This window comes from Paenibacillus sp. GYB004 (assembly GCF_036577605.1).
In the GTDB taxonomy this organism is placed as follows: Bacteria; Bacillota; Bacilli; order Paenibacillales; family NBRC-103111; genus Paenibacillus_AB; species Paenibacillus_AB oceani.
The window spans coordinates 1-230,686 of record NZ_JARBDB010000008.1 but is presented as its reverse complement, the minus strand read 5'-3'; the positions used below and the strand labels follow the sequence as shown (position 1 = coordinate 230,686).

Genomic DNA, 230,686 nt, shown 5'->3' with positions numbered 1-230,686 from the left:
ATCTTCCTCAGCTTCGATCGAGCTTGTCACGGCGATTGCTCTGGCGGCTCTGGCCGGGATCAATTTGCCGATGATTGATCTGGTGAAGCTGTCCCAGAGGGCGGAGAACCGGTTTGTCGGGGTCAACTGCGGAATTATGGACCAGTTCGCGGTCGGTATGGGCAAGGAAGCTCACGCCGTTATGCTGAAATGCGATACTTTGGAATACCAGTATGTTCCGTTTCGTATCGAAGGCTGCAAGCTGATCATTACGAATACGAACAAGCGGAGAGGGCTGGCCGATTCCAAATACAATGAGCGTAGACAGCAATGTGAAGATGGGTTAAAGTGGATACAGGAAAAGCTGCCCGGCCTCTCTAGTCTTGGCGAGCTGTCGCTGGCCGAGTGGGAGCGGGTCCAAGACGCGATTCCCGATCCGCTCATTCGCAGCCGGGCGGAGCATGTGGTCACGGAAGACGATCGGGTCTTGAAGGCTTGCTCCAGTTTGGAGCAAGGCGACCTCGCCGCATTCGGCGAGCTGATGAAAGCTTCTCATGTATCGCTGCGCGATCTGTACGAGGTGACCGGCTTCGAGCTGGACACTTTGTTCGAGGAAGCCTGCGCGATCGAAGGCTGTATCGGGACGCGGATGACGGGAGCCGGCTTCGGCGGCTGTACGGTCAGCATCGTCCGCGACGAGGCTGTTGAGGCGTTCCAGCGGATCGTCGCCGAGCGTTACACGGCCAAGACGGGACTTACCCCGTCGTTTTACGTCTGCGACATCGGAGACGGTGCGAGGCAGCTATAAAGTCAGGTAGGAGGAGCTCAAGCATGACCATTCTTGTCACCGGCGGTGCCGGATATATCGGCAGTCATACCGTTGCCGAGCTGATCTCCCGCGGGGAGAACGTAGTCGTTGTCGATAATCTGGTAACCGGACACCGATCGGCCGTGTCGGCCGCAGCCCGATTCTACGAGGGGGATATCCGCGACGCAAGCTTTCTGAACCGGGTATTCGCCGAAAATGAAATCGAAGCGGTCATTCATTTTGCCGCCAGCTCCCTGGTTGGAGAAAGTGTCAGCAATCCGCTCAAGTATTACGACAATAATCTGCTTGGCACGTTTTCCCTGGTTAGTGCGATGGCCGGGCACGGAGTGAACAAAATCGTTTTTTCTTCCACGGCCGCCACGTATGGGGAGCCGGAGCGCGTTCCGATCGAGGAGACCGCCCCGACCCGTCCGGAAAGCCCGTACGGGGAAACGAAGCTCGCCATGGAAAATTTGTTCCGCTGGTGCGATCAGGCTTATGGGATCAAATTCGTATCGCTTCGCTATTTCAACGCATGCGGAGCTCATCCGGACGGGACGATCGGCGAAGATCATACGCCGGAGAGCCATCTGATCCCGATCATCCTGCAAGTGCCGCTCGGCCAGCGGGAGCAGATTGGCATCTTCGGCGACGATTATGCGACCGAAGACGGCACATGCATCCGTGACTATATTCACGTAATGGACCTTGCGGACGCTCATCTGCGGGCGCTTGCTTATTTGCGCGCCGGCAACTCGAGCGATATTTTCAACCTCGGTTCCGGTACGGGCTTCTCCGTCAAACAGGTCATCGAGCTGGCCAGAGAAGTGACCGGCCATCCGATACCGGCTGCGGTATCGCCGCGCAGAGCCGGAGATCCGGCCGTGCTGATCGCCTCTTCCGGGAAAGCGCAGCAAGTACTGGAGTGGAAGCCGCGCTACAACGATCTGAAAACGATCATCGAGACGGCATGGAATTGGCATAAGGAACATCCTCAGGGTTACGGAGACTGAATACTTGCGGCGCTTTCGCGGTAAGAGCGACTGCGCCGCTTTTCTCGAACAAAAAACCGTCTTCTTCATCTGCAACGCTGCAGGAAGAAAACGGTTTTTGTTGATCGATCGGAGTAACACGATTTGAACGTGCGACCTCACCCACCCCAAGGGTGCGCGCTACCAGGCTGCGCTATACCCCGATGACAGAAACTCGGTTCAATATGTAACATTATAATGGGGTGTTAACGGTTTGTAAAGCACTCTCTGCCATAATTTAACGATATGACGCATGTAAAAACAACTTGATTTCGTCCCGCGCCGATTCCACAGTACATGACGAAGGCAGGCAAGTGGTTCCTCCAGGCGGTCAGGCATGAAATGGAAACCGTGTGGCCGAATAGAGATCTTCCTAAGCTTCCATTCTATGGAGTATAAGTTACGGAACTCGCGAAACGGGGACAACGGATCATGAAATCAAAGTGGCTGCGGTGGTTAAGGGGCGAAGCGTCGCTGCAATCGAGCCGGCAGGCTGCGCAAATCATCAGGAACGAGATTGCCCGGCATCTGAATACCAACTTGTCGGATCTGTACGCTTTGTTCAGTCTCACCCCGGAACTGGTCGTCCGGATGCTGGTGATCAAATCAAGCGGTAAGCAGGCCGCACTGGTGTATCTGGAAGGCATGACGGACAAGATTTCGATCGACCAGCATATCATCCGTCCGCTCATCGAGGAAGAGAAACAAAGCGGGGAGCTTGGCATATCGGCCGGACCGGCATACAAGACGCGGCAGTGGTCCGCCGTCGAGACCAGCATCCTTGACGGCTGCAGCGTGCTGTTCGTCGAAGGTTCCGGCGAGGCGTACCTCATCCGTACCCAAGGCTGGCCGCAGCGGGCGATCGAAGACCCGCAGCTCGAAGCGTCTCTGAAAGGAGCGCACCAAGGGTTCGTAGAGACGGCGATCCAAAACGTCGCGCTTATTCGCCGGTATATCCAGAGCCGCGAGTTAAAAAATAAAGAGATGATCGTGGGCTCGCGCGCCAAAGCGAAGCTGTCGATCCTATACATCGCCGATCTTGTCAAGCCGGAGCTGCTGAAGGAAATGACGGACCGGCTCGGCAAAATTAAAGTGGACAGCATTTTGAATTCCGGAGAGCTTGCCGAATATATCGAGGATAATCCCTTTTCGCCGTTCCCCCAGTTCATTGCCACGGAGCGGCCCGACACGGCGGCCTCGCACTTGCTGCAAGGCCGGATCGTCGTCATCGTCGACCGTTCGCCGAGCGTGTTGATCGGCCCCGCCACCTTCTGCTCTTATTTCCAGAGCGTAGACGACTACAGCACCCGCTGGCCGATCGCTTCCTTTATGCGGCTGCTCCGGTATTTGGGTTTTATCCTTTCTACGTTTCTGCCGGCGATCTATATATCGGTCATCTCGTTTAATTACGAGATCATTCCGCTCGATCTGCTCATCTCGATAGGCGAGTCCCGGGAACGTGTGCCGTTTCCGCCCATTATCGAAGCTCTGGTTATGGAAATCACGCTGGAGATGCTGCGGGAGGCGGGAATCCGGCTGCCTTCGCCGATCGGGCAAACGGTCGGCATCGTCGGCGGGATCGTGATCGGGCAGGCTGCGGTACAGGCGGGCATCGTCAGCAACATCATGGTGATTATCGTAGCTTCGACTGCGATTGCGTCTTTTATTTTGCCCAGTTACGACATGGCTTCGGCCATTCGGTTGCTTCGGTTTCCGGTGATGATCGTCGCTTCGATGTTCGGACTGATCGGCATTGCGATCGCACTGATGATCCTGGTCGCTCACCTGATCTCGCTCGAATCGCTGGGCACCCCGTACGGGACGCCGTTTGCTCCAGTCCGCTTTTCCGATTGGAAGGATACGCTGATCCGGCTTCCCTTGTGGAGCATGATGGACCGCCCGAAGGAGACGAGGACGAAGCAGAGCCGCAGGCTGGGAGAGCCGGAACCGGGCGGTGAAGGGGAATGAAACGATACGGATTCAATGAAATTACGCTGATGCAATATATCACGATCATTCATGGGGGCCAGGTCGGGGTAGGGTTGCTGACGCTGCCGCGAGAAATGGCAAAAACTGCGGGCACCGACGGCTGGATGGCGATTGTGCTCGGCTGGGCAATTGCCGTAATTACCAGTCTGTGCATCGTCGCGGTCATGCGCCGGTATCCGGACGACACGATTCTCGATTTGATTCGGCGTTTGTTCGGCAAATGGGCGGGCCGGGCCGCCGCTGTCATCTGGCTCGCGTACTTTGCGGCTGCCTTTGCGGCTGTACTCGCAACATCCGTTTCGATTACGAAGGTGTGGGTTCTCTCGCAAACTCCGGCGTATATGATCGTGCTGCTGTTTCTGCTGCCGACCGTGATGGTGGCCCGCAGCGGTATTCGCATACTCGGCCGTTATGCCGAGCTTGTATTTTACTGTTCGCTAGCGGCTCCGTTTTTTCTGATCGCGCCGCTCAAGGACAGCCATCTGGTCCATATCCTCCCGTTGATTAAAGGGGATTGGGCAGGCGTGCTGCAAGCGGTAAAACTGACGGCCCCTTCCTTCCTCGGGTTCGAAGTTGGGTTTTTCCTGTACCCGTTCCTCCTTCGGAAAGAGCAGGCGTATACGGGGGTGGTCATTGCCAACACGTTGTCCATGATCGTGTTTATGCTCGTTATTTTTTCCAGCAATTTATTTTACAGCCCGGACCAGATTGCGGAATTTACTTGGCCGACCTTAAGCTTGCTGAAGATAATTGAATTTCACTTTCTGGAGCGGTTCGACATCGTGTTTCTGGCGTTTTATTTATTCCTGCTGTCGACTACCTGGACCCCGCTGCTGATGCTGGCCGGACATTGTGCAAGCAGGCTGACCGGACAGGCGGATCATGCGCCGCACGTGTACGCGATAGCGGGGACGATATTTGCCGTATCGGTGTTTTATTTTCCTACGGTCAAGGGGCTGCGCCTGATGGAACAGCTTTGGTCCAGAAGCGGTCTTGTACTGGCTTATGTGACACCATTTGCCCTACTCCTCGTGCTGGCAATAACGGACCTGATCCGAAAAAAACGGAGGACGGAGGGGCGTGAATGCGGATAATGCGCTCAGGCATCGTCTTCGCCCTGCTTGCAATGCTTCTGGGCGGCTGCTACGACCAGACGAATCTGGAGGACATTACACTCGCCCTGACTTTGGGTATCGACGTTAATGAGGACAACGAGCTGCTCATCTATACATCCAGTCCGGTATTCAGCAAAGAGGCGAAGCAAAAGACGGAAGATTACGGCGTTAAGGCGACAACCATTCGTCAGGCTCGAGGGAGGCTGGATTCGATGGTGACCGCGATGACCAAAAGCGGCAAAATCCAATCGATCCTGATTGGGAAGCAAGTATTGGAACAGCCCGGCTGGTTTAAGCTGCTGGACACCTTAATGCGCGACGCAAAGATGACCGTTAACAGCAGGATTATTGCCGTCGACGGGAGCGTGGCGGATTTTATGGAGTTTACTCCGGAGGATAAGCCGCGATTGTCCCAGCATATCGCCAAGCTGATCGATACGGCCAGCCGCCGGAACATCTCGTTTAAGACGACTGTGCAGGAATTTCATCGTCAAATGTTCGATAAGGGAATGACCCCTTTCGTTGCCGAGCTAAAGAAAAAGCGGCAGCTGGAAATAACGGGGGCGGCTTTGCTTGATGAGCGGGGGAAATATGCCACTTCACTCGGACTTCAAGAAACGACGCTGCTCCAATTGCTGCAAAACGAGAAAAAGGCGGATACGTCGCTGACGATCCCGCTTCCGGCCGCCTCGACGGACGGACAGCTGCTGAACAACCGGGCCAGCTTTTATGTCAAACGGGCGAAGACGAAAATCCGGCCAACCTTCGAAAAGGGCAAATTCGTGTTTCAGGTGAAGCTGAGTCTCGATGCGGCCATATCGGAGAATCTGAATTCCGATGTGCAGGAGGAGCAGATCGGACCGATCATCCAGGCGGAGCTGGATAAAGAGGTTACGAGCCTGATCCGCAAGCTTCAGAAGCACCGGGTCGATCCGGTTGGCTTCGGCATGTACGCCCGGGCTTACACGTACCGGGAATGGGAGAAGGTGAAAGACCGGTGGGCGGAATCGTTTGCGGAGGCGGATATCCGGCTTGTTACGAGCGTCCGGGTCGTCGGCACCGGAATCATGCAATAGCCGAAGCGGCAGCGAATTGACAACAGGGCCGTTTTGCCGCATCATAGGAGCAAACGGACGCTTCCGCAATCGATGCGGATCAGGGGAGGAACATTCCGAATGGCCCAGGACAAAGAAAACGGGACGATTCAAGGCGACTACTTCGTCATCAAGGCGAAAGAAAACGGGGTTCATGTGATCGGGCTTACACGGGGACACGATACACGGTTCCATCATACGGAGAAGCTGGATAAAGGCGAAGTGATGATCGCCCAGTTCACGGAGCATACGTCCGCCGTCAAAATCCGCGGAAAAGCGGTCGTCATGACCCGATACGGCACGGTCGAAACGGACGAGTAGCGCGACCTCGAATAAGGCTTCAAAAGGCAGGCATAGCCTGCCTTTTTCTTTTGTACAATGAGATAGGGGTGTAAATGCACCGAATGTACAGGGTAGAGCCCCTGCGGGAGGGATGTGCCTTGAAGTCGGTTTACCGGATTCTCGTCGTCGCGTTCGTATCGATTGGTATCGCCGCTTTGCTGTCCATCGTGCCGAAGCTTGACGGATCGCTTGCAGGAGGGGCGGCGGACACGCCCGTATTTCGCCCGGAGTCGGCCGTTATGCTGAGCGACCGCAACCTGGTCGATCTGCTCGTCAAGCTGCCGCTTCAACTGGATATCGCCCATGTCGAATGGAGCGACTCGATTTTGTCGGTGGATCTGAGATCCGGTCCGGATGGAATGAAATCCGAGATCGTATATGACGATTTGTATGTTTTGTCGCAGGCGGGATTTGCCGGAACGAAAAATGTAAAGCGGATGCTCGTCCGCCTGATGGAGCACCCGTCCCAAGCCAAGGGCGTCCCCCAACTGCTGATGGCTATGGACGCCAAACGGTCGGATGCGGACGGAGCTGCCGCCGGCGGCCGTCTGAAAGGGACGAAAGAGCAATATATCGTCTCGAGCTTTAACCTGACGTACACCCACAGATGGATGGACCGGCTTCAGCATTAGCGGAGGCCGGCTGCGGCTGCGGACCTTGCCGTAATTTGCATCATATAGAATGTGCGTGGTGCGCCGGGTTATGATATAATGGTTTAGATTTCTAGGATGAACGCACATTGACGCTTGTCGGCGGTACGGAGGCTTGTATGAACATTTACTCGATTGCGGATGCGACGAAACCTTACACCGATTACGATATGATCCGGGATCATACGGAGCTGCCCGAATTCCCTAATTTTCGCACCCAGCTTTTGTATACGTTTCTCCGTAAACAATCGTCTTACGCGGATCAAAGCGAGCTGTACTCGATCGTCGTATCGCTGGCTCAGCTCGGACTCGATACGCACGATCTGGTCAGCGAAACGAACGAACGCAAAGAGAAAAAAGAAGCTCGTTCCAGACAGATGAAGGTGCTTGCCGGCGATTACTTCAGCAGCCGGTTTTATCATCTGTTGTCGCAGGCCGGCCAGGTGGAGATGACAAGGGGGATCGCGGCTGCGATCTGCGAGGTGAACCGGCTGAAGATGAATTTGTACAGCCGGATGCGCCAGTGGAAGATGACGACGGACGAGTATATGCGTTTTTCCGTCGACATCCGCATGCAGCTGTATTTGACGTTTTCCAAGGCGCTTGAAGGTCTGAAGCCTAATAGCTGGCACGATATGCTCCACGGTTACACCCAATGTGAAGTGCTGCTTAACGAACTGGGCCGCATCGAGCGGGAACGGGATTTCCGCTGCGGATGGGCGTTTTGGCATTTGCTTCAGATCGGGACGAAGGAAGAGCGGAAGCAGCTGCAGAACGGCGATACCGATCCGGGCAAGCTGCGCTCGCTTCTGCATAAATACAACGTCAAGGCAACGCTGTTCCAGATGCTGGAGACGCAGTTCAAGCTGTTGTCGGACAAGATCCGGCAATTTGATTCGGAGAAGCTGGTCGGCGAGCTGTATCAGATCGGGGAGCCGTTTGCCAGAGCATTGACAGCACCGAGGGTATTGGAGGAAGTGTGAGGTGGAGATGAAGACTAGCAAAGAGCAGTTCGTCCATTCCGTATTTGAAAGCATCGCTCCCAAGTACGATCTGATGAACGATCTGATTAGTTTCAGGCGGCACAAGGCTTGGCGCAAGTATACGATGAAGCAGATGGACGTCAGACCCGGGCAGACCGCGCTCGACGTATGCTGCGGAACGTGCGACTGGACGGTAGACCTGGCGGAGGCCAGCGGGTCGGGTCGGATCGTGGGGCTGGACTTCAGCAAGAATATGCTCGATTTCGGCGAACGCAAAATCGCAAGCCTGAAGCGGGACGATCAGATTGAGCTCGTCCACGGCAATGCGATGGAGCTGCCCTTCGATGACAATACGTTCGATTATGCCACGATCGGCTTCGCGCTGCGGAACGTGCCGGATTTGGAACAAGTGCTGCGGGAGATGCGCCGTGTCGTGAAACCGGGCGGACTGGTCGTCTCGCTTGAGCTGTCCAAGCCGACCTGGCAGCCGTTTAAGTCGATTTATTATTTTTACTTCCAGAAAGTGATGCCGCTGATCGGCAAGCTGATTGCCAAAAAGTACGAGCAGTACAAATGGCTGCCGGAATCGCTCGTGCATTTTCCGGATTACTACCAGCTTGCCGGCATATTCCGAAAGATCGGGCTGGACGATATTCGCGTCAAACCGTTTTTCCTCGGAGTCGCGGCTTTGCATATCGGCGTCAAGCGGGAGGGAACGTCCGATGTGGAATAAGACGAAAGTCTTTCTGGAAATGATCAAGTTCGAGCATACGATATTCGCCCTCCCGTTTGCTTTTATGGGCGCCGTACTCGGCTCGGTTGTGGAATACGGCCATTTGCCGTCGTGGGCTCAGATCGGCTGGATTATCGTCGCGATGGTCGGTGCGCGCAGCGCCGCCATGGGGCTGAACCGGCTGATCGACAAGGCGATCGACCTGAAAAATCCGCGCACGTCGAACCGGGCGATTCCGGCCGGGCTGCTGTCGGTCGGAGAAGTATTGCTCTTTATCATCATTTCGTTCGTCCTGCTGTTTTGGGCGACGGCCAACTTGAGCGCTCTGGCGATGAAGCTGCTGCCGCTCGCCGTCTTCATGACCGTTATTTATTCGTACACGAAACGGTTTACCTGGCTTTGCCACGTCATCCTCGGTCTTACGATCGCCCTTGCGCCGCTAGGCGGTTGGGTTGCGGTAACCGGAACGATCGATTTGTCCGCAATGGTGCTGTATATCAGCGTCGCATTCTGGACGGCCGGCTTCGATGTGATTTATGCTTGCCAGGATGCCGACTACGACCGCAACGAAGGGCTGCACTCCATCCCGAGCCGGTTCGGGATCGGACGAGCGTTAATGATCGCAAGAGCGTTTCATCTGATCACCGCTGCCGGACTGATGAGCCTTTTTCTGATAACGGATTTAAGCTGGTGGTATTTCGCCGGACTGATCATCTCTTACGCTATTATGTTTTATGAACATTTCATCGTATCGCCTAACGACTTGTCCAAGTTGAATACGGCGTTCTTTACGATGAACGGAGTTTTGAGCGTGGTTGTGTTTTGTTTCACATTCCTTGACGTGGTGGTGCGCTACTTATGGTAGAAAGCGTAAGCCGCGAAGGATGGGTGGTCGGCATTACCGGGGCGAGCGGCGCCGTCTACGGAGTCAGGCTGTGCGAAGCGCTTCTGGAGCGCGGGCTGCCGGTTCATCTCGTCATTACCGAGGCGGGCTGGAGGGTGCTGCGGGAGGAGCTGGGCTGGGACACATCTCACCGGCAGGCGACGCTAGAAGAGAAGTTCGGCCGTTTCGCGTTCAAACCGCGTTATTATCCGATCGCTGATATCGGCGCCTCGATCGCCAGCGGATCGTTCCGTACCGCCGGCATGGCGATCGTCCCGTGCAGCATGGGAACGTTGTCGGGCTTGTCGCAAGGCGCCTCGGGTAATTTGCTGGAACGGGCCGCCGACGTTATGCTGAAGGAGGGGCGGAGGCTCGTGATCGTCCCGAGGGAGACGCCGCTTCACGCGATTCATCTGGAAAATATGCTGAAGCTGGCGCGTATGGGAGTACGGATCGTTCCGGCCATGCCGGCCTTTTACCATAAGCCGTTGTCGATGGACGAGCTGGTCGATTTTATGGTCGGCAAAGTGATGGATAGTATGGGAATCGACAACGAGATGTTCCGACGATGGGGAGATGCTTGACTATGCACCATGAATCACGGATACGCATCGGGAAGATCAACTATACGAACGTGTGGCCCATTTATCATTATTTCCCGCACGAGCGGTTCGGCTCCAGACTGGAATGGATCGAGCAGGTGCCGACCGGGCTGAACCGGGCGATGCTGGCCGGAGAAGTCGATATGGGGGCGATTTCTTCGTTTGCCTATGCCGAATCGCATGAGCGCTACGAGCTGTACCCGGAGCTGTCGGTAAGCGCGCTCGGCAACGTTAATTCGCTGCTGCTGTTTCATAAGAAGCCGCTCGAAGAGCTGGACGGCTGCATGGTCATGCTGCCCACAACGTCCGCTACGACCGTTAATTTGCTTAAAATTGTGCTGCACCGCTTTGTGGGAGTCACGCCCCATTACGTGTATGCCGCTCCGTCTTTGGATACAATGATGAAACATGCGGATGCGGCGCTTCTGATCGGCGACGACGCGATCCGGGCGAGCTGGTCCGATCATCCGTACGAAGTGTCCGATCTGGGCGGACTGTGGAAACGGTATACCGGGGAATGGATGACGTTCGCCGTATGGGCCGTCCGCAAGCAGACGATCGAAGCTTATCCGGAGCTGGTGGCCGACGTGCACGAGTCCTTCCTGAGAAGCAAAGCGGCAGGACTCCAAGATCCCGAACCGATTGTAAGGAAGGCGCAGGCCGAGATCGGCGGGACGCTCGAGTACTGGCGCGGCTATTTCCGCAATCTAAGCCACGATTTCGGCCCGGATCAGCGGCGGGGGCTGAGCTTGTATTTCCGGTATGCCGCAGAACAGGGGCTGCTATCCGAGGACGCGCCGCTCCGTATCTGGACTGATAATTCTGTAACTAGGTGACTTGATGAAACTATTGGATATTTACGCCAGAATGAAAAAAGATATCGCTTACGTCGAGCGTGAGCTGGAAAGCAGCGTTTATTCGGACCACGCGATGCTTAAGGAAACGTCGCTGCATCTGCTGAAAGCGGGAGGGAAACGGATTCGTCCGGTTTTCGTCCTGCTTGCCGGCCAGTTCGGCAAGTACGATCTGCAGAGACTGAAGCATATCGCGGTGCCGCTGGAGCTGATCCATATGGCCTCGCTTGTGCATGACGATGTGATCGACGATGCGAATACGAGGCGCGGCCAGTTGACTGTAAAGTCCAAGTGGGACAACCGGGTTGCGATGTATACCGGCGATTACATTTTCGCCAAGGCGCTTACGGTCGCAACGCAGCTGTCCGATCCCCGCATCCACCGGATCTTGTCGAAGGCGCTTGTGGAGCTGAGCATCGGGGAGATGGAGCAGATCCGCTACTTTTTCCGGACCGACCAGACGCTGCGCAATTATTTGCTCCGCATCAAGCGCAAGACGGCGCTCCTGATCGCGATCAGCTGCCAGCTCGGGGCGGTCGCTTCGGAAGCTTCGGACGATGTTTGCGACAGCATGTATGCGTTCGGTTACAATGCCGGGATGGCCTTTCAGATCCGCGACGACATCCTCGACCTGACAGGGACGGAGAAGGAGCTCGGCAAGCCTCCGGGAAGCGATATCCGGCAAGGCAACATCACGCTTCCGGTATTATGCGCGCTGCGCGACCCGGCGATCCGAAGCGAGTTGCTGGCCGAGATCGAACGGATCCGTCTTGTCGACGGCCAGACGGACGTTACGGCCTTTTTGCGCATCATCCGCAGCGGTACATACATCGGGGAAGCCGACAGGCTATCTTCGAATTATATTGACAGGGCGATAGCGGCTTTGTCCGGCTTGCCGGATATTCGCGCCAAGCGCGACCTGGTTCAGATCGCCCATTTTATCGGCAACCGTTCTTATTGAGGAACCGCTGCCGGTTAGGGAGCAAGGCATATCAACGTATGGATTGCGGAAAATCAACCGACAATGGTTGATACAATGGAGCCGAGTGGAGGGAATGGATATGGAAAGAACGTTTCTGATGATTAAACCGGACGGCGTACAGCGCGGGCTGATCGGCGAGATTGTGGGCCGCTTCGAGCGCAGAGGGTTTACGCTCATCGCCAGCAAGCTGATGATGGTGTCCAAGGAAAAAGCGGCTGCGCATTACGCGGAGCATCACGGCCGCCCTTACTATGACGATTTGATGAACTTCATCACGTCCGGCCCCGTGTTCGCCATGGTATGGCAGGGCGATCAAGTGATCGCGCTGTCCCGGATCATGATGGGCAAGACGAATACGCTTGAGGCGGGAACCGGAACGATCCGGGGAGATTTCGCCGTACATACGAACCGCAACATCATTCACGGCTCCGACTCGCCGGAGAACGCCGTCCGCGAGATCAACATCTTCTTCGAGCCGCAGGAGCTGCTCGATTATACGAAGACGATACAAACATGGATTTGATATTTTTCGACGTCATTCGGCAGGAAAATCCCGTATGCTATGGAACTATAGTAGCATACGGGATTTTTGCGTTTCATCGCGGAAACGGCTTCGTTTAGAAGCTTTTCGTACATAGGGATAGGTGGGGAGACACAGGTGGAAGACAAAGACTTCGCGTTGTTTATTAAAAAAGTGAAAGATTACTCGGCGATCGACTTGTCCCAGTACAAGGAAGCACAGATGAAACGCCGGCTAACCACGTTGTATACGAAGAAGGGGTTTGCGTCGTTTGCCTCCTTTTTCGATGCGATGGCGAAAGATAAGGAGCTGTATTACGAATTTCTCGACCGGATGACGATCAACGTATCCGAATTTTGGCGCAATCCGAACCGCTGGGAAATCCTAGAAAGCCGGTTTCTGCCCGAGCTTGCCCGCGGGTCCCGCCGGCTGAAATGCTGGAGCGCCGCCTGCTCCACGGGGGAGGAGCCGTATACGCTGGCGATGATCATGTCGGAGCTGGGCCTGCTCGAATCGTCGCAGCTCGTGGCGACGGATATTGATGAAGGGGCGCTGGAGAAGGCAAGGCGGGGCGTCTATCCGGACCGGTCGCTTCGCGATGTGCCTCCGGCGTATGTGAAGAAATATTTTACACAGAAAGATATGACGTTCTCGGTCTCGGATTCGTTAAAGAAGCATATCCGGTATTCGAAGCAAAATTTGCTGCACGATCCGTTCGACACGCAGTTCGATCTGATCGTCTGCCGTAATGTGATGATTTATTTTACCGAGGAAGCGAAACATATGCTGTACCATAAGTTCAGCCGGGCGCTCAAGCCGGGCGGACTCTTGTTCGTCGGCAGCACCGAGCAGATTTTCTCGCCGGGCCAATACGAGTTCGAGCCGGCCGATACGTTTATATACCGGAAAAAAGCGGCCCATGTATAACCGCTTCCATATATTCCTATACTAAACCTGTACTTTCGATCAGGAGGTTTGCCCCTAATGGATAAACGGAAGGTCATTACGGCATATCGGCGCGGCTTTATAACGATCCAGGAGTGCGCGCAAATACTCGGCATCGACTCGGTGCAGGTTCTGGGTATTATGAACGATCCGCTGCCGGCAGACAAGTCCCGGATCTATCCGCAGCCCGTCAACGGCTGACGGAAGTTCCTTTTCGAATCGTACGGATCAAGTGCGCCCCGCGCGGGGCGCGCTTTTTGTCGTTAAACCATTTAACTTTGCTAAGTGGTAAGCCTTGCCCTGCTTATAGGCGGGAAGGAAACGATTAAGAGCGTCGGGCACTTAGCGGACGGTTTTTCTTCCGTCGCTTCCGTCGCTTCTGTCCGCATTCCCGGCCGGGTCATCTTACCACGCTCATTTCCTTGTCAAACCGGGGGTGCTATACTATAATTAGCAAAGGAAATTCGGTACATAAAAGCGCTAAAGCACGGCTATAGCGTTCGGATGTATGGGATCAGGATGAAAGGGGATTACCGTTCATGAGATATTTGACAGCTGGGGAAACACACGGCCCGCAACTGACCGCGATCGTGGAAGGGCTGCCAAGCAATTTGCCGCTGACCGGGGAGCCGATCAACGAGCAGCTCGCACGCCGCCAGAAAGGTCACGGCCGGGGCAAACGGATGCAAATCGAGAAAGATACGGCACAGATCGTAGGAGGCGTCCGTCACGGCAAAACGACCGGAGCGCCGGTTGCGCTTGTCGTCGAGAACCGCGATTGGAAAGCATGGACGACCGTCATGAGCATCGAGGACGTCGAAGAGGGCAGCGAAGGCAAACGCCGCGTCAACCGCCCGCGTCCCGGACATGCCGACTTGAACGGCGGCCTGAAATATAATCAGAAAGATCTTCGCAACATTCTGGAGCGCTCCAGCGCTCGGGAAACGACGGTTCGCGTCGCTGTCGGCGCGATCGCCCGCCAGTTTTTGGCGCAGTTCGGCATTAAGGTAGCCGGACAAGTGATTCGGATCGGAGAAATCGAAGTCAACCGCCAGGAGCTGCCGATCGACGAGTTGATCCGGATCACCGAAGAGTCTCCGGTTCGCGTCGTCGACAAGGAAGCGGAAGAGCGGATGATCGCTGCGATCGACCAGGCGAAGGCCGAAGGCGATACGCTTGGCGGTATCGTGGAAGTTATCGTCGAAGGCGTTCCGGTCGGTCTGGGCAGCCACGTCCAATGGGACCGCAAGCTGGACGGACGGATCGCGCAAGCCGTCGTTTCGATTCAAGCGTTCAAAGGCGTCGAGTTCGGTATCGGCTTCGAAGCGTCCGAGCGTCGCGGATCGAAGGTGCACGACGAGATTTTGTATAATGAAGAGACGGGCTTCCGCCGAGGCTCCAACCGTGCAGGCGGCTTCGAGGGCGGCATGACGACCGGCGAGCCGATCGTCGTCCGCGGCGTAATGAAGCCGATTTCTACGCTGTACAAGCCTTTGGGCAGCGTGGATATCGATACGAAGCAGCCGTTCTCCGCTCAGGTGGAACGTTCCGATACGTGCGCGGTTCCGGCTGCAGGCGTTATAATGGAAAGCGTAGTCGCCTGGGAAGTAGCCAGAGCGTTTATGGAGAAGTTCGGCGGCGATTCGATGGAAGAGATCCGCGCCAACTACGACAATTTCCTCGCGCAAGTGAGGCAGTACTAATATGAAGCAGCTGACGGTTGATCTGGGAGAACGGTCGTACCCGATCTACATCGGCGAAGGAATTATTAGCGGTCTTGCCGCTACTCTCGCCAACCACCAAATCGGGACCAAGTCGCCGATCCTCGTCGTTACGGACGAGAACGTGGCGAAGTTTTATTTGGCACAGGTCAAAGACTCGCTCGAAGCCGGCGGATACCGCGTCGCAACCGCTGTAGTAGCGCCCGGCGAGAAGTCCAAGTCGCTGGCTGTGCTTGAAGATATGATTACGGTAGCGCTGGAAGCCGGACTGGACCGCAGCTCTGCGGTGATCGCGATCGGCGGGGGCGTCGTCGGCGATCTGGCCGGCTTCGTCGCAGCAAGCTATATGCGAGGCATCCGCTTCGTGCAAATTCCGACGACGATCCTTGCGCACGACAGCAGTGTCGGAGGCAAGGTGGCGGTTAACCATAGGTTGGCCAAAAACGTCATCGGCGCCTTCCATCAGCCGGAATTCGTCCTGTACGATACGGCAACGCTGAAGACGCTGCCGGAGCGGGAGATTCGCGCCGGGCTGTCGGAGCTCGTCAAGGAAGGGTTTATATGGGACCGGGAGTTCGTCGAATGGTTCGACGCCAATACCGACAAGCTGCTTGCCCTCGATTCGGAGGCGCTCGCGCATGCCTTGTACATCGGCTGCGGCGTCAAAGCAACGGTTGTGTCGCAGGACGAGCGGGAGGGAGGCCTTCGCGCCATCTTGAACCTGGGCCATACGATCGGCCATGCGCTCGAAGCGGTATCCGGGTACGACGAGCTGCTGCACGGGGAAGCGATCGCGATCGGCATGGTCGGCGCGGCGATGCTGTCCGAGAAGCTCGGCAATCCGGGATCGATCGCGGTGGAGACGGAGCGCATTTTGCGCAAGCTCGGGCTGCCTGTCCGCATCCCGTCCCATCTGGACACCGACGCGATCATGAGCGCACTGATGCACGACAAGAAGTTCAAGGAAGGCACCATGGTGTTTATTATTCCGACCGCAATCGGCGAGGTCGAGATCAATTCAAACGTATCGTCCGTATGGGTCAGAGAAATTGTACAGCGGTTGAAAGGGGAGGCTTGAGCGGACATGTTCGTTAGGGGAATACGCGGGGCCATCACGGTGGAACACAACGAGGAAGCGGAAATCCTGAAAGCGACGATCGAGCTGCTCGGTCAAATCGTCGCCGACAACCACATTCAGCCGGACGATATCGCACACGTCTTCGTAACGGTTACGCAAGATTTGGATGCGGCCTTTCCGGCCAAGGCGATCCGTCAGATGCCGGGCTGGGAGCTCGTGCCGCTGATGTGCGCGCTGGAGATTTCCGTACCGGGCGGTCTGCCGAAGTGCATCCGTCTGATGGTATCGGTGAATACCGACAAATCGCAGCGGGAAATCCAGCACGTTTATTTAAATGAAGCCAAAAAGCTCCGTCCGGACTTGTCCGAGACGACCAAGTCCTAATTGTTTATATTTCGAAAACGGTTGACGGTCTTCTTAGATCTGTTGTATAGTAAGTGGAAAGCATGAACAAGGCAAGTCGAGAACAGTAGAGTTTAGGAATTAGTCGAGATGAGTGGAGTACAGCCGAGTGAAGCGAAGGCGGGAGCCGCCGGTAGCTTCAGTTGTTTCGAGAATGTTCGTGGGCTGGGCAATGTTTGACCGGGAGCGGTCGAAGTTACCCGCGGAACCTGCGGACCGACAAGCGAATAGCCGGTTGTTTCATGGCCAGGAGAAGATGTCCCGGTGTGAAACATTGCTGTATTGGTTTTCGTTTGGCGTTTTTTTCGAAATAAACGCTTGTTCCCCAACCGATCGATATTCAAACCTCTACTTCGGTAGAGGTTTTTTTGCATTCATATAGCTACAGGCCAACTGCGGCGAAGGAGAGATGACGAATATGTACACGCCAGAACTCAATGAGGTAATCCGGCTAGCCCAAACCCACAACTTAATCCCGGTCGTACGCAATTTGATGGCGGATACGGAGACGCCGATCCGGGTGTTTCAGCATTTTTACGAGGAACCGCGGGCGTTCCTGCTGGAAAGCGTGGAGGGCGGCGTCAAGTGGGCGAGATATTCGTTTATCGGAACCGACCCGTTTCTGATGGTGAAAGGCAAGCACGGCCGGATGGAGATCGAACTGAACGGCGTTCGCCAGGTCGTGGACGACAAGCCGCTCGAGACGTTGAAAGGGCTGCTGCGCGGGTATTCGAGCCCGGCGCTGCCGGATTTCCCTCCGTTTACAGGCGGCGCGATCGGATTTTTCGGATACGATCTGCTCCAGCATTACGAGAAGCTTCCGGCCCATCGGCATGACGATTTGAATATGAGCGACATCGAGTTTATGTTCTGCGATCAGGTGATCGTGTTCGACCATTTCAAGCAGCAGGTGAAAGTGATCGGCAACGTTCATATCGGGAAACACGCGACGGACGCGCAAATCGCCGAAGCGTACCGGCTTACCTGTTCCAAGATCGACGCCACGATCGAACGTCTGCAGCAGCCGATCGCCCAGCGCTCCATCCAAAATGCGATTCCGGCCGATGTGGATCTGGGAGAGGTGCACTCCAATCTGACCAAGGAACAATACATGGCGAACGTCGATAAGGCCAAGGAATACATCCGGGCGGGCGATATATTCCAGGTCGTCCTCTCGCAGCGATTCCATATCGAGACGGAGATTTCCCCGCTGTATGTGTACCGCGTGCTGCGTGCGACGAACCCTTCGCCGTATATGTATTATTTGAAAATGGACGACGAAGTCATCGTCGGAACGTCCCCGGAAGCGCTCGTGAAGGTCGACGGACAGCGGGTGGAGACGAGACCGATCGCGGGAACGCGGCCAAGAGGCAAAACGCCGGAGGAAGACGCGGCGCTTGAAGCGGAGCTGCTGGCCGACGAGAAGGAACGGGCGGAGCATCTCATGTTGGTCGACCTGGGGCGCAACGATATCGGCCGGGTCGCCGAATTCGGCTCCGTCAAGTGCGACATGTACATGGAGATCGAACGGTATTCTCACGTTATGCATATCGTGTCCAACGTGTCCGGCAAGCTTCGTGAAGATAAAGATTTCTTCGACGCCTTTATATCCTGCATGCCGGCGGGAACGGTATCGGGCGCTCCGAAGCTGCGTGCGATGGAGATTATCGCAGAGATCGAGCGGGAGGCGCGCGGCGCATATGCCGGGGCGATCGGCTATCTCGGCTTCTCGGGCAATCTGAATACGTGCATCACGATCCGGACGCTTATCTTCAAGCATGGCAAGGCGTACATCCAAGCGGGAGCCGGCATCGTCTGGGATTCCGTACCGGAGATGGAGTACAAGGAAACAGTGAACAAAGCGATGGGGATGCTCAAGGCGATCCGGCTGGCGGAAGCGATATTCGGTGAAAAGAAACCGGCGGCCGCCGTACTGACGAATCAGGACTATTACTGATCTGCGATTATTTCGAGGGGGAAACGGACATGGACCAAATCAAAACGATCCAGCAGACGATTGCCAAAGTGGTGAGCGGCGCGCATCTGACGCGGGAAGAAGCCAAACTGGCGATGAACTTCGTCATGGAGGGCGACGCGACGCCTTCGCAGATCAGCAGTCTGGTAACGGCGCTGCGCATGAAGGGAGAGACCGCGGACGAAATCGGCGGCTTCGCCGAGACGATGCGCGGCAAGGCCAATCTGGTAAAAGCCGAACGGATCAATTTGCTGGATACGTGCGGAACGGGCGGAGACGGAGCCGATACGTTCAACATCTCTACCGCATCGGCCATCGTAGCGGCCGCCGGAGGCATTCGCGTAGCGAAGCACGGCAACCGGGCGATGTCGAGCAAAAGCGGCAGCGCGGACGTGCTGGAGGCGCTGGGCGTCAACATCGGGCTGTCCGCGGAAGAGGCCGCATCCTGTCTGGAGCGCATCGGCATCTGCTTCATGTTCGCCCAGGCGCACCATCCTTCGATGAAGCACGCGGCTGCGCCTCGTAAGGAGATCGGAATCCGGACCGTATTCAACCTGCTCGGACCGCTGACCAACCCGGCCGGGGCCGACCGGCAGCTGCTCGGCATCTTCGACCGCAACCGGACGGAGCTTATCGCCGAGGTGCTCGGCTCGCTTGGAATCAAGCGGGGGCTCGTCGTAGCGAGCTATGACGGGCTGGACGAGATCAGCATATCGGCCGCGACCAAGGTGACGGAGCTGAAGGACGGCTCGATCCGGACGTTCGATATCAGCCCGGACGATCTCGGGTTGAAGGCGTATCCGATGAGCGACGTCGTCGGAGGCGACGCGGCGGCCAATGCGGACATTATCCGCTCCGTGTTCCGCGGCTCCGGCGGCGCCTGCAGGGATATTATTCTTGCCAACGCGGGAGCCTGCTTCTACGTGACCGGACGTTGCTCAACGCTGCAGGAAGGTGTAAAATTAGCGGGTGCAGTCATCGACTCCGGGAAGGCGGCGGAGAAGCTGGAGCAGCTAGCACAAGTAACGGGAGAACTGAGCCATGTTTCTTGATAAAATCGTAGCAACCAAAAAAGTCGAAGTCCAGCGGCTGCAAGAAACGTTTTCTTTAGCCGAAGCGGAGAACAAAATAGCGGCAATGCCTGCCTGTCTCGGCTTCGAGCGGGCCCTCTCGAGCGGACGGAAGCGGAGCATGGGACTGATCGCCGAGGTGAAGAAGGCGTCCCCGTCGAAAGGGCTGATCCGGCCCGATTTCGATCCGGTGAGCATTGCCAGATCGTATGAAGCGGCGGGAACGGACTGTATATCGGTGTTAACCGACGTCGACTATTTTCAAGGCTCGAACGAGTATTTGAACGCGGTGCGGCAAGCGGTCAGCGTGCCGATTCTGCGCAAAGACTTTACGATCGACGCCCGGCAAATCTATGAAGCGCGGCTGATTGGCGCCGATGCAATTTTGCTTATAGCGGCAATCTTGACCACATCCGAGATGAGACAATTTTTGGCGACAGCCCGCGAGCTGGGACTCGACACGCTGGTCGAGGTGCATGACCGTGAGGAACTGGAACGGGTGCTCGAGCTGGATGCGACGTTAATCGGGATTAATAACCGCAATCTGCGGACGTTTGTGACCGACCTCCATACGACGGAGGAGCTAATCCGGCACATACCGGGCGACAAGACGGCCGTCAGCGAAAGCGGCATCGCTTCCCCGGAAGAGATCGCCTACTTAAGCTCGATCGGCGCTCACGCCGTTTTGGTAGGGGAAACGTTTATGCGCAAGCCCGTTATCGAAGACGCGGTAACCGAATTGATGGGGCGCTTGCCTGTTCAAGGCGGTCGATAGGATGACTACGGTAAAAATATGCGGCCTGAAGGACAAGGCGACGGTTGAAGCTATCCTTCATCTGCCGATCGACCATATCGGTTTCTTATTTGCAAAAAGCAAACGTCAAGTCACCCCCGGTGAAGCCGGGGAGATGATCCGGGTGATTCACGAGCGGCGCACCGCGGGACAGCCTGTTCCGCTTACGGTAGGGGTGTTCGTCGATCCGTCCCGGGAGTTCCTGGCCGAAGTGATGCGTGAGGCACCGCTGGACGTCGTCCAGCTGCACGGATCGGAAAGCCCGGACTTCTGCAGGTGGGTGAAGATGACGTTCGGCGTTCTCGTATACCGGGTATTCTCCGTGATGGACACCGGCCCGGACCAGGAGGGCGAGCTGGGGGACGTTTTGGACCCGTATGCGGGACAGATCGACGGTCTGCTGCTCGACACCGCGGGGGGCGGAACCGGCAAGACGTTCGAATGGAACCGGATTCCGGCTTACCATGCCTGGGCTGTCAGGAACCGCATTCCGCTGCTTGTAGCGGGAGGCCTGCATCCGGACAATGTGGCCGGCTTGATCGGGTCCTATCCGCTGGACGGCGTAGACGTATCGAGCGGCGTAGAGACGGACGGCACGAAAGATATTGCGAAAATAACAGCATTTGTCGAAAGGGTGAAACGTCATGAGTCGCATGCAAGTGCCTGACGAGCACGGACGGTTCGGAACCTTCGGGGGCCGGTACGTTCCGGAAACGCTGATGAACGCGCTGATCGAGCTCGAGGAAGCGTATCGCTACTATTCGCAAGACCCGGATTTTATTAAGGAAGTGCAAACTCTGCTGAACGAATATGCAGGCAGGCCGTCGCGGCTGTATTACGCCGAACGTCTGACGGAGCATTTGGGCGGAGCGAAAATTTACTTGAAGCGGGAAGACCTGAACCATACCGGCGCCCACAAAATCAATAACACGATCGGACAGGCTGTGCTCGCCAAACGGATGGGCAAGAAGAAAGTAATCGCCGAGACCGGCGCCGGGCAGCACGGGGTCGCCAGCGCGACGATCGCCGCCTTGCTCGGACTCGAATGCAAAGTTTTTATGGGCGAAGAGGATACGAAGCGGCAGCAGTTGAACGTATTCCGGATGAACTTGCTCGGAGCGGAGGTCGTTCCCGTTACGTCCGGTACCCGGACACTGAAGGACGCCTGCAACGAGACGCTGCGCTATTGGGTCAGCAACGTGCACGACACATTTTATATTTTGGGCTCGGTCACCGGTCCTCATCCATATCCGATGATGGTCCGCGATTTTCAGCGGATTATCGGGGACGAGGCGCGCGCTCAAATGCTTGAGAAGGAAGGGCGTCTGCCCGATGCGGTTATCGCCTGCGTCGGCGGGGGCAGCAATGCGATGGGGATCTTCTATCCGTTCGTCGGCGACGAATCGGTCCGCCTGATCGGCGTAGAAGCCGCAGGGCGCGGCGTAGAGACGGAAGAGCATGCCGCCACGATGACGAAGGGCAGTCCGGGCGTGTTCCAAGGCTCGCTCAGCTACGTGCTGCAGGACCAGTTCGGTCAAGTGCTGCCGGCTCATTCGATCTCGGCGGGGCTCGATTATCCGGGCATCGGTCCGGAGCATTCGTACCTGAAAGATTCCGGTCGGGCGGAATACGTGCCGGTTACCGATAAAGAGGCGTTGGACGCGCTTCAACTGCTCAGCCGCACCGAGGGCATTATTGCCGCGCTCGAAAGCTCGCACGCCGTAGCGCATACGCTCAAGGTCGCCCCTACGATGAGCAAAGACCAGATTATCGTCGTTAATTTGTCCGGCCGCGGCGACAAAGACGTCGAATCGATTATGGGATATTTGGGAGGTGGCGCGGATGAATCGCATTGACGCCAAATTTGCCGAGCTGAAGGCAAGCGGTAGAACCGCGCTGATCCCTTACATTACGATGGGCGATCCGAATCCGGACGTATCGGTGTCGCTGCTGCGGGAGCTGGAGACGGCCGGCGCCGACATCGTCGAGCTCGGGGTGCCGTACTCCGATCCGCTGGCCGACGGCCCCGTCATCCAGCGCGCCTCCGAGCGGGCTCTGAAGCACAACATTACGATACTGGACTGCATCCGCATCGCCAAGGAGGCGCGCGAGCATAACGTCAGCCTGCCGTTTATTTTGTTCACTTATTATAATCCGGTGCTGCAGGTCGGGCTGGAGCGGTTTTTCGAATTGCTGGCCGAGCACGATATTAGCGGCGTCATCATCCCGGACTTGCCGTTCGAAGAGAACGGACCGGTCAAGGCATTGTCCGACCGCTTCAACATTCATCTGATTCCGCTTGTGGCGCCGACCTCGGAAGATCGGATCGTCAAAATCGTCTCGAGCGCATCCGGCTTTATTTATTGCGTATCCTCGCTTGGCGTTACCGGCGTCAGGAGCGACTTTTTCTCCGGTATCGACGAGTTTCTCGCGACGGTTCGCCGTTCGACCGACTTGCCGATCGCGATTGGATTCGGCATCTCGAGCAGCGAACAGTTCGTCCATTTCTCCAAGTCGTGCGACGGCGTAGTCGTCGGCAGCGCGATCGTGCGCAAGATCGAAGAAGCGACGCAGCTGCTGTTGTCCGAATCTTCCCGGTCCGACGGACTGGTCCAGGTGCGGGAATTCGTCAGACAGCTTCGCGGTTAACCGGAATTATCCATTCAAGAAGGTTTCCTCTTAGTAGGAAGCCTTCTTTTTTTGTCTGAACCAACGTCTGCCGCCCTATCCTGTCCTATATAGGGAATTCATGGGTCCGATTGTGAAGGTCGTGTAAAAGAACCACAACAATTCATAAAAAATCACATGTAAGCGCGTTCAGATGTCCGGTATCATTAAAGTCGACAACAAGGAGGGGGAAGCAGATGGCGACCGAAATGAAAGCGGGTGCGAACCCGCCGCTTATAGGCAACCGGCCGAAGAAGACCAGCTATATCATCAAACATTGGCCCATTTATTCGATGATCATCCCGGGCTTGCTCTTTTTCATCGTATTCAAGTATATTCCGCTGGGCGGAAGTATTATCGCCTTCCAGGATTACAATGTGTTCGACGGAATTGCCGGGAGCAAATTTGTAGGAGCCAAGCATTTTCTGAATTTGTTTACGTACCCGGAGTTTTACCGGATCTTCAAAAACACGCTGCTGATCAGCATCTACCAGCTGGTTTTCGGTTTCCCGGCTCCGATTATTCTCGCTTTGCTGCTGAACGAAGTTCGCAAAGCGGTGTTTAAACGGACCATCCAAACCGTACTCTACCTGCCCCACTTTTTATCCTGGGTAATCGTAGGCGGTCTGGTCATCAGTCTTCTGTCGCCTAGCACAGGGCTGGTTAACGGGATCGTGAAGATGTTCGGCGGCGACCCGGTCTTCTTTATGCAGGAGCCTTCCTATTTCCGCACGATTGTGGTAACGTCGGGGATTTGGAAAGAGGTCGGCTGGGGGACGATTATTTACTTGGCGGCGATGGCCGGCGTTAATCCCGACCTGTACGAAGCGGCCGAAGTGGACGGCGCCGGAAAGCTGCGCCAAATGTGGAACATTACGCTTCCCTGTCTGCTGCCGACGATTATGGTCATGCTTCTGCTTCGAATCGGCAGCATACTCGACCTCGGCTTCGAGCAAATCTACAGCATGCTGAATCCGCTCGTTACAGAGACGGGCGAAGTATTCGATACGTACATTTACCGGATCGGCCTTCTGGGCGGCCAATTCAGCTATACGACCGCGATCGGCCTGTTTAAATCCGTCATCGGTTTCATCCTGCTCGTAGGCGCCAATATCATCAGCAAGAGAACGACAGGAAGTTCTATTTACTAGAGAGGAGACGGCTTACGTATGATTCGGACAACATGGCCGCAGAAGCTGTTTACCGTTGTGAACTATATGTTTCTATCCTTGCTGAGTTTGACGATGCTGATCCCGCTGCTTCATATTCTGGCAGGTTCTTTAAGCGGCAATAGCGCATTGATGGCAGGGGAAGTGACCGTGTTCCCCGTCGACTTCACCTGGTCGAACTACCAGGTTGTGTTCACCGATCCTGCGATCTGGAGGGCGTTCGCCATCACGGTGCTCGTCACCGTGTCCGGAACGGCGATCAGTCTGTTTCTGACATGCCTGATGGCTTACGGGTTGTCCCGGAATGTGAAGGGCAGCTCCATCATCCTGCTGCTGGTCGTATTCACGATCATCTTCCAGGCTCCCATGATTCCGACCTATATACTGGTCAAATCGCTCGGCATGCTGAACTCGTTATGGGCGCTTATTATTCCGGGAGCTATCAGCGCCTTTAATATGATCATTATGGTATCGTTTTTCCGCAACATTCCGGATGGGCTGATCGAATCGGCGCGCATCGACGGTGCAGGCGAATACCGGACGTTGTTCCAGATCGTCATTCCGCTGTCGCTGCCGTCCTTGCTTACGATTGGTCTGTTTTACGCCGTAGGGTATTGGAACAGTTATATGCAAGCGTTGCAATATATCCGCAAGCCGTCGCTGCATCCGCTTCAAGTCAAGCTGAGGCAGATGATTGTCGAAAGCGACGTCGATTCGCTCCTGCAAAGTACGATGGCCTCGATGCAATCGGCCGAAGGGATCAAGATGGCGTCCATTATATTCGCCACGATTCCGATCCTGCTTATTTATCCATGGATCCAGAAGCACTTTGTGAAAGGTGCAATGCTAGGATCTGTTAAAGGATAAACTATACATCAAGAGGAAAAAGGAGAGGGTTCTTGTGAAGATGAAAAAAACGTTTTCGGTCCTGCTGTCGGTAACTTTGGCGGGGGCGGCTCTGGCCGCTTGCTCGACCAATAAAGAAAACGAAAATGCAGCCGGCCCGTCGGAGACAGGTCAGCCAGCCAAAATCAGTGTTGCGTTAGGAACGGGCAACTTGCCGTATGTGACCGGTTCGCGTGACATTAACTCGGACAAATTTGTGAAAAAGCTTGAAGAACTGGCCAAAGTGGATCTGGATCTCGAGCTGATCCCGCACGAAAACTATTCGCAAAGTCTTACTCTTATGTTTGCCAGCGGCGAAATGCCGAATTTGCTTCAAACGAAAGGGATCAATACGCCTGAAGTAGCGCCGGCGGTTGATTCCGGCAATCTGATGCCGCTGAACGACCTGATCGACCAGTACGGTCCGAACTTGAAAAAGTACGTGCCGAAAGAATCCTGGGATTCGACGCGAGTGAGCAAAGACGGCAAAATTTATGGGATTCCGCAGGAAAACCCGATCCGCAACGGTACGGTCACCTATATCCGCCAGGACTGGCTGGACAAGCTGGGGCTGAAAACGCCGAAAACGATCGACGAGTATATCGAAGTGCTTCGCGCTTTCCGGGATCAGGACCCGAACGGCAACGGCAAAAAAGACGAAATTCCGTTTACGTCCCGCGCCAAGTTTTCCTTCGGACAAGCGTTTTTCGGAGCTTACGACGTAGCGCCGGCTTTGTGGAAACAGGTCGACGGCCAGCTCGTGCCCAACTTCATCCGTCCCGAGATGAAGGACGCTTTGAAACTGTACAAACAGCTGTATGAGGAAAAGCTGATCGACAACGAATTTTTCGTCATGCAGGGCAAAGACTGGGATGCGAAAATCAAAGGCACCGGTGTTGCGGGCATGTGGGCGCACTCCGCTTCGTATCCGGACAAGTGGGAGAACGATGTCAAGACGGCCGTGCCTACGGCTAAAGTATCGGCGATTCCTTCCCCGGTAGGACCAAGCGGCAAGCCGGGCGGTTCGGACGAGATCGGCTCGACGGTATCCGACTATGTGTGGGTCATTCCCAAAGATACGAAAAATGCGGCCGATGTCATCAAGTTTTTGGACTGGTACTATAATCCGGACAACAAGGATAAAGACAACTTCCTGCTGTACGGGCTGGAAGGCGAAACCTACACGGTCGACAACGGACAAATCAAATACAAGGCTCCGACTACGCCGGAAGAAACGCAAGCGGAATTTATGCACCAGGGCTGGCTCGCCTTTACCGGTCAAAAGAAGTATTTGACCGACGAAACGTTTATTAAGAGCAAGCCGGGCGGCGACAAAATTTTGGCGACTATGAAAATCGCCGCGGCCGAAGGTCTTGTCAACGACGGAAGCGAGATGCCGGTAATGCCCGCCATGCAGGCACGTCCGGAGCTGAAGTACGACGGACTGTGGCTCGAGTTTGCCTCCAAAGTGGTAACGGGCAAGGAGCCTGTCGAGAAATTCGACGAGTTCGTAGCCGACTGGAAAAAACGCGGCGGCGAACAGCTGGTGAAAGAAGCGACGGAATGGTATAAAGCGAAACAAAAGTAACGCCAGGCTAGAGCAAACGAAACCTGCAGTTCGAAGCGAAGCGTATCGGTTCGCGGACATCTGTCCGGATTCGCAGGCGGTTCCATCATTAGCTTAAACAGCGAACCCTCGATACGACATCGGGGGTTTCTGCTTAGAAAGGAAGATCGCACATGAACGAGCTTCATCTTATCTGCAATGCCCATCTCGATCCGGCCTGGCTGTGGGAAATCGAGGAAGGCGCCGGCGAGGCGCTGTCCACGTTCCGGATCGCCGCAGACTTTTGCGAGAAGTACGACGGATTCGTTTTTAACCACAATGAGGTCATCTTGTACCGGTGGATCGAAGAATACGACCCGGAGCTGTTCGAGCGCATCCGCATGCTGGTGCGTTGCGGGAAATGGCACATTATGGGCGGGTGGTACTTGCAGCCGGATTGCAACATGCCGAGCGGGGAGTCGTTTGTCCGGCAAATCGTGACGGGCCGCCGTTACTTTATGGAGAAGTTCGGCGTGCGGCCGACGACGGCGATTAATTTCGATCCGTTCGGACATACGCGGGGGCTCGTCCAGATAATGGCCAAATCCGGTTACGACTCTTACATCGTATGCCGTCCAGGGGATAACGACTGCAAGCTGCCCGGGGACGAGGTCGTATGGGTCGGCCACGACGGGTCCGAGATTATTGTGCACCGCGCGTACAAGGCGTATTTGTCAGGCAAAGGAAAAGCGCATATCAAAGTGATGGATTGGATGAGCGATCATATCGGCCGGGAAACGGGGATGGTGCTTTGGGGCATCGGCAATCACGGCGGCGGGCCGTCGCGGATCGATCTCGAGCAGCTGCAAGAGCTGAAAAACCGTACGAAATCGTACCGGATCGTGCACTCCACCCCGGAAGCGTATTTCAAACGGCTGAGAGAAACGGGGACAGAGCTGCCCAAGCACGAGAGCGACCTGAACCCGTGGGCGGTCGGTTGTTATACGTCGCAAATCCGGATCAAGCAGAAGCACCGGCAGCTTGAGAACGAGCTCTATCTCACGGAAAAGATGGCGGCACATACGGCGCTGGCCGGTCTCGCTGCGTATCCGTACGAGCCTATTACCGAAGCGCTGGAAGATTTGATGCTCGCGCAGTTTCACGATATTTTGCCGGGTTCGTCGATTCAGCCGGTGGAAGAGTACGGACTTCGGCTGATGGATCATGGCCGGGAAATTTTGGCCAGGCTGCGGGCCCGGTCGTTTTTCGCCTTGACATCCGGCCAGAAGAAGGCGAAGGAAGGCGAAGTGCCGATCTTTATCTACAACCCGCACCCGTTCAAGGTGAAGGGTGTATTCGAATGCGAATTTCAGCTTCAGCAGTCGACGAAAAACCAGTTCGCCTATCCGGTGCTGACGGCAAACGGACGGGAAATCCCGTGTCAGGTCGAGAAGGAACTAAGCAACTTGTATATCGACTGGCGGAAACGGGCGGTATTTTACGCCGAGCTGGAGCCGGGCACGATGAACCGGTTCGATTGCACCGTAGAGCTGCTTGCCGAGAAACCGGCGCCGTCGCTGAAGGAGCGGGACGGAGCGATCGTGTTCGAATCGGAGCGGCTGAGGGCCGTTATCAATACGGCTACCGGACTGATGGACGAATTGTCCGTTGACGGGGTATCCTGCCTGCAGCCGGGTGCGTTCAGGCCGATCGTTATTGCAGACAATGACGATGCCTGGGGCAGCGCGGTACAAAGCTTCCCGAACCGGATCGGCGAGTTCAAGCTGATGTCGAAGTCCAAAGGGACGAAAGTATCCGGCGTCAAAGGATATCCGATCGCATCCGTGCGCGTCATCGAAGACGGAGCGGTTCGGACGGTGATCGAAGCGTTGTTCCAGTACGGGGACTCGACGCTGGTGACGACTTACAAGCTGCCGAAGCATGGAGCGGAGTTCCAGGTCGATGTCGTCGTATACTGGCACGAGCAGAGGAAGCTGCTGAAGCTGGCGATTCCTACCGCATGGAGCGACGCCAAGTATGTCGGACAGGTGGCTTACGGTGTGGACGAGCTGCCGAATAACGGACGCGAGGTAGTGGCGCAGAAGTGGACGGCGGCTGTCTCCGAATCGGCGAATTACGCATTCACCTGCATTAATGACGGCATATACGGTTCCGACATGTCGGACGGCGAGATTCGTCTGACGCTGCTTCGCTCGCCGGGTTACGCGGCGCTGCCGGGCGGCAAGAAGAAGCATACGATGCCGAACGACCGGTTCTCGCCCCGGATCGATCAGGGCGAACGCCGCTTTTCGTTCTGGTTCCAAGCCGGACAGGCGGAAGAGAGAAAAAACGCGGTCGATCGGGATGCGCTGGTTCATAACGAAAAGCCGTATACGTTAACTTATTTTCCGTCCGGTAAAGGAGAGCGGCCGCTGCCGGCCGCCGAGCTTAGCGACGGCGTCGTGCAGTTGACGGCTTTCAAGCGTGCGGAGCAGTCGGAAGATTTTATCATACGTTTATTCGAACCGACCGGTCAGCCAAGGGAAACGGAGTTGCATATTCCGGTCCTTGGGTTGAGCCGCCGCGTCTCCCTTGGAGCTTTCGAGATCAAAACGATACGGCTCCATATGGCGGACCGCAAGTTGACCGAGGACACGTTAACCGAGTCGATCTGAGCCGACGAACGGCTCCGTGAATCATCATCCATCATAGAAAGAAGGTACCCGACATGGAACGATTAGCGATTAATGGGGGAAGCCCGGTACGTACAACGCCGTTTCCGGTTTGGCCGGTATTCGGGGAAGAAGAGGAACTGTACATCCTTGAAGTAGTCCGTTCCGGAAAATGGGGCGGTACGAACCGCAACAAGCTGCCGGTCTTTGAAGAAAAATTTGCAGCCATGCACGGGGCGAAGCACGCCGTTTCCGTCACGAACGGAACGATCGGCCTGACGGTCGCGCTGCAGGCTGCGGGCGTGAAGCCCGGCGATGAAGTGATCATGCCGCCATATACGTTTATCGCGACCGCTTCGGCCGCGCTTCTCTTCGGCGCGATTCCCGTATTCGTCGACGTTGAACCGGATACGCTGCTTCTCGACCTGGATAAAGTGGAAGCAGCGATTACGCCGAGAACCAAAGCGATCATCGCGGTTCATATCGCCGGCGCGCCGGTTAATATGACGCGCTTGAACGAAATCGCGGCAAAGCACGGCCTGCGGATCATCGAGGATGCGGCCCAGGGAGTGGGCGCGGCCTGGGACGGCCGGCCGGTCGGCGCGCTTGGCGACTTCGGCTCGTTCAGCTTTCAATCGGGCAAAAATGTAACGGCCGGCGAGGGCGGCATCATTTTGACCAATGACGAGGAGCTGGCGGACATCGCCTGGTCGCTCGCCAACGTAGGCCGTATCCGGCAAGGCGCCTGGTATCAGCACGAGCGGATCGGCTGGAATTTGCGGATGACGGAATTTCAGGCGGCGATTTTGCTTGCCCAGCTTACACGGTACGACGAGCAGTTGCAGCGCAGGGACCGCAATGCCAAGCTGTTAACCGGGCTGATCTCCGAGATCGGAGGATTCCGCACGTTGAAGCTGGACAGCAGAACGACGCAGCATGCGCATCATTTGTACATGTTCGGTCTGACGAGCGAGGCGGCGGACACGATCGGGAAAGCGGATTTCATCCGGAAGGTTCATGCGGAAGGCATCCCGCTGCTGCCGGGTTACGTCTCGCTGAACTGCAATCGGGCCGTTGTCGCCGAGATCGAGAAATGGACGGGAGAGAAGCGGGAGACGAGCTGCCCGGTCAGCGAACGATTCGACGAACGCGAAGGATTGTGGCTGCACCAAAACGTGCTGCTCGGCACGGAACAGGATATGCACGATATTGCGCAAGCGCTGGGTAAAGTGATGAATTCGTACGGTTAAACGGCATAAAGACGGTTCATAACGAAAGCTGGGGGAGTGAGAAAGATGAAGATGGCTCGGGTAGGCGTGCTGCTGGACCGGCATATGTTGGAGCGGCTGCAGCAATTTCGGCTGAATTCGTTTGAGCAATTCGTAACCGAGATACTCGCTCATCGGGGTATCCCGTTTGAAGTGGTTCATAGCCTGGATGAGATCACAAACGACAAGTATGATCTGCTGATCGCCGCAGTGGTCGCGGACACCCGGCAGTCGGCGGAACGGTTGTGGCGGTTTGCGGAGCAAGGAGGGACGCTGATCGGCTACGGCGGTCTGAACGCGATGGCGGACCGGCTCGGCTTCATCCGCGGCGAGTCGTCAGGCACCGGATACGCCGAATTGCCGGAACCGTACCCGTCGGATCGGCCGCTGCGGTTTTTGGCTGCACAGCCGTGGCTGCGAATGGCAGACAGCGGTAATATAGCGGCGACGGAAGCAGGCGCGCTCGCTTTGGGCCGGCCGGACGGGGAACGGGTCGGACCGGCGCTGCTGCGGATTACCTCCGGCCAAGGCCGGATCGAACGATGGACGGTCGATATCCCTACGACGATCGTCGGACTGCAGCAAGGGCTGAAGCCCGTGCTGGAAGACGGAGTGCCCGCTCCGGACGGTACGGCTGCGGTCGACGACGGGGTGCTGAAGGCCGACGATGTCATGGAGCTGGATTGGACGGCCGACCGGCTGTTGACGGAGACGGGCATGCCGTATTTTGCGTTTCCTTACGCCGATTTATGGCGGGACGTTCTGGTCGGGCACCTGATCGGCGCGGCAGCGGAACGCGGGCTGTCGCTGCCGTTTGTCGGCTACTGGCCGGACGGTATCGACCATGTGGCGCTGGTCTCCCACGATAGCGACGGCAATCGGGACGAGCACGCGGTATCGACGCTGGAGACGCTAGCCGCATGCGGAATCCGTTCGACATGGTGCATGCTTGAATCGGGATATTCGGCTCCGATGTATGACCGGATTCGCGCAGAGGGCCATGAGGTCGCCTTCCACTATAACGCCGTTGAAGCGGACGAGGGAATTTGGGATGAGGCGGAGTTTTCGCGCCAGCTGGATTGGTTGAAGCGGGCTGCCGGCACGCCGTCGGTCGCCTCGAACAAAAACCATCTGACGCGGATCGAAGGCTGGGGCGAATTGTTCCGCTGGTGCGAGAAGTACGGGATCGAAGTCGATCAGACTCGCGGTCCGAGCAAGAAAGGGAACGTCGGGTTTATATTCGGGACGTGTCATCCGTATTTTCCGATCGCTTGGGCCGATGAGCACAACCGGTTTTACAACGTGCTGGAGATTGGTTTTTTGACCCAGGACCTCGATATCGGCAAATGGTCGGATAGCAGCGTCATCGCTCCTTTTCTCGAGCAGGTCCGGGAGGTCGAAGGTGTCGCGCACTTTTTGTTCCATCAAATTCATATTCATAACCGCGAAGAGGTGCGCCGCGCGATGCGGACGTTAGCCGATCAGGCCCGGGAGCTCGGCTATCCGTTCTGGACGAGCCAAGAAATTAACGATTGGGAACGATCGAGGCGGACCCTTACCATCGAAAAGGTCGAAGCGAACGGCTCCTGCTCCGTAAATGCGCCGACGAGCCTGGAGAAATCGGCTGTAGTCTGGGCTCCGTTGCCGGAACACGTTCAGGGGGACCGTGCCGCAGCTCCTGTAAGCGATGAAGGGGCCTACTCGATGCGATACGGTATTCGGTGCCGTAAAACCGTCGTTTTGCCGGGAGGGACCAACCGATGACCATGGCCAAGCTGGGCGTGCTTCTGGATGAGAGTGCGCTGAGGCAGCGACACTCGCTGGGAATCAATACGTTCGAACGGTTTATTGTGGAAATATTGGGCCATGCGGGAATCCCGTTCGATACGTACGCCAGTGTGCAGGAAGCGGCGGAGGCGGCTCCGGATCTGCTGATCGCTGCCATCTGCGGCAGCGGCCAACCGAGCGCCGATACGCTCTGGACCTATGCCGAACAAGGCGGCACGCTAATCGCTTACGGGGGGCAAAACGCGTTAGCCCGCAAGCTCGGGTACGCCCGCTCCGGTGAAGCCGGCAAAGGGTACGCGAGGCTGCCGGCGGAGGAAGGCGGGCCGGAGGGCGGGCGGATATTACGCTTTTTGTCAGCAGAGCCTTGGATTCCGCTGGTCTCCGGCGATGGGACTGTGACCGCAGCCGCCGAAGAAGGAAGGCTGCTGAGAGGACGGCCGGACGGCGAGGAAGCCGGTCCGCTCGTACAGCGATTTGCGGTCGGTGCCGGCATGCTCGAACGGTGGTCGGTGCCGATCCCGCATACGATCGTAGGGCTGCAGCAAGGCTTGTCGCCTGTGCTCGCCGACGGCGTACCCGCGCCTGACGGTACCGCCGCGGTGAACGACGGCGTTTTTAAGGCCGACGATGTAGCCGAGACCGATTGGATATGGGACCGCAGCACGACGGAAGCGGGCGACCGTTATTTCCCGCACGCTTATGCGGATGATTGGCGGGAAACGCTGATCGGGGCGCTGCTCCGAGCCGCTCTTGCGAAGGGGCTTACGCTGCCGTTCGTCGGTTATTGGCCGGATGGGGTCCGCCAAGTGGCGCTGCTTTCACTGGACAGCGACCATACGCAGGATATGGAAGCCGATACGACGCTTCGGCTGCTTCGGGAATGCGGCATACCGGCAACCTGGTGCATGATGGCGCCATGGTACAGCCGGCACATGTACGAGCGGATCGAGGCCGAAGGACATGAGCTCGCTTTTCACTATAACGCTGTGCCTTCTGACGGCGGGGCGTGGTCTGAGGAAGCGTTCGCCGCCCAGCTGGAGGCGCTGAAGTTGTCCGCTTCCAAAGAACGGATCGTCTCAAACAAAAACCATCTGACCCGGATCGAAGGCTGGGGAGAGCTGTACCGCTGGTGCGAGCGCCACGGCATCGAATCGGAACAATCTCGCGGGAACAGCAAGAAGGGGAGCGTCGGATTTTTGTACGGCACGGCGCATCCGTACTTCCCTCTATCTTGGGCCGACGAGGAAAACCGGTTTTACGACGTGCTGCAGATCGGATTTCATTACGGCGATTTTCTCCAATGCGATCCGAGCCTGATCGGGCCGCTCCTGGACGAAGCCGCACGGGTCGAAGGGGTGGCGCACTTCGTCTTCCACCAGATTCATCTCGACCGGAAGGCGTTCATCCGCGACTGGCTGAGGGAGTATGTCCGGGTTGCCGCCGCGAAAGGCTTCACGTTTTGGACCGGCAGCCGGATCAACGAATGGGAGAGGGCACGCCGCCGTATCCGGATCACCGGGATCGGTCCGGACGGGAACGCCGTCATCGCGAGCGGCACCGGGCATACCGGTGCCGTCGTCTGGATTCCGGTCGGGAGCGGCGAGCAAGCAACGGCGGCAGCATCGCGCCTGCCGGCGGACGGAGGCGCGGCGGGAGAGTGCGACACCGAAAGCGTACGCTTCGGCGTTCGCTGCCGCAAACAACTATTGAGTGAAGGGGACTGACAGTTATGGAATATACGCCTGCTGAAGCGGTTTGGAACGTGCGTCCCGTCCGGTGGGAGCTGGCGGCCGAGAATGAGATGTCCCGCCGGTTTTACGGGGTATTGCTGCGCTGGATTCCTTTCGCCGTCAAGCAATACGGCGTCTGGGATGGACGTCCGGAGTGCGGCCACTTTTTCGGCGGCACGTTCTGGTATCAGGCCGATTCGGCACATGTGTCGGCGATTTTCGCGGCGATGTCGAAGCTCGGCGAATACGACGAATCGGTCGCCGGCGTCCCCCGCAGCGAGCTGAAGCGGATGGCTGTCTCGGCGATCCGTTACATGGGTTTCACGCACGATACCGGGCCTGCCGATTGCGTGCGGGCACAAGGCGTACTGCCTTATACGAGCGGCAAAAAGTGGGGCGGCCGCGGCGACGGCTTTTTCATGGCGAGCCAGAACGGCCGGTCGGTTGCCGCAATGGCGTGCGCGGCATGGCTGCTCTGGGACGAGCTGGACGGAGAGACGAAGCGGCTCGTCCAGAACGTAACGTCGAGCTACGCGGACCGGTGGGCGGCGGAAGAACCCCGCAACGGCGTCTATTACGATACGCAGTGCGAAGAAAACGCCTGGACGGCGGCCGGCATCTCCGCGGCGATGGGGATGTTTCCGGACCATCCGCATCAGCAGGAGTGGCAGGCCGGGTTTACCAATTGGGCGATGAACGCCGTTACGACTTACCGCGACCGGCTGGCTTATCCGTCCGGGCTCATCGACAAGACGAACGGCTTGAAGGTGACAACCGTTACGTTCCACCCCGATTATACGTCGGAAAACCACGCCTTCGTGCATCCGAGCTATTATTGCGCGGGGACCAATCTGCGCGCCATCCATGCCGTGTTCGCGCTGATGAGCGGACAGCCGGTCATGGAAAGCGCGCTGTACAACAACGTGCCCTTGTATGAACGGACCGTGAAAATATGGTCGCAATTCGACGGACTGAACATCCCCGTGCAAGGACAAGACTGGTGGTACAACCGCCAGCACGAGCGGCAGCTGACCCATACGATCCTGAACGTGCTTGGCGGCGATCCGGATGCGGCCCGCCTCGCACGCTCCTCCCTCGACAGCATTGAGCGCATCCAGGCAAGCAATAACATCGGGGCGCTGCTCGAAGAAAACGGCGAGGAATGCGTCATTAACCGGGACCACGGACAATTCGCCAAAGATTTGGAGCACGGCTCCGCTTACGATCTCGCCGTATCGTATCTGCTGCACGTCTTCGGCGGCGCCGGAGCGTCCCCGAGCGAGCCGGCGGAGCTGGCCGGACGTCTGTCGGGTGTCCATCTGTATCCGTTCGGCGGCTCGGTCATCCATCGGACGCCGGAGACGTTTACGAGTTTTACGTGGCGGAATAACGTGATGGGACTCAGCATGCCGGCGAAGGGCGTCTGGAACGTTACGCCGCTTTATGCGAGCTATACAGGAACGATGAAGCTCGAATCGTCCGGGACGTTACCGGGAAGCTTGACCAACGAATCGATCATCCGGGGAGTCGAGAAGGAACAGATCAGCCCCTATACAGACGGATTTGGAGCGGTGGTCGAGATTTCCCGAGGTCATGGCGATCTGAAGCAGGATGTTGCCTTTGTCGCGCTTCCGGACGGCCGCAGCGTGTACGTTGAGCGGTTCCGGGTGCAGAAGGCGTGTGCCGTCCGGGAATGGCAGACGGGGACGATCGGCATCCGCAACGAGAGTTATACGGCTATGCCGGAGCTGGCTCCCGGAAGCCGCACTTTGTACATGGCGGACGGGGAACGCACATTTCGCGGATTTTACGGCAGGGAAGCGGATGAGGTGCGATCGTTCGGCCCGATTCCTTATGTTAACGTGGACCACACGATCGGGTATTTGCTTTATGGCACAAGAGGAGTCCGGTATGTGAACCGTCACGTATATCCGAAATGGAAGGGCGTCGAGGATATTCTGGTGCTCAACGATTTCGGCGACCGGACGTTCGACCAGCCGCAAACGCTGGAGCCGTCAGTAATCGTCGCCCTGCCGAACCGGACCGCCGAGGAGACGGCGGCAAGTTACGGCCGGACGCATCGCTACGATACGGGCCGGTCGGACCTGACGGTGCTGGAGACGGAAGGGACGCTAGTGTATGCGTCGTTCGCCGAATCCGATCAAACGGTATCGGTACGCAAAGCGGCGGACGCCCTTGGAACAATCGATCTGTACGACGGCATCCAAACCTTGGATGCGGATTCGTTCGTTTGGTCCGGTACGATCCCGGGTTTCCGGGCGGGTTATTTCGTAAGCCGGTATAGCGTGACCGAAGCGAAGGGACCGGAGCTCCGGCTAGAATTCTCGGTGAACGCCGGGCAACTGTTCGTGCTGAATCATTCGACCGAGCAAGCGGTCGTCACGATCCGTGAACGTGCAACCGGCGTCACGTATGCCGCAGAGCTGGCAGCAGGAGCGTTCCGCAAGTTTCCAGCCTAGTCCAATAGGCAGAAATAAAGGCCCGGCATCATTTGATGCCGAGCCTTTTGCGGTATTCGGAAGGCGACAGGCCGATTTGTTTTTTGAACATTTTGGCAAAGTGCGGGTAATCTTCGTAACCGATCGTCTGGGCGATTTCATACGTTTTGTAGCGGGGATCCTCCAGCAGCGCCTTTGCTTGATCGAGCCTAAGTCCGGTTAAGTAATGAATAAAGCTGACGCCGATTTCCTGCTTGAACACGCGGCTGAAGTACGACGGGGACATCTCGCACAAGTCCGCCACCTCCTGCAGATCGAGTGTCGGCTTGGCGTAATGTTCCCGGATATGCTCGACCGCCCTGTGCAAATAATGCTGCGTGCCCCACTTCCTTGTCGCGCGCAGCTCCTCCATTACCGCATCGGCATAAGCGACGGCCGCTTCCGCAATCCGCTCCGCCGCATCGGGCCACGTCAAGGGCTCGATGGCGGCCGAGGCGATCGTTCCGCCGCTGCGGTTCTCCAGCTCCGCCGTTACAAGTGTCAGCAGATCGGAGTAACGTTCCTTCAGCTCGGCCGGTTCGGGCTCGTCCTCCATAAGGTCCGCATGCAGGCCGGACAGGCCGGCCTGCACCTCCTCCCGGTTCAGCAGCCATATGCGCTCGGCGAGCGGACCGGCTTTGTTGCGGGAATATTGCAGCCATTCGCTGCGCTTCGTCGCAGCGTGCCTGTTCTTGCCCAGCTTGTCCGACAAGCGCTGAAGCAAAGCGACGAGCAGCTGGGGCTTCACCGGTTTGAGCAAATAGTCAAAGACGCCGGCCCGAAGCGCCCGCTGGGCGTAACCGAAATCGTCGTAACCGGACAGGACGACGATCTCGGCCGTCCCTTTGCGATGCTTGAGCGCTTCGATCAGCTCCAATCCGTCCATTACCGGCATCCGGATATCGGTAATAATCAGGTCGGGGGAGAGGCGGTCGGCCAGCTCCAGCGCCTCTTGGCCGTCCTCCGCTTCTCCGGCGACACGAAACGGCTCACCGCTCGTTTCAATCAGCTTGGACAAGCTGCGCTTGACCATATATTCGTCGTCGGCCACGATTACCGTATACATGCTCCAACTCCTCCTAGGTCCGTTATCCGTCTTGGCCGCTGTTTTCGCGGGCTCCGCTGGTTCCGTCTCCCGAACGGGCGGGCTTGGCAAGAAACGGGAGCAAAATATCGATTCGGGTGCCTATCTCGCCAGACTGCCGGATCGTTATCCCGTACGGCTCCCCGAATACTAGCCGGATACGCTGATGGACGTTGCTCAGGCCGATCCGCCCGCGTCCCGCAGCCGGCTGGGCGGCGGAAGACGCTGCGTCGCTGCCTTGGGGGCTGCTCCCCCGCTCATATTCCGCTCCGCCGCCCGCGTCTGGGTTGCCGGCAAAGAGCCGGTCGTACCCCGCTTTGCGCTCGGGTGGCATTCCTTTGCCTTTATCCACCACACTCAGAACGTATCCGTTCTCCCGGATCTCCCCATGCAGTCCGATGTAGCTCGGCTTCAGCTTGTGCTTCTCGTAGCCGTGGGTGAAGGCGTTCTCCACGATCGGCTGCACGATCAGCCGTACGGCGCGTACGTAGGGAAGAAGATGTTCGTCCGTCCGGATGTCCACCTCCAGGGAACGGTACCGTTCTTTCTGGATTTCGAAATAGCTGGACAGATGGCGCAGCTCTTCCTCCAGCGTGACCGCTTCCTTCGGATCGCCTACGCTGTACCGGAACAGATCGGCAAGCGCGGTAGTCATATTGCTGATCGGAAGCACGCCTTCCACGACCGCGTACGAATTGATCGCTTCCAGCGTGTTATACAAGAAGTGGGGGTTGATTTGAGACTGCATGGCGAGCAGCATCGCTTCCTTCTGCCTCAGCTCCAGTTCTTTTTCTTTCAGCTCGGAGGCGTGTACGACCTCGATCAGCCGGCGGATTTCCCCAACCATTTTGTTGAAGCTGCGATTCAGCCTGCCGATTTCGTCATAGCGCTTCTCCGGTGCGAGCACGTTCAGCTCGCCGTTTTCGGCCCGGTACATCAGACGCTGCAGCAGTTGGAGCGACCGGGTCAGATGCAGCGAGAAAGCGCCGAGCACGAGCAGGACGAACACGATCAGACAAGAGCCGACCCACAGCGAAATGTTGCGCATCGCGATCAGCTTGCCGGCAAGCTCCCGAAGCGGCACCTCGGATACGATAATCCAGCCGTTCAACGCGGAACGGTGAAACATCACAAGCATCGTGTCCTGATCCGTTTTTTTCTCGTAGTACCCTTCGGTTTGGCTGCGGAGCGTAGCCAGCTCCTCCTCCGGTATCGCCTTGCCCCAGAGGGCGGGATCGGTGTGCTCCACGATTTTGCCCTCGCTGTCGATGATCGACAGATGGCCGGTTTGTCCGAGCTTGATGTTGGAGACGATTCTGGAGAAAGGGGTCATGTTCAAGTCGATAATAATGAACCCGGCGGTCTGATACGCCTGCGTATCCCAGAACTTACGAATGACCGTAACGACCGGAGTCGAGCCGTCGAGTCTTAAGCCCATCACTTTATACGTTTCGTCGTCCTTCAGCTCGTCCAGCAGATCGGCGGCGAATATTCGTCCGGCGTTGCCGTAGTTGGTCGAGATTCCGTTGCGGGATACGATCGAGAAGCCGTATATATCTGTCCGGCCGAAGAAAAAATTCGGCAGCAGCTCTTGCTCGATGGCGCTTTTGATCTTCACCAGCTCAAACGTGTCGGTCGGGGACAAGCTCATAAATTGCTGGATCAGCGGATGGGAGACCAGCGGAAACGTAGAACGCTCCAGGTCGCGAAAGTACGAATCCAGATGGCCTCCCGTTTGCCGGATCAGCTCCTGATTATATTGCCTTGCGTTTGTTTCGATCGTTTCGGTCGATTTCTGAAACCAGAGCAGGCCGAATATAAAAAATGGCAAACCCAACAGCCCGATAATCAGGACGTTCATTTTCGTTTGGATGGACAAGCCGCTCAGCCGTTTGTACAAGGTCTGTATCCTCATGCGCTGCGTCATCTCCCGGGCGTCACTCGGCGATCGTCTGTGAATGGAACAGATCCGCTTCCCTTCCGCCTTGAAAGGAAACGGATCTTCAGGTTTGCTGTCGTGCATGTATCCTTCGATCGATAATGTGGTTATGCCAAGCTGTTAAGCGCCTGATCGAGATCTTCGATCAGCGAGTCCGCCCGCTCCAGTCCGATGGAGATACGGACGAGTCCGTGCGGGATGCCGGTAGCTTGGGAAGCTTCTTCCGAGATTCCGAGACCCGGGGTGTTGATCAGGCTTTCGAAGCCGCCCCAGCTCGGACCCAACTCGAAGTAGCGAAGCCGCCGGATCATCTCGGAGATCGCTTGTTCGCTTCCTTTCGGAACGAAGCTGAGCAGGCCGGTATAACCGGACAAATAGTTGCGGCCCAGCTCGTACTGCGGATGGCTGGCAAGTCCCGGGTAATAGACGGTCTCCACCTTCGGATGATTTTCGAGGAACTCCGCTACCTGCATACCCGATTCCTGATGCTGCTTCATTCGAATGGGGAGAGTGCGGAGTCCGCGCAGCAGCAGCCAAGCCTGGTGGGGGTCCATATTCGAGCCGAACAAGGCACGCTCGCCATGCGTCATCTGCTCCATCTTCTCCCGGCTGCCGATGAGGACGCCGCCAATAATATCGCTGTGGCCGCCCAAATATTTCGAAGCGGAATGAACGACCATATCGATTCCGTAGCGCAGCGGATTCTGGTACAGGGGAGTCGCCCAGGTGCTGTCGATGACCGTTCCGATTCCGTGCGATTTAGCCAGCTTCGCGACCGCCTCCAGATCCTGCATGTAGAACAGATGAGAGGACGGGCTTTCCAGGAAAATCAGTTTCGTGTTCGGCCGGATCGCTTCTTCGAATTCGGCGATGCTGTCTCCGGTCACGAAGGTAGTCTCCACACCGAACCGTTTCAGATAAGTGCCGAGAAATTCGCGTGTCGGCCCGTAGGCGCTGCGGACGCAGACGACATGCGCTCCCTGACTCATCCAGTACATGATGGCCGAGGAGATCGCACCCATCCCCGACGAGAAACATTTGGCCGCTTCGCCTTCTTCCAGTGCGGCGATTTTGCGTTCCGCAATATCGGTGGTCGGGTTTCCGATCCGGGTGTACACATAACCGTGGTCTTTCGTTTTGCGGGTAAACAACGAATTCTGGAAAATGGGCGGCACGATCGCCCCCATGAAAGAGTCGTAATCATCGCCGAGATGGGCGCAAATATCTTCCTTTGTCCAAGTCAAGTGCTCGGGCCTGGATTGGTTCGAGTCGTTCATGATGATCTTCTCCTCAATTGCAATTTTTATGAAAGGATCAGGATGAGACACGGTTGGTTTGCCGTTGTCCATTATAAAAGTGTAGCATGAATACCCCGGGATTCCAAAAGAAAAGAAAGGCGCCGCAACGCGAAAACCGATAGTTTTTTGAAGGCGGTTGCAAGGGAGGGGGCCGTTCCCGTACAGCTGGATTATGAAGCGGAGCAAGCCGCCAAATTCGACGCATTCGATCGGAGAAACTTTCATCGCGGAAAAAACGAATCAGTATCAAATTAGAAAATGATGCCATTTCTTCAAATGGCGCGCGCAAACTAAAAGGAAATACGAAGAAAGTATCGTTGACGACGCTTACAAGAGGGGGATATAATGAATAAACAAACCAGAGTTAAACCTTTTGGGTGGGTCTTATAATATTTAGGATGAACTTTGGTTATTAAACAAATCACGAACGAGTCAATTTGATGATGAACCGAAGACAACGGATGTGATTTGCTTCATTCCCATCCCATTATGAAAAGGAGCTGTTAGCGATGAATCAGGAGCAACACAAGGGAACGACGGATGCGGCGGCAGCCGGTCAGGACAAGGCGATCAGCAGAAGACATGTACTTCGCACGCTTGGCATCGGAGGCGCCATGCTGGCCGGCAGTGCTTTCGCCTCCAAGCTGGCGATGGCGGACGCTCCCCCATCCAATGCCGAGAAGGCAGGGCGCGTCTTGCAGGTTGCGAGCGTAGCCGAGCTGACCTCCATGCCGCCGGGATTGCTGAAAGATGGCCAGCATGTTGTTGTAAACGGTTACAATAATAGCGGCGACGGCGGCGGCAAGCTCGTTCGGTGGAACGCCGCCAGCACGAAGGCGGATAACGGCGGCACGGTGCATAGTGTGAACGGCATGAGCGGCCGCTTCGAGGTCGTACATAACGGAGTGGCGGATTTCCGCTGGTTCGGCGTATTCGGCAGCACCCAAAATGCGGATGCGGCGCTGGACGCGATGGCGGGCGATCTGACGATCCACCGGATCGAAGCCCATTCGGACCTCAACTTTACGAAGCGGCACGTGTACCACCGGAGCAATCTGGAGGTAGACTTCCACAACCATACGGTGACGACCGAAGGGATGGAGCTGAACACGCTGGACAATCCGTTCGGCGCGGTGATGTTTTTCCAAGGGACGGCAACGGGGGCGACCCAGACCGTTACTTTGACTGAGGACATACTGGAATACTCCGACATGTTCCAGGTGGCGGACGCTTCGGCGTTCCGGATCGGCAGCTGGTGGCATGCAGGCATCTTGGCGAACGCGGGCGGCAAAGCGCAAAAAGAGCTCGACTATATGATTATGGTAACCGAAGTGTTCCCGGCGACCAATCATGTCCGGTTCAATTACAAGTCCGGCTGGCAGCTCGCGGCAGGACGTCAGATTACGTATAAGGAAATCCGGCCGGCAGTGCGCTGCCATGTGCGCAACATGAACTTCATCGGCATTCCGGTGCCGGTTAACGGAACGAGCGTCAGACCTACGCCGGAGTGGGATCAGATCGGCTCGAACCCGGTCGCTTACGAGTATGCGGTAGAGTGCGACGCAACTGGGATTAACGCGACGAAAGTGTTCTGGCCTGTCGTCATGCGGCGGTACAACACGCACTTCCTGACCGAGCGCTGTACGCTGATCAACCCGGAGGAACGCGACTGGGGCGGCACCGGTTATTTGACGCAGCAGATCAACGTGCTGTACGGGCATGTGAAAGACTGCAACACGAGCAATGCGCGCCATCTGAACGACTTTACGTGCGCGGCCTACTGCATGGTCGAGAACTGCCACGGGGACGGCGACGAGTACGGACCGTTCGTCACGCACGGCCAATACGAGCACGACTTGACGTATATCGGCAACTCGGGGCTGCTGTCGTTTGCGAACAGCGGCACGTTCTGGGGCGACAGCGCGAAGCGCGTCACGGTGAAGAAGCATATCGCCTCGCGGATTGTGGCGAACAAGCGGCTGACCGATCTGACCTTGGAGGATTGCCATGCGGTGGTTACGTACACGAAGCCGGGGACGAAAATGTCCAACTCCGGATCGATCTGGGTGAACATGGACGGCTTGCAGATGAGAGGCTGTACGGCGCAGGAAATGATTACGATCAGCAAGGGCTCGTCGCGCGGCAAACGGAAAAACATTATTGACAGCTGCTCGTTCGGAATGATGAACGGGTACGAGCTGGCCCGTCCGATCCGTGCCGGTACGACGCAAGTCGGCTTTACGCCGAGCAACGGCGAGCTGACGATCCTCAATACCGAGTTTACGAACGTGGAAGAAATCAATCTCGGCAGCATCAACAAGCTGACGCTGATTAATACATGGTTCAAGGGCTTGCCGGTAAGCGGCAAAGTGAAGGTCGGGACGCGGGAAATCATCATGCAGGGCGGCGGGCTGATCAACTGCGGCTTCCTGTTCACCGGAGCATGGGACAAGGCCGGCGATGTGAACAATGCGAAAAATACGCCGGACCAGTCGATTACGATCGACGGAGGCGCAGTGTTCAGCGGCACAAACGGCGAGAAGGCGTTTCTGAAAAGCGTGGACCCGGGCAACGTCATTACGTGGAGCTTCGGCGATTGCACGAGTACGGCGGCCGACGCTCATACGGCGCATTTTCATATCGAGGGCGGCAGTCATAAGCTGAAGGCGATGCGTTCCCGGTTTCAAGGCGGGAAGTATGTCGTATCGAACGCGGGCTTCGGCGGAAGCAATTATATGTTCATTACGTCGGTTATCGAAGAAGGGGTTAACCGCTCGTCGCTGCCGGCGGAGACTGCGGAGATCAAACACAGCGCAGGGAACCTGACGATTTAAGGCCATCTGTAGGAAAGGAGCCGATGACGAATGGACGATAAGGATCAAGGGAAACAGAATGCGGCGAACGGAATGGGGCCGGATAAGCAGCCGGCTGCAAAACCGTTCAGCCGAAGAGGTTTGTTAAGAACGCTTGGCATCGGAGGCGCCGTTCTGGCCGGCTCCGCGGCGCTGGGCGGGCGGTTCGCTTATGCGGATAACGAACGGCCGGGCGGCACAGATGCCGGCCGCGCCGTTTTGCAGGTAGCGAACGTGAAGGAACTGCTCGCCCTGTCGCCTGATTCGCTGAGAAACGGACAGCGTGTCGTTGTAGGCGGTTACGAGCGGAACGGCGACGGCGGCGGTAAAGTGGTACGTTGGGATGCGAACAGCACGAAGGCCGATAACGGCGGAACCGTTCACGCCCTTGTCGGGGGCAAATGGGTGAAAAGCGATAACAGCCGTGAAATGCGTTATGTCGACAGCGGACATAATGGCCGCTTCGAGGCCGTACATAGCGGAGTGGCGGATTTCCGCTGGTTCGGCATATTCGGCAATACCCAAAATGCGGATGCGGCGCTGGACGCGATGGCGAACGATTTGACGATCCACCGGATCGAAGCCCATTCGGACCTCAACTTCGTGAAGCGGCACGTGTACCACCGGAGCAATCTGGAGGTAGACTTCCACAACCATACGGTGACGACCGAAGGGATGGAGCTGAACACGCTGGACAATCCGTTCGGCGCGGTGATGTTTTTCCAAGGTACGGCGACGGGAGTGACCCAGACCGTCACTTTAACCGAGGATGTACTGGAATATTCCGACATGTTCCAGGTGGCGGACGCCTCACCGTTTCGGATCGGCAGCTGGTGGCATGCGGGCATCTCGGCCAATGCGGGCGGCAAAGCGCAAAAAGAGCTCGACTATATGATCATGGTAACCGAGGTGTTCTCGGCGACGAACCATGTCCGGTTTAATTACAAGTCGGGCTGGCAGCTGGCGGCCGGACGCCAGATTACGTATAAGGAAATCCAGCCGGCGGTGCGCTGCCATGTGCGCAACATGAACTTCATCGGCATTCCGGTTCCGGTTAACGGAACGAGCGTCAGACCTACGCCGGAGTGGGATCAGATCGGCTCGAACCCGGTAGCTTACGAGTATGCGGTAGAATGCGACGTAACAGGCATTAATGCGACGAAGGTGTTCTGGCCGGTCGTCATGCGGCGGTACAACACGCACTTCCTGACCGAGCGCTGCACGCTGATCAACCCGGAGGAACGCGACTGGGGCGGCACCGGTTATTTGACGCAGCAGATCAACGTGCTGTACGGGCATGTGAAAGACTGCAACACGAGCAACGCGCGCCATCTGAACGACTTTACGTGCGCCGCCTATTGCATGGTCGAGAACTGTCACGGCGACGGGGATGAGTACGGGCCGTTCGTCACTCACGGCCAATACGAGCACGACCTGACGTATATCGGCAACTCGGGGCTGCTATCGTTTGCGAACAGCGGCACATTCTGGGGCGACAGCGCGAAGCGTATCACGGTGAAGAAGCATATCGCCTCACGGATCGTGGCGAACAAACGGCTGACCGATCTGACCTTGGAGGATTGTCACGCGGTGGTTACGTATACGAAGCCGGGGACGAAGATGGCCAACTCCGGATCGATCTGGGTGAATATGGACGGCTTGCAGATGAGAGGCTGTACGGCGCAGGAAATGATTACGATCAGCAAAGGCTCGTCGCGCGGCAAACGGAAAAACATCATCGACAGCTGCTCGTTCGGAATGATGAACGGGTACGAGCTGGCCCGTCCGATCCGTGCCGGTACGACGCAAGTCGGCTTTACGCCGAGCAACGGCGAGCTGACGATCATCAATACCGAGTTTACGAACGTGGAAGAGATCAATCTCGGCAGCATCAATAAGCTGACGCTGATCAATACGTGGTTCAAGGGCTTGCCTGTAAGCGGCAAAGTGAAGGTCGGGACGCGGGAAATCATCATGCAGGGCGGCGGATTGATCAACTGCGGCTTCCTGTTCACCGGAGCGTGGGACAAGGTGGGCGACGTCAACAATGCGAAAAATACGCCGGACCAGTCGATTACGATCGACGGAGGCGCGGTGTTCAGCGGCACGAACGGCGAGAAGGCGTTTCTGAAAAGTGTGGACCCGGGCAACGTCATTACGTGGAGCTTCGGCGATTGCACGAGCACGGCGGCCGATGCGAATACGGCGCATTTTCTTATCGAGGGCGGCACTCACAAGCTGAAAGCGTTCGGATCGCGGTTCGTGGGCGGGAAATATGCCGTATCGGGCGGGGGGTTCGGAGGCGGCAGCTACTTATTTGTCAATTCCGTCATCGAAGAAAATGTCGACCGGTCGTCCTTGCCGGCCGAGGCGGCCGGAATCCGGCACAGTGCGGGGAATCTGACGTTAGCGTAAAGAACGGGGGGGCTAAACGCGTGTTTCAACGATTAAAGCGGCTATCGGCCGCACTGCTTGTTGCAAGTATGCTTTCGTCAAGCTGGTCATCGGTTTATGCGGCAGACGCGCCGGTCGACAGTCAAGGGCACTGGGCTCAAGCCCGGTTGTCCGCCTGGCTGGATCAAGGGTACATTCAAGGCTATGAAGACGGCAGTTTGCGTCCGGATGATTCGATCAAACGCGGAGAACTGTTCGCGCTGATTAACCGGATATATGGCTGGAAAGAACCGGCGGCGATCTCATTTGCCGATTTGGCCAACGATCATTGGGCTTTCGCGGAAGCGGCCAAAGCGGTGAAAGCCGGCTATATCGAAGGGTATGAAGACAACAGCATCCGCGTCGAAGCCAGCGTAAGCCGGCAGGAGCTGGCGGTGATCGTCGCCCGGTTGCTCCGGATGAATGGAGAAGAGAACGGCAGCGCTGCGAAATTCGCCGACGCCGCCTCGATCCCGGGCTGGAGCCGCGCTCCGATCGGGATTCTCGCCGAACATGCGATCGTCGACGGTTATGAAGACGGCGCCTTTCGCCCGGCAGGACTCGTAACCCGTGCGGAGGCGGTCGTTATGCTGGATCGTGCCTCAAGCTCTCCGATCTACCATAAACCTGGAGTATACGGACCCGCAAGCGGAACGGAAACGATAAAAGGAAATATCCAAGTAACGGCAAGCGGAGTGACGCTCCAGAACATGAAGATTGATGGCGATCTGATTCTGGCCGCAGGAATCGGCAAAGGCGACGTTACGCTGAAAAACGTAACCGTGACCGGCACAACCCGTATTTTGGGCGGCGGAGTCAACAGTGTCCATCTTGTGGATACCGTCCTTGGAATCGTATCTGTCAACAATACAATCAGCACGGTTCGCATCGTCTTGAAAGGAACGGCCTCCATACAGGAGATAAGCTTGCATACGGCGGCCATTATCGTAGCCGATGAAGCCACAACAGAACACGCCGTCGGCAAGGTGACGTTAACCGGCCAATTGCCGGCGGACGCGCAAATTACGCTGGTCGGCAGCTTCGAAGCCGTTCACGTATTGGCGCAGCGCATCTTGCTCGAAATTCCGAAAGGCTCGGTCTCGAAGCTGACGATAGACCGCTTGTCCGGGCAAACCAAGCTTGTCATCGGGAAAGAAGCCAATCTCTTATCGCTGATCATCCATGCGGCCGTGTCGGTATTCGGCGAAGGAAACGTCCAGCTCGCGGTAGTCAATGCGCCGGGCGCACAGTTTGAGAAGCAGCCGCAGCGGATCGAGATCGGCAGTGACGCCACGGCTCAGACGCCGGTTAAGATCGGGGACAAAGAATTAACGCTCGGAGATGTGGTGAAGCCGCTGCTCCCGGTTCCCGGCCCGTCTGCGGGCAGCGGCTCCGACGACGACGACGAAATCGTTCCGCCTCCCGGTACAGTTTCCCCTCGAAGCCTGATTCCGCTGGAAGGCTCGGTAACCGAAAGCGTGTATGTCAATCAGCTGCGCACTGCTACGGTAGGCGACACGGTCTATGGGATCTCCGATCAGCGAGGCTATTTGTACCTGGTGCCTGGAGGGACGGACCGATATATTTCGATGCTTGACTATATGGTCGCTGCCAAGCAGGGGCAGCGCGCGTTCGGGGAAGCCAATCAGAAAGTTTCCTTTCATACGGCGGGGCTCCCTGCAGGGGACTACGTTATCGTAGCGCTTAACAGTTATTATTTAATGAGCGATTACAGCCCGGATCAGGAAATTCGCTTTCTCGCTTCGCCGGAAACACCGCTTGCCCAAAACTCGGTTCAAGTGTACAGCAACAGCCGGTTCGTCGATATCGGATTCAATAAACCGATTCGAAATGCGCTAGGCACGATGGAGGATTTGAGCAAAAGCGTAACGTATTCCACCTACAAGCCAACAGGCACGGTGACCAGTAATACGTACGAGGCGGGCGACATGATCGAGATCATGGACTCCGTAATCCGTTTCACTTTTGCGGCGGGTCAGCCGGACCCGATCACGCTAACCCTGCCGGCTGGAACGTTGACGGATGATAGAGGAGTTCCGCTGGCAAGCGATGTTGCGGTCAGCTTTGAGTTCGGGCCTTCTTTGACGGTCGTGAATCCGGGTGCGGTTCAGGCGGGCTCGCCTATAGCCGTCATTACGGATAAAGCGGCGGACGTGTATCTGGTCAAGCGGGGAGTCAGCGCAACGAAGGGCGACCTGGAACGTGCGATCGGATCGGGAACCGCGAAAAAAGTAGAAACGATTGCAGGGCAAGAGGCGTTCCTGGCGACCGATAAACTTGCTCCCGGCGAGTATGTCGTTATCGCCTGGGGCGGAAGCTCGGCTTCGATCGTCATTCGATAATCCGGCAATAGTTCAAGGTCCCGACGGCTACGGCCGGACGGACCCTTTTTTTCGAGAGACGGCGGGAAAATGGAAAAGGGTTACAACTTCGTTGACACTGTTTGCGGACGCGCTTATAATCAAAAACAAACCAGATTCAAATCACAAATCCATCATCGGATTGATCCGGATGAAGCGGGAGCAGGGGGTTGCGGCAGAGCAATGAATACAGATAGGCGGCAAACCGTTTGTGCAGGCGAAGTTTACCCGGTGATCCATATTCCGAACGTCTCGGACCTGTTCGAGCTCACACCTGACCAGCGGGTGCACGGGGCGGTCGTTTGTTTGGCCGGCTATTATACAGAAGGCGACGGCGGGGGCAAATGGGCTCGCTATAACGAAACAAGCGCGAGCGCGGATAACGGAGGCACCGTACATAATCCGCATTCCGATCCGGAGAAGCGAGGCCGCTGGGAGACGATGCATTACGGGACCGGCGATTATCGCTGGTTCGGCATTTTCGACGAGCATATGCCTGCAGACGACGCGCTGGACGCGATGGTTAACGACCCGGCCATTCAACGCATCGAAGCGCACTCAAACTTGAATTTCAGAAAAAGGCACGTGTTTCACCGCAGCCGGATCGAGCTCGATTTTGGGGGGTACACCGTTACGACCGAAGGAATCGAGCTGAACTGGAAGGATAATCCGCTGGGAACCGTTTTCTGCTTCCGCGGGCTTGAGTCGGGGGAGAACCAGCAGGTGACGCTGAGCGCCGATTTGGCCGAAATGACCGATGTCGTGGAAGTGGCCGACAGCGCCGCCTTTGCAATCGGCGACTGGTGGGTGGCGCGGGTAAGCAGCAGACCGGGCGGAGGCGCGCAGCGCGAGCTGGACTATATGGTGAAGGTGACGGAGCGGATCGATGCGACCCATATCCGGATGAATTACAAGCTCGGATGGACTCTCGAAGCGGGAAGAACGATCAGCTACAAAAGGATGGACCCTGTAATCGGCAGCCGCGTGCGGAACATGAAGTTTACCGGCGTCCCCGTACCGCCCAGCGTCTCGACGACCGTAAGACCGTTCGATACGTGGGACCAGATTGGCTCGAGCCCGCTGGCCTTCGAGTTCGCAGTCGAATGCGACGTCTCGGACATTCGCGCGGAAGGCGTGTTTTGGCCGGTTATTATGAGGAGATACAACACGTTTTTCGTAACCGAGCGGTGCGAGTTGATGAATCCGGTAGAACGGGACTGGGGAGGAACCGGCTATCTTACGCAGCAGATCAACGTCCTGTATGGCCATGTGCGCGACTGCAACACGAGCAATTCCCGTCATCTGAACGATTTTACATGCGCCGCTTATTGTATGGTGGAGAACTGCCACGGCGACGGCGACGACTATGGTCCCTTCGTCACGCACGGCCAGTTTGAGCACGACCTCGTCTATACCGGCAATTCGGGTTTGTTGTCGTTCGCCAACAGCGGATCGACATGGGGGGACAGCGCCAAACGGATTACAGTCCGAAAACATATCGCTTCGCGAATTATCGCTCATAAGAAAATAACCGATCTGACATTGGAAGATTGCCGCGCTTATGTTAAGGAAGGGTTGCCCGATTCCGGTTCCATATGGGCCAATGCCGACGGGCTTCAGATGAGAGGCTGCACAGCCGAAGGATCGGTTACGTTATCCAGAAGCTCCTCCCGCTCGGAACGGCCGAATGTAATCGACGGCTGCGGATTTACGATGACCCCGCACGCCGAGCTTGCGCGCAAGCCTGCCGAAGGGGCCGCTGTCGGAATGCGGCCCGTCGACGCCGATCTGCTGATCGTCCATAGTGAAATTCGCAATATCGAACAGATCACGATAGGCAGCATTCATAAGCTGACGCTGCAGAACAGCTGGCTGATCGGGGCATCGACGGAGTCGGGGAAGGTGGAAGCCGCCTGCCGCGAGCTGGTCATCCAAGGCGGCGGTATGGTCAACTGCGGGCTGGAGCTGACCGGGGCTTGGGACTGGGAGAATGAGGAAGCGGCCGCTTCCGGAGCGGGCAAGACTCAATTCGTCTCGATCGACGGAGGGGCCGCATTCAGCGGAGTAAACGGCGCCAGAGCATTTCTGCTGCATACGGACCCGGCGCAAACCGTGACATGGAACTTGGGCCATCTGACGAGTATAGCAGGGGTGCCGGATATGGCGCATTTCGTCATCCGGAGCGGCTGCCATCAATACAAAGCGGTCGGCTCCAAGTTCACTGGCGGGCGCTTCGAGACAGACCCGGCTGCATTCGGCGGCGGCTCTTATATGCTCCATGCCGCATGTGTCGAGCAAGGCGTCGACCGGTCCGGATTGCCGGAGCCATCCGCAGTCGTGCGCCATACGGAGGGCAATCTGATCCTTCCTTAAGACGTTCTCCGGCAGGCTGGAGCGTCCTGATCCAGAAGTTGACAGGCGTTGCAGGACGCTTGCTATAATAGCCTTAATCGTAACGATGACAAATGAGGGTAGCCCATGGAAAACAAGGAAGTCCGGAAAAGCCCGCGCGAGCGGTTAAGCGATATGGTTAGCCGTTTGCGTGACGATATCGTCACCGGCAAGAAGCCGTCCGGCGATTATTTGCCTTCCGAGAAAGCATTGGCCGAGCTGTTCGGGCTGAGCAACCAGTCTGTACGCAAAGGGCTGGAGCAGCTTGTCGGCGAAGGGCTTCTCGAGAAAATACCGAGAGTCGGCAACAAAGTGATAGCCCCTCCCGACGAATCCGTAACGACGGTCAAATTCGGCTTTCATTCGTCGGTGATCGGCGAAGCGAGCTTGCTGAAACTGATCAACCTGTTTCAGGCAGGCAACCCGTTTGTCCGGGTGCAAGCCGTTCCGCTTACCAGCACAAGTTCCCATTATATAGGTAACTATTTTGAAGGCGGCATTTTGGATGCCGCTATGATGAACTATACCGATTTCCGGGACTGCATCGAAAACGGGGGAAGGGAGCTGCTTGAGCCGCTGCCCCGCAACCCGGATATGTACCCGTTCTTGTCCGACGCTTTTACGTCGGAAGGGCAATTGCTCGTCCAGCCGTTTATTTTTTCTCCTCTGCTGCTTGCCTATAACCGGTCGCATTTTACCGAGAAGGGATTGTCCGAGCCGGACAGCAGCTGGACGTGGCAAGATCTGATTCGCGCGGCGGAGCAGCTGGCCGTTCCGAACGAGAGAGTCGGCTTCCATTATGATTTCTATTCGGTCAACCGCTGGCCGCTGCTGCTCCTTCAATCGGACGTCAAGTTCGAAAGAAATCCCGACGGCTCCATACGTTTATCCGGCACCCGGATGATGGAGGTTCTCCGGACATGCCGGGACATCAAGCGGGATATGGCGCATCTGACCGACGGCATAGCGACGGGCGAATCGGAGCTGCTGCTCGCCAAAGGAAAAGCGTCGATGATCGTCACCAGCTTTTTTTATTTGAACTATTTGCAGAACAAGCGGGTCCCGTTCGATGTCGCCCCGGTGCCTCATTTCGGAACGCCCCGGTCGCTGCTGCTGGCCATAGGGCTGGGAGTCAACAGGAGCTCCAAAGCGAAAGATGCGGCTGCCGCGCTGCTCCACTATTTGACCTCGCAGCAGGCTCAGACGTTCATCCGCAAGCAAACGTACAGTTTGCCCGCCTTAAGGCCTGCCGCCGAATGGGTCGGGGAAGAAACGATGTACAGGCCGTCCCGGTTCTCGCTGTTCAGGGAGACGATCCCGGGCTTTCGCTTTTTTACCGAGCTGGGCATCGGGGCGGGAGAGCTGACGCGGATGAACAGAGAGCTGAAAATGTACTGGGGCGGTCTGCACACCGATCAGTCGCTCTGCGAAGAAATCGAGAGCTGGAGCCGGGACAGCCGCGCTCCTCTCCTCTAACCGCCTTCTCCCCCGCGCAGGGAGAAGGTCTTTTCATTTCCTTTGATGCCCGCGCGGCGACCGGCGGATCGACTCTGACGTTTCTACTAGCAAGCCGCTTTCAAATACGTTACAATACTAGTTATATCGAAAATAGCAGCACCCAATCTTTCATAGAGGTGAAATCCGTGCAGCCGAAATCCACTATCGTCCATCTGCCGGTTTACCAGCCAGGGAAACCGATCGAAGAAGTCAAACGCGAACTGGGCTTAACCGAAGTTATTAAACTGGCCTCCAACGAAAATCCGTTCGGAAGTTCACCGAAAGCAAAAGAAGCAATCCAGGCCGAAATCGATTCGGTCAGCCTGTATCCCGACGGCGGAGCCGTGGAGCTGACTGCCGCATTGGCCGCTCATCTGGGCGTGCAGCCGAATCAGATTTTGTTCGGCGCCGGTTCCGATGAAGTCATCCTGATGATCGCCCGCGCTTATCTGGTGAAGGGCGACGAGACGGTCATGGCGACGCACACGTTCCCGCAGTACAAGCACAATTGCGAGATCGAAGGGGCCGTATCGATCGAGGTTCCCCTAAAAGACGGCAAGCACGATTTGCCGGGCATGCTGGCCAAAATCAACGAACGTACCAAGATCGTCTGGGTATGCAATCCGAACAACCCGACCGGTACGATGGTTACCCGCGCGGAGCTGAACGACTTCCTGCAGAAGGTGCCGCAGCACGTGCTGGTCGTCCTGGACGAGGCTTATATCGAATATACGGATTCCGAGGAATTCCCGGACGGAATCGAGCTTCTTCCGCATTATAAAAACGTGATTACGCTTCGCACCTTTTCCAAAATATACGGCCTGGCATCGCTGCGGATCGGCTACGGTGTCGGACATCCGGACGTCATTCATTCGATCAACCAAGTGCGCGAGCCGTTTAATACGAGCCGATTCGCCCAGGCGGCCGCCAAAGCAGCCGTCAAGGACCAGGAGTTTATCGCTTACTGCCGCGAGATGAATGCGGCCGGGATCGAATATATGACCGGAGAATTCCGCAAGCTAGGCTTGTCGTATTACCCCGCTTACGGAAATTTCATTATGGTAGACGTTCAGCGTCCCGCCAAAGAAGTGTTCGACGCTTTGCTCCGCAAAGGGTTTATTATCCGGGGCGGCCATGCGCTCGACTTTCCGACCAAAATCCGCGTAACGGTCGGCAGCCAGGAGCAAAACGCCAAGTTTATCGCGGCTTTGACCCAGGTGCTGGACGAGGTAGCGGTTCAGGCTTAAATTTGACAATGAAGAGTGATTCGAAATGATAAAGGTAGCTATATTTGGCGTCGGTTTAATGGGAGGGTCGCTGGCGTTATGCTTGAAGGACAAACCGGGCATCCGGGTGACCGGGCATTCCAATCGGCCGTCCCAGGTTGAGAAATATGTGAGTCTCGGAGTTGTCGATGAGGCCAGCACCTCGATGCAGGAAGTAGCCGAGGACGCGGATTTTATTTTCCTTTGCGTTCCCGTCAGCCTGCTGGAACCCTACCTGGACGAGCTGCTGCAAATGCGCCTGAAGCCGGGATGCATCATAACCGATGTCGGCAGCACGAAGGCGACGATCGTTAAGCATGCAAGGGAGAGAGCCGTGCCCGGCATTCACTTCATCGGGGGCCACCCGATGACCGGCTCGGAAAGATCCGGGGTGGAAGTGGCGGACTACAACTTGTACGAGAACGCCTTCTACGTATTAACCCCCGACGAGTCGACTCCTGAGGAAGCTTACAACAAGCTGACAGATCTGCTGCAATACACGAGGGCCCAGATCGTTCGCGTAGACGCGGAGCAGCACGACGAGATCGTCGGAGCGATCAGCCATCTGCCGCATATGATCGCGGTGGCGCTGGTTAACCAGATCGCCGGCTATAACGAGAAGGACGGGCTGTATCAGAGCCTGGCGGCCGGAGGCTTCCGCGACATTACGCGGATCGCTTCCAGTCATCCCGATATGTGGCGGGACATCCTGCTGAACAACCGCAGTGTGATGCTCAAGCTGATGCGCGATTGGAACGCGGAGATCGCCAAGCTGACCGCTCTCGTGGAGAACGGCGACGGAGACGGGATCGTGCGCGAGTTCGAACGGGCTGGCGCTTTCCGCAACCAGCTGCCCGAGAGGAAAAAGGGCGTACTGACATCTGTATACGATGTCTACGTCGATATTCCGGACCACCCGGGCATCATCGGACAAATCGCTACGCTGCTCGGCAACCACCGGATTAATCTGAGCAACCTCCATATTAGCGAAAGCAGGGCGGACGTCCCGGGCGTCCTTCGGCTGTCGTTCCGCAATGAGGCGGATATGGACGCGGCGATCAAACTGTTGAAACAACATTCGTTTGCGGTACAACTGTAGGCGAATAAATTTTTTATAAAAAAACGACGAAACGATGAAACCGTTTCGTCGTTTTTTTCGTCTAATGGTAAGAATTGCTTCGTCCGTCATTGAAAACCGAATATGAGAGAAACCGTTTTCAAAAAAACCGTTGACAAAATGAAAACGTATACATATAATAAAAGTACAGTATGGTTTCTCTCCACTCCTATCCGAAAATATCGCACTATGTGCAACCACCGAATTTCGGTGGTCTTTTTTTTGTGTAAATGGATAAAATCTTGTCGAATCAAGAAGGAATTTTCCTGGTATTAGAAGAAATGTTATTATCCAACGATTTCTGGGTGGTCGAAACAGCGATTCGGGAGCAGCAGGTGTGTGACCTATGGTATAATCTTCTTAAGTTTTTATTTTTCATTTCCGATAATGGAATAAATTTTTATGAACCGATGCGCAACTTTTCGCTTCCGTCATAGTAAAACTAAGTAGACTATCGAATGGAAGCGTCGCTCGGAAAGCAAGGAGGGGCGCTTGTAATGACCGATTCCCAGCTGATTCGGGAAATCAAGGACGGGAACGTACAGTACTATGAGGAATTGATGCGGCGTTACGAGCGCAAAATTTTGTCGTTCATCTTCCATCTGCTGAAAAGCGCCAGAATGGAAGCGATCGCCGAAGACTTGTGTTCCGAGACGTTTTATAAAGCGTACCGCAGCCTGCATTCGTTCCGCGAGGTGGAAGCCTCGTTCAAAACATGGCTTTATACGATCGCGCGCAATACCGTCCTAAGCGAGATGCGTAAAAATAAAGGCATCAGCGTTTCTCTGGAAGGGAACTCCGCCATGACGTTTACGTCGACGGAGCATACGCCGGAGCAAACCGTTTTGCGCAACGAGAAAGTGTCGATGGTCAGGGAAGCGATCAACAATTTGCCCGAGAAGCAGCGGTCCGCGCTAATTCTCCGGGAATACGACCAGATGGATTATCAGGAAATCGCCAATATATTAGGCCAAACCGTCAGCTCGGTGAAGTCGCTTCTGTTCCGGGCGAGAGCGAGCGTCAAGATACAGCTCGAGCCTTATATGGAGCCGATCTTTAAAGAGTACGAAGGGATGAATCAGCGATGAAATGCCAGGATGTACAACAATGGCTGGGCGGCTACTGGGATATGCCGGAGGGTGACGAACGGCGCCGGGCCATCGACGAACATATCGCCGGTTGCGAGTCTTGCCGGGAGGAGTTTGCGATATGGGCGGAAAGCGCCGAACTGATCCGCGATACGGCGGAAAGTCCGGAGAAGCCGCTCATGTACGAGCCGATTTCGAACCAGGTCATGAAACGAATCTATTCCGACGAGTCTTGGAGAATTCCGGTTCCCCAGCGGATGTACTCGTTTTCTTATAAGATGAGACGCAATTTATCGTTTGTCGTAGCGTTCTGCATGACCCTGTTCGTGTTCGGATTTCTGTTTGCCCTGACGACCGAAGAAGACACGACTCCCAAGTACGGCCTCAAGCCGGTAGCGAGCGCGACGACTGACGTACATACGGTTGGCGGTAAAGTGAAATCGCCGATGCCGGTATCCACGATGACGGCCAGTCTGAAAGATCCGTATATGATCTCGGTCGGCCCGATCCGCTCGGTACCGGACTACATGATCGTCATCTCGTTTCTAGGACTTACCGGGACGATTCTCATCATGAATTGGCTCTCCCGGACAAAAGCATAAACAGCCAAATCCGGACCTCTTCGCAGAGGTCTTTCGATTTGCTTGCGAACATCGGAGGTTACCGCATTGACTACGTTCGGATTCATCAGACACGGCACGACGGACTGGAACATGGAAGGCCGGCTACAAGGACAGAATAACATTCCGCTTAACGAAGCGGGACGGTTTCAAGCGCTCCTTCTGGGAGAGAGGCTTCGCGACGAACGATGGGATCTGATCGTCAGCAGCGATCTTCTGCGCGCTTCGGAGACGGCCGGCATTATAGCGGCCATGACGGGAGCGGGGCCGGTACGGTTGGAAGCCCGTCTCCGCGAACGGACTCACGGCCGGCTGGACGGCACTACCCTGGAAGAGCGGATCGCCTGCTGGGGGGAGGGCTGGAAGCAGCTGGATCACGGGGTGGAATCGAACGAGGCTTTATTCGCCAGAGGCAGCGCCTGCCTGGCGGAGCTGGAGTCCGAATATGCGGGCAAACGGATTCTGATCGTCTCTCACGGCGCATTTATTGCCGTGCTCATAGAAGGGCTGCTGAAGCATATGCCGGAAGGCTCGTTGCGGAATACATCGATCAGTGTCCTTGAGAAAGCCGAATCCAGCTGGACGTGCCCTTTGTTTAACAGCACCACGCATTTGCCGCAATGAACCCTCGTCTATTCTGCTTATACCTCCAAACGAAAGGCCGCTCAATTAACAAGATGCAGTTGAACGGCCGGACGTTACCCGCGTTTCCTCCTTTTCTTCTCTTTTTGACCTTTCTTATGAGCCCTGGCGGCATCGAAAGAGATTCCTGCTTCCCCATCCGAAACTTGTATTGGCGAAAATTGCCTGAAAACGTTTATTTTTCGTAAAAACAGCGATACTGGTTAGTAAACCGGAGTCACGCGGCCGGAGCTCGAAGCCGTCTGCGTTTTCCCGATTTACGGAGGTACGCTATGAATTTGGCCGACATGCTTTGCTATGCCGATATCCAGCAGCTCAGCAACATCGCCAGCACGTACGAATGCGAATGCAACGGTCATTCCAAAAACGATCTGATTCAGTCGATCTTGTCGAGAGTGAGCCGGAGAGACGTGTTTGAGCGGCAAGTAAGCACTTTGTCGACGGAAGATATCCGGTTCCTCAATTCTCTCGTATTCGAGAAAAGAGAGATGTTCAGTCTGGAGGAGCTGATGGCCCGCGCCCAGCAGTCGAATTACGACAGCCCTGGCGATGGCCGCAATCCGCGGGAGATGATAGCCCAATTCAAGCACAGAGGCTGGCTGTTTAACGGCTACTCGCAATCTACGAAATATTTGTTTCAACTGCCGGTTGATCTGAAAAGGCGATTCACGGATACGATGGCGCTGTCGTTCGGCCAAAATCTGAACTATGCCGACGAGCCGTCCGTTTATCGGGACGAACATAAGCTGATCGTAGACGATATCGCACACTTTCTTCATTATACGTTTCACGAGGAAGTCGTCCTTACCGGAGACGGTTCCATCTACAAGCGCAATCTGCATCAACTGCTGGACCGGATGGCCGTGAAGGAGGAGCCAGTGACGAAAGGGGGGTGGAGATTCGGCTATGGCCGAAAATTCCGCGATTTGCCCAGCCGTTTTTCACTGATCTACGATTACTGCTACTATCAGGATTTCTTGTCGGAGCAGCCCGGCAAGCTGGAATTGACCGATAAAGCCAAGCTGTCCGTAATGGAAGGGCGGCGCGAGGATTTGTCCGAGGTGTACCGGTTCTGGCTCAAGTTGTACAAGGGGCCGATTCCGAACCTGCAGTCGCTTGTCTATTGGATCGGCAAGCTGGCGGTCGATTGGGTCAGCGCCTCTTCGCTCGGCTCCGCCTTGTGCAAATTGATCCGGCCGTTTTACTACGATTCGCCGGAGGCGATCTACGACCAGCGCATCTTGCAGATGCTGATGCACCTCGGGGTGATCCGGATCGGCGAGGACGAGCAGGAAGGCAAGACGATCGCCGTCACGAGGCTCGGACAAAGCCTGATCTCGGGAACATACGTCTCGGATGAGGAGACGATCCCGATCGAATTTGACAACATGACACTGCATTGATACAATCGCTCCATTTCCATATAGACGACAGGAACGGAGCGATGAACATGATGCACCCTTACAAGGAACGATATCCGCAAGCGGACCCGACCGTATTTCTGGCCCCGGGCGTGCAGCTGATCGGAGACGTTGCGATCGGAGAGCAAGCTTCCATCTGGTACAACGCCGTATTGAGAGGCGATCTGGCCCCGATCCGGATCGGCCGGAGGACGAACATTCAGGACGGCTGCATCGGGCATGTGAATACCGGCCAGCCGCTTCTGGTAGGCGATGAAGTGTCGGTAGGCCACGGAGCGATTATACACGGCTGCACGATAGGCAGCGGCACATTAATCGGAATGGGGGCTATCGTACTAAACGGCGCGGAGATCGGTGAATATGCTTTAATAGGGGCGGGTTCGCTCGTTACGGAGAATAAGAAAATCCCCTCTTATACACTATCGCTAGGTTCGCCCGCCAAAGTAGTGCGGGAGTTGACGGAAGAAGATTTGCAGCGCATGAAACGAACGATGGAAAGCTACATGCAAAAAGGGATGGAGTTTAAGAGCGGCACCTGATTCTTGCAGCCGGACTGAAACTTCCGTTTCCTGCAATGCTCGCTTTCCTTTAGGGAGGGTTGCCCTTTGGAGAAAATGGACGTTTCCGGTTATGCAGCAATGCTTGGGCTTTTCGCCGAAATGGTGCTCGATGAAGCAATCGTCAAACAAAAAAAACAAAGGCTATACCGGGATATCGACGACGCGCTCGCGAGGGGGGACGAGAAAACGTTTATTACGCTCACCCAGCAGTTGAAGGAGCTTCGTTCGTGACGGAACCCGGCAGAATGACCTGGCCAGACAGACGGTGGACTTATGTTCAACCGTCTTTTTTATCGCCTTGCTAAAGTGATAAAGCTTCAAAACGTTGCTTCAAAAAAGCGAAATGCGAGTTTCTGTACCAAGATTAGCTATCTCTTACACAGGGGCATTCATCGTGGCGAAGGCTTCGTTTAGAAGCTTTTTTTATTTCAATTTATATAGACGAATAAAGGGATCTGTTATCGCGCTGCCGCTCCGATTGTGCTAAATTAGAGAAGGCGCTTGATGCGTCCGGACAGAAGAAAGATCAAGGGAGTGGACAATCTTTGAAGTTCAGCGATATCGAAAAGTCGTCCTGGGCCGGTTTAAAGCCGTATTTGGACACGTGCCTGCTGCCCGTAACCGGGCTGACCGGTCTGGAGCAGCCTTGGGAGGCGACGCAGGAGCTCGAATATTTGCGTGATGTGATGGACTGCGTGGAGGTGCCGTATAAGGGGCGGGTCGTCACTTACCCGGCCTTTCATTATTTCGGCGGGCCGGCCGCTGCCGAAGCGGTGAGCGAAGTAGTCGCCAAACTGAAGGGAGCCGGTTTCCGCTACGTGATCGTCATATCGGGTCATCCTTCTGTGGGATCGGCCGCCATCTGGAATGCGGATCTGCTGCTGTGCCCGGAATCGCAGGACGGCCAAGTGCAGAGCAGCCCCGAATTCCGCGACCGGGTCAACCGCGAAGTCCAGGCGATGTGGCAAAGCGGGACGAAAAATGCCGAATCGGAACAGGAGGCAAGTGAAGAATCGGGTGCCGGGAACGTATGATTGGACTATAAATTGCGAACGATATAGGTAAGGCGAAGATGTGACAATTTCGTTAAATGTTGCCTTTAACGTTTCGAAACGGTTCCGTTTTGCACTTTGTCCGTTCTTGACGCCCTAAGGGACCTAGGCTATTATTAGTATGTCCTAGTGTGTTGTGCAATGAATGTCGTAATACGACGTGCGATAAATGGCGTAAAAAGGGGGTAGAAGACGAATGCATGACGCTCACAACAAGCACTCTTCCGGCAAACCGGTCACACGGCGCGAAATGTCCCGCCGTCAGTTTCTATCGTATACCCTCGGTGGAACAGGCGCTTTCATGGCAGCTGGCATGACGATTCCGATGATCCGTTTTGCCGTCGACCCGGTTCTGCAATCGAGCGGAGAAGGAACCTTTGTTAAGGTTGTGGAAGAAAGCAAAATTACTGCTGAACCAAAGTCGTTCAAGTTCCAGGTTCATCAAGTGGACGGCTGGGTGGAAAGCGAAATCGAGCTTGAAGCTTGGATCATGAAAAATGACAAAGGGCAAGTTTACGCTTTGTCGCCGGTTTGTAAACATTTGGGGTGTACGGTTAACTGGAACTCCGATCCGCGGTTCCCGAACGAGTTTTTCTGTCCGTGCCACGAAGCGCATTACACCAAGAGCGGCAAACATCTGGCGGTAGCACCGGCTCCGCTCGACGAGTACGACATTAAAATCGAGAACGGTTTTGTGTATCTCGGCAAAGTGCTGCCGAACCAGCAAGTTACGAAATAAGGAGGCGCTTCGATCACATGTTTAAGAGTATGTATAACTGGATTGACGAACGTCTCGATATTACCCCTTTATGGAGAGACGTTGCGGATCACGAGGTTCCGGAGCACGTTAACCCGGCGCATCACTTTTCCGCTTTCGTGTATTGCTTCGGCGGACTGACGTTCTTCCTCGTAGTCATTCAGATTTTGTCGGGGATGTTCCTGACAATGTATTACGTTCCGGATATCAATAACGCTTACCTGAGCGTCGATTACTTGCAGCACAAAGTAGCATTCGGCGTAATCGTACGGGGCATGCACCATTGGGGTGCCAGCTTGGTAATCGTGATGATGTTCCTACATACCCTTCGTGTATTTTTTACGGGGTCGTACAAAGCTCCCCGCGAGATGAACTGGGTTGTCGGAATGCTTATTTTCTTCGTTATGCTGGGACTTGGCCTTACCGGCTATCTGCTTCCTTGGGATAACAAAGCTTACTATGCAACGAAGGTTACGCTTAACATTGCGGGTTCCGTGCCTGTAATCGGCGATTACATCCAACGCCTGGTGAACGGCGGAGAAATTGTCGGCGCCCAGACTTTGACCCGTTTCTTTGCGCTGCATGTATTCTTCTTGCCGGGAGCGCTGCTCGCACTGCTGGCCGGACACTTCTTCATGATCCGCAAGCAGGGCATTTCCGGACCGCTATAATCGAAGGGAGGACATATGCGTGGCACACGGTCATGATTCAAACGAAAAAGTGGTCTACGTCGGGGATTCCCGCGTTCGCAAAAGAGATCCGATGCTTCCCCGCGATTATTCGGCCTATCCCGGAAAGTCGGAAGCGTTCATCCCTAACTTTCTGTTGAAGGAATGGATGGTAGGCGCGGTCGTACTCGTAGGCGTACTCGTTCTCGTTATGCAGGAGCCTGCACCGCTCGGGTATCCGGCGGACCCGCTGAATACGAGCTTTATTCCGATGCCGGACTGGTACTTCCTCTTTATGTACCAATTGCTGAAATATCCGTACGTTTCGGGTAACGATTTCAAAATTTTCCTTGGATCGCTGGCGATTCCGGGTCTTGCATTCGGCGGCTTGATGCTTGCGCCGTTTCTCGACACAGGCAAGGAAAGAAGATTTTACAGACGTCCGATCGCTTCCAGCCTGATGATCCTGTCGCTGCTTGCAGTCGTTCACTTGACGGTCGTCTCCTGGACGCACTATCAAAAAGAATTGACGGACAAAAACATCATCCCCGAGCACATCAAGCGCCACCAGGAAATGGAAGAGGCGAAAAAAGCCGGGGGCGGCGGCGAAACCGGCGGAGCGAAAAAACCGGCCGCAGGCGCGCAGATCGTCGCTCAGGACGATCCGGGTTATGCAATCTACCAAAGAGCGACTTGCCTGAATTGTCACGCAACCGACCTGAAAGGGAAGAGCGGAATGCCTGCTCTTCGCGGTATCGGCGACAAATATGATAAGAATCAGATTTTGGATATTATCAAAAACGGGAAGTCACCAGGCATGCCTCCTGTATACGATGCCAACATCAAAGCGGGCTTGTCCGCAGCCGATATCGATACGCTGGCTAACTGGCTTGCCCAACAGAAAAAACAGTAACAAACGTTACAGCCGCGTAAAGCCTGACCGTCATCGTGCCGGTCAGGCTTTTTGCTAAAAAAATACGGCTACTATACGAGAGCCATCATCCGACTCGAACGTCTAAGCTTCATCCCCAACCGCTGGGGAAAGGAGGAGCACCTTGTCCGCTTGGCATTGGTTTTACCGGTTTTTGCTGAATTATCGGCCGTTTCTGCTTATTGTGTTTCTAGTTAACGTGCTCGGAACGATATATGGGTACATCTGGTACTGGGATCAGATCGTAGAGACGGTTACGACTATGCCCCCGTGGCTCGTCTTGTTCGTTCCGGACAGTCCGACGGCAAGCTTATGGTTTACGGTGTCGCTTGGTATTTTACTGTTCGCGCCCAAATCCGCCTCTTCTTATATCGCAGGGCTGATTGCCGCGCTTGGCGCGATCTCTTCCGTGAAATACGGCGTATGGGCGGTTGCGATGAACGCGGCCGTCGCTTATCAGGGCGAGCCGCTCGTATGGGAAGAATGGATGCTGATCGCTTCCCACCTGGGCATGGCGGTCGAAGCGTTGTTATTTATCGGACGTTTCCGTGTCCGTCCGGCTCATCTTGTTATTTCGTTAGGTTTGCTGTTCTTTAACGATTTTCTTGACTATAACGAGCTCATTTACCCGTGGTTGCGCGATATTTTGCTCGATGACCTGAGGGCGATTGAACTGTTCACGTGGATGCTGACCGCAGCCAGTTTCTTGATCGTGTCGCTCGTAATCTATTGGTCTAAAAGAGGAGATTCCCCCATAAGATGATGTCGAGGGGGGATGTCCGATGTTCGTTTTCGGAAAGAAACGAATAGGGGCCGTTATTCTCATCCCGCTCCTGGGGATCGCATTGCTCACGGGCTGCGGGAAAGAGAAACCGGCCGGACCGGGCCAGACGGCCACGGCGGAACAATTGCGGCAGGTGGAGCGGCTAAATGATACGGCGGACGAAATGTACCGGTTCGTCATGGACGGCAACATCGATAAAGCGCGGGACAAGCTGGATGAGGTCGGAAATAAGTTGACGCAAATCCGGTTCGACGGGATTACGTCGGTGGAAGGGGTCGGAGCATTATCGAACGCGATCGTACAAGCCAAGCGGTCCTTCCAGGCGGTAAACGTCTCCGAGGAAGAAGTGAAGGGAGCGGCTGCGAAGATCCGGCTTGCGACCGACGCACTCACCCATGCCAATCAGCCGATGTGGCTTCAATATTATAAATTGATGAAGGAAACGGCTCGTCAGCTGGAAGCAGCCGTTCAGAAAAAGGACAAGCAGGAGGCGTCCGCTAAGCTCGATCAGCTGCACGAACGGTACGAAATCATCCGTCCGTCGCTGCTGATCAGCCGGCAGCCGTTTGAGGTGGAGAAGGTGGATTCGCTGTTCGCCTTCCTGCGTAGTCAGCTGTCGAAGCCGGACCTGGATGCGAAGCTGGCGGGCGGCGGCATCGACCAGTTTCATCTGACGCTTGACGCTTTGTTCGGCCGGCAGGACAAGGCGGCGTTTATTCCTGTAGACGACAGTCCGGTACCGCTCCCATCGGTGATGGCGATCGGCTCGGTTATCATCGCGGTGCTGGCGTTTGCAGCTTGGCGAATATTTAAGTTCGAGAACCGCTATTAAGACGAATAGAAGCGGAAAGACACGCAGGGACAAGCCTTCCCTTCGTGTCTTTTTGCCGATGACAGGGCCGTCAGTTCCCGCGAAAGCCTTCGCCAAGCACATCGTGAACGTCGGACATGATGATGAAGGCGCGCGGATCGACCTCTTTGACGATCATCCTCAGCTTTCGCGTTTCCTGACGGGAAACGACGCTGTACACGACTTTTTTGTCTGCTTGCGAATAGGCTCCCTTGGCCAGAAACAGCGTGACACCTCGGTCCATCTCGCGGGTGATCACCTGGGCCAGCTCCTCTCCTTTGTCGGACATAATCGTGAAGGCGATGGCCGCATACGAGCCTTCGGTAATGAAATCGATCGTTTTGGAGGCGACGAAGACGGCTACCAGCGTATAAAGCACTTTTTCCTTCGGTATGTACAAGAGCGAGCTGCCGATGACGAGCACGTCGATTACGAGAATGATTTGCCCCATGCTCCAGCCTTTCGTTTTATTGAGCAGCCGGGCTACGATGTCGGTTCCTCCTGTGGTGCCTCCAAAGCGGAAGACGATGCCGAGCCCGCTCCCGAGCGTAACGCCGGCGTACAGTGTGGCGAGAAAAAAGTCGTTATCGGCCTGAAACGGGACGACCCAGTTGCGATGGATCGCAATCTCCATCAAGCGGAGAAAAAAAGCAAGCATCAGCGTGCCGAAAACAGTATGGATCATCGCGGTTTTGCCGATCGTTTTCCAGCCGAGAAAAAATAACGGGGCATTCAGAACGAGCGTAGTGACGGATACCGGGAAGTCGAGCGAATAGTTGAACAGCAGGGCAATACCCGTTAATCCGCCTTCCATCAGCTCGTTCGGGATAATAAAATAATGGAGTCCGAATGCGTAAATAGCCGTTCCGAGTGTAATCGGCAGCCAGGACCGCAGAAGCTCTTTGCCATACTTGTTCATGGAATCCCTCCCGACGTTTTTCCCTTCTATGCTTTATCCAATCTTCTCGGTGCTGAAAACCGACTTTTTGGACTCGCACTATAAGATGTACGTGTAAAGATAATGAATAGTATACCCCAAGTTGGGAGCCCGGGGCAGTAACCTTCGAAGACGGGTGAAGAAAAAAAGGATTTGTTTTCGGCCTGCCTTTTGCGTTAACATGTAAAATAGAACGCAAGATCGGATCGGAAATCGTTCCGGTCGCTGCGACTGGCGGATTTGTGAGAAGGAGGGCTCTATGTCGGAGAAATCGCTAAAAGAGATACAACGGGAAGTGGACGCATACATATCCCAATTCAAGGAAGGTTACTTCAGTCCGCTCGCTATGCTGGCCCGGATGTCCGAAGAAGTCGGGGAGCTAGCCAGAGAGGTTAATCATCAATTCGGCCCTAAGCCGAAAAAACCGGACGAAGCTGACAATTCGATCGAGCTGGAGCTTGGCGATATTTTATTTATAACGATTTGCTTCGCCAATTCGCTGGGGATCGATCTGACGAAGGCCCACGACGAAGTGTTGAACAAATTCCGTACGCGCGATGCGGACCGCTGGACCAAAAAGAACACCGAACAAGAGTAGCCGTCATATGCTGTACCATCGAGTCGGGCGGAGGACTCCCCGCTGTTCGCACACCTATCGGTTAAGGGCGGATGCGGCACTCCCCCGGAACCATACATACGGGGCGCACAAGCGCGGTCGTATATGGATCAGGAGGAACGCGATGGACGGCGACAATCCGATTAAGAAGGCGTACGCTTCGATATTGGAAGCCGATTTCGAGCGGGCGATCGAATGGTTTGAGCAGGCAATCCGCGAAGAACCGGACAATGCGGATTATCATTATAAGCTGTCGGTTACATTTGCGAGGAGCAACCGGCTCGGCAAAGCGATCGAGCATGCGTTGCGGGCCAAGCAGTTGGAGCCGGGAAGCGACGTATACAGCTATCATCTGGATACGCTGCAGGCTAAACTGCTCATGCAGGATGCACAGAAGGTATTGGACGGGACTGACCGGACTTATTTGGCCGTACCTCTCTTGATGCGCGCCATTGAGCTAGATCCGCTGTCCGTCGAAGCGCATATGATGCTTTCCGCCGCTTATGCGGCTTTGCAGGAATACGGCAAGGCGGTTCAGATGGCGAACGAGACGTTACGATTGGACCCCGAGCATCCGGACGCCAAGCGGCTTGCCGAAGAATACCGGCAGCAACTGAAAATGTATTTGCAGACGCAGCAAACGATAAGGGAGATTTGACGATGAGTTCAATCATTCATGTAGCAGTAGCCGGAGCAAACGGAAGAATGGGTAAAGAAGTAGTAAAGATGGTGCTCACCGATCCGAACCTTAAGCTGGTGGCGGCTATAAGCCGTTCCAACGAAGGAGTCGACGCCGGTCTGCTCGTTGGGAAGGAAGCTTGCGGCGTGTTGGTCAGAACGGATCTGGAGGCAGCCCTGTCCGGTGTGGACGCACATGTGATGGTCGATTTCACAACCCCTCACTCCGTTATGGCCAACAGCAGCATCGCGATCCGGCAAGGTGTGCGTCCGGTAATCGGAACTACCGGATTGAAGCCGGCGGATATCGAGGAATTGGACAAGCTGTGCAAAAATAACGGAATCGGCGGGATCATCGCTCCGAATTTCTCGATCGGCGCGATTCTGATGATGAAGTTCGCCGCTCAAGCCGCCAAATATATGCCGCATGTCGAGATTATCGAGTATCATGGCGACCAGAAGCTGGACGCGCCTTCCGGCACGTCAATCAAGACGGCGGAGATGATCGCGTTGAATCGCCAGGAATTCCGGCAAGGCAATCCGAACGAGGAAGAAACGATCGACGGCGCGCGGGGAGGCTTGTACAACGGATTCCGCATACATAGCGTTCGTCTCCCGGGCGTATTTGCGCAGCAGGAAGTTATCTTCGGCGGCTACGGGCAAACGCTCAAAATCCGTCACGATTCGTACGATCGCGAAGGGTATATGCCAGGGGTAAACATCGCCGTCAAAAAAGCGATGGAGCTGTCCGGAATCGTATACGGGTTCGAGCATTTTATCGACTGAACAGACATAGGTTAGCGGAAATGAAGGCTGCTGCCGGCAAGCCGGCTGAGGTCCCAGTACGCAACAGCTATAGTGGAGGGAAACCCGATGGAGATCGCACTAATCGCCCACGACCGCAAAAAAGAAGAAATGGTCAATTTCGTTATCGCTTATGAGGAAGTATTCAAGCATCATACGTTGTATGCGACCGGCACGACCGGCACCCGCATTATGGAGAGTACGGACCTGCAAGTACACCGCTACATGTCCGGGCCGCTCGGCGGAGATCAGCAGATCGGCGCCAAAGTAGCGCAAAACGAGATGGATCTCGTCATCTTCCTGCGCGACCCGCTTATGGCGCAGCCGCACGAGCCAGACATCATCGCGCTGCTTCGATTGTGCGACGTACAGGGCATCCCGGTGGCGACGAATATCGCAACGGCGGAGCTGCTCGTGCGTTCGCTCGACCGCGGGGAGTTCGGCTGGCGGGATCTGGTGGACAAATATAAACCGGGGTTGATGTAAAATGTCGTATTTAACCGATATTCTCATATTCGGAGCGCATCCCGACGACGCCGAGATCGGCATGGCGGGCACGATCGCCAAACATACGGCGGCCGGCCATAAAGTCGTTATATGCGACTTGACGGCGGCGGAGATGTCTTCGAACGGAACGGTGGAATTAAGGCGCAGGGAGGCCGATCAGGCGGCAGCGATTCTGAAGCTGGCGGGCCGTACGAATCTGGGGCTGCCCGACCGCGGCTTGTATATGACGAAGGATTATGTCGATGCCATTACGCAGGAAATCCGCAAGTTCCGGCCGCGGATCGTGTTCGCCCCCTATTGGCAGGACAGGCATCCCGATCATATCGCCTGCAGCCATCTCGTTCAGGAAGCGGTATTTAACGCGAAGCTTCGCCGGTATATGCCCGACTCGGAGGCGGTGTCGGTGCAGCAGACGTATTTTTATTTCATTAATGACGTGCACGAAGCCGACATCGTGGTGGACGTAAGCGGCGTATACGAAGCCAAAAAAGCTGCGTTGAGCGCTTATGCGAGCCAGTTCGATCCGGCGGCGGCCGGCAATCACTATGTGCCGACTCCGCTGAACCAGGGGTATTTGGAGCGGGTTGAGGCGAGAGACCGACTGCTCGGCCAACAAAGGATGATCCCTTATGCCGAAGGGTTCGTATCCAAGCTTCCGGTACTTGTTGACTTATTTTAACGGATGTTCGAATATAATACCTGTATACGTATGATTCGCGGGGAGGGGGATGTCTATGGAAAACGATCGACTGAAGATCGGCATTACGTGTTATCCGTCGCTCGGAGGTTCCGGCGTCGTGGCGACAGAGCTTGGAAAGCTGCTCGCGGAGAAGGGCCACGAGGTTCATTTTATTACGCACAGCATCCCTTTCCGCCTGGGCAAGTTTCATAAAAATATTTTTTATCACGAGGTCGAAGTTAACGACTATTACGTGTTCAAATACCCGCCTTATGATTTGTCGCTGGCAAGCAAGATGGCCCAGGTGGCCAAGATGGAGAAGCTAGATATTTTGCACGTCCATTATGCGGTTCCTCATGCGGTCTGCGCCTTTTTGGCCAAAGAGATGGTCGGTTCGGATCTGAAAATCATCACGACGCTGCATGGTACCGATATCACCGTGCTCGGCCAGGACGAATCGCTCAGCGACCTGATTAGGCTGGCGATCGAGCGGAGCGACGCGGTTACGGCGGTCTCGAAAGATTTGATCCGCGAGACCCGCGATCTGCTGCATATCGAGAAGCCGATTGACCTTGCCTACAATTTTGTGGATAAAAGGGTATATTACCCGAGAGATGTCGCTACGCTGCGCCGGGACTTTGCCAAACCGGACGAGAAGCTGCTGCTGCACATATCGAACTTCCGTCCCGTCAAGCGGATCGGCGATGTGGTGGACGTGTTCGCCAAAGTGAACGAAAGGGTCCCGTCGAGACTGCTGTTCGTCGGAGAAGGACCCGAGCTGTCGAAGACGATCTGCAAGGTGAAAGAGCTTGGCCTGACCGATCGCGTCATATTCGCCGGGAAGCAGGATGATGTCGCGCAGGTGATCTCGCTGGCCGATGTGATGCTGCTTCCTTCGGAGAAGGAAAGCTTCGGGCTCGTGGCGCTGGAGGCGATGGCTTGCGGAGTTCCGACGGTTGGTTCGAACGCAGGCGGCATACCGGAGCTGATCACGCACGGGGAGACCGGGTACCTGGCGCCGATCGGCGATACGGCTCAGATGGCCGAACACGTGATCCGGCTCCTGTCGGACCCTCAGCTTTATGAGGCGATGTCGAAAGCCTGTCTCGATCGGGCGCATTTTACGTTCTGCAACGATTTGATCACGGCGCAATACGAGCAGATTTATTACCGGGTGCTGGGGCGCGAAGTGCCGAGCATCGATTTGAGCGAAATATGCCGGGCTTGACCGGCTGAAGGATGCGGAGGCATAACGGATATGTCGGAACGGATGGAGACGGAAGGAAAAGAAGTGCTCCGCACGCTCGGCGAAGCGGGTTACGAGGCGTATTTCGTAGGCGGCTGCGTACGCGACAAGGCGCTCGGACGACCGCTCAAAGATATCGATATCGCGACCTCCGCTTTGCCGGACGAGGTGATGAGGCTGTTTCCCCGTCACGCTCCGACCGGTCTTGCCCATGGTACCGTTACGGTTATCCGGGAGCATCACACGTTCGAAGTGACGACGTTCCGCAAAGAATCCGAATACGAGCAGTTCCGGCGGCCTAAGGAAGTGGAGTTTATCTCCGATCTGAACGAAGATTTGCGCCGCCGGGACTTTACGATTAATGCGATGGCTCTGGATGCGCATGGCACCCGGTACGATCCGTTCAGGGGCTCTGCGGATCTGGAAGCGGGAGTCATAAGATGTGTAGGAAACCCGCTGGAGCGGTTTCACGAGGACGCGCTGCGCATGCTCCGGGCGATCCGTTTCGCTTGCGAATACGGGTTCTCGCTGGAGGAGGCGACATGGGAGGCGCTACTCCGACATGCGCCGCTGCTCGCCCATGTGGCGATGGAGCGGGTAGGCGCCGAGCTCGACAAGATGATCGAAGGGCGGTCGCCCGATCGTGCGGTGAAGCTGCTTGCCGAGAGCGGGTTAACCCGTCATTTCAAGCAGCCTGTAGTTTGGCCGCTCGCCGAGTGGGACGAAGTTCCGGCACCGGCCGCAGCGGTGAAGCTGACAGGCGTAACAGGGCCCGAGCTACGGTGGACGGCCTTATTCGTCCTGCTGGAGATGAGCTCCGGACAAGCCCGGGAAGCGATGAAGCGGCTCAAGTTTTCCGGCAAAAAATCGTCTGCGATCGTCCGGCTGCTGCAGATGGATGAATGGATGCGGCAGCATCTGGACAAATTCCGTATGGAAGACGAGCGCACGGGCTTCGAGACGTGGGCCGGCGCTTGCGTCACGTTCGGGAAGCCGGTTGCCGCACTGTGGCTGGAGCTTGCTTCCTGGCAGACAGAATCGTTGGAAGGCCGGAACTGGCTGCAACTGCTCGAACTCGGTCCAGGATGGATCGAACGGATACCGGCCAACCGGGTAACGGAGCTTGCGGTGAACGGGACCGAGCTGGCTGCCGAGCTGGACAAGCCTGCGGGTCCGTGGCTCGGCGCGCTGCTTCAGGAACTGTTGGAGGACACGGCCAAGCTGCGAATACGGAATGAACGGGATATTTTAATTCATGAAGCCAAAAATCGAGTAAAGCGGGAAACGATGTAATGGAGCATAAAATATTGGCGTATCTGGAGCAGCAACCGAACGAATACGTGTCGGGCGAACAGCTGAGCGAGCTGCTCGGCTGCACCCGAACCGCCGTCTGGAAACACATCCGCAGCCTGCGCGATCAAGGGTATACGTTCGACGCGGTCTCGCGAAAAGGCTACAAGCTTACGGGCAAGCCGGACAAGCTGAGCGCAGCGGCGATTCTGGCCGAGCTGACGACCGCGGTTATGGGCCGATCGGTCAAACTGTACGATTCTGTCGACTCTACGCAGACGATTGCCCACCGGCTGGCTGAAGAAGGCGCTCCGGAAGGGACGCTGGTGATCGCGGAAGTTCAGACGGCCGGGCGCGGACGAATGGGGAAAAACTGGCATTCGCCGAAAGGGAAAGGCGTCTGGATGAGTCTGGTCCTGCGGCCGAACATCCCGGTTCATTTTACCCCTCAACTGACGCTGCTGGTCGCCGTCGCTTTGAACCGGACGATTCGCAAGCTGGAGCCGTCCTTGCCGGTTGCGATCAAGTGGCCGAACGATTTGCTTGTGGACGGCAGGAAGATCAGCGGCATCCTGCTCGAGTCGAATGCGGAGGACGAGCGGCTGCGGCACGTGATCGCCGGAGTGGGCATCAGCGTCAACTTGCAGGAGGACGATTACCCGGAAGAGCTCCGAGGAATCGCTACGTCGCTCCGTATGCTCAGCGGCCGGGAATGGAGCCGTTCCGAACTGATATGCGCGTTCCTGGAGCAGTTTGAAGCGTTGTACAATCTGTACGACACGGAAGGCTTCGAGCCGATCCGGACTGCGTGGGAAGCGTCTGCCTATTCGCTCGGCCGTCCGATCGCCGCGAGGACCCCCAGAGGCGTTGTGGAGGGTGTCGCCGAATCGATCGACGAGATGGGCGCCTTGATTGTCCGGCATCCGGACGGAAGTGTGACCAAGCTGTATTCCGCGGATATTTAGCTAAAAACATGTAGATTTCGTGAACGATCTGGTATAATATTGCGTAGAGGCGGTATCCTACGTGGAACTGCACTCCTGCACGCAAGTATAACAAGTTTGACATGCAAGTCGCGGAATTCTGCTCTGAGCCTAAAAGGGACCGAGACAGAAAACAAATCTGACGATTCGTTTCCTGTTGTTTTCTAAGCCTTTTAGCCGAGCGGCTAAAAGGCTTTTATGCGTTCCGGACCGGTTCACGAGCCAACCAAATCGAAAGCGGGTGTTCGGATGGAACCGAAAAAAATGAGTACGACCCGGATGAGAAAGATGAAGGCAGACGGTGTGCCGATCTCGATGGTCACCGCCTACGACTACACGTCGGCTAAACTGGCCGAGGAAGCGGGCGTGGACGTGATCCTGGTGGGCGATTCGCTCGGCAATGTCGTGCAAGGCCAGGAATCGACGCTGCCGGTTACGCTGGACGAGATGATTTATCATACGAAGATGGTGACCCGTGCGGTGTCCGCTCCGTTTGTCGTAAGCGATATGCCGTTTATGACGTATCACGGGTCGGTCGATCAGTCGCTTCACAACGTCGGGCGGCTGATGCGGGAAGGATTGTGCAAGGCGGTCAAGATGGAAGGCGGAACGGAGATCGCTCATACCGTCGATGCGGTAGTGAAGGCGGGGGTACCCGTTATGGGCCATATCGGCCTTACTCCGCAGTCGGTGTATCAGATCGGCGGTTATAAGATTCAAGGGAAAACCGGAGCTTCGGCCCGCAAACTGTTGGACGATGCCAAGGCGCTGGAGCAGGCCGGAGCGTTCGCCGTCGTGGTCGAGCTGGTCACGGACGAGATTGCGGAGGAGATTACGAAGGCGGTGTCGATCCCGACGATCGGCATCGGAGCGGGCGTTCATTGCGACGGGCAGGTGCTCGTGTTCCACGATCTGCTGCAATATGCGTCGCCGGTATTTCCTAAAAAATTCGTTAAAGCATACGCGAACATTGGAGACGCTATTCGTAACGGGATCGCCCAGTATGTCCAGGAGGTCAAAAGCCGCAGCTTCCCGGCCCAGGAGCATTCGTTTCACGCCGATCTGGAGCTTGCGGGACATCTGTACGGCGGCAAATCGCCCGACAACGACTGAGGGCAGCCGGGAGAGGAGCAATCATCATACATGGAAGCCATTGTCCGGATCGAAGAGCTGCGTTCGAAACTGAAGGCAGCCAGACGCAATAAAGCAAATGCGGAGGGCGAAGTGCGGGTCGGCTTTATGCCGACCCTCGGCTATATGCACGAAGGCCATATGAGCTTAATTCGTCAGGCTCGCCGGGAGTGTGACATCGTCGTCGTCAGCATTTTCGTGAACCCGCTTCAGTTCGGGCCAACCGAAGATTTCGACAAGTACCCGCGCGACAACGAACGGGACCTGGCGCTTGCGGAGGAAGCGGGAGCGGATTATGTTTTTTTGCCGGACGTAACGGAAATGTACCCGACTCCGACGAAGACGACGGTAGTCGTCAAGGAACTGACGGATACGCTGTGCGGCGCGTCGCGCCCGGGCCATTTTGACGGCGTGGCGACGGTGGTAACCAAGCTGTTCAACATCGTGCAGCCGGACCGCGCCTATTTCGGGATGAAGGACGCCCAGCAGGTCGCCGTCATCGAACAATTTACCCGCGATCTGAACATACCGGTACAGATCGTACGCTGCGAGACGTTGAGGGAGCCTGACGGATTGGCGATGAGTTCCCGCAACGTGTACTTAAACGAAGAGGAACGCAAGCAAGCGCTCGTCTTGTCCAAGTCGCTTAGCCAAGCCGAGTCTTGGATGGCGGAGCCGGACATGACGGTAGGAAAGCTGGAGCTGAGCATTCGACGTATGATCGAGTCCGCGCCTTTGGCCGTCATCGACTACGTTACCATATTAACCTATCCCGGACTTGAGCCGGTAACCGGCGCACAGCCATTTAACGGAGAACACCCGATTCTGGTGGCGCTCGCCGTCAAATTCGGCAAAACCCGTCTGATCGACAATCGCATTTTTTTCTCTTGAGGAGGGGAACCGGCATGTTCTTAACGATGATGAAATCGAAAATTCACCGCGCGACGGTTACGGAAGCAAATTTAAACTATATCGGCAGCATTACGATTGACGAAGATCTGATGGATTTGGTCGAACTTTTACCTAATGAAAAAGTGCAGGTTGTAGATAATAACAACGGAGCCCGCCTTGAAACGTATGTCATCCCCGGCCCCCGGGGTTCCGGAGTCATCTGTTTGAACGGTGCAGCGGCTCGTCTCGTTCATCCGGGCGATACAGTCATCATTATTTCTTACGCGCTGATGACGGGCGAACAAGCAAAAGCTCATAAACCGAAAATTGCCATTATGGGAGAAGACAACAAGGTCGTCGATACACTGAACGTCGAAACTCATTCCACAATCCTTTAAGTGCAAGCAACGTGAGCACCGGAAGTTCCGGCTGAATTCCATATTCGATGTCGAGCAGGCTTACTGATCTGCTTCGGGATCAGAAGTGGACTTTTTGAACAACCTCTTTAAGCACGGGCAGCACGATTTCTCAGCCAAGGTGGGATCAGATCATGTTGAAACAGTTGTTTGCCTCGATGCACGACGCGTTAGACGACGTGATAAAACATTTCCCGACTGCCGACGCCAAGGGAAAGCAGGATCTTCACAACAAGCTGGACGTATTAAAAGCGATGAGTGATTCCTTTATCGAGGAATGGCTGCAATTCGAGGAGAAGATGGCTCGTTTTCTGGAAACATTGCCGAAATCGACCGGTTGGGCCGTTGCGGGGAGCAGCGGCGCTTCTCCAGCCTTGCCGGAAGGCAGCGATGCCTCGGAGGCGTTCAAGCGAGGCCAGGGTTATTTTCAACTGCTTATGTACGACAATGCGGTTCGCGAATTCGAGTCGGTTGTCCAAGAACACCCCGAGTTCATTCTGGGCCGGCTGTACTTGGCTATGGGTCATATGCGCAAAGGAAACGACGCCGAAGCGTACCGGCATTTCCGGTTCATTACCTCGCTGACGGAGCACGACCAGATGAAGGCCGTCTCGTATAACGCGATGGGCTGCATTCATGCCAAAAATGCCAATATCGAGCAAGCCCAGCATTTCTTCAAACTGGCCTATATGGCTGATCCGAGCAGCGTGGAGCCGATGATCAACATGGGAATATGCATGTCGCATCACGGAAGCCAAAGTGCCGGAGAAGGATTTATCCATTAAATGATCATGGCCTCGCTTCGGCTTCCCTTTTCGGCTACGCAATAATTTGGTATGCTAAGAAGGGAATCGCGAAGAAGGGATTGAAGAGTACCGGATGAGATATGCGGTAATCGATTTTGAAACAACGGGAGACCAACCTTCGGATGATATCATACAGGTTGGTCTTGTTGTTATAGAAGATGGTGTCATCAGCCGGCGGTATTCATCCTTTGTCCGGCCTAATAAATCCATACCTGAATTTATCGTACAGCTGACAGGCATCACCGATGAGATGGTGGCGGACGCTCCGGTTCTCGAAGACGTGTTGTCCGACATGCTTCCTTTGCTTGCCGACAGCGCGCTTGTGGCCCACAATGCGGGTTTTGACCATATGTTTTTGCGATATGCTTGCGAACGAAGCGGATATCTTCCTTTTGACGGGCGGGTTATCGATACGATTCCGTTCCTGCGCATCCTGTTCCCTTCGCTGACGAGCCTACAACTATCGATGGTGAGCGCCGCTTTCGGGCTTGGTCACGATCGTCCGCACCAGGCGGACAGCGACGCTGAAGTGACAGCGCTTATCTGGCTCAAATGTTTGGAGCGGTTCGATACGCTGCCGCTGCTGACCGTTCAGAAGCTGGCCCAGCTGTTCGAGTCCGATCCTTCGGATATGGGCTGGTTTATGCAGGAGATGCGGGTGCGCAAAGAATCGGCAGTCAGTATCGACCCCGAGACGAACCGGTATTTTCGTCAATACGTGCTGAATGTCGGGGACTGGGATGAGGAGAAGCCGGCGCGTGAGGAAGAAGGTTCACCTCAAATCGGCAAAAATGAGTCGTTCGACGAGTTTTACGATAAAATCAAGACGAATTTGCGCAGCAAGTTCGAGCACTACGAGGAACGCGAAGCGCAGGAGCATATGATCCGCGAAGTAGAGAGCTCGTTTTCGTCCGACCGCCATCTGATGGTGGAAGCAGGCACGGGCACGGGGAAATCGCTCGGCTACTTGATTCCTTCCCTGTACCACGGCATCAAGGAAGACAAGAAAGTGATCATCAGCACCCACACGATCAACTTGCAGGAGCAGCTCCGTCAGCGGGACATCCCGCTGCTTCAGGATATATTTCCAGTCCCGTTCCGGGCGGCCGTGCTTAAGGGGCGGAGCCATTATTTATGCCTGCGCAAATTCGAGCAGAAGCTGTACAACCGTGACTTTGCCAGCGAGAAGGAAGACCGGATCACCGCAGCCCAGATGGTCGTATGGCTTTCGGAGACGAACCACGGCGACGACGAGGAGCTGTATTTTGCCGGGCGCGGGGCCGAATTTTGGCAGACGGTCGGCAGCGACACTGATTCGTGTCTGAACCGGATGTGCCCTTGGTTCAAAAAATGTTTTTACCACCGCGCGCGTAACGAAGCGAACATTGCGGACGTGGTCATTACCAATCATTCGCTGCTGTTTACCGATATTCAGGCGGAAAACCGGCTTCTGCCGGCCTACAAGCAGCTCGTCATTGATGAAGCGCATCATTTCGAGGAAGTGGCGAGCAAACATCTGGGGATGGATCTGCATTATGCCTCCCTGGTAAATACGCTGCTGTGGCTGTATAAGGATGCGAAGAACGGCCAGCTGCCCTCGCTTCAGTTCAGGCTGCAGCGCGGCTCGGAGCAAAAGGCCGCTGACTGGAACCAGACGATCGAGTCGGTTTATCCGCGCATGGTGCGCATTAAGGAAGAGTGGGACAAGCTGACCGAGCTGCTGTATATGTTCGTCTCCGAGCGCAACGACGGCGGAGGGACCGAGAGCGGACAACTCGTGCTCCGTCTCAAGCCGGAAGCGCTGCCGAAGGCGTGGAGCTCGCTGCTTGTGATCGAAGAGAACATTTACCTCGAAGCGACCGAGATCGGCAAAAAGCTGGAACGGCTTGTGACCGAACTGAAGGAGGAAACCGACGAGTTTGCGACGAGCAGCGTGCTGACAGACTTGTCGGGGTCGGTGAAAGCGTTGCTGCGGCACCGGGACGTGCTCCGGTTCTTTATGCAGATGCCCGATCCGCATTATGTGTACTGGCTGGAAGCCGCTCCTTACTTCAAAAGCAAGTCGCTCCAAGTATTCGCCGTGCCGCTTGATGTCAGCCATCTGCTCAAGCAGCATTTCTTCGAGGCGAAGGACAGTGTCGTATTAACGTCGGCGACATTAACGGTTAACAAAACGTTTCAATACAGCGCCTCGCAGCTGGGCTTGCAGCCGTTGTCGGATACCGAGAAGGTGAAGACGGTGCAGCTTGCTTCGCCGTTCCAGTACCGCAAGCAAGCGCTTGTGCTGATTCCGCGGGATTTCCCAAGCGTCAAAGGGGCGACGGCGGACGAAGTGTTCCTCGGGGCGCTTGTCGGGTCTTTGGCCGATGTGGCGAAGGAGACGAAGGGCCGGATGCTCGTCCTGTTCACTTCGCACCGGATGCTGAAGCAAATTCATCCGGAGCTGAAGGAGCGGCTGAAGCCAAGCGGCATTCAGGTTCTCGGCCAAGGCGTCGACAGCGGCAACCGCAGCAAGCTGATCCGGATGTTCCGCTCGCAGTCGTCCAGCGTTCTGCTGGGCACGAGCAGCTTCTGGGAAGGCGTCGACATTCCGGGGGAGGCGCTGACGTGTCTGGCGATTGTCAGACTTCCGTTCCAGCCTCCGAATCACCCGCTGGTCGAAGCCAAAAGCGAGCAGCTGAAAAAGAACAACCTGAACCCGTTTACGGCGCTGTCGGTGCCGCAGGCGGTCATCCGCTTCAAGCAAGGCTTCGGACGTCTCGTTCGGACGGCTAAAGACCGCGGTGTCGTCGTGATTTACGATACGCGCGTACTGGAAACCTCCTATGGCCGCAACTTTTTGTATTCGCTGCCCGGTCCGAAAATCGAACATTTGAGCACACAGCAGTTGGTACCGCGAATATCAGATTGGATGGGGGAGGAAAACGGATGAAGACACCGAAAATTTCGGAGGCGGTCGTCCGCCGTCTCCCGGTTTATCTTCGTTTTTTGAATGAGCTTAGCCGGCGCAACGTGCAGATGGTCTCATCGCAGGATTTGGGCCAAAAGCTCGATCTGAACCCGGCGCAGATCCGCAAAGATTTGGCTTACTTCGGGGAATTCGGCAAAAAAGGGATCGGCTACGACGTCGCCTATTTGATCGAGAAAATCCGCCAAATTTTAAAGCTGGACCAGATTATTCCGGTCATTCTGGTCGGAGCCGGAAACCTGGGCCGGGCTTTGTGCAATTACAACGCCTACCTGAAAGACAATATGAAGATCGTAGCCGTCTTCGACAGCTCTCCGGACAAGCTCGGCGAGCATATTAACAATTTGACCGTCCAGCCCATGACGGTGCTGCACGAGACGGTCCGGGAGCACAAGGTGCGGATCGGCATCATTACCGTCCCGGCGTTCGAAGCGCAGCTGGTCGCCAACCAGTTCGTCAATGCCGGAGTGGAAGCGATTCTTAACTTCGCGCCGGTCATTATTAAGGTGCCGAACGAAATTCGCGTTCATCATGCGGATTTTACGACCGAGCTGCAGAGCTTGGCTTATTATTTGGATTGAGGCAAGAGGAGGGCAGCTGCTTATAGCGCGAAGTGCGGAGTGCGCGTCTAGGCGGATTTGCGACCGGGATCTACAAGCTGAAAAGACGCTTCTGTCACCACTTATGTAGGGGTGAATATTGAAGCGTCTTTTCTTGTCACAGCAGCCGTTCGGCTCCATGGATAGGGACTGCGGGGCGGTCATATTCCAGCGAAAACGCATGAATTCTCAGCCCAAAGGATAGAATGAAACATGATTCCTGCATAACAGCCGGAATTTTGGTCATGTAGAACAAAAATAAGACATTTTCTTATAGATTCATGCGCCTACGCAGGAATGCTGCCCAAAATCAGAAGCTCTGAGGAAAAAGCCTGCATTTGCGCATCTTTTCGGTAAGATCTTCTTTCGACCGTGCCTGATTCCTCACACCCTCCACTTTCATACTCTCACGCCCCCACACTCTCACGCTCCTACACTCTTACTACCTCCCTGTATAGCAAATAAAAAACGCCCCGGACCCTTATAAGAAAGGGTCCGGGACGTTCTTCGTCTCGTTGCTGCTAATTGTATCGGGAATGGGACAGTAATGCAATAGGTTATCGTACGTTTCAAGCCCGGAGTGACGGGGGATTGTGAAAGACTTCCGGCCCGCTATTGGACAAATGGACAAACTTATTGTATACTCATACCTAGTAAACATATGCATAGCATTCCTATGTATAAAATCAATGTGAAGAGGAGGCAGCCGATTGAACAAAGAATTGCTCAAGGGCAGCACAGGCACTATGATACTGGCTCTGCTGAATCGTAACGATTTGTACGGCTACGAGCTGTTGAAGGAGCTGGAACGCAGGTCGGAGGGCGTATTTGCATTGAAGGAAGGCACGTTGTATCCGATTCTACACGCGATGGAAGCGGAAGGCTGGGTGGATGCCTACTGGAACGAAGTGAATGGCCGCAAGCGGAAGTATTACCGGATTACACCGCCGGGCAAGAAGCAGCTGGAGCATAAAAAGTCGGAATGGAGCGTTTTCCGCAGCGCCGTCGATCTCGTGTTGAAGGAGGGGAGAGCCTAATATGATTCGGGATCACGAGTTAATCCGGAGCTACCTCCGCTCCGTATGCGGACAAATTAAAGCGAGGGAGGTTCACCCGCATATTCGCAAGGAACTCGAAAGCCACCTGGAGGAGCTGGTGATGGAACGGGAGGAAGCGGGCGATAACCGGGAGGAAGCGGTACGTTATGCAATCGAGCGGATGGGAGACCCGGTAAAGGTCGGCAAAGATCTGCATGCGGTACATAAACCTAGAATGAATTGGCCGCTCATGATTGGGGGACTGTTATTTGCTTTATTAGGTGTTTTTGCGATGTATCTTATTGATAACAGTATGACCGTCCGGTTTCCTTTAGGAGAAAAAAAGCTGGTTTCCGTCGCTTTCGGATTATTGATTATGGGCCTCCTGTACTTCATTCATCCGCGTGCGATTCAAACATACAGCTGGGCTATTTATGCGGCAGCCGTGGGCGGAATGGTCGGAAACCATTGGTTAGGGGCGACCGTAAACGGTTCCCCGTCTTATATTAGCCTAGGCTGGCTTAACCTCGATTGGGTCTGGGTGAGCACCTATTTATTGATCGTAGCAGCGCCAGGGATATTGATCGATCGAGCAAAAAAGCCGTTTTTTTGGCCGATTACTACTGCGGTGCTGGTGTTGGTGCCGTTACTGCTCTACGGAAACCTGGGAAGAATTCCGGGCCTTGTTCTGTACTTAACCGCTCTGCTGGTCATGGCCGGCTCGATTACGGGAAAATGGAAACGGGCGATCGCACAAACGCTGCTGCCGCTCGGCGCTTTGCTTGTTTACGCGCTGCAAACCAGGCCGTACCTGGCAGACAAATGGAGCATGTATGTCGATCCGAACCGGGACCCGCTTGGCGCCGGATATATGAATGTTCAGATTCAAAGGGCTCTTCAGTCGGCAGGCTGGTTCGGAAAAGAAGGAGCCATGACTTTGCGATTGCCGGAAGCTCATAACGATATCGTTTACGTATTCCTGGTCCATAAATTCGGCTGGCTTGCGGGAATTATCCTCACTTTGGGGTGTGCCGGATTTATAGGAGTACTGATCCGTTCGACCCGTAGCGTATCCGATCCGTTCGGCAGGACGCTGCTTGCCGGTATTTCTACAATTCTCGGTTTTCAACTGGGCTACAACGTTCTGATGTCGTTAGGAATTGTCCCTTTGATCGGCGTTCCTTTCCCGATCGTGAGTAACGGGTTTACGCATACGGTTGCTGAATTCGCCGTTTTAGGAATTTCGCTGGCGATCTATCGAAGAAGGCATCTGACGCTGGCCATGTGAACATAGAAGTGTGATTTTGCCCATATACGAAATATTAGCAAACGTGCAGAGCCGTCAGCTCCAGCCAAACCAACAGTAGAGTTTATTCAGACGGCAGGGATGCCGATCTTTCTATCACGTTACGGTTCTAAGACTCCAACCGCTTTAAGCAAGCGGAGGAGTCTTTTTGCTAGTTTTGAGAGGCAGATCAGCAATAACTAACAAAAGAAGGCTGCTCCCAGGAAAGGGAACAGCCAGCATACGAACTCTAAAACAACGAAAACAACACCTTGTACACCAGAAAAGCAAGTACCATACTGATCGGGATCGTGATGACCCATGTCATGATCATCCGTCCGACCGTGCCCCACTTGACGTCCTTAAACCGGATGACGCTGCCCGTACCGATGATGGACGACGTAATGACGTGTGTCGTCGACAAAGGTTGTCCGATAAAGGTCGACGTCTGGATAATAATCGAGGAGCTCAGATCCGCAGCGAAGCCGTTAACCGGCTCGATCTTCATAATTTTTTTACTGACCGTTTTGATAATCCGCCAGCCGCCGATGGAAGTTCCGAGACCCATTGCCGCCGCGGCGGATATTTTGACCCAGATTGGGACATCCAGCGTCGTCTGGAAGCCGCCGGCGACGAGACCGAAGACGATAATCCCCATCGCTTTCTGGGCGTCGTTGCCCCCGTGGCTGAACGACAGCAGTCCGGCCGATACGACCTGGAACGAGCGGAACACCCGGTTCAGTTTGGACCGCGATTTGTTGCCGCTGAAAAGGATGATGTATTTAAGCAGAAACATGATGATGAAACCTACGGCAAAAGCGATGATAGGCGACAAAATCAATATATAAACAATTTTCAGGAAACCTTCCATATGAAGGGATTTGAATCCGGCTCCGGCGATAACCGCTCCTGCGAGCGCGCCGATCAAAGTATGGGAGGACGACGAAGGAATGCCGTAATACCAGGTGAGCAGGTTCCAGAAGATAGCCGCTATAAGGGCCGCTATGACGACCTGGACGCCATTTTCGATTTCCGCCGGATTGGCGATGCTCCCGCCGACTGTTTTGGCTACTTCCGATGACAGCATGGCGCCCACAAAGTTAAGAAAGGCTGCGTACAGCACCGCAAACCGTGGTGACATCGCCCGTGTCGAGATCGAAGTGGCGATCGCGTTGGCCGTGTCGTGAAAGCCGTTGATGAAATCGAATATGAGCGCCAACAGGACAATAAAGATAATCAGGGTCAGCATGATTTTCTCCTAACAGGTGGATTAAGCGTAGCGCAGTACGACACTTCCCAATATATCCGCAACGTCCTCGCAAGCGTCCGTCGTTTGTTCGAGCCGTTCGTACAGCTCCTTGAGCTTAAAGTCGTGGTAAGGATCGGTCGGGCTGGTGAAAATCTCGCGAATCCCTTCGCGCATCAGCCGGTCGCCTTCATTTTCCAGGCTGTTGATATGTACCGTATGCTCCTGGATCTGCATGTACTTCTTCTTGGACAACAGCTTGAACGCTTCGAGCAGATGCTCGCACGAGGAGACGAGGACTTCCGAGAAATCCTTCATATATTGATTCGTGAACGTAATGTTCAGATAATCGAATCTCGCCATCGAGGCTTCGATCCCGTCCATCACATCGTCCAGCCGAACCGCAAGCTCCATAATGTCTTCCCTGTCAAGCGGCGTGATAAATACTTTGTTCAAGCCTTTGAAAATCTCATGCGTAAACGAATCGCCCTTCTCTTCGATCTCTTTCAGTTTACCGAAGTATGTGGCTGGCGGCTGATTCCCCATCATGGCGCTGCGGAACATGTGTGCGCCATTCAGCGTATTTTCCGCGCTTTGAATGAGCAGATTCAGAAAATCGATCTCGCCCTTTTTATTGAAAATCATCAAGCTTATGACCCCCAATGTCGGATGTTGAAAAAAGTTGTCGTTCCTTAACACAAAATTAAAATTATCATATCCGGACGGTCAATTGCAATCGATTGAACGAACTAATTGCACAGGACTTTCAAAACAGAGCCGGGTTGCTTGATTTTGACTGTCCGAAGAGGTACATTTGTAACGGTATGTTATTCGTGACCACGAACTCTTAATGGAAATTCTAATCCGAACCGAAAGGCTGATTGATGATGGCAAAAACGTTGATCCGGAACGGCACGTTCGTCACCGTAACCGAAGAAGCACCGATTGTCCGCGGCTGCATGATTATAGAGGACGACAAAATCGTATATTTGGGCGAGCAGGAGCGCGACCCGGCGGAGCAATTCGACGAAATTGTGGACGGAAGCCGCAAATTGTACATGCCCGGACTCGTCAATACCCACTGCCATGCCGCGATGTCGCTGCTGCGCGGGTACGGGGACGATCTGGCGCTCCAAGTATGGCTGGAGCAGAAAATGTGGCCGAACGAAGCCAAATTTACCGGTGAAGACGTCCGGTGGGGTACGCTGCTATCGATCCTCGAGATGATCAAAGGCGGGACGACCAGTTTCGTCGATATGTACGATCATATGGACGAAGTGGCCAAAGCCGTTGAAGAATCCGGAATGCGAGGCTGCCTGACGCGCGGCGCGATCGGACATTGTCCGCCGGACGTACAGGAGCACAAGCGCCGGGAAGCCGTCCAATTCGCCAAAGACTGGCACGGAAAGGCTGGCGGCCGGATTACGACCATGATGTCGCCTCACGCGCCTTACACGTGCCCGCCGGAGTTTATCGTCAAATTCGTGGAAGCGGCTCACGATCTGAACTTGCCGATGCATACGCATATGTCCGAGACGCTGTACGAAGTGCTGGAGAACGAGAAGCAGTACGGGCTGCGTCCGGTCGATCATCTGGCCAAGCTCGGCTTGTTCTCGCGCCCTTCGATCGTCGCGCATGCCGTGCATCTGACGGATGCGGAGATCGCTACGCTGAAAGAGCACAACGTCCACGTCTCCCATAACCCGGGTAGCAACCTGAAGCTGGCGAGCGGAGTCGCGCGCGTGCCGGACATGCTCAAGGCGGGCATTCTCGTATCGCTCGGGACGGACAGTTCGGCGAGCAACAACAATCTCGACATGTTCGAAGAGATGCGTCTGGCCGCTCTGATCCATAAGGGCGTATCCGGCGATCCGGTAGCGGTGCCGGCCAAGGAAGCGCTGAAGCTCGGAACGGTTAACGGCGCGAAGTCGATCTGGCTCGATAACGTCGGCACGTTGTCCGTCGGCAGCAAAGCGGACTTTATCGCCCTTGATACCGATCAGGCGCACTTTTTGCCGAAATCGGATTACGTCTCTCATATTGTGTACTCGGCGTCCGCAAAAGATGTAACCGATGTGTACGTTGACGGCAAACAGCTTGTCCGCGGAGGCGAGTGCCTGACGATCGACGAGGAAAAAATCAAGTTCGAAGCGCAGCGCCGTTTCGAGCTGTTGACGAACGGATAAAGGTTGGCGGACCTATTATAAGAAGGAGGGGGAACGGGAATGGCGAGGAAAATAGCGCTGTGGAGTGCCGCTGTGCTAGCCGTCGTGACGATTGTTCTCGTCTTCTTCTACAGGTCGATTCATGAGGAAGAATGGGCGGAGCGGCTCGAGGCCAAATCGACCGTTATTGCCAGCACCTACATGCGCACGGTGGACCGGGTCGAAAGGTTCGTCGGCGAGAAGCCGTACATGGTCGTATTTGGACAGGACGAGGAAGGCCGAGAAGCGATCGCCTGGGTGAACGACGGCAAGGCGAAGATGAGATACGCGAGCACCGGCATCACAGCCGAAGAAGCCCGGCGCAAAGTCGAAGAGAGCAACCCGGATAATGAAGTGCTTCGCGTGTTGCCTGGCGTTTTGAATGAAACGTATTTGTGGGAAGTGTTCTACAAACGCAAGGACGAAGAGGGCAGCCGGTATTATTACAGCTATTACCGCTTCGACAACGGCGAGGAAATCGATACGTGGCGAATGAGCCGACACTGATACGAGGACCGTACCTGAGCTGATCCCAAGCTCCGGGCACGGTCCTTATTCGTCTCCGGATTACCGTCTGGGCTTGACGTGGCGGAAGACGTTAACGACAAGCAAGAGAACCGATACGATGACCAGCAGCCCCCCGACAGCGGAAAAAGGGATACCGAGGCCCGTGTTGCCGTGAGCGAACAGGAACATGCTGATCACGAGCAGCGGCAAGCCGATGTTGTGCAGCCAAAACTGGACGCTGGCCAGCTTGGTGCTCCCCGCCTCCGGGTATACGGTATACACCACTCCGATCAGCCCCAGCGTCGCCCAGCCGAGCAGATTGATATGGGCATGCGCAGAGGTATAAATGAACTTCTCCGCCATTCCCATCCCCATTCCGAGTAATACGCCGATCAATAAATAAACGACCGCGACTTGAATAAAACGTGCTCCCATCTTTCCTTCCTCCTTGAAATGTTTTCATTTCTATAACTATTTCTAGCACTATGTATAAAATCTTTCGGCGCCGATCCGATTTCATTCCAAACATTTGCATCGAAATGGGTGTATATCATGTGATATACTATGGATATATCAATCGATCTATCAAATTCATCGTCTGCATAGAAAGGGGGACGTTGTGTGAAGTTGCGTCTATGGCCTGTATTAACGAGCGTTGTCCTCTCTTCGGCCGTATTGTTCGGAGGATGGTTTCTATATGACAGTCTGGCTATGGAAAATCCGTTAACCCGGATCGTACAAGAGCAGCCCGGACTGGAGCAATCGAAAGTAAGCGTGGGAAATAACACGGTGACGATTGAGATTACGCCAAAGCCGGAAGCGAATCTACGTGAAATATACAAGTCGATTACGGAGCAGGGCCGATCGATCCTAGGCGACCGAACGGTCGAGCTGATCGTGAAGGATACGACTACGCCGGAGCTGGACAGCTGGTGGTCGGGCGCTTTGTTCGACGTTGCGGAAGCGATGGAGAGCAAGCGGTATGCGGCGATTCCGGCCGCGTTGGAAGCGAAGAAAGGTGCGCTTCCCGGACTTGTAGTAACTACCGAGATGGACGACCGTTATGTGTATGTCCGCATGACGGACGGGACGCATTATAAATATATGCTGCTTCCCCGCAAGCCGCAGAAGGTAGGGGTGTGGCCGAATGAGTAAGCTTGGTAAAGAAATGCTGATCGGCTTCGTGCCGGTATTGCTCGTTTTTTTAATCTATATGGGTATTAATGTCATTCCGATCGTGCTTGCGGGCGTTATTTTGTTCTCTTTATTTTATGTAACCCGGATGAGGGATAGAATGGGTTCGGCTTCGTCCGAGCGCAAAGGCAAAAGCCGTACGCCGTCCTACTTGACGTTTGACGATATCGGGGGACAGGACCGGGCCAAAAACGAGCTGAAAGAAGCGCTCGATTTCCTGATCCGTCACGAAGAAATCCGTAAATTCGGCATTCGGCCGCTGAAAGGCATCCTGCTTACCGGACCTCCGGGAACCGGGAAAACGCTGATGGCCAAGGCGGCTGCCCACTATACGAACTCCGTTTTCGTATCCGCTTCGGGCAGTGAGTTTGTGGAAATGTACGTGGGAGTCGGGGCCAGCCGGGTGCGCGATTTGTTCAAAGAAGCGAAAACCCGTGCGGCCAAGGAAAATAAAGAAAGTGCGATTATTTTCATCGACGAAATCGATGTAATCGGCGGCAAGCGGGACGGCGGGCAGCACCGGGAATACGATCAGACGCTGAACCAATTGCTGACCGAGATGGACGGGCTGCATTCGAACGAGACGCCCCGCATTTTGATGATTGCGGCAACGAATCGCAAAGAAATGCTCGACAGCGCGCTGTTGCGGCCGGGCCGGTTCGACCGTCACATTCAGGTCGATCTTCCGGACAAGAAGGGCCGGATGCATATCCTGAACATTCATTCCAAAAACAAACCGATCGCCGATGGGGCGAGCATGGAGCGCGTAGCGGGCGAGACGTTCGGATTCTCGGGCGCCCAGCTGGAGAGCGTAATGAACGAAGCGGCTATCTATGCGATGCGTGACGATCTGCCTGTCATCGAGCAGCACCACTTCTCCCGGGCGATCGACAAGGTGATGATGGGCGAGAAAACCGACCGCGAGGCGACGATGGAAGAGCGCAAGCGCGTCGCGCTGCATGAGCTCGGACACGCGATTACGGCGGAGCAGGTGAAGCCGGGCTCCGTATCGATGGTATCGCTCAGTCCGCGCGGTCAGGCGCTAGGATACGTGCGTCACAACCCGCAGCAGGATCAGTACCTGTATACGCGGACCGAGCTGGAGCAGCAAATCATGATTGCGCTCGGCGGAGCGGTGGCGGAGGAGATGTTTTACGGCGGACGAAGCACCGGTTCGCGCAACGATTTTGAACAGGCGCTCCGGCTCGTCCGCACGATGATGGACTCGGGTCTGACCGGCCTCGGCATCATCGACCGGGATATGGTGACGAAGGAAGAGCTGATGAAGGAAAATGCGGTCATTCTCGACGAGCTCCATCGCGGTACAAGAGAGATGCTGGAGCGTTACCGGAATGTCTTCGAACAGTCGCTGGATATTCTCATTCGCGAGGAAGTGCTGACCGGCGACCAATTCCGTGATCTGCTCGGGGTACCCTCGTCTGTCGGACAAACACCGGCTTGATCTTTAACATTTACGATGGCGGGCGCTTTAGCTGCAAGACGGCTAGGGCGCCTTCTGCTGAAAGCTGAACGGCGGAGATTGCCAGGAGACAGGTTCCGATTCAATCGCTGTGACAAATGTGGTAGCCTCTAAGGGAGGCTTTCTTTTGCATGTTCGTTTTCCCCGGCAGAAAGGGCTTACTTTAACAAATCCGTTAGATTTGGCAGGATAAAACCTACTATATTGTGTCGGGTGATGAAAAAAAAGCTTATTCGTTGTAAAATCGTTATGAATGAGCGAACAGACATCATCGTTTAGACCTGGAAGGAGCATAGATATGCAACTCACAAAAATCGGCGTAGTCGGAGCCGGAACGATGGGGCAGGGCATAGCGGAAATGCTTGCAACGAAGGGGATCGACGTTTATCTGCTGGAGAAGACGCCCGATCAGTTGGAGCATGCGTGGGAGATGATCGAGCTTAGTCTCGAGAAACGGCTGGAAAAATGGGCGATTACGGAAGCCGAGAAAAAGTCGGCATTGGGCAGAATACATAAAGCCCACGCGGTAGAACAGCTGACCGGCTGCGAGATGGTCATCGAGACGGTATCCGAGGATCTGGAGACGAAAAAGGACGTATTCCGCAAGCTGGATGCGGTATGCAGCGAAGAAACGGTTTTCGCCAGCAACACGTCCACGCTGAGCTTAACCGAATTGGCCGGAGAAACGAGACGGCCGGAGCGCGTTATCGGACTTCATTTCTTGTATCCGGTTCATAAAATACATCTGGTTGAAATTGTCCGCGGTTTGAAAACGTCTACAGAAACGTATGAGACGGTACGCCGCTTCGTGGAGTTAACGATTCAGAAAAAGGGGATCATGGTATACGAATCCCCCGGTTTCGTCACGACCCGGCTGATCTGTACGCTGATCAACGAAGCGATGCATACGCTGTCCGAAGGGGTCGCTTCCGCGGAAGATATCGACTCGGCGATGCGGATCGGCTACGATTTCCGTTTCGGACCGCTGGAGATGGCCGACCGGTTCGGTCTCGACGCGATTCTCGCGGCGATGGAACGGATGTTCCGCGAATACGGCGATTTGAAATACCGTCCGTCGTTTATCCTGAAACAGATGGTTCGTGCGGGCCATCTGGGCGTCAAGACGGGAGAAGGGTTTTTCCGCTATGATAAGGATGGTGACCGGATATGAACATACTCGTGATTAACGCCGGAAGTTCCTCGCTGAAGTACCAGGTGTTCGATATGACGAACGAATCGGTGCTTGCCAGAGGCAAGGTCGAACGGATCGGCATGGAGACGGCGATGCTCACCCACGAACCTACAGGCCGACCGGAGCTGCGCGAGGTAAGCGAGATTCTCGATCATACGTCGGCAATCCGCCGGGTGCTGCGAATCCTGATCGATCCGAAGGAAGGGGTTTTGCGTTCGATCGAGGAAGTACATGCCGCCGGCCACCGCGTCGTTCACGGCGGGGAGGCGTTCTCGGGCTCGGTGAAGGTCGACGATAAGGTGAAGGAGGAGATCAAACGTCTGTTTGACCTCGCCCCGCTCCATAATCCGGGCGCATTAACGGGGATTTTGGCGGTGGAAGCGAACTTGCCGGACATTCCGCAGGTCGTCGTTTTCGATACGGCCTTTCACCAGACGATGCCGCCGGTTGCGTTCCGCTATCCGATCCCCAACGTGTTTTACCGCAAGCACGGCGTTCGCAGATACGGTTTTCACGGCACGTCCCATCAATACGTCAGCGACCGGGCGGCGGACCTGATCGGGAAGCCGCTCGAACAGATGAAGATGATTACTTGTCATATCGGGAACGGAGGCAGCGTAACCGCGATCCTGGACGGCAAATCGTTCGATACGAGCATGGGCATGACCCCGCTCGAAGGACTGATGATGGGAACCCGCAGCGGCGACATCGACCCGGCCATCGTTCCTTTTGCCATGGATAAGGAAGACCTGTCGCTGAACGAAGTCAATTCGATGCTGAACAAGCATAGCGGCTTGTTCGCCGTCTCCGGCGGGATGGGAGACATGAGGGAAATTATCGAGGCGGCCGGAGAGGGAGACCGCAACGCGAAGCTGGCGTTCGACATGTACGAGTACCGGCTGAGAAAATATATCGGCTCTTATGCGGCGGCGATGAACGGAATCGACACGCTCGTATTCACGGCCGGAGTGGGCGAGAACAGCGCTTACCTTCGCAAAGCGGTGTGCGACAAGCTGACGTTCCTCGGAATCCAGCTGGATGACAACGCCAATGAAGCGCGCAGCCGCGACGACCGTCGCATATCGTCCCCCGATTCGAGAGTTGAAGTATGGGTGATTCCGACGAACGAAGAGCTGATGATCGCAAGAGACACGTTCCGCGAAGCTTCCAAGGCGCTGACCCCGCAAGCGTAAATCTCAAATCTCATATTTGTTGGAGGAGTGACGTAAGCGATGGAGCAATGTACCATTCGTGAAGTGAACCGACATGCCGGGCATACGGTCCGGATCGGCTGCTGGCTGTACAACAAACGGTCCAGCGGCAAAATCCAGTTTTTGCAGCTTCGCGACGGCACAGGCTTCATTCAGGCGGTAGTCGTCAAAAGCGAAGTGTCCGAACCGGTCTGGGAGGCGGCTGCCAAGCTTACTCAGGAAAGCTCGCTGTACGTAATCGGAGAAGTGAGAGAGGACGCGCGCAGCCAGAGCGGGTACGAGCTGACGGTAAGCGGAATCGAAACGATCCAAATCTCCGAGGATTATCCGATTACGCCTAAGGAGCATGGCGTCGATTATTTGATGGACCATCGCCACTTGTGGCTCCGTTCCCCGAGACAGCGGGCGATTATGGTCATCCGTGCGCAGATTATCCGGGCGATACAAGGATACTTCGACGAACACGGCTTCACCCTCGTCGATCCGCCGATCCTGACGCCTTCGTCCTGCGAAGGGACAACGAATTTGTTCCATACGAAATATTTCGACGAAGACGCTTATTTGACGCAGAGCGGGCAGTTGTATATGGAAGCGGCGGCGATGGCTCTCGGCAAAGTATACTCGTTCGGCCCTACGTTCCGGGCGGAGAAATCGAAGACGCGGCGCCATCTGATTGAATTTTGGATGATCGAGCCGGAGATGGCGTTCGTGGATCATGAACAAAGCCTCGTTATTCAGGAGCAGTTCGTATCTCATGTGGTGCAATCGGTCGTTGCCAACTGCCGCAAAGAACTGGAGACGCTCGGACGCGACGTATCGAAGCTGGAGAGCGTGCGCGCCCCGTTCCCTCGAATAACCTATGACGATGCCGTCAAGCTGCTTCAGGAGCGAGGCCACGCCTTTACATGGGGCGAAGACTTCGGTGCGCCGCACGAGACCGAGATCGCGCAGCAGTTCGATAAGCCGGTGTTTATTACCCATTATCCGGCTTCCTTCAAAGCATTCTATATGAAGCCTAAACCGGATCGTCCGGAAGTGGTCCTTTGCGCCGATCTGATCGCGCCCGAAGGTTACGGGGAGATCATCGGAGGAAGCCAGCGGATCGATGATCCGATGCTGATGGAGCAGCGCTTCAAGGAGCATGAGCTGGGAGAGGACGCGTACCGCTGGTACCTCGACCTGCGCAAATACGGCACTGTGCCGCATTCGGGATTCGGGCTCGGACTGGAGCGTACGGTCGCCTGGATCTGCGGGCTCGAACATGTAAGGGAAACGATCCCGTTTCCGCGTTTGTTGAACCGTCTGTACCCGTAACGGCAAGGAGGCTGGCTGAATGGCAAAAGGGGTAGACTGGAAGCAGATCGAGCGGGGGATGGCTGCGGCAATGCGCGAAGGCAGCGTATCGGTTCCTTCGCTGCTGCTGAAGCTGTACAGAGCGCTGAAGCTGTCGGATATGGAAGCGATGCTGCTCATCCATCTGTTTCAGTTCAAGGAGAAGGAAAGCAACGATTTTCCGACACCGGAGGAGCTGCAAAGCCGGATGTCGGCAACGTACGAGTCGGTGCTGAGGGCGCTCCAGCGGCTGCTTAAGGAAGAGATGCTGCAGATTGACGGGGAGACCGATCCGGTCAGCGGGGTGCTGAGCGAACGCTACAATCTGTCGCCGCTGTACCGGAAGCTTGCAGCAGCCTGGATCGAAGACGCGAAGCAGTCCGGTGCGTCTTCGCAGCAAGCAGCGAAAGCCGCTGCGGCGCCGGCGGAACAGTCCGATATTTTCACCGTGTTCGAGAAGGAGTTCGCCCGTCCGCTTACGCCGATGGAATGCGAGACCGTCTCGCAATGGATCGACCGCGACCGGTATCCGGAAGAGCTGATTTTGTTCGCGCTCAAGGAGGCGGTGTTCGCCGGTGTTATTCATTTCCGCTATATCGACCGGATCTTGCTGGAGTGGAGCCGCAACCGCGTGCAGACGCCCGAGCAGGCGAGAGAATATACGCAGAAGTTCAGAGGCGCCCGGTAGCGGGGCAACCTTTACTGCGAGATGACTTCGCTCAAGCAAAAGCCCTCCGTGTCCCGATCAACGGGCCGGAGGGCTTTTTAACGATACACCTACAAATGTAACGCTTTCCAGCGGTACACATATTCGAACAGAAACTCGAACGCCTCCAGATGACGCTTCGCCTCGAATACGTTCGCGCCCCATGCGTAGATCCCGTGATTTCTCAGGACGATGCCCGGGATGGCGCGGTCGATCCGGCCTTCCACCAGCTCGGCGATTTTCGGAATATCCGCGTAGTTGGGGAGGACGGGAACTTCAATCTGCGCATCCTCCTGCCAGATGTTAAACGCTTTGATCAGCTCTACCCGCTCGATCGGGACGCTGCCCCGTTCCGCGTACAGCTCGGAGACGATGTTGTTAAATACCGTATGCACGTGGAATACGGCGCCGCAGCCGGTCAACCGGTAAATCTCGCAGTGGATTAACGTTTCGGCCGAAGGCTTCAGCCGAGTAGGCTCGATCGGCTGTCCGCGTTGATCGACCATCAGGAAATCTTCCGGCGTATGCTGGGACTTGTCCTTCCCGCTGGCCGTGATGGCGAATGTAAATTGTTCGGGGGAAAACTCCCCGACGCGGACCGACAAGTTGCCGCTTGTGGCGGGGAACCAGCCGCGCGAGGCGAATTCCGTCTTGACTTCCCGCAGCTTCGTGAACGCTTGCTGGCGCTGCTCCAGCGTATACAGAGGCTCGTTCAATCTAACCTTCTCCTTGTTGAATCGTATTGAGATGACGGATGACGTCATGGAACGTCTCGAAAGGAACGTACGGCAAGCCGAGCTCCTCGCATTTCGTAATCAGGTGCGAGCGGGCGAAGACGAGATCGGCCAGCTTCGCTCCTTCAAAATCGGTGACGCTGTCTCCGATCAGAATCCGGAAGTAGTCTTCCTTCGGATAACGGCGGATGACGGTCGTTTTGCACATACCACAGTCGGTATGACATTCGTCGTCGCACGGATGCGGCCATACGATGCGGATTCGCTCGCCGGTGAAATCGCTGGCGTTGCAATAAATATGGTCCTTGGCGATCGGGAACGGCTCCAGCAGCGGCAGCAGGAAGAAATCGATCCCCCCGCTGGTGACGAGAAACTCGATGTCCGCACGATCGCAGTAGTCGAGCAGATTCGGGAATCCGGCGCGAATTTTGGCGGTGTCGAAAACATATTGGGCCACTTCGGCTTTCGCGGAGGAAGGGAGCAGGTCGAACATCCGCCCGACCCCTTCCCGGATGCTCATCGTCCGGTTGACGACCTGCTCGACGAGCGGCTCCCACCCCGGCGGATTAAAATGCTTCATGATGGCTACTATATTGTCGCTCTCGGTGATCGTTCCGTCGAAGTCGCAAAAGATGATTGTTTTTTTCATTCCTTCGCACCCCAGCGGTCGATGGCCGCTTTCAGCTCCGGATGGCTGCCTGCATAGTCGGCCAGCGGGACGCCTTGTCTCACCGCGTCGATCGCCTGGCGGAACGCTTGTCCGCCCGCGGCGGTTCCCATCGGGTGCCCGTGAATGCCGCCCCCGGCGTTGACGACGACCTCGGAGCCGAAGTCGCGGATAATCCACGGAACGAGCCCGGGATGAATGCCGGCCGACGGAACGGGGAAGCTGGTGCGCAAGGAAACGGACGGTCCGTCCGAACTGCCTGCCGGAACGTACAAGTAGTCTTGGGCGAGACGTTCGGTTGCGAGCGCATGCTGAATCGCCAAGTTCTCTTCTTTCGGCATGACGACGGAACCGTAAGGCGACGGGAACAGGACGAGGTCGGCTCCGGCCAGCCTCATCAGCTTGCCGAGCAGCACCGACGCCGAGATGCCGTAATGCGGCGACGGATACAGAGCGCCTGCCAGTGCCGGATGTGCGGCGATCGGGACGTTGATGTCCGGGTCCGCGCTAAGCTCGCGCAGCGTATCGAAGCCGTAGGCGAGCACGTTGAACAGCAGCGCGTTGGCGCCGGCGTCAATCGCTTTTTTGGCCTGATCGGCCAGCTTGGATGCCGGACCGGTGATGTTGACGGCGTACAGCAGCTTTTGCCCGGTCGTCTCCTGCGCCTTGCGTGCGGCTTCCATGCACACTTGAACCCGTTTCTCGATCGGGGTCAGCGGGTTTTCGAACAATATCTCGTCGTCCTTGATCAGATCGACTCCGCCTGCGGCCTGGCCGTAAAACTGCTCCCCGAGCTCGGCCAGGTCATGGCCAATGACCGACTTGAAGATGCTCATCAGCAGCGGCCGGTCGTGAACGCCCAGCAAGTCGCGTACGCCGGAGATGCCGAACTTCGGACCGGAGAACCGGCTGAGGAACGAAGGGGAGAAATGCAGGTCGGTCAATTTGATTTTGCCGTCCATCGACAGCTTGCCGAACACCGTGACGAGCAGAGCCGGGATATCGGCGCTGAAGTTGATGTCCGGATAAGCGATGCGTATATCGGCGTACCGCCCCTCGGCAGCTTGGTCCCCGGCCGCTCCCGGCTCGTGCACATCGACGGATAACACCAGACCGAGATGCTGTTCCATCTCTTTTTGCTTGGCTGCAGGGAGCTCCGTCCAGCTTCCTACGGTGAGGCCGACGGCGATCGACTGGGCTTTTTTATGAAAATCCGCTTGAGCGTCGTAACAGCGGTAAGTCGCGACACAATAGGAGTTCAATCGTTACACCTGCTTTCCATACTGCTCGGCCTGTTCGGCGAGCGAATCGCTAATCTCCCGCGACCGTTCGGCCGCCCGTTTGACAGCCCGGGCAACGGTATCGCCCACATGGCCCGCCTCGAGCACTTCGATCGCGGCTTGGGTCGTTCCGTTCGGAGACGTTACTTTGCGGCGCAGCTCGCCCGGCCATTCGTTTGTAGTTTTCACCATTTGGGCGGCGCCCAGAACGGTTTGCGCCGTCAGCAGACGGGCCGCTTCCTCGCTTAAGCCGCCTTCGACGCCGGCGTTGATCATCGCTTCCATCACATAGTACAGGTAAGCGGGTCCGCTCCCCGATACGCCGGTCAAGATATCGAAGCTTTCTTCCCCGATGACGGTCACTTCGCCGATTGCCCGGAACAAGGTGAGACACGTCTCTTTCTGCTCGGCCGTAACGGCGTTGGAGAAGCTGATTCCGGTCGCGCCGAGTCCGATCGTGCTAGACGTATTCGGCATCGTGCGGACGATCGGCTGAGCGCCGCCGACGATGCGTTCCATAGCGCCGATCGAAAAGCCTGCAACGAGCGAGACGATCAGCTGACCGGGGTGAAGCAGGTGCCGGATGTCGGCGATTCCCGCAGCGGCGTCCTTTGGCTTCATGCCAAGCACGAGAATGTCCGCCTCGGAGATCAGCCGGTCGCGTTCCTCCGGCATTCGGGTCGTCCGGATGCCGTATTTGTTCCGAAGCTCGGCCAGCCGCTCGTCGTTTTGACTGTTCAAGGCGAATACCCGGTCCGGATCGGCGATGCCGGGAGCGATCAGGCCGCGCAATATCGCTTCGGCCATCGATCCGGCGCCGATAAAGCCGATGGTTACTTGTAAAGGCGTATGGCTCATATCCGTAATTCCCTCCGCAGCGGTTTTAGTTCTGTCCGCTTTTTATGATGACTGAACGAAGGCCGTTTTGCAAACGGCCGCTGGAGTTACCCGCGGATTTGTCCGTTTCCGTGTATGATAAATTTGGTCGAAGTCAGGGCAGGCAGTCCCATCGGTCCGCGGGCATGCAGCTTCTGCGTGCTGATGCCGATCTCCGCGCCGTATCCGAACTCGAAACCGTCGGTAAAACGGGTCGAAGCGTTATGATAGACGGCGGCGGCGTCGATCTCCGCGAGGAATCGCTCCGCGCGCTCCGTATTCTCGGTTACGATACACTCCGAATGGGAGGTGCCGTACAGCCGGATATGGTCCAGCGCTTCGTCCAGTCCGCTTACGACTTTCACCGACAAGATCAGGTCGTTGTATTCGGTGCCCCAGTCGGTCTCCGCCGCTTCGCCCATGCCCGGCACCAGCATCCGGCTCTTGGGGCAGCCCCGCAGTTCGACGCCGAGCTCCTGCAGCCTGGCAGCCAGAGCAGCCAGATGGGCGCCTGCGAACCGCTCGTGGACGAGCAGCGTCTCCATCGAGTTGCAGACGGAAGGGCGCTGCACTTTCGCATTGATCGCGATCGCTTCGGCCATTGCGGGATCGGCCACGTCGTCGACATACGTGTGGCAGACGCCTTCGCCGGTTTCGATAACCGGAACCGTGGCGTTCTGGACCACATTCTGGATAAGCGAGCGTCCGCCCCGAGGAATGATGACGTCCAGCAAACCGTTCAGCTTCAGCATCTCATCGACGGAGGAGCGGTCCGAGCTCTCGATCAGTTGCAGCGCTTCGGGAGGCAAGGCGGAGCGGGAGAGCGCCTCATGCATGACCTCGATAATCCGGCGGTTCGATTCAAGCGCTGCGGAACCTCCGCGCAGGACGACCGAGTTGCCCGTCTTCAGGCATAATCCGGCCGCATCGACGGTGACGTTCGGGCGAGCCTCGTACACGATGCCGATGACGCCGATCGGAACGCTAAGCTTGCGGATGACGAGACCGTTCGGCCGCGTCGCTTCCTCGATAATCCGGCCCGTAGGGTCCGGCAGTTCCACGATCTCGCGCAGCCCTTGGGCGATCGCTTCGATCCGCTGATCGTTCAGCGCAAGGCGGTCCAGCATCGAAGCGGGAGTTCCGCCCGCCCGGCCGCGTTCCAGATCCCGCGCGTTAGCCTCGATAATCGAGGCGCTATTGGTTACAAGTGCGTCCGCCATCATCAGCAGCGCTTCGTTTTTCTGCTCTGTCGTCAATCGATTCATCGCTTGCGCCGCTTTTTTGGCCAGCGCCGCTTTTTCGCGTACTTCACTCATCAGTCGGTTCCTCCCCGTAATTAACGCAATTCGTGTACGAATCCCGTTACAAAGTATGTGTCAATTCGTTGGCGCAACAAAAGCTATACGTCCAATGACCGGATATACGCCGTCAAATTGCCGGTCTCCACCTGGACGGCTTCGGAATCCCGTCTCCGCTTGCATTCGACTACGCCTTCGGCCGCCCGCTTGCCGACCGTCAGCCGAATCGGGATGCCCAGCAGATCGCTGTCGGCGAATTTGACTCCGGCGCGTTCGTCCCGGTCGTCCAGCAGAACGTCGATACCGGCCCGCCGCAGCTCGTCGTACAGCTTCTCGGCCAAGGCGGTCTGGGTGTCGTCGCGGGAACTGGCCACGATCAGGTGAACGTGGAAAGGGGCGACAGAGGACGGCCATACGATACCCGCTTCGTCGTGATGCTGCTCGACAATCGCCGCAAGCAATCGGGAGACGCCGATGCCGTAGCAGCCCATCTGGAACGGCCGGGGTTTGCCCGTATCATCCAGGAAGGTGGCGCGCATCGGCTCGCTGTACTTGGTGCCGAGCTTGAATACGTGGCCGACCTCGATTCCTTTGTCCAGCAGAAGCGGCTTGCGGCAGTTGGGGCATAAGTCGCCCGGTACGGCGGTGCTCAGATCTCCGGAAGCATCGATACGGAAATCGCGTCCTGGCACCACTCCCGTCAGATGACGATCCGGCTCGTTCGCTCCGACGACGGCAGCCGTCATGCTGCGGATCTGTTCGTCCGCCGCGATCGTGACGTCCGGACCTAACCCGACCGGGCCGATATAGCCGGGGTACGAGCCAAGTTTGGCGGCGACGTCCTCCTCGCTCATCATCGTTACGCTTGTTGCGCCGAACAGCCGCTTCACTTTCGTCTCGTTCAGCTCGCGGTCTCCTCGGACAAGCGCTACGACCGGCTTGCCGTCGACCAGCAGCGCTACCGATTTGATAATCTGAGCGGGCCGGATCGAGAGATAGGCGGTCAATTGGGCGATCGTACGGATGTCGGGGGTATCGGTCAGCTGCGGGCCCGCAGCCGGATCTTCCGTCTGTCCCGAATCGGTGCCGGCTGCCGTTGCCGGTTCCGCATCGGGAGGGACCGACTGGGCCAGTTCCACATTGGCCGCATAGCCGCATTCGCCGCAGTGGGCGATCGTATCTTCTCCGATGCCGGAGAGGGCGACAAATTCGTGAGTGTCTGTCCCTCCGATCGAACCGGAATCGGCTTCGACAGCCAAGTAGCGAATACCGCAGCGGTCGAAAATGGCGGAGTAGGCGTCGTACATGCTCCGGTAGCTTCGGTCCAGCCCATCGTCGGTCGCGTCGAACGAGTAGGCGTCCTTCATGAGAAATTCGCGTCCGCGCAGCAGTCCGTATCGGGGGCGCCGCTCGTCGCGGAATTTCGTCTGCAGCTGGTACAGTGTCATCGGCAGCTTTTTGTACGATTTCACTTCGTCGCGCACAAGCGAGGTGATCGCTTCCTCATGCGTCGCTCCAAGTGCGAATGCCCGGCCTTGCCTGTCGCTAAGCCGCATCAGCTCGTCGCCGTACTGCTCCCATCTGCCGCTTTCCTTCCATAGCTCAGACGGATGTAGGGCGGGAAGCAGCAGCTCGGTAGCCCCGGCCGCATCCATTTCTTCGCGGATGATCCGCTCCAAGTTGCGAAGGACACGGTAGCCGAGAGGGAGGTACGAGTATACGCCCGCGGCCAGCTGACGGATCAGCCCGGCCCTTACCATAAAGCGGTGGCTGTTCGTTTCCGCGTCGGACGGATCGTCGCGAAGCGTCGGTATAAGCAGATGTTTTTGTCTCATGGCAAGACTCACCTCCCGGCTATTTCGATCCATTCGTCGCGATGAACGACTTCAATCCGGCTGACTTCAACCCGCTTGCGCACTTCCTCGGTGGACAGGCCGGCTACCGCCTTGAGCTGCCAGGAAGCGTAATTGACGACTCCCCGGCCCAGTGTCCGGCCTTGCATATCGGTCACCTCGACGACATCTCCCGGGTGGAACTCCCCCGTGATCTCGGTTACGCCGGCCGGGAGCAAACTTCTTCCTCCGTCGATCAGAGCGCGTTCCGCTCCGGCGTCGATCTGGACTTTGCCCTGCGGGTTCGAATGGAAGCCGATCCACTGTTTCTTCGTCGAGAGCGTATGGGAGCTCGTATCGAAATAAGTGCCTCTGCCGCAGTCGCCGACCGCGTCCAGCAAGTCCCGGGGCTCGACCGCCCGGCCGATGAAGACGGGGACGCCGCCGCTTGTGGCGATCCGGGCCGCCTCGATTTTGGAGCGCATGCCGCCCGTACCGACGGAAGATCCGGAGCCGCCGGCGATGCGGAAGATGTCCTCGCTGATTTCGACGACGCGGTCGATCCGCTGTGCATTGCTGTTTTTGCGGGGATCTTCGGTGTACAGGCCGTCCGTGTCGGTGATGATGACCAGCCGTTGCGCCTTCAGCAGATTGGCGACCAGCGCGGAAAGCGAGTCGTTGTCGCCGAACTTCAGTTCATCGACGGAGACGGTGTCGTTTTCGTTGATGATCGGGATGACCCGGTGGGCGATCAGCTCCTGCATCGTCATAAGCGCGTTATGGATTCGTTTCCGGTTGGAAAAGTCGGAGCGGGTGAGCAAAATTTGCGCGACGGATAACCCGTGAGCGGCGAACGCTTCATTGTAGCTTTGCATGAGCAGCGCTTGGCCGACGGCCGCGGAAGCCTGTTTCTCATGCAGCGCCTTCGGCCGCTTGGCGTATCCGATTTGGCGGAACCCGGCCGCTACCGCTCCCGAAGTGACGAGCACGGCTTCGTATCCTTCATTGTGCAGGAGGGACAGCTCTGCGGCGAAATATTCGATTTTGTCGCGGTTCAGTCCGCCTTCGTCCGACGTCAGCGAGCTGCTTCCGATTTTGACCACGATTCGTTGTTGCATGAGAAAATCCCATCCTTGCTATGGTGTAATGGCGGGTGGCCGCATGTTCCGGAAAAAACAAAAAGACTCTCGTCCATGTAAGGACGAAAGTCCGGCTTCCGCGGTACCACCTTAATTCGGATGACAGACTGCGGCCGTCATCCCTCTTGATCCCTGATAACAGCAGGGGCTGTTCAGCTCGTCGCTGACCGTTCGGGGGTGGGTTCGGCAAGACGTTCGCGGTAAATTCTCTCAGCCGGCGGAATTTACTCTCTGGGCGCGTCGGTTCTATCCTACTGGTCCCGTCATCACGTTATCTAACATATCGAAATGGTTACTACATAGAATAACACGGGGAGTCCGGTTTGTAAAGGTAAACGAGCCGTGAATCCGCGCCCTTTCCGGTATTGACAAAACGAACCGGGAGCAGGCAATATAATAGGGGTTATACAAGTAATTGACAAGTATAGGAAATAGGGCGGCCGGGAAATCGGCGGAAAAAGAACTCTTGATCGGATGTTAGCCGTGCTATCGGGAACTGCGGAATAACTTCTTGACGGCATCCGACTGATGAAGGGAAAGAAGGCGAGACCGATGGCTGAAAAGCATCTCGGAACACCGGTCCATACGGTGGCGGTCGCAGCTGCGGGCTACGATCCGGAAGGAGCCGAACGACCGAACGTGTACGCGGTGTCGAGCGGCAAAACCGCGACGCTGTATGTGATCGACGTACAAACAGGGCGTATTCTGCAAAGCGCGGAGCTGGAAGGAACGACCCATACGTGGGGAGTGGCGGTCGCTCCAGACGGAGCCGTCTATATGAGCAGCTCCCAAGGGTATTTGCACCGCTGGCGGCCGGGTGCGGACAAGGCCGAAAACCTCGGCAGGCCGATACCGGGAGAAAGCTTCGTCTGGAGGCTGGCTTGCGACGAACAGGGCCGCATATACGGCGGGACTTACGACGGGGGTAAAGTGTTCCGGTACGATCCGGTTGAGGGAAGTTTCCGCGACTACGGCCGGATGACCGACAGCGAGAAGTATGCGCGGAGCATCGCCGCAGGCGGCGGCGCGATCTACGTCGGAGTGGGCACCCAGCGGGCCCGGCTGTACGAAGTAGACGCGGAATCCGGGGCCAAACGGGAAATACCGTTCCCCGAAGGATACGAACAGGATCAGACCGTGTACGACGTCACAAAAGTCGGCGAGTGGTTATTTGCGAGAACGGTGCCGTCCAACACTTTGCATGTGTACGATTTACGGGCGAAGAGGTGGACCGACGCCATATCGGACGCATCCGGTCTCGATGTATCCCGCCCGTCTCCGGATAGCGGCAAGCTGTATCTGGTGCGCGGCAATAGGCTTCACCGTTACGATCCGGAGACGAAGGAGCTCGCCGCAACCGATATTTCTGTGCAAGGGGCCAAAGACTTCGGCTGGGTCCGGCTCGAAGAAGCCAATTATCCCGGCTGGAGTCTCGTCAGCGCCAAGACGAACGGGGACTTCTGGGTGTACAATCCGCAATCCGGCCATTGCAGAGACGTCGAGGTGAACGTACCCGGCCAGCCGAACAAAGCGCAAACGCTGACGTTGTCATTGGACGGCACGTTATGGGTCGGAGGTTTCTTCAGCGGCGGATTCGCCAAATACGATCCGGTCTCCGAGCGGCTGACCGAATACCGCACCTTCGGCCAGCAGGAAGGCATGGTGGAGTTCAAGGGGAGCATCTATGCGGGCGTTTATCCGGGAGCGCGAATCTACCGGTACGACCCGAAGGCGGAATACCGTGCAGACGTAAATCCGATCAAGCTTTTCGCGCTGAATGACCGGTATCAGGACCGGCCGTTTGCGATGGTTGCCGCGGGAGACGCGCTCGCCATCGGCACCGTTCCTTATTACGGCCAGCATGGCGGCGCACTGACCCTGTACGATCCGGATACGGGCAAAATCGATGTCTACCGGCATATCGCCGGCAATCAAAGCGTCGTATGCCTGGCCTACCGGGAAGGCATTTTATACGGCGGCACGTCGATACACGGCGGTCTCGGTACGGAGCCGGAGACAACGGCGGCCAGCCTGTTTCGATTCGACGCGGATCAGCGCGAAAAGGGGTGGACCTGCGTTCCGGTACCGGAGGCGAAGGTTATCTATTCGATTGCATTAGCGGAGGACGGGATGTTGTGGGGGCTGACGTATCGCGCCTTATTCCGGTTCGACCCGATGCAGCGCAAGACGGTTGAGATCGTCCCGCTCGAAGGCTTTAACCCGGATTTTCCCGAAAGCGGCTGGATCGGCGGCACGATCCGCTTTCACGAGGACGGCTGTTTGTACGGGACGGCGCTTGGCCAATTGTTCCGCTACAAACCCGGCGAACGTTCCTTCGAGATTCTTGCCGACAAAGCCGCCTATTTCGCCCAAAATGCCGAAGGGACGATTTATTTTACGCGCGGGACCGAGCTTTACGAGTATCGGCTGGATAACGGAGGCGGGCAAGTTCGCACATAGAAAAGGCGCCAAGCTCTCGGGCTCGGCGCCTTTCCTTTGCATATCATCATTCCGGTCAAGCTGCCTCTTCTTCTAACGGAACAAATTCAACTTCCCGATGCGGCTTACCGCTTCCTCCAGCCGCGCCTCGGACGAAAGCAGACCTACGCGCACATACCCTTCACCGTGCGTGCCGAACCCGATTCCGGGAGCGACCATGACATGGGCTTCGTTCAGCAGCAGATCGGCGAACTCCGCAGACGTGTAAGGCTTAGGAACCGGCAGCCAGGCAAAAAACGATCCGGCCGACGGCGTCGCCTCCCAGCCGATCCGCGACAAAGCGCCGAACAAAGCGTTGCGGCGGCTCTCGTAGGTAGCGTTCAAGGCGGCGACGCAATCTTGCGGCGCGGTTAGCGCGGCGGCCGCAGCGGCCTGGATGCCTCCGAACAAGCTGACATAATAGTGGTCCTGGATCAGATTGATCAACCGGACGACTTCCGCGTTGCCGAGCGCGAAGCCTACGCGCCATCCGGCCATATTGTACGTTTTGGACAACGTGTAAAATTCCACTCCGACTTCCTTCGCTCCCGGACGTTCCAGGAAGCTGATTGGACGCTGGCCGTCGAAACCGATCGCGCCGTATGCGAAGTCGCTGGCGACGACAATTCCGTTCTCTGCCGCGAAACGGATCGTATCGTCATAAAACCCGGCGGACGCGACCGCCGCCGTCGGATTGTTCGGATAGTTGATAAACATCAGCTTGGCGAGCTTCACATCGTTTGGCGACAAGGCCGAGTATTCGGGCAGGAAGCCGTTGCTCTCCAGAAGCGGCATAAATGCCATCCGGGCGCCGGACAGCTCCACGCCGGACCAGTAGTCCGGATAGCCGGGATCGGGCACGAGGCACACATCGCCCGGGTTCAGCAGACACTGGCTGATCTCGACAAGTCCCGTCTTGCCGCCGAACAGGATGGCGACTTCGGTCTCGGGATCGAGCCGGACGCCGTAATCTTCCAAATACCGTTTCGCTATCGCTTCCTTCAGAAACGAAAAGCCGCTGAACGGCGGATATTTATGGTACAGCGGATCGGGAGCCGCTTCCTGAAGGGCGGTTACGATATGACCGGGAGTCGGCTGGTCGGGATTGCCCTGTCCCAGATTAATGACGTCATGGCCAAGCGCAATTTGCCGGTTCACTTTGCTGACGAGGGAAGCGAAAAACTGTGTAGGGAGCCGGTTGAGCCGATCTGCGGCCCGAATCGGGAAGGCGGCCGGCGAATGGACGGGTAAATTCATTGTATTTCACTCCGGATTGTAGACTTTTTAATAAGGCGATATGTTTGATTATACCCGGACCGAACATTTTTTCCAACCGGTATTTCGCGCGGGTCATCCAGAAGGGCGTTGCTCCCCGCCTGCCGGATCGTCTATGATAGAGCTTATATGGAAACGGAGGGAAGTCCAACATGTCGGAACAACAATTAAAAGTCGCTATTTTGCAAATGGATATCGCCATCGGGGAGCCCGAAACCAATTTCGCCAAGCTGTCCGAGCTGCTGGAGTCGTGCGTACAAGCGGAGAGCAAGCCGGATGTGATCGTATTTCCGGAGATGTGGAACACCGGCTACGCGCTGGATCGGATTCGCGAGATCGGCGACCGTGACGGCGAACGGACGAAAGCGTTCATCTCCGCCTTCTGCCGGAAGCACGGCGTCAATATCGTAGCGGGTTCGGTGGCCGAGCTGGATGGCGATCAAGTGCGCAACACGATATACGCCTTTGACCGGGAAGGCCGGGAGGCGGGGGAATATTCGAAAATCCATCTGTTCCGTCTGATGGACGAGGAGAAATATTTGACCGCCGGCGATACGCTCGGCAAGCTGGAGCTGGACGGCGTGCCCGCGGGGATGATGATCTGCTACGATATCCGGTTCCCGGAGCTGAGCAGACGCCTCGCGCTGGACGGGGTGAAGGTGCTGTTCGTGCCGGCGGAGTGGCCGCATCCGAGACTTCATCATTGGCGGACGCTGCTGACCGCGAGGGCGATCGAGAACCAGATGTACGTCGTTGCGTGCAACCGCGTCGGAACGAGCGGGACGACTTCGTTTTTCGGGCATTCGATGGTGATCGACCCTTGGGGGGAAATTTTAACGGAAGGGGACGAGTCGGAACAGATTTTGACCGCCGATCTCGACTTGACTGTTGTGGATAAAGTGAGGGCGACGATTCCCGTGTTTGCGGACCGCCGTCCCGAATTGTACTGACTCAGATGGAGGGTATCCGAGAAATGCGGCGGATGCCCTCCTGTTGTGAGAAAACGGTGCTATCGCTGCGCCTGAGGCGGCTTGGCGCGGAAGATGAGCCGATTAAGGAAGGATACGACAGTTGTCAGCCGCTCTCGAATGTGTTTCAATAGTATACAGGTTGGAAACAGGTATAATTGAACATTTCATTCCGATGTATCGTGAAGTCGTATTATGACCATGGGGAGAGAAAAACGATGACAACTTCGATGCAGTGGCATGAACGGCTGGGCCAGTCGATCCCTTGGGGCTCGAGTACGTGCTCGAAGGCGCCCTCCATGCTTCCGGAAGAGCCTGCCGTTATAGTGAAAGGCAAAGGCTGCCGCGTATGGGATGCGGATGGTAAGGAGTTTATCGATTATCGCAACGGTCTCGGCCCGATTACGCTCGGCTATCAGTACCCTGACGTGGACGAGGCGATCCGCCGGCAGTTGGAGAGCGGGATCATTTTCGGTCACCCGCATCCGTTGGAAGCGGAGGTTGCCGAGCTTTTGCGCGAAATGATTCCTTGCGCGGAGCAGGCGAGGTTTCTGAAGACGGGCGGAGAAGCGTTGGCCGCGGCCATCCGGATTGCGCGTGCCTATACGGGGCGCGAGCATATTGTGCAGGTCGGCTACAACGGCTGGCTGAATGCCCTCGCCGGCGGAGGACAGGCGCTGCCTGGACAGCCGTCGTCGGGACGCGGCATCCCGGGCGTACCGGCAGCGCTCGGCGAACTTCACCATGCGGCCGGATGGAACGATATCGCCGCCTTGGAACAATGGTTCGACCATATCGGCAGCGATATTGCGGCCGTCATCATCGCCGCGGATTATGCGGAGATGGAGAAGGGCGAATCGTATTACAAGGCGGTTCGCGAGCTGACGAGCAAACACGGCGCGCTGCTGATATATGACGAGATCGTTACCGGCTTCCGGATCGCGATCGGCGGCGTTCAGCAATATTTCGGCGTGAAGCCGGACCTGGCGGTATTCAGCAAAGGTATGGCGAACGGCATGCCGCTTTCCGTTTACGTCGGCTCCAAAGAAGTGATGTCGGCATGCGACCGGGGAGGCACGGTCATCTCCAGCACGTTCGGCGGAGAAACGTTGTCGCTGGCCGCTTCGAAAGCGACGATCGGCGTATACAAAGAGCAGGATGTTGTCGGTCATCTGTGGAAGCAAGGGGAGAAGCTGTGGGGCGGGTTAAACGCGATCTTCGCTTCACGCCAAATTCCGATCGAACTGAAAGGCTTTTGGCCTTGTCCGACGTTTACGCTGACTGGCGGCGCCGCTCTTGCGGTTAAAGAGCGCTTTTTTCGCGCCGCGTACCGGAACGGCGTATCGTTGTACAACGTTTCCTATGTCAACTTCAGCCACAAAGACGCCGATATCGAGGAAACGCTGGAACGTTTGGACCGGGCTTGCTCGGAGCTGGAAGGCGAATAAGGAACAGCTTGCCGAGTTGAATCCCAATCATGAAGCATGCTGCATACAGGAAAGCGGTGACACCGATGATCATAGACGCACACACGCACATATGGGGCGGGGACTACGAGAACAGCACACGGGAGCTTCTGAGGGCGTGCGATCTGTTCGGAATATCGAAGATTCACGTGTCCGGACTGAAGTCGCATTATCCGGATGAAGCGGAAGTCGGGCAATTAAATGCGGATGTATTCCGATTTATGAAGGAACAGCCTGGGATGGTGGAAGGGTATTGTTACGTAAGTCCGGCGCATGCGAACGCGCTGGATGTGTTGAACCGGGGAATCGAGCAGTACGGCATGAACGGAATGAAGCTGTGGGTGGCGACGTTTTGCGACGATCCGCGCGTATTTCCGCTTGTTGAGCGATGCATCGACTTTAATATCCCGATCCTGATCCATTCGTTTCACAAGGCGGTCGATCAGCTGACCTACGAGACGACGGGTATTCATGTGGCCAATCTGGCGCGGCGTTATCCGGAAGCGAAGCTGCTTATGGCACATTTTGGCGGCAACTGCTATCATGGGATCAGAGCGGTGCGGGGCTTGCGCAACGTATGGCACGATTTCTCGGGAACCCCGTTCCGCCGGGACGACGTCGATTATGCAGTGGAGCGGGTCGGAGCGGACCGGATCGTGTTCGGTTCCGATATGCCGATCACCTATCTGGTGAATTACGGCCAAGTGGAAGAAGCGGATCTGTCGCAGGAAGACAAAGACCGGATTTACTACAAAAACGCGCTGGAACTGTTCGACCGCAGCTTGAAGGTTGGATAACGCCGCACCGGTTACACACGCCAGGAGGGGAACACGGTTGAATACGGACGTTAACGCATTACTCGGCCATTGGCCGTTTCGTAAAATTCGCAAAAATACGCTCGCCGATCTGAGGAAAGTTCATCAGGACAATCAGATAACGGGCGGTTATGTCGCTTCCTTGAACAGCATCTTTTATAACGATCCGTTCGAAGGGGATGAGGAGCTGCACGAGCTGATCGGCGGCACGGAGTACAAACATGTACTGACTGTAAACCCGACCTTGCCCGGCTGGCAGCGCGACATCGAGGATGGAATCGCCAGGTTCGGCATACAAGGAGTTCGCATTTATCCGACTTATCACGATTACGATCTGAATACGGCGCCTGTGGCCGAGCTGTGCGAGGCGCTGAAGAAACACCGGCTGCCGCTATTTGTAACGAAACGGATGGAAGACGAGCGTTTGGATTACTTGATGAAGCCGAAGCCGCTTGAAGTCGCCTCCCTGCAAACGTTCGTATCTGGCCAACCGGATTTGGATATTGTCATTTTGAATATCCGTTTCGGCGAAATTACGGCCATGAAGCAGGAAATTAACGAGTTGCCGAGGCTGTTCATAGACACGTCGGGGCTGAAAGATAAAGTGTTCGTGCTCGAAGAACTGCTGAAGGTAATCCCTGCCGGGAAAATCATGTACGGCTCCCAGCATCCGCTGTACTGCTTGAAAAGCTCTCATTGCGTGGTTGATATGGTGGATATTCCGGAGGAAACGAAACGGGCGATTTTCTTGGGCAATGTGAAGGCTTTGGAGAAATAAAATAAAAGGAATAAGCTTTAGGAAAGCGGAGACTGCATAGAGCAGTCTCCTTTTCGTTGAGAGATCAAAATGTTTATGTTCTTCACCGTATTAAAGCAAAGATGAGCCCGGAATGTAAGCTAAACCATACTCTAACGGACATGGTGGAGGTTATTTCGCTAAAAAACAGTTTTTGAAAATGTAACGGTCACCACAGCGCTTATTTACTCCGAACCACCTCTAAAAGTAACATTTCTCACCAAATAGTTGCATCCATGTCCGTTAGAATTCAAATGGATCGAAATTCATCACAATAACGGCCGCTGTGTCCGTTAGAGTTTGTTCGTATACACCGTTCACTATTTCCGCTCCCAACCTAGCCGATAAGTACGATATCGCTGTTTCCCGCTGACTACCATTAACAGATTTCGTTCGACTGATTCATGCAAAATACGCCGAGTGTGGCGATCGGAAAGACGAAGGTGACCAGCCAGTTCGGCGGCTGAAAAAGATGGAGCAGCCGTCGCGCGAATTGAAACGTTCCTGCTTCAGCCCAATCCAAGTCGGACGACACAGGGGTGGAGATGAACTTTCCGATAAAGGCTAGTAAAAGTTGTTTGCAAAATTCGGGTTCTTCTTCGGATGGTTTAATATGTTATATTAAATAACATATAAACAATTCAATGAAAAATAATTGCATTTAATGTCATATAACCTTACATAATGTATTGAATTTTCAAAAAGAATGTTGTAAAATTCGAACATAAACATTTGTTGCGTTATAATAACTTACAAATATTAGAGGTTGAAGGGAGAGGATTGTATGAATATCGCTTTAATCGCGCACGATGTGAAGAAGGAAGAATTGGTGAACCTGGTGATCGCGTATGAGAAGATTTTCTCCCAGCACTCGTTGTTCGCAACCGGTTCGACCGGGCAGAAAATTGCCGAGGAAGCGAAGCTTCACGTGTACAAATTAAAGGCGGGGCCGCTTGGCGGCGATCAGCAGATCGGAGCGTTGGTCGCGCAAAACGAGATCGACGCGGTCATCTTCCTTCGCGACCCGCTTGTCGCACTGGCGCACGAGCCTGATGTCACCGCGCTCCTGCGGCTGTGCGACGTTCAATGCGTGCCGGTGGCGACGAATATCGCGACTGCCGAACTGTTAGTGAAATCGCTCGAGAGGCACGACCTGGCTTGGAGAAATATCGTACACCGGTACCGGCTTGAACGCAGAAGCGGAACGGAAGGGTAACGGCGGCAGCGGTCCAGACAACTCCCCGGGATGTCCGCAGTCCCGAGGAGAGCGGCGGGCGCCTACCGATGTCCCAGATCGACCCTCATGCCGAGCCGGGCCAGTGTGACATTCGGAGGCAGCGGATAGGCGGCATCGATATCGACCCCGTGAGACATATGCGTAAAATAAACGGCCTGCGGCTTCACTTCCCGCAGCAGTTCGACCGCTTCGGTCATATCGTAAACGGAGCGCGTGGCCGGATCGGCCGTCTCTTTGTAGAAATTGGTGCCGAGCACAAGCATGTTCAAGCCGTGAAGCGGCTTTTTTTGTTGTTCGGTCAGCCGGATCGCATCGGAGCAATACGCCCAGGCGTAGCCGTTTTTTTCGAAGCGGTACGCGTACGAAGTGCCGTTCTGGCCGTGACACACTTCCCACGGAACAATGAACCATCCGCCGAAATGCATGCCCCGGTCGTTGGGAACGTAAGTGAGCCGCCGCTCCAGCCAAGGGTACTGGCTGCGGATCGTCCCGAATGCGGACTCGGGCGCATATACGGTTCCGCGGCTTCCGGTCCACCGGCAAGCGTCCAGCCATTCGGGCAAGCCGGCGATATGGTCGTGATGCGGGTGCGTGATCAGGACGTGTTCGAGCAGCCGCTTGCCCAGCAGCTCCATCTGCGCCGGCCAGTCCGGCCCGCAGTCCAGCAGCAGATCTCCCTCGTCCGTATGGATCATCACCGAAGAGCGGAACCTCCGGTTATGACCCGTCGACCGCGCTTCCGAGCAGATTCCGCAATCGCAGTAGGAACGCGGCACGCCCATCGAATCTCCCGTCCCCAGAAAGGTTAAATGTTCCGTCATGCTTCCGTTCCTTCCTGCAGCGGGTCCGCACCCGGCTTGCCGCTTGGCGCGCCGGAGCGCCGGCTTGCGGATTGGCCGACCAGCTCGTGCATCGTGCCGATGAACGCCTGAGCCGCCTTCGACATGTAGCGGCCTTTGCGCCGCGCGATGACGAGCGTCCGGGCCGGCCTCCCGCTAACGGTCAAATAGGCGGGCGCCATCTCGCTCCATTTACCCCTCTCGACCATCGCGGGGATGAAAGCGACGCCCATGCCTGCGGCAACAAGCGATTGCACAGTTTCAATGTTGCTGCTCTCGAAGGCGATACGGGGCGTAAAACCGGCAGCCAGACATAAATCGATCGCCGTCTGATACAAGCCCTGCCCTTTCTTCAGCAAAATAAACGGCTCGCTGGAAAAGGAAGCCAAATCGACCGTCCCGTCGGCGGATCGGCCGGATAGGGCGGGATGGTTCCGCGGCACCGCCAGCCGCAGCTCCTCGTCGATCAACACCTCATACTCCAGAGATTGCTCCTGCAGAGGAAGCGCCAGCAGGCTGAAGTCGGTTTTGCCTTCCGAAGTAAGCTGCGTCAAGTTCGCCGACGTTTCTTCGACGAGGGCGATTTCGATATCCGGGTACCGTTCCTGGAACACGGGGAGAATATGAGGCAGCATATGAGCGCCGGTAATCGGCATGCTCCCGATAATCAGCTTCCCTTTGCGAAGCTGGGAGATGTCGTCCATTTCCTGCCGGATTTCCCCGACCATGTCGACAATTTTCTGCGCTTTATCCACGAATACCGCTCCGGCATGCGTCAGTTCAACCGAGTTCGTGTTCCGGTGAAACAGCAGCACTCCGAGCTCCTTCTCCAGCTTGGACAGCTGCTGGCTAAGCGAAGGCTGGGCGATGTGCAGCTTTTCGGCGGCGCGCGAAAAGTTTTTCTCTGCGGCGATTTGAATGGCGTACTGCAACTGCCTGAATTCCATGCGGCTTCCCCCTTCGCAACATTTCCATCCTTATAGAGGTTGTTCAAAAAGTCCACTTTGATCACGAAGCAGATCAGGAAGCCAACTCGACATCGAATATGGCATTCTGCCGGAACTTCCGGTGCTCACAAAAGCTGCCACTACGCTCCGCTCCTCATTTCCTAGCTTCATCCCATCTTCTCGGTGCTGAAAACCGGACTTTTTGAACTCGCACTTATACTGTATACCATACAAGAGCCCCCGTTCAAATCTTCCGTCAGGAAACGGGAGTGCTCTCCCTTTTGGCGATTGATACCGCTCGGTCCTTCCCGTTTTGTAGTAATTTGATATCTTCCATAGCGCAACCTGCCGGATGAGGTAATGAAAGTGCAGCCGGAGGGCATCAGATTGCATTGTCCGCGCTTCGGCCCGCTCTGTATAATCAACATCATCATCGGCAAGAGGGGGATTGGACATGAGTCCTATACGAGTTGGAATAATCGGCTGCGGCAACATCGCTCACAGTCATGTTTTGAGAATGTCCCGGTTGGAGGAGGTGCGGATTGTGGCGCTGGCCGATCCGGGAGTGGGGAGCCGGTCTTTTCTCAAGGAAAAGTTCGGGCTGGATCAAGTGCAGGAGTTCGACAGCCACACGGACATGTTGAACGACACGGTGCTGGATGCGGTCGTCATTTGTTCGCCGCATACGCTGCATTACGGGCATATCCGGGACTCGCTGTCGGCAGGCAAGCACGTGCTGGTCGAGAAGCCGATGACTTGCAGCTCGGCGGAAGCGGAACGGTTGATCGCTTTATCGGAATCGTGCGGCAAAGTATTGCAAGTATCGTTCCAGCGTCATTTTCTGCCGCCGTTTCTGTATATCCGTTCAGCGATCCAGGACGGAACGATCGGCAAGCTGACAAGCGTTCAGGCGGCATTGTACCAAAATTGGAAGAAGTCCCAGGAAGGGACGTGGAGGCAAAATCCCGCGTTGTCCGGGGGCGGCATGCTGATGGATTCCGGCAGCCATATTATCGATGTCCTGCTATGGACGACGAATCTGACGCCGCAGTCGGTGACGGTTCAGTTGGAGTGTTACGGGTCTCCGGTGGAAGTCGATACGCTGACCAGCATCCGCTACGATCAGGGCGTCATCGGAACGATGAATATTATCGGAAACGCGCCGCTGCAGAAGCTGAAGGAAACCTATGCCTTTATCGGCGAGTCGGGCGGCATCTTTTATGACAACGGCGTCATTACGCTGCACCGGTACGGAGAAGATCCGGTCCAGCCCCGGCTTCCCGAAGCCGAGACCGATCCCGACAGCAGCTTTATCGATGCGATAATCGGCCGGCGCGAAGTGATGGTGTCCGGCGAGTACGCGCTGAAAGTCGTGAAGTTTACCGAAGCGATCTATGAGGCGGCGGGGTACCAACCCGGTCCGGTCGATCGAACCGATCTGGGAAGGAAGGTGTCGTCATGAAGCTTCGGATCGCCATACTCAGCTTCTGGCACGTACATGCGCCGGGTTACGCCAAAAAATTGTCGGAGAGGACCGATTGTTCCATCGTCGCGGTCTGGGACGAGGACGCCGCCCGCGGCAGCCGGTTCGCCGGACAGTTGAACGTGCCTTTTTACAGCGATCTGGATGCGGTTCTTGCAAGCGAGGAAGTGGATGCGGTTATTGTAAACGCTCCGACCGCCAAACATCCGGAAGTGATCATCGCTGCGGCCGAAGCCGGGAAACACATCTTCACCGAAAAAGTGCTGGCTCTGCGAACCGAGGAAGCGGACCGGATCATTGCCGCTGCCGGGCGAAGGAGCGTAAAGCTGACCGTCTCGCTGCCGAAGCTTGGCGATGAGAAGACGCTGTACGCCAAGCAAGTGCTGGAGCTGCTCGGACGGATCACGTACGTTCGGATGCGTCTGGCCCACGACGGGCTGCTGCCGCGGGAAGGTGCTCCGGATGGCTGGCTGCCTCCGCATTTTGTCGACCGGGAATCTAGCGGAGGCGGGGCGCTGATCGATCTCGGCGCTCATCCGATGGTGCTGGTTTATCATTTTCTCGGGATGCCCGAATCGGTATCCGCCCAGTTCGGCTATGTGACCGGCAGGGAAGTGGAGGACAACGCCGTCGTTACGATGCAATACCGGGACGGCTGCATGGCGGTTGTGGAAGCGGGGTTTGCGAGCCGGCATTCCCCCGCTTTGGTGGAAATTTACGGCACGGAGGGCTGCCTCCTGATCGGCAAGGACGCGGAGATTCGGAGCTCGCTTCTGCCGGCCGGTCCTTGTCCGGGCTGGATCAAGCCGGAGAGGCTGCCTGCGGGTATGCAGGCGCCGCTCGACCAGTGGGTCGACTACGTTTTGTATGACAAGCCGACGGCGATTCCGATCGGGCACGGGCTGGCGCTGACGCAGCTGATGGAAGCCGCTTATCTGTCGGCAGCCGAGCGGAGAATCGTCGCAATTCCCTCTAACGGGGACTAATGGTGCGGGAGGGGATCGGAGTGGGTCGATTGGGAACGGCAAGCGAAAACGCCGCGGAACCGGCGGTCCGGTTATATACGGACAGATGGGCGGTTATGGCGAAAGCGGAATCCGCCCCCCTAATTGACGGGGAACCGGGTGAACGCGAGTGGGCGGGGGCGGCTGAGATTAGCGGATTCGTTACGATGTTTCATAACCGGCCTGCCGGAAGGGATATGCGTGCCAAGCTGCTGTACGATGACCGCCATCTATACGTAGCGCTTGAGAGCGCCTCATACCCGGCGGCGGTTCCCGAAGCGGAAAACGTATTCCTCCTGTTCGGCACGCCTTCGGAGCGTGACGTATTTTACTCGGTTCCTGTCGTTGTGAGGCAAGGCTCGCATCCGATCGTGATCGGCTACAACAATTGGACGGGGGCTGAGCTCACGGACAGGCGGCAGCAATTCATCGAGCTTGGGAGCGGACACGGCGTCAGGCAAGCGGTATCGAACCGGACGGACGGAAGCTGGAGTGCGGAGATCTCCATTCCGCTGAACGCGCTCGGATCGCAGGATGTACAATCCGGCGCGGAATGGAGATTCAACATCATCCGCTATTGCGGACCGGACGCTTCCGAACCGTTATGCTCCTGGATTCCGATTCGGACCGGCACGGTCCTGATGGACGATATTCATCGGCCTTTGGAACAACGGATATTCCGCCTGCACGTGTTCGTTGCGAACGAAGGCCGGCTCGGTTCCGTTTTTGTCGATCGTCCTCCTGCCGGAGGGCCAACTGCCGGGCCTGGGATGTCGACTGCGGAGGCGGTGGCGGCAGAGCCGTCCGCCGGCTTATCCGCCTCTTTGAAGGTTCGGAGCTTTACGTGCAAAACGCTCGTGTTGCACGATACCGGCGCATTGGATCATCCTGCTGTGCGGACGACGGCCATCGTCTGGGTCGACCCGCTCGGCAGGGAAACGCCGGTTGAGGCGACAGCCGTACACCGGCAAGGTACGGAATGCAAGCTCGACTTCGTCCATCCCGAGCCGCGGGTTGACGGCCTGTACCAAATCCGGCTGCCGGCGGAAAAAAGCGACGGGAGCGCCGCGCCATTCGCCTTGCTGATGTTCGACCGGTGCGATTTGATCGCAGCGGGAGAGCGGGCCGTCCGGCCTTTGGCACAAGGCCGGGCCGGGCGGATGGCGGTACCGTATGCGCCCCCTTCCGGCGAAGTGCTGTTTCTGGAGCGGCTGATTCCGAAGCGAATCGGATTTTTCGGCTCCGGGGTGCCGCATCGTCCGCTGCTCGGCTTCCGTTCCACCAATTTTACGTGGAGTCCCGAGTCGCCCTGGTCGATCCGTTCCGTAGACGACGATGGCATGGCGTATCCGAACGACCAGTACCCGGAGTCGAAGTCGCTGACCGTATGGAACAAACGCGGGGAATCCGTCGTTTATCCGTATTACGAGGACGGCGAAGGAGGACGCTATTTTTTGTCCGCCCACTTGTGGCATTTTCAGCGCAAGCATGCCGTTCGCGAGACGGCCCGCCTCGCATCGGAGGACCCGCTGGGCGCGGCGAGGCTGCTATACCGGTTCGCGCGCCGGTACGAAGGTTGGGTGCGCATGAACGACTCGGTCTGGGTGCAGCATCCGGTCGACGGACGCGCAGGTCCGCCGTACCCGTATTTCGGCGGCATGTGGGATCGTTGGAGTCTGATGGATCTGCACGGCTTGCTGCCGCTGCTCGAAGCGTTTATAGAGGTCGAGCGGACGGATGCGTTCGAGGTGCTGAGCGGGGAAGCCGGGGAAGATGTCCGCAGCGCGATCATCAACGGCATGCTCCGCCCGTCGCTGGAATCGGCGCTGACGTATCCGGTGCTGCAGCACAACGTCGATTATCCGAACTGGATCGGCCTGATCCTGCTGGGCAAGGCGCTCGGCGAGCCGCAGTATGTGCATGAAGCGGTCGAGCGGATGGCGAAGTTTGCTGAATGCTCCTTTTTGCCGGACGGGTTCTGGAAAGAAATTACGCTCTCCTACCATCTGCAGACGATTAACGGCATCCGGCAGACGATCCGGCATCTCCAGGGCTGGAGCGATCCGCCGGGATACGTCTCTCCGCGCGACGGACGGCGCTTCGATTCGTTCGACCCGGAAGCCGTGCTGCCGCTGTTCGGACGAATGATCCGCGTGCCCGGCTTGCTGGCTTATCCGGACGGCGCCTGTGTGCCCGTCAACGATACGTGGGCGTCCCAGAAAGCGGAGCAGCCGATGTGTACGGAATCGCTAAGTATGCCGGCTGCGGGAATCGTCAAGCTGACGCGGGGAGCCGGCGCTGACCAGGCCCAGCTGTATTTGACCTTCTCCCCGTACAACGGGCATGATCACAAAGATCCGCTGCAGCTGTCGCTGTATGCGGAGGGGCAGGAGCTTTTGCCGGATCTCGGGTATACGCACACGTTTTACCGGCAGTGGACGTTGTCGACGCTGGGCCACAATACGGTAACCGTAAACGGCCGGGACGCGTCGGTCAGCGGCCGCGCCCGGGGCGGGGGCAATCTCGAGTTGTTCTCCCGGCTGGCCGGGCCGCTGGACGTGCAGACCGTTCGCGCCCGGCAGGAGCACGCTTATGAAGAAGTGTCCGTATATGAGCGGGAGCTGTGGTTTGTAGGATTCGAAGATGCTGCGGGCGCCGAAGGTTACGTGCTCGATCTGTTCCGCGTCTGCGGCGGGACGCGTCACGAGTACGCGTTAAACGGGGACGCGAACCGGGATGCGGTCATGAGCGCAAACCTGGCGCTGGCGGAATACGGGCCGCATCTGATCGAGGGACATCCGGATATTATCCTGCCGAAGCAGGAAACCGATACCGGGGGAACGAGTGATAATCAGTATTACGCTTATACGTATGTAAAAGATGTCCGCACCGCGGAGCTGCCGGACGGCGCTTATGTGATGGCAATGACGACGAGCGGCGCAGACGGACAACAGTCCGGCATGCAGGTGCACGGTTATGCCGGACCGGGGAACAACCGGGTGTTTCTTGGGCGCGCGCCTTCCCTCCGGTCGACCCGGCTGAACGGGCTGGCCGGGGACCGCAACAGCGAAGCGGTCCGGTACGAGCTGCCCAAATGGATTGTGCGCAGGGAACGTGCAGGCGAAGAAAAGCTGAACAGCCAGTTCGTCCATGTGATGGAGCCGTGCGCAGCCGGCAGCGCGCCCCGGATCGGACGGGTGGACGTGCTGTTGTCCGATGAGGCTTCACAGCGGGCTGTAGTGGCCGTAACGTATGGGGACGTTACCGATATTGTGATAAGTGCGCCGCGCTACAGCGGCGAGCCTTTGCGGACGGGGGAATGGGAACTGGAGGGCAAAGCCGGCATCATCCGTATGGTGAACGGAACCGTCCGGCATATGGCTCTGATCGGGGGGACGCGGCTTGCGGCGCCGGGCCGGACGCTGAGCGGCTCCGGACCGGTGTCCGGCACGATCGCGGACGTGCTTCAGCCCGACCGGGAGGGCGGGAGACATGTGCTGATTACCGGGACGGCGCTTCCGCCGGACGTTACGGGTCCGTACATCGTGGTCACGCATCCCGATTCGACCACTTCGGTATATCCGATCGCCTCGATCTGCCGCTGCGGGATAACGGGACAAACCCGGATCGAACTCGACGAGGACCCCGGGTTTGCCTATACGGAAGCCCCCTCCGGTCAAAGTTCCGAAGCGGGAAGGGCGTCGCGTATGACCTGTTTTCCTCAGACTGTGTGGACCGGCCCGCATACGTTCCATATCGACAACTCGGTTAAGGCTTCATTTCCCCCGGCCTGACGCCCCAATATTTGCGGAACACGCGGATAAAGTAACTTGTGTCCTTGAAGCCGGTCTGTTCCGCGGCGGCACTGACCGTCGAGCCGGACAGGAGGAGCTCCTTTGCGAGCTCCATTTTTTTCTCCAGCACGTAGTCGGAGAAGGACAGCCCGATTTCCCGCTTGAATCTCCGGCTCAGGTACGAGGAATTGAGATGGAGGCGGTCCGCGACCGCGTGCAAGGAAAGCTCGCGGTCCAGCTCGCTTCGGATAATATCCGTAGCCTGGCGGACGATTTCATTCGTTTTGCCGGGCTGCCGGCTGTTGGATTCGATAATGAGCGAGACCGCTTGCGCCAGAGAAGCGTAAGCTTCTTTCGCGTTGTCCGGCGGTTGGCGGCTGGAGCCGAAGCGCGGATCTTCCTCCGCGATCTCGTGGAGAGTCCGCCCTTTGCGTTCCGCCGCTCGGACGAACAAGCCGTTCATGGCCAGCCAATGCTCGCGCACGTCTTCGGCGGCGTCCGACCTGGCTGTCCGGATGTTCCACCAATCCTCCAAGGCGGACAACGCCTTGGCTGCATTGCCCGTCTCCAGCCCGACCTCGATATCTTTTTCCAGCTCGCCCGCCGTACGCTTTGTGCCGCTCGGCCGCAGCGGCAGCGACCGGACGGAGGCTTGCCGCGTTTCCGCCTTGCCGGAGCGGCTCACCTCGATCCGGACCGGAGACAACCGCCCGGCGTCTACTTGCACGATCAGCCGAATCGTACCGGTTTTTCGGTGATACGACCAGGAGGACGGCGGCGGGTCTTTGCGGGAGCTTGCCGAGCCTGCGCTCTCGCGCCAATCCTCGCCGTCGACTTTGACAGCCGCCGGCTTGTCGGTATAGTGAATGACGATGTCCCATGTCCGGTTCTCCGGCATGCCGGTATAAGATCCGGCGGGAGCCGCGATCTCGACGCTGAATCCCCGTCTGTCCTCTTCACAGGCGATGCGGGTCGTCGCCCATTCGCCGCACCTATAGCCGAACGTCGTCCCGTCATCCTCGTTGAACGCATATTCGCGGCTTCCGCCCGGATACAGGTGCAATTCCAGCCGTTCGGCCGGTTGCTGTCCCGCATATTGCACGTCCGGCCACATCGGCACGATTGCACCCGCCCGGACGAAGAGAGGACCACCTGCTTGTTCGGGGGTGCGGTACGCGATCTCGGCCGGGCCGGAATACGTTTTGCCGCTCCAGTAATCGATCCATTCCCCTGCAGGCAAATAAACTTGCTCGGTAAACACCGCCACCAGGAAATCGTCCCCGAACATGTATTGATTGTGCAGCTCGACGGCCCGGGGGTCGTCGGGATACGCCAGCGGCATCGCCCTGGCGATCGGCAGCCCGGTGCGTACGGCGACGTGGGCGGCGGAATAAATGTAAGGCAGCAGCCGGTAGCGGAGCTTGGCGTACATTTTGAACAGGCGCAGCAGGCCCGAATCGAGCAGGAGCGGATGTCTCCAGTACGCCCAGCTGTTCACTTTCGACCAAGGCTGGAAGAAGCCGCAGTGGATGCCCGCGGCGGTGTGCAGGTTCATATCGGCGGCCATATGCGGAATGCCCGACAAGCCGAGACTGAGCACGGATAAATGAGGCTTCGGCCGTCCCCCCGACCAGATTGCGGCGTATTTCTGAATGCCGGTATATCCGACAGGCGTGCAGATCAGAGGCCGCCGCCCGGTCTGGGCGGCGAAGCCTTCCTGGATGACGCGTCCGAGTACGGTCGATTGGGGCAGGATGGACCGGTCCGGGCCGGCACCGTCCTGGGAATCGGCCGGGTCCACTTGCTCCTGCACCGGACGCCGGGTGCACAGATTGAAGCCCTGCACCCCTTGGGCGACGAACGGCTTCAAATAGTCGTACCACTGCAAATCGGCATCGCGATGCGCTGCGGGACCGTCCTGGTCGCGCAAATAAAGGCCGAGCGTAAGCTTGAACCCCATCGTGCGCAAAACGCCCATGAACGTATGCGCGCCTTCCGGCATCCATTGCGGAATGTAAAACCGGTCGGGGTGCCAGTTCACGGGGGCGTCGTAGTCAAAGCTTCGGTCCATCCAGGTCGGCTCCAGTCCGATCATATCGCACGGAATGCCTTCCCGCCGGAACTTCAGGGCGTCCTCGATCATATCGCGCGCCGTCGCCTGCTGGTTGCAGTTGAAGGTCAGACCGTAAGCCCAGATGGGCAGCAGCGCGGCGGGGCCGGTCAAGGCGGTATACTTCTCCAGCAGTTCGGCCAGATTGCCGCCTGCGATCCAGTAAAACGCCAGCTCGGCGCCGCTGCCGCACACGCTCATACGGTCCAGTTCGGAGCAGCCGACATCGAAGGCGTGCTCCTGGTCCGTGTCCATCAAGAGCGCCCACCCTTCGCTTGACAGAAGCAGCGGGACGGGAGCGTGCACCCGCCCGAGCAGGCGGATATCGACGCGGTACCCTCTCTTCATCAGCGGCGTCTCGTAATGGTCGCCCAGACCGTACAGCCGTTCCTCTTCGGCCAGCGCGAACTGGACCTCGAACCGGTCCCGGTCGCCGTCCGGACCGGAGGCTTGTCCGCCGACGAGCGGAGGCCGGGTTAACCGGGCCAGCGGCTTTCCGTCTATGCCGGAAAGCGACATCTCTCCGCTAAGGCGGTTGATTCGGAGCGCCGCCGTCTCTATAACGACGCGCAGCTCATCGCCGGCTTCCTCCGTCTCCCGGAGAGCCGGCAAGGCGGGAGGCGCGACGATGCCGAGCCGGGTGAGCGGAGCGGGCTCCCCGAACGTTCCCGTTCGGCTCGCCCGGATATGAAACGTATGCGGAGCGACCGGTTCGATGCGGATATACAAGCCGTTCGGGGTATGGACGGTTACGGAAGTTGCAGCGATGCTCAACATGGATGCCCCCTCGGATGAGCCGGGTCAAGACGGATCGGCCCTGCTTCTAGTTTTCTACATTTTAGCATAATCCGGACCCGTGCAGGGAGGGGGAGCGCCATACGCGGCATCGCTGCCGGTCAGTCTGGTTCGCGGCCGGAAGCGCCGGCCCCGGTAATCAGCGGGAGACGGCAGGCTCCGGCCAGGCGAGCTCGACTCCTTGCGACTGGAGTGCGTTCTGGAACTCCTCCAGAAGCGCTGCGTTATTCCGCACAGCACGCGGGCTTTCGCCGCGGTCGAGGCAGAAGGCGGCCAAAGCGCCGGCGGCTTCGCCGATATTCCATTCCACCGGATGCAGCCGGTAGCAGCCGTTCGTAATATGCGTCGTACCGATATTTTTGCAAGCAGGCAGCAAATTGTTCATCCGGACCGGAATCAGGCTGCCCAGTGGAATTTGGAACGGCAGGGCAGACAGGTGGATATAGTGCCGGTTGCCCGTGCTAGGATGAAGGTCGATCCCGTAGTGTCCGATTCCGACGGAATCGGCGAACGTCTCCGAGCGGCCGTCCGGACGGTCCAGCGGGTTGACGTGTTGCTCCAGCAGCGTAAATTCCGCCTTGATCCGGCGCGACTCGCGAATATACGGATACAGGGCCATCCCGTCCTCGGTGCCGAATACGTCCCTGCGCAGCCGGAATCCGGGGTAACCGCAGCCGCCGTCCGGACGCGGAGCCTCCGTCTGCAGCCAGTAAAGCAAGGACAGGCTGAGTTCCTTGGCCCGCTGCAGATTGCGGGCTTTTTCCGCTTCGTCGACATCGATGATCGAGCCGAGAAAGTAATCGTTCTGCGGCCAATTGACGACCGTCACATCGCCCGCAAACGTGCCGTCAGCGAAAAGGGTTTTGTCTGCCAGACGCCGGTAAGAGACGAGCGAGAACCCTTCCCAGAACGTCAGCCCTTGCTTGCCCGGGAACAGATCGTAGCGGACCGGTTCGAGCGTGGACGGCCGGACGCCTGAGAGGCTGAGAAACTGATCGGGCCAAAAGTCGGGACGGTACGAACGCCAGAAGGCGTAATCGTTCGGCTTGTCGATCGTATGTGTCTCGCCTTCGAGATAATCGACGACGAAGCAGTGCGTAATGGCCTGCATGTCTTGCGGATTGGCCGGTCCTACCAGCGCATGTCTTTCGTTCGTCTCCGACTGGGACTCCGCTCCGGTGACATACTCCGTACCGGTAAGCGGCAGCAGATCCCCGCAGTCGGTCGCGTCCAGAAAATAAGGCGCGAACAACACCGTCCGGCTGTCCGTCAGGCTATGCCGCACCGTGACCGAACGAACACGGTCCCCGTCCGTCTCGGCCGATTCGGGGCGGCAGCGGGTCAGGACGACTACCCGGCCGGAAAGCGTGTACGGAGCCAGCATTTCCAGCAATACGGCGAGGGCGACGCGCGGATCGTGGCTGATCCGGCTCACTTTGGCGTTGCCTGGATTGAAATGGGGGAGCGCCGCCGCCTCTAGACTAAGCGGAACGTGCTGCCGGTAATAATTGCGCACTCCGTTGCGGAACCGCCGGTAGCTGGCCGTACATCCGAACGTCTCAATCCAGTGGTGCTCGTCGGGAGGAACCGCCTGGCTGGTCAGTTGTCCTCCGATCCATTCCGTTTCTTCGGTCATCACGACGGTTTTGCCGAGTCTTGCTGCGGCGAGCGCGGCGGCGCAGCCGCCCAGGCTCCCCCCGATAATGACGATGTCCGCTTTCATTTCATGTATCATCTTACATACCTCCAGGATGGTTAGTGAATTCTTATTCATGGTAGCTTGGAACCCGGCCCGGGATAAGCAAGTCTGATGACATGTAATGGTATTCTCATGACCTTGTCGTCCGGATTTGGCAAATTCGGGTGCAGAAGGCGCCGAGAGGCAATCAAATTACTATCCGAAGTCATAAAGCTTTCTTGTTGGGCTTACGGGCAGTCCGTATAATCGGAAGCAACGAACGGGTGAAAACGTTACCAAGCGGCAAAACTTCCCGATATGACGGGATATGCGGAACACGCCCGTTCCAACCAACAGTAACCTGAGAGGGGCGAAGCCGAAATGAGAAATAGGAACAAAGCGTGGATTGGTACGACGGCGGCAGCGGCTTTTCTGCTTTTGGCCGCATGCGGCAAAAGCGGAGGAGACGCCGCGCAGCCGGAGAAAACGCCGGAAGGGACGAAAGCTCCCGGCAGTGTCAAGGCGGAGCCGGTCGATCCGAACAAAGAGGCGGAATTGACGGTTTATTCGATGCTAAGCGGCAATTACGAAGGATTTATGGAGTCGGAAGGAAAGTATATCCAGCGGAAATATCCGAATTTCAAATTCAAATTTATCGCACCCGGGCCCGGCACCTCGCTGAACGATGTCGTTACGTCCAAGACGCCGATCGATATTATTATCTCGACCCCGGACCTGCAGCCGATCATCGACGTCGGGCTCCTGTCGGACATTTCCGATCTGGTCGGGAAATACAACTATGACCTGAACCGCTTCATCCCGGTTACGATCGACATGATGAAGCAGATCGCCGGGGGCAAGGTGCCCGGTCTCCCCGTCCGGGTAAGCTCGTACACGCTGTATTACAACAAGGATCTGTTCGATAAGTTCGGCGTGCCGTATCTGAATGACAAGATGACGTGGGAAGATATTCTGGAGACGGCCAGACGGCTCACCCGGGTTGAGGGGGGCGTGCAGTACATCGGCTTCGCTGGAGATATTATCTCGCTTCTGGACATGAATGAGCGCGCTCCGCAATACGTCGATCCGAAGACGGTCAAGGCGACGCTCAACACCGATTATTGGAAGCGGATCTTCGACCGGACGCTTCCGCTCTACGACATCGTCTCTGACAAAACGCTTGTGCCCAAGCTGACGAATCTGACCCAATCGAGATCGATGTTTACCAAGGACAAAAATGTGGCGATCGTGATCGGCGTCAACGACGCCGGCACCAGGGCGGTCGCCGAGAAGTGGGATATGAACTGGGATATTGCGCCATTTCCCGCCTTTAAAGGATCGCCGAAAGAAGGGCCTCAGCCGAGCACCCGCTACTATTTGATCTCTTCGGGCAGCAAGCACCGGGAAGAAGCTTTTGCGGCTATCACTCATTTCGTATCCGACGACATTCAGAAGGAACTGGTTGCGGCGGCGGCCACGCCTCCCTTGCAAAAGATCGGTTACATCGACTCGCTCGGCAGCGGCATTCCCGAGCTGAAGGGGAAAAATGTAAAAGCGCTCGTTCCGCCGAACTACGGGGAAATGAATGTGAAGGATCAATATTATATCGCCGCAAGGGCGGAGCTGATCGCCTCGTTCAACCAGGCGGCCTCCGGCCAGAAGGACGTCAATACGGCGCTTCGCGAAGCGGAGGAGCGCGCGAACAAAAAGATCGAGGAACTGAAGAACAAGTAGCCTTCTTCCGCAGCGAAACGCCGGCAGCGGCCATCGCTGCGGAAGTGACAGCAGGAGCCGACCGGATCATCCATAGTTGAAGGAGTGATACGATGATGAAGCTTATTCGCGACGCTAAGACGATTTGGTCGATCTTGTTCCTGATCGTGCTGCTAGCCGCCGTTGTGCCCGGCCTGTATGCCGCCAATCAGGTTCCCGATCCGGACGCCTATCCGGAGGTGGAGCTGCTGGATGACCGCTTCGGGATTGCCTTGCCGCTCGGCGGCGGGGCGATTGCGGCCGACGGGCTGCTGAACGAAGCCGCATGGGCGGGAGCGCCCGGGATGGGCCAGTTCCGCACGTTTTACGACGTGCAGCCGGTGGAGCGCGATACGATCATGAAAGCCGTTTATGATGCCGGAAACTTGTATATTGCGCTGCAAAGCCCGCTCGGCTATGATGCGGCGCCGCAGGCGGAACGGGTATTTGTGCTGCTGGGCGCGCCGGATGACGAGTATAAGTACTACATGATTCCCGTCAACATCACGACCGACTCGCATCCCGTCTCGATCAACTTCAACAACTGGACCGGTCAGGACCCGCAGGACAGCCGGCAAACGTTCGTCAACCTCGTGTTAACTCAAAAGGTCGCGCCGGTCGTCGCGAAGCAGCCGGACGGCAGCTGGACGGCGGAAATGACGATTCCGTGGAGTGCGCTGGGCAGCCCGCAGCTTGCGCCGGGAACCGAATTGCGGCTGAATGCGGTCCGTTACTACGGGCCGGATTCCCCGCACCCGGCTAGCGCCTGGTCGCCGGTCCGCACATCGGCGCTGATCGACGACGACCGCAACCGTCCGCTGGCGCAGCGGGGATTCATCCTCCATGCCGGGATTACCAATGAAGGACGAATGGGCAGCCTGTATCTCGCCGGACCACCGATTCCCGATTCGGCCGGATTGGCGGAGCCGTGGCAGACGCAGCAGCCTCGCCTGAAGTTCAAAAGCTTCGGCGAGAAAGTGCTGATGTTCAAGAAGTCTAGCTTTCCTCAATTAAAGCATGCCGAGCTGCGTCTCGACTGGACGACTCCGTCCGGTGAACGAACGGTTCTGGACGATACGGCGCTGAGCAAGATCAAGTCCGATTATACGATTGAATTCTCACACCCTGCGCCGCTTGAGGACGGACAGTACCGGCTGCAGTTGACGGCCTTCGGACCGGGAAGCGGAGCCGTCAAGCTCGCAGACTTTTCATTCGACCGCAACAGTCTGATCCAGGCCGGCGAACAAATGTATCGCGTTCCGGCGCCGGGCGCTCCCGTCACGTCAGTCACCTACGCGCCGCCGTCTGCGGAAGTGCAGCAGTTGCTGCAGCTGATTCCGGACAAGGTCGGGTTTTTCGCCGCCGGCATTCCTCACAATACGCAGCTTGGATTCCGCTCGGCGAACTATACGTGGAGCTCTGCCAACCCGTGGAAGATTACGTCCGCAGATACGCAGAAGCTCGATTATCCGAACGAGCAGTATCCGGAGACGGATACGCTTACGGTAACGAACAAGCTGGGCCAGCAGGTGGAGTATCCGTATTATACGGACAGCTCGGGTAAGCGGTACTTTTTGTCCGCCCATTTGTGGCATTATCAGCGTCAGCATGCGGTGAAGCGGACCAAGGAACTGGCGGCGGCGGACCCGCTCGGCGCAGCGAGGCTGCTGTACCGGTTCAGTCAGGCGTATCCCGGCTGGGTGCGGATTAACGATACGGTCTGGATTCAGTATCCGCTGGACGGCAGCGCCGCTCCGCCTTACCCGTATTTCGGCGGCATCTGGGAACGATGGACGCTGCAGGAGCTTGTCGCTCTGCGGCCGCTCGCCGACGCTTTCGCCGAGGTCGATAAAACGGACGCGTTCGAGCTGCTGAGCGACGAAACCGGAGTCGATGTCCGCAGCAAAATCGTAGACGGGATGCTGCTTCCGTCTCTGAAGGAAGTGTTCTCGTATCCGACCTTGAACCATAATATCGAATATTCGAACTGGATCGGCCTGATCCAGCTTGGCAAAGCGCTGAAGGAGCCGCAATACATTCATGAAGCGGTGAAGCGGATGGCCGATTTTGCCGAGAGCGGATTTTATATGGACGGATTCTGGAAAGAGATTACGTTGTCCTATCACAATCAGACGAGCAACGGCCTGCGCGGTACGACCGGTTACGCCGCCGGATGGACGGACCCTCCCGGATATATATCCTCCATCACCGGACAGCGGTTCGACAACTTCGATCCGTCCGTATCGGTGCCGCAGCTCGGCGCCTTGCTGAACGTACCGAATTTGCTTGCTTATCCGAACGGTTATTATTATCCGATCAACGACACATGGGCGTTCCAAAAGGCGACGGCGCCGCAAAACGTTTCGTCGCTGCTTATGCCGGGGGCGGGCATCGCCAAGCTGATCCGCGGACAAGGAGCCGCCCAGTCGCAGCTGTACATGACGTTCTCGCCGAAATACGGTCACGACCATAAAGATCCGCTCAACCTGGCTTTGTATGCGGAAGGCCAGGAGCTGCTTCCGGATATCGGATACACGCATACGTTTTACCGGCAATGGACGTTATCCACCTTGGGCCACAATACGGTCGTCGTGGACGGCAAGGATGCGTCGATCAAGGACGACGGCAAGCGGGGAGGGACGTTGTCCGCCTTCGTCCGGCTGTCGGCTTCGGGTGACGTGCAGGCGATGCGGGCAAACCAGGAGAACGCCTATCCGGGGCTGGACCATTACAGCAGGGAGCCGTGGTTCGTCGGGTTTGACGGGGCGGTCGGCGGGGAAGGGTACGTGCTTGACCTGTTCCGGGTTAGCGGGGGCGCGAAGCACGAGTATACGCTGAACGGCGACGCGAACCGCGATGCCGCGATCACGGCGGATGTGCCGCTTACGCCGTACGGTCCGTATCTGGTGGAAGGCAATCCGACGATCATTCACCCTGCCCAGGAGACCGACACCGGCGGAACGAGCGACAACCAGTATTACGGCTACATTTACGTACGCGATGTCCAAACCGCCGATGTGTCGGGAGGTTCCTATGAGCTGACGATGACGACGAGCAGCGGCAATGCCGATCTTGCGGGCATGAAGGTGTTCGGCTTCGCCGGGGCGGGCGACAACCGGTTGTTTATCGGCGAAGCGCCTTCGCTGAGAGCGACGCGCGTAACCGGCCTGAGCGCCGATACGAATGCGCAGGCCGTCGCCTATACGATGCCGAAATTCGTGCTGCGCAAAGAAGGCGCGGATCTGAGCAGTCAATTCGTTCACGTCATCGAGCCTTATGCCGGAGGAGCCGTACCGAAGATCGGGAATGTCCAGGTGTTACACTCGGATGCGGAGTCTAGAGAAGCGATCGTCGCCGTTTCGTACGGCAGCATCACGGACATTATTCTCAGCTCTCCGGACAACGACGGCCAGCCGCTGACGGCCGGCGATCTGACGATGATCGGCAAGATGGGCTTCATCCGGCTGGAGAACGGCGCCGTCAAGGCGATGTACCTTGCAGGCGGCACGCTGCTGCAAAAAGGAAGCGAGACGCTAAACGGCGAAGGTGTTTTCTCGGGGGACATCCATCACGTAGTGCGCGCGCAGCTTCCGGGGGAGACGAACGGTTTCGTGACCCCGGCCATCGTACCGCCATCGGTTGCCGGACATTACATCGTGGTCGATCATCCGGATCAGACGACGCATGCCTACCGGATTACGGGGGTTACCCGCAACGAAGCGGCGGGCGAAACCGTTATCGCGGTCGACATGGACCCGGGTTTCGATTATACAAGTGAAGCCTTGACAGCCGACCGGCCTTCGCGCTTGCATTACTTCCCGGGGACAACATGGAACGGGACGCATACGTTACGGATTGACTCTGTTAACCGTCTAGCGCCGTAATGGGCCGGGAAGGGCAAGCCACCCCGATAAAGGGGCCCGGGTTGTCTGCAGCAAGCCACTGGTAAAAAAGCAGGAAGCCGCCGGTTATAGCCGGCGGCTTTGTATGTTTCAAGACCTCATTTCCCCCGGGGTGACACCCCAATATTTACGAAAGACGCGGATGAAGTAGCTGGTGTCCTTGAAGCCGGTACGCTCCGCGGTGGCGGCGACGGTCGAGCCGGCCAGCAGAAGCTCCTTGGCGAGCTTCATCTTTTTTTCAAGCACATAATCGGAGAAGGCGAGGCCGATAACATGCTTGAACTTGCGGCTTAAGTAGGAGGAGCTGAGATGGAGCCGGTCAGCGACCGCTTGCAGCGACAGCTCTTGGTCGATCTCGCTCATGATGATGTCCGTCGCCTGACGGACGATGCCGTGTGTATCGCCGCGGCGCTTGCCGTATTCGATGAGGCGCGCCGCGATAAAGGCGAGCGAACTGTAGGCATCCTCCGCATTGTCGGGCGGTTGAAGCCGGGTACGGAGCAGAGGGTCGCCTCCGGCGATCTCGTGAAGCGTCCCTCCTTTCCGTTCGGCCGTTCTGACGAACAGGCCGTTCATGGCGAGCCAGTGCTCCCGCACGTCTTCAGCCGAGTCTGATTCGGCCGTCCGTACGGCCCACCAGCGTTCGAGCGTGGACAACGCCTTGGCCGTACTCCCCGTCGCCAGCCCGACCTCGATATCTTTCTCCAGTTCGCCCGCCGTTCGACGGTCGCTGTTCGGTCCGGGTGACGAGCACTGCCGTCCGGACATCCGCTGAACTTCGCGGCCGTCGGAGCGGACGATTTCGAGCCGGAGCGAAGCCGGACGTTCCGCTTCACCGGGAACGTGCAGCCGAAGCGTACCGGTTTTTCTGTAGTACGACCAGGAAGCCGAGGGCGGTTCCTTGTGTGAGCCGTTCGTCTCGCGCCATGACTGGCCGTCGACCTTGACGGCCGATGGTTTGTCAAGTGTATGAAGGACGACGTCCCACGACCGACACTCGGGCATATCGGGATAGCGGCCGGCGCGAAGCCCGATCTCGACGCTGAAGACGCGCCCGTCGTCCCGGCAGAAGATGCTCGTCACAGCCATTTCTCCGCGCAAGTAGCCGTACGTCAGCCCGTCGTCCTCATACAGCGTACATTCGCCGGCGCCGCCCGGGTACAGGTGCAGCTCCAGCCGGTCGGCCGGCCGCTGCCCTGCATACTCCGTATCCGGCCACATCGGCACGATCGCCCCGGCGCGGACGAAGAGCGGGCCGCCGGCATGCTTGGGGAGGCGGTACGGGATCTCGGCCGGGCCGGTGAACTTTTCCCCGGTCCAATAGTCGTACCATTCCCCGGCTGGCAAGTATACCCGGTCGGTAAATACCGCGACCAGGAAGGCATCCCCGAACATGTATTGGTTTTGCTGCTTGACGGCGTGCGGATCGTCGGGAAAGACGAGCGGCATCGCCCTGGCGATCGGCAGTCCGGTGCGCGAAGCGACGTGAGCCGCGGAATAAATGTACGGCAGCAGCCGGTAGCGGAGCCTGGCGTACGTCTTGAACAGCCGCAGCAGCTCCGGGTCGAGCAGAAGAGGGTGCCGCCAATACGCCCAGCTGTTCACCTTCGACCAAGGCTGAAAAAAACCGAAGTGGATGCCCGCGGCGGTGTGCAGCTCCATATCGACGGCCATGTGCGGGATGCCGGAGAGTCCGAGCCCGAGCACGGACAAGTGGCCACGCGTCCTTCCGCCCGACCAGAGGGCGGCATATTTCTGAATGCCGGTATAACCGACAGGCGTATAGATCATCGGCCGTTGTCCGGTCTGAGCGGCGAAGCCTTCCCGGATCGAGCGGCCGACCAAGGTTGACTGCGGTAAATTTTCCGCGTCGAGAGCACTGTCGTCCGCAGCAACAGGAACGTTCGCCATTTCCCGGACCGGTATTTTGGTGCACAGGTTGAAGCCCAGCACGCCTTGAGCGACAAACGGCTTCAAAAAATCGTACCAGTCCTCGGGCAAATTGCGCTGCTGCCCCGCTTCGCCGTCGTCCTGCAAATATAGACCGAGGGTCAGTTTGAATCCGGCTGTGCGCAAAGCGCCCATAAACGTGTGGGCGCCTTGCGGCAGCCACTGCGGATTGTAGAAACGGTCCGGGTGCCAATCGACGGGTGCGTCGTAATCGAACGGCCGGTCCATCCAGGTCGGCTCCAGGCCAATCATATCGCACGGAATGCCTTCCCGCCGGAATTTCAGCGCATCCTCGAGCATATCGCGGGCCGTCGTCTGTTGGTTGCAGTTGTAAGCAAGCCCGTAAGCCCAGACGGGGAGCAGCGCCGCGGGGCCGGTCAGCTCCGCGTACGTCTGCAGCAATCCGGCAAGCCCGTCGCTTGCGAACAGGTACAACGCCAGCTCCCCGCGACTTCCGCGAATCCGCACAACATCCGGCGAGGAGCAGCCGACGTCGAACTCATGCCGGCGGTCGGTATCCATCAGCAGCCCCCACCCTTCGCTTGACAGGAGCAGCGGGATCGGGGCGTGCACCTCCTTGCCGACATGAAAGCAAATTGAAATTTTGCAGCCCCGTTTCATTAGAGGCGTATCGTGCTGGTCGCCCAACCCGTATATGCGTTCTTCTGCAGCAAGCGCAAATTGCGTTTCGAAGCCATCTTCGGACGTTCCGGCAGCAGCGCCGCCGGTACCGGCGGCCGTCCCGCAGCCAACGCGAGGCGGGCAGTTATGCCGGGTGAGCAGCGTTCCAGCTGCGCCGTACAGCGACAGTTCTCCGGAACGGCGGTTGATCCGGATAGAGGCCGAGTCCGTGCTCACGTCTATTTCTTCGACTCGCGTTTTCGTTTCCCAGCATACCGGCGAAGGGGAAGGGGCGACAACTCCGAGACGGGCCAGCGGAGCGGGCTCCTCGAAACGGCCCGTCCGATTCATCCGGACATGAAACGTATGCGGCGCTATCGGTTCGATGCGCACGTGTAATCCGGTCGGGGTTTGTACGACTACAGCCGCGCGGGTGCTGCTCACAGAAACGCCTCCTCTGATGCGCCGTAAGAAAACGGGAGCTATCCAGCCTAAAGTTTACTATATTCTAGCACATTTTTTTGACCTCCAGGGATTGCTGCCGTATACCGGACCAGGATCATATGAACTTCATGACCTTGGACGGTATTCTCATGACTTTTGGTGCGAAACGGTATTTTGATGTCCTTTAATGGACGATTCGGCAGAGCGGGAAGACGCTGCGTCCATAAGTAACGAAAATCCGATATGAAGTCATGAGGATTTCTTGTTGGCGAAAAAAGCGGACCGCTATAATCAAAGCTGTGGGCAGGCGAAAACGTTGTCATTTCTTTGCGAGCTACCTGCTCCGCAAATAAGCAGTTGAGAGGGGCATGTCGAGTATGAGAGGAACGAATAAAAGGTGGCTTGGCGCGGCGGCGATGTCGGCAATGTTGCTGTTGGCCGCTTGCGGCAAAGAAGGAGGCGGCGGGGGCGCAGCCGGGGAGCCGGTCCCGCCCGGCGAAACCGGAAAAACGGCGGAGGCGGTCGATCCGAACAAAGAGGTAGAGTTGACCGTATATTCGCTGCTTGGCGGCAATTACGAAGGATTTATGAGCTCGGAGGGGCAGTACATTCAGAAGAAGTATCCGAATTTCAAGTTCAACTATATGCTGCCGGGGACGGGGACCACTCTGCGGGATATCGTCGCGGCAAAAACGCCGATCGATATTATCATTTCTTCTCCCGACCTGCAGCAAGTCATCGACGTGGGTCTCGATTCGGATATTTCCGATCTGATTAAGAAGCACAACTACGATCTGAGCCGGTTTATCCCGGTCACGATCGATATGATGAAACAGTTGGCCGGCGGCAAGGTGCTCGGACTCCCCGGCCGAGTGAGCTCGTATACGCTGTATTACAACAAGGACTTGTTCGACAAGTTCGGCGTACCTTATTTGAACGACAAGATGACGTGGGAAGACATATTGGAAACGTCGAAAAAGCTTACCCGGTCCGACGGCGGCATGCAATATTACGGCTTCGCCGCAGATATTATCGCGCTGCTTGATATGAACGAGCGTGCACCCCAATATGTGGATGCGAAAACCTTGAAGGCCACGTTGAACAGCGAGTACTGGAAACAAAAGTTCGACCGGACCGTGCCGCTGTTCACCATGCTTCCGGATATTCCGGACCCCGCCTTGCTGACGAGCCTAAGCAAGTCGAGAGATTTATTCCTGAAGGAAAAGCGGGCGGCGATCTTGCTCGGCATCAACGATGCCGGCGTTCGGGCGGCCAGCGAGAAATGGGATCTGAACTGGGAGATCTCGCTGTTTCCCGCCTTCAAAAACGCGCCGAAGGAAGGACCGCAGCCCAGCACGCGCTATTATTTGATCGCAAACGGCAGCAAGCACCGGGAAGAAGCGTTTGCGGCGGTTACCCAGCTTCTCTCAGACGACATCCAGCGGGATCAGGTGAAAAACGGATTTACGCCGCCGCTGCAAAAGGCCGACTATATGGACTTGCTCGGCAGCGGCATTCCGGAGCTGAAAGGAAAGCACGCCAAGGCGCTCGTTCCGCCCAACTACGGTGAAATGAATGTGAAGGACAAGTACTACATTGCGGCAAGGGCTGAGCTGATCCAAGCGTTCAACGAAGTCGTCGGCGGCCGGAAGGATACGAATACGGCGCTCCGGGAAGCCGAGGAGCGGGCGGACAAAAAAATCGCGGAGCTGAAAAACCAATAACCCGTACAGTAGAGGGGGAGGCCATGTGAATGTTGGCAACCGGAATACCCGGCGCATGTGGGCAAAGCTTCTCATATTGGCAATATTGGCCGCGGGCCTGCCGATCGGCGGTTACCCGGCAAACGGTATGGTTTACGGAGGCAGCCACCAGGCGGAAGGCGAGTCCGCCTTCGCTGCAGAAGGGGGCGTGCGAATGAATCGGGACGGAACGACTTTGAACTTGGGGGAGCAACAGAGGACGAATGGCGGCGGCGCAGAGCCGCATCCCCCGGCGCTTGACCGGATAGCCGCAGTCTTCCCGCCGGAGAACCAAGGAGCATCCTCGCTGGACATCGTGTTAGGCGGACAGGCGAATGCGGTTGTGGTCGTCGACGATACGGTTTATCCGGACGAGACGGCCCCCGGACCGGTACCGAACGGTATTCGCGGGTGGACGCAAGCGTACGGGACCGGTAACATTGCCGTGACCGATGCCGTCAGCCATACGGGCAATTACAGCCTGCACTTCAACGATGACGACGGCTCCGCCTACGGGGTGTTAAGCGATCTTGTCGAGATCAGCGGAGGCGAAACCTACACCGTCTCTGCGATGGTGTATCGCGAATCAGGCGACGATCCGCAAATCTTTATCCGGTATTACGACCAGAACAAGGCGCGTATCGGCAGCCAGCCCTGGCTCCGGGTAACCGGAACCGGCGCCTTCTGGACCGAGGCGTCCGTAACGGGGACAGCGCCCGCACAGGCCGCTTATGCCGCTGCGGGACTTTATACCGGTATCCCGCAGGCAACCGTTTATTTTGACGATATCCGGTTGAGGTCGGTCACCGGGAACGAGGTGCCGCTGGCCAATCCGGGCTTCGAACCGTTAACTCCGGTCAGGAGAGGGCCGGCCGAAACGTTGGTCGACTACGTGCGGAAATCGACGGGCGCGCTTCTGCCGATCATGACCGAGCCTGAATACAGTGCCGGGGCTGGCGGCGGGCCGAACCAAGTCGTCATTCGTATCGGCACGACGGATAGCGTCTACGGAAACGCGCCGGCGCTTGATGCGCTGCTCGCCGACTTGGACGGCGACGGGTTCGTTATTTACCCGCAAGGCCAAATGGTTACGATCGCCGGTACCACCGTCTGGGGGACGATGAACGGCGTATACAGCTTTCTGGAACGATATGCCGATATTCGTTGGCTGATGCCGGGACCAAACGGCGAGGATGTGCCGCAAATAAGCGACTTGTCGGCGGATCGGACCATCGTCCGGGAACAACCGGCCTTCGGATTCCGGGTGTTTAGTCCGCTGCACGGGAAGCCGGACAACGGTGCGGATGTGTACCAGCAGCTGCACCTATGGGCGCAGCAAAACAAGCTGCAAGGGTTCTATAACGCTCCCGTCAGCTTCCATCACAATATGTACAACCTGTTTGCGGTGTCCAAATTCGGGGCGACGCATCCGGAGTTTTATCCGAACGGGCAGCCGCCTGCGGCGAATTCGATCTCCGGATGGCAGCCGTGCTTCTCGAATCCGGATACAGTGGACGCGGCCGTCGTGGAAATTTTGGCATATTTTCAGAACAACCCGGATGCGCAGTCGTACTCGCTCGGGATCAACGACGGGAACGGTTACTGTGAAAGCGATCCGATCCCGGTCTACTACAATTGGGTCAATCAGGTCGTGGAGCGGGTGTTGGCCGTCTACCCCGACAAATGGTTCGGTCTTCTCGCCTATCAGTCGGTCATCCGTCCGCCGTCGTTTCCGCTGAACCCGCGCGTCATTCCTTTTCTAACCAAGGACCGGATGGCTTGGGTCGATCCGGACGCCAAAACTCTCGGCTACGCGGAAGAGGAAAGCTGGCTGCAGGCGGCCGGCCAGATCGGCTACTACGATTACATTTACGGCAGCCCGTATCTCGTTCCCCGCGTGTACCCGCACCAAATGGCGGAAACGCTCCTGCATGCGCGCGAGCAAGGAATCGGCTCGTATTACGCCGAGCTGTATCCGAATTGGGGCGAGGGGCCGAAGGCGTGGGTGGCGTCCAAGCTGCTCTGGAATCCCGAACAAGACGTCGAGGCGCTGCAGCAGGAATGGTATTCGCGGGCGGTCGGCGTGACGGCGGCGACGTATCTGAAGGTATATTACGAGCATTGGGAAAACTTTTGGACGCAGCGCGCCATCCTCGAGCCGTGGTTTTTGCCCGGCACCATCTATCAAAACTTCGCCGACCCCGGTTATTTGAACGCGGTCACGGAGGAGGACATCTCTGACAGCCGCGAATGGTTGGAAGCCGTTGTCGCCGCTGCGGAAACGGCGCCGCAGAAGGCCAGGGCCCATCTGCTCCTTCGTGCCTTCGAATATTATGAAGCGTCCGCTCTGAGCTATCCGCGGATCGGCGAGCGGCCGGCCGACACGGCTTCGGCGCTTGCCCTCCTGGAGCATTCGGTCGAGCTGTTCGGAGAGCGGATCGAGATGGCCGGGAAGCGGTTCGCGCTTCTGGACGATTTCAAGTCGAATCCGGTTCTGCTGCAGCTGATGGATGCGAGAAAGTTCAATCAGCTCATCTGGTCCGGTTGGAATGCGCCGGAGTTTTGGACACTGGTCGATTACATGAGGGAGCAGGAGAGTACCGGCGGGCCGGTACGGCTTCGGGCGTCGGAGCTGGCCGCGACGCATCCTTCGCCCGAGGGCAGACAGTACGCCTCGCTGATGCTGCATGCATTGTCCCGTCCGTCCGCGGTGCAGAATCCGTCCTTCGAGGACGGCGATGATTCGGCCCCGCCGTGGGAGCTGTTGTCGCGTTCCACATCGACCCGTTCCGTTCGGCGGGCGGAAGGGACGGCCTTTACCGGTACAGTGAGCATGGAGGTGTATGGGAAAGGATGGGGCGGCCCCAGCCAGGTAATCGCCGTAGAGCCCGGGCTGGCAAGCATGAGCTTCCGTTACCATATTCCGCAGGGCGGAAACACGGCCGGCAGCATCCAATGGGGCTTCGATCTGCTTGACGACCAGGGAGAATGGATCAACTTCAGCACGGTGCGTTCCCCGGTCACTACTCTTGCGGATGCGGAATCTCAATGGCTGGAAGCGCGTCTGGACGGAGAAATTCCGGAGATTCTTAGCGGTAAGCAGGTCCGGCAAGCGCGATTGATCGTCCTTGTATCCAGTATCGAGCCTGTCGAAGTGTACATCGACGACGTCGAATTTTACAGCATGGCCAAACCATAGCTCTTCTTGGTGCGAGTGCCCGCCCGCGGTTTTCCATATGGAACTGTAGGCGGGCTTTTTTTGTACTTTCCGGTGCAAGCCGCTCATACGGTTATAGTCTTCGCCTATCGGGTCTATAGAAATTATATCTTGGAGCAATGAAGGACGACGTGGTATGATCGTAACAAAGATCGGAGAGGTGAATCCTATGGCAAAGAAAACGTTGTTCGAGAAAATTTGGGACAATCACGTTATTTATCAGGAACAAGGAAAACCGAGTATCATTTACATCGACCTTCACCTGGTGCACGAAGTTACGTCGCCTCAAGCGTTTGAAGGGCTTCGCCTGGCGAACCGCAAAGTACGCCGTCCGGACCTGACATTCGCCACGATGGACCATAACGTACCTACTAAAGACCGGTTCAATATTAAAGATCCGATCTCCAAGCAGCAGATCGACACGCTGTCCAAAAACTGCGCGGATTTCGACGTTATGCTGTTCGACCTGAATCACGTCGACCAAGGTGTCGTCCACGTCATGGGTCCTGAGGTCGGTCTGACTCATCCGGGCAAAACGATCGTTTGCGGCGACAGCCATACTTCGACGCACGGCGCTTTCGGCGCGCTTGCGTTCGGGATCGGAACGAGCGAAGTCGAGCACGTGCTCGCTACCCAATGCTTGCAGCAGTCGAAGCCTAAGACGATGGAAGTTCGCGTTGTCGGCAAGCTGAAGCCGGGCATTACCGCGAAGGACCTTATTCTCGGCATCATCGCCAAATACGGCACCGATTTCGCTACGGGATACGTTATCGAGTATACGGGCGAAGCGATCCGCAGTTTGACGATGGAAGAGCGGATGACCGTCTGCAACATGTCCATCGAGGCGGGTGCGAGAGCAGGGATGATCGCTCCGGACCAGACGACGTTCGACTACTTGCGCGGTCGCGACTATGTACCGCAAGGCGAAGCGTACGATGCAGCCGTGGAAGAGTGGAAGAAGCTCGTAACGGATGAAGGCGCGGAGTTCGATACGGTTGTCGAGTTCGACGCCGAGTCGCTGATCCCTCAAGTAACATGGGGAACGAGCCCGGGGATGGGCACGGACGTTACGGCGCTTGTTCCGGATCCGAAAGATATGACGACTGAAAATGATCGCAAAGCAGCAGAAAAAGCGATCGAATATATGGGGCTTATTCCGGGCACTCCGATGACCGAGCTGAAAGTGGACCGCGTCTTTATCGGTTCCTGCACGAACGGCCGGATCGAGGATTTGCGCGCGGCTGCCGAAGTTGCCAAAGGGTACAAGGTGGCTTCGCACGTCAATGCGATTGTCGTACCGGGTTCCGGACGCGTGAAGCTGCAAGCGGAGAAGGAAGGTCTGGACAAAATTTTCTCCGATGCAGGCTTCGAATGGCGCGATGCGGGCTGCAGCATGTGTCTGGCGATGAATCCGGACGTCCTGAGCCCGGGCGAGCGCTGCGCGTCGACGTCCAACCGGAACTTCGAAGGCCGTCAAGGCCGCGGCGGACGTACGCATCTGGTGTCGCCGGCCATGGCCGCGGCAGCAGCGGTCGAAGGACGTTTCGTCGACGTCCGCGACTGGAAATTCAAAGTCGAAGCGGGCGTTTGATCCAAGGCGACAACCGATAAGGAGAGGGTAACCGATGGAAGCATTTAAACAGCATACCGGTCTCGTAGGTCCTGTGGACCGGGTTAATGTCGATACGGACGCAATTATTCCTAAACAATTTTTGAAGCGGATCGAGCGGACCGGCTTCGGCCAGTTTCTGTTCTTCGAATGGCGCTTCGATGAGCAAGGCAATGTGAATCCGAACTTCGATCTGAACAAAGAGCGCTATGCCGGTTCATCGGTATTGATCTCCCGCGCCAACTTCGGCTGCGGATCGTCCCGGGAGCATGCTCCATGGGCGATCATGGACTACGGCTTCAAAGTCGTAATCGCTCCGTCGTTCGCCGATATTTTCTATAACAACTGCTTCAAAAACGGCATTCTGCCGATCAAGCTGAGCGAAGAGCAGGTGGAAGATCTGTTCCAGCGTACGGCTGCCAGCGTCGGCTACAAGCTGACCGTCGATCTGGAGAACAAGACGATTACGGACGGACAAGGTCTCAGCATCGCGTTCGATCTGGACGAACACCGTCGTCAGTTCCTTCTGCTCGGTCTGGACGATATCGGCCTGACTTTGCAGCATGAAGACTTGATCTCCGCTTACGAGGCGAAGCGCGCCGCGAACTAATCAGCCGCTACGCGCCGAGCAAGTTAATAACTTAACTGAATCCGGCATTCAGCCTGCCCGTACGGACCTTACCAGGAACCGGCGGGCTTTTTGCTTTCTACAGACTGTTTCTATGAAACTGGCGAATCTTCCAGCTTATTACCGAAGTGTAATAGACAGCCTCGGAAACTGGAAATGAAAGCGAAATTCGGCGAAGATCGGCAAAAATCGGAGCGTTACCTCCCTTTTTGGCTGTTTCGCAACTTTTTTGTCCGCTGAATCATCTTTTTTGTATTTTTATCGCAACTTTTGCTAGTTTTGCGGCGTCTATACGTATGTCTAACATGGCAAATCTATGCAGATTGCTGTCCGAATTTCCCGTTTGATAGTGGAAGGACGCGATCTGCCGCGGATGGGCCGGAACGGCTACGATACCGAATGAACGCAGAGGTGAACGATGAAGTACGTAAAAGTGTTGCTGCCGGTTTTGTTGGTCGCCCTAATGTTTATGATTCCCGTCCAGGCTAACGCTGCGGACAACCCGATCCAATTGTACCTGAACTCGAAGAAGCTGGAACCGGAGGTGCCGCCCAAGATCATTGGCGCCGGCGTTACGGTGGTTCCCGTCAGAATCGTCTCGCAGGAGCTTGGGGCCAAGGTCGATTGGAACGATCAGGAACGCAAGGTGAAGGTAGAGCAAGGCGAGAAAGTGATCGAAATGAAAATTGACGACAAGGTCGTCAAGGTGAACGGGAAAAGCGAAGAGCTCGAGGAAGCCCCGATGATCGTAGAGGGGAACACCCTGGTACCGATCCGGTTTATTGCCGAGCAGTTAGGCCTGATGGTCGGCTGGGACCAGGTGACCCAGTCGGTCATGCTGTTTAAGCTGGCGCAGGAGTCGACCGAGACAGGTAAGGAAGGACAAGCCCCCGAAGGTTCCGGCAATCCGAATAACGGCGGGGATACGTCCGGAAAACCCGAAGATGGCAACAAGCCGCAGGAGCCGCCCGGCAACGGTAACAGTAACAGTTCCGGTACGCCAGGAAGCAATGTAGACGGTAAACCGCCGACAGGCACGTCAGGTGGCGGCGGCTCGGAGAAACCTTCGGATACCAAAAAGCCGGAAGGCGGCAGCTCTGCCGAAGAGAGCGTTCTTGCCGTTCTGACGAAGCTGGAAGCGGTAAAGGACGAGATTGTTTTTCAAACGAGCGCGGCCGTGAAGCCGGCTTCGTTTACGCTAAGAGATCCGTTCCGGATCGTGATCGATTTGCCGAATACCGGACTCGGTTCATTTGTGAAGCCGGCCGGCCCGGGGCAAGTGGTGGAAGTGCCGATTCAGCATCCGAAAATTAACAAAGTGCGTTACGCCCAATTTTCCGACAATCCATCAACGGTACGTATCGTATTCGATATGAAGCAAAATTCTGATTACCATTTAACGGAAAATAAAACGACCAAGCAATGGTCGATTTCCTTTACGGACAAGCAGTTCAGCGTCGTAATTGACGCCGGTCACGGCGGGTCAGACCCGGGCGCGGGCTCGATAAATTCGCGAAGCGAAAAGGATTTTACACTAGCGGTAGCGAATAAAGTGTACAAGCTGCTGCAAAAAGTGCCGTCCATTAAGACGATTATGACGCGTAAGGACGATACATACCCGACGCTTCAGGAGCGCGTCGATTTGGCCAATAGCGAGAAAGTCGATCTGTTCGTCTCGATTCACGGCAATTCCTTCAAGCCTTCGATCAGCGGAACGGAGACGTATTATTCCCGTCCGGACAGCCTGGCGTTTGCCAATATTATGCACCGTCACGTGATCGCAGCGGCAGGACTTCCCGATCGCAGCGTCCGCAAGTCGGATTTCAAAGTGATCCGCGAAACGACGATGCCGGCCGTATTGCTCGAGATTGGGTATTTATCCAATGAGAATGACGAAGCGCAAATGTACAGTCAGCAGTTTCAAGATAAAGTGGCGGAAGCGATCGTGGCCGGAATTAAGGAGCAGCTCCAGATCGGCAGCGATGCCGGCGCCAAGAAGGCAGTCGAGTCCAATAACTTGAATACGCAGTCAGGGGCCAGCGAGACGGACAAATCAAATCCGGTGAAGGCGGCTGCGCCGGGTACGGACAAGACGGATACTGCCAAATCGGACGGAGCGAAATCGGATTCGTCTAAGCCGGGTACAACGACATCGGATACATCCAAGTCAGAAGCGTCCAAGTCCGATTCCACCAAATCCGATACGTCTAAAGCGCAAACGCAGACAGCTGACAAATCCGCCCAATCCGACTCGAAGACGGCCCAATCCGTCAAATGATCGGAGACCGGCGATTGCCGGCAATACGTACGAAGAAAACTTTGCCTTCGGCAAAGTTCTTAGGAGTGATTCGATGAAGCGAAGATTCGGTTACAAGCACATACTTCTCGGTTTAACCCTATCGATTGCCGTGACCGGCTGCGCCAACACGAAGCCAAACAATCCGACAAACGAAACCCAGGGCGGCGGAACCCCAGTCGAGACTCCTGCTGCCAAGCAATTGAAAGTCAAAACGTTTTATACGGACGACAACCTCGACAAGCTGTTCGAGCGGGAAGTGAACATAACGTATACGGCTGACTCCGATAAGTACAAGGCGGCTCTGGATGCGCTGAAGACGTCGCCGGATGCGAAGCTGTTCCCGCTGAGCAAAGGAATTACTTACCGTTCGGCCAAGCTGGACAGCGGAAATCTGACGATCGATCTGTCCATCGCAAGCGACGGAAGGCTTGGCGCTCCGGGGGAAGATTTGCTGGTCGAATCGATCCGGAATTCCATGTTTCAATTTACGGAAGTCAAAACGATCGAAATATTGGTAGACGGGAAAAAGACGGAAAGTATGATGGGTCACGTCAGCCTCCCGCATCCGATTAAACGGAACTAACGCATAGGGAACGCACGGGACAAGCATCGGAATTAGCGGAGGGAGAAGCGGTATGAAGCGCAAGATGAAGAAAACTTTGAAGCAGGCGGTCGTATACTCCATCGTATCAACGATGGTGCTGGCTGCCCCCGCTTATGCGGAGATTACGGACAATAAGACGAATACCGGCACATCGCAGTCAAGCAGCAATTCGAATACCAACTCCAATACCAATTCGAATACCAACTCGAATATACGGTTGGGCTTCCCGGACGTGCCGTCCAGCCACTGGGCGATCAAACACGTATCTAAGCTGGCCTTAATCGGCATCGTTCAAGGGGACGACCAGGGCAAGTTCAATCCGGAGAATTCGGTCAATCAGCAGGACGCGATCATTATGGCGATCCGGATGATGGGCTTCGAGAAGGAAGCGCTCGACAACAAAACGACGATCGCGCTGCCGTTCGAGGATGTCCGTACCGATGCACGCCCCTATGTCGCATACGCGATCAATAAAGGGCTGATCGATCTTCAGGAAGAAGTAGCCGGGGGGATGAAGTGGGGCAATCAGGACGCTTCCCGCGAATGGGTAGCCAAAATTGTCATCCGCGCCGTCGGCAAAAAGCAGGAAGCGCTCGACAAATCGAACCTGCCTACCGGATTCGCGGACAATACCAGCATCTCCTCGTCGACGCTCGGCTACATAAACGAAGCAATCTCTCTCGGCATCGTCAACGGGTTCGAAGACAATACGTTCCGCCCCGAAGGCAGCGTAACGAGGGCGCAGATGGCGACCTTCCTGAGCAGAGCCGAGAAATATTTGGTGAATCCGTCCGATAAAGTGATGGTCGGCACGATTACGTCCATCTCCGGCAACCGGTTGACGATTCTGGAGAAAAACGGGCAAAAAAGAGACGTTCAGCTTCATTCGAACGCATCGTTTTATACGTTCAAGGACGATACGGCCAAGTTGACCTCCTCTGACGTGAAGCTGTACAACGAAGTGTACATTCTGCAAAATCAGGGTACCGCCTATTTCGTCGAAGTGACGAACGACGAGATCCCGATGTCCAGCATTACCGGCAAACTGGTCAGCGTGAATATTAACGATTTGACCGCCTCGCTTGAAGTCGACGGCAAATATTATACATACGACCTCGCTTCCAATGTGACGATCCGCGATCTGAACGGGGCCGGAATCAGCCTTGGATCGCTTCAGGAGAACTCTGTCCTTGAGCTGAAAAAGCACGCATTGATCGAGGACGCCAAAGTATCGCAAATTATCGTGAAGCAGGTTCCGCTCAACAAAACGTTTAACGGCTCGTTCCAATCCTTCGATCCGGCTGCGCTGACCGTAACGGTTACCGACAAGGATACGGGTTTAATCGAGACTTACGAAATTTCCGACCGTTCGGCATTTGTTCAAGGGGACAAATATTTCGATCCGGCGAATTTGTTCGAGGGCGACATCGTACGCGTTCAGATCAAGAACAGTGTGGTCATTTCCGTAGAAGTCGTTCAGCAGCTCGTGGAGAAGCGCGATCAGGGCAGACTCGTAACAGTAAGCGACGACAAGACGATCGTGACGATTCAGAAGACGGGCGACGAACTCGCTTCCTACAAAGTATCCGACCGCGTCATCGTACTGATGGAAGGCAGTCAGTTCGGTTCCGTCCGCGACCTGATGCCCGGCGACGATCTGAAGCTGGAAATCAATCAAAACAAAATCGACAAAATTGCAGTGCAAAGCCGGAGCATTCAAAACTTTACGCTGGCAACCGTACACGGCTACGATGCCGACACGAAGTTTTTGACCGTTATCGACGAGCTCGGCAAACCGATGATCTACAAACTGACAGACAAAACCCGACTTTTGTTCGATAATAACGAGATTCCGCTCGCCAGCTTCCAGTCGAACTTCGTCAAGGGCAAACGAGTCAATATCGTAGCTTCCGAAGGTACACTCTTGTCCGTTCAAGTCGCAACAAGAATGGAAGGCACCATCACCTCGGTAAGCTCGACAAGCGGCGATATTACGGTCAAGACAGCCAGCGGAGCCATCCAAACGTACAAAACGATGAGTTATGCCGGTGTGGATAAATACAGCTTGCCGAATGCGAAGCTGTCGGATCTCAGACAAGGCGACTTTGTCCGCGGGTTTTTCGATGCGACTCAGGAAACTGTAGTAGGGTTATCCGTACGGGAAAGCCTTATCGTCCATACCGTATCGAAGGAAGCCGACGGCTCGCGGATTACGATCCGGGACAGCGCGGGCAACATTTCCTCGTATTCGATGTTCGGCATTCCGGTCCACCGGAACGGGCTGGCGGTAGGTGTGGCCGGCATCGGGGTGGACGAGCCGCTGCAGGTTACGTTTATCGGAAGGACGCTGGAGAACGTTCAAGTTCTCGATACGGTCCGCGGTAAAGTAACGGCCGTCGACGCCGCTTCCGGCAAAGTCACCGTAACGGATTACACAGGCATCTCCCGCGTCGTGGAGGCGGGTACGAGCGCTGTCGTCAAAAACGGCGCCAATACGTACACGCTGGCCGCTCTCAAAGCGGATGACCGGGTGGAGATTGTGAAGGATACGGCAGGCGCCACGACGATCCGGATCATCACCGGCGAGCAGAGAGGCATTTATTCCTATGACGCCTCGACCCGCGAGATGACGTTTGAACGCCGCAATTTGAACGACAAGGTCAAATATTTGCTTCACGAAAAGGCTTATATCTCCCAGGGAACGCAGATCATTCAGCCGACTGCGCTTAATCCGGGAGACCGGGTAACGGTGTATTTCGTGAACGACAAAGTTGTAGAAATCGCAAAGCCGTAACGAAGCGTTCACGATTGGATACGGTTAGCGTCGCCGGCAGCAGGCAAAAGCTTGCGCTGGCGGCGTTTTTGCGTGTAAAATGGACGAAACCGACTATCGGACAAGGTGGCGACAATCATGACGGGCAAAAGAGTGCGGCATATTCTCGACACGATCGCCGGGATGTATCCGGATGCCCATTGCGAGCTGCACCATTCCAATCCGTTCGAATTAACGATTGCAGTTCTGCTTTCCGCCCAGTGCACGGACGAGACAGTTAACAAGGTGACGGCCGATTTATTTCGCAAATACAACAAGCCGGAAGACTACATAGCCGTTCCGCTGGAGGAGCTGGAGCAGGATATTCGCCGGATCGGACTATTCCGGAACAAAGCCAAAAACATTCAAAGCTTATGCAGGCTGCTGCTGGAAAAATACGACGGCGAGATACCCCGCAAGCACGAGCAGCTCGTAGAGTTGCCCGGTGTCGGACGGAAGACGGCCAATGTGGTGATGTCGAACGCGTTCGACGTACCGGCCATTGCAGTCGATACTCATGTGGAACGGGTCTCGAAGCGGCTTGGATTGGCGGAACCGGACGATACGGTGCTTCAGGTGGAGCAGAAGCTGATGAAGAAAGTGCCTCGCGAAGAATGGACGCAGACGCATCACCGGCTTATTTTTTTCGGTAGGTATCATTGCAAAGCCCAAAACCCGGGGTGCGGCGTATGCCCGCTGCTTGACAAGTGTGGCGAAGGCAAATTACGTTTAAAAACGGTCGTAAAGAGGAAATCTATAAAGTAGATGATTTTACCAGCCAATAATCGAAGGTGGGAACCAGCATGAAATGCATAGCGGTGTATACGAACGATTTTGAAGTGTTTTCCGACATCTATGAGAAAGTCATCAGCACTCCTCTTGCCGAGAATGAGGAAAAAGAAGTGGAAGGCGTCATGATCAGCGAGTCCGGCGATGTGCCCGACCATTATATCGACCGGATGCGGATCAAACCTGATGTCGTCGTCATGAAAGTAAGAGACAAGGACATAACGATTTTGCAGCATGGCGAAGTGTTTGAAATATTTATACCCGAAACCGAAAATGTGGTACACTAGAAACCGGAGAAATTCGGTTTTTTCTTTTTCGGACCGTTATTTTTGACGGACGGGTCCGACATTTATAGCAGCTGTGGGGAGATAGGTTTATGAATGCAGTAGACATCCGGGGGATGACCGACGCAGAGAAATCCATTCGGGCGATCGGCAGAGCGATGGCCGAGGCCGGGGATCGCAATCATGCGGAGAAACTGGAGCAGCTTGCCGGCAAAGCGGCGGATCAGGCGCTGAATATCGCATTTTGCGGTCACTTTTCCGCAGGCAAGTCAAGCTTGATTAATAAATTATGCGGGCATCAGCTCCTGCCTTCGAGTCCGATCCCAACCAGCGCCAACGTCGTGACGATTCAGAACGGCCCCGCCGGAGCGATCGTCAAACATGCCGCCAAAGGCGGGGACAGCGGCGAATTTGCCGAGATTGAGCTGGACCGGCTGGACGAATATTGCAAAAACGGCGAGGAAATCGAATCGGTTCAGATTCGTTACCCGATTCCGTTTCTCGGAGAGCGGGCCGCCCTGCTGGACACGCCGGGCATCGATTCGACGGACAGCGCTCATATGATGGCGACCGAATCGGCGCTGCATATGGCGGACGTCGTCTTTTATGTGATGGACTATAACCACGTCCAGTCGGAGATTAACTTCGCCTTTACGAAAAGGCTGAAGGAATGGGGCAAGCCGCTTTACCTGATCGTAAATATGATCGACAAGCACCGCGAGCGCGAGCTTCCTTTCACAGAATACCGGGACAGTGTGGCCCATGCTTTCGAGAGCTGGCATATCGAGCCGGACGGCATCTTGTTCACTTCGGTGAAACAGCCGGATCATCCGAACAACGAATGGGTGAAGCTGGCCCGGCTGATCGGTGACTTGAGCGGCATCGCCGATATGCTGCGGGACAACAGCCTGGCGAAGTCGGTCGTCCATCTGATCGGCGAGCATGGAGTATGGTTGTCGGAGCACAACGAGGCGGCGAAGACGGCGCTTCGCGAGCAGGTCGAGCGGGAGGGGGGCGAAGGTCTCCCGGAGCGTTACGAATCATTGGCGGCTCGGATCGAGGAACGGAAGAACGCCGGGGAGAAGCTGCAGAACGAGCTAAGGAAAGAAACCGCTCAACTGCTCGAAAACGCCAATATTACGCCTGCGACTACTCGCGATTTGGCTCATCATTATTTGCAAAGCCGGAAGCCCGGATTCAAAGCCGGGTTATTTGCACGCGCGTCTACGACCGCCAAAGAGATCGAGAGCCGGTTGGCCGCGTTCAGCTCGGACTTCGTGGAGAAGGTTGAGGCAAATATCGTCTGGCATTTGCGCCAACTGCTTATTCAAGCCGGCGAGCCGTATGGAATAGGCCCCGAGGCCGTCGATGAGGCATTGAGCCGCACGGTCCGTTCCATAGGCGAAGAGTGGCTGAGCGGGCAGGTTCAGGCGGGCGCCATCGCTTCGAACGAATATACGCTGAATTATTCGAGGCAGATCGCTGCCGAGGCCAAAACGATATTCCGCCGTGCCGGCTTCGAGCTGATCGATGACATCGTCCGGGTTTTATCGAGCCGGGCCGACCGCGAAGTATTCGAGCTGACACAGGAGAAAGAGCAGCTTGCAGGACGTCTGACCGCTTACCGCCAGCTGCAGGCGCTGGAAACCGAAGAGCGGCTGCACGCGGAATCGCTGCTGGCCCGTTTTCCCGAGCGGGGGCCCGATCTTGCCGGCAAGCTGCCGGACCCGCAGTCGTATGCGACGGACGGGACGGGGCAGGGAACGGCACAGGCTGAAGGAGCACACGGCTCTTCGTCTTCGTCGGGCGAGCGGTGGTCCGTAGCGCTTGGCAAGGAGACGGAGCAAGGTTATAAGGCTGACGGGAGCGGCGACGGCAGTTTCCGGGCGACGATGGCGCATACGGCTTCGAAGCTGAATGAGGCGTGCGTGCTTCTCGAGCCGATTCCTTCGATGCAATCGATCGTCCGGTCGATGAAGGAAAAGTCGGAACGGCTCGCGCAGAGCAACTTTACGATTGCACTGTTCGGTGCGTTCAGCGCAGGCAAGTCGTCTTTTGCCAACGCGCTGATGGGAGAATCGGTATTGCCGGTATCGCCGAATCCGACGACGGCCGCCATCAACAAAATTATGCCGCCAACGGATGCTTGGCCTCACGGTGCCGTAAAGGTGCAGATGAAGTCAGCCGATGCGATCCGCGAAGACGTTTTGTATTCCCTGAACGTCCTGGGCGTCCAAGCGACCGACATGGATTCGGCTTTGTCGCAGATCGACCGGTTGTCTCCGGATCGTGTAGGACCTAGCGGTAAGCCGCATTACACGTTCCTCAAAGCGGTCGGCAAAGGGTGGAGCGAAGCCAAGGATATCATCGGGACACAGCTTCGGGTCGATCTGGAGATGTTCCGCGCGTACGTGGCGGAGGAGAGCAAATCTTGCTTCGTCGAATATATCGAGCTGTACTACAGCTGTCCGCTGACCGATCAAGGGATGATTTTGGTCGATACGCCGGGAGCGGATTCGATCAACGCAAGGCATACGGGCGTAGCTTTTAATTATATCAAAAACGCCGATGCGGTCTTATTCGTAACGTATTACAACCATGCCTTCTCGCAGGCGGACCGGGAGTTTCTGTTGCAGTTGGGCCGGGTTAAGGACAGCTTCGAGCTCGATAAAATGTTTTTCCTCGTTAACGCGGCGGACCTGGCAGCCAGCGAACAAGAGCTGAACGGCGTCGTCGGCCACGTGGCCGACAATCTGCTTCGTTACGGGATTCGCAATCCACGCATCTATCCGGTGTCCAGTCTCATGGCGCTGGACGGCAAGTTGCAGCGTGATGCGGCGCTTGCCGCGAATAGCGGAATCGTCCGGTTCGAGCGGGACTTCGTGCGGTTCGCGGTCGGCGAGCTGGCGGGCATCGCCGTCCGGTCGGCCGGACAGGAGCTGGAGCGTTCGGCTTCGCTGCTCGGACAATGGATAGCCGGGGCACGCGAGGGCGAGGAACAGCGCAAGCGCAAGCTGGAGATCGTCCGGGAATCCTGGAAGCAAGCGGCGGCACTTTTGCAAGACTCGGATACGGCTGCGGAGGAGCGCGAGATTGGCAAAGAGATTCAGGAACTGCTGTATTACGTCAAGCAGCGTCTTACGTACCGTTACGGCGAGCTGTTCCAGTACGCGTTCAACCCGGCGTCGCTGCGCGAGGATGCCGGGGCGATCCGCAGCTCGATGCGCGTGGCATGGATGGATTTGCTGCGGCTGATCTCTTACGATTTGTCTCAGGAGCTGTACGCGACTACGCTGCGGATCGAGAACCAGCTGAACCGTCTGGCGCAGAAAAGACAGGCCGACAAGATAAGCCAGATCAGCTCGCTTCTGGACGGGTTCGAAGGAGGCAGCTACGAGGCGCTGCCTTTCCGGACGCCGAACGTAGAGGAAACGATGGAAGCTTCTGCAGATGACAAGTGGCTTGCGGGTTTTTACAAAAACGGCAAACACTTTTTCGAGGGACCCGGCAAAAGCCAGCTGAAAGAGGCGCTCGAGAAAACGTTGACCCAGCCGGTCGCGGATTATGCGGAACGTCACGGAGCGCTCTTCGAGTCCGAGTACGCCGCAGCATACAGGGAGCGGGTCGGCGCGGTTCAGGAGCGGCTCTACCTGCTGCTAAACGAGCATGCGGAAGGAATGGTGGCGGCGCTCGAGATGAAGGTCGATCTGGCTCGTCTGGCATCGACCCGGGAGAAGCTGCAGTCGCTTATGAATGCATAAGATTTGCCATTTGAGGGACGCTATCGCTATATGCGAAGCGTCTCTTTTGTGTAGAGCCGGGAACGGATATGTGTTCAGCGAAGCAGAACGTATTCTGCCCCCAAGAAAAGCTGGCTCTTACGAAGGATGGCTCCCCGTTCCATTTTCTACCGGATGTAAATTCGCACGATGTAGGCCCTTAGAACCAAATGATGGAATTCATGTCGGATTCGTCCGCGAAGCCGCAACAATTGCCGGAATTTGGCGTCTATATGAGTATGAAGGGAAGGGGAGCTTAGGTATGAAACGACACACTTCCATCCGATATACGATGGTATTGACAGGAGCCGCATTGCTTCTGGCCGGATTGTCGCTGTACGATTCGAGTAACCCTGAGTCTTCGGCGGCCCCTTCGTCGAAGCCCGCTATCCAGACCCCGTCCGGTGATTCTCAGATGTTTGATCCGGCCTCGATTCGGCCAGGCGACCAGGTGGCGGGGATGACCGCACAGGAGATCCGGTCCGGCACGTATGGACTGCAGTCGGTCGCCGTTACGTTTCAAGGCACCAAGGAGATTAGCGGACGGTTTGAAGTAATGGATCTGGAAACACAGCCATATAACCCGGGAGACGTTATCTTTTATGTGGACAACAAGTCGGCGACCAGTCTGCCGAAGCCTATACGGTTTCACGAGGTGCCGAATCATTTCGTTTTGAAATTTGCCAATGAAACGGACAAGGCGAAGTTCGGTTCGGCCGGCTCAACGGGAACCGGTTCGATCGTCATATCGGATTACTTGGCCGTTTATGCCGATATTCTCGAAGGAACCTCGGACAAGGCGAGCTTGACCGAAGTGAAAGCGCTGAATGTGATTGCACCGAGCAGCCCGGAAGAGAATAACCCCGACTTCGATAAAGAGATGAAGCCTTTCCCGATCTTGACGATAACACCGCAGAAGGCGCTCGGCAGTCCCGAACCGGTATACGAGTGGATCGAGGGCGTCCACCGGTCGTTTTATGGGCTGGCTTATAACGGCAAACGGATCAGCGAGGCGCAGCGCGAACGAGTCAAAAGCTGGCTGGCGGAGGCGTTTACAGACACTGCGACGGAGCAGCTGGCGGATTCGCACGTACCGGCCGTCGACGGCGGATATTTAATCGTAAGCGGTTCTTCGGGACTGATTCCACCCGTAATTATTCAAAAAGTCGGCAGCATGAAGATGGCGGAGCAAGAAGACGGGAGCTACTTGCTGACAGCCGACTGGATCGTGACCGGAGTAAGCGATGCGAGACTGATCTGCGAGCTGGAGTACGAGGATGGCCGCTGGAAAATCAGCACGTTCCATTATGAGATGATTTGACCGGACCTGGTTCCGGTTTTTTTGTTTATTCGCGAAAGTGGATGCTTGTGCTTAACTTGACGAACCCGCTACGATCCCTCCCTTTCTTGCTTGAGCGGTTTGAGCCAGTTCGGGTTGGCCAAGCTGAACGGATGCAGCTGCACGCAGTTAAACATTTATTTTGGAGCAGGACGGACGCTCCTCGCATACGCTCGGTCTTGCCTGTGCTCGCGGCTCCCCGTATATCTGGACAGCCGGCAGCCGGCGCGAGGACCGGATTCCGCCGTTTCGGGGACGTTTCGGGAGTCGGGCAGCAGGAGCAGAACAAGAACCAACTAAGAGCGGTTTGTAACCTCTATTTGGTCTGAAAACCGCATGAGCAAGAAAATAAGAGCGGTTGGAAGTCGGTTGGAAGCTTCTATTATCCGCGAAAAGTAGGCTTACCGGGCCAATTGGTTAAATAAGCGGTGTAAACCGTTTCTATTCGTCTCGGATTCCATGGTTTGCCAAGCTCAACGCTCTGGTTTCACGGAAATGGGGGGAGCCTGTCCGCTTATCTGACAGCCCGGAGCAACGGCCGGGGCCTTATGCCAACGGGCAAAATCCCATATTCCGGAAGCTTTGACCGGTATCTCTGGCCAGAATTCCCCGACATTTTCACCCAATCTTCACAACTTTCAAGAAAGCGCATCCATAGGTTCATAAAGCGATGATTCGGAAGAATCGCATGGATTCCTTCCCGTTTTCGTCTCTTTTTGTGGGTTTTAGGGTGATATTGATCGTTTTACCCGATTCGCCCGATTGCTCGATAGGAGGGATGGTGATAAGATTCATTAAGAAATTGGAAAGCGGCCGGCTGGGAGGGCGACCATGAACGTATTAAAGCAATTGAAGCAATTTTACTGGAAAGATCGTTACTTGCTGTTCGCATCGATTGTCTGTTTGATGTGTTCCACTGCACTCGGGCTCGTTTACCCTCATTTGCTCCGATTTCTGATTGACGATGTCATTAGGCAGGAGCAATATCAGTGGGTGCCCTATCTGGCGCTTACCGTTGTCGCCGTAGTGGCGGTCAAAGCGACCTTCGCTTTCCTGCACGGCTTCTCCGGAGGAAGACTCGGCAACCGCGTCGCTTTTAACATGCGTAACGCCTTGTACGAGAAGCTGCAATACTTGTCGTTTCAATATTACGACAGAGCCAAGACGGGCGACCTGATGTCCAGGCTGACGGCCGACTTGGAAGCGATCCGCCAGTTTATCGGATTCGGATTTGCGCAAATTTTAAACGTGTTCATCATGTTTACGTTCGGCACCATTACGATGCTCCTGATGGACTGGAAACTGACGCTGGTTACCTTTGTGACGATGCCGTTTCTCGTCTTCACCGCACTTCGTCTGGAGCGCAAAATTCATCCGGGGTTCCGGGCGATCCGACTTGCCAACAGCAACTTAACGACGGCAGTACAGGAGAATATCAACGGCATGCGAACGGTCAAATCGTTTGCGCGCGAGCCTTACGAGGTGGAGAAATTCACAGTCCGCAACGAGGAGTATAAAGGAAGCAACATTCATTTGTCGCAAACGTGGGCGAACTATTTCCCGATGATGGAACTGCTGTCCTCTGTATGCGTCGCTATCCTGCTCGTCACGGGCGGTATGTTCGTCATCAACGGTTCGATGTCGATCGGCGAACTGGTCGCATTTTTCAGCTTTATCTGGTACATTATCGCACCGATGAGAGATATCGGCTTCCATATTAACAACTACACGCAATCAAAGGCTTCCGGCGAACGCGTATTGGAAATATTGAATCAATACGTACATGTAAAAGACAAGGATAATGCAGTCGCGCTCCGACCGGAGCAAGTATCCGGCTCGATCCGCTTCGACGAGGTGACCTTCGCGTATCCCGACAAGCAGCCGGCGCTTACGAAGTTTGATCTGGATGCGCCCGCAGGCTCCGTAATCGGATTGCTCGGGGGAACCGGATCGGGCAAGTCGACGGTAATCCAGCTGATGCTGCGGGCTTACAATATTAAAGAAGGCCGTATCCTGCTCGACGGCAAGGACATTCGCGACATTAAGATCGAGACACTGCGTCAGCAGATCGCGCTTGTCTTCCAGGAGACGTTCCTGTTCTCCTCGACGATTCGCAACAATATCGCATACGGCCGCAAGGATGTATCTGACGAAGAGATCGTCCGCGCCGCGAAGCTGGCGAAAGCGCATGATTTCATAATGGAGCTGCCGCTCGGTTACGATACGGTGGTCGGCGAACGTGGTATGGGGCTGTCCGGCGGTCAGAAACAGCGGATCGCCATCGCCAGAGCGTTAATCAAAGACCCGAAAATTTTAATACTGGACGATGCGACGAGCGCGGTCGATATGGAGACGGAGCACGAAATCCAAGCCGGTTTCCAGGAACTGATGAAGGGCCGTACGACTTTTATTATCGCGCACCGGATCTCTTCTCTGAAGCATGCCGATGAAATACTCGTACTCGACGAAGGACGTATCGTCCAGCGCGGAACGCACGAGTCGCTTCTGAAGCAGGCGGGAGCGTATTTTGAAACTTACAAAATCCAATATTCGGATCATCCGGATTTTACCTCGCACAAGGAAGAACGGAGGGTGGCCAATTGAGCCAGTCCAAGGAATATTCCGATACTAACCCAAAATCCGATACTACGTCTAAAACGGCGGGCCGAAATTCGAATTCGCAGGAGCGTTTCATCTACCAGGACGACGACAAGATGGAGAAGGCGTTCGACTGGAGTCAGTTGAAGCGAATGGGTGAATATTTGAAGCCGTATTCCCGGGAATTGCTGCCGATTATACTCGTTACGATGATACTCGGTACGCTGTCCAAGCTCGCCATCCCTTACTTGATCAGTCTTGCGATCGACAAGGCGATCTTTAACGGCGACGGCAACCTGCTGCTCATCTATGCATCGACGATGCTTGCCCTGTATGTGGTGCAATGGCTCGTCAACGTATACCGGATCCGGTATATTAACGTGATCGGCCAGAAAGTGCTGTTCGATTTGCGATATGCATTATTCAGCCACATCCAGCAGCTGTCGTTCCGCTTTTTTGACAAACGTCCGGCCGGGTCGGTGTTAGTCCGGATTACGAATGACGTGAACTCGCTGCAGGACTTGTTTACGAACGGCGTCGTCAACCTGATGATCGACTGCGTGCAGCTCGTCGGTATCGTCATCATCCTGCTGACGCTTAGTCCGAAGCTCGGAATCGCGATTATTATTACGGTACCGCTGATGTTCATCGTATCGACATCGCTGCGTAAACGGATTCGAAGAGCCTGGCAGGACGTCCGCATGAAGCAGTCCCGGATTAACTCGCATTTGGCCGAATCGATACAGGGCATCCGTGTCACTCAAGCTTTTACGCAAGAAAAGGAAAACATTAAATATTTCGATGACATGAATACGATCAACAAAAAATCGTGGGACCGGGCGTCGATGCTCAACCAGGCGTTCGGACCGATTATCGAGCTGACCGCAGCCATCGGTACGTGTATCTTGTTCTGGTACGGCAGTTATTTGATCGAATCCAAGGAGCTTACGATCGGGATGCTGGTCGCCTTTGCCAGCTATATCGGCAACTTCTGGGAGCCGATCAACCGTCTCGGGCAGATGTACAACCAGATGCTGGTGGCGATGGCTTCGTCGGAACGGATATTTGAGTTTTTGGACGAAAAGCCGAATGTGGCGGAGAAAGCCGAGCCGAAGACGTTGCCGCCGATCAAGGGCGATGTCCGGTTCGAACATATCGTATTCGAATACGAGCGCGGCCGTCCGGCGTTGAAAGGAATCAGCCTGGAAGCGAAGGCGGGCGAATCGGTGGCGCTGGTCGGGCATACGGGATCGGGCAAAAGTACGATTATGAACCTGCTGTGCCGGTTCTACGATCCGGTCGAAGGGCGCGTGCTGGTGGACGGCCACGATATCCGCGACGTATCGCTGCAAAGCTTGCGTTCGCAAGTCGGAATCGTCCTGCAGGATACGTTTATTTTCTCCGGCTCGATCCGGGATAATATCCGCTTCGGACGGCTGGACGCGACCGACGATGAGATTCAGGCGGCGGCCAAAGCCGTGCACGCCCACGATTTCATCAGCAAGCTGCCTGACGGCTACGACACTCAGGTGGAGGAACGGGGCAATATGCTGTCGATGGGACAGCGCCAGCTGCTCTCGTTCGCCCGGGCGCTGCTGGCCAACCCGCAGGTATTAATTCTCGACGAGGCGACAGCGAGCATCGATACGGAAACCGAGCTGAAAATCCAGGAAGCGCTGAAGACGCTGCTGATCGGCCGTACCTCGTTTATTATCGCTCACCGGTTGTCCACGATCAGGGGAGCCGACAAAATCGTGGTGCTGGATCACGGTAATATAATGGAAGAGGGCAATCACGACGAGCTGATGCGGCTGGAAGGCATTTATCACGGACTCGTGCAAGCCCAATACAAATTTTTAAGCGAAGCTGTCTAAGCTTCCGTCAGGCAATCCGCCGCCGCTTCCTCCGAGAAGCGGCGGCGGATTATTTTTAAGAGCAAGTATACGTTTCCGGAGAAGCGGATACTTGCTGTTCGCAAGACAAGCTACCACCAACGCAGGTCGTACAACTAACGAAGGCCTCATCATACATCGCATCGCGGCAAAGCTTCGTTTAAGTGTTTTCTGACTGTGCCAGCAATCCATTTGCCGAATATAGAAGGTGCCAAAGACTCTTATTGGGTTAGCAAGTGTTAGCAAGTGTTAGTAAAGGTTAGCAAGGATTAGTAAGTGTTAGCAAGCGTCGTTATAAAGGCTAGTTAGCGCCAGCTAGCGTCATCATTGTGGAAAAGGCTTCGTTTGCAAGCTTTTCTTCTGATTCGCCCGATTTATTTTTATTAGGACTGGCAATATTGGAGCCTCTTTCGAATACGCTTGCCTTAGAGCGGAAACTGCGGCAATTGAAAGCGCGGAACAAGAGGGAGGAGATCTATGTTAATCGAGGTGGTCAAGCCGGGCGATTCATTATGGGCGATTGCGAAACGTTATGGAGTGACGGCGGACGAAGTCGCCCGAATAAACGGAATCGACGATCCGACGAGACTGGTCGCCGGTCAGGCGCTCGTCATTCCTACGAAAGATCGGGTCCATGTCGTAACGCCCGGAGAGTCGTTGTGGACGATTGCCCGCAAGTACGGCACTTCTGTCGATCAGTTGATGAGAGCGAACCAAATAACCGACCCGTCCCGGTTATATATCGGCCAGCGTCTTCGCGTCCCGGGGGAGCCGGTCAGACCGGTAATCGAGACGAACGGTTACTTGCAGCCGTCGAATGCGGAGAAGGACCGGGGTATCGTAGCGGAGACGGCAAACTATCTTACATACTTCAGCATCTTCCAATATGTCGTCCAGAAGGACGGGACGCTCCAAGCTCCGAACGACGAAGCGGCGCTCGCTGCGATCCGGCCGACCCCATCGGTGCCAATGATGGTCATCACCAACTTCGAAGGCGGGACGTTCACCCCCGACACCGCGCGGGCGATATTCGATAATGCGGAAGCGCGGCAAAACCTGATCGACAACGTAATAGCGACGATGAAACGAAAGTCGTTTTATGCACTGAATATCGACTTCGAGCATATGTATCCGGCCGACCGGGAGAAGTATAACGCCTTCCTGGGAGAAATAACGGCTCGCGTTCACGCGGAAGGAAAACTCGTCTCCACGGCGCTTGCCCCGAAGACCAGCGCGGAACAGGCCGGGCAATGGTACGAAGCTCACGATTATCCGGCGCACGGCGAAATCGTTGATTTCGTCATCATTATGACTTACGAATGGGGCTGGTCCGGCGGACCGCCTATGGCTGTAGCCCCGATCCCGCAAGTACGCAGCGTGCTTGAATACGCCCTCTCAGTTATACCGGCGGGCAAGATCATGATGGGCGCGCCTTTGTACGGTTACAATTGGACGCTTCCGTATGTCAAAGGAGGCAAGTTCGCCCCGACCTTAAGTCCGAAGGCGGCCGTCGAGCTGGCCCGGGATGTCGGCGCCTATATCCAGTACGATTATACCGCTCAAGCTCCTCACTTCTCGTATTATGACAACGATGCGAAGGAGCATATCGTCTGGTTCGAGGACGCGCGCAGCATGCAGGCGAAGTTCGACCTGATCAAGGAATACGGGCTGCGCGGGATCAGCTATTGGGTGCTCGGCCAAAGCTTCCCGCAAAATTGGGCGCTGCTCGAAGCGAATTTTACGATCAAGTCGCTTAAGTAATTCCGGGCAACGACGCTAGTTCATAAACCGTATTTGCGCAAAGCCTTTCCGGACCTTATCCGGGAAGGTTTTTTTTCAAAGGCTTGATTTGCAAAATAAAGTCGGAACCTTTACTCTAAAGTTAGCGCGCCATTTTCGCGCGTACTATTTGGGAGGGGTCGTCTTGAAAACGACGCGAACGTTATGGAGAACGATCGGCACGATGGCGGCGATATCCACTCTTCTGATGGCCGGCGGTCTCGTGTATGCGATGAACGATATTATGAACCCGAAGCCGGCCGACTTCGTACAGCAGCCGCAGCAGCCACAGCCGGCGGCGGAGACGAAGACGACAGTGGATATCGTGGCGCTCGGCGATTCGCTTACGGTCGGGACCGGTGACGTCAGCGGGAAAGGGTATGTCCAGAACGTGAAGGACAAGCTGGCGGCCGCTACGAAGAAACAGGTAAATGTAATCGGCAATTACGCCGTTAACGGGTACACAACCGGGCAACTGCTTAACGATCTGCAAAACGCAAAAGGCGTGCCTTACGGCATCGAACGGGCCGATATCGTCCTGCTGACGATGGGCGGCAACGATCTGTTCGCGATCGGCCGGGATGTGATGAATTCGCAGACGGACGAGCTCGATCCGGTCAAGATCCGGGAGCGGATGCCGGAGCCGCAAAAACGGCTGGAGCACATTTTAACCCGGCTGGCGGAGCTGAATCCGAAGGCGACGATCGTGTACGTCGGCGTGTACAACCCGTTTTATGATCTGCCGGAGATGCGCCCGGCTTCCGTCCATATTCAGGAGTGGAACGATGCGGCGTTCCGGGTAGCGAACAAGTACCCCAATATGGTGTTTGTACCGACGATGGACCTGTTTCAGCTTCAATTCGACAAGTATATGTACACCGACCACTTCCACCCGAACCAGGAAGGGTATGTGCGAATAGCAGACCGCGTCGTGCAGGCGCTTGAATAGGGAGGTCCGGTTATGAGCCAGGATTCGTCTGTCGTACTGTCCGTCCATCAATTGAAGAAAAAGATTAAAAACCGGCTCATTATTAAAGGGATATCGTTCGATGTCAGGCGCGGCGAAATATTCGGATTTCTCGGGCCGAACGGTTCCGGCAAAACGACTACGATCCGGATGCTGGTCGGGCTGATCAAGCCGACCGAAGGGAGCATCACGCTTGGCGGCTACGATGTAGCCAGGCAGCCAACGGACGCATTGAGACACGTAGGCTGTATCGTCGAAAATCCCGAGTTGTATTCGTATATGACCGGCTGGGAGAATCTTGAGCATTTTGCCCGGATGCTTCCCGGCGTCGGAGCACAGCGGCTTCGCGAGGTTACCGATATCGTCGGACTCGGCCAGCGCATCCACGATAAGGTCAAGACGTATTCGCTGGGCATGCGCCAGCGGCTCGGCATCGCGCAAGCTCTGCTGGGCCAGCCCAGCCTCCTCATTCTCGATGAACCGACCAACGGCCTCGATCCGCAAGGAATCAAAGAAATGCGCGAGTTTATCCGCAGGCTCGCCTCGGAAGGGCTAAGCTTGTTTGTATCCAGCCATCTGTTAAGCGAGATCCAGCAAATGTGCGATCGGGTGGCGATCATCAGCCACGGTGAAGTGATCGCCGTCGGCGAAGTGGACGAGCTGCTTCAGCAGTCGGGAAGCACGATCGTTTGGCATGTCGAGCCGTATGAACGCGCGAGAGAGATTCTGGCTTCCGATCCGTCCGTTCAAGTGCTCGATTCCGTCCGGCTTGATCCGGAGCTTGACGGAGAGGATTCGGCGGGAGGACGCAAGCTGACCGTGCGGATGGAGCAGGAGCGGATACCCGAGTGGAACGAGAAACTCGTGGCGGCGCGCGTTCGCGTCTATTCGATCGGCATCCATCATCCGACGCTGGAGGAGCTGTTCTTGCGTTTGACGGAGGGGGAGAACATTGAATAGCATCGGGCTCTTGCCATTGGTTCAGAACGAAACGATCAAGATATGGAAGAAAAAACGGTTTCTCGTCATTCTGCTTCTGCTGGCTGCTCTTATTCCGATGTTTACGTATGCACAGATGAAAGTGGCTCAAAACAACCAGAAGCAGTTCGGCTCCCAAGACTGGAGACTCGTTACTCAGCAGCAAATTCAGGACTATACGAACCGGCTGGCCAGCAACCGGGTGCCGGAGGAATGGAAAAAGTACATCCGCGTCCAGGTGAAGGTGCTGCAATATTATTTGGACAAAAACGTCGATCCGAAGGCACCGAACGGAGTTACCTTCACGACTACGTTCGTTGCCAATGCGATCGGGCTGTTCATCCCGCTGATGGTGATGGTGATCGCGTCCGATCTCGTCTCCTCGGAGCACTCCGCCGGGACGATCAAGCTGCTGCTGACGAGGCCGGTCCAGAGATGGAAAGTGCTGGCGAGCAAATATATCGCGCTCATCTTTTACATATCGCTGACCGTACTGGCGACGGCTTTGCTGGCGTATCTCATATCCGGTCTCGTATTCGGCTACGGAGGCTGGCAGCTCCCGTCGTTTACCGGCTTCAAGATCGTCGGTTCCGAGGTCGATGCGTCGAACGTGCATCCCGTGCCGCAATGGCTCTATCTCATCATGGAGATGGGACTCGTCTGGTTCGCGGCGCTGATCGTCGGATTCATGTCGCTGATGGTATCGGTTCTCGTGCGAAGCACGGCGGCGGGGATGGGGATTATGCTGGCGGTGCTGATCGCCGGCAACATTTTGACGAACATGGTATCGTCCTGGGAGACGGCCAAATATTTGTTTATGGTCAATCTGACCCTGACCGACTACTTGTCCGGCAGGCTGCCGCCGATCGAGGGGATGGATCTCGCCTTCTCGATGACCGTTCTAGCAGTATGGGGAATCGCGTCGCTGATCGTGTCGTTTTGGGTATTCACCAAAAAAGATATTTTGAACTAGGAGTTGCAGGCGGGAGCCGCTTTTCAGACGGGCATGGTAAAAGCGGCCCGCTTTGAGTATAATGCATAATAGCTGTCACAAAAGAAACGAAAGAATAGGGGGCACGCGGATTGTCAGAGCAGCAGTTGGACTTGTTTTCGGCACCGGCGTCATCGGACGGTAAAAAAACGGCGCCTGCTTCGCCGGGCGGCAAATCGGGTAACGGCGGCAAAGCTTCCGCAGAGAAACAATCGGGAAGCGCTAAAGCTGCCACGAATAAACAGCCGGCCGCAGGCGCGTCATCGGACGTGCTTTCTTCCGGTTACGATGCGGACGATATTCAGGTACTCGAGGGGCTAACGGCTGTCCGCAAAAGGCCGGGCATGTATATCGGGAGCACAAGCGCTTCCGGGCTTCACCATTTGATCTGGGAAATCGTCGACAACGCGGTTGACGAGCATCTCGCGAAGTTTTGCTCGAAGATCGATGTCATTATACATAAAGATCAGTCCGTAACCGTTCGCGATAACGGCCGCGGAATTCCTACAGGCATGCATAAGACCGGAATACCGACTCCGCAGGTCGTATTTACGATTCTGCATGCGGGCGGCAAGTTCGGCGGCAGCGGATATAAGAAATCCGGGGGGCTTCACGGCGTCGGCGCTTCGGTTACGAACGCGTTGTCCGAATGGCTGGAAGTGGAAATATGGCGTGACGGCAAGACGCACCGGCAGCGGTTCGAGTATTGGGTGGACGAATCGGGCAAGGAGCATGTGGGAGAGCCGGTAACCGGCCTGCAGATGCTCGGTAATACGAACCGTTCCGGCACGCAGATTACGTTCAAGCCGGACAAACGGGTGTTTCAGAGCGGGACGACGATTAATTACGATACGTTGTCGGAGCGGCTGCAGGAGATCGCTTTCCTGAACTCCGGACTGAAAGTCCATTTGAAGGACGAACGTTCGGGCAACGAGGAGACGTTCGAATATGCGGGCGGAGCGAAACAGTTCGTCCAATTTTTGAACGAGGACAAGACGGTTCTGCACGATGTGATCCATTTTGTGGCGGAGAAGGACGAGATCGAGGTCGAGGTGGCGTTCCAGTATAACGACGGATATACCGAGACGATCGCTTCGTTCGTCAACTCGATTCCGACACGCGGGGGCGGTACGCACGAGACGGGCTTTAAAACCGCTTTCACCCGGATCATGAACGAATATGCGAGAAAAGCGGGGCTGCTGAAAGAAAAAGATAAAAACCTGGAAGGCGTCGATCTCCGCGAAGGCATGATGATCGTCATCAACATCAAGATGGGCGAGGTCGAATTCGTCGGCCAGACGAAAGACCAGCTCGGCAGCGCATCGGCGCGCAGTGCGGTCGATGCCGTCGTGATGGAGAAGATGGCGGTGTTTCTCGAGGAAAATCCGCAAGTCGCCCAATTGCTGCTCCGCAAGGCGGTGCAGTCGGCCAAGGCGAGGGAAGCGGCGCGCAAAGCTAGGGAAGAAGTGCGCAACGGCAAAAAAGGCAAAAGCGAAAGCTCCAATCTGGGCGGTAAGCTTACGCCGGCGCAATCCAAAGACCATATGCGCAACGAACTGTTCATCGTGGAGGGGGATTCCGCCGGCGGCTCAGCCAAGCAGGGACGCGATTCGCGCCATCAGGCGCTGCTGCCGCTGAAGGGAAAACCGATGAATCCGGAGAAGGCGAAGCTGGCCGACGTGCTGAAGAACGACGAGTACAAGGCGATCATCGCGGCGATCGGCGCGGGAGTCGGGTCCGACTTCGAACTCGAAGAAATCAATTACGGCAAAGTCATTATTATGACCGATGCCGATACGGACGGCGCGCACATCCAGGTGCTGCTGCTGACGTTTTTCTACCGGTATATGAAGCCGCTGCTCGATGCCGGACGGGTGTACATCGCCCAGCCGCCGCTGTTCAAGGTGTCCAAGAAGGCCGGGAAGCAGACGGTCGTCAAGTACGCATACTCCGACGAACAGCTCGCGGCGATTGTAAAGGAAATGGGGAAAAACGTCGAGCTGCAGCGTTACAAAGGACTCGGCGAGATGAATCCGGATCAGCTGTGGGAGACGACGATGGACCCCGAGCAGCGGACGCTGCTGCAAGTGCAGATCGAAGATGCGGCCAAAGCCGAACGCCGCGTATCGACACTGATGGGCGATAAAGTGGACCCGCGCAAACGGTGGATTATCGAAAATGTAGATTTTACGGAATACGAGGAGTAGGAGGCCCGCATCCGACCGGCTTCTCGACCTCCTTGAAGATCGGTCGCGGTTGTCGCGCTTTTGCTGTAAATTCGTTGAATTTACAGTTATTCCGCGTTTCTGCCGGCATCAGCCGGAACGTTCCGCCCTTTTCGCATCCCAATTTGCGTTTGTTAATTATCGATAGGAAGGTGATCCGAGCTTGAGCGCATCCGAACAGCATTTGCCTGCATTCCTCGAAGAAGTAGTCGGCGACAGGTTTGGCCGCTACTCCAAATATATTATTCAAGACCGGGCGATTCCCGACGTCCGCGACGGTCTGAAGCCGGTACAGCGCCGCATCCTGTATGCGATGTACGATGCCGGCAATACGCCGGACAAGCCTTACCGCAAGTCCGCCAAGACGGTCGGGGACGTCATGGGCAATTATCATCCGCATGGAGACTCCTCCATCTATGAAGGTATGGTCCGGATGGCACAGCCGTGGAAGATGGGGCATACGCTAATCGACGGGCACGGCAACTGGGGCTCGCTTGACGATGATCCGGCGGCGGCCATGCGGTATACCGAAGCGAGACTGTCGCAGATCGCGATGGAGCTTCTGCGGGATATCGACAAGCGGACTGTGTTGTTCAAGGACAATTTCGACAATACGACCAAGGAGCCTGCCGTGCTCCCGTCGCGTTATCCGAACTTGCTCGTGAACGGCGTCAGCGGCATCAGCTCCGGTTTCGCTACGGAAATTCCGACCCATAACCTTCGCGAAGTCATCAACGCTTGCATCGCTCTGATCGACGACTCCAGCATGACGCTTGAGCAGCTGATGCAGATCATGAAAGGTCCGGATTTCCCGACGGGCGGCATCATTATGGGCTCGGAAGGGATCAAGGAAGCCTATCAGACCGGTAAAGGCCGTATCTATATCCGCGCGAAAACCGCGATTGAAGATATGAAGGGCGGCCGTCAGCAAATTGTGGTTACCGAGATTCCGTACCAGGTCGTGAAGTCGAAGCTCGTCACGGCGATCGAGAATATCCGGATCGAGAAAAAGATCGAGGGCATCGCCGAAGTGCGCGATGAGAGCGGGCGGAACGGTCTGCGCATCGTCATCGAGCTGAAGAAGGAAGCGGATGCCCAAGGGATCTTGACGTATTTGCTGAAAAAGACGGATCTGCAAGTAGCCTACAACTTCAACATGGTGGCGATCGTCAACAAAACGCCGAGGCAGCTTGGCGTCAAAGAGATGCTGGAAGCATACATCGCCCATCAGAAGGAAGTGCTGACCCGGCGTTCGCAGTTCGAGCTGGAGAAGGCGGAGGATCGGGCGCATATTTTGGAAGGGCTCGTCAAGGCGCTGAACATTCTCGACGCTGTCATCGAAACGATCCGTTCCTCGAAAAACCGCCAGGACGCGCAAAAAAACTTGATCGAGAAGTTTGCCTTCACCGAACGGCAAGCCGATGCGATTCTAACGCTGCAATTATACCGGTTGACCAATCTGGAGATTACTTCGCTCGAGAAAGAGCTTAAGGAAATCCAGAAGACGATTCAATATTTGCGCGGCCTGCTGTCGAGCGAGAAGAAGCTGATGGCTGTCATCAAGGAAGAGATGACGGAGATTCGCGACAAGTACGGCATCAACCGGAGATCGGATATCCAGGAAGAGATCGAGGAGCTGAAGGTGAACCTGGAAGTGATGGTGACGCCGGAGGACGTGCTCGTTACATTGTCGCAGGACGGCTACCTGAAGCGGACGAGCATGCTGTCGTTTACCCGCTCGGGCGGGGAGATCGAAAGCACCGGCGTCAAGGAAGGCGACTTCATCCGCCATCTGCTGGAAGTGAATACGATCGACAGCCTGCTTATTTTTACACAAAAAGGGTTGTCTTATCTGCTCCCGGTCCATCAGATTCCGGAATACAAATGGAAAGAGAACGGGACCGCGATCGTGAACGTGATTCCGATCGCCAAAGAAGACCGGATCATCTCCGTCATTCCGATCAAGTCGTTTGACGATCCCGGCAAATCGTTCGTCTTTCTTACCAAAAAAGGGCAAGTGAAACGGACGGAGCTGAAAGAGTATTACACGAACCGCTCCGGAGGAATCGTTGCGATAAAGCTCAGCGATTCGGATGAAGTGATCGATGTCGTGCTAAGCGACAACTCAAAAGAAATATTAATCGTAACCCGGCTCGGGATGAGCATCCGGTTCAAGGAAATGGAAGTAAATCCGATGGGCCGGGCGGCCGCGGGCGTCAGGGGCATACAGCTTAAGGATGACGACGAAGTGATCGCGGCGCAGTGGGTGGAAGGCGAAGAAGGCGAAATCTGGGTCGTCACCGATCTGGGATACGCCAAAAGCTCGCTCCTGCTCGATTACCCGGTGCAAGGGCGGGGCGGCAAAGGGATCATCACGTTCGAATTCAAGGAAGGCAAACGGGTCAAACCGAACGGTTCGACTTTGCAGGAAGTGTTTTTTGTCAAACATGCGCTTCATCTGACGGCGATTCTTCAAAGCGGCGTCCAGCACTCCTTCTCGACCGAGGAGGCGTCGATCGAGGATCGTAAATCGCCCGGCAAGCCGGTTATTCCCGTTGCCAAAGGGGACCGGGTCATTGCCGTCATCAAACGGTCCGTCCCGCTTTAATCGTACGTATCGTACGGAGGATCGAGCTTTTCCAGCAGCTTGACGATTAATTCGATAACGGCCCACGCGGGCATAGGCTCATCCAGCTTATGAAGCCACTGTGGGTCGTTTATTATGCCCTCTGTTAACGCTTTTTTGACAATCTCCGCTTTTTGCGCCTGATCCATATCGGGTTTTCCTCCTTCATCGCTCCCAGTCGCCAAGTTCCGCGAGCCGTATCCTTCAGCATATGTTGAAACCTATCAAAATGTTAAAGCTTTCCCCGGTTTCTGTTGCAAAATATTAATAGTATTAACCTTTAATCCGACAATCTCGGGTGCTATAATAGAGACAGGCAGCAACATAACGGATATCGTTGATCGTCCCCGCCCTTCCCATGCCGGCTTTGCCCGCGCAAAGCTGAAGAGAGGTGAATGATTTGTATTCCAACCAATTTGTAAAGCTGTGGAGTAAAATCAGCAGAGACTTGAGAACATACATGGAGACGCAGCTTGCTCCGACGCTTACGGAAGGCCAGTTAAACGTGCTTGAAGTGCTGCTTGCCCAGGATCAGATGAAGCCGTCCGATCTGCTGGAGCATCTGAATACGACCCCGGCTGCGGTAACGACGCTGCTCGACCGGATGGAGAAAAACGAACTGATCGTGCGTCAGCGCGACGAGAAGGACCGCCGGATCGTCTGGATTATTCCGACCGAGAAAGGAATGTCGGAGTGCGCGCGCGGCGTAGAGCTCCGCAATGAGTTCATTCACTCGCAGCTGGACCGGATCTCGTCTCATAATCAGCAGCTCCTCGTGTATTTGCTCGGCAAGGTAGCTAATTAGTCCATCTATTCCGGTCTAGCCCGGAAATCATGTTCAAGGAAGCAGACGGTCTGGAATTCCATATCAGGGAAACGAAAGAAGCGCACAGCGGAGAGGCCCTGTACGCTTCTTTTTGTTGTTGCGGAAAAGTACCTTAAGTGTAAATGAGGTCGGAAGCGGATAAGAGTGGCTTGCAGCTTTTATTTTGTCCAAAACTCGCCTTAATGGGGAAATAAGAGCGGCTTGAAGCTGTTAAAATCGACGAAAAGGGTGCAGACCCCATCAGTCGGATGACTTAAGAGGTACAAACCGCCTTTATTCGCTTCGGTCTTTCGCAAATGCGAAAATAGAGGATGCCAAAGACTCTCATTTTGTGATAGAGCCCGTACCCATTACGTTTTCGGCGAAGCTGCCGGCCTTCGGTGGCAATAAAGCTGTTTCAGGGCTTTAGTGCAGCCGTGCTGGCGCCATAAAACCTAAAAAGATAACGATAGGGCGAGCGGCTGAAGTGAAGTTCGCCCATTCCCTTCCACAGGCACGCGTATGGGTTTGCACGTTGCACGTCAAAGGGGGGGCCCCAAAAGCTCGCATGACTCGGGGACGTCGACCCATGTCCAAACGAAAGGACCTCAAATTCCACGGTAAAGTGGGAACTGAGGTCCTTTTCGCAAGGAAAATCGAATCTGGCAGGGCGGGGCTCGAAAAATCGCAAGATGACTTGACAATTATTAGCTGGTTTTCTGACTTCCCTTATTCTTAGATTTTCATCTGAAGATTACTTACTTTCCCATCGGCTGAGAATGCCGGCCGGCAGGAACAGCTTCGACGAAGTGATCGGCAGCCCGATTTCTCCGCATGTGATCGTCCCTCCGTATTTGCGGGCGACGGTCATCGACAAGATGTTGTGCATGACGGTTGGAGACAGCCCGGTCGTATAGGAATTAATCAGGAAGAACAAAGGGTTGTCCGACAAGATCCCGGCGCAAAACTCGACGAACGGATACAAATTCGTCTCCAGCTTCCACGTCTCGCCGCCGGGGCCTCGTCCATAGGAAGGCGGGTCCATAATGATGGCATCATACCGGTTGCCCCGGCGTTCTTCGCGCTGTACGAATTTGAACACGTCGTCGGTAATAAACCGGACCGGCTTCTCACTGAGCCCGGACAGCTGCACGTTCTCCTTCGCCCACTGGACGACGCCCTTGGACGCGTCGACATGGCACACTTCGGCGCCTGCGGATGCGCATGCGACGGTCGCCCCGCCCGTATAGGCGAACAGGTTGAGGACTTTGACCGGTCTGCCGGCCGACGCGATTTTGTCCATCATCCACCGCCAGTTAACCGCCTGCTCCGGAAATAGTCCCGTATGCTTGAAACCGGTCGGTTTTATGTAAAAGGATAACTTGTCATACCCGATCACCCAACGCTCCGGCAGCTCGCGCTTCGTCTCCCATTGTCCTCCGCCGGAGCTGCTGCGGTGGTAATGAGCGTCCGCGTTTTTCCAGGCGCCCGTCTCTTTGCGGATTGGCCATATGATTTGCGGGTCCGGTCGTCTTAATACGACATCGCCCCAACGTTCAAGCTTGTCCCCGTCTCCGGTGTCCAGCAATTCGTAATCTTTCCAATCGTTTGCGTAAAACATGCGGCACAATCCTTCTTTCATCTTAAGGTTCCACTCTATTCTACATCATGAAGGAAGCCGATATCCACTCTCCTTTTCCGTTCTGTTCACGGACGCCGATCTGTGATAGCATGGAGTTGAAATTTTTACGGATAACTAAGAAAGAAGGGTTAGGAATGAAAGGACGGAACTATTGGATCGGTTCTGTGGCGCTGCTCGTTGTGTTTGCGGTTATGGCGGCTACGATGCACAAGGACGGTCCGACCGCCTTCGACGAGGCGGTCGGAGACTGGATCAGAGGCTGGAGGTCGGACGGTCTGACCATAGTGTTCAAAGCTTTTTCCCCGCTGGTGTCCACGACGGTATTCTCGCTTTTGCTGGTCGTGTTTGCCGCCTTGTTCGTCTTTACGTTCAGGAAACGGCTGGAGCCGCTTATGCTCGTCATGAACCTGGCTGTCGCCTTCGGCTTGTACAAAGGGCTGAAGAGTGTATTCGAGCGGCCGCGTCCAACTGCCGACGCTTTGATAGAAGCGGCGGGCTACAGCTTTCCGAGCGGGAATGCGCTCATGTCGGCGTCGTTCTACGGCCTGATCATTTATTTGCTGTACCGGCAATGGAGAAGGCGTAACAAGGCAGCCGCTTATACGACCGTCGTGGCTGGCATCCTGCTCATCCTGGGGATCGGCATCAGCCGGATCTATCTGGGCGTCCATTATCCGAGTGATATCGTCGCGGGATTTGCCATAGGCGGCGCCTGGATGCTTGTATGTGCCGGAGCCGTGTCCAGACGGTCCTAATCAGGGAATTACAACCGTCCCGGTCGGGAACAATGGGAATAAGACCCTGCAAGTGGAAGCGGAAGGGATTCTTAGGACATGTGACGGATCGCGGAGGAGCTATGAGCGGTAAAGTATTGCTGGTGGAAGACGAGAAGAAAATTGCCCGGGTGCTGGAGCTGGAGCTGCGGCACGAGCAATATGAGGTCACGCTGGCCAAGACGGGGCCGGAAGGGCTCAAGCTGGCGCAGACAGGCGCCTGGGATATGATCCTGCTGGATATTATGCTGCCGGGTATGGACGGGCTGGAAGTGCTTGAGAACTTGCGCAAGACGAACAAGACGGTCCCCGTCATCATGCTCACCGCCCGGGATTCGGTTCCGGACAAGGTCAGCGGTCTGGACCTAGGCGCCAACGATTATGTGACGAAGCCGTTTGCGATCGAAGAGCTGATGGCGCGGGTGCGCGGACTGATCCGCTCGTCGAGGCTGAAGGCCGAAGGAAAGGAGCAGACGTACCGGGTCGACGATCTGACTCTCGATGCCCAGACGCGAACGGTAGTCCGGAGCGGTGCGAACATTGAACTGACTCCCCGGGAGTTCGAGCTGCTGCTTTATTTTATGAAGCATGCGGGAACGGTTCTGTCCAGGGAACAAATACTGGCGGACGTTTGGGGATTCGAGTTCGCCGGGGATACGAATCTGGTCGACGTGTACGTGCGTTATTTGAGGCAGAAGGTGGACGAAGGCCATAAAACGAAGCTGATCCAGACGAGCCGGGGGGTCGGCTATTACATGAAAGACCCGTCTGAGGGCGAGAAGACGACATGAGTCTCCGCGTCCGGTTAATGGTGTTATCCTCGGCCTGGCTCGTGTTCATCCTCGTGCTGTTCGGCGGGTTCCTGTATTGGTTCGTCATCAACATTACGACGAAAAGCGAGAAAGAGCTGATGCTGACCAAGGCGAAGTCGATTCTCGAAAACAAGCAGGTGCTTGATCCGAAAAACTGGCGCAGTCCGAATAAGCTGTTCGCCGAGTTTCATGTCAGCGACGAGATGATCCGGATCGTCGGCATGGACGGCAAGGTAAAGGTGCAGCTGCTGAACAACGAGGCGATCGCGCTTAAGCCGCCTCAAGTTGTCGATCGCAGGCTGTTTCTGATCAAGCGGATCGACCGGCTCCGGTATATGTATGTGCTCGTGCCGATCCAGACCCAAAATGAACAAATCGGCGTGCTGGAGATCGGGAGGCTGCTTCACCGGTGGAACGATTATATGGATGTGTTGTTGTCGGCCATCGTCCTCGCCTCGGTCGGGGCGGTTATGATCTCGGTGATCGGCAGCTTTTTTTATTCCCGGTTTATATTTTTACCGCTCCGGCAGCTGTACAATACGATGCACATGATTCAGCAAAGCGGCACGTTCCGTAAACTCGACGACGGGTTTACGAACAAAACCGATGAGCTTGGCAAAATCGGCACTACGTTCAACGAGATGATCGCCCGGCTGGAGGAGCAGGTGCTCAAGCAGAAAAGATTCGTCGTCGACGCTTCACACGAGCTGAGAACGCCGCTGACCATTATCGCAAGTTATGCCGACATGCTCCGGAGATGGGGCGGCAAAGATCCAGCGCTGCGGGACGAAGCGGTGGAAGCGATTCAAGACGAGGCGAACCGGCTTAAAGGTTTGGTAGAGGCGCTGATGCAGCTTGCGGATACGGAAAGGGAGGACCGGCTGAAGCCGCAGCCGATGGACATGCTGGCCGTCATCCGTGCGGCGGCGGCGGCGATGGAGATCGGGTTTCAGCGGCGGATCGAGGTGGAATGCGAAGCGAAGTCCATCCCGATGACCGGCGATCCGGAGAAGCTTAGACAGCTGCTGATCATCTTGCTGGATAACGCCGTGAAGTACAGCTCCAAGCCGGTACGAATCCGGGTCGCCTCCCATGAGCAGACGGTCCGGTTCGAGGTGGAGGACCAGGGGATCGGATTTGAGGAGAAGGAGCTTCCCTACATCTTCGACCGGTTTTACCGGGTCGACCATGCCCGGGAACGGCATACCGGCGGCTTCGGGCTCGGTCTGTCGATCGCCAAAAATATTGTGAGCCGCCACGGGGGCACGATTGCAGTGCGAAGCCGGCTTGGCGTCGGTACGAGAGTGGCCGTATCGATCCCGTTAGACTCGGGCGGTTTGACTGCGCCGTAACCGTACAAGCGCTCATTTTATCCGGAGGAGAATTGACGGAAGCGCGAATTTGCCGGATAATTCTAGTACCGGGAAACCGGTAGCTGATTAGGATGTCCGGCTTGCGGCGGCCGTGTGATGTCCGGGAGAGTGTGTTGCTGATGATACCGTATGTGAAACAGGTGAAAGACGAGCTGTTGCCGCAGCTGAGTATCCGCAGTTTGGATCCGTACGAACCGGTTGAAGTGGTCTTCGTACCCAAGCCGTGGAGGGTAGTTGGCGCCGGCAATTATGCGGCGGTACTGCTCCATCCGGCTGAGCCGGACAAAGTCGTCAAAATTTATGCCGAAGGCCGTCCCGGACTGCCCGATGAGATTCAGGTATACCGGAAACTGGGGCGTCATCCGGCCTATTCGGAATGTTATTATGCAGACGATACGTTTCTCGTTCTAAAGCGGCTTACCGGAGTGACGCTGTACGAATGTTTGCGAAGAGGAATCCGGATTCCGGAGCGGGTTATTACCGATATCGATAAGGCGCTCGATTATGCGCGGAAGCAAGGGCTTAATCCGCACGACGTTCACGGCAAAAATGTGATGATGATCGACGGACGCGGAGCGGTTCTGGACGTATCGGATTTTCTGAAAGACGAGCACTGTGCGATGTGGGACGATTTCAAAAGGATGTATAATTTGTTTTATAAGCCGCTTCTGCTGCGCGTGACGGTTCCGATCCCGAATCCGCTGCTGAATATGCTGCGCAAGGGGTACCGGATCATCCGCAAAAGAGGCAGCTCCTGATCCGAAACATAGGCAGTGGGAGGGATTGCGATGACAGTTGAGAATGAGAAAGACTGGGCGGGACTTAGACGAATCGGCCGGATTGTGGCGATGGCACGCGACACGATGCTGCGTTCGGTTCGTCCCGGTATGACGACGGCCGAGCTGGATGCGATCGGCGAATCGGTGCTGAAGGAGCACGGGGCCGTCTCCGCTCCGCGCAAAACCTATAATTTTCCGGGTGTGACGTGCATCAGCCTGAACGACGTCGCCGCACACGGCATCCCGGGGCGCAGAAAAATACGCACGGGCGATATGGTCAACGTAGACGTGTCGGCCGAGCTGGACGGGTATTACGCCGATACCGGAGCTACGATCGTCGTTGAAGGGGACGGTTCGAATACGGAGCTGAAGCGGCGGCTGGTCGACAGCTCGCGGACTGCGCTGGATCTGGCGATCGCGGAAGCGAAGCCGGGGGCGAAGCTGAACCGGATCGGCAAAGCGATCGAACGCGAAGCCCGCCGAAGCGGGTTTACGGTCATTCGCAATCTGGCCGGGCACGGTGTAGGGAGAAAGCTTCACGAGGAGCCGGGCGATATCGTGAATTTTGAGAATAAAAAGGACGGACGGCTGCTTCAGAACGGTGTCGTGGTCGCTATCGAAACGTTTTTGTCCACAGGTGCGGAATACGTCTTGGAGGAACAGGACGGCTGGACGATCCGGACGCCGGACGGCAGTCTCGTCGCGCAATTCGAGCATACGGTTGTGGTGACCAGCGAGGGGCCTGTAGTGCTGACTGTCTGACCGCTAGGGATAAGCGCGATTAGCGGTTAAAGACGCAATGATAAGGAAGCGGATCGGATTTGACAGATAAAACAGGATCTGATACGATTTGTATCGGTGCCTTATCCTGATGATACCGTCCCCGATTTTGCTGCCGGAGGTGCTTGATGCCTTACACGCCCGCTCATCCGATAACGGCTATCGCGATCGACAAGCTTTTTCCGAACAAGTTCAACAGAACCGGACTCGTAGCGGGAACGCTGGCGCCGGATTTGATGAATTTCGTCGTGCTCCGGCCGGCCGATACCGGTTTCGGTCATTCTCCGATGGGGATGCTGACGATCGGGCTGCCGGTTTCCATCCTAATGTGTTATCTCTTTCACAAGCTAGTATTTCCGGGGCTGGTTATTCATCTGCCGCGGCCGCTTGATCGGATTCTGTATCCTTACGTGGAACGGGGATGGCGCATTGCGGGGGCGAGAGCCTGGACGATTCTGGTCGTTTCCATCATTGTTGGCATGATCAGCCATCTGTTTCTGGACGGGTTTACTCATAAAGGGGGCTTGATGTATCCGTATACGACGGCGTTCGTTCATTGGCTGCTGCCCGGATTCGGGTCCACCAACCTGCTGCTCCAGTTCGGATTGTCTGTCGTCTGCGTGGCGATCGAGCTGCTGGTGTTTGTTGCTTTTATATATCGCAGACGTGATGTGATCCATATACCGGAATTTATATCCGGACCGGCGAAGACCGGTTATTGGTCGGTCGTTCTGTTGTCTTCGTTCGGCTCTACGGCGCTGGGCCTACTGCTGTACGATACCGGGTATCGCAGGTATGGATTGATGATTGTATCCGTCGCTTCGGTAACGGGAGCGGTGATCGGATTCATAACCGCTTCGGCGGTGTTTCTCACGGCGCGCAGGAGAAGGCCCCGGTCGGACCGGAAACAAGGCGCCGGGAGCTGAGGTCAAGTCGCTCCAAGTTCGACTGGAGTCCATACTGCTGGGGCAGACGCTTCCTATCCACTTCAGAAGTGGTTCGGGGAGCGTCTATTGGTGTTTGGCCTGGCTCGGCCTACGCGTGCAGAAGAATCAGTCGGAAATAATTCGTAAGCAAGAGGATTAGTTAGAATAATGATTATAAAAGCGCTTTCATTCGGTACTGCCGGATTCGTCCCATCCGAACGTTTTATGTATAATGGCTACTGGCGAACATCGGACCCGACTTTTCTGAAAGTGGAAAGTCAACGATACAACTACAGAGGGGGAGCTTTACTCGTGTTTGGCGGAAAATTGAATACGATGAACGTATCGACTGTGAGAGCCGACGTATTGTCCGGCATTACGGTTGCTTTGGCGCTCATTCCGGAGGCGATCGCTTTCTCGCTTATTGCGGGCGTGGACCCGATGGTCGGGCTGTATGCCTCGTTTTGCATCGCCGTCATTATCGCCTTTGTCGGAGGCAGGCCTGCGATGATCTCGGCGGCGACCGGAGCGATGGCGCTAGTGATGGTTACTTTGGTGAAGCAGCATGGAGTCGAATATTTGTTCGCGGCTACCGTAGTCACCGGGATTTTGCAGGTGTTGATGGGCGTTCTGCGAATCGGCAAGCTGATTACGTTCGTCCCTCATTCGGTTTTGACCGGATTTGTCAATGCTTTGGCGATCTTGATTTTTATGGCGCAGCTGACGCATTTTGCAGGAGAGGGCTGGCTGATGTACGCGCTCGTCGCCGCGACTCTGGCCATCATCTACCTGCTCCCCCGATTGACGAAGGCGTTCCCTTCGGCATTAGCGGCGATTATCATCATATCGGCGATTGTGATCGGAACCGGAATCGATGTGAAAACAGTCGGTGATATGGGAACTATCTCTAGTTCGCTGCCGGTATTTCATCTTCCGCAAGTTCCGGTCACGCTGGACACATTGTGGATCGTGCTGCCATATTCGTTCTCGCTGGCGCTAGTCGGCATTATGGAATCGCTGCTTACGGCAACGATTGTGGACGAGATGACGAATACGCCAAGCGATAAAAACCGGGAAGTCAAAGGACAGGGCATTGCCAACGTGGTGACCGGCTTCTTCGGCGGCATGGCGGGCTGTGCGATGATCGGACAGTCGGTTATCAACGTCAAATCGGGAGGGCGAACGAGGCTGTCCACGTTCGTGGCCGGTATGTTCCTGCTTTTTCTCATCCTCGTGCTCGGGAATGTAGTGAAGCAAATTCCGATGGCCGCTCTCGTCGGCGTCATGTTTATGGTCTCGATCGGCACGTTTGACTGGCGTTCCTTAACGGAGCTTCGTAAAGTTCCGCTTGGCGATGCGGTCGTTATGATCGCAACCGTGGCGATTGTCGTCGTCACTCATGATTTATCCAAAGGAGTTATTGCCGGGGTGGTACTAAGCGCGATTATATTTGCGTGGAAAATGGCGTCGATCCGGACGACCGCCTCCGAGCATCAAGGCGTCCGCACCTATACGGTGTACGGGCAGCTGTTCTTCGGAACGGTGTATCCGTTCGCCGATTTGTTTGCAGTAACGGAAGACCCCGATATCGTGCGGATCGACTTTGCGCATTCGCATGTGTGGGACCAGTCGGCGGTTAAGGCGATAGCCAAAGTACAGGCCAAATATGCGCAAGCGGGTAAACAGGTACAACTCGTCGGGCTTAACGAGCAAAGCCGGCAGCTCGTCGACAAGCTGGGGCTGGCCGTTCCGGCCAATCCCTAACGAGCGCCGAAAAAAAGAATCCGTTCCGGACGCATCCTTGATGCGAAGTCAGGAGGGATTCTTTTTTGTAGGGAGTGCCTTATTGGTAGTTGTAGGGGCTCGTCATGACCTAAACAACGAGAAAAGCTGCCGCCTGTGCAGAAGCTTTTCTTCATTCAGGCTCAGGAAATCGTGAAGAAGCTGTTTCCTTATAGGGGATGAGGTACGGGAGCAGCCCCCGATTCGGTCCTCATCTGGCGGCCCGGGTATGGCATTCGAGCGAGCGGATCAGATCTGCGACCGTTTGCCGGCGAAGCCCGTCCAGCAGCCGTCTCTCCAAATCTTCCGTCAATCCGGCGAAGACGGCCTGCATCTCTTGTCCGAACATTCCGCTTGAGGTGGAATCGATCAAGCCGCGGGTAAGCGGTTCTTCGACCTGCATAGCGGCGTAGACGTCCGCGATCGTAATCGCCTCAGGCGGCTTGGCGAGCCGGTATCCGCCGTCCCGCCCTTCCTTTGCCTCGACCAACCCGTGGCTGGCCAGCCGCGCCAAAATACGGCGCAGCAGCGCCGCCTGGGATTCGATGCTCTCCGCCATATTGCAGCTGGGACATACGCCGTCCTGATGTCTGGACAGCAAGATTAAGGTTTGCAGGGCGTATCCGAGCCTTTTCGGCGTTGAAGGGTGTTGATTGCCCGGTGTCGTCATCCAAGTTCCACCTCCCTCTCTATTGTGACGCTTCCCGTCCGATTTGAAAAGCGGTTTCTTATCGCTGCCGTCTGCCGGCGGACCACCAGGAGGCGGTTGTATACAGATTGTGGAGACAAACGTGGTATAATGGCAAAATACGAATATGTTTCCGGGAGCTGATCGGATGTCGCTTGCAGGCGAGGAGAGAAAACAATGGATACTGGACAGGCTTGAGAGCGAGGGGAAAGTAACGACGCAGGAGCTGGTGGAGCAGTTCGGCGTATCCTCCGAGTCGATCCGAAGATATCTGGAGGAGCTGGAGGCCAAACGCAAGCTGAAGCGGGTGTATGGCGGAGCGGTCAAGCTCAATCCGTCGCGCGAGGAGCCGCCGTATTTGAACCGCGAAGTGTTGTTTGCCGAAGAGAAGAGACGCATCGGCCGGGCGGGCGTTACGCTGGTGGAGGACAACGACGTCGTTTTTATCGACGACGGTACGACGACGCAGCAGGTGATCCATTATTTGTCGGACAAGCGCAATGTGACCGTGCTGACATTTGCCGTGCCTGCGCTCCATCTGCTGATCGACTATATGAACAAAGGGCTGTTTACCGGACAAGCGTATTTTCTCGGCGGCAAAGTGAATGCGGCTCACGCCCGGGTATCCGGTTCGATCGCGGAACAGGCGGTCGAACAATTTTATGCGGACATCGCCTTCATCTCGGTTGACGGCGTAACGCCGGAGCGGGGCATTACCGGGTTCGATGCCGAGCGGGGGCAGCTCGCCCGCAAAATTATCGAACACTCCAGACGGACGGTCGTCCTGACCGATCATTCCAAGCTGGGGGAAGCCCGTTTTTATAAGATGGCCGATCTGGAGCAGGTGGATACCATCGTATGCGACGTAGATATGCCGGAAGAGTGGAGAGAGATCATGCAGGAGCTGGATGTGAACTGGATTCACGCGCTTTGAGTGCGCGGTGGCGGCGGGGTGCGAACGGTTCGAATAGACGCATCCGGCAACAGGTCGGGGCGGATGTATTCTTATTGCGAGCGAGCCCGAAGCGGCGATATGTGCCATACGCCGGAAAAAGAAGGGCCAACCGCCTCGCCTCGGGCTGGATGCACATGTCGTGCTGGCTCGAGGGACGGGCAGTTGGCAAATGGCAGTTCTTCAATCCTATAGGTGTGCGGTGTGTCTCCTTACTCCGGACCGGGTTCCATCCGTACAATCGTTTGTCGCTCCGGGTCCCACCGCCAGTCGGGAGAACCGCCATGCAGATGAACGCCGCCCAGCCAGCAGTCGACTCCTTGCACTGCGATCCGGTCCCGCTCACCTTCAAGCACGTTGCGTCCGGTCTCGGTCAGGACAAGGCGGCTGCTGCCGAATTCCGGCGGGGGGCCTGAGAGACCGGGGAAATCGGACGCGCCTTCCAGACGAAGAAGGGCTTCCCGTCCCCGCGCCAGCGAACGCAGAATGGACCAGAACTGGATATCGCCCATGCCGAACCAGTTCACCTTCGCTCCGACCCGGCTGAACAGTTCAAACGGCCGGTCGATGCCGCCGGCAAGCTGCTCCAGCAGCAGCTGCTCCACGATTCCGAGTCCGTTGTGCACCGAAGGGTACCGCGACAGGTGGAACCGAAACGCTTCCTTGAGATAGGGCAGAGCGGAGCAGTCTTCCTGAAGCAGCGCGGCCAGCGGGCGCGGGTCCGGGGAAGCGAACGCTTGCCAGGCGCGGCTGCCCAGTTCCAGCTCCGAGTGGTTGACCGGATTCCACGTTCCGGATAACGATGTCAATTGCCCGGCCGATAATTGGCCCAATCCCCGAAAGTTCTCGATTCCGGGAAACGACCCGATGCATAACAAATGCAGCTTCGTCCGTCCCAGCGATTGTCTCGAAAACCAGTCGAGCAAGTAACAAAGCATCGTCTGGTCGAACAAGTCGTACTCGAACCATAACACGATTTCGTCATAGTCGCGAAATCCGGCCAGCTGCCGCTCCTGCGCCTCACAGCCGGATAAAAACAGATCGCGCGGAATCCCGAGCGTCTGCTCCAAGCGGGAAGCCCGGAAAGCGAGGGCGTCCGGATTCGCCTGCTCGGCAAATACCGGACCTTCCGAATAAATTTCCCGCCATACCAGAATGTCCCCCTGAACGACCCCTTGCTCTAAAGTTTCCGCTACCGAATCGCCGTTAACAATGTGCAGCACCTTACTTCCTCCTTCATTCAGCTCCCGGAATACGGATACGAAATCCGCAACCGGTATCACGCTTCTCAATTTGCGTCTGGCATCAAACAACCGTTTCTTCAAGGCCGGGACCGGCGTTCCGAGAAAGGCCGAAATTTCGGCGAGTGAATACCCGTGAATATAGAACAGCTGGACCGCGGCCCTCAGCCGGTAGGGCAGGACGGAGACGGACCGGTGAATCATCCGGCGGAATTCTCTTTTCTCCGCCAGCTCGTGCGGCGAGGGCTGGTCGGAGGCGAGCTGTGACACGAATTCGTACGGCAAGGACGATTCCCGGTTCCGGCGCACAATCCGGCTGCATTGGCGGGTAACAATCGTCTTGAACCAGCCGGGAAAAGCATTCGGGTCGCGCAGGCGGGATAAATGAACGAAAGCTTCGGCAAACGATTCCTGTACCGCATCCTCAGCCAGATAAGGGTCGTTCAGTTGATTGCAGGCGACGGCATAGGCCATATCGCCGAATTGGCGGACCAGTTGAGCGAATGCATCGCGGTCTCCCTGCTGCGCCGCTTTTACCGAATCCATGAGATGTCATCCTTTCTAACCAGCGTTCTATAACTAAGTGCCGGAGGCTGACGAAAAGGTTACAGGATCGTATAAAAAAGGAATGCGAAAAATCGTACGTTCATTCCGATGGTACTGGAAAAGCTGCCGGTATTCAATGTCAATCGCGCTGTTTTGTCCAGCGGGCAAACCGCGCAAAGTCCGCTCGAACGGCCGTACCGGGGAGTAAGCCTTGATTTACGACAGCTTTTGCGGCACAATGGAGAGTATACGACACGGAGGAGATTAGGATGACGGAGACCGGCTCGATACAGAACATGCTGGATAAGATGGCGAGAAGCGGATGGAGAATTACGGACCAGCGGAAGACGATGGCGTCCATCTTCGCAGGCGCGGACGGTTATTTGTCTCCCAAGGACGTGTACGACCAGATGCGGGTCAAATACCCCGGAGTCAGCTTCGATACGGTATACCGTAATCTCCGGATGCTCAGCGAGATGGGCGTATTGGAGCAGTTTTATTTTCTGGAGGGCGGCTTGAAGTTCAGGGCGAGTTGTTCGTCGCACCATCACCATCATTTAATTTGCACCAATTGCGAGAAAACGTTAACGTTTGACTTTTGCCCGATGGAGCAGCTCAATCGTCTGCCGGGTAACTATAAAATTATGAACCACCGCTTCGAAATTTACGGGATTTGCGAGGAATGCCAAAGCTAATAACGGCCGGACCGGCCGCAGCCGGAAGCGGCACCGGATACGGACTTGCCGGAGGACTTTCCTGAGCGGAAGGGTCCGGCGTAATTTCCCCAAGCCGCTTTTGCGGCTTTTTGGCCGTTGGCGGAAACGGCGGGCCCACATATAGCCTGTTGACGGCATCAGCGAATTTGTGTTACGATCTAACAGTAAAAATTACGATTAATCTCGAGGTGCTGTGCATCGATCGATCCAGGCTAGCCCGGTTTCGCAAGGTTGCTGCACGATAACGCATTTGTGTTTTATTATAGTAAAAATTACATATAAGGGAGCGCGATTGCATTGAACGACAACAAAATTCCGGTTACCGTTTTAAGCGGCTATTTGGGAGCGGGAAAAACGACGGTGCTGAATCATGTGCTGAATAACCGCAACGGGCTGAAGGTGGCCGTCATCGTTAACGACTTGAGCGAGGTGAATATAGACGCGGATCTGATCAAAAACGGCGGAGGTTTGTCGCGCACGAACGAGAAGCTGGTCGAGCTGTCGAACGGCTGCATCTGCTGTACGCTCAGGGAAGATTTGCTGCACGAGGTGGAGAAGCTGGCGAAGGAGAACCGGTTCGATTACTTGCTGATCGAATCGACGGGGGTCGGGGAGCCTGTGCCGGTCGCCCAGACGTTCACCTATGTCGATGAGGCGCAGGGGATCGATCTGTCGCGGTATTGCCGGCTTGATTGCATGGTGACGGTCGTGGACGCCTACCGGTTCTGGCACGATTATTCGTCGGGGGAGACGCTGCTTGACCGGGGGCAGGCTGTAGGCGAGGAGGACACCCGGGACGTTGTCGATCTGCTCGTCGATCAGATCGAATTTTGCGATGTGCTGATCCTTAACAAGTGCGATATGGTGGAGGAAAACGACCTGCAACAGCTGGAGGCGGCGCTGTGCAAGCTTCAGCCGAGAGCCAGACTCCTTCGGGCGGTGAACGGGCAGGTCGATCCCGGGCAAATTTTAAATACCGGCTTGTTCAATTTTGACGAGGCGAGTGTGTCCGCAGGTTGGATTCAAGAAATGGAGAAGCCGGCCCATACGCCGGAAACGGAAGAATACGGCATATCGTCGTTCGTTTACGAACGGAGACGGCCCTTTCACCCGGGCAGGCTGATGGAGTGGATGAGCGAATGGCCGCCGGAAATCGTCCGTGCAAAAGGCATCGTCTGGCTCGCTACGCGCAATGAGATGGGCCAATCGATCAGCCAGGCCGGTCCGTCGATCCAATTCGGCCCCGCCGGTTACTGGATCGCTTCGCTGCCGGAGGAGGAGCGTCGGTTGTATTTGCTGGAGGACGAGAAGCTGCGGGCCAGCTGGCATCCGGCGTATGGAGACCGGGCAAGCAAGATGGTGATGATCGGGATGGAGATGGATATCCCGTCGATCGCTTCGGCGCTCGATTCCTGTCTGCTGACAGAGGAAGAGATGACGCGAGATTGGCGAAGTTTCCGCGACGAGTTCCCGAAAGCCGCGGCGGAAGAATGAAGCGCGGGCGAGCTGTTGTAAGCCAAAGCGTGAAGAAAAAGAGGCCCCGAGAAGTTTGCCCGTACGGCAGCTTCCCGGTGTGCCTCTTCTTGTGCGCTCAGGAGTCGAATTCGACAGCGGTGTCTGTAACGATGGTCGATATGGCGTGCTTGTAGATTAAATACTGCTTGCTTTTGGATTCGCGGATCAACACGACGAATTTGTCGAAGGCGTCGATCGTGCCTTTAATCCGGGCTCCGTTCATAATGATGATGGTACAGATTGCTCGGTTTTTGCGCAGGGTGTTCAGACGGCGGTCTTGAATCAATTCCGCCTTTGTCGGGGCCAGCTCTTCAATCACCAATATCCCTCTCTCTCTACTAATCAGGGTTATCTCTATTATACTATAGATCCGCACCTAATATCATGTCGAGTTACATGAATTTCCAACGTAATCGTAACGGGAAGGCGAAATTTTTCCGTTTCGGAAGGTTTTTCACATCCGATGTGAGAATAGGGTAACTTGTAGATTTCAGTGATCCGCGAAGGAGGAGATCGGATGACGGTTCAGGTTGTGGACGGAGACTTGCTGGAAGCGCAGGAACATATCATCGGCCATCAGGTAAACTGTCAGGCGGTTATGGGGTCGGGTGTCGCGAAAGCGTTAAAATCCCGGTACCCTCGTATATATACGGCCTATATGGAGTATTGCAGCGGCAAAAAGCCGGAGGAGCTGCTCGGGAAGCTGCAAATCGTCGAGCTGGAAGGCAAATGGGCGGCGAACTTGTTCGGGCAGCTGAATTACGGCCGGTCGAGCGCGATCTACACCGACTACCCGTCGTTGCAGTAAGCCTTGTTGTCCCTGAAAGAGTACGCGAAGGAACGCGGGCTTTCCGTCGCCTTGCCGTATCAGATCGGCTGCGGTCTTGCCAACGGGGACTGGAATGTCGTCGGGCCGATGATCGAGGACGTTTTCCGCGATTACGAATGTACGCTGTACCGGATTGGCTGAGCCGAACCGCCGGCCACGAAAAAACCTCCAGAACCATGCGAATGGGTTTTGGAGGTTTTTTAAGTTATTTCGTCATTTCACCGTTGTCGTGACTGAACTGCCACTCGATGCCGAACTTATCGACGAGACTGCCGTAACATTTGCTCCAGAACGTTTCCTGTAGCTCCATCCGGACCGTGCCGCCTTCTTTCAGGCTATGGAAGTACGATTGGATATTGTCGAGATTGGAGCTGACGACGGCGAGGCTTATGTTGTTACCCTGGACGAACGGCATGCCCGGAAAGATGTCCGAGAACATCACGTTGCTGCCGCTGATCTGAAGACGGGAGTGCATGACCAGATCTTTGGCTTCCTCCGGAAGGGTGTAGTCGGGGGGCGGCGGCGCCTCTCCAAAGGTCATAATATGCGGCTGCTCCGTAGCGAACACTTTAGCGTAAAACAGCACGGCTTCCCTGCAATTACCGTTAAAATTCATGTAAATATCGACAGACACTTGCTTCACTCCTCGTAACCGGATTTGGAAAGGGCGAAAATTGTTGTCCAACAAAATTGTATCATTGATCTGCCTTCTGAGCCAACCTCCTAAGCGGCGATGATCTGTAAAGGTTGTATGAACTGCACCTGAATTCCAGCGGATCACCTCTAAGGGATTGCTCAACTTGGCTCATGAATCCAATATTCCCCCTGCGTTTCCCGATTAAACTTGTGCAGACGCATATCGGCTGCATCCGGGGCGAGGACAAGAGGATTAGGGCTCGGAGTCCATTTCGAGTTTAACGGGGAAGAGCCTTATCTGATGCAGGCGATCGGAATTCCGGTTTCCGCCTTCCACCGGTTTATGGAGGAAGCGGCCGGCACCCGGCTGCTCGACTTCTCCTCCCTGCGGTGGCAGCCTGTATGCATGCCGTCCCGGCAACGCCCAACGCGATCATTCACAAGAAACGGGTTTACGGGCGTGGCTTCATTCGGATTCGAGTTGTTCCCACACACCCTAATCAACGAGCGGTTGAGCGAAGATCCCCATTCACTCCCACGCGCTGGCGGATGAAGGCTGTGCCCGGACATGAACATGCTGCGCAACATCACCGCGGGTAATCCCCGTGCTTTACTCAAGCCCGTCTTGTTAACATCGCTCGCCAATCTGGCGGGAATCGTGCCTTATGCGCTGTTGGCGGAAGCGGTCAGGCTTCTGTTCGAACCGTTTGCATCTCCCGGAGCGGTATTCGATACGGTACGGCTTTGGTGGGTGTGCGGCGCGATGGCGGCTTCGCTGGTGGTGCTGTACCTGTGCGAAGTACCGGCGTACAAGGCGCAATTCCGCAGTGCATACAGCGCGGCGGCGGAAGGGAGAGCCCGCCGGTCTGGCGCTGCTCGACTGGCGGATGGCGCTTTCGCTGTTCGCCGCGCTTCCGGTTGCCGTCTTGCTCGTCCTGCTCGTCCCGACGACCTCCGGGCTCCAGCGGAAGCTCGGTCGGGAAGCGGCAAAAGCACCGTGCTCCGGCTAATTGCCCGTTTCTACGATCCGGACCAGGGGGAAGTGACGATGGGCCGGCGGGGGTTCTCCGTAAGGAGGTGTCGGAGCGGGAAGCGGGAACGTTCGTCAGCGGGTATACGCTCGGCTGGTACGTTCCGGAGACGAGCGGACCGGCGGCGGTACGTTTTACCGAATCGGGCGGCAGGCGTCCCAGGCAATTAGGTACAAGGACCCGCAGACCTTTCGTTGTTGAAAATTTATAATCGTTTTCAAGGGAAGCAGATTTATTACTACATCATTTGGTTATGGTGGTGAAGCAACAGTGGAACAACAGACGAAAATCACAACGATTGCGGAGGAGATCGCGGATGCGGTCAACCGGTGGTTCGATCAGATCGAGAAGAAGGATGCCGGGGAGATTGTAAGACGCACGACGCTGCAGATCGGCATCCACGATTATTTGCGCTTCGAATACAAAGACGGCCGCATCCGCCTTTATTCGTATGACGACGATTTCGGCTCGCCAGAAGTGGAGGAGCAGGGCAGCCGCTGGACGGAACCTTTGACGAAGGAGGCGATCGAAAGCGGGTTGCTGCCGCAGCTGCAAGAGCGTCTGCTGCAACGGATTACGCGTTATGCGTCGAATCCGCTGCTGAATTACAGGTTTACTGTGCTTGGCAAGTTCACGCTGGAGGACGGCGAGTTCGTGGTCCCGGTTGCGGACTATGTCGATGAGGGGAAAAAAGCACAGCTGCTGCTAAGGCTCGACCAATACATACAGAACAAGCTGCGCAACGGACAGTATCCTACGAAACCGCTGGAAACCTTTTTTCTATCGAATCATTTGGTAGATCCGGGCTTGTATCCGAACGTTGACGCGGCCGGCATCCTGAGCCTGTACGAGCGGGTCATCGAGCTGAACAAAAGCAACAAGGAGAAGCTGGCCGAGCATCGGGCTACATTTATCCGCGCGTTGAGCCAGTGGACGGAAACCGTCTTCCTCCCGCGGCACTTCGATTGCAGGAAGGAACAATGGGGCCTCCCGGTTTACACGATGAAAGCGATCGGCGAGCAGACGCCCGCAGATCCGCAGGAGATGGAGCTAGCGCTCAATACGGCGATACTCATTATCAAGCACGAGCCGAATTACAGCAGACAATCGGGCCTGGACTTGCTCGAACGGCTGAAGGAACTCGGAAGCGACAAGGCGGAACGGATCATGAAGGAAGGCAGCGGCACGATGGATGCGGCGGATGTCGGATATCGCGACGAACTTGTGGAATGCCGGGCTAACGACGTATTTTCGACCGTGACGGTGCAGATCAAGACGGAGTGTGCCGACAGTTACGCCAAAGCGATCGATTTTATATGCAATTTGCTCGAAAAGGGGTTTTCCAAAAGCTACCGGATCAAGCTGAAATCCCAAGCCAAGCACGTCCTCCCCGTACCGGGCCTGGACAAATCGTTAACGCACCGGTTTTTCGCCAACGCGTTGCAATATGCCGAGCTGTATCCAAGGCTGGAAACGTATGCGAAGCTCGCGATCACCGAGTATGAATGGTATGACGATACCGAAGATGAGCCGTGCTGCATGCCCGGTACGTACGCCGTATTCGGACTGGGGCTTACGGACCGGCGGTATTTCCCGTTGATCGAATCGTATATGCGCTGTGTGGACGAGGAGCATCAGTCGGTGCAGACGGCTTTCACCTTGACCTTCGTCAAGCAGTACGGAATCGACGAGTCGACGATCCCGACCGTAGCCGCCTGTCTTCTGAAGTGTACGGAAGGCCGATTCGCCAAGCAGCTCGCCAAGGAGCGGGCCTTGTTCGAAACCGAAGCGGTTCTGCAAGCTTTGGCTGCTGTCGTTCAAGGCATGGAGCCGTATGAGGCCGAGCATCTCGTAGATATCGTCTGGGGCGGCGCAGACAAGCTGCAGGCGAGAATCCGCAAAGAAAAAGGAGAGCTTGCGCCATTATTAGCCTCCATCCTGTCATTTACGGACAAGAAGCGTCGCCTTCCCTGAACGGGAGTGCGCGTTCGGATGGCTGCCGTGTATTCACAAGGAGGATGTTATGGAACGAACGTTAACGGATAAAGCGAGCGGGAAAACCTGGTCGATCCAGCAGGACGGAAATCGGATTTTCACCACCGGAAACGGAGGCAAGCCGAAAGAGAAAACGTTCGAAAATCCGGAGCAAGCCGCCAAGCACGTACAGAAGGAAGTATGGAGCCGGCTGAAAAAAGGAATGGTGCTGTTGAACCCGGAGGCGGACGCCGGACAGCCCGTCCTGCACCGGTATATCGGCGGCGGTTACACCGGTTCGATGCCGCTTGCGCCGGTTGAGGATACGAATACTTTTTACTGCAGCTATGTAGTGAATCAATTCGAGAAAGAAGACGTGTACCTGCTGGACGATCAGGGCGAGACACGGAAAACGTACGAGCTTCCCGGCGGGCCGATGATCTTCGACATGCGTTTCTGTCCCGAGCTGAACGTACTGCTAATGAACCGGGATCATCAAATCATCGGGCTGTCTGCAGGGAACGGTGAAGTCCGGGCCTATACGGCCGTGAGCCGGCATCCGGTTAGCGCTCTGGCTCTGTCAGGCGCGTCGGCGGTATGGTACGACGATCCGAATCTCGTCGTGTACGACCTGAGGGCGGACGCCGTCCGGTATACCCGCCAAGTTACACCCGAGCTGTACGGCGGGCACAGCCCCCAGCTTTGTGCGGTATTATCGCCGGACGGGAGCAGGATGGCTTACTGCGCGCAAAGCGATGAAATCGTCATAGTCGATTTGGCGACAGGGCGCGAGCAGCCGATAAGCAAAGCGAAACAAGCGATGACGGCGAGCATGTCCTTCTCGCCGGACGGCCGTTATTTGTTCACCCAAGAGGAATACGGCTCCTGGTCTCTGCTCGCCTATGACGTGGCGGAACCGGCCAAGAGCGAAGACTGGGACCTGGGTGAAATAAAGAGCTATGCGATCCATACCGGCAAAAACTTGCTCGCCGTATACAAGTACGGCAAAGTTCGCCTGTACGATCTCGATACGAGGGAGCAGACACTCGTTTTGGATGTCGAGCATGTGGTCAAAACGTGTTATCTCGCGTTTACGAAGGACCGTTTGGCGGTTTATACGGACTATGGTTGTGTAAGCTTATATGCTTTAGAGTAACCCGGCGCCGGTAACGGGCTGGAGGAATAGGAGGTTTCCGCGGTGAAGGAAGAACTGATGGAGCGGCTGCGACAATTTTTGGGCCGGGCGGATAACGCTTCGCTGTCCGGCACGCCGGCGGGCGACGAGCAGATCGCCTCCGCCGAGCGGTTGTTGGATGTTCGTTTTGATGCCGACTATATCGAATTTATTAAAGCGTTCGGAGGCGCTTATGCTGGTCTTCCCGTACATGCCTTTGCGAACGGCTCGGCGATGGGAAACGAGACGGTAGTAGAATTAACGCTGGACTTCAGGAAGCAGTACGAGGGAACCGTAACGGAGGCGGAGACCCTGCTGCGAAGCGGCCTTGTCATCTCGCTGGACGGCTCCGGCGATCCCATCCTAATTGCTTCCACAGGGGAAGTTTATATTTGTTACCATGACTCGGGAGAGACGAGCATGCTGGCGGGATCATTTGCCGAACTGATCGAAGATAACTTTTTCGAATACTAGGCAACGAAAGATGGATCGCTGTCAACGAGGATCAGGCTACCGAGGTTCGATTGCCGTATCACGAACTGGCAGGTAGGGACGAGAGCCGCTTATTTTGCATGAAGGAGTATCTTTGATAAAATACGTGTAGCCTATAGCTGACGGATGTCTCTAGAAAAGCGAATGAGGACCAATCGCTTTCGAATAGAGGCGTCCTTTTTTGATTAGGTTGACCATTAGTATGTAACGGGAGAGTGGACTCCATGTCCGATCATGGCCTGCTGCAAGCAATCCGGCTCAATTTTTTATATGCCGAAACGTATTCCTTCCATTCCGGCTTTTTTCGGACTCTGCTCAGAAAGAGAGTTTGCCATTCCTTATGATGTATATTTAAGTTTCGTGTCAGCCCTATTCATGCAACCGAACAAACAACAACCGGAGAATATTAATTCTTCGGTTGTTGTTATTGTGCACGGCTGCCGGAGATTCGGAAGGAATAAAGATGGGGTTTTTCAGCACAATATTAAAACGGAAACAATGGGGATCGTTTCCTGAATAACCAGTCGGTTATTTGGCGGGAAGGAGAGGAAACCATGAAAAGCGGCTCGATTACATTTGCTCAAACGGTAATGATCATGATGCTTGGAACCGGTCTTATGAATCACGTTATTGTTATTCCGATATTGGTGGAAGTGGCTAAGCGTGATGCGTGGATAAGCGTATTATTGGCCGGCGGCATCAATTTAGCATGGGCGGCATTGCTGTATACCGCTTTGGCCAAAACGCGAGGAATTCATCTGTTTCAATGGTTGGGGAAGGCTTACTCCCCAATACTGGCGAAAGCGCTGGCCGGAGTAGCCTGTCTCTATATGTTGCTGCTGTGCGCCGTTACATTACGGGATACGTCGACCTGGATACACCTGACGTTCTTGCCCAAGGTTCCTGTTTTTGTGCTTTCTCTTGTCTTCGGTTTATTATGTCTGTTCAACGCCTACTCCGGTATTCGCTCGATCGCGAATATGTCCATTTTATTGCTGCCGTTCGTTGTTGTGTTCGGATTCTTCGTGATGACAGCCAATTTTCCTCATAAACGATATTCCCTTCTAACGCCTGTGCTGGAGATGGGCATGAGGCCGGTTTGGAGCGGGATCATCTATGTGGGGGCCGGACTGATCGAGATTGTGCTGCTGCTGTTTCTGCAGCAGCATATCCGATCGAAATATTCCTTTTGGCATGTACTGGCCTTGGCGCTCATTCTTATGGGTTTGACGATCGGTCCCGTCATGGGAGGGATCGCGGAGTTTGGCCCGGAGCAACTGGCCAAATTAAGATATCCGGCATACGAGGAGTGGAGACTGGTGACCATTGGCCGTTATATTGAGCATCTGGATTTTCTCAGCATCTATCAATGGTTCTCTGGCGCCTTTATTCGGATTTCACTATCGATGTTTCTTTTTGCAGACTTGTTGTGTGTCCAAAACCCCTGGAAGAAGAAAGTCGTTCTCACTCTCGTATTGTTGGTTTCCGTTCTTGCTTCCATCTATTCGATGAGCGACGACAAGTTCCTTGATGTACTCCGCGATTATGTACTGCCGTCCGTGTTGGCGGTCATTGCGGTTTACAGTTTAATCCTCATGATGCTGATACATGCGAAGAAAAGGAGGGGGGCGAATCATGGCTGATACTACGCCGAATGAAGCGAGTCTTCGCGATTTATTCGCGATATGCTCCGATGTCAAGTTCGAGAAGTATGAGCTTTCGAGCGAGAACGATACCGAGCCCGCATCTATGCTGCTTATATACTGCTACGGCATGTGCGATATTCCTTACTTGAACCGTTTCGTCTTACCCGGCCTTCTGGAAACATACCGGAACCATTCGATTTCGAGCAGTGGGCAGTTGGAAGAGTATCTAAAGCTGAGGGTCACGCCATTCGACGATAATAAGGAAAGCGAAGCCATCGTACGGAACGTATTTCAAGGCCAATTGCTGCTCTGGTTCGAGCCCATCTGTAAGCTTTATGCGATGGATGTGGCCGATCCGCCGAAGCGAACGACGGAGGAACCAAATACCGAAGTATCCGTAAAGGGGCCGAAGGACGGATTTACCGAGGAAATCAGCGTGAACCTCGCTTTAATCCGCAAGCGGCTGAAAACGAATCAGCTGGCCGTCGAGACTTACACGTTAGGAGACGAGACCAAGACGAACGTATGTCTTTTGTTCATGAACAATAAGATCAAACCAGAGATATTAAGCGAAATTCGAAGCAAGCTGTCGGGGGTCAAGCTGCCGGGTCTGATAAGCTCCACACAGCTGGAGGAGGCTTTGGCGGGTTTTTCCTTGTTTCCGATGTTCGCATATACGGGGCGGCCCGATTTTGCCGTCAATTCCTTGCTTCATGGACGATTCATCCTATTGGTGAACGGTTCTCCAACGGCTTCGGTTGCTCCCGTTACTTTAAGCTATATGCTTAATACGTCGGAGGACGCTCATACCCTGAATATGTTCGTTTTTTTCACCCGCATCATGCGCCTGGTCGGTCTGCTTTTCTCCCTCTTTCTTCCTGGTTTTTGGATCGCCCTGTTGTCCTTTCACCAGGACCAGATTCCGTTCTCGCTGCTATCCACTCTGATCTTATCCAGGCAGGGGGTTCCATTGCCTGTACCATTGGAGGCGTTCGTCATGCTTCTTTTGTTCGAGCTGTTCCGCGAAGCGGGAATGCGACTGCCTTCCGCATTCGGACAGACGCTGTCGGTTGTCGGAGGACTGATTATCGGCCAGGCCGCTATTAGCGCCGGAATTACGGCTCCGGGCATCTTGGTTATCGTAGCGATTTCCGTACTGGCGACGTTTACACTCGTCAACCAGCATATGGTAGGCATCGTAAGCATCCTTCGGGTAGTTATTTTACTGGTCAGCGGAACATTAGGTATGTTCGGCTTTCTTATTTGTCTGCTGGCCATTGCGCTTTATCTCGTTAATTTGAAGTCGTTCGGCACGTACTATATGGAGCCGCTGGCGCCCGCTTTTTTGAAGGATTTATGGAAAGTCTTGTTACGCACTCCTTGGGGAAGACGTTTCAAAGTGCCTAGCTTATTGCAAAAAACGAAGCGATCAGGAGGAGGCAAGCCGCGATGACAATGTTTCGATCTTTTTTGGCGCTTGTCCTGCTTTCCGTTACACTGACGGGGTGCTGGGGGATTCGGGAAATCGAGCATATGATCTATCTCAACACGGTCGGTGTAGATTATAAAGATGGGAACATTATCTTTTATGCGCAAGTGGTTAGCTATTTCAATGTGGCCAAGAAAGAGGGCGGGGGTCAGGCTCAAAAACAGATCGTTTCTATCGTCAAGGCGGAAGGCGATACGTTTGACAAGGCGGCTTTCAACATGTATACAACCGCTCAGCAGCGTATCGCATGGAGCCATGTCAAGGCGTTGGTATTTACCGAGGCGGCGCTGAAGAACAAGATTGTCGAGCAAGTATTGGACGTATGGGACCGCTATTACGAGAATCGCTATACGATCTGGGTTTTCGCCACGAAGGAACCGATCGAAAAAGTGTTCGAAGCAACGCCGATTCAGAACACCTCCGTTGTTTATTCCCAACTGAACGATCCCAAAGATATTTACTCGCAAAGCTCGGTTATAGCTCCGATTTATTTGTATGACTTTATGCGTACATGGTATGAGAAAAGTCAGTCGTTGAAGATTCCGTACTTGACCATCGATGAAAGTTGGAAGGAAAGCGGGAAAATTTTATCGACGCTGCAAATAAACGGGGTTGGCGTATTCCAAAACCGGAACTATAAAGGGTTTATCCCGCGGATTCAGCTACAAGGGCTTAGGTGGTTAAATGGAAAAACGGAGAGAACTCCTCTTTATGTGAAGGCCAATGGCAAAAACGCGTTGGATTCGACACTCGTTATGGAAAATGTGAGACCCAAAATCAAAGCCGAAGTCAAAAACGGAAAAGCCGAATTCAAGATCCAGGTTACGGCTAAAGGCAACATTCCGCAGTTGGTGCAGCCTTTGTCTCAAAATAATCTGGAGCGGCTTGCAGTCGAAAAGATACAAGCGGAAATCAAACAAACCTATTTGGAAGGATTGCGCCACGGAGTGGATGTTCTTGGTTTATCCGAAACTTTGTTTCGCTCCAGGCCGAAGCAATGGCACGAGCTGGCACGAAACGGCAAATTGCTTCTTGAGCCCGATTCAATCGTTTCGATTGAAGTGAAAGCGAGTATCCTCAGCGGCGGGATTTCCAAAATCAAGCACTAGCGCCCGTTGACGATGTCCCTTGCTCCAAGATGAGGTCGATGCGTCGGGGTGTTTAGAGGATCACGCGATAAGCGGTATTCGGGCAGCGGCTTACAAAGTTTACCGAATAAATGTCCTTGGGCGAGCGGGATATCCAGGGTTCTGTTCCGCGCATTCAACAATGTCTGCCAGGAGCCATTGTTTCTTTAGTTTCTGATCGCAACCCTCTACAAGGTCGCGGTCTATTTTCACGTTCGATATGTTTTGCTTGTGTTCCAAATTTCCCCCCTCAGTCTATCTATCTTTTACAGATTCCTTATGTACAGCAAAGCAAAAATCCCCTGGTCTTGTATTGGCGAAACAAGGTCGCATCTATTACAGCTCATACTTGTATCTCCACCTAATATACGTTCCAATCCACATTGTAATATATCAATAGAAAACGCATTCAAACTGGAAGACTGAGAAGATCTGTCGTCGTTGTATATCAGTTGTTCAACAACCGGAAAGCGGTGTAATGGAAAATTAATCCCTATAAGAAAAAGGTTTATTTAATATTGACAGCTATCGAATTCATCCTTTAATATTAATACCACTGGAGAATATAAATCGAAAATAACATAAAATCTTAAAAAACATTAGCTTTTTCACCAGAAATCATTGAGAAATCATATTATTTTGTTCACTGGTGAAAATAATGGAGAGATGGATAGTGAAAAAGCACGATCAGGATTTTATGAAAAGGCAAAACCGGCTCACCGTTTTTGAAATCATCAAAAACCAGCAGCCGATCTCCCGTGCTTCCATCGCCAAGCAGACCGGCATGAGTCCCACTACGGTAAGCCGCATCGTCGGCGAGCTGACGGAAGAAGGGTACCTGCTCGAAACCGAACAAGTATCCGCCGGCTTGGGCCGCAAATCGACGCTGCTCGCGATGGTCGATGCCGCCGTGTTGTCTGTCGGCGTCGAGCTGGACCGTCATCGCATCCATATCGGCATCGTGGACATCCAGGGCAAGGTGGTAGCCAGCGGCACATACCCGCGTGCGGCAGATGAAAGCGCTGAGATTACGCTGGAGAGGATCGGAGCCGAGATCAATCGCCTGACCCATGAAAATGAGATCGACTGCGCCCGCCTGATCGGAATCGGTATCGGCCTTCCCGGGATCGTAGACAACGACAACGGAGTCGTCATTTTCTCCGTCCAGCTCGGCTGGAAAAATGTCCGTCTCGCCGAAAGGTTGAAGGAAATTACCGGATACGACGTGGCGGTGGACAATGAGCTCAAAGTGAAAGCGCTTGCCGAACATTTGAAAGGCGCCGCCATCGGCTCGAACCGTACCGCGCTGCTCGGCTTCGGCAACGGCGTAGGTTCTGCGCTTATCTTCGAAGGGGAGATTTATCGCGGTAAAACGAACAGTGCCGGTGAAATCGGCCATACGACGATCGACCCGAACGGGATGATGTGCGACTGCGGGAAAGCGGGCTGCCTGCAAACATATATCAACATCCACTCGCTGCTGGCCGAAGCGAACAAGACGCATCCGGTCCGCACGATTGAAGAGTTGTTTGAAGCGAGGCGGGCGGGGGAACGCTGGGCCGTTTATTTGATCGACCGGGCGCTTATGTATATGGCGATTACGATTAATAACGTCGTATGCATGTACAACCCGGACAGCGTTATATTAAGCGGAGAGCTGGCGGACAAGTTCCCGGAAATTTACCAGGAAGTTGTGGAGCTGTGTATCACCAGATTCGTCTGGGAGCCGCTGCGCGGAACGTTCACGATTCTGCGTTCGGAGCTAAGCGAGCAAGGCGTCGTCATCGGTTCCGGATTGATGTCGCAAAATTGTTTTTTTGCCTTGGAGTAGACGGGACTGCACATGGTTGAATTTGGGAGGGAACAAGATGAGGTTCGTACCTTTAGTGGAAGAATACCGGGGCGGCGTGCTGGAGAATGTAAACTATGGAGCCGTTGCCGTTGTCGACGAGAAAGGCAAGGTGCTGTACTCGGCGGGCAATCCGGAGCATCTTACGTTTTTGAGATCGGCGGCCAAGCCGTTTCAGGCGATTCCCGCGATGAAGCGGCGGATCGAAACCGTATATGGCCTTGAAGGCCGCGAAGCCGCACTGTTTGCGGCATCCCACCGGGGCGAAGCGTTCCATATCGACGCGCTCGAATCGATGCTTCGCAAAACCGGCATTTCGGAAGACGCGCTTCATTGCTGCGCGACGTATCCGCTGAACGAAGACGCGAAGGCGCTGCGGCATCAGGCTCATGAGCCGAAGCGGAGAATTTTCCACAACTGCTCGGGCAAGCATACCGGTCTCATCGCCCTGTGCAAACATATGGGCTGGGACGAGCGGACGTACTACGATCCGGAACATCCGGTTCAGAAGGAAATCGTTCGGACGCTGGCTTATTTCGCCGAAGTACCGGAAGAGTCGATTCCGCACGGTGTCGATGGCTGCGGCTTGCCGATCTTCGCGCTTCCGCTGCACAAAATCGGCTACTCTTTCTTGAAGCTCGCTTGCCCGGATCTGATCGAAGATGAAGAGACGCGCGATGCCGCTGCAAGGATGGCCAAGCTCATGAATGAATATCCCGACATGATAGCGGATACACGGTTCGTATGCTCCGAGCTGCTCAAGGACCCTAATTTGACGGCCAAGGGCGGGGCGAAGGGGGTATACGGCATCGGTCTCCGGAAGGAACGGCTGGGCATCTCCCTGAAAGTATCCGACGGCTCCGAGTTAGTATGGCCGTGCATCATCGCCTCGATTCTGGAGCGGATCGGGTATGACAATCCGGAGACGATCGAGCGGCTGTACAAGCTGGTTCCCAATACGATCGTTAACGACGGGGGAACGGAAGTCGGCGAACGCCGGGCGGTATTCGAACTCAAGCTTAATCGAGAATAACTTCCTGATCTGCGCCAAGGCGGGGGGCGGGACAGTCCGGATCGATTCACATACGGGCCTGATCCAACTTCCGCGTGCGGCGCAGGGCAGGAGCGATTCTATACAAACAAACACCTTGGGGAGTGAAACAAAAATGAAGGCTATGGGAAGAAAAACATGGTCGATGCTGATGCTGCTGCTGATCGTAGCGGTAGTGGCCGCAGGTTGTGGTGGCAAAGCCGGCAACGAAAGCACAGAAGGCGCTAACGCCGGTCAAGGCGAAGGCAGCAAAACGGTTTCCAAAAACAACAAGGACATCGTAGTTGCCATCAATGCCAACTTTATTACGCTTGATCCCCACAATACCAGCGATACCCATTCGATTACAGGCGCAAGAACGATGTACGAAGGTTTGATGGGCTTCGACGAGAACATGAACGTCGTGCCGGTATTGGCCGAATCGCACAAAATCAGCGAAGACGGTCTCGTATATACGTTCACGCTGAAGGATAACGTCAAGTTCCATGACGGCACCGATTTTAATGCCGAAGCGGTCAAGATCAATCTGGATCGTCTTCGCGACGAGAAAAACAACTTGAGACTTCGCAAAAGCTTTGCCAAAGTTACGAACGTAGAAGCTAAAGACGCCAAAACGGTTGTCATTACGCTGAGCGAGCCGTATAACGCCTTCTTGAACAAAATGGCGATGGCTCTGATGATCAGCCCGAAAGCTTTGAAAGAGCAAGGCGAGAATATCGGTAAAAATCCGGTAGGAACGGGTCCGTTCAAATTCAAGGAATGGGTGCAGGGCGACCGTCTTGTAGTCGTGAAAAACACCGATTACCGTCAAAAGGAACTTCCGAAAGTCGATAGCATTACGTTCAAACCGGTACCGGAGAACGGCTCGCGGATCGCGATGCTGAAAACCGGCGAAGCGGACTTTATCTATCCGATGCCAACCGAGCAAGTTTCCGAAGTGGAAGGACAAAAAGATATCGTCGTAGACAAAATCGATTCGACGATCGTTCGTTACGTGACGCTGAATACGATGAAAAAGCCGTTTAACGACGTGAAAGTACGTCAAGCGATCAACTACGCAATCAATAAAGACGCTTATATCAAAGTTGTCAAATCCGGTCTGGGAGCGAAGCTGGATTCCACGATGTCATCCAAAACCCAGTACTACTCCAAGCAATCCGGCTACGAGTACGATGTAGAGAAAGCGAAAAAGCTGTTGGCCGAAGCCGGCTATGCAGACGGATTCACCGCCGAAATCTGGGGCGAGAACGATTCCGAAACGATGAAAGGCATGCAGTTCATTCAGCAGCAGCTCGCGCTTGTGGGCATCAAGCTGGAAGTGAAATCGATGGAAGGCGGCACGCTGTCGCAGCAGATCAACTCGGCCAAAACGCCGGAAGAAGCGAAGATTCAAATGTGGTACGTAAGCTGGTCCCCGTCGTCTGGCGATGCCGACGGCGCGACAAGAGGCTTGTTCAGCAGCGAAATGTTCCCTCCTGCAGGAGCGAACACCGCTTATTACAAAAACGCTAACGTCGACAAATGGATTGCGGACGCCAACAAAGCGATCGATCCGAAGCAAGCCGGTTCGATTTACGCCGACATCCAGAAGCAAATTTGGGAAGACGCGCCATGGGCGTTCATGGGTGTCGACCAAGTCATCTCGGGCAAGCGTGCTTACCTGAGCGGCGTCAAAGTGTTCCCGGACGGCTCCATCAGCGTTCGCGATGCCGAAGTGAAGTAATTAACGTTGGATTAGATAACGGGGCCGTTTCTGTATATGTTGCTGCGGAAGCGGCCTCTGTTATGTACTTAGCATATTTGAAGGGAGGCTCTCGTGTTGGGAAGATACGCGTTACAAAGACTTCTTGGAGTCATTCCTCTGCTGTTTGTCGTATCGGTGCTCGTCTTTTTGTTCATCCATTTGATCCCCGGCGACCCGGCGCGGCTCGTAGCGGGGAAGGATGCTACGCTGGAAGAAATTAATGGCATACGCGAGCAGCTTGGGCTGAACTTGCCGCTGTGGCAGCAATATTTGAACTATATGGGGAAACTGTTGTCGGGAGATCTGGGCAGTTCGCTACGCTCCGGATTGCCGGTATCGGACATGCTGATGAGCAGACTGACCCCGACCGTCATTCTTACGTTTACAAGCCTCGGTTGGGCACTGGTGATCGGATTGCTGATCGGAACGATCTCGGCCGTATACCGCAACCGCTGGCCTGATTACACCGGCATGCTGACGGCGATATCCGGCATTTCCGTGCCGGGCTTCTGGTTGGGTCTCGTCCTGATCCAGATCTTCTCGGTACAGCTCGGCTGGTTCCCGACAGGCGGCGTGGATTCGTGGAAATCGTACGTATTGCCGTCGCTTACGCTTGGAGCGGGCATTATGTCCATGCTGGCCCGGTTCTCAAGATCATCGATGCTGGAAACGATGAGAGAGGACTACATCCGGACAGGTCGCGCGAAAGGACTTCGGGAGTTCGTCGTCGTCGGACGCCATGCGCTTCGCAACTCGCTGATTCAGGTCGTAACCGTGGCCGGTTTGCAGTTCGGATTTTTGCTGGGCGGTTCGGTTATGGTGGAGACGGTGTTCAGTATTCCGGGTCTCGGCAGACTGCTGGTCGACTCGATCGCGTTCCGCGATTACACTGTTATTCAAGCTCTCCTGTTATTGTTTGCCACCCAGTTTATTTTAATTAATCTTATCGTCGATTTACTGTACGGGGTACTCAATCCGAAAATCCGGTATGCGTCGAACTAGGAGGAGATCTGAATGAACAACAATTCGACGAGCATGGGGGCCGGTTCCTCCGAGTCTGGAGCAACAGCGAAGATAACGCGACCGAAAGGCCGGCTGGCCCAGTTTTTTCGCAATTTCAGCAAACAAAAAATATCGCTGGCGGCAGGTGTATTCATCCTACTGCTGGTGATCATCGCGTTATTCGGTCCTTATCTGACTCCTTACGACCCGAACGAACCGGATTACGACGCGCTGATGACTCCTCCGTCGGCCGCTCATTGGGCGGGAACGGACGAGTACGGCCGGGATATTATGAGCCGGCTTATCGACGGGACGCAGTTGACGCTTGCGGTCAGCTTAAGCGCTGTTTTTATCGCGGCGGTGTTCGGTACCGTGCTCGGACTGCTTAGCGGTTATTACGGGGGATGGCTGGACCGGCTTATTATGCGGGGCAGCGACGTGCTGTTTTCGTTTCCCGATCTGCTGCTCGCGATCGGAATCGTCGCGATTCTGGGTCCGGGCTTGTCCAATGTGGTAATTGCCGTAGCGGTGTTCGGCACGCCGTCTTTTGCCAGGATCATTCGCAGTGTTACGTTATCGGCCAAAGAAACGTTGTTCGTGGAAGCGGCGCGGTCGATGGGCGCCAAAAACGGGCGTATTATATGGAAGCATATTTTTCCGGAGACGGTTCCGAGCATTATTGTGAATGTGACGATGAAAATCGGCGGTGCGATACTGGCCGCATCTTCGCTCAGCTTTCTCGGTATGGGCGCCAAGCCGACCGAGCCGGACTGGGGAGCCATGCTGAGCATGGGGCGGGACTACTTGAGCATAGCTCCGCATATTGTGTACATTCCCGGAGCGGCGATCTTTTTGACCGTACTTGCTTTTAACCTGGTTGGGGACGGACTGCGTGATGCTCTAGATCCCAAAGCGAAAAAATAAGGGGAGGGCCAGACCGTGACGCCTAGATTGCTTGAAGTGCAAGGATTGAAAACGGAGTTCAGACGCGATGGCGGCAGCGTAATGGCGGTGTCCGGCGTTGACTTTCATATAAATAAAGGCGAAGTATTGGGCCTGGTCGGCGAATCCGGCTGCGGCAAAAGCGTAACCTCCTTATCGATCATGCGGCTGCTCAAGGATACGCCGGGACGGATCGCCGGAGGCGCGGTCCGCTTTCAAGGCACTGATTTGACCCAGCTGAACGAGAAGGAGATGCGGCGGTTTCGCGGGAACGAACTCGCGATGATTTTCCAGGAGCCGATGACCTCGCTGAATCCGGTGCTGCGCATCGGCCTTCAACTGGAAGAGCCGATTATGCTGCATCTCGGATATAGCCGGAAGCGCGCGAGGGAGCATGCGATCCATACGTTAAAGCTGGTCGGGATTCCGCGCGCCGACGAGGTGATGAACGATTATCCGCACCAGTTGTCCGGAGGAATGAGACAGCGGGTGATGATCGCAATGGCGATGGCATGCGGTCCGAAGCTGCTGATCGCCGACGAACCGACGACGGCTCTGGATGTGACGATTCAGGCGCAAATTCTCGATCTGATGAAACGGCTGAAGGAAGAGCAGGAGATGGGCATGCTGCTGATCACGCACGACCTGGGCGTCGTTGCGGAGATGTGCGACCGCGTCGTCGTCATGTACGCCGGACGGGTCGTCGAAGAAGCGTCGGTGACCGACCTGTTCGAGCGGCCTCAGCACCCGTATACGAAAGGCTTGATTCATTCCGTGCCGAAGCTGCGGCAAAAAGTCCGGAGGCTCGAGTCGATCCCGGGCAACGTCCCGGATCTGAGCGCGATGCCCAAAGGCTGCAAATTCGCGCCGCGTTGTCCGTATGTAATGGATCGCTGCCTAACGGAGGAGCCGCAGCTGCTGCCACTCGCAGAAGCGGCGGACCGCAAAAGCCGCTGCTGGCTGACGGAGCCGGTTCAGGAAGGAGGGAGAAGCGAATGAAAGAGACGCCACTTATCGAAGTCAAAGGGCTGCAAAAGTCGTTTACGATCAAAAAAGGCTGGTTCGGTGTTACCAAACATCTGAAAGCGGTGGACGGCATCACATTCGCGATCCGCAAAGGGGAAACGTTCAGTCTGGTCGGCGAGAGCGGCTGCGGCAAGTCGACGACGGGCCGGCTGATCACGCGACTGCTGAAGCCTAACGGCGGCGAAGTATGGTTTAACGGGCACAACATCAGCGATTACACCGATAATCAGATGCGGCCGCTGCGCAAAGACATGCAGATGGTATTCCAGGACCCGTACGCTTCGCTGAATCCCCGGATGAAAGTGAAAGAGCTCGTCGCCGAGCCGCTGCTTATTCATACGAAGCTTGGCACGAAAGAACGGGACAAGCTGGCGCATGAGCTGCTGGAGACGGTAGGTCTTAGCAGCTTTCACGCCGAGCGTTACGCCCATGAGTTCAGCGGGGGCCAGCGGCAGCGGATCGGCATCGCGCGGGCACTGTCCGTTCGTCCGAGCCTGATCGTGGCCGATGAGCCCGTATCGGCGCTTGACGTGTCCATCCAGTCACAGGTGCTGAATCTGCTGCAGGATCTTCAGGAAGAGTACGGACTGACGTATTTGTTCATCTCCCACGATCTGAGTGTAGTCGAGCATATCAGCGACCGGATCGGCGTTATGTATCTGGGTACGCTGGTGGAGACGGCGGAGAAGGACGTGCTGTACGATCGTCCGCTTCATCCGTATACGCAGGCGCTGCTCTCATCCGTGCCGGTACCCGATCCGAGCCTGAAGAAGGAACGGATTATTCTGAAGGGCGATCTGCCGAGTCCGGTCGATCCGCCGTCCGGCTGCAGGTTCCACACCCGATGTCCGTCCTGCATGGAGATCTGCAAGGTGAAGGAGCCGGTATTCAAGGAAGCGGAGCCGGGTCATCAGGTCGCTTGTCATTTGTACGACGAAGAGGTCATGAGAACGGCCAAGTAAGGCTGCCGATACGGCCGGTATTCCACCATCACTGTTGAAGAAGGGATTGCCATGTTGATTACAATCGATAAAGCCGGATCGTCGGACGTCCTCCTGTATCCGGCGTATGCCGGAGAAACATTCCCGTATCCGCTCAGCGAAGCGCGGAAGCGGCCGGGAACGATGACGTGGCTGTACAGCCGGACGGAAGGCGAAGCGGATATGCTCTCCGCAGGAATGGGGGAGCGGAGCCGATCGACGCTGGAGCGGGTACGCCGTGCAGGCGGAGCCTCGGCCCGCTCTTTGCTGCTGGAAGGACGCAATGCCGGAACGCTTGTTGGAAGCCTGGAGCCCCTCGCGGAGCCGGAGATCGTCCGCAGCAAGGAAGTGGCGGCGGAATGGCTGCAAGCGTGGATCGAAGGCTGGCTGCTTGGCTTATACCGGTTCGACAAGTACCGGGGCGTTACGAAACTCGCCGGGGAAGTCCGCCTCAACCTCCGGTCGGAAGATTGGAGCGGGCTTACGCTGGTGGAGCTGGATGAGGTGATCCGGATCGCCGCCCATCGCGCGGAAGGCGCCAACCTGACGCGGGATTGGGTGAACGAGACGCCCGGGGCGTTAAATCCGGATACGTTCGTCCAATGGACCGAGGAGCTGTTCAGGGACAAGCCGGTCAGCATCCGCATCTACCGGGGGCAAGAGCTGGCGGATCGCGGCATGAACGGCCTGCTGACCGTCGGAGCCGGAAGCTTGTATGCGCCGGCGCTGATCGAGCTTACGTACGATGGACTGCCCGGCTCCGAAGCGCCGACGCTTGCGCTGGTCGGCAAAGCGATCACCTTCGACATGGGTGGCATGAATGCGAAGACGGGCCGCGATATTAGCGACGCCCGGATGGATATGGGCGGAGCGGCGGCCGTCATCGGAGCGATGGACATCCTGGTCCGGCAGCGCGCCGGGACTCGCGTCACCGCTCTGATCGCCGTAGCGGACAATTTGCCGGACGCACGCTCTACGCTGCCGTCTTCCGTCATTACGTATCCGAACGGCTTGACCGTTCAGGTGGCGAACACCGACGGAGAAGGCCGCCTCGTGCTGGCTGACGCCTTAATCCATGCAGCCGGACTTGGCGTGGCGCAGGCGATCGACATCGCTACGCTGACCGGCAACGTCGGCGACGCGCTGGGTCTCGGGATCGCCGGGATCTGGGGCGATACCGCGATGACGCGGACACTGGTGGAGATCGGCGAACGCAACGGCGAGCGGCTGTGGCCGATGCCTTTGATGGACGACTATGAATCGGAGTTGAAAAGCCATTATGCCGATCTGCGCAACGTAGGCACTTCCACGCTCGCCGGAGCGATTGTCGCAGCGCTGTTCATCCGCCGGTTCGTCGCCGAGCCGATGAGCTGGGTCCATATCGATATGGCCGGCACGGTGCAGTACAAGCAGGACGTCGGGTACGCCGAAGCCGGAGCTACCGGGTATGGGGCCAGACTGCTTGCGGATTATGCCGTTCATTATGCCCGTCAACATAAATCGGACAATCGGGAGATTTCGTCATGAAATTAGAAGTGATCGCCACTTGTATGGAAGATGCGCTTACAGCCGAACAGAACGGCGCCGACCGGCTGGAATTGATTACGGCCGTTACCGAAGGCGGATTGACGCCCGGCATCGGTCTCGTGCAGCAGGTAGTCCGCGGGGTAGGCATACCGGTTCATGTGATGGTCCGGCCGCACAGCCGCTCTTTTGTATACAGCAGGCACGATCTGGACACGATGATCGCAGAGATTCAGGCGATTGCCGCCGCGGGAGCGGCCGGTATCGTAGTCGGCGCCTTGACGTCCGAAGGCGTGATCGACGAAGCGGCGCTTGAGGCGTTACTTCCATGGGCCGCCGGGATGCAGGTCACCTTTCATCGGGCGTTCGACGAGCTGGAGGATCAAATGGCCGGATTGCAGACGCTGCTTCGTTATCCGGGGGTTACCCGCTTACTTACGTCGGGCGGACCGAAGCCCGCTCCGGAAGCGGTGCCGGCGATTCGCAAACTGGTCGGGGCGGCTGAAGGATCGACGCTGTGCATCCTGGCCGGCAGCGGGCTGACGGTGGAAGGAATTGAAACGTTTATTGAACAAACCGGGGTGAGCGAGGTGCATTTCGGATCGGCGGTGCGTTATGGCCGCTCCTCGTTGTCTCCGATCGATCCTGTACAGCTGAGGGCTTTATCCGACAGCCTTCTTAGATTCGGCTGATCATAGATTTGAAAAAAGGTGAATCATTTGCATAACAACGAACAATACGTAGTCGGGATCGATTTGGGCGGTACGAAAATTGCCGCCGCTTTGTTCGATTCGAAAGGCGAGATTCTGGGCCGCGAACGAATGGAGACGGCAAATGCGCGTACGGCGCAGGAGGTCGTGCAGCGGATGATCGATATGATCCGTTCCGTCTCCGAAGGATACCCGTTGTCCGGTGTAGGGCTCGCTTCTCCGGGTGCGGTGAACAGCAAGGAAGGGATCGTGCTCCACGGTACGAATTTGCCGGAGTGGGAAAACGTTCCCCTTAAGAAATGGATGGGCGAAGCGCTCGGTGTCGATGTGCAGGTCGTTAACGACGCGAATGCGGCGGCGTGGGGCGAATATGTTCACGGTGCGGGTAAACAGTCCGAGAATATGGTCTATGTGACATTCAGCACCGGGATCGGGGCGGGGATCGTACTGGACGGCAAGCTGCTGCTCGGGACGACTTCCTTCGCCGGCGAGCTGGGCCATACTATCATCGAGCCACATGGACCGGAGTGCATATGCGGCAACAAAGGCTGCTGGGAAATGTACGCGTCGGGCACGGCGATCCGGGATTCGGCGGTGGAGCTGATGCGCGGCAGAACGTCCGCGATTGCGGAGCTGGCTGCGGCACGGGGTGAAACGGTGTCCTCCAAGCATGTGTTCGAGGCGAGCAGACAGGGTGATCCGGTCGCCGCCGAAGTGGTGGAGCGGGCAGTATCGTATATGGCGATCGGCCTTGCGAACGCGGTGCATACGTTCAATCCCGACCGAATTGTCATCGGGGGCGGCGTCAGCAAGGCGGGAGATATGCTTTTCCCGGCGCTGCGGGCCCAGACGGAGAAACATATTATGAAGCCGTATCTCGGCACCTATGACATTGTGCCGGCTGATCTTCAGGACGATGTCGGACTGATCGGCGCAGCCGCTTTGTTTCATCGAGCGTAACGGCGTTGGTAACTACGGAAACGGAGGATGGCCGCATGAGTACGAGGGAGCAGAGAACCCGCTGGTTTTTGCAGGACCGGTTCGGCATGTTCATTCATTGGGGACTGTATTCGATTCCCGCCAGAGGGGAATGGATTCGGGGCAACGAGCGGATGAGCTACGAGCTGTACAAAACGTATTTCGACGAATTCGACGCATCGCGTTATAATCCGAAGGAATGGGCGAAAGCGGCCAAAGCCGCCGGACAAAAATATGCGGTGCTGACGACGAAGCATCATGACGGCTTCTGCCTGTTCGACAGCAAGCTGACCGACTTCAAGGCGACCAACACGCCGGCCGGCCGCGATCTTGTCCGTGAATTTGTCGACGCCTTCCGTGAGGAAGGGATCGCGGTCGGGTTGTATTATTCGATCATCGACTGGCATCATGACGATTATCCGGGTTACGGGGACAAGGCTCATCCGGACCGGGACAACGAGGCGGCGAAGGATAAGCCGATCGATTTCGACCGTTACTTGACCTACATGCACGGTCAGGTGAAAGAGCTGCTGACGAACTACGGCAAGATCGACATCATGTGGTTCGATTTCTCCTACGACAATATGACCGGTGAGAAATGGAAGGCGACGGAGCTTGTCCGCATGATCCGTTCCATCCAGCCGGATATTATTATCGATAACCGCCTAGGCGGCAATATCCGGGCGGCGGAGCCGGAGGAATATGCGGGAGACTTCTTCTCGCCCGAGCAGATCATTCCGCCCGGAGGCATCGTCGACGTGAACGGCAAGTCCGTCCCTTGGGAAGCGTGCATTACGCTGAACGATCATTGGGGATACGTGTCTACGGACAAAAACTACAAGTCGGCCCAGCAGGTTATCCGGACGCTGGTCGAGTGCGTAAGCAAAAACGGCAATCTGCTGTTGAACGTCGGACCGGACGCCAAAGGTGAAATCAACAAGGAATCGCTGGACGTGCTGCGCGAAGTTGGAGAATGGCTGCATCTGAACGGCGACAGCATCTACGGCTGCGGCGCGGCCGACAAGCCGAAGCCGGAGTGGGGGCGGTATACCCAAAACGGCAACAAGCTGTACGCTCACGTCTACGACCGCGGCATCGGGCCGATTTATTTCGAAGGCTTGAAAGGCAAAATCGCGAAAGCGAGATTGCTTCGCGACGGTACCGAGCTGAAAGTGGAGACGCCTTGGATGGCCGAGGAGTACTCGGACATCGACAGCGGCGCTTTCATCACGCTGGCGGGCGCCAAGCTGCCGGATGAGCGGGATACGGTAATCGAGCTTCATTTGAAGTAACCATCCGGTACGATGGATTCATTCATCGGCACGATTTATCAGAAACGTTTCTTGGGACACGGCGATATGGCCGTGTCTTTTTCGCGATCGTATCAAGTATCGGTGAACTTCTCTTAACTGCCAAGGGGCGTCCATGGCGGGAGGAATCGCACAGCAGTTCACCCGGGAAAACCGGCGTTATACATCGTTTGCTCATGAGCAGGGAAAAGCGAGTGGAAGCTGATTAAGAGCGGTTTGCCCCCCTTGTTTTGTTCAAATCCAGCTTTGAGAGGGAAATAAGAGCGATCTGAAGCTGCTATTTGGCGCGAAAAGCTACGTGAGCGGTAGAACGGGGTAAATAAGAGGTGCGAACCGCCTTTAAGTTGTACAAGATGAGGTAGCCGCTCCTAATAGATGGGTATAAAGACCGCTGCCCGCTCGGACTTCAGAACTTATAATAAAAAGCGGAGCCTGTTCATACGGGCTGGCTGCTGCGGCCAAGTAGGTTTCAATGCGTCAAGCGCAGAAGGAATGGATGAAAGCCTGCTACTATTTGGACTACGGCAAGCTGGAGCATGGAGAACCATACCTGACCCTTCCGATCGAGACGACCGAAGCGGAGGAGGATTTTACAACGTACATAAGAGCGGCTATCTGTTACGGCGGTCTGTTGGCGCAGACAAGATACGGAAATGAATCTCCCTCAGCAATTGATCAAGCAACTGGCTGGTCGGACAAGTTAGTTACATTCATACGTATATACAGATTTGCAGTAACAGAGCTGCAAGGAGGACGGATAGAGAATGAGAGAATCGATTCTAGAAGTCATAGAGCTGCTCCGGGAGGAACTTCCCGGGCTGGCCGAATCGCTTAACCCGCCTGCAACCGAAGCGGAGCTGCGTCAAGCGGAGGAGGAGATTGGTTTCCCTCTGCCGCCGGAGCTGCGCGAGCTGTACCAGATTCATAACGGTGAGAAGGAAGAGGGGACAGGCTTGTTTTTCGGTCTGCCGTTTCTATCGCTGGACGGGATGTTATCCGAATGGAGAGTCTGGGCGGAGCTGGAAGAGGAGTTTGCGTTGGAGGGCGGGCATCATTCCGTTCCTGCCGGATGGATTAAAGAGAGATACATCAACCGCCGCTGGCTGCCGATCAGCAAAGATTGGGGCGGCAACAACATCGGCGTCGATCTGGACCCGGACAAGTACGGTCTGGTGGGACAGGTGATTAATTTCGGCCGCGACGAGGAGGTCAAGTATGTGATCGCCCGGCAGGTCCGTCATTTCCTGCAATTTATCCGGGATACGGCGAAGGCCGGCAACTACAACATCGTGCAAGAAGAGGATTACCGTTCATGGAGCATAGGCCGCGACGGGGCCGTTCACTTCCTCGATGCGATCCGCAAACTAGAGCTTCCCGTGCTTGAGCCGATTCAACCGCAGCCGGGTGCGGCGGACGTTCAAGGTTGGTTCGAGGGGTTGGATCACGAATGGCAAGAGCGGGTCCGGTCTGCCGCCGGTTCACCGGAACAATTATTCCGGGCGAAGCAGCTTCGCTTTATTCGTGAGGGACTGACGGATATAACACCGCTGGGACGCTGCGAGGACGTACGCGAGCTCGTTCTGAGCGTAAACGAGATTCGTTCCATTGAAGCTCTGAGCGGCTGCAAGCAAGTGAAACAGCTGTATCTTGGGAAAAATCCGATTACGGACCTTCGTCCGCTGCAGCATCTCGAATTTTTGCAGGAGCTGATCCTTACCGGTACGTCCGTTGCCGATCTATCGCCGCTCAGCACGCTTCCCAAACTAAAGGAATTGGATGTCCAGCAAACGCCGGTTCGCGATCTTTCTCCATTAAAACCGATCAAAAGCTTGCGTACTCTAAAAATCTCCCAGCCGGATGCGGAGATGCTTCGTTGTTTGTCGGAGATGAGTCAGTTGCGCGAGCTGGAGATTTCCGGGCTGAGACACGTAACGGAGGAGAATTTGGCCGCGATTGGGCAGCTTGTTCATTTGCGGAAGCTGGAGCTGGATAGTGTTACTCTGTCGAATCTGGAATTCATGCGAGGCTGCGGCAAGCTGCAGGAGCTCGTATTGAATCATACGGCGGTCGGGGATATGTCGGCTATGGCTGAGCTGAAGAGCCTCCACACCTTAAAGATGAGCGGATGTCCCGATGTCGGCAGGCTGGAAGAAGTAGCCCGTTCGGCGTCGTTGAAAAAGATAATGGCCTCGTTCCAACAATTTGCCCTGCTGAAGGACCGTTTTGACCGGAAAATCGATTTCTCCTCGATGAGCGGGAATATGACGGACGAGGAAAGCAAGATCTGGTATGATTATGTGGATCGTTCCCGGGGGTAGGGACGCGCTTTAGTAAACCGGATTTCGAATCCCTGCAAGTGATAATTTGAATATTACGCACGTTACAGGAAAAAAGCTGATTCCGTACAAGAACGGTTGCCAGCTTTTTTCTCTTCCTTCTAAAGACGATCGAGCAAGAGCTCTAATCGTGGGAGCTCGACAAATTGCCACTTGTCCGGCCGAAAGTCGCAGCAGTGCAAGTCTAATATTCGGAACCCGCGATCCTCACTCGGACCTTTTCTTTTGGTTGACGGCAAAACTTCTTTGCGCACGAGCCACGATCCGTTTCGTTGCTTTCGTATCCGAAACTTCCAGCCAGTTTCGGCAGATGCCAATGACCCAATCCGGATTCGATTTACCGGCGTCATTCAGCCAATTACTTACGGAATCCTGCACATACTTGACCGGATCGGATCGGACCGCTTCCAGCAGCGGCAGCGCGATTCCGGGATTGACTTTCAGCTCGGAAATATGTTTGGCCCAAACCCCTTGAGGACGGGTCGCTTCGATTGCGAATCGCCGGATATGGGCATCCTCGTCATGCACCCAATCGGTTAATAGACAAAGCGCCTGCGATAAATCCCTGGTAATCGACTCCCTGACGGCCATCCATGCGATCTCGCGTACGCCAAAGTGATGATCTGCGGCAAACGGGCGAATACCGGCCAATTGGTGCTCGAGCGAAAGCCTCCGATCCAATCCGATCATATACGCAGCCCAGCATCGAACACTGTCAGAGCGATGCGTAAACAATAGTCCAAAGATTCGGCTGGCTTCCTTATCCGGCAGTCGCTCCAACAAACCAAGCCATTCCTTCGCAAGTGCAGGTATAAGCTTCATAATCTTCCTATCCGCGACTTGTTTCAGCCCATTCCTCATCATATCCAGATAACGCTCTAATCCGAGCTCGGCAAGAACATGTTGAAGCAGGACCACATGGTTGACGGCGAGCCATTCGGTCAAGTTTACCGTCTCCAGCCGGCCCCGATTCAGCAGCTCGATCACCTGCTCCGGAATGTCTCCGGCTTTACGGGCTCCTTTACGCTCCAGAAGCGTTTCGGTTCCAAGCTTAGTATTTGCGTTGTCCAACTGCCCAGTCTCCTATTCTTCATGATCGCGCGGCACCTTCTTATTCTCCCTATCGCATTGTGCAGCTGTACCTACGATAACTCATTTTCGCATGGAAAGATGTAAGACAGGTTACAAATCCTAATGTTTATTCTAGACAAACAACTTCTCGTGATGGATGCAGATTGTTTTGAAGCTGGTCTTGATCACCTTTTGTTCCGACAGCTCACGCAAAGCAACCGTTACCGCTTCCCGGCTCGCACCTACCATATTCGCGAGGTCCTGATGGGATAGGGGCATATCGATTCTGCAATACTCACCGTCGCTTTGATAGCCGAATTGCTCGGACAGCTTTACGACCGTATGCAAAATTTTCTGGTGCAGATTATGGATAGCCAGATTGAAAGCGAGACTGCTCAAATGAGCCAGACGATCGCTCAACACTTGGATCATGTTCATCATAAACCGCGGCCGTTGCATCAAATAGTTCTCGAAACGCTCCGTATCCATCAAACAAATATCGCTTTCCTCGACCGTTTCGATGAACAACTCGCGAGTTCCCAGCGAGATGCCCTTCATTTCACCGAATACATTTCCTTCACTTAAAATATCGAGCGTGAACTGCTTCCCGTCGGGACTCAGCCGGTACAACCGGACTTTTCCTTTTTTCACGAAATATAACCGTTCGGCAAACGTTTCGGGCGTTTGAATAAAGGTGTGCTTCGGAAACGTTGTGATAGAAGTGAGCTCGTCCATTTCGATCAGATCTTCTTTCGAGAGCGAACGCAGCAAATTAAATTGCGATAAATACTCGATTTTATCCATGGTTCCTCCTGTTCCTCGTTAAATGCCGGCCGATCCGTGCTGTTAGTTACTCACGATTATATCATGGTTGAGTGCAGTAAGGCGGAGGATGTATGATTAGCTTTTAACTGCTAGCGCCTGCGATCCATCCCATAAATCAATGAATGGAATACCGGCGTCCCGTGAGGTACAATAAACGGACGGGATGGGAGAGGACGGGAGTCTATGAGCCGGGTGAATGGATATTGGATCTTTGGGGCGCTGTTGGCCGTACTGGTGGCAGCGGCGCTTCTTATTTATTTGGGCCCGGAGCGTCAGCCTGGCCTGCAACGGTTAGGGCAGGAAGCCGGGGAGCCGCAGCAGGGAGCCGGAGCTGAATCGGCAAAGCCGTTTTCGCTTGTAACAACGTTCAGGGGCGATCCGAAAACGAGCCGCGCTTTCACCTGGCATACGGCAAGTACGGAAGCGACTTCCGTCCTCCAGGTAGTCCAGGATACGGGGAACGCTTCATTTGAAGGGTCCGGGGTACGCACGTTCCAGGGAACGACGACTATCCTCAAGCTGATCGACGGTTCGTCCCAAGGCGTACACAAAACGGAAGCGGTCGGCCTGGAGCCGGGTACGGGATACAGGTATCGGGTCGGAGACGGGAGTGCGGAAGGCTGGAGCGAGCCAGCAGCTTTTACGACGGAACCGGCGAAAACCGAAGCGTTCACCTTCCTGAATGTCACTGATTCGCAAGGGGTGACGGAGCGTGACTTTGAACTATGGAAACGGACGCTCGACAAAGCGTTCGGGCAGTTTCCCGGTGCGGCATTTGTTGTACATAACGGCGATTTGACCGAAAATCCGGAAGATCCCGAGGCGTGGAAACATTTGCTGGGAAAAGCGCGTCCTTGGGCAGCTAGTTATCCGCTAATGCCTGTCACCGGAAACCATGAAGAGGTGGATAAAAAAGCGGATGCGTTCGTCTCGCATTTTATGGTGCCGGATAACGGCTCGCCCAGCTCCATTCCCGGGACGAGTTATTCGTTCGATTATGGTCCGGTGCATTTCGTTATGCTGAATTCGGAGTCGAAGCTGAAGGACCAAGCGGCGTGGTTGGAGAAGGACTTGAAAGCAACCGACAAACCATGGAAGATCGTCTCCATTCACCGTCCGGCTTACGGCGGAAATCAGGATAAATCCGTGCTGAAGCATTGGGTGCCGGTGTTTGACAAGTACGGCGTCGATCTCGTGCTGCAGGGCCATAATCACGAGTATTCCCGATCGTATCCGCTTCAGGAAGGGCGGATCGTCGAATCCGGAGGCACCGTTTATGTGACCCTCAATACGTCCGGTCCCAAATTCAATAAGAAAAAGGACGACCAGTTTTATCACCGGGTTCATTTTCAGAACGGCAATCAGATGTTCGCCGCCATTCGCATTCAGGGGGATACTTTGTCCTACCAGGCTTACGATGTGAAGGGGAAGCTGATGGATTCTTTTGACTTAAAGCGCAAATAGCGGTCGTGATCGTAGCTCAGATAGCTGTATCGAGTCCTTAGTCTCTTGCATAGATTTGCGGGAGGCTTTTTAAATGTAACTCTTAACTACTCGCAGTAACAGGATTCGCGGTTTGAGGCCAAGGTTGGTTTATCTGAGGCTTTGTTCAAGCGAGTTACTGACATGCAGCTACCCAAACGAGAGTCGATGAGCAGCGGCTTTATTCATCTTCGGAATCTTTGGCTGCGCCGTAATGAGCTTTGTTGTGCTCCTCATACTGGCTTGGCGATTGACCGGTGCGCGCTTTAAAGGTGCGGTTGAAATGGGTATAGTTGGGGAATCCGCAAATCAATGCTATTTCGCATAATTTCAAATCACTGATCGCGATCAGCTTCTTAGCCATTGATATTCTGGCTTCAATCACATAATCCATAATAGACTGACCGAAGGAAGCTTTGAAAATCTCGGATACCCGGGGAATGCTTAAATTTACGTGAGCAGCAATTCCGCGCAAGGTGACAGGCTTTGTCGAGTTTTTTTCAATATAATCTTTGATCTTAATGCTTACCGCCAGTTCGCGATTATTTTTGTCGACGCTTCCAATATGGCGAGATATGGTCAACAGAAGGGCCCGACATAAGTAATCGACAATATCTTTATCTACGTTCTTGTTTTGTCTTGTCTCATAAATGATATGTTCCCACAAGTTAAGAAGCTTCTCGTCAAGGACAATATTCGCCCTGCATGCCTGTTCGAAACGATGGAACCATTCCGTGACCCAGGAATCGTCAGGCCTGATTTTGAGGAAATAATCCGTACTCGGAAGCGAGTTTGAAGCGATCTCTCCAACCCTCATCTTGTAAAAATCTCCGGGCTTGCAGATCAGCAAATCTCCGGGTCCGAGCATATAACTTTGCCCATTTACGATCGCTTCGGACACACCTTCCTTCTGCAGCCGGATTAAATACCACATCAGCTTGTACCGTGTAAGCTCCAAAGGTTTATCATGAACCGAATATCCCGCTAGAAGAACATTCATTATCAGTCACCCAACCTTCCGCTACGCACTTTTTTATCATTTTGTCATGAATTGTGATCCATGTCCATCATAAGATACGTATAGTGATTCCATAGAAAAGGAAATGTAATTTCGACAAGCTTGATCGTATAATGTAAACGATATATAAGCTAGAAGTTCCACAAAATGGTAGAGCGGAAACAGATGAAGAAAAGGATGTGCCATCGATGGGATTTTCCAAAAATTTTGTGTGGGGAGCAGCTACGGCGGCGTATCAGGTGGAAGGAGCCGCCTCGATAGACGGCCGCGGATTATCAGTTTGGGATATATACGGCGCCACGCCCGGAAAAGTGTTGCATGGCCATACAGGTCAACGGGCGTGCAACCATTATGAAAGGTATAAGGGTGATGTAGGGTTAATGAAGGAGATCGGCTTGCAGGCTTACCGATTTTCTGTAAGCTGGCCCCGAGTGCTGCCGGAAGGCGTCGGATCTGTCAACGACAAAGGTTTGGACTTTTATGACCGCCTGGTCGATGAGCTGCTGCATCACGGCATAGAACCGTATATTACATTGTTTCATTGGGACTTCCCTTACGAATTATACAAAAAAGGCGGGTGGCTGAACAGGGACAGTGCTAATTGGTTTGCAGACTACAGCGCAGTTGTTGTCAACAGGCTTTCCGACCGTGTGAAAAATTGGATCACTTTGAATGAGCCGCCAGTCTTTATTAATCTTGGACACAAGACTGGCAAGCATGCTCCCGGCTTGCAACTGCCGCTGCAGGAAGTGCTGCAGGCCGCCCATCACGCTATGTTGGGGCACGGGAAAGCGGTGCAAGCGATTCGTCACAACGCCAAGCTTCAAGTTCAAGTCGGCTATGCGCCGAACACTCAAGTTCCGATTCCGAATACCGATTCTTTGGAAGATATTGAAGCAGCCCGATTCAAGATGTTTGAAATTCAAACGAAGCAGGATACGAACCTGGCGTCCCTATTCGTGGATCCTGTCGTTCTGGGTGATTATCCCCAAAGCGCTTACGAGGTATTCGGATCGGATATGCCCGCGATGCTATCGGACGACTTGAAAACGATTTGTCAACCGCTTGATTTTATCGGGTTTAATATTTATCACGGCGCGCGTTACAAGAAAGGCGATGGCGCCAAGCCGGAACGGGTCGCATTTAAGGAAGGGCACATGGAAACGTCGATGGGCTGGCCTGTAACGCCTGAGGCGTTGTATTGGGGTCCTAAGTTCATAGTGGACCGCTACAAGCTGCCCTTGTACATTACTGAGAACGGAATGGCTAATACTGAATGGCCTAATCTGGACGGTCAAATATACGATCATCAAAGAATCGATTTCTTAAGCCGCTACCTTGGACAATTAAAACGGCTTGCGGAGGAGGGGGCCGATCTTCGGGGTTACTTCTGCTGGTCGCTGATGGATAATTACGAATGGAGTCACGGGTATGCCGAACGATTCGGACTGATCTATGTAGATTACGAAACAGAAGAAAGAACGGTGAAGCAATCGGGTCTCTGGTACAAGCGAGTCATTGAAACCAATGGTGAGATTGCTGGTTCTTAATCATTAGGATCGTGCCAGGCAATGGGATGTGAATAGTCGTTTCCAATCAATGATAACTTTGGAGGTGGTTTTATTGACAGAACGTGAACTTGCCCGGCCGAATATTTTATGGATCTCCCTGGAAGATACAAGCCCTCGCTTCGGGTGTTACGGAGATCCATTGGCACGGACTCCTAATATCGACAAGCTCGCCTCGGAAGGTACGCGTTTCCCTCTCGCTTTCTCTACCGCGGGCGTATGCGCTCCCAGTCGTTCCGCCATCATCACGGGAATGTATCAGACGTCGATTGGCACCCATCATATGAGAACAACGCATACCCATGCGAATTCGTCGGAATTGCCGACGCCATATCATACCGTAACTCCGCATTATGTCAAAACATTTACCGAATATTTGAGGGCTGCCGGGTATTACTGTACCAACAACAAAAAAACCGACTACCAGTTTGAGCCGCCTTTGACGGCATGGGACGAACTGGGATCACACGGCCATTGGCGGAACCGGGAACGGGGTCAGCCTTTCTTCTCCGTCTTCAATCCGACCTTGACGCATGAAAGCGGGATGTGGCCGGAGAAGGAGAGGCAGCCGTTGCAAACCGATCCCGATCGGGTGGAGCTTCCTCCGTATCTTCCGAATACCCGCATAGCTCGCGAGGCGCTTGCGCGACACTACGACAATATCGCGGAAGCTGACAAAATCGTCGGCCGATTATTGCAGCAGCTGGAAGAGGACGGGTTAGCCGACAATACGATCGTGTTCCTGTGGAGCGACCACGGAGAAGGGCTGCCCCGGGCAAAACGTTGGCCATATGACGCCGGAATTCGCGTGCCGCTTCTTGTGCGTTGGCCCGGTCAAGTAGAGCCTCAGGCTGTTTCCGATCAATTGGTCAGTCTCGTGGATCTGGGACCAACAGTGCTATCGTGTGCCGGAATCGACATCCCTTATCATATGCAGGGGCAGCCTTTTCTAGGAGATCGAAAGCAAGAGAGAGAGTATGTATTCGCTTCACGCGACAGATACGATCAGTCCTACGATATGATTCGTGCCATAAGGGACAAAAAGTACAAATATATTCGGAATTATTATCCCGATCTGCCCCGCATGATGTGGGTATCTTTTAACAACCAACATCCGGTACAGCAGGAGATGTGGCGTCTTCACAGGGAAGGCAAGCTGGAGGGGATACAAAATCTCATGTTTGAAAAGCGGCCAGTTGAAGAACTGTACGATACGGAGAACGATCCTCATGAATTGTACAATTTGGCCAAGGATCCGAACTATCGGGACAAGCTTGCCGAGCTGCGGAACGTACTTGACGAATGGCTTGAGCAGCACGGCGACATGGGGAAGATGGACGAAGGGCAGATGGTGGCAAACTTCTGGCCGGGAGGCGTTCAGCCACAAACCGCGGCTCCCGTCTATATCCCGATTGCCGCGGGCAGTCCGGGAATCGAAGCTTCCCTGGAAGGCGGGGCATATCCGGCCCCCATGTTGGTGCAATTATATTGTGCAACACAGGGCGCTTCCATAACTTATACGACAGAGACCGGCGGAGACGCCCGCTGGAAACTGTACACAGAGCCTCTGAGACTGACTGGAGGTACGACCACGATTAGAGTGAGAGCCTCACGGATCGGTTACAAGCATAGCGAGGAAAGATCGGCGTCGTTCACAGTAGGCGATCCCTCTTTTCTTTAAGACAGAGAGGCTGCGAGGAGAAAACAAACAAATATAGAGGAGCAGACAACGATGAGAATGCTTTTTTTGGATCTGGATTCGACAAGCCCGAACCATCTGGGATGCTACGGGTATCACCGGAATACTTCCCCGAATATTGACAAGATCGCTTGCGAAGGCGTTCGGTTTACGAACTATTACACATCCGATGCGCCCTGCGCCCCATCTAGAGCGGCACTCTCTTCAGGCCGCTTCGGCATTCACACCGGCCTGGTCGGACATGGAGGTACGGCGGCGGACTTTCGTCATGAAGGAATCTCACGCATGTTCAGGGACGTGTTGACCAAAGAAAGCTTGCCCGCGTTCCTTCGTTCGGCCGGGATGAAAACCGTGCTGTTCAGTCCGTTCGGGGAACGGCATTCGCAATGGACGTTCTATTCCGGGTTTTCGGAAATTCACAACTCGGGCAAAGGCGGAATGGAATCGGCAGAAGATGTAACGCCCGGGGTGTTGTCGTGGATCGAGCAAAACGCGAAAAACGACGACTGGTTTTTGTACCTGAACTATTGGGACCCGCATACGCCATATCGGGCGCCTGAAGAATTCGGCAATCCGTTTGCCGATGATCCGCTGCCGGCCTGGCTGACAGAGGAAATGCTAGAGAGGCACAAAAAGAAAGTCGGTCCGCACAGCGCCAGAGACATCAACATGTACGATAATAAAACGAACCCGAACTTCCCGCGGCATCCGGGCGAATTGCTGGATATGTCCGGCTTGCGGAACATGATCGACGGCTATGATTGCGGAATTCGCTATATGGACGAACATATTGGAATGCTATTCGAAGCGCTGCGCCGGGCGGATGTAATGGACGATCTTGTAATATTCATTTCGGCTGACCATGGAGAAAATCAAGGTCAGCTCGGGATTTATGGCGAGCATGGTACCGCCGATCACGGGACTTGCCGCATTCCGATGATTGTCCGTTGGCCGGGAGTGACCCAAGCGCATGTCGATGAAGGGCTTCATTACCATCTCGATCTGCTGCCGACTTTGGCGGATATGCTCGGTAAAAAACCGTGTCAGAGCTGGGACGGTCAAAGCTACGCCCCTGCTTTAACCGGGCAGAGGGAATGCGGAAGAGACTATCTGGTTCTGTCCCAGTGCGCTCACGTATGCCAGCGGAGTGTCCGGTTCGGCGAATGGTTGTATATGAGAACGTACCATGACGGGTACCATATGTTCCCTAAGGAAATGCTCTATAATTTGAAGGACGATCCTAACGAACAGTTCGACGTGGCCTCTTCGAACCCCGACATTTGCAAAGAAGCCGTATATTTATTAAACGAATGGCATGACGACATGATGCTCTCCATGCCATATGACGTCGATCCGCTCTGGACGGTAATGAAGGAAGGCGGTCCGTTCCATGCGAAGGGCCGTTTAAAGGGATACCTGGAGCATCTGAAAAGCACAGGACGCGAAGAGGCTATACCTGAACTTGTGAGCAGGCACCCGAAAGAGTTTAAGTAAGCAGAAAAGCGTCCCATGACTATGGGACGCTTTCAACGATTACGAGCTGGAGGGGAGACTTAGACGAATGAAGCGTCCCAATGTGATGATCGTATTGAATGATGATATGGGATATTCCGATATCGGATGCTACGGAGGCGAGATTGAAACGCCCAATCTGGATCGGCTTGCGGCAGGGGGGGTGCGATTCTCGCAGTTTTATAATACAGCCCGCTGCAGTCCTTCCAGAGCATCCTTGCTGACCGGGCTTCATCCGCATCAAACAGGGATCGGCATTCTGACCGATAATGACGGTCCCGACGGATACCCGGGTAACTTGAATCGCAATTGTGCAACGATTGCCGAAGTATTGAAAGCAGACGGGTACCGTACCTACATGAGTGGCAAATGGCACCTGGCGCACGATATCTATAAAGAGAAACATACATGGCCGATTCAGAGAGGCTTTGACCGATTCTACGGAACATTGTCCGGCACGAGCAATTATTTTCGGCCTTTGACCTTAATGCGGGATAATGAAAATTTGGATGAAGAAGAACTTCCAAGTGATTTTTACTATACGGATGCCATTAGCGACGAAGCCGCTTCCTTCGTGGAAGAACATGCCGCCCAACACGCCGACAGCCCGTTCTTTATGTACGTGGCGTATACTGCGCCCCACTGGCCGCTGCATGCCAAGGAAACGGACATCGCCAAATATAAGGGACATTTTGACGAAGGCTGGGACTCGCTCCGGGAGAAACGCTTAACGAGACTCAGAGAATGTGGCATTCTGGATGATACCAGTTTATTAAGCGACCGAGACCCTACGCAGCCCCCATGGGAGTCTGCCGAGCATAAGGATTGGCTGCTTCGTTGTATGGAAGTTTATGCCGCGCAAATTGACTGTATGGATCAAGGGATCGGGACAATCCTGCATGCACTGGAGAAGACGGGTCAGTTGGAGAACACACTGATTGTATTCCTTGCGGATAATGGCGGCTGTGCGGAGGTTCTGCAGGAGAAATTGAGGGAAAGGGTAAAGTCGAAAAAGGTGTCACCGGTCGTTAGCCGAAACGGTCAGGACATTAGATTCGGCAATCGGCCCGATGTTATGCCCGGCTCGGAGGACAGCTTTCAAAGCTACGGAATTGCCTGGGCCAATTTGTCCAATACGCCTTTTCGTCTGTATAAGCACTGGGTGCACGAAGGGGGAATAGCGACTCCATTTATCGTTCACTGGCCTGAACGGATCGGGAATGCTGGGGAAGTGGTTCATACTCCGTGGCAGCTTACCGATGTGGTCCCCACAATTTTGGAAATAACGGGAGCAGCCTATCCCGAATCCATGAACGGTCATTCCTTGCCGCCTTTGGAAGGAGACAGCTTCGCTCCCGCGCTGGAAGGCAGAATCGCATCCAAAGGGCCACTGTATTGGGAGCATGAAGGAAACAGCGCGATTCGGATCGGGGAATGGAAGCTGGTACGAAACTATCCCGGCCCATGGGAGCTTTATAATATGAAGGAAGATCGTTCGGAATTGAAAGACCTGGCGGAAGAGTATCCGGACAAAGTAAATGAAATGCGCAATCTCTACGATCAATGGGCTCAACGTTGCAAAGTGATCCCGAGAGAACAGATAGTAAGAAGCAAACAAAGAAAGTAATAATTTATCAACTTCTTAACAATACTACAACAGAGAAGGAGACAGCGCTCCCCTGAAGACGCACATGCGATCGGAGGAGCGTTTGTCGATACGGAAGTGGGATGCGAGTTGTATCAGATATTGATAGCCGAAGATGAAGTATGGATCCGGGACGCGCTCGTGGAAATGGTAGATAAGCTGAGTCCGAAATTTTCCATCGCGGGTGAAGCTTCCAACGGGGAAGAAGCATGGACTCTAGTTCAGGAGCATTGGCCTAACGTATTGATTACGGACATTATGATGCCAAAAAAAACCGGTTTATGGTTATGTGAGCAAATTCACGAATTAAAACTGCCGGTAATCCCCATAATAATCAGCGGTTACGACAGCTTTCAATACGCCAAGCAGGCTATGCGATACGGCGTTTCCGAGTATTTGCTCAAACCCGTAGAGGAATCGGAGTTGCACGATGCCTTGAATAGGTCGGTCAAAAGATTGGAAAATATATCGGATATAAGGGAAGGCGTCGTTAAGATCAATGAATTTATGCAACAGCTCCCTCAATTCGATTCCTCGGCTATCTTCCATCACATGAATAAGTTAATAGACCAGTTGTATACCATTCATTCAAAATCGATGGATAAAAAAAGTCCGCTGTTTACAATTCTGGGAGGTAAGCTGTCCGAAATGCTGCAAATACATGAACCAGGATTAATAGGCTCCTCCCTTCCGGACAATGTCGAGGATGTGAAAAAAGTATTTTTTCGGCTTGTTGAGAAATGGAGAGATTACTCCTCGCAAGATGTCAAACAGCAAATTCGCAAATCGATTCAAAAAGTATGCGGCTTTATCCAAACTCAATATTTTCAAAATATTACGCTCGAACAAATGGCTCAAATGGCTCATCTCAGCATTTCTCATTTCAGCGCAGTATTTAAGCAAGAGACCGGACAGTCCCTGATTCATTATTTGAATGAGGTGCGTATACAAAAATCGAAGCAGTTGTTGCTGGAACCGGATATCAAAATATACCAGGTGGCTGAATTGGTCGGTTACACGTCGATGTCTTATTTTAATCGGATGTTCAAAAAAACGGTAGGCAAGACGCCGGCCGAGTACAGGAAGATCATGGGCTTATGACAAAAAAAAGAGCGGGCTGGTTTTATAGTTTATCGATTAAACAAAAAATGATCGTAGTTTTTTTGAGTTTTTCATTTATCGTTGTCATCTCTATGGGAGTGTCGTCGAACTGGTTATACAGCAATTCGATCGAGGACGATTTCGTCGATTTGTCCGAAGAGGCTGCCGAACGGATAAGTTATCATCTGGACTACTACATTAATCAATTGCAACGATCAACCCGTTCCTTAATTCAAAACGATATATTGCAAACATGGCTTGTCTCTGACGAAGTCTCCAATGAAGACGCCTTTCAGGTAGAATTGGAAATTCGCCGATATTTGGCGTTAAATTATTCGGAAATACAGGGGATATTTCTGCTTTCTCCAAACAAACCGATTGTATCGATGTCCCAGTCGTTCGGACGTTTGGAATCACTGGAGAATGAACCGTGGTTTCGTATGCCTATAGACCGGGAGAAGCACATTCTCACCACCCACGAGCCAAGCTATAATCCAGCACGAGGTCAGCCTGTCATCTCCGTACTCCTTCCGATCTACAGCAAATCGACGCTGGATCTGGTTGGTCGGCTGGCTGTTGACATCTCGCTTCAGGAGCTTCGGAACACGCTCAATCGCACCCAATTCGGAAAGAATGGGGTGTTCTTTCTGATCACGGACGATCATACGATCATCTACCATCCGCAAGAGAGCTGGAATGGATCGAAGAAGGAGCAAACGGGCTTGAAAGAGCTGGAAGTACCGCAATCCGGGGAGGCAAAAATTCAGAGGATCGATCGGGAAAAGTTTTTGATTGCCAGTCATAAATCGACCATAACGGGTTGGAATATCGTAACGGTGGTGCCGTTTAGCGAATTGGCGAGGGGCCTCAAGTCGGCCACCGCTTCCATGTATATCGTGCTTGCGGCGATTTTTATCCTGATTGCTCTTGTCGTTCCTTTATTGTCCAACTATTTCATCAGGCCAATTATTCAGCTTAAACGTATGATTCTACAGGTGGCTACGGGAAATTTGCAAGTACAAAGCGTTCCGATCGAAGGAGGGGACGAGATCCAGCAACTGCACCACAGCTTCAATATGATGGTGGGCAAGCTGGATGATCTCATTGACAAGAACTTCAACTTGAAGCTGCAGGAAGTTCAACTTCAATTAAAGCAGAAAGAAGCCTTGATCAAAGCGCTTCAAAATCAAATCAATCCCCACCTTTTGTATAATACACTCGGGATCATCAAGAGCATTGCTTATCTGGAGAAGGTGCCGATTATAGAGAAGATGGCCAAAAATTTATCGGATATGTACAGATACACCGCCTCTTTTTCGGATACGGAAGTTACTTTAAGAGATGAGCTAAATCATCTGGAGAAATATCTCGATATCATCCACGTTCGTTTCCCCATACGGTTTCAAAGCAGAATATATGTAAATTCCAAGTATTTTGATTGTCGCCTTGTAAAGCTCGTTCTCCAGCCGATAGTCGAAAATGCGGTGAAATATGCGATCGAACCAAACGGAGGCGAAGGTACGATAATAATAAGCGCCTATACGGAGAATGATTTTTTGGTCATTGAAATTGCCGACAACGGTGAAGGCTTCGGAGACGAGGAGTTGGCTCGAATTCAATCGCAACTGCAGCATATTTCGAATCATATCGATCACGAATTTGTCCAGGACAGATCGCTTGGCATATCCAACGTTCATGCGAGGCTGGTGCTTAAGTACGGCAAACAATGCGGGATCGAGATTTTCTCGCTTCCTGGGAAGGGGGCCGTCGTATCGGTGAGGGTGCCGATTGCGGTCGACTAACAATCGTAGGATTGTGCAATGAAACATAAGATTGGATCAAGCCTTTTTAAAGCGCTTGCTATATGCTTTACGTAGACAAGTAAAGTCATTCTTGAAAAGGGGGATTTAAAAAATGAAACGATCCTATGTGAACACGGCTTGTATTACGGCTCTTCTCGCGTCCGTTTCGATCGGATGTTCCAGCGCCGGACCAAATGCCACGACCGGAGGAAACAAGGGGGGCGAAACCGGCAGCAAAGACAAGCTGGCGCTCAACATCATGACAATCAGCTACGAAGGAGGCGGTTGGCCGGAGAAGCACCCTGTAGTGGAGTTCTTGAACCAGAAGTTCAATGTCGATCTGAAAATTCAATGGATACCGAACGACAATTACAAAGAAAAGCTGGGCGTATACGCAGCATCCAATGAGTTTCCAGATGCTTTTATCATGAGGCGCGACGATTACATGAAATGGCGCGACAAAGGCGTGTACATGGATGTAAAGCCGGTTATCGACAAATACCCAAACTTGTATAAACAACTGGGCGGAACGGAAGCGTTTCAATACTTGAACCCTCCGGGAAAATATTTCGGTCTTCCTTATTATAGCATCGAAACGCGAGATTCACTGGGAATCCGCAAAGACTGGCTGGACAAGCTGGGGTTGAAAATGCCGGAAACGATTGACGAGCTTTACGAGGTCCTTAAAGCGTTTACTTTTAGAGATCCGGACGGAAACGGGAAAAACGACACTATCGGTTTATCGATGTCCATTTCGGAGAATCGCCGATATAACCATATCCAGCCGATCGAATATGCGTTTGGCTTGGCCAACGGATGGAAGCTGGAAGGGGATAAACTTGTACCTTGGCAAGCTCAATTGAAGGAATTGAAAGATTTTGCGGGCTTCTTGCGCAAAGCGTACGCGGAAGGCGTCCTGGACAAGGATTTTGCAGTTAATAAACTGAAAGATCCGCAGTATAAGTTTGATTCCGGCAAAACGGGAATTACCTCTATTGTCCCGACGACGATGGCCTATACCGTAATACCAAGCTTGAAGAAAATCGATCCAAAAGCGGAGTTGGCGCAACTTCCCCCTCCGGCAGGACCAAACGGCTCCCGCGGAACGATTACGAACCCCGGAGATCAGAAAGTTGTCATCAACGGCAAGATTAATAAAGATAAACAAGAGCGGCTGCTTGAGATCATGAATTACCTGGTCTCCGACGAAGGAAATATTTTGGCCAAGAACGGAATCGAAGGCGTTCATTACACGAAAAAAGATGGCAACAAGTTCGAAAAGACAGAAGCATTTGACAAAGAAAGACCGTTCCTGCTGTCTACATGGCTGATTCGACGAGTAGATCCCAACATTCAGGTTCGCTTGTGGGATGACCAGGAAGTTGTGAAGATGACCAACAAATGGTTTGAAGTAAATGCAAAATACCGTTACCCGAATCAAGGTGCGGCATTCGACTCCGAGACGGCAATCAAGACGGGGGCATCGCTTGATCAAAAACTTGTCGAGACGATGACCAACATTATAATCGGCTCCCAGCCGCTCGACGCACTGGACCAAGCTGTCGAGAAATGGAAGAAGGATGGCGGGGACAAGATTATCGCAGAGATAAACGAGCAGTATATGAAATCCAAATAGCGGATCGTGCACCGGGGTTAGCCTGTCTGGGCTGGCCCCGGCTTATTCTTAATGCATCATGTGAGGGAGTTGGTAAACCAATGCAGTGGAACCGGGCCTTGCCTATGTATGCCATGATATTACCTGGATTACTTTTTTTTGTAATTTTTAAATATATTCCTATGGGTGGCATCATTATCGCGTTTCAGGAGTATGACCCGTTCCTTGGGTTTTGGGAGAGTTCTTGGGTCGGGTTCGATCATTTTCAGCGGCTGTTTACAGAAGAAGACTTCTGGAAATTGTTCAGCAACACGTTGATCTTAAGTGGTTTAAATCTGTTTCTGTTCTTCCCGGCTCCAATACTGCTTGCCTTGCTGTTAAATGAAGTTAGCCGAGCCTGGTTCCGTAAGCTGGTCCAGACTGTTGCGTACATGCCTCACTTTTTATCCTGGGTTCTGGTTGTTAGTATTACGGTGCTGTTATTCTCCACGCAGGACGGCGCGGTCAACAATCTGCTGGCGAGCCTGGGAGTCGAGCGGATTCCGCTGCTAACCGATCCGTCCTATTTCCGATATGTGTTCGTCTTCCAGAACATTTGGAAGGAAGCGGGCTGGAACGCCATCATCTTTTTGGCTGCGCTGGCCGCGGTTGATCCAACGCTGTACGAAGCTTCGGTGGTGGATGGTGCGAACCGTTGGAGGCAGTTATGGCATATTACATTACCCGCATTAAAGTCTACGATCGTCATCTTGTTTATTTTACGATTAGGTCATGTTATGGATCTCGGGTTCGAGCATGTGCTTCTGATGCAAAATCCGCTGAATCTCCAAGTTTCGGACGTGTTTGATACGTATATCTATCGAGCAGGGATTATTCAAGGAGAGTTCAGCTTTACGACGGCAGCCGGATTATTTAAATCCGTTATCGGTCTGATTCTGATTATATTTGCCAATCAATTGTCCAAGAAATTCGGAGAGGAAGGGGTATACTGAATGAGAAGCTACGATTTGCGCGGCAAGGACCCGGTCTTTTTAATTCTTGTATACGGACTTCTTCTTATATTTCTTCTGGCAATCTCAGTTCCCTTCATATATGTGCTTTCGACCTCATTTGCTTCTGAGGAGGAGATTTTGTCCCGAGGCTTCTTCCTGATTCCTGACGATTGGACCTGGAACGCTTACGGATATTTGATGGAAAATCACAATTTCAAGCAATCTATGTCCAACTCCATTTACATGACAGTGGTGGGGACGACCATCAATATGATTTTGACCAGCTTAATGGCTTACGGCTTATCCAAATCGTGGTTGAAGGGTCGACGTACCTTGAATTTCATGATTCTTTTTACGATGCTCTTTAGCGGGGGAATGATACCGACCTACCTGATAGTCAAAAATCTCGATTTGTTAAACAGCTATTGGTCTATCTTCCTGACCGGAGCTATCGCTCCATTCCACCTGATTGTGCTGCGCAGCTTTTTTCAGAACATCCCCCGGGAGCTGGAAGAGTCCGCGCATATCGATGGCTGCAGCGAGCTTAGGCTATTTTGGCAAATTGTTATTCCGCTCTCGATGCCGGCTATCGCTACGTTTACTTTGTTTTATGCAGTTCATAATTGGAACACCTACTTTAATGCGATTTTGTACCTGAATGACTCCAATATGTGGCCGCTGCAAGTATTCTTGAGACAAATGCTGAGCCAGTCGGACCAGGCGATCGAAGCGAGCGTAAGCGGGTATGAGTTTACGCAGGCGGTTCGGATGGCGGCGGTCATCATTACGGCACTGCCGTTGTTGATCGTATATCCTTTTCTGCAGAAATATTTTAATAAGGGCATGCTCCTGGGCTCTGTCAAGGGCTAACTCATGAATTGAGCCTTGTAAAAAATGGAGGGAACCCGTAATGTTTCCCTCCATTTTTACTGCTTAAGAAACACCATTATTATAGATATCGCCAAGGCTGTCTGTCTGCAAGGCTTCTCTGTGAATAGACAGCCTATTCAAATATCCCGCTGGCTTAACATTCGCTTTGACTTCGCCAACGATGCAAGGTTTATATCATGTTGAGATGAGATTCCTCCGTACATATCGATTTCATATGATAGGTCACTACACTTACGATACGTTCGTAATTTACCCGCTTCGTATCCAGATAGGCATGCAACGCTATTCCATCGATAAAAGCGTATAACCGTTCTGTCTCCATCGCGCAATCAAGTTCGGGCCGAAGCACGCCCGATTGCTTCAAGCTGCGAACCAGACGCTCGACAAGGTCCAGTACCCCGTCGTGCTGCGCGTCAAATGCGGTGTTACTGCTTCGATAATGAGCGGTGAAGGATAGCCAAACTTCCATTTCAGCCAGTTTATGGTCATCGGTCGGGAGCAGCTCCAACAAAATCCGCAGCGCCTTTTGAAATAGCGGTATGTCTAACACGACAAGTTTATTAATACGCTCGATCGCCCGTTCCTTGACCAGCTTCATGGAAAAATCCAGCAGCTCGTCCTGACTTGAGAAATAATGGCGCAAAGCGCCAAGCGACAAGCCCGACTCCCGCGCAATATTTCGAACCGACGCTCCTTTTACGCCCATCAGCCTGATAACACGTAATGCCGCCTCGGCAATTACTAACCTTCGTTGATCGTGATCCACAATTTTTGTCATGGCCACATTATAACAAAGGATCTCCTTATATACAACGAAATAATACACTTGTATTATTTCGACGAGCGTGTTATGCTTTTCATGTTTCAAATAATACAGCTGTATTGAAAACATTTATGAAAAGCAAAACACTTTTTCGTTCTTGTACGCGGCTGGGCCTCCGACTGGCGCCGGGTCCCCGTATAATTTCACAGAATTGGGGTTGAGGCAGTAAGTAACAGCGGTAAGGAATTTATTTGGGGTGCGACCTTTATCGTGGCAGGCATAATCTTACAATTTTTGGCTGTTCCAATAAACGGAATTGCCATCCTGTCTGATCTGCCGGGTACAGGACGCATCCTGATTGTTTTGGGTGCGGGGTTTGTCGTCTACGGTCTGTTTCTTCGATCGAAGGAGAAACGGAACAGGGGGAAGACTGACAGCCCGCAAGGAGTGGCCTTCAGCAACAACGGCTTTTCGGAAAGGATGAACGTATGAGAACTTCAGCCGGCTCAAGCAAGCTCTGGCATCCGCTAAAGCGCGCAGCAGGATGGGGTGTTGCGGTGATGACGATGATCCCTTTGCTCGGTTGCGGTGGTGCGCCTGCGCCAAAGAATGGTGTTGTGAAATTCATCATAGAGAGCGATGTGTCTACTGCTGCCAAGGTCTTTCTCGAACTGAAAACTCGAAACGGCACGAACTCGCGGGAGGAGGCCGACATTTTGCTTCCCTATACGCTAGAGCTTCCGGTAGATCATAGCAAGCCCATGAACTTCAAATCTGCGAAGTTATCTGCGGAAGCGTCTGCTGCGGCAAAGTCCATTACCTGCCGCATTTTGTATGACGGTAAAAAAGTGTCAGAGAGCACGGTCGAGGGCAATGCCCCCACGGCGACTTGCGAAAGTGACAATTGGCCCGGCGCTCTCGGGAAATGATCGCTTGCTGTATGAAATTCGAAGTTGTATCCCTAAAAGCGCGGCGAACCCAAAGTTCCCGCGTTTTTCTGTTCCTGTTTGGGAACGTAGGATTGTATAAATTAAGAGATTGGGGTTTATGCTTGCGGCACTTGAGGATAACGGACTGCTGTGGAAAAAACCACGGAGCAGCGGCTGCGAGAATCGTAAAGCTATCGATGGAATGGGTTCAGGAGGATGAACCTATAGGTTAGGATCCCCCCTATCGGTCACATCGCAGACTGGCATTTGGCGCATGAAAGAGTGGGGGAATAATAAGAGTGGGACAAATACGTGGAGCTATGTCGTGCTGGGCGGATTTCTTGAAATCGTTGGGACAGCGGTTTCAAATTTATCGAGAATATCCGTAAAACTGCTTAGGCAGCCGATTTAGATTTAGGGGATCGGCTGCCTTTTCTCGCGCTGCAATACGTTCTGAGTAGTCGTCCGCATCCATAACTTAAACGTTTACTTACCTTAAAGTATTTTCCATTTTACGAAAAACCGTGGGGGGCATCCCGAACTTTTCTTTAAACGCTTTATGAAAATACGTATAGCTCCCGAATCCACAGCATTCGGCAATGTGCTCCATTGTCATGCTTGTATGTTTGATGCGGTCGATCGCACCGCTAAGCCGTACTTCCAGAGCATATTCTAAAATGGTTTTGCCGTAACATTCTTTGAAAAAATGAGAGGCTCTCGAAACACTCAAATTAACGTGTTTGGCGACCTGCTCCACCTTGAACGGCTCGTAAGCAATTGATTCAATACATCGTTTCATTCGAAAAGCCGTGTATGACCGGCTGTGGGAAGCGAATGAATCTGTCATTGCCCGATCCAGCGACAAGCAAAGAACTTTTAGCAAACTTTCGATCAGCTCCGAATTTTCATCGGTAAGCCGGCGTTTTTCTTTAATAATCTGCCTCCACGGGTACAGAACGGATTCCCCGATTTGAATGGAGGTCTTAATATTTTTTTCATACCGGTTCCACCATTCGTCCACCCAGGCTCCTTGACAGTACATATAATAGTCCCCGCTACCCAAGCCTTCTTCTGTCTGCAAGTAATACATGCTTCCAGGCTGCAGCAGCAAAAGATCTCCCGACTCAATCGTCATCGTATCTCCGTTTGCCGATATCGTGCATGTCCCTTCCGTTTGCAATCGGAACAAATAATGTCGTATAGGAGCGTTTTTGGAGCCCCTGAACTGCTGCTTTAAATGATAGCCATAGCCACACAATAAAACACTCTGGTCCATCGGATCACCGTAGAAAATAGCAGAATAGTTGATGTTTTAATTATATTGCTCATTCAAATCGTTATCAACCTGGTCTATTATGATAACAGTTTTACTCGTAATTGCAATTTAAGTTCGTTGGGAGGATCTTATTCATGAAGAAGCGACTAACAGCATTAATCGGGGCAGGTTTGTCGATTGTCCTGCTAGCCGGCTGCGGAAACAACGGAGGGAAACCGATCAGCGGCAAAGAGGACGCCTATAATAATGAGCCGGTTACTTTAACGTTCTACAGTCATTATGCGGGGATTCTCAGTCAATCGGATTTAGACGTTCTTGCCCAGCCCGTAATAGCAAAGTTTCCGAACATTAAAATGGAATATATTTCAGGGACTACGCTCGAAAACATGATTGGGGCTCAGGATCTGCCGGATATCATTTTGACCAGCAATTATTATTTGCATGACCTTCTTCAAAAAAAGATTGCCGTTGATTTGGCCGAGACGATCCGGACGCAAAAAGTTGACATGGGTCCGCTCGAGCCGGAAGCAGTAAATTTGCTTAAGCAATTCGGCAAAAACGGCGAAATCTATGGCATCCCCTATGCAATGAACTACGGTGTAATGGTCTATAACAAAGATATATTCGACAAGCTGGCGTTGCCTTATCCCAAAGATAACATGACATGGAACGAAACGATCGAATTGGCCCGAAAAGCAACCAGACTCGATCAGGGAACGCAATATATCGGCATGGACTTAGGCGATCCGGCTTCGTTGACCCGTGCGTACTCGCTGCCGGTTGTGGATGAGAAGCAAGAAAAGACTGTTTTTACAAATGACGCTTACGGTAAAGTGTTTCGGTTATACGATCAGTTATACCAGATTCCGGGAATAGTGGACGGCAACAAGAAATATACGTACGGAGTTGACTACTTTCTGAAGGATCAGAAGATGGCGATGTTTCCGTACTGGATCGCCGCTCTGACTACCCGATTACAGTCGATGAAAGAAACAGGCAAAACGATCAACTGGGACGTCGTATCTTATCCTTCGTTAGACGATAAACCGGGAATTGGCAGAGAAATCGATTTTCATCTCGGCGTTGTTACCCCGACCAGCGACAACAAGAAGGCTGCTTTCGCCGTGCTGCAAACGATGATGGGTGAAGAAGCGCAGAAAACGATGAATAGCGGAACTCGGTTAACAATTCTTAAAGATTTGAACTTGAAAAAGCAATTTGCAAGCAGCACCAAGCTGTACGAGGACAAAAACCTGGCGGGGGTTTACTCGGTCAAGCCGGCTGCATTGCCGGAAGCTACCAAATTCGATACGAAAATGTATTCATTTCTGAAAGAGGCTGTCAAAGCGATGGTCACTGAAAATAAAGACGTAAACACAGTGCTCCGAGAAGCGGAAGAGAAAGGGAACAAGTACATTCTGGAGGAAGGCAACCGTTAGATTCAAATTGCGATATTAAAAGCCGCCTCGGTAAACGAGACCGCTGAAAAGTTCAGCGTCCTTGCTTTACCTGATTTCACAGATGAGAAAGGACCGTTTTCAGCCTTAGAAACGGTCTTTTTTTACTGAATGAGCGATTTCCTTGGATCATGATTCGGTAAAGTATGGTGAGCAAGCTGCTCTCGCGAACTCCTCCTTCATTCGTATTCGGGGGAATTCGTTAATGAAAACGATTTGTCTGCCGTATCCATAATCTACGGCCGCGCGCCTGGTCTCGGACAATTGCGGACAAGCCGAAATGGCTAAAGCGCATAGGTTGTCCAATCTCCGCTGTGGCACAATTTTTCAACGGAATCGGAACAATACATAATGCGGTCGGATTAATATAATTTTAGCTGAAAGCACTTACATAATCATTGAATGGACACTATTCTAAGGAAGAAGGTGGCAATATGGGCGGTGAAGAGCAAGTAATCAGCAGAAGAAAAATGTTAGGTGTTACTGGCGCTGCAGTCGTTTCAGGAGTCTTCCTGGGAAACAGTTTGGTCCAGGCTAGTGAAAAGATTCCGGAGGAATACCAGGAACAGCTTGATGATGTTATCACGGATCTGCAGCAACGAGCAATCAATATTAGGCAACCTCCGTATAACGCTAAGGGTGACGGAGTCACAGACGATACCGAGGCGATAAAAGCTGCGATTGCGACCGGAAAGGATGTATACGCGCCCGCTCCTCCTGTGGCTTATTTATTGTCGGATACTCTTACCTTACAGGAAGGACAAACGTATTTCGGATCCGGATATTCGTCTGTGCATCAATTTGAATTCGTAGATCTAACGAGAGACTATTTCCTAATCCGCACAGCAAATACTACGATTCGCGATCTGAGAGTGACCTGCAAGCTTACGGGGGATACTTCAAATTCGTCGGCAATAGCGATGCGTCGCGGCGCAGTAAATGCCAGAATCCTGAATACCTTTGTGGAGCATGTGCCTGGCAACGCTTATGTAGCCGAAGAAGCGATCGATTGTAACTTGCATAACATCATATCCAGATATGCGCGGAGGCACGGCCTTTATTTTACGGCATGTGACCATGTTTGTGCGGATGGTTTTAAAATCTATAACAATAAACTGGAATCCGTCGTATTGAGAGCCAAAAAACAAGGACTGATAAGCGGTTACAAGCTGAAAAATGGCTTGATTGACGGCACTCATCCGGAAACGCAAAGATGGTATGCGATCGTTTTGGCTCAACACCCAAATCAAAAGCAGGGAGAGCGATACCTATACAATGACATTCATATTGAAAAGGTCACAGTAAGAAACACGTTTTCTTCGACCGGGTACGGCTCGTTTTTTTACAATAACGGAGAGCCGCTGCAAAATGCAAAATTTATCGATAATATGATTTTTGGCTCGGGCAAAGCGAATGCATTCGATTTCAGGAAATGCAAAAATATCGACATTACTGGAAATGTTTCATACGATTCCCATGGTTCGGCCTTTCTTTTGCTAGATTGTGAATCGGTATTTATGGAAGGAAACTCCGCCTACAATCCGGCGGCAGGAGGTGGAGTGAATCATGCGGGCGTGCGAATTGACGGGAAATCAAACCAAATCGTTTTGAGCAAACTAAGGGTAATCGATGATCGTGAACAGAAATTATGCCGAAATGCAATTATAGCGACGGGGGCGGCTTCGAGGGTGAAAGTTAGCGGATTGACAGCGGAGGGGATGGTTGCCGACAAAATCCATTTCGGATCGCCCGCCGAATGTTTATATGGTTCACCTATGATGCTCTGTTTTCATACGGATCACCTGGTTGCCGGTCAAGAGGCCATTTCAGCCAAGTCGCATGCAGGGCCAGGTAAATTCGTCATGTCTATTCATGCATATTTGAGAGCAATTACCGTTCATACAGATCATGTTTCGAACACTGGAAACGCTGTTTATCATGTGAAGAAAAACGATACAGTGATCGAGACGGTTGAAATGGATCAGTCAAAGGGAGCAAGCGTATCCGTTTACTTGCAGCCTACGCGGCAAACGTTTGCCCCCGGTGATATTTTAAGTATCGTTTACGATGTTTCCAAGGAATGGAATCGACCGGACAGTAGTGCTTCCATATTGGTTTCCTTCACGCACGATTAGTTGCCGAGATTAATCAACGTATAACCCCTTTTACGTATGAATTGAAGTTAATGGATATTATACCTATTTTTATAAAACAAACCACAGAGCATATCTTGCGGAAATCGGAACCGATATGTGCTTCTGTCACTTAAAGAACGGTATGTCAACTTTAGGGCCGGGCCGGGTGTTTTGGAACCAAACCGCGTTCGGCTGCTTTGCTGAGAGGCGGATGCGAACGTCCGGCGACGATAGATTATAAAGCTCGACATTATTATGTTTCGGAATGTTTCATGAGATGCAAGGTCGTCGATTGCTCCGACGGCCTTGAATGCTCAGAATTTCATGCCATAGGGCACCTTCTTGAAATCAACAGATAGAAAAGCTCCTCCATTCGGAAAGGCCATTAAAGAATAGTGCCCGTCCCCAAAACCGTTTTCGTCATTTATAATACGGTTTCACCCGCATAATTTTGCTGTTACGATGTTTCGGAGATGTTTGACCCATAGTACTCTACCTCCATACCAAGTTGGATTAACGAATTACATTTCTCTCCAAAATTGTTCCGGATCTTCGATAATCACATCTTCATATTTGCATACAACTTCTTGAATTCCTACTGGTTCATCAAAGTCAAAAGAATGCCATTCATTCATATCTGGAGGGCCAAAACTAACCTTCAATTTCTTATCTGTTACATCAAATATCATACTTCTTAGCGTTCCCATTCCACTTGCATAAAAGTGACAGCATGGGCCAAAGGGATACTTTGTAGACAAAAGGCTCGTTATCTTTTCATGATCAACGTTTGGTGCTTCCCGCAATAAAAATATTCCAGACAGCGGTATAACGCATTTTCGAATGCCAAAAATGGTATTCATCGAATTCTTTCATTTCATTGCTCACATAGTGATTGGTAGTAAGGATTAGGTCACCCACCGGTTTACGTTCAGTTATTTTTTTCTTGTTTGAAGAGAAGTTGGCAATTTCGAAGATAGATGCATTATTAGAAACATCTGCTACCATGATATTTGCGTTAGTACGTATATCTATTTCTTCAAGCAAGCATCGTGCTTCATATACATCCTTGCAACGATCCAGAAGAGCACGAATGACGATCCAGAACTCACATCCATGTCCTTCCTGAGGCTTTAAATAGATAGTAAACCCAGGACATATTTTATCAATCATCATCATTCTTTTATGGGCCTCTGCCGCAGAAAGAAAATCCGTTCCTTCCATAGGGGTGATAAAGTAGTCAATAACTTCCGAATAATCCTTAAATGTAATCGCCCGTTGCTTACCTACTTCATAGTGGGTTCCTTCTGTGACATGGGTATCAAAAATAATCAGTTCCTATCATTGTTATTTTCCATAAAGATAACCCTTTCCGCTTAGGATAATTGATTTTGTAATTCACTACGTGTATATCTTACTATTTAACCTGAATTTCGAAAGTGACTCTTTCTGAAAATATGAAAAAGGGCTCAAATCTTTGGTAGAATGGTGTTTGCCTAGAACAACATCACCCAAAGAGAGGAGCACCTTTAAGGTGAAGTCTATCACACCCGTTAGCAAAATCAAGACCGAATTTTCCTTGCAAAATGCAACCAGCATCGGCGGTAGCAAAATATTTCTGGAATACCTCGAAAAGATCAAGCTCTCTCAGGCGTTGCAACGATTGTCCTGCATCAAGGCAGGCAATTCGCTTTTTCCGGTGCATCGAATCCTGCTCTATCTCATCATCGGCTGGATCCTCGGCTGCGAGCGGCTCTTTCATTTTCGCAAACTGCAGCATGATCCGCTCATTCGGCGATTTCTCGGCGGGCGCTGTCCGCACCATTCGCTTTTGTACAAAGAGTTGGGGCGACTGCGTAAGACGTGTCCGAACCTTCGGCTGGACCTGCGAAAGTTAAATCAGGAGGTCAGTCAGCCCTGTTTGCCCTCGGAGTTGATTCTTGATCTGGACTCCACGGTGGAAACGGTATATGGCAACCAAACCGGAGCGGCCAAGGGAACGAATCCGCACAAACCCGGCCGCAAAAGCTACCATCCGCTTCT

185 protein-coding genes, 1 tRNA gene and 1 pseudogene (1 of these 187 cut by a window edge) are annotated in these 230,686 nt (G+C 55.1%); 153 read left to right on the top strand and 34 right to left on the bottom strand.

Translation table 11 applies throughout. From position 1 onward, the window contains the following. A protein-coding gene (locus PV433_RS05045; RefSeq protein WP_332071092.1) for a galactokinase crosses the window boundary here: on the top strand, positions 1 to 787 show its 3' portion. Its footprint begins 404 nt before the window's first position; 787 of the gene's 1,191 nt are visible here — the last part of the coding sequence; the start codon falls outside the window, past its left edge; its stop codon occupies positions 785 to 787. 23 nt (positions 788 to 810) lie between these two features. Continuing rightward, positions 811 to 1,800 (top strand): UDP-glucose 4-epimerase GalE, encoded by a 990-nt coding sequence (galE, locus tag PV433_RS05040; RefSeq protein ID WP_332071091.1) that lies wholly within the window; start codon positions 811 to 813, stop codon positions 1,798 to 1,800. Between the two features lie 108 nt (positions 1,801 to 1,908). Here galE and PV433_RS05035 read toward each other — a convergent pair. Continuing rightward, positions 1,909 to 1,982 (bottom strand) — tRNA-Pro (locus tag PV433_RS05035). Positions 1,983 to 2,250: 268 nt separating this feature from the next. On the opposite strand from PV433_RS05035, the gene PV433_RS05030 reads away from it, so the two are divergent. The 31 genes from PV433_RS05030 (at position 2,251) to PV433_RS04880 (ending at position 36,754) form a co-directional block, all read left to right on the top strand. Next, positions 2,251 to 3,786 (top strand): spore germination protein, encoded by a 1,536-nt coding sequence (locus PV433_RS05030; RefSeq protein ID WP_332071090.1) that lies wholly within the window; start codon positions 2,251 to 2,253, stop codon positions 3,784 to 3,786. After that, complete coding sequence (locus PV433_RS05025; RefSeq protein WP_332071089.1) at positions 3,783 to 4,901, top strand: GerAB/ArcD/ProY family transporter; 1,119 nt, start codon at positions 3,783 to 3,785, stop codon at positions 4,899 to 4,901. Before PV433_RS05030 ends, PV433_RS05025 begins: the two co-directional genes overlap by 4 nt. Continuing rightward, positions 4,892 to 5,998, top strand: a complete 1,107-nt coding sequence (locus tag PV433_RS05020; protein WP_332071088.1) for a Ger(x)C family spore germination protein — start codon at positions 4,892 to 4,894, stop codon at positions 5,996 to 5,998. The genes PV433_RS05025 and PV433_RS05020 overlap by 10 nt, the downstream gene beginning before the upstream one ends. Before the next feature lie 99 nt (positions 5,999 to 6,097). Next, positions 6,098 to 6,337 (top strand): trp RNA-binding attenuation protein MtrB, encoded by a 240-nt coding sequence (gene mtrB / locus PV433_RS05015; RefSeq protein WP_190925205.1) that lies wholly within the window; start codon positions 6,098 to 6,100, stop codon positions 6,335 to 6,337. 119 nt (positions 6,338 to 6,456) lie between these two features. Further along, complete coding sequence (locus PV433_RS05010; protein ID WP_332071087.1) at positions 6,457 to 6,990, top strand: hypothetical protein; 534 nt, start codon at positions 6,457 to 6,459, stop codon at positions 6,988 to 6,990. Positions 6,991 to 7,127: 137 nt separating this feature from the next. Further along, the gene (locus PV433_RS05005; protein WP_190925202.1) at positions 7,128 to 7,991 is read left to right on the top strand and encodes a heptaprenyl diphosphate synthase component 1; all 864 of its coding nucleotides are present in this window, start codon (positions 7,128 to 7,130) and stop codon (positions 7,989 to 7,991) included. 7 nt (positions 7,992 to 7,998) lie between these two features. After that, positions 7,999 to 8,724: a demethylmenaquinone methyltransferase gene (locus PV433_RS05000; RefSeq protein ID WP_332071193.1), complete on the top strand. Its 726-nt coding sequence runs from the start codon at positions 7,999 to 8,001 to the stop codon at positions 8,722 to 8,724. Beyond that, positions 8,714 to 9,589 carry a UbiA-like polyprenyltransferase gene (locus PV433_RS04995; protein ID WP_332071086.1) on the top strand — a complete coding sequence of 292 codons (876 nt, stop codon included), beginning with the start codon at positions 8,714 to 8,716 and terminating at the stop codon, positions 9,587 to 9,589. The genes PV433_RS05000 and PV433_RS04995 overlap by 11 nt, the downstream gene beginning before the upstream one ends. Continuing rightward, complete coding sequence (locus PV433_RS04990; protein WP_332071085.1) at positions 9,583 to 10,191, top strand: UbiX family flavin prenyltransferase; 609 nt, start codon at positions 9,583 to 9,585, stop codon at positions 10,189 to 10,191. Before PV433_RS04995 ends, PV433_RS04990 begins: the two co-directional genes overlap by 7 nt. Before the next feature lie 2 nt (positions 10,192 to 10,193). Further along, positions 10,194 to 11,045 carry a menaquinone biosynthetic enzyme MqnA/MqnD family protein gene (locus PV433_RS04985; RefSeq protein WP_332071084.1) on the top strand — a complete coding sequence of 284 codons (852 nt, stop codon included), beginning with the start codon at positions 10,194 to 10,196 and terminating at the stop codon, positions 11,043 to 11,045. 4 nt (positions 11,046 to 11,049) lie between these two features. Continuing rightward, complete coding sequence (locus tag PV433_RS04980; protein WP_332071083.1) at positions 11,050 to 12,024, top strand: polyprenyl synthetase family protein; 975 nt, start codon at positions 11,050 to 11,052, stop codon at positions 12,022 to 12,024. A 100-nt stretch (positions 12,025 to 12,124) separates the two neighbouring features. Continuing rightward, on the top strand, positions 12,125 to 12,568 hold the full coding sequence (gene ndk / locus PV433_RS04975) for a nucleoside-diphosphate kinase (protein ID WP_190925193.1): 444 nt from the start codon (positions 12,125 to 12,127) through the stop codon (positions 12,566 to 12,568). Between the two features lie 135 nt (positions 12,569 to 12,703). Then, entirely contained in the window at positions 12,704 to 13,492 is a 789-nt protein-coding gene (locus PV433_RS04970; RefSeq protein ID WP_332071082.1) for a CheR family methyltransferase, read from the top strand. 57 nt (positions 13,493 to 13,549) lie between these two features. Further along, positions 13,550 to 13,711 (top strand): hypothetical protein, encoded by a 162-nt coding sequence (locus PV433_RS04965; RefSeq protein WP_190925189.1) that lies wholly within the window; start codon positions 13,550 to 13,552, stop codon positions 13,709 to 13,711. A gap of 338 nt (positions 13,712 to 14,049) precedes the next feature. Continuing rightward, positions 14,050 to 15,213: a chorismate synthase gene (gene aroC, locus PV433_RS04960; protein ID WP_332071081.1), complete on the top strand. Its 1,164-nt coding sequence runs from the start codon at positions 14,050 to 14,052 to the stop codon at positions 15,211 to 15,213. A 1-nt stretch (position 15,214) separates the two neighbouring features. Beyond that, positions 15,215 to 16,309, top strand: coding sequence for a 3-dehydroquinate synthase (gene aroB / locus PV433_RS04955; RefSeq protein ID WP_332071080.1), 1,095 nt, complete (start codon positions 15,215 to 15,217; stop codon positions 16,307 to 16,309). 6 nt (positions 16,310 to 16,315) lie between these two features. After that, positions 16,316 to 16,693, top strand: coding sequence for a chorismate mutase (gene aroH / locus PV433_RS04950; RefSeq protein ID WP_190925184.1), 378 nt, complete (start codon positions 16,316 to 16,318; stop codon positions 16,691 to 16,693). 436 nt (positions 16,694 to 17,129) lie between these two features. Further along, the gene (gene trpE / locus PV433_RS04945; protein ID WP_190925182.1) at positions 17,130 to 18,668 is read left to right on the top strand and encodes an anthranilate synthase component I; all 1,539 of its coding nucleotides are present in this window, start codon (positions 17,130 to 17,132) and stop codon (positions 18,666 to 18,668) included. A gap of 29 nt (positions 18,669 to 18,697) precedes the next feature. Continuing rightward, positions 18,698 to 19,738, top strand: a complete 1,041-nt coding sequence (gene trpD, locus PV433_RS04940; RefSeq protein WP_332071079.1) for an anthranilate phosphoribosyltransferase — start codon at positions 18,698 to 18,700, stop codon at positions 19,736 to 19,738. Continuing rightward, a complete protein-coding gene (gene trpC / locus PV433_RS04935) occupies positions 19,728 to 20,531 on the top strand; it encodes an indole-3-glycerol phosphate synthase TrpC (RefSeq protein ID WP_332071078.1) in 804 nt (267 codons plus the stop codon). Before trpD ends, trpC begins: the two co-directional genes overlap by 11 nt. A 1-nt stretch (position 20,532) precedes the next feature. Then, positions 20,533 to 21,216 carry a phosphoribosylanthranilate isomerase gene (locus PV433_RS04930; RefSeq protein ID WP_332071077.1) on the top strand — a complete coding sequence of 228 codons (684 nt, stop codon included), beginning with the start codon at positions 20,533 to 20,535 and terminating at the stop codon, positions 21,214 to 21,216. Further along, positions 21,194 to 22,405, top strand: coding sequence for a tryptophan synthase subunit beta (gene trpB, locus PV433_RS04925; RefSeq protein ID WP_332071076.1), 1,212 nt, complete (start codon positions 21,194 to 21,196; stop codon positions 22,403 to 22,405). Before PV433_RS04930 ends, trpB begins: the two co-directional genes overlap by 23 nt. Beyond that, entirely contained in the window at positions 22,392 to 23,198 is an 807-nt protein-coding gene (trpA, locus tag PV433_RS04920) for a tryptophan synthase subunit alpha (RefSeq protein WP_332071075.1), read from the top strand. Before trpB ends, trpA begins: the two co-directional genes overlap by 14 nt. A gap of 215 nt (positions 23,199 to 23,413) precedes the next feature. Further along, positions 23,414 to 24,367, top strand: coding sequence for an ABC transporter permease (locus PV433_RS04915; RefSeq protein ID WP_332071074.1), 954 nt, complete (start codon positions 23,414 to 23,416; stop codon positions 24,365 to 24,367). Positions 24,368 to 24,385: 18 nt separating this feature from the next. Beyond that, positions 24,386 to 25,252 (top strand): carbohydrate ABC transporter permease, encoded by an 867-nt coding sequence (locus PV433_RS04910; protein WP_332071073.1) that lies wholly within the window; start codon positions 24,386 to 24,388, stop codon positions 25,250 to 25,252. Between the two features lie 40 nt (positions 25,253 to 25,292). Then, a complete protein-coding gene (locus PV433_RS04905; protein WP_332071192.1) occupies positions 25,293 to 26,858 on the top strand; it encodes an extracellular solute-binding protein in 1,566 nt (521 codons plus the stop codon). 152 nt (positions 26,859 to 27,010) lie between these two features. Beyond that, entirely contained in the window at positions 27,011 to 29,491 is a 2,481-nt protein-coding gene (locus PV433_RS04900; protein ID WP_332071072.1) for a glycoside hydrolase family 38 C-terminal domain-containing protein, read from the top strand. 53 nt (positions 29,492 to 29,544) lie between these two features. After that, positions 29,545 to 30,738 carry a DegT/DnrJ/EryC1/StrS family aminotransferase gene (locus PV433_RS04895; protein WP_332071071.1) on the top strand — a complete coding sequence of 398 codons (1,194 nt, stop codon included), beginning with the start codon at positions 29,545 to 29,547 and terminating at the stop codon, positions 30,736 to 30,738. A 45-nt stretch (positions 30,739 to 30,783) separates the two neighbouring features. Beyond that, a complete protein-coding gene (locus PV433_RS04890; RefSeq protein WP_332071070.1) occupies positions 30,784 to 32,520 on the top strand; it encodes a hypothetical protein in 1,737 nt (578 codons plus the stop codon). Then, the gene (locus PV433_RS04885) at positions 32,517 to 34,268 is read left to right on the top strand and encodes a hypothetical protein (RefSeq protein ID WP_332071069.1); all 1,752 of its coding nucleotides are present in this window, start codon (positions 32,517 to 32,519) and stop codon (positions 34,266 to 34,268) included. Before PV433_RS04890 ends, PV433_RS04885 begins: the two co-directional genes overlap by 4 nt. Positions 34,269 to 34,273: 5 nt before the next feature. Next, complete coding sequence (locus tag PV433_RS04880; RefSeq protein ID WP_332071068.1) at positions 34,274 to 36,754, top strand: hypothetical protein; 2,481 nt, start codon at positions 34,274 to 34,276, stop codon at positions 36,752 to 36,754. Between the two features lie 28 nt (positions 36,755 to 36,782). Here PV433_RS04880 and PV433_RS04875 read toward each other — a convergent pair whose 3' ends face one another. The 3 genes from PV433_RS04875 to PV433_RS04865 all read right to left on the bottom strand — a co-directional run bounded on the left by PV433_RS04875 (position 36,783) and on the right by PV433_RS04865 (position 41,072). Beyond that, positions 36,783 to 37,838, bottom strand: coding sequence for a response regulator (locus tag PV433_RS04875; protein ID WP_332071067.1), 1,056 nt, complete (start codon positions 37,836 to 37,838; stop codon positions 36,783 to 36,785). Positions 37,839 to 37,860: 22 nt separating this feature from the next. Further along, positions 37,861 to 39,771, bottom strand: coding sequence for a cache domain-containing sensor histidine kinase (locus PV433_RS04870; RefSeq protein WP_332071066.1), 1,911 nt, complete (start codon positions 39,769 to 39,771; stop codon positions 37,861 to 37,863). Positions 39,772 to 39,902: 131 nt separating this feature from the next. Next, positions 39,903 to 41,072: a trans-sulfuration enzyme family protein gene (locus PV433_RS04865; protein WP_332071065.1), complete on the bottom strand. Its 1,170-nt coding sequence runs from the start codon at positions 41,070 to 41,072 to the stop codon at positions 39,903 to 39,905. A gap of 530 nt (positions 41,073 to 41,602) precedes the next feature. On the opposite strand from PV433_RS04865, the gene PV433_RS04860 reads away from it, so the two are divergent. The 19 genes from PV433_RS04860 (at position 41,603) to PV433_RS04770 (ending at position 64,384) form a co-directional block, all read left to right on the top strand. After that, positions 41,603 to 43,927 (top strand): hypothetical protein, encoded by a 2,325-nt coding sequence (locus PV433_RS04860; protein ID WP_332071064.1) that lies wholly within the window; start codon positions 41,603 to 41,605, stop codon positions 43,925 to 43,927. Between the two features lie 30 nt (positions 43,928 to 43,957). After that, complete coding sequence (locus tag PV433_RS04855) at positions 43,958 to 46,360, top strand: hypothetical protein (RefSeq protein WP_332071063.1); 2,403 nt, start codon at positions 43,958 to 43,960, stop codon at positions 46,358 to 46,360. A 20-nt stretch (positions 46,361 to 46,380) separates the two neighbouring features. Further along, the gene (locus PV433_RS04850; RefSeq protein WP_332071062.1) at positions 46,381 to 48,741 is read left to right on the top strand and encodes an S-layer homology domain-containing protein; all 2,361 of its coding nucleotides are present in this window, start codon (positions 46,381 to 46,383) and stop codon (positions 48,739 to 48,741) included. Between the two features lie 201 nt (positions 48,742 to 48,942). Further along, positions 48,943 to 51,132, top strand: a complete 2,190-nt coding sequence (locus PV433_RS04845) for a hypothetical protein (RefSeq protein ID WP_332071061.1) — start codon at positions 48,943 to 48,945, stop codon at positions 51,130 to 51,132. A gap of 105 nt (positions 51,133 to 51,237) precedes the next feature. Further along, complete coding sequence (locus PV433_RS04840) at positions 51,238 to 52,626, top strand: extracellular solute-binding protein (RefSeq protein ID WP_332071060.1); 1,389 nt, start codon at positions 51,238 to 51,240, stop codon at positions 52,624 to 52,626. 167 nt (positions 52,627 to 52,793) lie between these two features. After that, entirely contained in the window at positions 52,794 to 53,894 is a 1,101-nt protein-coding gene (gene hisC, locus PV433_RS04835; RefSeq protein ID WP_332071059.1) for a histidinol-phosphate transaminase, read from the top strand. A 25-nt stretch (positions 53,895 to 53,919) separates the two neighbouring features. Then, positions 53,920 to 55,011, top strand: coding sequence for a prephenate dehydrogenase (locus PV433_RS04830; RefSeq protein ID WP_332071058.1), 1,092 nt, complete (start codon positions 53,920 to 53,922; stop codon positions 55,009 to 55,011). Positions 55,012 to 55,526: 515 nt separating this feature from the next. Continuing rightward, entirely contained in the window at positions 55,527 to 56,117 is a 591-nt protein-coding gene (locus PV433_RS04825; protein ID WP_332071057.1) for an RNA polymerase sigma factor, read from the top strand. Next, entirely contained in the window at positions 56,114 to 56,719 is a 606-nt protein-coding gene (locus tag PV433_RS04820) for an anti-sigma factor family protein (protein WP_332071056.1), read from the top strand. Before PV433_RS04825 ends, PV433_RS04820 begins: the two co-directional genes overlap by 4 nt. 66 nt (positions 56,720 to 56,785) lie before the next feature. Beyond that, a complete protein-coding gene (locus PV433_RS04815; RefSeq protein ID WP_332071055.1) occupies positions 56,786 to 57,361 on the top strand; it encodes a histidine phosphatase family protein in 576 nt (191 codons plus the stop codon). Positions 57,362 to 57,651: 290 nt separating this feature from the next. After that, positions 57,652 to 58,782, top strand: coding sequence for a hypothetical protein (locus PV433_RS04810; RefSeq protein ID WP_332071054.1), 1,131 nt, complete (start codon positions 57,652 to 57,654; stop codon positions 58,780 to 58,782). 47 nt (positions 58,783 to 58,829) lie between these two features. Further along, positions 58,830 to 59,339: a gamma carbonic anhydrase family protein gene (locus tag PV433_RS04805; RefSeq protein WP_332071191.1), complete on the top strand. Its 510-nt coding sequence runs from the start codon at positions 58,830 to 58,832 to the stop codon at positions 59,337 to 59,339. Between the two features lie 75 nt (positions 59,340 to 59,414). Next, positions 59,415 to 59,591: an IDEAL domain-containing protein gene (locus tag PV433_RS04800; protein WP_379210333.1), complete on the top strand. Its 177-nt coding sequence runs from the start codon at positions 59,415 to 59,417 to the stop codon at positions 59,589 to 59,591. A 314-nt stretch (positions 59,592 to 59,905) separates the two neighbouring features. Further along, positions 59,906 to 60,394 carry a DUF2487 family protein gene (locus PV433_RS04795; RefSeq protein WP_332071053.1) on the top strand — a complete coding sequence of 163 codons (489 nt, stop codon included), beginning with the start codon at positions 59,906 to 59,908 and terminating at the stop codon, positions 60,392 to 60,394. Positions 60,395 to 60,608: 214 nt separating this feature from the next. After that, entirely contained in the window at positions 60,609 to 61,151 is a 543-nt protein-coding gene (locus tag PV433_RS04790; RefSeq protein WP_190925129.1) for a ubiquinol-cytochrome c reductase iron-sulfur subunit, read from the top strand. A 17-nt stretch (positions 61,152 to 61,168) separates the two neighbouring features. Beyond that, positions 61,169 to 61,840, top strand: coding sequence for a menaquinol-cytochrome c reductase cytochrome b subunit (gene qcrB, locus PV433_RS04785; protein WP_190925127.1), 672 nt, complete (start codon positions 61,169 to 61,171; stop codon positions 61,838 to 61,840). 19 nt (positions 61,841 to 61,859) lie between these two features. Continuing rightward, positions 61,860 to 62,750, top strand: a complete 891-nt coding sequence (locus tag PV433_RS04780; protein ID WP_332071052.1) for a c-type cytochrome — start codon at positions 61,860 to 61,862, stop codon at positions 62,748 to 62,750. Between the two features lie 142 nt (positions 62,751 to 62,892). Further along, complete coding sequence (locus tag PV433_RS04775; RefSeq protein ID WP_332071051.1) at positions 62,893 to 63,531, top strand: DUF1405 domain-containing protein; 639 nt, start codon at positions 62,893 to 62,895, stop codon at positions 63,529 to 63,531. Positions 63,532 to 63,550: 19 nt separating this feature from the next. Then, entirely contained in the window at positions 63,551 to 64,384 is an 834-nt protein-coding gene (locus tag PV433_RS04770) for a sporulation protein YpjB (protein WP_332071050.1), read from the top strand. Positions 64,385 to 64,454: 70 nt separating this feature from the next. On the opposite strand, the gene PV433_RS04765 is transcribed toward PV433_RS04770, so the two are convergent. Beyond that, positions 64,455 to 65,321: a YitT family protein gene (locus PV433_RS04765; RefSeq protein ID WP_332071049.1), complete on the bottom strand. Its 867-nt coding sequence runs from the start codon at positions 65,319 to 65,321 to the stop codon at positions 64,455 to 64,457. A gap of 277 nt (positions 65,322 to 65,598) precedes the next feature. Here PV433_RS04765 and PV433_RS04760 point away from each other — a divergent pair, with 277 nt between their 5' ends. The 16 genes from PV433_RS04760 to PV433_RS04685 all read left to right on the top strand — a co-directional run bounded on the left by PV433_RS04760 (position 65,599) and on the right by PV433_RS04685 (position 81,278). Beyond that, on the top strand, positions 65,599 to 65,937 hold the full coding sequence (locus PV433_RS04760) for a nucleotide pyrophosphohydrolase (RefSeq protein WP_190925117.1): 339 nt from the start codon (positions 65,599 to 65,601) through the stop codon (positions 65,935 to 65,937). 142 nt (positions 65,938 to 66,079) lie between these two features. Next, positions 66,080 to 66,613, top strand: coding sequence for a tetratricopeptide repeat protein (locus PV433_RS04755; RefSeq protein WP_332071048.1), 534 nt, complete (start codon positions 66,080 to 66,082; stop codon positions 66,611 to 66,613). 2 nt (positions 66,614 to 66,615) lie between these two features. Then, positions 66,616 to 67,419, top strand: a complete 804-nt coding sequence (gene dapB, locus PV433_RS04750; protein WP_332071047.1) for a 4-hydroxy-tetrahydrodipicolinate reductase — start codon at positions 66,616 to 66,618, stop codon at positions 67,417 to 67,419. A gap of 87 nt (positions 67,420 to 67,506) precedes the next feature. Beyond that, positions 67,507 to 67,923: a methylglyoxal synthase gene (mgsA, locus tag PV433_RS04745; RefSeq protein ID WP_332071046.1), complete on the top strand. Its 417-nt coding sequence runs from the start codon at positions 67,507 to 67,509 to the stop codon at positions 67,921 to 67,923. 1 nt (position 67,924) lies between these two features. Next, positions 67,925 to 68,623: a bacillithiol biosynthesis deacetylase BshB1 gene (bshB1, locus tag PV433_RS04740; protein ID WP_332071045.1), complete on the top strand. Its 699-nt coding sequence runs from the start codon at positions 67,925 to 67,927 to the stop codon at positions 68,621 to 68,623. Between the two features lie 55 nt (positions 68,624 to 68,678). Beyond that, positions 68,679 to 69,851, top strand: coding sequence for an N-acetyl-alpha-D-glucosaminyl L-malate synthase BshA (bshA, locus tag PV433_RS04735; RefSeq protein ID WP_332071044.1), 1,173 nt, complete (start codon positions 68,679 to 68,681; stop codon positions 69,849 to 69,851). Between the two features lie 30 nt (positions 69,852 to 69,881). Next, on the top strand, positions 69,882 to 71,162 hold the full coding sequence (locus PV433_RS04730; RefSeq protein WP_332071043.1) for a CCA tRNA nucleotidyltransferase: 1,281 nt from the start codon (positions 69,882 to 69,884) through the stop codon (positions 71,160 to 71,162). Next, positions 71,162 to 72,124 carry a biotin--[acetyl-CoA-carboxylase] ligase gene (locus PV433_RS04725; protein ID WP_332071042.1) on the top strand — a complete coding sequence of 321 codons (963 nt, stop codon included), beginning with the start codon at positions 71,162 to 71,164 and terminating at the stop codon, positions 72,122 to 72,124. The genes PV433_RS04730 and PV433_RS04725 overlap by 1 nt, the downstream gene beginning before the upstream one ends. 267 nt (positions 72,125 to 72,391) lie before the next feature. Beyond that, the gene (panB, locus tag PV433_RS04720) at positions 72,392 to 73,255 is read left to right on the top strand and encodes a 3-methyl-2-oxobutanoate hydroxymethyltransferase (protein WP_332071041.1); all 864 of its coding nucleotides are present in this window, start codon (positions 72,392 to 72,394) and stop codon (positions 73,253 to 73,255) included. A gap of 30 nt (positions 73,256 to 73,285) precedes the next feature. After that, positions 73,286 to 74,164 (top strand): pantoate--beta-alanine ligase, encoded by an 879-nt coding sequence (gene panC, locus PV433_RS04715; protein ID WP_332071040.1) that lies wholly within the window; start codon positions 73,286 to 73,288, stop codon positions 74,162 to 74,164. A 14-nt stretch (positions 74,165 to 74,178) separates the two neighbouring features. Next, positions 74,179 to 74,562, top strand: coding sequence for an aspartate 1-decarboxylase (panD, locus tag PV433_RS04710; RefSeq protein ID WP_332071039.1), 384 nt, complete (start codon positions 74,179 to 74,181; stop codon positions 74,560 to 74,562). A 152-nt stretch (positions 74,563 to 74,714) separates the two neighbouring features. Further along, positions 74,715 to 75,365: a tetratricopeptide repeat protein gene (locus tag PV433_RS04705; protein ID WP_332071038.1), complete on the top strand. Its 651-nt coding sequence runs from the start codon at positions 74,715 to 74,717 to the stop codon at positions 75,363 to 75,365. A 94-nt stretch (positions 75,366 to 75,459) separates the two neighbouring features. Further along, the gene (dinG, locus tag PV433_RS04700) at positions 75,460 to 78,318 is read left to right on the top strand and encodes an ATP-dependent DNA helicase DinG (protein ID WP_332071037.1); all 2,859 of its coding nucleotides are present in this window, start codon (positions 75,460 to 75,462) and stop codon (positions 78,316 to 78,318) included. Continuing rightward, positions 78,315 to 78,935 carry a redox-sensing transcriptional repressor Rex gene (locus PV433_RS04695; RefSeq protein ID WP_332071036.1) on the top strand — a complete coding sequence of 207 codons (621 nt, stop codon included), beginning with the start codon at positions 78,315 to 78,317 and terminating at the stop codon, positions 78,933 to 78,935. Before dinG ends, PV433_RS04695 begins: the two co-directional genes overlap by 4 nt. A gap of 764 nt (positions 78,936 to 79,699) precedes the next feature. After that, complete coding sequence (locus tag PV433_RS04690) at positions 79,700 to 79,990, top strand: PadR family transcriptional regulator (protein WP_332071190.1); 291 nt, start codon at positions 79,700 to 79,702, stop codon at positions 79,988 to 79,990. Position 79,991: 1 nt separating this feature from the next. After that, on the top strand, positions 79,992 to 81,278 hold the full coding sequence (locus PV433_RS04685) for an FtsW/RodA/SpoVE family cell cycle protein (protein WP_332071035.1): 1,287 nt from the start codon (positions 79,992 to 79,994) through the stop codon (positions 81,276 to 81,278). A 247-nt stretch (positions 81,279 to 81,525) separates the two neighbouring features. Here the strand turns inward: PV433_RS04685 and PV433_RS04680 are convergent, their stop codons facing one another. Next, positions 81,526 to 82,524, bottom strand: coding sequence for an inorganic phosphate transporter (locus tag PV433_RS04680; RefSeq protein ID WP_332071034.1), 999 nt, complete (start codon positions 82,522 to 82,524; stop codon positions 81,526 to 81,528). Between the two features lie 21 nt (positions 82,525 to 82,545). Further along, positions 82,546 to 83,166, bottom strand: a complete 621-nt coding sequence (locus PV433_RS04675) for a DUF47 domain-containing protein (protein ID WP_190925082.1) — start codon at positions 83,164 to 83,166, stop codon at positions 82,546 to 82,548. A gap of 242 nt (positions 83,167 to 83,408) precedes the next feature. Here PV433_RS04675 and PV433_RS04670 point away from each other — a divergent pair, with 242 nt between their 5' ends. Next, a complete protein-coding gene (locus tag PV433_RS04670) occupies positions 83,409 to 84,707 on the top strand; it encodes an amidohydrolase (RefSeq protein ID WP_442951481.1) in 1,299 nt (432 codons plus the stop codon). Positions 84,708 to 84,746: 39 nt separating this feature from the next. After that, positions 84,747 to 85,232: a cell wall elongation regulator TseB-like domain-containing protein gene (locus tag PV433_RS04665; protein WP_332071032.1), complete on the top strand. Its 486-nt coding sequence runs from the start codon at positions 84,747 to 84,749 to the stop codon at positions 85,230 to 85,232. 60 nt (positions 85,233 to 85,292) lie between these two features. Here the strand turns inward: PV433_RS04665 and PV433_RS04660 are convergent, their stop codons facing one another. After that, positions 85,293 to 85,667, bottom strand: a complete 375-nt coding sequence (locus tag PV433_RS04660; protein ID WP_332071031.1) for a cytochrome-c oxidase — start codon at positions 85,665 to 85,667, stop codon at positions 85,293 to 85,295. A 186-nt stretch (positions 85,668 to 85,853) separates the two neighbouring features. Between PV433_RS04660 and PV433_RS04655 the strand changes: the two genes are divergently transcribed. The 6 genes from PV433_RS04655 to PV433_RS04630 all read left to right on the top strand — a co-directional run bounded on the left by PV433_RS04655 (position 85,854) and on the right by PV433_RS04630 (position 92,329). Continuing rightward, a complete protein-coding gene (locus PV433_RS04655; protein WP_332071030.1) occupies positions 85,854 to 86,387 on the top strand; it encodes a hypothetical protein in 534 nt (177 codons plus the stop codon). Positions 86,388 to 86,526: 139 nt separating this feature from the next. Then, positions 86,527 to 87,888, top strand: coding sequence for an AAA family ATPase (locus PV433_RS04650; protein ID WP_442951480.1), 1,362 nt, complete (start codon positions 86,527 to 86,529; stop codon positions 87,886 to 87,888). A gap of 316 nt (positions 87,889 to 88,204) precedes the next feature. Further along, on the top strand, positions 88,205 to 89,077 hold the full coding sequence (locus tag PV433_RS04645) for a 3-hydroxyacyl-CoA dehydrogenase family protein (protein WP_332071028.1): 873 nt from the start codon (positions 88,205 to 88,207) through the stop codon (positions 89,075 to 89,077). Further along, complete coding sequence (locus PV433_RS04640) at positions 89,074 to 90,291, top strand: acetate/propionate family kinase (RefSeq protein ID WP_332071027.1); 1,218 nt, start codon at positions 89,074 to 89,076, stop codon at positions 90,289 to 90,291. The genes PV433_RS04645 and PV433_RS04640 overlap by 4 nt, the downstream gene beginning before the upstream one ends. 39 nt (positions 90,292 to 90,330) lie before the next feature. Then, a complete protein-coding gene (gene asnS, locus PV433_RS04635; protein ID WP_332071026.1) occupies positions 90,331 to 91,623 on the top strand; it encodes an asparagine--tRNA ligase in 1,293 nt (430 codons plus the stop codon). Positions 91,624 to 91,642: 19 nt separating this feature from the next. Beyond that, positions 91,643 to 92,329: a DnaD domain-containing protein gene (locus PV433_RS04630; protein ID WP_332071025.1), complete on the top strand. Its 687-nt coding sequence runs from the start codon at positions 91,643 to 91,645 to the stop codon at positions 92,327 to 92,329. A gap of 89 nt (positions 92,330 to 92,418) precedes the next feature. Here PV433_RS04630 and PV433_RS04625 read toward each other — a convergent pair whose 3' ends face one another. The 7 genes from PV433_RS04625 to proB all read right to left on the bottom strand — a co-directional run bounded on the left by PV433_RS04625 (position 92,419) and on the right by proB (position 100,152). Further along, entirely contained in the window at positions 92,419 to 93,063 is a 645-nt protein-coding gene (locus PV433_RS04625; RefSeq protein ID WP_332071024.1) for a methylthioribulose 1-phosphate dehydratase, read from the bottom strand. 1 nt (position 93,064) lies between these two features. Beyond that, positions 93,065 to 93,730, bottom strand: coding sequence for a 2-hydroxy-3-keto-5-methylthiopentenyl-1-phosphate phosphatase (locus tag PV433_RS04620; RefSeq protein ID WP_332071023.1), 666 nt, complete (start codon positions 93,728 to 93,730; stop codon positions 93,065 to 93,067). Beyond that, on the bottom strand, positions 93,727 to 95,010 hold the full coding sequence (locus PV433_RS04615; RefSeq protein ID WP_332071022.1) for a 2,3-diketo-5-methylthiopentyl-1-phosphate enolase: 1,284 nt from the start codon (positions 95,008 to 95,010) through the stop codon (positions 93,727 to 93,729). The genes PV433_RS04620 and PV433_RS04615 overlap by 4 nt, the downstream gene beginning before the upstream one ends. A gap of 3 nt (positions 95,011 to 95,013) precedes the next feature. Next, positions 95,014 to 95,886 carry a pyrroline-5-carboxylate reductase gene (gene proC, locus PV433_RS04610; protein WP_332071021.1) on the bottom strand — a complete coding sequence of 291 codons (873 nt, stop codon included), beginning with the start codon at positions 95,884 to 95,886 and terminating at the stop codon, positions 95,014 to 95,016. Positions 95,887 to 95,972: 86 nt separating this feature from the next. Then, positions 95,973 to 97,220 (bottom strand): glutamate-5-semialdehyde dehydrogenase, encoded by a 1,248-nt coding sequence (locus PV433_RS04605; protein ID WP_332071020.1) that lies wholly within the window; start codon positions 97,218 to 97,220, stop codon positions 95,973 to 95,975. Positions 97,221 to 97,303: 83 nt separating this feature from the next. Continuing rightward, complete coding sequence (locus PV433_RS04600) at positions 97,304 to 99,037, bottom strand: proline--tRNA ligase (RefSeq protein ID WP_332071019.1); 1,734 nt, start codon at positions 99,035 to 99,037, stop codon at positions 97,304 to 97,306. Between the two features lie 8 nt (positions 99,038 to 99,045). Next, the gene (gene proB, locus PV433_RS04595) at positions 99,046 to 100,152 is read right to left on the bottom strand and encodes a glutamate 5-kinase (protein WP_332071018.1); all 1,107 of its coding nucleotides are present in this window, start codon (positions 100,150 to 100,152) and stop codon (positions 99,046 to 99,048) included. Between the two features lie 573 nt (positions 100,153 to 100,725). On the opposite strand from proB, the gene PV433_RS04590 reads away from it, so the two are divergent. Next, entirely contained in the window at positions 100,726 to 102,633 is a 1,908-nt protein-coding gene (locus tag PV433_RS04590; protein WP_332071017.1) for an outer membrane protein assembly factor BamB family protein, read from the top strand. 72 nt (positions 102,634 to 102,705) lie between these two features. Here PV433_RS04590 and PV433_RS04585 read toward each other — a convergent pair whose 3' ends face one another. Further along, positions 102,706 to 103,908, bottom strand: a complete 1,203-nt coding sequence (locus PV433_RS04585; RefSeq protein ID WP_332071016.1) for a pyridoxal phosphate-dependent aminotransferase — start codon at positions 103,906 to 103,908, stop codon at positions 102,706 to 102,708. Positions 103,909 to 104,078: 170 nt separating this feature from the next. Between PV433_RS04585 and PV433_RS04580 the strand changes: the two genes are divergently transcribed. From PV433_RS04580 to PV433_RS04560, 5 genes are all read left to right on the top strand, one after another. Continuing rightward, the gene (locus PV433_RS04580) at positions 104,079 to 104,876 is read left to right on the top strand and encodes a carbon-nitrogen family hydrolase (RefSeq protein WP_332071015.1); all 798 of its coding nucleotides are present in this window, start codon (positions 104,079 to 104,081) and stop codon (positions 104,874 to 104,876) included. Positions 104,877 to 105,112: 236 nt separating this feature from the next. Continuing rightward, positions 105,113 to 106,342: an aminotransferase class III-fold pyridoxal phosphate-dependent enzyme gene (locus PV433_RS04575; RefSeq protein WP_332071014.1), complete on the top strand. Its 1,230-nt coding sequence runs from the start codon at positions 105,113 to 105,115 to the stop codon at positions 106,340 to 106,342. 65 nt (positions 106,343 to 106,407) lie between these two features. Further along, positions 106,408 to 107,157, top strand: a complete 750-nt coding sequence (locus tag PV433_RS04570; RefSeq protein WP_332071013.1) for an amidohydrolase family protein — start codon at positions 106,408 to 106,410, stop codon at positions 107,155 to 107,157. Positions 107,158 to 107,194: 37 nt separating this feature from the next. Continuing rightward, positions 107,195 to 107,953 (top strand): amidohydrolase family protein, encoded by a 759-nt coding sequence (locus tag PV433_RS04565; protein ID WP_332071012.1) that lies wholly within the window; start codon positions 107,195 to 107,197, stop codon positions 107,951 to 107,953. A gap of 802 nt (positions 107,954 to 108,755) precedes the next feature. Further along, the gene (locus tag PV433_RS04560; protein WP_190925040.1) at positions 108,756 to 109,187 is read left to right on the top strand and encodes a methylglyoxal synthase; all 432 of its coding nucleotides are present in this window, start codon (positions 108,756 to 108,758) and stop codon (positions 109,185 to 109,187) included. Between the two features lie 62 nt (positions 109,188 to 109,249). Here PV433_RS04560 and PV433_RS04555 read toward each other — a convergent pair whose 3' ends face one another. Next, on the bottom strand, positions 109,250 to 110,029 hold the full coding sequence (locus PV433_RS04555) for an MBL fold metallo-hydrolase (RefSeq protein WP_332071011.1): 780 nt from the start codon (positions 110,027 to 110,029) through the stop codon (positions 109,250 to 109,252). After that, positions 110,026 to 110,994 (bottom strand): LysR family transcriptional regulator, encoded by a 969-nt coding sequence (locus tag PV433_RS04550; RefSeq protein ID WP_332071010.1) that lies wholly within the window; start codon positions 110,992 to 110,994, stop codon positions 110,026 to 110,028. Before PV433_RS04550 ends, PV433_RS04555 begins: the two co-directional genes overlap by 4 nt. A gap of 454 nt (positions 110,995 to 111,448) precedes the next feature. Between PV433_RS04550 and PV433_RS04545 the strand changes: the two genes are divergently transcribed. The 3 genes from PV433_RS04545 to PV433_RS04535 are packed head-to-tail and all read left to right on the top strand — an operon-like array spanning position 111,449 to position 117,275. Next, a complete protein-coding gene (locus PV433_RS04545; RefSeq protein WP_332071009.1) occupies positions 111,449 to 112,456 on the top strand; it encodes a Gfo/Idh/MocA family protein in 1,008 nt (335 codons plus the stop codon). Continuing rightward, the gene (locus PV433_RS04540) at positions 112,453 to 113,463 is read left to right on the top strand and encodes a Gfo/Idh/MocA family protein (protein WP_332071008.1); all 1,011 of its coding nucleotides are present in this window, start codon (positions 112,453 to 112,455) and stop codon (positions 113,461 to 113,463) included. Before PV433_RS04545 ends, PV433_RS04540 begins: the two co-directional genes overlap by 4 nt. 20 nt (positions 113,464 to 113,483) lie before the next feature. Beyond that, positions 113,484 to 117,275 (top strand): heparinase II/III domain-containing protein, encoded by a 3,792-nt coding sequence (locus PV433_RS04535; protein ID WP_332071007.1) that lies wholly within the window; start codon positions 113,484 to 113,486, stop codon positions 117,273 to 117,275. On the opposite strand, the gene PV433_RS04530 is transcribed toward PV433_RS04535, so the two are convergent. Next, positions 117,250 to 120,162 (bottom strand): TIM-barrel domain-containing protein, encoded by a 2,913-nt coding sequence (locus PV433_RS04530; protein ID WP_332071006.1) that lies wholly within the window; start codon positions 120,160 to 120,162, stop codon positions 117,250 to 117,252. The two genes, PV433_RS04535 and PV433_RS04530, sit on opposite strands and share 26 nt — an antisense overlap. Positions 120,163 to 120,319: 157 nt before the next feature. Further along, positions 120,320 to 121,915, bottom strand: coding sequence for an FAD-dependent oxidoreductase (locus PV433_RS04525; protein WP_332071005.1), 1,596 nt, complete (start codon positions 121,913 to 121,915; stop codon positions 120,320 to 120,322). 324 nt (positions 121,916 to 122,239) lie between these two features. Here PV433_RS04525 and PV433_RS04520 point away from each other — a divergent pair, with 324 nt between their 5' ends. Then, positions 122,240 to 123,592, top strand: coding sequence for an ABC transporter substrate-binding protein (locus PV433_RS04520; RefSeq protein WP_332071004.1), 1,353 nt, complete (start codon positions 122,240 to 122,242; stop codon positions 123,590 to 123,592). A 92-nt stretch (positions 123,593 to 123,684) separates the two neighbouring features. Continuing rightward, positions 123,685 to 127,494 carry a heparinase II/III domain-containing protein gene (locus tag PV433_RS04515; protein ID WP_332071003.1) on the top strand — a complete coding sequence of 1,270 codons (3,810 nt, stop codon included), beginning with the start codon at positions 123,685 to 123,687 and terminating at the stop codon, positions 127,492 to 127,494. Between the two features lie 108 nt (positions 127,495 to 127,602). Here the strand turns inward: PV433_RS04515 and PV433_RS04510 are convergent, their stop codons facing one another. Then, on the bottom strand, positions 127,603 to 130,527 hold the full coding sequence (locus PV433_RS04510) for a TIM-barrel domain-containing protein (protein ID WP_332071002.1): 2,925 nt from the start codon (positions 130,525 to 130,527) through the stop codon (positions 127,603 to 127,605). Between the two features lie 377 nt (positions 130,528 to 130,904). On the opposite strand from PV433_RS04510, the gene PV433_RS04505 reads away from it, so the two are divergent. The 19 genes from PV433_RS04505 (at position 130,905) to gyrA (ending at position 163,667) form a co-directional block, all read left to right on the top strand. Then, on the top strand, positions 130,905 to 132,251 hold the full coding sequence (locus tag PV433_RS04505) for an ABC transporter substrate-binding protein (protein ID WP_332071001.1): 1,347 nt from the start codon (positions 130,905 to 130,907) through the stop codon (positions 132,249 to 132,251). 25 nt (positions 132,252 to 132,276) lie between these two features. Then, on the top strand, positions 132,277 to 135,468 hold the full coding sequence (locus PV433_RS04500; RefSeq protein ID WP_332071000.1) for a DUF4838 domain-containing protein: 3,192 nt from the start codon (positions 132,277 to 132,279) through the stop codon (positions 135,466 to 135,468). 187 nt (positions 135,469 to 135,655) lie between these two features. Beyond that, the gene (gene leuC / locus PV433_RS04495) at positions 135,656 to 137,077 is read left to right on the top strand and encodes a 3-isopropylmalate dehydratase large subunit (RefSeq protein WP_332070999.1); all 1,422 of its coding nucleotides are present in this window, start codon (positions 135,656 to 135,658) and stop codon (positions 137,075 to 137,077) included. Between the two features lie 34 nt (positions 137,078 to 137,111). After that, entirely contained in the window at positions 137,112 to 137,705 is a 594-nt protein-coding gene (gene leuD, locus PV433_RS04490; RefSeq protein ID WP_332070998.1) for a 3-isopropylmalate dehydratase small subunit, read from the top strand. A 436-nt stretch (positions 137,706 to 138,141) separates the two neighbouring features. Then, a complete protein-coding gene (locus PV433_RS04485) occupies positions 138,142 to 140,001 on the top strand; it encodes an N-acetylmuramoyl-L-alanine amidase (protein ID WP_332070997.1) in 1,860 nt (619 codons plus the stop codon). A 73-nt stretch (positions 140,002 to 140,074) separates the two neighbouring features. After that, positions 140,075 to 140,605, top strand: a complete 531-nt coding sequence (locus PV433_RS04480; protein ID WP_190925011.1) for a GerMN domain-containing protein — start codon at positions 140,075 to 140,077, stop codon at positions 140,603 to 140,605. 52 nt (positions 140,606 to 140,657) lie between these two features. Continuing rightward, positions 140,658 to 143,420 (top strand): S-layer homology domain-containing protein, encoded by a 2,763-nt coding sequence (locus PV433_RS04475; RefSeq protein WP_332070996.1) that lies wholly within the window; start codon positions 140,658 to 140,660, stop codon positions 143,418 to 143,420. 117 nt (positions 143,421 to 143,537) lie between these two features. Next, positions 143,538 to 144,203, top strand: a complete 666-nt coding sequence (gene nth, locus PV433_RS04470; RefSeq protein ID WP_332070995.1) for an endonuclease III — start codon at positions 143,538 to 143,540, stop codon at positions 144,201 to 144,203. A 38-nt stretch (positions 144,204 to 144,241) separates the two neighbouring features. Continuing rightward, positions 144,242 to 144,514 carry an NAD/NADP transhydrogenase alpha subunit gene (locus tag PV433_RS04465; protein WP_190925005.1) on the top strand — a complete coding sequence of 91 codons (273 nt, stop codon included), beginning with the start codon at positions 144,242 to 144,244 and terminating at the stop codon, positions 144,512 to 144,514. Between the two features lie 89 nt (positions 144,515 to 144,603). Continuing rightward, positions 144,604 to 148,272 carry a dynamin family protein gene (locus tag PV433_RS04460; protein ID WP_332070994.1) on the top strand — a complete coding sequence of 1,223 codons (3,669 nt, stop codon included), beginning with the start codon at positions 144,604 to 144,606 and terminating at the stop codon, positions 148,270 to 148,272. A 280-nt stretch (positions 148,273 to 148,552) separates the two neighbouring features. Further along, positions 148,553 to 149,611 (top strand): hypothetical protein, encoded by a 1,059-nt coding sequence (locus PV433_RS04455; RefSeq protein WP_332070993.1) that lies wholly within the window; start codon positions 148,553 to 148,555, stop codon positions 149,609 to 149,611. An 849-nt stretch (positions 149,612 to 150,460) separates the two neighbouring features. After that, positions 150,461 to 152,233 carry an ABC transporter ATP-binding protein gene (locus PV433_RS04450; RefSeq protein ID WP_332070992.1) on the top strand — a complete coding sequence of 591 codons (1,773 nt, stop codon included), beginning with the start codon at positions 150,461 to 150,463 and terminating at the stop codon, positions 152,231 to 152,233. Further along, positions 152,230 to 154,101 (top strand): ABC transporter ATP-binding protein, encoded by a 1,872-nt coding sequence (locus tag PV433_RS04445; protein ID WP_442951476.1) that lies wholly within the window; start codon positions 152,230 to 152,232, stop codon positions 154,099 to 154,101. Before PV433_RS04450 ends, PV433_RS04445 begins: the two co-directional genes overlap by 4 nt. Positions 154,102 to 154,596: 495 nt before the next feature. Further along, a complete protein-coding gene (locus PV433_RS04440; protein WP_332070991.1) occupies positions 154,597 to 155,880 on the top strand; it encodes a LysM peptidoglycan-binding domain-containing protein in 1,284 nt (427 codons plus the stop codon). Positions 155,881 to 156,043: 163 nt separating this feature from the next. Then, complete coding sequence (locus tag PV433_RS04435) at positions 156,044 to 156,847, top strand: GDSL-type esterase/lipase family protein (RefSeq protein ID WP_332070990.1); 804 nt, start codon at positions 156,044 to 156,046, stop codon at positions 156,845 to 156,847. 12 nt (positions 156,848 to 156,859) lie between these two features. Further along, complete coding sequence (locus PV433_RS04430) at positions 156,860 to 157,825, top strand: ABC transporter ATP-binding protein (protein ID WP_332070989.1); 966 nt, start codon at positions 156,860 to 156,862, stop codon at positions 157,823 to 157,825. Continuing rightward, a complete protein-coding gene (locus PV433_RS04425; protein WP_223836370.1) occupies positions 157,818 to 158,816 on the top strand; it encodes an ABC transporter permease in 999 nt (332 codons plus the stop codon). The genes PV433_RS04430 and PV433_RS04425 overlap by 8 nt, the downstream gene beginning before the upstream one ends. A 287-nt stretch (positions 158,817 to 159,103) precedes the next feature. Continuing rightward, a complete protein-coding gene (gene parE, locus PV433_RS04420) occupies positions 159,104 to 161,041 on the top strand; it encodes a DNA topoisomerase IV subunit B (RefSeq protein WP_332071187.1) in 1,938 nt (645 codons plus the stop codon). A gap of 181 nt (positions 161,042 to 161,222) precedes the next feature. After that, positions 161,223 to 163,667, top strand: coding sequence for a DNA gyrase subunit A (gene gyrA, locus PV433_RS04415; protein WP_332070988.1), 2,445 nt, complete (start codon positions 161,223 to 161,225; stop codon positions 163,665 to 163,667). Here the strand turns inward: gyrA and PV433_RS04410 are convergent. Further along, complete coding sequence (locus PV433_RS04410; protein WP_190924991.1) at positions 163,664 to 163,834, bottom strand: hypothetical protein; 171 nt, start codon at positions 163,832 to 163,834, stop codon at positions 163,664 to 163,666. The two genes, gyrA and PV433_RS04410, sit on opposite strands and share 4 nt — an antisense overlap. Before the next feature lie 251 nt (positions 163,835 to 164,085). On the opposite strand from PV433_RS04410, the gene PV433_RS04405 reads away from it, so the two are divergent. Beyond that, positions 164,086 to 164,490 (top strand): MarR family winged helix-turn-helix transcriptional regulator, encoded by a 405-nt coding sequence (locus PV433_RS04405; protein ID WP_332070987.1) that lies wholly within the window; start codon positions 164,086 to 164,088, stop codon positions 164,488 to 164,490. 754 nt (positions 164,491 to 165,244) lie between these two features. On the opposite strand, the gene PV433_RS04400 is transcribed toward PV433_RS04405, so the two are convergent. Further along, entirely contained in the window at positions 165,245 to 166,111 is an 867-nt protein-coding gene (locus tag PV433_RS04400) for a class I SAM-dependent methyltransferase (protein WP_332070986.1), read from the bottom strand. A 155-nt stretch (positions 166,112 to 166,266) separates the two neighbouring features. On the opposite strand from PV433_RS04400, the gene PV433_RS04395 reads away from it, so the two are divergent. The 7 genes from PV433_RS04395 (at position 166,267) to PV433_RS04365 (ending at position 173,339) form a co-directional block, all read left to right on the top strand. Continuing rightward, entirely contained in the window at positions 166,267 to 166,887 is a 621-nt protein-coding gene (locus PV433_RS04395; protein ID WP_332070985.1) for a phosphatase PAP2 family protein, read from the top strand. A 101-nt stretch (positions 166,888 to 166,988) separates the two neighbouring features. Then, positions 166,989 to 167,696 (top strand): response regulator transcription factor, encoded by a 708-nt coding sequence (locus PV433_RS04390; protein ID WP_332070984.1) that lies wholly within the window; start codon positions 166,989 to 166,991, stop codon positions 167,694 to 167,696. Continuing rightward, on the top strand, positions 167,693 to 169,069 hold the full coding sequence (locus PV433_RS04385; protein ID WP_332070983.1) for a sensor histidine kinase: 1,377 nt from the start codon (positions 167,693 to 167,695) through the stop codon (positions 169,067 to 169,069). Before PV433_RS04390 ends, PV433_RS04385 begins: the two co-directional genes overlap by 4 nt. Positions 169,070 to 169,209: 140 nt before the next feature. Continuing rightward, positions 169,210 to 169,848 carry a serine/threonine protein kinase gene (locus PV433_RS04380; RefSeq protein ID WP_332070982.1) on the top strand — a complete coding sequence of 213 codons (639 nt, stop codon included), beginning with the start codon at positions 169,210 to 169,212 and terminating at the stop codon, positions 169,846 to 169,848. A 30-nt stretch (positions 169,849 to 169,878) separates the two neighbouring features. Next, positions 169,879 to 170,631, top strand: coding sequence for a type I methionyl aminopeptidase (map, locus tag PV433_RS04375; protein WP_332070981.1), 753 nt, complete (start codon positions 169,879 to 169,881; stop codon positions 170,629 to 170,631). A gap of 146 nt (positions 170,632 to 170,777) precedes the next feature. Beyond that, positions 170,778 to 171,575 carry a DUF4184 family protein gene (locus tag PV433_RS04370; protein WP_332070980.1) on the top strand — a complete coding sequence of 266 codons (798 nt, stop codon included), beginning with the start codon at positions 170,778 to 170,780 and terminating at the stop codon, positions 171,573 to 171,575. A gap of 336 nt (positions 171,576 to 171,911) precedes the next feature. After that, a complete protein-coding gene (locus PV433_RS04365) occupies positions 171,912 to 173,339 on the top strand; it encodes a SulP family inorganic anion transporter (RefSeq protein ID WP_332071186.1) in 1,428 nt (475 codons plus the stop codon). A gap of 229 nt (positions 173,340 to 173,568) precedes the next feature. Here PV433_RS04365 and PV433_RS04360 read toward each other — a convergent pair whose 3' ends face one another. Then, the gene (locus PV433_RS04360; protein ID WP_332070979.1) at positions 173,569 to 174,027 is read right to left on the bottom strand and encodes an RrF2 family transcriptional regulator; all 459 of its coding nucleotides are present in this window, start codon (positions 174,025 to 174,027) and stop codon (positions 173,569 to 173,571) included. Between the two features lie 166 nt (positions 174,028 to 174,193). Between PV433_RS04360 and PV433_RS04355 the strand changes: the two genes are divergently transcribed. Beyond that, positions 174,194 to 174,979 carry a DeoR/GlpR family DNA-binding transcription regulator gene (locus tag PV433_RS04355; protein ID WP_332070978.1) on the top strand — a complete coding sequence of 262 codons (786 nt, stop codon included), beginning with the start codon at positions 174,194 to 174,196 and terminating at the stop codon, positions 174,977 to 174,979. A gap of 230 nt (positions 174,980 to 175,209) precedes the next feature. Here the strand turns inward: PV433_RS04355 and PV433_RS04350 are convergent, their stop codons facing one another. After that, the gene (locus tag PV433_RS04350; protein WP_332070977.1) at positions 175,210 to 176,784 is read right to left on the bottom strand and encodes a sigma-70 family RNA polymerase sigma factor; all 1,575 of its coding nucleotides are present in this window, start codon (positions 176,782 to 176,784) and stop codon (positions 175,210 to 175,212) included. Between the two features lie 269 nt (positions 176,785 to 177,053). Between PV433_RS04350 and PV433_RS04345 the strand changes: the two genes are divergently transcribed. Continuing rightward, positions 177,054 to 177,479, top strand: a complete 426-nt coding sequence (locus PV433_RS04345) for a Fur family transcriptional regulator (protein ID WP_190924966.1) — start codon at positions 177,054 to 177,056, stop codon at positions 177,477 to 177,479. Between the two features lie 312 nt (positions 177,480 to 177,791). After that, positions 177,792 to 178,994 carry a GTP-binding protein gene (locus PV433_RS04340; RefSeq protein WP_332071185.1) on the top strand — a complete coding sequence of 401 codons (1,203 nt, stop codon included), beginning with the start codon at positions 177,792 to 177,794 and terminating at the stop codon, positions 178,992 to 178,994. A 97-nt stretch (positions 178,995 to 179,091) separates the two neighbouring features. Here PV433_RS04340 and hfq read toward each other — a convergent pair whose 3' ends face one another. Continuing rightward, positions 179,092 to 179,334, bottom strand: coding sequence for an RNA chaperone Hfq (gene hfq, locus PV433_RS04335; protein WP_317891141.1), 243 nt, complete (start codon positions 179,332 to 179,334; stop codon positions 179,092 to 179,094). 198 nt (positions 179,335 to 179,532) lie between these two features. On the opposite strand from hfq, the gene PV433_RS04330 reads away from it, so the two are divergent. Continuing rightward, entirely contained in the window at positions 179,533 to 179,823 is a 291-nt protein-coding gene (locus tag PV433_RS04330; RefSeq protein WP_332070976.1) for a hypothetical protein, read from the top strand. Positions 179,824 to 179,829: 6 nt separating this feature from the next. Further along, on the top strand, positions 179,830 to 179,985 hold the full coding sequence (locus PV433_RS04325) for a hypothetical protein (RefSeq protein WP_332070975.1): 156 nt from the start codon (positions 179,830 to 179,832) through the stop codon (positions 179,983 to 179,985). Between the two features lie 64 nt (positions 179,986 to 180,049). Here the strand turns inward: PV433_RS04325 and PV433_RS04320 are convergent, their stop codons facing one another. After that, positions 180,050 to 180,478 (bottom strand): VOC family protein, encoded by a 429-nt coding sequence (locus PV433_RS04320; RefSeq protein ID WP_332070974.1) that lies wholly within the window; start codon positions 180,476 to 180,478, stop codon positions 180,050 to 180,052. A 570-nt stretch (positions 180,479 to 181,048) separates the two neighbouring features. On the opposite strand from PV433_RS04320, the pseudogene PV433_RS04315 reads away from it, so the two are divergent. The 20 genes and pseudogenes from PV433_RS04315 to PV433_RS04220 form a co-directional block, all read left to right on the top strand. Continuing rightward, positions 181,049 to 181,475: pseudogene (locus PV433_RS04315) on the top strand (ABC transporter ATP-binding protein); the annotation flags it as partial. A 2-nt stretch (positions 181,476 to 181,477) separates the two neighbouring features. Further along, positions 181,478 to 181,681, top strand: a complete 204-nt coding sequence (locus tag PV433_RS34010; protein WP_442951475.1) for a hypothetical protein — start codon at positions 181,478 to 181,480, stop codon at positions 181,679 to 181,681. Positions 181,682 to 181,781: 100 nt separating this feature from the next. Next, complete coding sequence (locus PV433_RS04305; RefSeq protein ID WP_332070972.1) at positions 181,782 to 183,485, top strand: DUF6138 family protein; 1,704 nt, start codon at positions 181,782 to 181,784, stop codon at positions 183,483 to 183,485. A 49-nt stretch (positions 183,486 to 183,534) separates the two neighbouring features. Then, the gene (locus tag PV433_RS04300; protein ID WP_332070971.1) at positions 183,535 to 184,641 is read left to right on the top strand and encodes a hypothetical protein; all 1,107 of its coding nucleotides are present in this window, start codon (positions 183,535 to 183,537) and stop codon (positions 184,639 to 184,641) included. Positions 184,642 to 184,683: 42 nt separating this feature from the next. Next, the gene (locus PV433_RS04295; protein ID WP_332070970.1) at positions 184,684 to 185,133 is read left to right on the top strand and encodes an SMI1/KNR4 family protein; all 450 of its coding nucleotides are present in this window, start codon (positions 184,684 to 184,686) and stop codon (positions 185,131 to 185,133) included. A gap of 572 nt (positions 185,134 to 185,705) precedes the next feature. Then, positions 185,706 to 186,794: a GerAB/ArcD/ProY family transporter gene (locus PV433_RS04290; RefSeq protein WP_332070969.1), complete on the top strand. Its 1,089-nt coding sequence runs from the start codon at positions 185,706 to 185,708 to the stop codon at positions 186,792 to 186,794. Next, the gene (locus tag PV433_RS04285) at positions 186,787 to 188,250 is read left to right on the top strand and encodes a spore germination protein (protein ID WP_332070968.1); all 1,464 of its coding nucleotides are present in this window, start codon (positions 186,787 to 186,789) and stop codon (positions 188,248 to 188,250) included. Before PV433_RS04290 ends, PV433_RS04285 begins: the two co-directional genes overlap by 8 nt. Further along, positions 188,247 to 189,395, top strand: coding sequence for a Ger(x)C family spore germination protein (locus PV433_RS04280; protein ID WP_332070967.1), 1,149 nt, complete (start codon positions 188,247 to 188,249; stop codon positions 189,393 to 189,395). The genes PV433_RS04285 and PV433_RS04280 overlap by 4 nt, the downstream gene beginning before the upstream one ends. A 691-nt stretch (positions 189,396 to 190,086) precedes the next feature. Continuing rightward, positions 190,087 to 191,244: an ROK family transcriptional regulator gene (locus tag PV433_RS04275; RefSeq protein WP_332070966.1), complete on the top strand. Its 1,158-nt coding sequence runs from the start codon at positions 190,087 to 190,089 to the stop codon at positions 191,242 to 191,244. A 37-nt stretch (positions 191,245 to 191,281) separates the two neighbouring features. After that, the gene (locus tag PV433_RS04270; RefSeq protein ID WP_332070965.1) at positions 191,282 to 192,295 is read left to right on the top strand and encodes an asparaginase; all 1,014 of its coding nucleotides are present in this window, start codon (positions 191,282 to 191,284) and stop codon (positions 192,293 to 192,295) included. A 133-nt stretch (positions 192,296 to 192,428) separates the two neighbouring features. Continuing rightward, complete coding sequence (locus PV433_RS04265) at positions 192,429 to 194,036, top strand: glutathione ABC transporter substrate-binding protein (protein ID WP_332070964.1); 1,608 nt, start codon at positions 192,429 to 192,431, stop codon at positions 194,034 to 194,036. A gap of 96 nt (positions 194,037 to 194,132) precedes the next feature. Further along, positions 194,133 to 195,059 (top strand): ABC transporter permease subunit, encoded by a 927-nt coding sequence (locus PV433_RS04260; protein ID WP_332071184.1) that lies wholly within the window; start codon positions 194,133 to 194,135, stop codon positions 195,057 to 195,059. A 12-nt stretch (positions 195,060 to 195,071) separates the two neighbouring features. Further along, complete coding sequence (locus PV433_RS04255; protein WP_442951474.1) at positions 195,072 to 195,983, top strand: ABC transporter permease; 912 nt, start codon at positions 195,072 to 195,074, stop codon at positions 195,981 to 195,983. A gap of 15 nt (positions 195,984 to 195,998) precedes the next feature. Next, entirely contained in the window at positions 195,999 to 197,000 is a 1,002-nt protein-coding gene (locus PV433_RS04250) for an ABC transporter ATP-binding protein (RefSeq protein WP_332070963.1), read from the top strand. Next, on the top strand, positions 196,997 to 197,989 hold the full coding sequence (locus tag PV433_RS04245) for an ABC transporter ATP-binding protein (protein ID WP_332070962.1): 993 nt from the start codon (positions 196,997 to 196,999) through the stop codon (positions 197,987 to 197,989). Before PV433_RS04250 ends, PV433_RS04245 begins: the two co-directional genes overlap by 4 nt. A gap of 51 nt (positions 197,990 to 198,040) precedes the next feature. Further along, positions 198,041 to 199,534: a M17 family metallopeptidase gene (locus PV433_RS04240; RefSeq protein ID WP_332070961.1), complete on the top strand. Its 1,494-nt coding sequence runs from the start codon at positions 198,041 to 198,043 to the stop codon at positions 199,532 to 199,534. Next, positions 199,531 to 200,223, top strand: a complete 693-nt coding sequence (locus PV433_RS04235; RefSeq protein ID WP_332070960.1) for a copper homeostasis protein CutC — start codon at positions 199,531 to 199,533, stop codon at positions 200,221 to 200,223. Before PV433_RS04240 ends, PV433_RS04235 begins: the two co-directional genes overlap by 4 nt. Positions 200,224 to 200,250: 27 nt before the next feature. Next, complete coding sequence (locus tag PV433_RS04230) at positions 200,251 to 201,201, top strand: ROK family protein (protein WP_332070959.1); 951 nt, start codon at positions 200,251 to 200,253, stop codon at positions 201,199 to 201,201. A gap of 35 nt (positions 201,202 to 201,236) precedes the next feature. Then, positions 201,237 to 202,511, top strand: a complete 1,275-nt coding sequence (locus PV433_RS04225) for an alpha-L-fucosidase (RefSeq protein ID WP_332070958.1) — start codon at positions 201,237 to 201,239, stop codon at positions 202,509 to 202,511. A gap of 782 nt (positions 202,512 to 203,293) precedes the next feature. Continuing rightward, positions 203,294 to 204,847, top strand: a complete 1,554-nt coding sequence (locus PV433_RS04220) for a leucine-rich repeat domain-containing protein (protein ID WP_332070957.1) — start codon at positions 203,294 to 203,296, stop codon at positions 204,845 to 204,847. Between the two features lie 225 nt (positions 204,848 to 205,072). On the opposite strand, the gene PV433_RS04215 is transcribed toward PV433_RS04220, so the two are convergent. Together PV433_RS04215 and PV433_RS04210 are read right to left on the bottom strand one after the other, a co-directional pair. Beyond that, on the bottom strand, positions 205,073 to 205,936 hold the full coding sequence (locus tag PV433_RS04215) for a DNA alkylation repair protein (protein ID WP_332070956.1): 864 nt from the start codon (positions 205,934 to 205,936) through the stop codon (positions 205,073 to 205,075). 132 nt (positions 205,937 to 206,068) lie between these two features. Then, on the bottom strand, positions 206,069 to 206,740 hold the full coding sequence (locus tag PV433_RS04210) for a Crp/Fnr family transcriptional regulator (protein WP_332070955.1): 672 nt from the start codon (positions 206,738 to 206,740) through the stop codon (positions 206,069 to 206,071). A 204-nt stretch (positions 206,741 to 206,944) separates the two neighbouring features. Here PV433_RS04210 and PV433_RS04205 point away from each other — a divergent pair, with 204 nt between their 5' ends. Continuing rightward, complete coding sequence (locus PV433_RS04205) at positions 206,945 to 208,225, top strand: metallophosphoesterase family protein (RefSeq protein WP_332070954.1); 1,281 nt, start codon at positions 206,945 to 206,947, stop codon at positions 208,223 to 208,225. Between the two features lie 199 nt (positions 208,226 to 208,424). On the opposite strand, the gene PV433_RS04200 is transcribed toward PV433_RS04205, so the two are convergent. After that, complete coding sequence (locus tag PV433_RS04200; RefSeq protein WP_332070953.1) at positions 208,425 to 209,243, bottom strand: AraC family transcriptional regulator; 819 nt, start codon at positions 209,241 to 209,243, stop codon at positions 208,425 to 208,427. 206 nt (positions 209,244 to 209,449) lie between these two features. On the opposite strand from PV433_RS04200, the gene PV433_RS04195 reads away from it, so the two are divergent. The 9 genes from PV433_RS04195 (at position 209,450) to PV433_RS04155 (ending at position 222,065) form a co-directional block, all read left to right on the top strand. After that, positions 209,450 to 210,811, top strand: coding sequence for a GH1 family beta-glucosidase (locus PV433_RS04195; RefSeq protein WP_332070952.1), 1,362 nt, complete (start codon positions 209,450 to 209,452; stop codon positions 210,809 to 210,811). Between the two features lie 73 nt (positions 210,812 to 210,884). After that, positions 210,885 to 212,510 (top strand): sulfatase-like hydrolase/transferase, encoded by a 1,626-nt coding sequence (locus PV433_RS04190; RefSeq protein WP_332070951.1) that lies wholly within the window; start codon positions 210,885 to 210,887, stop codon positions 212,508 to 212,510. 51 nt (positions 212,511 to 212,561) lie between these two features. Then, a complete protein-coding gene (locus tag PV433_RS04185) occupies positions 212,562 to 214,022 on the top strand; it encodes a sulfatase family protein (RefSeq protein WP_332070950.1) in 1,461 nt (486 codons plus the stop codon). Between the two features lie 67 nt (positions 214,023 to 214,089). Beyond that, positions 214,090 to 215,667 carry an arylsulfatase gene (locus PV433_RS04180; protein ID WP_332070949.1) on the top strand — a complete coding sequence of 526 codons (1,578 nt, stop codon included), beginning with the start codon at positions 214,090 to 214,092 and terminating at the stop codon, positions 215,665 to 215,667. A gap of 96 nt (positions 215,668 to 215,763) precedes the next feature. Continuing rightward, positions 215,764 to 216,786, top strand: coding sequence for a response regulator transcription factor (locus tag PV433_RS04175; protein ID WP_332070948.1), 1,023 nt, complete (start codon positions 215,764 to 215,766; stop codon positions 216,784 to 216,786). Next, entirely contained in the window at positions 216,783 to 218,588 is a 1,806-nt protein-coding gene (locus PV433_RS04170; RefSeq protein WP_332070947.1) for a cache domain-containing sensor histidine kinase, read from the top strand. The genes PV433_RS04175 and PV433_RS04170 overlap by 4 nt, the downstream gene beginning before the upstream one ends. Positions 218,589 to 218,700: 112 nt before the next feature. After that, positions 218,701 to 220,224: an ABC transporter substrate-binding protein gene (locus PV433_RS04165; RefSeq protein ID WP_332070946.1), complete on the top strand. Its 1,524-nt coding sequence runs from the start codon at positions 218,701 to 218,703 to the stop codon at positions 220,222 to 220,224. After that, entirely contained in the window at positions 220,158 to 221,195 is a 1,038-nt protein-coding gene (locus PV433_RS04160; RefSeq protein ID WP_332070945.1) for an ABC transporter permease, read from the top strand. The genes PV433_RS04165 and PV433_RS04160 overlap by 67 nt, the downstream gene beginning before the upstream one ends. Then, complete coding sequence (locus PV433_RS04155) at positions 221,196 to 222,065, top strand: carbohydrate ABC transporter permease (RefSeq protein ID WP_332070943.1); 870 nt, start codon at positions 221,196 to 221,198, stop codon at positions 222,063 to 222,065. Positions 222,066 to 222,255: 190 nt separating this feature from the next. Here PV433_RS04155 and PV433_RS04150 read toward each other — a convergent pair whose 3' ends face one another. Then, on the bottom strand, positions 222,256 to 222,864 hold the full coding sequence (locus PV433_RS04150; protein ID WP_332071182.1) for a TetR/AcrR family transcriptional regulator: 609 nt from the start codon (positions 222,862 to 222,864) through the stop codon (positions 222,256 to 222,258). Between the two features lie 542 nt (positions 222,865 to 223,406). Here PV433_RS04150 and PV433_RS04145 point away from each other — a divergent pair. Further along, a complete protein-coding gene (locus PV433_RS04145) occupies positions 223,407 to 223,778 on the top strand; it encodes a hypothetical protein (RefSeq protein ID WP_332070942.1) in 372 nt (123 codons plus the stop codon). 490 nt (positions 223,779 to 224,268) lie between these two features. Here the strand turns inward: PV433_RS04145 and PV433_RS04140 are convergent, their stop codons facing one another. Then, complete coding sequence (locus tag PV433_RS04140) at positions 224,269 to 225,054, bottom strand: AraC family transcriptional regulator (protein ID WP_332070941.1); 786 nt, start codon at positions 225,052 to 225,054, stop codon at positions 224,269 to 224,271. A 134-nt stretch (positions 225,055 to 225,188) separates the two neighbouring features. Here PV433_RS04140 and PV433_RS04135 point away from each other — a divergent pair, with 134 nt between their 5' ends. Then, on the top strand, positions 225,189 to 226,493 hold the full coding sequence (locus tag PV433_RS04135) for an ABC transporter substrate-binding protein (protein WP_332070940.1): 1,305 nt from the start codon (positions 225,189 to 225,191) through the stop codon (positions 226,491 to 226,493). A gap of 452 nt (positions 226,494 to 226,945) precedes the next feature. Beyond that, entirely contained in the window at positions 226,946 to 228,646 is a 1,701-nt protein-coding gene (locus tag PV433_RS04130; RefSeq protein ID WP_332070939.1) for a glycosyl hydrolase family 28-related protein, read from the top strand. Between the two features lie 521 nt (positions 228,647 to 229,167). Here PV433_RS04130 and PV433_RS04125 read toward each other — a convergent pair. Both PV433_RS04125 and PV433_RS04120 read right to left on the bottom strand, forming a co-directional pair. Next, positions 229,168 to 229,335 (bottom strand): hypothetical protein, encoded by a 168-nt coding sequence (locus PV433_RS04125; RefSeq protein ID WP_332070938.1) that lies wholly within the window; start codon positions 229,333 to 229,335, stop codon positions 229,168 to 229,170. A gap of 91 nt (positions 229,336 to 229,426) precedes the next feature. Further along, positions 229,427 to 229,822 (bottom strand): carcinine hydrolase/isopenicillin-N N-acyltransferase family protein, encoded by a 396-nt coding sequence (locus PV433_RS04120; protein WP_332070936.1) that lies wholly within the window; start codon positions 229,820 to 229,822, stop codon positions 229,427 to 229,429. A 355-nt stretch (positions 229,823 to 230,177) separates the two neighbouring features. On the opposite strand from PV433_RS04120, the gene PV433_RS04115 reads away from it, so the two are divergent. Continuing rightward, on the top strand, positions 230,178 to 230,686 hold a 509-nt coding region (locus tag PV433_RS04115), incomplete at its 3' end, for a transposase (protein WP_332070935.1).

What these genes read in the sequence shown, in the direction of transcription:
- galE (WP_332071091.1), top strand. Translation starts at nt 811, where the DNA reads ATGACCATTCTTGTCACCGGCGGTGCCGGATATATCGGCAGTCATACC.
- PV433_RS05030 (WP_332071090.1), top strand. Translation starts at nt 2,251, where the DNA reads ATGAAATCAAAGTGGCTGCGGTGGTTAAGGGGCGAAGCGTCGCTGCAA.
- PV433_RS05025 (WP_332071089.1), top strand. Translation starts at nt 3,783, where the DNA reads ATGAAACGATACGGATTCAATGAAATTACGCTGATGCAATATATCACG.
- PV433_RS05020 (WP_332071088.1), top strand. Translation starts at nt 4,892, where the DNA reads ATGCGGATAATGCGCTCAGGCATCGTCTTCGCCCTGCTTGCAATGCTT.
- mtrB (WP_190925205.1), top strand. Translation starts at nt 6,098, where the DNA reads ATGGCCCAGGACAAAGAAAACGGGACGATTCAAGGCGACTACTTCGTC.
- PV433_RS05005 (WP_190925202.1), top strand. Translation starts at nt 7,128, where the DNA reads ATGAACATTTACTCGATTGCGGATGCGACGAAACCTTACACCGATTAC.
- PV433_RS05000 (WP_332071193.1), top strand. Translation starts at nt 7,999, where the DNA reads ATGAAGACTAGCAAAGAGCAGTTCGTCCATTCCGTATTTGAAAGCATC.
- PV433_RS04995 (WP_332071086.1), top strand. Translation starts at nt 8,714, where the DNA reads ATGTGGAATAAGACGAAAGTCTTTCTGGAAATGATCAAGTTCGAGCAT.
- PV433_RS04990 (WP_332071085.1), top strand. Translation starts at nt 9,583, where the DNA reads ATGGTAGAAAGCGTAAGCCGCGAAGGATGGGTGGTCGGCATTACCGGG.
- PV433_RS04985 (WP_332071084.1), top strand. Translation starts at nt 10,194, where the DNA reads ATGCACCATGAATCACGGATACGCATCGGGAAGATCAACTATACGAAC.
- PV433_RS04980 (WP_332071083.1), top strand. Translation starts at nt 11,050, where the DNA reads ATGAAACTATTGGATATTTACGCCAGAATGAAAAAAGATATCGCTTAC.
- ndk (WP_190925193.1), top strand. Translation starts at nt 12,125, where the DNA reads ATGGAAAGAACGTTTCTGATGATTAAACCGGACGGCGTACAGCGCGGG.
- PV433_RS04965 (WP_190925189.1), top strand. Translation starts at nt 13,550, where the DNA reads ATGGATAAACGGAAGGTCATTACGGCATATCGGCGCGGCTTTATAACG.
- aroC (WP_332071081.1), top strand. Translation starts at nt 14,050, where the DNA reads ATGAGATATTTGACAGCTGGGGAAACACACGGCCCGCAACTGACCGCG.
- aroB (WP_332071080.1), top strand. Translation starts at nt 15,215, where the DNA reads ATGAAGCAGCTGACGGTTGATCTGGGAGAACGGTCGTACCCGATCTAC.
- aroH (WP_190925184.1), top strand. Translation starts at nt 16,316, where the DNA reads ATGTTCGTTAGGGGAATACGCGGGGCCATCACGGTGGAACACAACGAG.
- trpE (WP_190925182.1), top strand. Translation starts at nt 17,130, where the DNA reads ATGTACACGCCAGAACTCAATGAGGTAATCCGGCTAGCCCAAACCCAC.
- trpD (WP_332071079.1), top strand. Translation starts at nt 18,698, where the DNA reads ATGGACCAAATCAAAACGATCCAGCAGACGATTGCCAAAGTGGTGAGC.
- trpC (WP_332071078.1), top strand. Translation starts at nt 19,728, where the DNA reads ATGTTTCTTGATAAAATCGTAGCAACCAAAAAAGTCGAAGTCCAGCGG.
- PV433_RS04930 (WP_332071077.1), top strand. Translation starts at nt 20,533, where the DNA reads ATGACTACGGTAAAAATATGCGGCCTGAAGGACAAGGCGACGGTTGAA.
- trpB (WP_332071076.1), top strand. Translation starts at nt 21,194, where the DNA reads ATGAGTCGCATGCAAGTGCCTGACGAGCACGGACGGTTCGGAACCTTC.
- trpA (WP_332071075.1), top strand. Translation starts at nt 22,392, where the DNA reads ATGAATCGCATTGACGCCAAATTTGCCGAGCTGAAGGCAAGCGGTAGA.
- PV433_RS04915 (WP_332071074.1), top strand. Translation starts at nt 23,414, where the DNA reads ATGGCGACCGAAATGAAAGCGGGTGCGAACCCGCCGCTTATAGGCAAC.
- PV433_RS04910 (WP_332071073.1), top strand. Translation starts at nt 24,386, where the DNA reads ATGATTCGGACAACATGGCCGCAGAAGCTGTTTACCGTTGTGAACTAT.
- PV433_RS04905 (WP_332071192.1), top strand. Translation starts at nt 25,293, where the DNA reads ATGAAAAAAACGTTTTCGGTCCTGCTGTCGGTAACTTTGGCGGGGGCG.
- PV433_RS04900 (WP_332071072.1), top strand. Translation starts at nt 27,011, where the DNA reads ATGAACGAGCTTCATCTTATCTGCAATGCCCATCTCGATCCGGCCTGG.
- PV433_RS04895 (WP_332071071.1), top strand. Translation starts at nt 29,545, where the DNA reads ATGGAACGATTAGCGATTAATGGGGGAAGCCCGGTACGTACAACGCCG.
- PV433_RS04890 (WP_332071070.1), top strand. Translation starts at nt 30,784, where the DNA reads ATGAAGATGGCTCGGGTAGGCGTGCTGCTGGACCGGCATATGTTGGAG.
- PV433_RS04885 (WP_332071069.1), top strand. Translation starts at nt 32,517, where the DNA reads ATGACCATGGCCAAGCTGGGCGTGCTTCTGGATGAGAGTGCGCTGAGG.
- PV433_RS04880 (WP_332071068.1), top strand. Translation starts at nt 34,274, where the DNA reads ATGGAATATACGCCTGCTGAAGCGGTTTGGAACGTGCGTCCCGTCCGG.
- PV433_RS04875 (WP_332071067.1), bottom strand. Translation starts at nt 37,838, where the DNA reads ATGTATACGGTAATCGTGGCCGACGACGAATATATGGTCAAGCGCAGC.
- PV433_RS04870 (WP_332071066.1), bottom strand. Translation starts at nt 39,771, where the DNA reads ATGAGGATACAGACCTTGTACAAACGGCTGAGCGGCTTGTCCATCCAA.
- PV433_RS04865 (WP_332071065.1), bottom strand. Translation starts at nt 41,072, where the DNA reads ATGAACGACTCGAACCAATCCAGGCCCGAGCACTTGACTTGGACAAAG.
- PV433_RS04860 (WP_332071064.1), top strand. Translation starts at nt 41,603, where the DNA reads ATGAATCAGGAGCAACACAAGGGAACGACGGATGCGGCGGCAGCCGGT.
- PV433_RS04855 (WP_332071063.1), top strand. Translation starts at nt 43,958, where the DNA reads ATGGACGATAAGGATCAAGGGAAACAGAATGCGGCGAACGGAATGGGG.
- PV433_RS04845 (WP_332071061.1), top strand. Translation starts at nt 48,943, where the DNA reads ATGAATACAGATAGGCGGCAAACCGTTTGTGCAGGCGAAGTTTACCCG.
- PV433_RS04840 (WP_332071060.1), top strand. Translation starts at nt 51,238, where the DNA reads ATGGAAAACAAGGAAGTCCGGAAAAGCCCGCGCGAGCGGTTAAGCGAT.
- PV433_RS04830 (WP_332071058.1), top strand. Translation starts at nt 53,920, where the DNA reads ATGATAAAGGTAGCTATATTTGGCGTCGGTTTAATGGGAGGGTCGCTG.
- PV433_RS04825 (WP_332071057.1), top strand. Translation starts at nt 55,527, where the DNA reads ATGACCGATTCCCAGCTGATTCGGGAAATCAAGGACGGGAACGTACAG.
- PV433_RS04820 (WP_332071056.1), top strand. Translation starts at nt 56,114, where the DNA reads ATGAAATGCCAGGATGTACAACAATGGCTGGGCGGCTACTGGGATATG.
- PV433_RS04810 (WP_332071054.1), top strand. Translation starts at nt 57,652, where the DNA reads ATGAATTTGGCCGACATGCTTTGCTATGCCGATATCCAGCAGCTCAGC.
- PV433_RS04805 (WP_332071191.1), top strand. Translation starts at nt 58,830, where the DNA reads ATGATGCACCCTTACAAGGAACGATATCCGCAAGCGGACCCGACCGTA.
- PV433_RS04800 (WP_379210333.1), top strand. Translation starts at nt 59,415, where the DNA reads ATGGACGTTTCCGGTTATGCAGCAATGCTTGGGCTTTTCGCCGAAATG.
- PV433_RS04790 (WP_190925129.1), top strand. Translation starts at nt 60,609, where the DNA reads ATGCATGACGCTCACAACAAGCACTCTTCCGGCAAACCGGTCACACGG.
- qcrB (WP_190925127.1), top strand. Translation starts at nt 61,169, where the DNA reads ATGTTTAAGAGTATGTATAACTGGATTGACGAACGTCTCGATATTACC.
- PV433_RS04770 (WP_332071050.1), top strand. Translation starts at nt 63,551, where the DNA reads ATGTTCGTTTTCGGAAAGAAACGAATAGGGGCCGTTATTCTCATCCCG.
- PV433_RS04765 (WP_332071049.1), bottom strand. Translation starts at nt 65,321, where the DNA reads ATGAACAAGTATGGCAAAGAGCTTCTGCGGTCCTGGCTGCCGATTACA.
- PV433_RS04760 (WP_190925117.1), top strand. Translation starts at nt 65,599, where the DNA reads ATGTCGGAGAAATCGCTAAAAGAGATACAACGGGAAGTGGACGCATAC.
- PV433_RS04755 (WP_332071048.1), top strand. Translation starts at nt 66,080, where the DNA reads ATGGACGGCGACAATCCGATTAAGAAGGCGTACGCTTCGATATTGGAA.
- dapB (WP_332071047.1), top strand. Translation starts at nt 66,616, where the DNA reads ATGAGTTCAATCATTCATGTAGCAGTAGCCGGAGCAAACGGAAGAATG.
- mgsA (WP_332071046.1), top strand. Translation starts at nt 67,507, where the DNA reads ATGGAGATCGCACTAATCGCCCACGACCGCAAAAAAGAAGAAATGGTC.
- bshB1 (WP_332071045.1), top strand. Translation starts at nt 67,925, where the DNA reads ATGTCGTATTTAACCGATATTCTCATATTCGGAGCGCATCCCGACGAC.
- bshA (WP_332071044.1), top strand. Translation starts at nt 68,679, where the DNA reads ATGGAAAACGATCGACTGAAGATCGGCATTACGTGTTATCCGTCGCTC.
- PV433_RS04730 (WP_332071043.1), top strand. Translation starts at nt 69,882, where the DNA reads ATGTCGGAACGGATGGAGACGGAAGGAAAAGAAGTGCTCCGCACGCTC.
- PV433_RS04725 (WP_332071042.1), top strand. Translation starts at nt 71,162, where the DNA reads ATGGAGCATAAAATATTGGCGTATCTGGAGCAGCAACCGAACGAATAC.
- panB (WP_332071041.1), top strand. Translation starts at nt 72,392, where the DNA reads ATGGAACCGAAAAAAATGAGTACGACCCGGATGAGAAAGATGAAGGCA.
- panC (WP_332071040.1), top strand. Translation starts at nt 73,286, where the DNA reads ATGGAAGCCATTGTCCGGATCGAAGAGCTGCGTTCGAAACTGAAGGCA.
- panD (WP_332071039.1), top strand. Translation starts at nt 74,179, where the DNA reads ATGTTCTTAACGATGATGAAATCGAAAATTCACCGCGCGACGGTTACG.
- PV433_RS04705 (WP_332071038.1), top strand. Translation starts at nt 74,715, where the DNA reads ATGTTGAAACAGTTGTTTGCCTCGATGCACGACGCGTTAGACGACGTG.
- dinG (WP_332071037.1), top strand. Translation starts at nt 75,460, where the DNA reads ATGAGATATGCGGTAATCGATTTTGAAACAACGGGAGACCAACCTTCG.
- PV433_RS04695 (WP_332071036.1), top strand. Translation starts at nt 78,315, where the DNA reads ATGAAGACACCGAAAATTTCGGAGGCGGTCGTCCGCCGTCTCCCGGTT.
- PV433_RS04690 (WP_332071190.1), top strand. Translation starts at nt 79,700, where the DNA reads ATGATACTGGCTCTGCTGAATCGTAACGATTTGTACGGCTACGAGCTG.
- PV433_RS04685 (WP_332071035.1), top strand. Translation starts at nt 79,992, where the DNA reads ATGATTCGGGATCACGAGTTAATCCGGAGCTACCTCCGCTCCGTATGC.
- PV433_RS04680 (WP_332071034.1), bottom strand. Translation starts at nt 82,524, where the DNA reads ATGCTGACCCTGATTATCTTTATTGTCCTGTTGGCGCTCATATTCGAT.
- PV433_RS04675 (WP_190925082.1), bottom strand. Translation starts at nt 83,166, where the DNA reads ATGATTTTCAATAAAAAGGGCGAGATCGATTTTCTGAATCTGCTCATT.
- PV433_RS04670 (WP_442951481.1), top strand. Translation starts at nt 83,409, where the DNA reads ATGGCAAAAACGTTGATCCGGAACGGCACGTTCGTCACCGTAACCGAA.
- PV433_RS04665 (WP_332071032.1), top strand. Translation starts at nt 84,747, where the DNA reads ATGGCGAGGAAAATAGCGCTGTGGAGTGCCGCTGTGCTAGCCGTCGTG.
- PV433_RS04660 (WP_332071031.1), bottom strand. Translation starts at nt 85,667, where the DNA reads ATGGGAGCACGTTTTATTCAAGTCGCGGTCGTTTATTTATTGATCGGC.
- PV433_RS04650 (WP_442951480.1), top strand. Translation starts at nt 86,527, where the DNA reads ATGGGTTCGGCTTCGTCCGAGCGCAAAGGCAAAAGCCGTACGCCGTCC.
- PV433_RS04645 (WP_332071028.1), top strand. Translation starts at nt 88,205, where the DNA reads ATGCAACTCACAAAAATCGGCGTAGTCGGAGCCGGAACGATGGGGCAG.
- PV433_RS04640 (WP_332071027.1), top strand. Translation starts at nt 89,074, where the DNA reads ATGAACATACTCGTGATTAACGCCGGAAGTTCCTCGCTGAAGTACCAG.
- asnS (WP_332071026.1), top strand. Translation starts at nt 90,331, where the DNA reads ATGGAGCAATGTACCATTCGTGAAGTGAACCGACATGCCGGGCATACG.
- PV433_RS04630 (WP_332071025.1), top strand. Translation starts at nt 91,643, where the DNA reads ATGGCAAAAGGGGTAGACTGGAAGCAGATCGAGCGGGGGATGGCTGCG.
- PV433_RS04620 (WP_332071023.1), bottom strand. Translation starts at nt 93,730, where the DNA reads ATGAAAAAAACAATCATCTTTTGCGACTTCGACGGAACGATCACCGAG.
- proC (WP_332071021.1), bottom strand. Translation starts at nt 95,886, where the DNA reads ATGAGCCATACGCCTTTACAAGTAACCATCGGCTTTATCGGCGCCGGA.
- PV433_RS04605 (WP_332071020.1), bottom strand. Translation starts at nt 97,220, where the DNA reads ATGAGTGAAGTACGCGAAAAAGCGGCGCTGGCCAAAAAAGCGGCGCAA.
- PV433_RS04600 (WP_332071019.1), bottom strand. Translation starts at nt 99,037, where the DNA reads ATGAGACAAAAACATCTGCTTATACCGACGCTTCGCGACGATCCGTCC.
- proB (WP_332071018.1), bottom strand. Translation starts at nt 100,152, where the DNA reads ATGCAACAACGAATCGTGGTCAAAATCGGAAGCAGCTCGCTGACGTCG.
- PV433_RS04590 (WP_332071017.1), top strand. Translation starts at nt 100,726, where the DNA reads ATGGCTGAAAAGCATCTCGGAACACCGGTCCATACGGTGGCGGTCGCA.
- PV433_RS04585 (WP_332071016.1), bottom strand. Translation starts at nt 103,908, where the DNA reads ATGAATTTACCCGTCCATTCGCCGGCCGCCTTCCCGATTCGGGCCGCA.
- PV433_RS04580 (WP_332071015.1), top strand. Translation starts at nt 104,079, where the DNA reads ATGTCGGAACAACAATTAAAAGTCGCTATTTTGCAAATGGATATCGCC.
- PV433_RS04575 (WP_332071014.1), top strand. Translation starts at nt 105,113, where the DNA reads ATGACAACTTCGATGCAGTGGCATGAACGGCTGGGCCAGTCGATCCCT.
- PV433_RS04570 (WP_332071013.1), top strand. Translation starts at nt 106,408, where the DNA reads ATGATCATAGACGCACACACGCACATATGGGGCGGGGACTACGAGAAC.
- PV433_RS04560 (WP_190925040.1), top strand. Translation starts at nt 108,756, where the DNA reads ATGAATATCGCTTTAATCGCGCACGATGTGAAGAAGGAAGAATTGGTG.
- PV433_RS04555 (WP_332071011.1), bottom strand. Translation starts at nt 110,029, where the DNA reads ATGACGGAACATTTAACCTTTCTGGGGACGGGAGATTCGATGGGCGTG.
- PV433_RS04550 (WP_332071010.1), bottom strand. Translation starts at nt 110,994, where the DNA reads ATGGAATTCAGGCAGTTGCAGTACGCCATTCAAATCGCCGCAGAGAAA.
- PV433_RS04545 (WP_332071009.1), top strand. Translation starts at nt 111,449, where the DNA reads ATGAGTCCTATACGAGTTGGAATAATCGGCTGCGGCAACATCGCTCAC.
- PV433_RS04540 (WP_332071008.1), top strand. Translation starts at nt 112,453, where the DNA reads ATGAAGCTTCGGATCGCCATACTCAGCTTCTGGCACGTACATGCGCCG.
- PV433_RS04530 (WP_332071006.1), bottom strand. Translation starts at nt 120,162, where the DNA reads ATGTTGAGCATCGCTGCAACTTCCGTAACCGTCCATACCCCGAACGGC.
- PV433_RS04525 (WP_332071005.1), bottom strand. Translation starts at nt 121,915, where the DNA reads ATGATACATGAAATGAAAGCGGACATCGTCATTATCGGGGGGAGCCTG.
- PV433_RS04520 (WP_332071004.1), top strand. Translation starts at nt 122,240, where the DNA reads ATGAGAAATAGGAACAAAGCGTGGATTGGTACGACGGCGGCAGCGGCT.
- PV433_RS04515 (WP_332071003.1), top strand. Translation starts at nt 123,685, where the DNA reads ATGATGAAGCTTATTCGCGACGCTAAGACGATTTGGTCGATCTTGTTC.
- PV433_RS04505 (WP_332071001.1), top strand. Translation starts at nt 130,905, where the DNA reads ATGAGAGGAACGAATAAAAGGTGGCTTGGCGCGGCGGCGATGTCGGCA.
- leuC (WP_332070999.1), top strand. Translation starts at nt 135,656, where the DNA reads ATGGCAAAGAAAACGTTGTTCGAGAAAATTTGGGACAATCACGTTATT.
- leuD (WP_332070998.1), top strand. Translation starts at nt 137,112, where the DNA reads ATGGAAGCATTTAAACAGCATACCGGTCTCGTAGGTCCTGTGGACCGG.
- PV433_RS04485 (WP_332070997.1), top strand. Translation starts at nt 138,142, where the DNA reads ATGAAGTACGTAAAAGTGTTGCTGCCGGTTTTGTTGGTCGCCCTAATG.
- PV433_RS04480 (WP_190925011.1), top strand. Translation starts at nt 140,075, where the DNA reads ATGAAGCGAAGATTCGGTTACAAGCACATACTTCTCGGTTTAACCCTA.
- PV433_RS04475 (WP_332070996.1), top strand. Translation starts at nt 140,658, where the DNA reads ATGAAGCGCAAGATGAAGAAAACTTTGAAGCAGGCGGTCGTATACTCC.
- nth (WP_332070995.1), top strand. Translation starts at nt 143,538, where the DNA reads ATGACGGGCAAAAGAGTGCGGCATATTCTCGACACGATCGCCGGGATG.
- PV433_RS04465 (WP_190925005.1), top strand. Translation starts at nt 144,242, where the DNA reads ATGAAATGCATAGCGGTGTATACGAACGATTTTGAAGTGTTTTCCGAC.
- PV433_RS04460 (WP_332070994.1), top strand. Translation starts at nt 144,604, where the DNA reads ATGAATGCAGTAGACATCCGGGGGATGACCGACGCAGAGAAATCCATT.
- PV433_RS04455 (WP_332070993.1), top strand. Translation starts at nt 148,553, where the DNA reads ATGAAACGACACACTTCCATCCGATATACGATGGTATTGACAGGAGCC.
- PV433_RS04450 (WP_332070992.1), top strand. Translation starts at nt 150,461, where the DNA reads ATGAACGTATTAAAGCAATTGAAGCAATTTTACTGGAAAGATCGTTAC.
- PV433_RS04440 (WP_332070991.1), top strand. Translation starts at nt 154,597, where the DNA reads ATGTTAATCGAGGTGGTCAAGCCGGGCGATTCATTATGGGCGATTGCG.
- PV433_RS04430 (WP_332070989.1), top strand. Translation starts at nt 156,860, where the DNA reads ATGAGCCAGGATTCGTCTGTCGTACTGTCCGTCCATCAATTGAAGAAA.
- PV433_RS04410 (WP_190924991.1), bottom strand. Translation starts at nt 163,834, where the DNA reads ATGGATCAGGCGCAAAAAGCGGAGATTGTCAAAAAAGCGTTAACAGAG.
- PV433_RS04400 (WP_332070986.1), bottom strand. Translation starts at nt 166,111, where the DNA reads ATGTTTTACGCAAACGATTGGAAAGATTACGAATTGCTGGACACCGGA.
- PV433_RS04395 (WP_332070985.1), top strand. Translation starts at nt 166,267, where the DNA reads ATGAAAGGACGGAACTATTGGATCGGTTCTGTGGCGCTGCTCGTTGTG.
- PV433_RS04390 (WP_332070984.1), top strand. Translation starts at nt 166,989, where the DNA reads ATGAGCGGTAAAGTATTGCTGGTGGAAGACGAGAAGAAAATTGCCCGG.
- PV433_RS04385 (WP_332070983.1), top strand. Translation starts at nt 167,693, where the DNA reads ATGAGTCTCCGCGTCCGGTTAATGGTGTTATCCTCGGCCTGGCTCGTG.
- PV433_RS04380 (WP_332070982.1), top strand. Translation starts at nt 169,210, where the DNA reads ATGATACCGTATGTGAAACAGGTGAAAGACGAGCTGTTGCCGCAGCTG.
- map (WP_332070981.1), top strand. Translation starts at nt 169,879, where the DNA reads ATGACAGTTGAGAATGAGAAAGACTGGGCGGGACTTAGACGAATCGGC.
- PV433_RS04370 (WP_332070980.1), top strand. Translation starts at nt 170,778, where the DNA reads ATGCCTTACACGCCCGCTCATCCGATAACGGCTATCGCGATCGACAAG.
- PV433_RS04365 (WP_332071186.1), top strand. Translation starts at nt 171,912, where the DNA reads ATGAACGTATCGACTGTGAGAGCCGACGTATTGTCCGGCATTACGGTT.
- PV433_RS04360 (WP_332070979.1), bottom strand. Translation starts at nt 174,027, where the DNA reads ATGACGACACCGGGCAATCAACACCCTTCAACGCCGAAAAGGCTCGGA.
- PV433_RS04355 (WP_332070978.1), top strand. Translation starts at nt 174,194, where the DNA reads ATGTCGCTTGCAGGCGAGGAGAGAAAACAATGGATACTGGACAGGCTT.
- PV433_RS04350 (WP_332070977.1), bottom strand. Translation starts at nt 176,784, where the DNA reads ATGGATTCGGTAAAAGCGGCGCAGCAGGGAGACCGCGATGCATTCGCT.
- PV433_RS04345 (WP_190924966.1), top strand. Translation starts at nt 177,054, where the DNA reads ATGACGGAGACCGGCTCGATACAGAACATGCTGGATAAGATGGCGAGA.
- PV433_RS04330 (WP_332070976.1), top strand. Translation starts at nt 179,533, where the DNA reads ATGACGGTTCAGGTTGTGGACGGAGACTTGCTGGAAGCGCAGGAACAT.
- PV433_RS04300 (WP_332070971.1), top strand. Translation starts at nt 183,535, where the DNA reads ATGGAACGAACGTTAACGGATAAAGCGAGCGGGAAAACCTGGTCGATC.
- PV433_RS04290 (WP_332070969.1), top strand. Translation starts at nt 185,706, where the DNA reads ATGAAAAGCGGCTCGATTACATTTGCTCAAACGGTAATGATCATGATG.
- PV433_RS04285 (WP_332070968.1), top strand. Translation starts at nt 186,787, where the DNA reads ATGGCTGATACTACGCCGAATGAAGCGAGTCTTCGCGATTTATTCGCG.
- PV433_RS04280 (WP_332070967.1), top strand. Translation starts at nt 188,247, where the DNA reads ATGACAATGTTTCGATCTTTTTTGGCGCTTGTCCTGCTTTCCGTTACA.
- PV433_RS04270 (WP_332070965.1), top strand. Translation starts at nt 191,282, where the DNA reads ATGAGGTTCGTACCTTTAGTGGAAGAATACCGGGGCGGCGTGCTGGAG.
- PV433_RS04265 (WP_332070964.1), top strand. Translation starts at nt 192,429, where the DNA reads ATGAAGGCTATGGGAAGAAAAACATGGTCGATGCTGATGCTGCTGCTG.
- PV433_RS04255 (WP_442951474.1), top strand. Translation starts at nt 195,072, where the DNA reads ATGAACAACAATTCGACGAGCATGGGGGCCGGTTCCTCCGAGTCTGGA.
- PV433_RS04245 (WP_332070962.1), top strand. Translation starts at nt 196,997, where the DNA reads ATGAAAGAGACGCCACTTATCGAAGTCAAAGGGCTGCAAAAGTCGTTT.
- PV433_RS04240 (WP_332070961.1), top strand. Translation starts at nt 198,041, where the DNA reads ATGTTGATTACAATCGATAAAGCCGGATCGTCGGACGTCCTCCTGTAT.
- PV433_RS04235 (WP_332070960.1), top strand. Translation starts at nt 199,531, where the DNA reads ATGAAATTAGAAGTGATCGCCACTTGTATGGAAGATGCGCTTACAGCC.
- PV433_RS04225 (WP_332070958.1), top strand. Translation starts at nt 201,237, where the DNA reads ATGAGTACGAGGGAGCAGAGAACCCGCTGGTTTTTGCAGGACCGGTTC.
- PV433_RS04220 (WP_332070957.1), top strand. Translation starts at nt 203,294, where the DNA reads ATGAGAGAATCGATTCTAGAAGTCATAGAGCTGCTCCGGGAGGAACTT.
- PV433_RS04210 (WP_332070955.1), bottom strand. Translation starts at nt 206,740, where the DNA reads ATGGATAAAATCGAGTATTTATCGCAATTTAATTTGCTGCGTTCGCTC.
- PV433_RS04205 (WP_332070954.1), top strand. Translation starts at nt 206,945, where the DNA reads ATGAGCCGGGTGAATGGATATTGGATCTTTGGGGCGCTGTTGGCCGTA.
- PV433_RS04200 (WP_332070953.1), bottom strand. Translation starts at nt 209,243, where the DNA reads ATGAATGTTCTTCTAGCGGGATATTCGGTTCATGATAAACCTTTGGAG.
- PV433_RS04195 (WP_332070952.1), top strand. Translation starts at nt 209,450, where the DNA reads ATGGGATTTTCCAAAAATTTTGTGTGGGGAGCAGCTACGGCGGCGTAT.
- PV433_RS04185 (WP_332070950.1), top strand. Translation starts at nt 212,562, where the DNA reads ATGAGAATGCTTTTTTTGGATCTGGATTCGACAAGCCCGAACCATCTG.
- PV433_RS04180 (WP_332070949.1), top strand. Translation starts at nt 214,090, where the DNA reads ATGAAGCGTCCCAATGTGATGATCGTATTGAATGATGATATGGGATAT.
- PV433_RS04170 (WP_332070947.1), top strand. Translation starts at nt 216,783, where the DNA reads ATGACAAAAAAAAGAGCGGGCTGGTTTTATAGTTTATCGATTAAACAA.
- PV433_RS04165 (WP_332070946.1), top strand. Translation starts at nt 218,701, where the DNA reads ATGAAACGATCCTATGTGAACACGGCTTGTATTACGGCTCTTCTCGCG.
- PV433_RS04160 (WP_332070945.1), top strand. Translation starts at nt 220,158, where the DNA reads ATGGAAGAAGGATGGCGGGGACAAGATTATCGCAGAGATAAACGAGCA.
- PV433_RS04155 (WP_332070943.1), top strand. Translation starts at nt 221,196, where the DNA reads ATGAGAAGCTACGATTTGCGCGGCAAGGACCCGGTCTTTTTAATTCTT.
- PV433_RS04150 (WP_332071182.1), bottom strand. Translation starts at nt 222,864, where the DNA reads ATGACAAAAATTGTGGATCACGATCAACGAAGGTTAGTAATTGCCGAG.
- PV433_RS04140 (WP_332070941.1), bottom strand. Translation starts at nt 225,054, where the DNA reads ATGGACCAGAGTGTTTTATTGTGTGGCTATGGCTATCATTTAAAGCAG.
- PV433_RS04135 (WP_332070940.1), top strand. Translation starts at nt 225,189, where the DNA reads ATGAAGAAGCGACTAACAGCATTAATCGGGGCAGGTTTGTCGATTGTC.
- PV433_RS04130 (WP_332070939.1), top strand. Translation starts at nt 226,946, where the DNA reads ATGGGCGGTGAAGAGCAAGTAATCAGCAGAAGAAAAATGTTAGGTGTT.
- PV433_RS04125 (WP_332070938.1), bottom strand. Translation starts at nt 229,335, where the DNA reads ATGATATTTGATGTAACAGATAAGAAATTGAAGGTTAGTTTTGGCCCT.
- PV433_RS04120 (WP_332070936.1), bottom strand. Translation starts at nt 229,822, where the DNA reads ATGATGATGATTGATAAAATATGTCCTGGGTTTACTATCTATTTAAAG.